This is a genomic window from Bacillus sp. BS1807G30 (assembly GCF_040047675.1).
Lineage (GTDB): Bacteria > Bacillota > Bacilli > Bacillales > Bacillaceae > Bacillus > Bacillus altitudinis.
Genome location: NZ_CP157353.1, coordinates 977,940 through 1,208,625 on the forward strand (window position 1 = coordinate 977,940; position 230,686 = coordinate 1,208,625).

Here is a 230,686-nt window from a genome sequence, read left to right on the forward strand (position 1 = left end):
AAGAAAGAGCAAAAGCGATTTTAGATCAAGGGATGAAATCAGATCAATTCATCTTTAACTTAGGTCACGGGGTATTTCCTGATGTCTCACCAGACACGTTAAAGAAGCTGACAGATTTTATTCACGATTATTCAGCTAAACATAAAAAGACATCCATCTAAATGATTTCAAATGATCTGAAGGAGTGTTGGTTGTGGAGAAAAAGAAAATGGGGCTACTTGTCATGGCATATGGCACCCCATATAAAGAAGAAGACATTGAACGTTACTATACACATATCCGCAGAGGCAGAAAGCCAGAGCCGGAGATGCTGCAAGATTTAAAGGACCGCTACAAGGCAATTGGCGGCATTTCTCCTTTATCAAAAATTACAGAACAGCAGGCAAATGGTTTGTGTGAACATTTGAATGAGATCCAAGACGAGATTGAATTTCATGTATACATTGGGTTAAAACACATCGAGCCTTTCATTGAAGATGCTGTCGCTGACATGCACCGAGATGGTATCACAGAAGCGGTGAGTATTGTCCTTGCACCGCACTTCTCCACATTTAGTGTGAAATCGTATAACAAACGTGCACAAGATGAAGCAGAAAAGCTTGGCCAACTGAACATTACTTCTGTTGAAAGCTGGTACGATGAACCGAAGTTTGTGGACTATTGGGTGAAACAAGTGAAAGAGACGTATGCATCCATGAGTCAGGAAGAAAGAGATTCAGCAGTGCTGATTGTGTCTGCACACAGTCTTCCTGAAAAAATTATTGCAGCAGGGGACCCATACCCTGATCAGCTTGCACAATCTGCAAAAATGATTGCTGAAGGTGCAGGAATTGAGCATTATGAAATTGGCTGGCAAAGTGAAGGCAATACGCCTGATCCGTGGCTTGGACCAGACGTACAGGATCTCACGCGTGACCTATTTGAGCAAAAAGGCTATAAAACATTTGTATACGTGCCTGTTGGATTTGTCGCTGATCACCTTGAAGTGTTATACGACAATGATTATGAATGTAAAGTCGTCACGGATGAAATTGGTGCAGCTTACTATCGTCCAGAAATGCCAAATGCGAAACCAGCATTTATTGATGCACTGGCAGCAGTCGTATTAAAGAAGCTTAATGAAAGCAAGTAATCATATAAAAGAAGGCGATCCTATGCATGACAATCAAAAACACCTTGTCATCATTGGCGGTGGCATCACGGGTTTGGCCGCCGCCTTCTATTTGGAAAAGGAAATTGAAGAAAAAGGCCTTCCTATCCAAATATCTCTTATTGAAGCGAGTCCTAGGCTAGGTGGAAAAATTCAAACATTATATAAAGACGGTTATATCATTGAACGTGGACCCGATTCATTTTTAGAAAGAAAGGTCAGTGGACCCCAGCTGGCAAAAGATGTTGGCCTATCTGATCAGCTCGTCAATAATGAAACAGGGCAAGCGTATGTATTAGTCAATGAAACCCTTCATCCGATGCCAAAGGGCGCTGTCATGGGCATTCCAACTCAAATCAGTCCTTTCATTACAACTGGGCTTTTTTCAGTTGCCGGAAAAGCACGTGCAGCGATGGATTTCGTTTTGCCAAAAAGCAAACAGACAGAAGATCAGTCTCTGGGGGAATTTTTTAGAAGACGTGTGGGTGATGAAGTGGTGGAGAATTTAATTGAACCGCTACTATCAGGCATTTATGCTGGTGACATTGATCGCCTGAGCTTAATGTCTACCTTCCCGCAGTTCTATCAAACAGAACAGAAGCATCGCAGTTTGATTCTTGGGATGAAAAAATCACAGCAGCATGCAAAAGCGCAACAAGTGACAGCGAAAAAGCAAGGACAGTTCCAGACAATCAATCAAGGGCTGCAAGCACTTGTTGAAGCGGTCGAAAGTAAACTCAAGCTGACGAAGATTTACAAAGGGACAAAAGTGACCCAGATCGAAAAAGCCGAGGGAGGTTATGGCGTTCAATTAGACAGCGGTCAAACGCTTTTTGCAGATTCTTCCATTGTGACAACTCCTCACCAATCGATCTATTCCATGTTTCCAAAAGAAGCAGGGCTTGAGTACTTGCATGACATGACATCGACTTCTGTTGCAACAGTTGCACTCGGATTTAAAGAAGAGGATGTTCACAATGAATATGATGGCACTGGTTTTGTCATCTCAAGAAATAGTGATTTCTCCATTACAGCATGTACGTGGACAAATAAGAAATGGCCTCACACTGCACCTAAAGGAAAAACATTGCTTCGTGCATATGTTGGGAAAGCTGGTGATGAATCAATTGTTGAACAGTCTGATCATCAAATCGTGAGCATTGTGCTGGAGGATTTGAAGAAAATCATGGATATTAAAGCAGATCCAGAGCTGACGACAGTGACTCGCTGGAAAACAAGCATGCCGCAATATCATGTGGGTCATCAAAAACAGATTTCGACGATGCGAGAAACGTTTAAGCAATCATATCCTGGTATTTATATCACGGGTGCTGCTTTCGAAGGTGTTGGGATTCCTGATTGTATTGATCAAGGAAAAGCTGCCATCTCAGAAGCTGTATCTTATCTATTTTCATAAAAAACAAACTCCCTTTTCTGTCATGGAAAGGGAGTTTTTCATGTTTGTATGTTTAGAAAAGAGTGGTGAATAATAAAATTGAACAAAGTTGTTGCATCTGAGGAAAAAGATATGGTATATTACTTTCTGTACTTAATGACCGAAACGTTCAAATAGTCATTTTGGGAGTGAGATCATGAGTGTTGATAGGAGACAAATGATTTTAGATGGAGCAACAAAGGCATTTACTCAGTTCGGGTATAAAGCCACGACAATGGACCTTGTAGCAAAGCTTGCCAATGTTGGAAAAGGAACGATTTATACTTTTTTCAAAAACAAAGAAGAGCTGTTCGATGAAATTTTCACATCACTGTTAATGGAGATGAAGAAAATTGCAGATGAAGCAATAGATGAGAAGAATAGTTTCTCAGAAAACCTTCACTTAGCACTCTTTGCAATATTAGAATTTCGAAAAAACCACCAGCTTACAATTAAAATCTTTCAGGAAAATGCGGAGCTTGGCACGTCAGCAGTGAAAGAAATGATTGAAAAAATGGAGCAGATGATCATTCGTTATATTAAAACAAAAGTAAAAGAAGCGATTGAAAAAGGCGACATTAAGCCCTGTGATCCTGAATTGACGGCATTTGTGATGGTGAAACTATATATTGCACTTATTTTTGACTGGGAAAAGCGATATGAGCCTTTAACAAAAGAAGAGGTCGCTGAATCGCTCGAGCTTTATGTACTAAAAGGACTGTCTGCAACAACATAATTTTTTTTAAGTTCAAATGACCGAATTCTTAATTTAGTCATTCATCAATGGGAGGAAAACAGCAATGAATTTAATTCGGAATCAATGGAAAGACATTGTGACGAGCAAAAAACTACTGATCCCGATTTTAGCTGTCTTATTTATTCCACTGATTTATAGTGGTGTATTTTTAAAAGCTTACTGGGATCCATATGGTACAGTTGATCAATTACCTGTAGCGGTTGTCAACTTGGATGAAGGCAGTCATTATGACGGCAAAACCCTTCAAGTGGGCGATGATTTAGTGAAGGAATTGAAGAAAAACGATAGTTTTAAATGGCATTTTGTTGATAGTGAAGAAAAGGCCATCAAGGGGTTAAATAACGAAGACTATTATCTCGTCGTCGAGATTCCGAAAGATTTCTCGAAAAATGCGAGTACAGTACTAGACAAACATCCGAAAAAATCGAATCTGAAATATTATACGAATCCAGGCGCAAACTATGCTGCGTCTCAAATTGCGAATAACGCCATTATCAAATTAAAAGATTCGGTTTCAAAGGAAGTCACAGAAAATTATGCAGAGGTCATCTTTGATAACTTCAAAACGATTGCAAAAGGATTAGATCAAGCAAGCGATGGAGCGAAGAAAATTGATGACGGAACAAAAAGCGCAAAAGACGGTAGCCAAAAGTTAAAAGACAATCTGGCGAAATTGGCAGAAGGAACGTTAACGTATAGCGAAGGTGTTCATCAGTTTGCAGGAAAAATGGGTGAACTGAACACTGGAATTCAATCTCTTGATAGCGGTCTTGGTCAGCTCTTAACAGGCTATCAAACGATTGATCAGAAATTTGGTGAACTTGGCACAGGCATTGATACATTGACCGAAGGGTTAAACACAAGCCGTGAAGGACATGAGCAGCTTACTTCTAAAATGCCGCAATTCACAGCAGGCATTGAGCAGCTGAACAATAAAGCACAGTCATTTTCAGAAAAAATCGCTGCTGTGGAGAAAGTATTGTCTTCACCTGAATTAGCGAACCTTGAAAAGATGGCGCCTAAGATTGATCAGGTGAAAGAAGATGCAAAAACGTTTAGTACCAAACTTGCTTCTTTAAAAGAAGCATTATCTAATCGAGATGCAAAAGTAAAAAGTATTATTCAAAACAGCTCGATGACAGATGAAGAGAAAAAGGCGGCAATGGATCAGCTAGACAGTCTTCCTACAATCGAACTGCCTGATTTGTCTGGGCTTGAGCAAAGCTTAGCGGCGCTGCAGGAACTGCCTGACGCAAGTGAAGTTCAGTCTGCGGTTGCATCTGCAAAAGCACAGCTACAGCAAGTCAAGCAGCTGCCAGAGAAAACAGAACAGCTGTATACATCAACAGTCGCCATACAAAATGCGATTGATCAAATGACATCCGGTACGAATAAATTGTATCAAGGTGCACTGAAGCTTCAAACGGGTCAAGGGAAATTACAAGATGGCCTGCAAACAGCAAATGGAAAGCTTGACACAGCGAAAAGTGGTGCGGATAAACTGGCAAATGGTTCAAGTCAGCTTAGTGCAGCATTGAATAAACTAGAAAGTGGATCAGCGAGTATCCAAAGCAACTCATCTAAACTGGCTGAAGGGTCAAAATCCCTTGATAAAGGATTAGGTGACTTAAAAAGCGGGACTGGAAAGCTTTCTGATAAGCTAAAAAGCGCTGCAGATGAAACAGGAGACATTGATGCGGGGCAGGACAATTACAATATGATTGCAAGCCCAGTCAAAACAGAGAATGATACAGCGAAAAAAATTGATAACTATGGAACAGGGCTCACACCATATATTTTATCAATGGGACTCTTTGTTGGAGCTCTTATGCTGACTGTTGTATTCCCAATGAAAGATCCTGCCGGACGCCCTAGAAATGCGTTTGAATGGTTTGTCAGCAAATATAGTGTGCTTCTCTTAGTCGGTATCTTGCAGGCAGTGATTGCAAGCTCTATGCTCATCTTTGGACTTGGACTTGAGGTGGAAAGCCTCTGGCGCTTCTATCTCTTTGCGATCATCGTCAGTCTGACATTCCTAGCGATCATTCAGCTTCTTGCGACGACGATGGGGAATCCAGGTCGCTTCATTGCCGTCATTATCTTGGTTCTTCAGCTTGCAGCAAGTGCGGGTACATTCCCGCTTGAGCTTGTACCAAAATTCTTCCAAGTCATTCATAGTCTGCTTCCAATGACGTATACCATCAACGGATTTAGAACGATCATTGCAAGCGGTGATAACAGTTATTTATGGCACCAAGCAGCGATTCTTGGAACAGTAGCCATCATCATGATGGCTGCAACAACAGCATACTTTGCTTGGAACATAAGAAAAATGAAACAAGAAGAAGCTTAATCAAAAAAACCTTTCTCTTTCATGAGAAAGGTTTTTCATTTCAGATTGTTGACAAAGGGCTAAAATGAACTTTATTTTAGCCCTTTGTCTTCTTTTCAGCTCAGCGTGATAGAAAACCTTTGAATTCTAGGAAGGACGAGTACTGGCACAGAGCGAATTGACATTCGTGAGTACCAGCGCGCAGGACTGACACCGAATGCGAGGGTTTGTCTACACGCTGAAACCTTTCTCTTTCATGAGAAAGGTTTTTTCTATTAGAAATTAGACATCAGGAACCCGAAGCGATATATTTTAAGAAGGATGCTGAAAAAAGGCATGCTTGGAAAGAATTTCTTTTAGATGAAGGAGGATATGCCGAATGACAACGGAAGTAAATGAAACGATTCAGCTTATTCAAAAGCTTGTGTCGATCCCAAGTCCATCAGGAAATACTGAGAAAGTGATTGGCTTTGTCGAACGTTTTTTACAAGATTTAAATATTGAAACGAAGCGAAATCGAAAAGGCGGATTAATTGCCACCCTAAAAGGAACAGATGACAAGGAACACCGCATGCTGACAGCACATGTCGATACGCTCGGTGCGATGGTCAAAGAAATTAAATCAAATGGCCGGCTGCGTCTTGCACTCATTGGAGGCTTTCAATATAACTCGATAGAAGGCGAGTATTGTGAAATTGAAACAGTAACAGGCCGTACATACACAGGTACCATTCTGATGCATCAAACGTCCGTTCACGTATATGAGGATGCTGGAAAAGCGAAGCGAAATCAAGAAAATATGGAGATTCGCTTAGATGAGAAAGTGAAAAATGCAGACGATGTGCAAGCACTTGGCATTCAAGTAGGAGACTTTATCTCATTTGATCCTAGAGTGGAAGTGACGTCTTCAGGTTTTATTAAATCAAGACACCTTGATGATAAGGCAAGTGTGGCGTTGTTGCTGAGATTGATTCACCGCATTCAAACAGAGAACATCACATTGCCGCATACGACACATTTCTTAATTTCAAATAATGAAGAAATCGGATACGGTGGGAACTCGAATATCCCGGAAGAAACGGTGGAATATTTGGCTGTTGATATGGGAGCCATCGGTGATGGTCAATCAACCGATGAATACAGTGTGTCGATATGTGTGAAGGATTCTAGCGGTCCTTATCACTATGGTCTGCGCAAACATTTAGCAGCATTAGCTGAGGCAAATAAGATCGATTACCGCCTTGATATATACCCTTATTATGGCTCAGATGCGTCGGCAGCGATTCGAGCAGGGCATGATATCATTCATGGACTGATTGGACCTGGCATTGACTCTTCGCATGCCTTTGAAAGAACCCATGAAGACTCATTGATTCATACAGCCAATCTACTGTACCACTATGTTCAAAGCAAATTAATCACAGTATAAAAAAAGAACCCCGATCGCGGGGTTCTTTTTGATTAGCTTGAAAGCTGTGTTGGCTCAGGTACATCTTGTCCAGTCATCACGCGGTGTCCTTTTTCAGGGTCATATTGCCCTTCCCATTTAGACATCACGACAGCTGCAAGTGCATTACCAGTTAAGTTGACAACGGTTCTTGCCATATCCATGATACGATCAACACCTGCAATAAAGGCTAGACCTTCAGCAGGAACACCGATCGTTCCAAGTGTTGCAAGTAATACAACAAAGGATGTACCAGGAACGGCAGCCATTCCTTTTGATGTCACCATCAGTACAAGGATTAGTGTGAGCTGCTGTACGATCGTGAGGTCAATGCCATATACCTGCGCTAGGAAAAGCGCCGCAATGGCTTGATACAAGACGGAGCCGTCCAGATTAAACGTATAACCAATTGGGATAACAAAAGAAACAATTCCTTTTGGACACCCGATGCGCTCCATTTTATCCATGACTCTCGGTAAAACTGTTTCAGAGCTGGATGTACTAAAGGCGAGAAGCATTTCGTCTTTCATGTAAGCAAGAAATCTGAAAATATTGACGCCAATCATCTTTCCAATAATTCCGAATACAACGATAAGGAAGAGAGCGAGCGCAAAATAAACAAGACCTACGAGCTTACCTAATGAAACTAGAGATTCAAGACCAAATTTTGATACTGTCACACCAATGAGCGCGAACACACCAAATGGTGCAGCTTTCATCACAACATTGACGACATGGAACATCGCATGTGACACACCTTCAAAGAAGGCGAGCACTGGTTTGCCGCGTTCACCAATCGCTGAAACGCCAAGTGCGAATAATACAGTGAAGAAAATAATCGCAAGCAAATCACCTTCCGCCAATGATTGGAAGAAGTTCGTCGGAACGATATGAAGGAACGTATCAGCAACTGATTTACTGCTTTGTTCTTTTTCCGTTTCAACATACTGGCTAATATCCTGTTTTTCTGTATGTCCAAAGTCAACGCCTGCACCTGGTTGAACAAAGTTCGCAAGCACAAGACCAAGGATGATCGCAAACGTTGTGATAATTTCAAAATAAAGAATGGTTCTAAAACCAAGCTTCCCTACTTTTTTACCATCACCCGCACCTGCAACACCTAAAATTAAGCTAGATACGACAATCGGAATGACAATCATCTTAATGAGTCGTAAGAAGAAGTCTCCAATTGGTTTTAAATATGTCTCAACACCAGGGTTACCGAAAAAGATCGCACCAACCACGACACCGAGAATAAGACCGATTAGGATTTGAGTAGCTAATCCAAATTTTAATTTTTTCATAGATTTCCTCCCTAACATATTCATTAAAGGAATATTCCCATTATATTAAGTTTTAATATATGAATTAAAGTATAACTAAAATTAAAGAGGTTCGTCCACGATTAAATTATATTAAGAAAATACAAAATTATTTGAAAAAATGGACACTTCGAACCCCCTTCGTTGTTTTAAGTCAATAAAAAGTGCCTTCCGAACTAAAAGTCATCATATGAAAATACTAAAAAACCCTTCTGTACCAAGGGTTTTACCTTTTTACCTATTTTTCAGAAAAAATAAAAAGCACTTTTGACTCCAACTGACGATGGAGGAAAAAAGTGCTTTTTTATTCTATTTATTACCTTATTTAAGATAACTTACTTGTGAGCATTCCTCACATTCATTACCGTAACACTCGTGCTGTTCCATTAAATCATTTCCACATTTTGTGCATTTTTTTGAAGGCAAATTTCTAAAAAACTCAGTGATTTTTCCTAGCATTTGTCACCCTCCAATACGTTTTATTGCTATCATTGTATTATAACAGATTAATAATTGTCAATCTGTTTTGTAACAATAGGCAAGAAGAATGCTTTTTTTATGAAAAATGGGTATATTGTAAGAAGGGGATTTTTTGAAAAGGAGGAAATATGACGATGAAATTAACCGTGATTGGCTGCTACGGAGGATTTCCAGCAGCTGGTGAAGCCACATCAGGTTATCTTTTTGAATCAGATGGTTTTCGTCTGCTTGTCGACTGCGGGAGCGGAGTTCTGTCAAAGCTTCAGCAATACATTGATATAGAAGAACTAGATGCTGTACTCCTTTCTCATTATCATCACGATCATATTGCAGATATCGGACCTCTCCAATATGCGAAGCTAGTGGGTTATCATTTAGGAAAAAGCAGTGGTCCGCTGACGATCTACGGACACACCGGGGATCAAGCAGCATTTCAGCGGCTCTCTGATGATGTACATACAAAGACAAAACCTTATCAGCCGGAAGAGGGCATTCAAATCGGACCATTTCAAATTGATTTTTTGAAAACGGTTCATCCGGCAGAATGCTATGCGATGAGAATTCAGGCACATGAGGCTGTGGTGGTGTATACAGCCGACTCCAGCTATCAGGATGCATTTATCCCTTTTAGCAAGGATGCAGACTTACTTATTGCCGAAAGCAACTTTTACGCCGGACAAGACGGATCGGGTGCAGGACATATGAACAGTACTGAAGTAGGGAAGCTGGCTAGTGAAGCAAATGTTGGGGAGCTCATCATCACCCATCTGCCTCATTTCGGTCGGCATAAAGACCTAGTCAATGAAGCACAGGCGTTATATACTGGCAATATACAGCTTGCCCATTCAGGGCTTAGATGGAACAAGGAAGGAAGATAGAGATGCTGTTTATCGATAACGAGCAACATTATGACCCAATGATTAATTTAGCAATTGAAGAGTATTGCTTAAAATATTTAGATCCAGAAGAAACGTATTTGCTGTTTTACATCAACCAGCCGTCTATTATTATTGGAAAGAACCAAAATACAATAGAAGAAATCAACACAAAATATGTGGAAGACAATGGCATCAAAGTCGTTCGCCGGTTATCTGGCGGTGGTGCAGTTTACCATGACAAAGGAAACTTGAACTTCAGTTTTATTACAAAAGACGATGGGGACAGCTTTCATAACTTTAAAAAATTCACCGAGCCAGTCATCAAAGCGCTTGAAAAGCTTGGCGTCAAAGCGGAATTAAGCGGCAGAAATGACATCATGGCAGATGGGCGTAAAATCTCGGGGAATGCTCAATTTGCTACACGAGGACGTATCTTCAGTCATGGCACCCTATTATTTGATTCAGAAATCGAACATGTTGTCTCGGCATTAAATGTGAAGAAAGAAAAGATCGAATCAAAAGGCATCAAATCCATTAGAAGCAGGGTTGCGAATATTAGTGAACTGATGGATCAAAAGATGACAACAGAAGAATTTAGAAAAATTCTTTTAAGCTATATTTTTGACACGAACGGAGACGTGCCTGAGTATCAGCTGACAGAAAAGGATTGGGAGAAGATTCATGAGATTTCTCGTGATCGATACCAAAAATGGGAATGGAACTACGGCCGTTCACCTAAGTTTAACTTGCAGCACTCTAAGCGTTTTCCAGCTGGATCGATTGATCTTCGATTAGAAGTGAAAAAAGGCATCATTCAAGACTGCAAAATTTTTGGTGACTTCTTCGGTGTAGGGGATATTGCTGATATTGAGAAACGACTCATTGGGCAGCAATATGATCGCAAAACCATTAGTGATGTATTAGAAGACATGGATATGCGCCATTATTTTGGTAACGTATCAAAAGAAGATTTTCTGGATTTGATTTATTAAGCAAGGACAAGCACGGCTAGAGATAGCGGTGCTTTTTCTAATGAAAGGGATGAAAGCGGTTTACATTTGATCTTGTGGATTTTTTCGATTGTCTATTATAATAGAAAGGAGGAATGTTTGGTCATAAAATGAATGGCTATTCATTCATTGATGAAGTATAAGGGGTGGGAGAATGGATTTGATCAAAAATCTTGAGCAGACTGCGATGACCAAGGGAGAGAACGTCGCACTGATCTTTGAAGGGAACAAGTGGACCTATCGAGAACTGATGACAAGTATCGAACGTTTTGCAGATGGTTTAGTGAGCGAAGGGTTTCAAGCGGGAGATCATATCGCGCTGATTTTAGGAAATTCACCGCATTTTGTGATTTCATTTTTTGGTGCATTAAAGGCAGGGCTTGTTGTTGTACCTGTCAATCCAACATATACGCCAAGTGAAATTGGCTATATGCTGGTCACTGGTGATGTAAAAGGGATTGTTGCTCCGGATCAGCTTCTGCCGATATACGAGCAGGTGTATGAACAGCTTCCAGCGATTGAACGAGTCATTATTTGTGCTCAAAATGAATCTGCGTGTAGGTCAAGTTTAAAAGAAGTATCTGATCGTCTTGTTTTCTTCGGAAAGCTTGTGTCTGGAGATGCACCAGAAGCTGAGCATCCTTCCATACAACCTGACGATACGGCCGTTATTTTATTTACATCTGGCACAACAGGAAAACCAAAAGGGGCAATGCTCACTCATGTTAACCTTTATTCAAATGCAAGAGACATTGCGGAGTACCTGTCAATTGATGAGAAGGACAAGGTGATTGCTGCTTTGCCGATGTTCCATGTGTTTTGTTTGACCGTCTGTATGAATGCCCCTTTGATGCATGGAGCGACCATTTATGTCCTGCCGCATTTCAGCCCATCAGAGCTTTTACGAATGATGGAGAAAGAAAAACCAACGCTATTTGTGGGAGTTCCAACCATGTATAACTATTTATACCGCCAGGACGGTCATGAGGAAGCGATGAAGTCGGTGAGGATTTGTATATCAGGCGGTGCGTCCATGCCTGTTGCTTTACTTCACGGTTTTGAAGAAAAGTTCGGTGTCACGGTGCTAGAGGGCTATGGATTATCAGAGGCTTCCCCAGTGACGGCATTCAATCCCCTTGATGGAAAAAGAAAACCAGGCTCGGTCGGCACTGATATTATGAATGTGAAAAATAAGATTGTGAATGAACTTGGAGAGGAAGTTGGACCAAACGAAGTCGGAGAACTCATCGCAAAAGGGCCAAACATTATGAAAGGCTATTATCAAATGCCAGAAGACACAGAGGCGGCCCTGAAAGACGGCTGGCTGTACACAGGAGATTTGGCGAGAAGAGATGAAGACGGATATATTTATATCGTCGATCGAAAAAAGGATATGATTCTCGTTGGCGGGTATAATGTCTATCCAAGAGAAGTAGAAGAAGTGCTTTATCAACATGAAGCTGTAGCAGAAGCCGTTGTCATCGGTGTGCCAGATCCAAACACAGGAGAGGCTGTTGTCTGTTACATTTCCCCTAAGAAACATGCTCACATCAATCAAGAAGACATCATCACACATTGTTCACGCTATTTGGCGAAATATAAGCAGCCCCAAACGATCCATTTCATTGATGATATTCCAAAAAACACGACTGGTAAAATTTTAAGAAGAGCGCTAAAGGATAAGTACCAAGCAGAAACAAGTAAATAAAAAGGGAGCCTCTTGAAGAGACTCCTCAGATTGTTGACAAAGGGCTAAAATGTTGTTTATTTTAGCCCTTTGTCTTCTTTTCAGCGTGATAGAAAACCTTTGCAGCCCTAGGAAGGACGAGTACTGGCGCGGAGCGAATTTGACATTCGTGAGCACCAGCACGCAGGACTGACAAAGAATGCGAGGGTTTGTCTACACGCTGGGGAGTCTCCTATGAAGAGGCTCCTTTTTGAATCGCTTCTTGTACCTGTTTTCGAAAGGAATTTGACTGTTTTTGATTTAATTCATAATAGGTGCCGTCTACTAAAAAAACAACTTGAGAGCGGTTGGTCCATAGCTGAAAAGAAGTACCATTTGTCCGTCCGAACATGACCTTGGCGATATAATCTGGCTTTTTTACATTCTTTTTGAGATGGCTGCTTGTTTGTTTCCCTTTGTTTAATTGTTCAATTAGATCTTCAGTTGTATCTTTATCATCTATTTCATAAGAAATGGACTGGTTCGTCGGTGAAAGCAATAATTTCTCTGCTCGATTTTCATCGAAGATGTCACTTGTCCGGCTGAACACATAAAAGAAGGTAATCAGTAAAAGCCCAAAGATCACTATTCCTGCAAGGATTTTCTTCATGATGAACCTCCAACTCACTTTTTTATGGTTAGTTTCTCCGATTTTTGAACAGCATAATCATTTTTTCCACTCAAGCTTTTTCAGATAGGGCATGCTATGATTGAGCCACATGAGACAGGTTCTAAACAAAAACGTGCGTGATTACAATAGAGAGAAATGGAAAGGAGGCTGACCAGTGCGAGTACGCAAATGGGTAGCTCTTGCAACGGTAGCATACATATTGTACGGTCTTTTTATTTATTCTTACTTATTTCTAATGGGGGATTCATCTGTCCCTGACAGTGTGAAAGGGACAAGTGCAGACCCGCATACATTTATGACAAGCCATGAGCTTGTGATCAGTGGAAGTTACTCGAACATTCGTAACCTGTTGTACTTTATGACAATTCCTTTAGATTGGTATGTCTTTTTCCTTTTGCTCATTTCTGGGTTTTCAAGGAAATTAGCAGATTGGAGCTTGGCAGCAGCTCGTTTTCACCTTTTGAGCAAACTTGTGTATGTGTTTGTGCTGTCACTTTTGACGATGCTGATCACATTGCCGGTCAAGTGGGTGAGCTACCAGTTGTCCTTGCACTACGGTGTTTCAGCACAAAGCACGGCAAGTTGGCTAAAAGACCAAACGCTTGATTTTTGGATTCAATATCCGCTGCTTGTTCTATGCGCCATTGTGTTCTTTTGGCTCATTCAAAAGAAAAGGAAATATTGGTGGCTGTATGCTTGGTGTTTAACCGTTCCAGTTACACTGTTTCTCTTCTTTATACAGCCGGTCGTTATTGATCCACTCTACAATGATTTTTACCCATTGAAGGATCAGGCGCTTGAGAAAAAGATATTAACCCTTGCAGAGAAAGCACACATTCCAGCAGATCATGTATATGAAGTCAACATGTCAGAGAAAACAAACACGATGAATGCTTACGTCACAGGAATTGGTGAAAATAAGCGTATTGTTTTGTGGGATACGACACTTCAAAAGCTGAAAGACCGTGAAATCTTATTTATCATGGCGCATGAGATGGGACATTACGTGATGAAGCATGTGTATATCGGTTTAGCAGGATATTTAGTGCTGTCTCTGGTTGGATTTTTTGCCATTGACCGTCTTTATTTTTCCCTTTACCAAAAAGGCGCTTCTCCATTTCGTCTAAAGGCACCACATGACGTTGCTGCTCTTCCGCTTCTTTTGATCATTGTATCTATGCTGTCATTTGCTGCTTCTCCTTTTACAAATGCTGTGTCAAGGCATCAAGAACGTGCAGCTGATGAATACGCCGTGAACTTGACGAAAGATGGAGAGGCGGGGGTAACATCATTTCAAAAGCTTGCAAAATCAGGGCTTTCCCAAGTCAATCCGCCACTTTTAGTGAAAATATTCCGCTATGGACACCCGACGATGATGGAGAGAATCATCGATATGGAAAAAGCGGCGAAAAAAGAGGAAACATCGAAAAAGCAATAAATAAAAAATCCGGCTCAGTTAGCCGGATTTTTTTGTCACACTTATTTTAGTTAGAAGCTGCTTGAACGTTAATCAATCCTTTTCCATAATAGAACGAATTACCAAGCGGTGTTGCTGTATTTTCTAAGCGCTGACGAACCTGAGAAGTTGATAGATTCGGATACTTAGAAAGGATAAGCGCTGCTGCTCCTGCTACATGAGGAGATGCCATCGATGTTCCCGTATAAGATGTATATCCACTGCTTGGTACTGTACTTAAAATAGATGTACCAGGTGCAGAAACATCTAATTCAGGACCTGCGCTTGAAGACGAGTTTCTGACATTGTTGCTGTTCACGTTGGCAACAGCAATGGTTGAGTCGTATTTAGCAGGATAGCCAACGGTGCTAGTAGAGCCAGTTGAACCTGAATTCCCTGCTGCGGCAACGACAACTACTCCGCGGTTATTCGCTGTGTCTACAGCATTTTTAAGCGCTGTGGATCCGCTTGGGCCGCCTAAGCTCATATTGATGACATCCATGTTATTGGCAACAGCCCATTCAATACCGCTGATAATCCAGCTGTATTGTCCATCTCCGTTTCGATCTAACACTTTAACGGCATACAAGGAGGCGCTTGGCGCAACCCCAAGAACACCAATCGTGTTATCAAGGGCAGCAATGGTTCCGGCTACGTGAGTTCCGTGTGATTGAAAGTCTTGTGTGGCATTTGGCTCTGAAGGGACGAAGCTAGCACCGCCTGCAACATTTAAGTCAGGGTGTGCGGCGTGGATTCCAGTATCAAGGACAGCTACTTTGACGTTAGCACCTTTATAACCTTGAGCGTGTACGGCTGGAGCTTTGATTTGAGGGATACCATAAGGGACGGTTTGTGCATATGCTTCTGCTTTGTGGTCTTCTTCTACATAAGCAATGCTAGGGTCGTGTTCAAGTTTTTTTGCGGCTTGTTCAGACATCTTCACTTGTGCAGCATTAATGAGGCGGTATTGTTTTTCTAATTTCCCACCATTTTGTGTCACTGCTTGTTTCTTAGAGCTGTTTGTGGTGGCAGAAGCTTTAAAGCCAACGATATAGCTTTTTTCACTTTCTGACTTTGAGGCAGTCTCGGCATTTGCCATCGAGCCTCCAAACCCTGCTGAAAACAGAAGAGGGACAGCCAATAAAACACTTGTCATCACATTTTTCTTTTTCACGCACATTCCACATCCCTTTTTCTTATTTCAGAATAATCATCCGTAGTCTATAAGAATGATCCGTTTGATTATTCTGTATTTTCAGTTTAATAGAGGTAGGCAAATAAGAGTAGACCTGAATTTTTGTGGAAGTCCTAGCGAAAAATAGGGAATTAAGTCGCTTGGAAATGATGGTAAAATATGTTTATTGTGTGTTTTCAACGATTTTCTGTTAAAAAGGAATCGTGCTTTTTTTCTCATGATCTATTTGGGGATAAACATTCGATACCCGAAATGCTATAAAATAGGTAGAAAAGGCTATCATCTATTTCGAATTTCGATATAAAAAAATATTATTTTATCATTATTTTTGACATGAAAAAGAACCTGCTTTGGAAACAGGTTCTTTAAGAAGGGGCAGATTGTGTTAAATGGCTGACCACGTTGTAATCGTTCACCTTCCATTCACCATCTGTCCATTCCACATAATTTAAGCAGGCATTGACAAGTCTAGTGTCCTGAATACCCATATGTTCGTCAGCTAGTGCGGTGAGTAAGGCATGGATGGCAGCCCCGTGTGCCACGACTAATACTCGTTTATCTGGGTAGGTTGCTCTCACTTTTTCAATACCTTCTAGCATTCGATCTTGAAGTGCCGATAGTGGTTCCATATTTGGATACTGTTTATTAGGAAACAGCTTCTGACGTTCCTCAAATGACATGCCTTCAGCGTCGCCATAATCACGTTCAATAAAATCGTCCATGATCACGAGCGGTGCATGTACATGCTGTAAAATCAAATGAGCTGTTTCTTTTGCCCTTGATAGCGGACTGGAAATGACAACATCCCAGTGGGCATCTTTTAGGTAAAGACCGGTTTGTTCCGCTTGCCATTTACCAGTGTCATTTAAAGGGATATCTGTTCGTCCTTGAATTCGTTTTGCTGCATTCCAATCGGTTTCACCATGTCTGACTAGGCAAATTGCTGTCAATCAAATCCCGCCTTTTCTATCTTTTCTTCTATTATACTAAAACAGAAGAAGAATGACTGGATCAGCGATTTGTCAGACTCGTTAAGGACTCGACCGAACTTGCCACTTGGGACACTGTTTGTTTGACTTCTTTCAATTCGTTTAGGAATGTTTGCAAATCTATTTCAATTTTTCCGTTTTGGTTTTTGCTTAAGTTCATGCTGCTGACGATATCATCGAATAGAGAGTTGATTTGGGTCATTTTTTCTTTACTGTCTGTCACAAGTAAATTCACGTCAGCAATATGCTGTGACACAATGGCGATTTGTGAATTTGTGTTGTTGACGAGCTCAGATACAGTTGAAACCGTTTTCTTTGTATCCTCTGATAATTTGCGAACCTCGTTTGCAACGACAGCAAAGCCTTTGCCATGTTCACCTGCTCGAGCTGATTCGATTGAAGCGTTTAAAGATAGTAAATTCGTTTGCTCCGCAATACCTGTGACAATCCCAAAAATTTGTTCAATTTGTTTCGCAATTTCTTCTAAGCGCTTAATCTCTGTTTCAATCTTTGTCATGCTGCCATCAATTTGATTCATTTGCGTCTGCTGAATTTCTAACTCTTTTTTACCGCCAATTGATTTCTCTTCAACTTGTGCTGAAATCTTTGTGCCAGCCTGTGACATGTCCGCCATCTCATCAGATTTTGATACAAGTTTGTCCACTGCATTTGTTGTGTTTGAGAAGAGAGAAGCAAGCGAATTAGATGTTTCTGTAATTTTTGTATGAAGCTCTTTTTGCTGTACTTCTGCTTCATCACGAACTTTAGAGTATTCATTTTGGAACGTATCTAGGACAAGCTGTTGCTCTAGATTTAAAATTTTCGTCGTCGCTTTCACTGCCGTCTGATATTCTTTGAAATCTTGGATATGCTGGGCAAATAAATCCATAATGGATAGCAAAAGGTCTTGGAAGGCTGCCATATACCATTTAGGTTGAAGCCCAATTCTTAAATGAACTTGTGCAATTTTAATTCTTTTGGCCACATAAGATTCGTCAATCACACCAGCAAACATTTCACTAATATGAATGCGTAGTGTTTTCTTTAGACGCTCGACTGAGCTGTTATCTTGAATGATGTGCATCAAGGAAGACTCGACTTCTAGGTTTTTATAAAATTTATCGACGATATGTTCAATTTCATCTTGAACGATTGGATTCAGCTGTTTCAAGATAAAAAGGTCTTGCTGCGTCAAATCAATCATTTTAATTTGTTTGACAATGTCCGTATTCTCCGAAAAATTGATTCGTTTTATCCCATCATCCTGCTGTGTGAAAAAAGCAGTGTTTTTCTTTTTACTCTCTTTTTTAAATAACAATGTGTTTGTCCCCCCATGATCATCAAAAATATCAGACTTTATGTTTTTTATCGGATAATATTGGATTTTTTAAAGGGGAACAGTGAAATTTTACTGTTCTTTATATGACCTTTTCAGTGGTTTTTTAGCCGGGCCTTCTACTACTTCTCCCGTAATGGAGAAACGAGACCCGTGACAAGGACAGTCCCATGTGCGGTCACTATTATTCCAAGCGACTTCACAGCCTAAGTGAGTACAGGTTGTATCGACAAGAAAGAGATCGCCGTCCTCTGACTTAAAGGCACCACATTTTTTATGCTCATAAGACACAATCCCTCCTTCACCCGGTTTTAAATCATCAATTGTTTGATCAGCTCGCTTTAATTTACCGCTGATCAGCTTTGCTGCAACATTGGTGTTTTCTTTGATAAAGTCTTTTACGAATGGGTCTGACACGAGTCTTGATGGAGTAAAGATGGATTCGTAAGGATTCGATTTTCCTTCGATCAAATCTCCGATCAGTGTCGCTGCCACGTGGCTTGTGGTCATGCCCCATTTTCTAAATCCTGTTGCCACAAAAATATTCGAATGATGTTTTGTCAGGCGGCCAATATAAGGAATTTGATCCATTGTGACCATATCATGTGTGGACCAGCGGTAAAGGACTTCCTTTATTCCAAGGGTGGCTTCACCAAACTTTTCTAGTGCTTCATAGTGTGCGGATTCATCTCCGCCTTGTCCGGTTTTATGGCCTTGTCCACCGATGAGCACGACATCTTCTCCATGGAATTTCGCCGTTCTTAATGAATGGGCAGGCTGATCAATTCCTAAGTACATGCCGTTTGGGAGCGGTTTTTTTGTTTTGGCTGCGACGACATAAGATTGCTCAGGATGGATTCGCGTGAAATACAGTCCTTTGCCATCGTAAAAAGGAAAGTGTGAGCATGAAATGATAGAGCGCCCCATCAGATGATGGCCACTTTTTGTGATGACAGCAGGGTGTTTTCCTTCTTTTACATCGACTGCCGTTGTCTGTTCAAATATGCGCACGCCTCGGTCAATGAGCTGATCGATCAGTGCATGAAGATAATGAAGAGGATGAAATTGTGCCTGCTGCGTCATGGCGAGGGCTGCCTTGATGCCAGCATCAAACGGGAGCGCTGTTTTCCATTCGCGATCGATACCGAGCTGTTTATACGCATCTAATTCCTTCTTTAACTTTTTGACGCCGTTTTCTTCTGTTGTATAAAGGTAAGCATCTTTTACCTCAAGCTGACAATCAATGTCATACTCTTTCACACGTGCTTGGATGAGCTCCTTTGCTTTTTCATTTGCTTCTACATATAAACGGGCTTTCGGCATACCAATATGCTGAATCAGCTCATGATAGTAAACATCATGCTGGGAGGTAATTTTCGCTGTCGTATGTCCAGTGGTTCCTTGCAATACTTGATCAGCATCTATGATGATGACATCCAGCCCGCGTTCTGTCATTTCAAATGCAGTAGCGATACCTGTAATACCGGCACCGACAATGATGACATCTGCTGTAAGATCTTCGCTGACAGTAGGAAAAGAGGGCTTCTCACTATCAGCTAGCCATAACGACTTTGCTTGTTCCGATCCTTTATGTTCTTGTTCCATGTTGTCGCCTCCAGTCACTTGTTGTGTATAATTTTTCCACGATGCTGAAAATCATACATTTTAATGGAAACAAGAGCGAAATACATAAAAAAATGAGCAACACATAAAAATAAACGAGATAAAAAGGAAGGAGTGGACTGACGTGTCAACAAAGCAGCCAAAGAAAACGTTACCGCCTCAGCATCAGAACGAACGTCCAGGACTTGAATATAAAATGAACCCTAGACCTATCTTTGATCGAGAGGTGCAAGGCAAAAAGCTGACAGGGAAAACGGCGATTGTCACAGGTGGAGACAGCGGGATTGGAAGAGCAGTATCTGTCTTATTTGCGAAAGAAGGAGCCAATGTAGCAATTGTTTATTTGAATGAACATCGCGATGCGGAAGAAACGAAGGACTATATTGAAAAGATGGGAGGACGCGTCATTTTAATAGCAGGTGACCTAGGGGATGAAGCTTTTTCAAACGAGGTCGTCAAAAAAACAAAAGATGCTTTCGGTTCGATTCATATTTTGGTCAACAACGCAGGTGAACAGCATCCGCAAAAAAGCATTGAACAGATTACCTCTCACCAGCTTCTTCGGACATTTCAAACGAATATATTTGCCATGTTCTATTTAACAAAAGCGGTGCTCCCTCATTTAAAGAAAGGAAGCAGTATTATTAATACAGCATCGGTCACTGCTTATAAAGGTCATGAAACCTTAATTGATTATTCATCGACAAAAGGGGCGGTTGTAACGTTTACAAGATCATTATCTCTATCTCTTATCAAACAAGGGATTCGGGTAAATGGGGTAGCGCCTGGACCGATTTGGACACCGCTGATTCCATCCACATTTACGGAAAAGGAAGTGTCTGAATTTGGTGGAGATGTCCCAATGGAGCGGCCTGGTGAGCCAGTAGAGTTAGCGCCGAGTTATTTATTTTTAGCGAGCGAAGACTCTTCTTATATGAATGGACAAATGATTCATGTGAATGGCGGAACCATATTAAATGGATAAAAACAAAAAACTTGCGGTAAAGAGACAAGTTTCTGTCTCTCTGCCGCAAGTAAAATCATCATGATTGATGTAAGCAATGTTCTGCATATTGAGCTGACAGGTCATTAAAACGCTTTTCATCACGCTGATCTAGAGCCTTGTCAATCTCTTCTCTAAGGAAGGTTAAGCGCTGTTTATAAAGCGCCTCATCTAAAACCATTTGAATATAAATGTCTAAAATAGTAACGCCATTCTCTTCGGTTTTTTGGGTGTTGCGGGACTTCATGAGCTCAGCATACGTTTTTTTCTCTTTCATAAAGAATCCCCCCGATGCCTTTTTTATAGTATATGGATTGGCGGAGAAAAAATCAACAAGAATTTATAATTTTTAGACAATTTATTTTTGAGCCATATCGACACCCCTTGTCCAGTCGACAAGATACGATATATCTTTAAAAATGGCTTTTAGATAGATCGAATGTACTAAAAAATATGATAAAAAGATGATTTTAAATAAATATTGAAAAAATCCTGTCGTTTCTTATACGTTGGTGATAGATTAATAGTATCTAAAATAACCAAAAATTAACACAGGAGGAAATGAAGTGTCAGGAATTAGTGAAACACCATTAGATTCATACGTCATTAATCAAACAACAATGGCGGTCCTTCCGGTTGAAGAAGGAAAACGAGTATATTCAAAAGTGATCGAAAGAGAGACAAGCTTTTACGTTGAATTAAAGCCGCTGCAAATTATAGAACGCAGTTGCAGGTTCTTTGGCTCAAGCTATGCAGGCAGAAAAGCGGGAACATACGAAGTAACAGGAATTTCCCACAAGCCTCCCATCGTGATTGACTCATCCAATCATCTGTATTTCTTCCCAACCTATTCATCCAACCGCCCTCAATGCGGATGGATCTCCCACAAATACATTCATATCTTTCAGGAATCATCCCTCGGAGACACGGTTGTTACTTTTACAAATGAGCAATCGGTCAAACTAGATGTCTCATATAAGTCATTTGAGAGTCAGGTACACCGAACAGCGTATCTTCGAACGAAATTTCAAGATCGACTTGATGGAGGTCTTCCTAAGAAACAAGAATTTATGCTGTATCCAAAGGAACAGCAGCTCAACCTTGTGTATGATTTTATCTTAAGAGAACTTCGTAATCGTTATTAGTGAGAGATCAGCGGCAGACAGCCGCTGGACTGCTTACTCATTGCCATCACTTTTTTGCAGAAAAAACCATTGATTATCGTATAAAAAAATATATAATTTATCTATATCGTATAATTTTTTATACAATGAAAGGGGTCATGGGGATGATGTATGAAGAGCTGGATACGCCGGCACTACTCATTGATAAAAGGGTGATGATGGAGAATGTAGCGGCGATGCAGCAATACGCAGACCGTCAGCATGTCAAATTGCGCCCTCATACGAAAACGCATAAAACGCCTGCACTTGCCAAGCTGCAGGAAGAGAAAGGTGCATCTGGCATTACGGTGGCGAAAGTAGGAGAGGCTGAAGTAATGGCAGCCCATGGGCTCAAGGATATTTTTATCGCCAATCAAATTGTAGGTGAGACTAAACTCAAGCGGATTCGTAAACTGGCAGAGTCGATACAGATTTCATTCGGTATAGATTGTGTTGAGCATGTGAAGCAGATTGAGCAAGTCTTTTGTGAATCAGAGAAAAAAGCGGAGGTTTTAATTGAGATAGAGGTTGGAGAGGGAAGGTCTGGTGTCATTGAAGAACGTGATTTCTGCCACATATTAGAGGCGATTCAAACAAGTGATGCCGTTCATTTAAAGGGGATTTTTTCTCATGATGGCCATACGTATCAAGCGGAAAGTAAAGCACATTGCCGGACATTATACAAGGAGGCTGTAAATCGAACGCTCCGTTTTGCGCAGATTGCAGAAGAAGCTGGTATGCCGATAGAGATCGTCAGTATTGGATCAACACCGCCATTTTTATTTCAATTTGATATTCCAAAAGGAGTCACAGAAATACGGCCAGGCACATACATCTTGATGGATGCTTCCCAGTCCAATGTAATCGGCACATATTCACATTGTGCAGCATCTGTGCTGACGACGGTCATTAGTAAACCGACAGAGCGTCGGGTGATTACAGATGTAGGGGCCAAGGGGCTGACGGCACAAACACGTACAAAAGGGCTGACGAAAACAGAGGGCTTAGGCAAAGTGAAAGAATATGATGATGTATTTGTTTCAAGCGTATTTGACGAGCATGCCATTATCTATCATGAAGGCTTTCGTCAAAGTGTACAGATCGGTGAGAAGGTGCAAATTATTCCGAACCACATCTGTCCTGCTGTGAATCTTCATGAAAAAGCATACCTCATTCAAGATGGTGAAGTGGTAGAAGAGCTGGAGATTGCTTGTAAAGGAAAGCTGCAATAAATTGGTAGGGTCATAAAAGGCGCCGAAAGGGGTCTTTTTTATTTGAGAAAAAATGACGACGATGAAATAGATTGAAACCAAACGTGCCTCTCTCGTCGTCTATTGACTGTATCATCATGAAATGGCAGGGAAATGTGAACCATTAGAAGGATTTTCATTCATTTCCGCATAAATCACAGAAGTGATACATGCGGTCTGTTACAATAAAAACAAGTCATTTCTTGCAATGTGTTCGTATGAGGTAAAAGTTGATCATATTTGACCGATATGAACAAATGGGAAAGAGAAATGGGGGCCCTGTATGAAAAAACGATGGCATTTGATGCTGCTATTTACCGTGACAGTGACACTACTCACGGCCTGCAATCAAGCAGGTCAGCCGCCTTCAAAACAAAACACAAAAGAAGCTGCGTATGAACAATGGGTTCAGCGTTATATGGATGAGTTAAATGAAGCATATGAAAACATGACCGATCAATTTATTTCGGATGGACATGGAAAAATTCAAGTAAATGAAAAATTGACAAAAGCGACGAAAGCATTCGACCGTGTCATTCAAAAAGGGCTTACTCATCAAGAAGTGCCAGCTGTGTATCAAAAGGCAGACAAACAATTAAAGACAGGTCTTGCTTCATTTGAAAAAGGAATTAGCAAGGTAGAGCAGCTGTTGAAGCGTCCTGATCAAGAAAAGCTGTTTATGTCAGCAACTCAACATTTTCAAGATGGATTGCAAGAGACAGCCTCTTTCATTGAAGAAGTAGGAAACGTTCAGCAATCACAATGAAAAGCCTGGAAGAGAGACTTCCAGGCTTTTTTAGATGTGCAGTGTTTGCTTTAATCGGCGTACACCTTCTTGAATCATGGCTTCATCCGTACAGGCAAAGCCAAGCAGCAACCCTTTCCTTTTGCTTTCATAACAATAGGGGCTTAATGGATAAATGCCGACACCTGCCGCTTTTGCGGCCTCAATCGTGCCTTGTTCATCAAAGTCTGATGTTCCTTCCAAAAAGACGTGAAGGCCTGTATCGGTTCCATATAAACGGAAGTGTTTGTCAAAGTGATGTGTCAAAAGAGCATCCATCATCGCTGCCTGCCGTTTTTTATACACCTGTCTCATCCGCCTGACATATCGCGTAAACTCTCCTTCTCTGAAAAAAGAGGCAAGAGTGATTTGCTCCATGATCGGCAGCTGTCTTTGAATAAGTGATTGCAGTGCAGCGATTTCTTTGATGACTGCTTTGGAGCCGATGATGGCAGCAAGGCGGATGCCTGGAGCAAGTACCTTGGAAAAACTGACAATATAGATCACATGATCGGGTGCTTCTGAAAATAAAGAAGGAAGCGGTCCGCCATGATAACGATAATCCCCATCAAAATCATCTTCTAATATGTAAGATTGAGCCTTCGCAGCAAACTGCAGCAGCTCCCGTCTTCTATTGACGCTCATACAGACACCGGTTGGCCGCTGATGAGAGGGCGTTACTGCGATCAGCTTTGTACGTTCTGGCAATGTATTCACCATCATTCCTTCTTCATCGACTGGTGCGGGGTAAATATTCATTTCGCGATGTAGAAAGGACAACCTAGCTCCAGGAAAACCAGGATCTTCAACAGCGACTGTATCTCCTTTTTTGAGCATGACTTGTGAAATTAAGTCAATGGCTTGCTGTGTGCCCCCTGTTAACACCATTTGGTCTTCTTCTATATCAATGCCGCGTTCAACCGATAAGTATTGGCGAATTTCTGAACGCACTTCCCATAATCCATGCGGAGAAGAATAGCCCCAATCCTTCATATTTAAGCGCTGTAGTGCTTTTAGAAGCGAGCGTTTCCATATGTTTTGAAAATGGTCGTCGATGGCTGGTTCTTGATGGCGGAAATCAATCTCAAGTGTTTCATGAAATTGATTGGCCGAGAGCCAGTGATCCATTTGTTTTTCAGCCTCGTCAAAGTGAGGTCTTGTCGGAAGTGCAAAAGGCGGTTCGTTTTGATGTGGGGGAGAAGCAGCATAGTGATCACTTGAAATGACCTTTGTCCCGCCTCTTCTAGAGGTGCTGACATAGCCTCTTGCCAGCAGTTCATCATAGGCAAGCTGTACGGTGGATCGAGATACGTTGAGCTCTTGTGCTAATACTCTTGTCGGGGTCAACTGATCATCAGGATTCAGTGTGTTTGTATGAATTTTTTGAATGATGCCATTGACGATTTGCTGCCAGAGCGGGGTAGAGCTGGAACGGTCTAAATGAATGTACACAGTGCACCTTCTTTCCTTTGTCATGTCATCATTGATGATGACATGGAATTATGGACTGGTCAATAGCTTCATTTTTGGATGTGGGAAGAAATCCAAATGATGTGTACACTGGTTCATATCATTTACACAGAGGAGAGAGTCCCATGATTCCTGCATCAAAAGAAGAAACAGCACAGCTATCTATGATTCCGTTTGTGTTCGTTTTATTTAGCCTTTTTATGATTACAACAGCAGTGAACCTGCAAGTCCCTCTTTATACGGAATATGCAGAGCAGGCAGGATACGGAAAGGCGTCAACAGCCCTTGTGTTTGCTGCGTATGTTTTCGGACTGATTCCAGTATTACTGTTACTTGGCGGCATGTCTGACCGGGCTGGACGAAAACCGATTTTATTGATCGCTCTTTGCTTTTCATTATGTGCCACCCTGCTCATGATCGTGCAGCCGACCATACAAATGCTCTTTGTCGCCCGGCTGCTGCAAGGAGTGGGACTTGGGTTAAGTGTTGGCACATGTACTGCCTACTTGATTGCTTTATATCCAGAGAAATCGGGCTGGATCCCAACGTTTATCGCATTATGCAGTTCAATTGGATTTGGAGGAGGTGCTCTTTTTACAGCGATTCTTTCTTTTGAGCGAGTGTCACTGACGCCTCTTAGCTATTGGATTGTGTTGGTCTTGATCATGTTGACGATTGTTGCTGTATTCTTTTTGGTGCCGCCTGTACAAGGGGATGCAAGTAAACCGCTCATGAACATGCCGAGGTTTCCAAAAGGAACAATGCCAGCGAACATAGCCATTGCTATCGCATGGTCTGTGTGCGGTCTTGTCATTTCGATTTTGCCAGCACAGCTTAAATTAAATGGCTATGAATTGTGGGTAGGCCCGGCGCTGTTTTTTATTAATATGGCAGGTGTTCTGATGCAGCCCTTTGTCCGAAAGATGAATAGCAGTGCAGCGCTTCGTATCGGTTTTATTTGTCTTCCGTGCGGATATGGCCTGCTGTTATTCGGTGCTAATAGCGGGTCTATATTCCTTGTCCTTGCTGGAACTCTTTTAGCGGGCACAGCTTGCTATGGATTTACTTACTTAGGCGGTCTCCAGCTGATTGTTGAGAAAGGGAAGAAGGAAGCGGCTAGAGCCGTTGCTGGATATTACTTGTTTGCGTATCTAGGTCTTGGCATACCAAGTGTGTTCGTTGGTCTCTTTGCTGATATGTACGGTACTCAGACAGTGTTAACGCTCTTTTTCATGCTCGTGTTGGCTGCCTGTCTGATCTTGCTTAGTTTAAGTTTCAGAGAGAGGCAAAAGTGAAATGGGTTCTTTCTCTTTCCTCTCCAATTCGTTTAAAATAAAGACAGGAGAGGGGGAGGGAAATGAAAAAAGTACAGCTAAATGGTGCAGTGTGCAGATCACAAGAGGAGCTTCATGATCAACTAAAAACAGTGTTACAACTTCCTGATCATTACGGGAAAAACCTTGATGCCCTTTGGGACTGTTTAACAGGAGAAGTGAGCTTGCCTGTAGAGCTCACATGGATTCATTATCAAGCAAGCAAAGACGAGCTTGGTGATTATGCAGAGAATTTGCGGCAGTTATTTCAAGAAGCTGAAGAGGAACTGCAAGGGCAATTTCAATTGAATATTGAAGCATAAAAAAGCAGCTGATCCTGAAAGCTGTTTTTTTGCTGTTTTGACCCTTTCTCATTCTACTATTGAATATTTCACTAAATATGATAATATATGAACTGCCGCTTAATTGATAATGATAATCATTTGTGGCAGAGAGCTTGATAGAAAGTGTGAACCCTGTATGAAGTTGTACCAATTAAGTTTGTTGTTTGTGTGTTTGGCATGTGCGTCGCTGTTTGTCGGAGTACAGGACCTGTCTCTTTTACAGTTGTTTCATCTATCAGATGAACAAATGAACACCTTATTTTCAAGTCGCATCCCGCGGCTGATGAGTATTGTGCTTGCTGGCATGAGCCTGAGCTTATGCGGTTTTATCATGCAAAGCATGACGAGAAATAAGTTTGTCTCTCCAACGACTGCAGGAACAATGGATTGGGCCAAGCTGGGTATTTTAACCGCCATGCTTGTTTTTACACAGGCAAGCCCGCTGATGAAAATGGCGATTGCGTTTTTATTTACGTTAGCTGGCAATCTATTATTCTTAAAAATTTTACGCCATATTAAGGTGAACGATACGATCTACGTACCGTTAGTCGGCTTAATGTTTGGCGGAATTGTCAGTTCAATTTCCACGTTTATAGCCTATAAATATGATTTGATCCAAAACGTATCCGCATGGCTACAAGGGGATTTTTCTCTTATTGTTCAGGGACGTTATGAACTGCTCTATGTGAGTGTTCCTCTATTGATCATCGCGTATTTATATGCTGACCGCTTTACAGTGGCTGGTATGGGTGAGAGCTTTGCCGTCAATTTAGGTTTAACGTATAAACGTGTCATGGCAGTTGGTTTGGTGATTGTTTCGATGATTACTTCTGTAACGATTTTGACTGTTGGCATGCTGCCATTCCTTGGCTTAATCATTCCGAATATTGTATCGATCTACCGAGGGGATCACTTGAAAAAGAGCCTGCCGCATACGGCTTTATTAGGGGCCATTTTTGTGCTCATATGTGACGTACTCGGACGGGTGATCATTTATCCATATGAAATATCTGTCGGGCTTATGGTCGGCATCATTGGAAGTGCGATCTTCCTGTACATGTTATTAAGGAGGAAGCGCTATGCATAAGAAACGAACATTATTTCTCATTGCAGCCATTGCAGCCGTATTCGTTGTCATCTTCGTCACCTTTCAAATGGGGTACTGGGAGTACACAGTGCCGAGCCGTTTAAAAAAGGTGCTTGCCATGACTTTGACAGGAGGCGCGATTGCCTTTTCCTCTGTTGTGTTTCAAACATTGACCAATAACAGAATCTTAACGCCAAGCATTTTAGGGTTAGACGCGCTTTACTTGTTTTTGCAAACGGCGATTATTTATCTTTTTGGATCGACCAATTTGATGATCGCGAATAAGAACCTGAATTTCTTTCTCTGCGTTGGATTGATGATTCTTTTTTCTGTGCTGCTCTATACGGTGATGTTCAAGCGCAAAAACAAGCATATTTTCTTACTCCTGCTTGTCGGGATTGTGTTTGGAACATTGTTCAAAAGTCTTTCTTCCTTTATGGAAATGCTCATTGACCCGAATGAATACCAAGTCGTACAGGACAAGTCCTTTGCCAGCTTTAATCACATCAACACAGATATTTTACTCTTCGCTTCTCTTTTATTTGCGGCACTTTGTCTTTATATATGGACCTTCCGCGCGAAATTAGATGTCATGTCGTTAGGAAAGGAACAGGCTGTGAATCTCGGGATTGACTATGACAGGATCACAAAAAAGATGCTGATCGTCATTGCTGTCCTTGTTTCTATTGCGACGGCGCTCGTCGGCCCGATTACGTTTCTTGGCTTACTCGTCGTAAATGTGGCAAGAGAGCTGTTTCGTACATATCGGCACACGTACTTGCTATTAGGCTCGTTTTTCATTAGTGTCATTGCGCTTGTTGGCGGGGAATTTCTTGTGGAAAAGGTTTTTACGTTTCAAACACCGCTTAGTGTGCTGATTGATTTAGTCGGCGGACTGTATTTTATTTATCTACTTTTAAAGGAGAGTCGTTCATGGTCGTGATGAAGGGAGTCAGTAAGACATATAACGGAAAAACAGTGCTTCACGAAACAACTGTCAGTGTAAAAAAAGGACAGCTGACCTCTCTCATTGGTCCAAATGGCGCAGGCAAAAGTACGCTTTTGTCCATCATGAGCCGCCTGATTCAACCTGATACTGGGGAAGCTTGTTTAGAGGACAAACCTTATCGTGCCTACTCTCCTCAGGAGCTTGCGAAAAAAATGAGCATCTTGAAGCAGTCGAACCACATGAGTGTGCGTCTGACCGTTCGTGAGCTTGTCAGCTTTGGCCGCTTTCCTTACTCTCAAGGCCGCTTGACAAAAGAAGATGAGAACATGATTGATGTGTCGCTTCAATACATGAGACTCGTCGAAATCCAGCATCAATATTTAGATGAACTAAGCGGCGGACAAAGGCAGAGAGCCTTTATTGCCATGGTGCTGGCTCAGGATACGGATTATATTTTCTTAGATGAGCCTTTAAACAATTTAGATATGAACCATTCAGTTGAAATGATGAAGCTGTTTCAGCAGCTCGTGAAAGATCTTGGAAAAACGATTGTTGTTGTTCTCCATGATATTAACTTTGCATCTGTCTATTCAGATCACATCGTCGCCTTAAAAGAGGGTCAGGTGGTCAAAGAAGGAAGCGTTGATGAAGTGATTCAAACAGAAGCACTTGAACACATTTATGACATGCGCATACCGATCGAAGTCATTCGTGGTGAGCGTATTTGCTTATATTTTTCTTGAAAAAATGAAGAGGTGATCAATCATGAAAAAATGGATTTGGATGATAACAGTATTAACAGCGATTGCTGTCCTTGCTGCCTGTGGTAACCAAGGAAAAACAGCGGGAACGAATGAGGAAACCGTAACAGTAAAGGATATGTTGAATAAAGACGGTGTGAAGATCAAGAAAAACCCGAAAAAAGTCGTCGTTTTTGATATGGGAAGTCTCGATACACTTGATAAGCTTGGTGTCAACGTGACAGCCTTACCAAAACAAGTGATTCCTCACTATTTATCTAAATATGAAAGTGACAAATATGAGAATGTCGGCGGGTTAAAAGAGCCAAACTTTGAGAAAATTGCAGAGATGAAGCCTGACTTGATCATTATTCAGCACCGTCAAGCAGATGCATTTGATGAATTTTCTAAAATTGCTCCGACGATTTATATGGATGTAGATAACGCAAACTATATGGAATCATTTAAAAAGAATGCTGAAACATTAGGAAAGATTTTTGATAAGGAAGACAAAGTCAAAAAAGAACTTTCTGCCATTGACCAAAAAGTGGCTTCATTAAAGAAACAAGCCAAAGAGTTAAAGAAAAATGGACTCGTCATTATGGCGAACGACAGCAAAATGACGGCATTTGGTCCTAAGTCAAGATATGGTCTGATTCATGATGTATTTGGGATTACACCAGCAGATCAAAAGCTAGAGCCATCTGATAAACACGGACAAAGCATTTCGTATGAGTATATGGTCAAAACGAATCCAGATTACTTATTTGTCGTGGATCGCGGCGCGGCGATTGGAGAAGAAACGTCTGCGAAACAGCTTGTTGAAAATGATTATGTGAAATCAGTCAAAGCGGTTAAAAACAATCATGTGGTGTATTTAAACTCTGACATGTGGTATTTAGCAGGCGGCGGCCTTGAATCATTGAATGCGATGATTGATGAAGTGAAAAAAGGAATTGAACAAAAGTAATCGATGAAAAGCTGCTCCTATCGAGCAGCTTTTTTATTGTGGATACATAAAAATATGTTGCGTGCAGGAAACTTTCATCAAAATATGTTATAGTGGAACCTACATTGTGAGACTAAGATAGAGTGAGGGTTCGGAAAGGATGAAGGAGAAAACAAGATCAAAAAGAAGGCTAAGACCTTGGGTGAAAGTCGTGCTGTTTATCATGGCATTTGTCATGGTTATGGCTGTATCTGTCACAGGATATGCATACTATAAAATTTCAAAAGCGTCGAATAAAGCGCAAGTATCTTTAGAAAGAGGAGAGACCTCGCAAAAGCGTGTGAAAGCTTTTGATCCAGGAAAGGATAGCTTTTCGGTGCTGCTCTTAGGGATTGACAGCCGTCCAGGTGAAACGGTAGACGAAGCAAGAAGTGATGCGGTCTTACTGGCGACGGTGAATCGAACAGACAAAACGATCAAGCTCCTAAGTATTCCTCGTGATTCTTATGTTGATATACCGGGGAGAGGATATGATAAAATTGCTCACGCCCATGCGTTTGGGAGTGCAGATTTATCAGTCAAAACGGTAGAGAATTTGTTAAACATCCCGGTAGACTATGTGATTGCAGGAAACTTTAAGGCGTTTCAAGACATTGTCGATGAGCTAAATGGAATTGACGTAACGATTGAAGATGAAGGCATTGCAAAACAAATGGAAAAGGATTCAAAAGGAAAAGTTCATGTGGAAACAGGCACGCATACGCTCAGTGGTGAAGAAGCATTAGCGTTTGTGAGAACGAGAAAGGCAGATAGTGATCTCATGCGCGGAAAGCGCCAAATGGAAGCACTTCAAGCCATCTTTGAAAAATCAAAATCCATTTCTTCCATACCGTCTTATGACAACATCATTGATACACTTGGGGATAACGTCTCCACCAATTTATCCATGAAACAGTTGATCGGTCTATTCCCTTTACTGAGTTCATTAAAATCAGTGGATACCATCCAATTAAAAGGGCACGATTACCAGCCTGGGAATGTGTATTACTTTGAGTTAGATGGACCAGGATTAGAAGAAGTGAGACAAGAGCTGAGAAAACAGCTCGAATTGTCATAATGGAGAAAGAGCCTGCCGCTATGGCAGGCTTTTTTTTAATAGTAGAGGGTTGCAGGCATCGTTGGGTACCACACACCATTTAAAGCAAGCGCCCAGCCATACACCTTTTGACCTGATTCAATCTTGTCCTTTACCGAAGTGAGCGCTTCGTATGAAAAGACTTGATAAGCCTGTCCGGTTTTTTTAGCGACAATGACCGATAGAATATTGTCATTGAATACACTTGGCTCTTCGTCCGTACTCGTCCAAGCAATTCGATTATAGTAATTCATGTTAAAAGGATTTTCGAGTGCTTTCACTTCAAACTTCACTCGTTTTCCAACGATAGAAACCGTTGTATAGGCTACACTTGTTATTTGTGCAGATGCTGCTGGGGCTTGTTTTCCTGTTTGCAGTGGTTCTAATGCCGAAACGGTACTTGGCACAAGTAATCCTGCTGCTAAAGTGAGTGCTGCTATTTTTTTGATCATGGGTAAAAACCTCCTAATTTTTTGGTATATTTATCCATTCGACAAAAATTAGGGATTTCCTCCTTTGATGTAAAATATAACCATAATTTATTTTCCAGAATGGAGAAAATAATGGGTGAGCATTTCCTCTACACGATGACGTATACGGGGATTAAAATATTTATGCTTTTCTTCATAGCCATTTATCAGAAATAAATATGTCGTAAATCCTTCATCGTGTTCAATTTGCTGTACGTTCATTTTTTCTTTACGTAACTGTTGTTTCAGTTGATAAAGGGCTTTTTGTGCTTCTTTTAATGAAGAGGTGACTAGCTGAATATATGGTTCATTTAGTTTGAATGTTTGATGTTTTTTAAGGTGCGTCAAATCACGATTGAGGATGGAGATGACCATTGGAAGAAAGATGGCTTGTTCCATCATCTGAAGTTGTACGCTTGATAATCTCGTCATGTCCATGCCTGCTTTCTTTATATATAGAACACTTGTTCTTGTTTATTATATCGGATGAGTTGAAAAATCTCAAGGGGGGGGCTGAGAGGGATTCATTTGTATATTTTTATGTTTTCCATGTAAAATGAAAGATAGACAAACCTTGAAGGAGTCAAACAAGTTGCCATCATTTCTTGCTATATTTACTCATGAAAATATCACATCATTTTTTGAAAGCTACAAGGCTTTTGGACCCATTGTGGCTATATTACTCCCTTTAATAGAAGCATTTCTACCGTTTTTACCTCTCGTGGCATTTGCGGTGGCCAATGCAAATGCTTTTGGGCTATGGGAAGGCTTTTTATTGACCTGGATTGGTGCAAGTGCAGGTTCTATCCTTGTCTTTTTACTGATCAGAAAATTTGGACAGATGAGGATGTTGAACTTTATTAGCAGACACCCTTCTATTCAAAAGCTAATGCTTTGGGTTGAAAAGCGGGGATTTGGTCCGTTGTTTATTTTACTCTGCTTTCCTTTTACACCTTCTGCTGCCGTTAATGTCGTAGCAGGTCTATCAAGAATCAGCGTCTGGCAGTTCTCATTAGCTGCTTTATCAGGGAAGTGTGTCATGCTCTTTATTATTAGTTTTATCGGCTATGACATTTCTGCTTTAGTAAAGAATCCGTTAAGAAGTGTTTTTGCGGTTCTAGTCATTGCTTTATTATGGTATGTTGGAAAGAGAGTAGAAAATAGGTTGAATATTCGGATGAGTCAGCGTGAGGACAAAGGAGGCTCTTAATGAAAAAGAAGCCATTGCTATGGTTCATGATTATTACATGCATCGTCTTGTTGTTCCAAGTAAAGAATTTCATGTTTGTCACGTACAAAGTAGAAGGGGTTAGTATGGACCCGACATTTACAGATGGAACAGAATTATTAATTAACAAGTTCTCGCCAAAACTCACGAAAATTAGCCGGTTTGACTATGTGTTATTTCATGGCCCTAAAAATCAAATCTTGATCAAACGGGTCATTGGACTTCCAGGAGAAACAATCAAATATGAAGATGATCAACTGTTTGTTGATGGTGTGAAATGGAAAGAGCCGTATTTAAAAGAGCAGAAAAAACATAAAATGGGCAACGTCCTAACAGGTGATTTTCAGCTGAAAGCCATCACCGGTCGTCAGAACATACAAAACAATCATTACTTCGTGATCGGAGATAATCGAATACATAGCTTTGACAGCCGGCATTTTGGAACGATCTCAAAGGATCAAGTAGTCGGTGTAAAAAGGAATCATGATGAATAAAAAAGAGCCGCTCTGCTTATGCAAAGCGGCTCTTTTTATTTAGCGGTTTTATAATCAGTCTGTCTTTTTGCCCAGACATGATGTAAGAAACGAAAAAACGGTGGCAGCATGGCGATGACCAAAATAATTCTAACGACTTGTACAGCCACAACAAAGGTGGAATCCTCATGAAGTGTAACAGCTGTTGTTGCCATTTCTGCAATACCGCCAGGCGAAAAAGCAAGAATGGCCGTAATGACAGAAATACCTGTTATTTCTGCAATGGCAATTGAACTGAGAACGGTCGCGGCAATCAATCCGGCTGAGCTGACGACGGCCACAATCAAGGTATTTTTTAGCCCGACAAACATTTGTTTATTCATTTTTGACCCGATGGTTGCCCCTAGAAATACCTGTGACGCAATGTTCGCTTGGGCTGGCCAGTAAGGAATCAAATCATGACCTGTCAAGGCGCCTGCCCCTACTTGGAGAGCTGCCACACCTAACATACTGCCGATGAGCCAAGGGGCAGGAAAGTGAAGACGCACAGCTAGGCGTGACATCAGCCATGCCCCTAAAATGAGTGCAGCAGTCCAAGAAATGTTTGATATTGTGAAAACGCCTGATGAGAAGGCGCTGCCTTGGGCGACTACCGCATCTGATTGGCTTTTTGTATTTAAATAAAATACCGTAAATGGAATGGTCAGTACGACCATTAACACACGTATCGTTTGTACGAGACTCACTACAGCTGTATTTGCTCCAACCTCTTGGGCGATGCCCGGCATAGCGGAAAGACCGCCGGGGGCAGTGCCGACAAAGCTGGTCAGCATATCTGTTTTACTCAGCTTCCATAAGACAAACCCGGAGAGCATGGCTAATAAAATAGAAAAGACGAGCATGAAACTCACGGGAAGCCAATTTTCAGCGAAAATGTGAAGGACTTTCATGTTCATTTTTTGTCCTAGTTCGATTCCGAGAATGAATTGACCAAGGAGTAGCCATCTACTGTGAATACGTAAGGTATTCTTTCCTTTACGCTGAAACAGGGCGGGACGGCGCAGGGCAATAAATGCAGCTGTCATTAATGTGCCAATCATCCAGCCGATAGACATCCCTGTTAGAGACAAAAGGAATCCACCTAAACCGCTTACCGCAATCAAAATGAGATCGGTTCGAAGGCTGTTTCCTTGCTTCATCACATATAAACCTTCTTCCTGTATATTTGTTCAGTAAGTGAAATGTTGTTATCTTCACTATAATACAAAAGTCTCTATAAATAAAATACGAATTTTTTTAGTATTTTCATAAGATTATCTTATGGTTAACTCTGTTAGAAAAAAGATTGTTTTTGATATAAATGACATATAATTTTTGCCAAAAACAAATACAATATACAACGATTTTCCCCTATTTTTGTTATCAGTTGACTATCATTTTCAATTACACTACACTACATAGTGTGAGGTGATGACATGAAAATTCCTTCTTTTAAATATAACGAAAAGGGATTGAACCGCTTTTTCGGTCCTTTAGAAGGAAGGATTATGGAGATCCTTTATCAAGGTGAGGATATGCCGATTAAAGAGGTACAGCAGAAGCTGTCAGATGAGAAGCCAATTAATTTCAACACGGTCATGACGGTACTCAATCGATTAACCGAAAAAGGAATTGTGGAAAAGAAAACAAAAGGGCGTTCATCTATCTATAACCCTGTTTTAACAAAAGAAGAATTTCTAAATGAGCAAACGAAATGGATTACTCAAGGACTGATGGATGATTTCGGCCCCCTTGCAGTCAATCATATGGTGGACGCAATTGAAAGTGCTGATCCTGAATTACTGAAGGTACTCGAAGCAAGGCTTGCATCCAAAAAAGAGGAGAAACGACATGATTAAAATGAAGTCGAGTCTGCTGTTTTTAGGCGGTATATTGATTGGCTTAGTGATCTTTTACCAGATGGGCTATTATGTACTCTCAAGCTTTTTTGGCTGGAATCAAGCATATAACCTGATCCATGTATGTCAATCTGTTCTCGAATTTTATGGATTCACTCCTTTAAAGTATTTTCTGGATGCGTTCGTCTTGTATACGCTTGGTTTTGCCGTTTTCTATATGACAAAGCAGATCAGAAAGTATCTTCATTTCAAAAGAAATATGATGATGGCAGTCGATCAACATTCAACGCAAAGTCTATCAGACAAGTATAGAAATGAGATCATTGTGTTTCATTGCCATGAACCGCTTGCTTTCGCAATGGGGATGCTTCGGCCAAAAGTGTATCTCTCAACAGCGCTTATAGACATGCTGGATGAAGGAGAAATCGATGCGGTTGTCTATCACGAATTACATCACAAATACAGCTACGACCCTTTAAAGACTTTCACTTTCTCTATGCTCACAAAAGTGATTTGGTACATTCCTGTGTTAAAGCATATGAGACAAAGTTACTCCGTTTTTCGTGAGGTCATTGCAGATGACTATGCCATTCAGCAGACAGGGACTGAGCTTGGAGTAGGGCAAGCCCTTTTGAAACTCATTAAAAATAGAACCCAGTTTCAAAAACAAACGAAATTTGCCGTGTCCTTTGGAGACCGAGCATTAAATTTAAGAATCCAAAAAATCTTAAACCCAACATACAACATACCTTTCAATGTACCACTTATCCCAATTGTGACATCAACCATCCTCATGGTGGTCTTAATGATTATGCTCAACTTAAATTACTAATTTTTTTTACGAATGAACATTACATGATGTAGTGTAAAAATAGGAGGAAATCACTATATGAAAACAAATCAAGAAATAGGAACACTTTTTGTACGCGTCATCTTAGGCATTATTTTCTTTTTACATGGACTTCAAGCATATCAAGGTGGACTAGGAGGCACTGCTGCATTTTTTGGTCAAATTGGTGTTCCTGAATTTATGGCCTATATTGTCAAAACAATTGAACTGGTTGGTGGAATTGCCCTGATTCTAGGTTTAGGCACACGTCTTTTCGCAGCTTTATTTGTGCCAATTATGGCTGTAGCCATTATCACAGTTGGTTTTTCAAGAGGATTTGTGGGCGGTTATGAATTTGAACTTTCTTTAATGGTCATGGCGCTTTACTTGACACTTAGTGGCAGCAAGATGCTATCGATTGATGGATTGTTAAAACAACAGCAGCAAAGCAATGAAGCAAAATTTCATTAAATAACAAAAAACTCCTTCTGCGATTTGTAGCAGAGGAGTTTTTTTATGGTCAAAAGGTCGTTTTATCATTAAAAAAGGAAAAGCGAAGAGGCGTTTTGATGATGACAGCCCTTTATTTCACATATTGAATGAGCAAAAAAGCAATTTCATTTTTTGACGGAACATACGATCTCCTATTAAAATAGGGTTATCTAAGAAACATGGTGCGTTAAAAGATATAGAAACCAGACAGCATGCTGCTGTTCATCTTGAGCAATACGCTTCATTAATTCCTTTGTTCCTTGATCACGGACATAGTCTGATACCGTTAAGTAAAAATCGACTGTTTTTTGTTCGTCTTTAAAGGCAAATAAGAGACCTTCCCTAAATTGGTCTGGACAAGGCTCTGTTATGCTTGGTTTGTGGTTTTTACCAGTCAAAGAATAGTATAGCTTTGTAAATAGCTGATAATGTCTGACTTCATCCTGACGTATTTCTTGAATGATTTTTTTCGCTTCAGGATTTTTTGCTTTTTGTGCAAGTTTTTCATAGCATTGGATCGCAGAATATTCGCCATTGATGGCCTTTTCAAGGTCTGCAATGATCCTTGTGTTTTGGCGCATGTCATATGGTGAGTAGTCATAATAACCGTAATACATGATATTGCCAGCCTCCTTTTAGATCATGATGGTTTATGATATGAAAAGAGTCGGGAAAGGTGCCTATTTCCTTTTCAATCGGAGGAGAAAGGGAAGGTGATAGGAAAATAGCTATTTACCTTTATTTTCGCTAGAATATGAGTACATAAGAAAGGTGTTGTGGAACGTGGAGATTCAGTTTTTAGCAGGCAGATCGGGGAGTGGAAAAACGACTGCAATTCTAGAAGAAATCAAAGAACAACTTCGGCTTGATCCGCTGGGTCCGCCAATCATTTTTTTAGTCCCGGATCAAATGACATTTTTAATGGAATATGAGCTTGCAAAAACATCTGAAGCTGGTGGAATGATCAGGGCCAAAGTCTTTAGTTTTACTCGGCTTGCCTGGTCTATATTACAGCAGACTGGCGGTGCGAACCGTCAATTTGTCACAAGCACAGGGATTCAAATGCTCTTAAGAAAAGTAATAGAAGAACAGAAAGACAAGTTTAAGGTATTCAAAAAGGCGAGTGATAAACCGGGATTTGTTGAGCAAATAGAAAAGACGATGGCTGAATTCAAAAGGTACTGTATGATGCCAGAGGATATTGAAAAAATCTCGGCATCCAGCATGCATTCAGAGTATACAGAAGAAAGACGTGCGGCGGAAAAATTGCATGATCTTCATGTTCTTTATCAGCAGATGGAGCAGCATCTGCAAGATGAGTATGTGCATTCAGAGGATTACTTGACACTTCTGGCTCAGCAAATTCCTTTATCAGAAGAATTGAGAGGGGCACACATTTATATAGATGGTTTTTATCAGTTTACCCCCCAACAGCTTCTTGTCATTGAACAGCTTTTGCTACATGCAGAAAAAATAACAGCTGCATTCACAGTGGATCGTTCCTATCATGACACGCAGCCAAATGAACTTGATTTATTTCGCATGACAGGTAAGACATATTCCCAGCTTTATCAGCTGGCAAAAGAGTGCGGAGCGGCTATTTCTGAGAACATTTTGGAGAGAAATAAGCGGTATCTTCATACCCAAGATCTAGCTTATTTAGAAAATCAATATGAACAGAGACCTTTGCAGCCGTATCAAGAAGAAACGCCTCACCTTACCGTATCGAAAAGTGCAAATAAACGAGCTGAAATTGAGGGAGTAGCGAGAGATATTCTTGATTTAGTAAGAGGGGAAGGTCTTAGGTTACGAGATATCTCAATTGTTGCAAGACATGTAGACGACTATAAAGATACGTTAAAAGAGGTGTTTCGAGATTACGATATTCCTTTCTTTATTGATGGAAATGAATCGATGCAGTATCATCCGCTCATTGAGTTCATTCGTTCGAGCCTCGATGTCATAAAAGGGAACTGGCGGTATGAGGCGGTGTTTCGCTGTGTGAAAACGGAGTTCTTATTTCCGCTTGAACTCGCCAAAAACAAAGCAAGAGAACAGGCAGATCAGCTTGAAAACTATTGTATTGCTTACGGTGTAAAAGGTGAACGCTGGACGAATGGTTCACGATTTCATTATCGCCGCTTCCAATCACTAGATGAAGATTTTGGACAAACCGATCAAGAAATAGAAATGGAGCAAATGCTGAATGATGTAAAAGAATGGATTGTTCCACCTCTCTTTCAATTGCAAAAAAGATTGAAAAAAGCGCAAAAGCTAAGAGACATGGTGGAGGCAGTGTATGTCTTTCTAGAAGAAGCCCAAGTGCCAGAAAAGCTTGAAAAGGCAAGGCTTGAGGCAGAAGAAGCAGGCAGGTTAGCTGAAGCGATGCAGCATGGGCAAGTATGGGATGCTGTCATTCAATTAATGGATGAATTTGTTGAAATGCTGGGCGAGGAGGAGCTCTCATTTCCATTATTTCAACAGATGATGGATACAGGACTGTCCTCTCTCAAGTTCGCTTTGATTCCCCCTTCACTTGACCAAGTCTTTATCGGAAGTATGGATTTATCCAGAATGTATCAAGTAAAGTGTACGTTTCTCATTGGAGTAAATGATGGGGTTATACCTGCGCGGCCCTCTGATGAAAGTGTATTGTCTGAGGACGACCGGGAATGGTTAAAACGTGCAGGAGCAGAGCTGGCAGAGACAGGGAAGGAACGGCTGCTGGATGAACAATTTTTGATTTATCAAGCGCTGTCCAGTCCATCGCACTACCTGTATTTATCCTATTCAGCTTCAGATACGGAAGGGCGATCTCTTTTGCCTTCGACCCTCATCAAGTATTGTGAGGAACTGATGCCAAACCATCAGCAAGCCCTCTATGTGTTAGATCCAGAGCAGTTGAATGATCAGGAGCAATTAAAATTTGTAACAAACGAGCATGTCTCGTTATCCTATACCGTTTCGCAGCTGCAACAATGGCTCAATCAATATCCGATCAGCGGCGTATGGTGGAGTGTATATAATCATTTGATGACCTCGTCCAACCGCGACGTATCAAAAAAAATCATGTCCAGCTTGTTCTTTACAAATAGAGCGAAGCGTTTAAAGCCAAATGTCACAAAAGAACTTTACGGTGACCATATTCAGGGCAGTGTTTCAAGAATGGAGAAATTCAATGCATGTGCATTTTCTCATTTTGCTTCCCACGGGCTAAAACTAAAAGATCGACAATTTTACAAATTAGAAGCACCTGATATCGGCCAGCTCTTTCACTCGGCTTTAAAACTGATTTCAGATACGCTTGTTGAACAAAAAAAGGATTGGAAAAACTTAACGAAGGAAGATTGTGTGACCTACTCAAGGCATGCAATCGAACAGCTGGCTCCACGTCTGCAAAAAGAAATTTTATTAAGCTCTAATCGGCATGCTTATATAAAAGAAAAGCTCCAAAAAATCCTCATCAGGGTGTCTTCTATATTAAGCGAACATGCAAAAGTGAGCGGATTCTCTCCGGTTGGACTTGAGTTAGGTTTTGGAGGTCAAGGACCTCTGCCGCCGTTTACTTTTCAATTAAAAAACGGCTGCACGATGGAGCTTGTTGGAAGGATTGACCGAGTGGATAAAGCAGAAGGATCAAAAGGACTTCTTTTAAGAATTGTCGACTATAAGTCCAGTGAGAAGGGGCTTGATCTAGCAGAAGTTTACTACGGTTTAGCCTTGCAAATGCTCACTTATTTAGACCTGACCATTACGTATTCTAAAGAATGGCTTGGCATGGAAGCGACACCGGCAGGAATTTTATACTTCCATATTCATGACCCGCTGATTCAAGCGCCTATTCCGCTAGCAGAGGATGCAATTGAGCAGGAAATATTGAAGAAATTTAAAATGAAGGGTCTATTGCTCGAAGATGTGGAAGCAGTGAAGTTGATGGATCAAACACTCGAATCAGGAAGATCACAAGTCATCCAAGCTGGTTTGAAAAAGGATGGTTCTTTCCGATCTGACTCTGCGGTATTAAGTGAAGATCATTTTCACATTCTCACTAAACACGTTCGGCGAACCTTTGAAGAGGCAGGAGAAAGAATTACAAGCGGTGAGGTAGAGATAAACCCATATAAATTAAAGGATCAAACCCCTTGCCGCTTTTGCTCTTTTAAGTCTATTTGCCAATTTGATGAATCAATAGAAGATAATGAATTTAGGGTGCTCACATCTGAGAAGGATGATGTCATGTTAGACCGGATCAAAAAAGAAGGGGATCAGTATGCAAATACCAAAACCGAATAACAGTACTTGGACAGATGACCAATGGAACGCCATCGTTTCAGAAGGACAAGATATTCTTGTTGCTGCAGCGGCAGGGTCAGGGAAAACAGCGGTCTTGGTTGAACGGCTGATTCGAAAAATGACTCGGACTGAGCAGCCAGTTGATGTGGACAGGCTGCTCGTAGTGACTTTTACCAATGCTTCAGCAGCAGAAATGAAGCACCGGATCACTGAAGCACTTGAAAAAGAACTATCTAAAAACCCTGGATCACTTCATATGCGGAGACAGCTGTCACTTATGAATCGTGCCAATATTTCTACCTTGCACTCTTTTTGTTTGCAAGTTCTCCGTACCTTTTATTATGAGATTGACCTTGATCCAGGTTTTCGTTTGGCTGATCAAACAGAAGGAGAATTATTAGGAGATGAAGTGTTAGATGAACTGTTTGAGGATGAGTATAAGGCTGGAAAGCCGTCATTCTTTGAACTCGTTGATCGTTACACATCTGATCGGCATGATTTAGATCTTCAATGGCTTGTCAAAAGAATTTATGAGTTTTCTAGGTCACATCCAGCGCCCGAACAATGGATGCGGGCATTCCTTTCTCTTTATGATGTGGATACACAGACAAAGGTAGAAGAATTACCCTTTTATCCATATATCAAAGAGGACCTTTCTCTCGTTTTAAGAAGCTGTCAGGAACTGCTGGAACAAGCGCTCACTTTATCAAAAGAGCCGGGCGGTCCAGCACCGAGAGCAGAGAATTTTATAGATGATTTAGAGCAAGTAAATGAATTAATAAGGCATCAAGATGATTTTGGGACACTTTATGAGCTTTTGCCAAACATCAATTTTAAAAGGTTAAAGACTTGCAAAGGGGATGACTATGACCCGGCTCTGTTAGAAAAAGCAACAGATGCACGCAATCAAGCCAAAAAACAATTAGAAAAGCTAAAAGATGAATACTTTATGCGCAGTCCCGATCAGCATTTAAAAAGCTTGGCTGAAATGAAGCCAGTTGTAGAAACACTTGTAGAGCTTGTGATTCAATATGGAGAGCGTTTCGAGAGAGCAAAACAAGAAAAATCAATCGTAGACTTTTCTGATCTAGAACATTATTGTTTGCGCATTTTAGCGAAGCAGGACGCAGAAGGAAATCTCATTGAAACAGAAGCGGCTAAGTACTATCAACAGCAATTTGAAGAAGTACTCGTGGATGAATACCAGGATACAAACCTTGTCCAAGAAACGATTTTAAAGCTCGTGTCTAAAGGAAAACATCCTGCCGAAGGCAACCGCTTTATGGTTGGTGATGTGAAGCAGTCCATTTATCGCTTTAGACTTGCAGAGCCGATGCTCTTTTTAAATAAATATAAACAATTTAAAGCAGACAGCAATGAAACAGGTAAAAGAATTGATCTAAATAAAAACTTCCGTAGCCGGGCTGATGTATTAGACAGTACCAACTTTCTGTTCAAACAGCTGATGGGAGAAACAGTTGGAGAAATTGAATATGACGAACAAGCTGAATTAAAGCTTGGAGCGAGTTATCCGCAAAGCGAAGACACGACGACAGAAATGCTTCTTGTTCATTTAGATCAGCACGACACAGAAAGCGATGAAGAACGAGAAGAGCTAGAGACGGTTCAATTTGAGGCGAGAGTGATTGCAAAGAAAATAAAAGAATTGGTAGAACAGCCTTTTCAAGTGTACGATGCAAAACAGCAGCTGACCCGCAACTTGCAGTATCGAGACATTGTGATCTTGCTTCGATCAATGCCGTGGGCTCCGCAAATGATGGAAGAGTTGAAGAAGCAGGGGATCCCTGTTTATGCGAATCTTTCCTCAGGTTATTTCGAAGCTACAGAAGTATCTGTCATTCTTTCTTTGTTAAAAGTGATTGATAATCCATATCAAGATATTCCGCTCGCTGCTGTTTTAAGGTCACCTATTGTTCATTTAGACGAAAATGAGATGGCACTGATTAGAACCAGTGATAAAAAAGGCACTTATTATGATGCTGTGAAGGCATTTATGAGTGTGACACACTCTGATCATCCGACGTGCAGAAAGCTGGAGCGTTTCTTCCTTCAATTACGCAAATGGCGTGATTTTTCGATTCAGCATTCGGTAGCAGAACTGATTTGGGAAGTGTACCGAGATACACAATATCTAGATTATGTCGGCGGGATGCCAGGAGGCAAGCAAAGACAGGCAAACCTTCGGGCTTTATATGATCGAGCAAAACAGTATGAAAAGGCTGCTTTTAGAGGGCTGTTTCGATTTCTTCGATTTATTGAAAGAATGCAAGAGCGTGGAGATGATCTTGGAGCGGCAAAAACGTTCAGTGAAACAGAGGATGTTGTCCGCATGATGACCATTCATAGCAGTAAAGGACTCGAATTCCCTGTTGTGTTTACTGCAGGACTTGGCAGGAACTTTAATATGATGGATCTAAATCAGTCCTACTTGCTCGATAAAGAACTAGGTTTTGGCAGCAAATATATTCATCCTGAGCTGAGAATTAGTTATGCAACATTACCGCTGATCGCGATGAAAAAAAAGATGAGAAAAGAGTTATTATCTGAAGAACTGAGGGTTCTATATGTGGCGCTCACAAGGGCGAAGGAAAAATTATTTTTAGTCGGCTCTGTCAAAAATCAAGTGAAAGCTTTAAGCAAGTGGCAAAATACCGCAAACGGAAACGACTGGCTCCTCCCTGATTTTGAACGTTATCAAGCGAGAACATACTTAGATTTTATTGGCCCTGCTCTTATCCGTCATCAAGCGATGTCATCTCTTTTAGAAGAATCGAGAGAAGTCGTTCTCTCTCATCCATCATCATTTTCTATCACCTTTCATCAAGCGTCCGATCTTCTAAAAGAAGACATGTTACTTGAAAAACAAAAACAAGACGAAGTGGTACAAGCATTAATGGAAGGGGTGCCTGTTCAAGGATATGGCGATTACGAGGAGGAAGTAAAAGAAAGGCTTTCATGGCGATATCCATATTTAGCGGCCTCCCAAGTAGGGACTAAGCAGTCAGTTTCTGAGATCAAAAGAATGAAAGAAATACAGGATGAATACAGTGTGCCTTCTTCTATTCGAAAAGCTCATGCGACATTGTACGAACGACCGGCTTTTATGAAGAAAAAAACACTCACAGCCGCAGAACAAGGGACGGCCATGCATACAGTCATGCAGCATATCCCTCTTCCTTCAAATGAACCATACGATGAATCTCGTGTAGAAGAGCTGCTCCATTCTTTAAAAGAGAAAGACTTACTAACAGATGAACAAATCCAGTCAATCAATCGAGAAGGAATTGTGGCCTTCTTTTCTACTGCTATTGGTCAAAAACTGCGTAAAGCGGACTGGGTGAAACGAGAAGTATCGTTTAGTATGGTTTTACCGGTTAAAGAGGTATACAGCCATATTGATGCAGAAGGTGAACCTGTGCTCATTCAAGGAATGATTGATTGTTTATTTGAAGCAGATGGCAAGCTCTATTTACTTGATTATAAAACAGATCGAGTGACTGGCAGATTCTCAGGTGGATTAGAGGAAGCTGAAGCGATGTTAAAAAAACGCTATGAAACGCAAATATCGTTGTATACAGCAGCGGTAGAACGTTTAACAAACAGAACATTAGAGGAGAAAATCCTTTATTTCTTTGATGGAAATCTAGAAATTTCTTTATAGGTGGAATGAATGAGAGGTGAATCACATGAGGATTCTGCATACAGCGGATTGGCATCTAGGGAAAACCCTTGAAGGCCGAAGCCGGCTTGAGGAGCAAGCTGAATTTTTAGATGAATTAAATCAAATCGTCAAGGATGAACACATTGATGTCGTTGTGATGGCTGGAGATGCCTTTGATACAGTGAACCCTCCTGCTCGCGCAGAACAGCTTTTTTATGAAAGTCTGTCTGCATTATCTGATAAAGGAAAGCGTCAGGTGGTTGTGATCTCTGGCAACCATGATAACCCAGACCGTTTATCAGCCGCATCTCCTTTAACGAATGAGCAGGGGATTCATTTAATTGGATATCCGACAAATGATTTAATTCATGTCGATGTTCCTTCTGCAAGTGAACGTCTATCTATTGCAGCACTCGCTTACCCGTCCGAAGCAAGGCTCAACGAAGTGCTGGCTGAAACATTTGAAGAGAAACTGCTTCGTGATCAGTACAATTTAAAAATACAACAAATGTTTCAACATTTAAGCAGCCAATTTCAGGCGGATACGGTTAATATCGCAACAAGTCATATTTATGTGGCAGGTGGCAGTCAAACGGATTCGGAAAGGCCGATTGAAGTGGGAGGCGCATATACCGTTGCGGCCGAAAGTCTGCCTGAGGCGGCTTGTTATGTCGCACTGGGGCATTTGCATCGCCCCCAAACCATTAAACGTGCCAAAACGATTGCCCGCTATTCTGGATCTCCACTTGCATACAGCTTTTCTGAAGCAGGCTACGCCAAATCAGTCACCATTGTGGATGCAAAACCGAATGAAACAGCAAGCTGGAAAGAAGTGTTTTTATCAAGCGGTAAACCACTTATGAAGTGGAAGGCGACTGAAGGACTGAGCCAAGTACACAGTTGGCTGGATGAAAAGCGGGATCTTCAAGCCTGGATTGATTTAGAGATTCACTTAACAGATCAGCTGTCGATCGAACAAATTCATCAGCTTAGAAAACAGCATAGTGGATTTGTCCATATTAGACCAAAGTTTAAAGAGTTACAGCAAAAAGAAGAACAAAAACAAGTGAAAAAGCTCTCGATTGAAGAGCGGTTCGTGAAATTTTATGAGCGTCAGACAGGTGGAGGTCTACCTGATGAAAAAACCGTCAAGCTATTTTTAGAGCTTGCCAATGACATGCAAGAGGAGGAAGCGAATTGAAGCCGATCACGCTAACCATTAAAGGACTTCATAGCTTCAGAGAAGAGCAAACCATTGACTTTAGCTCCTTATGTGATGCAGGTGTGTTTGGTATTTTTGGACCGACTGGAAGCGGAAAATCGTCCATATTAGATGCCATGACACTCGCACTCTATGGCAAGGTCGAACGTGCACTCAATAATACGCATGGTATTTTGAACCAAGCTGAAGAAAAGCTGTCTGTCTCCTTTACGTTCGCTTTGCAAAGGGAACACCATATTTCTTATAAAGTGGAACGTGCCTTTAAACGGGCAGATGAAATGAAGGTTAGAACGACGTTATGCCGATTGATTGAAATTGGTGATACGCAGACAGTTCTTGCAGATAAAGCAAGTGAGGTCAATCGTAAAATAGAAGAATTACTTGGTTTAACCATTGACGATTTTACGAGAGCGGTTGTTTTACCCCAAGGAAAGTTTGCGGAATTCCTTTCATTGAAAGGAGCCGATAGACGCCAAATGCTGCAGCGTTTGTTTAATTTGGAGAAATATGGTGATCAGCTCGTCAAACGTTTACGCGCAAAGGCTCAAAAACACTATGGACAGAAAAACGAACTGCTGGCTGAACTGACTGGATTAGGAGAAGCTGGTCCAGAGGCATTAGCGAAAGCTAAAGAAGCAGCTGCGCAGGCGCAAGCTATTTTTCATGAGAAAAAACAAACGCGGGACGAAGCGTTCACTGCTTTTACAAAAGCGCAAGCCATCTGGCAGTATCAAAAGGAACAAGAAGCGTACGAGAAGGAACAAAACAAACTCAATCTACTGGCACCAACGATGGAAGAGAAAAAGAATCAACTTCGCATTGCAGAGCAGGCAGAGACATTAAAGCCTTATGCGGATGCATTAACAAAGGCTGAAAAGCAGCTCTCTCAAGCATCAAAAGAGAAGCAGGAAGCAGAAAAACATTTACTTCTTCAACGAACGATCTATGATCAAATGACGCAGGAGTATGAGCAAACGCGGCAAAAGAAAATGGAAAATGAGCCAGAGCTTCTTCAAAAGAAAGAGCAGCTGATTCAATTAAAAGAAATTGAACGAAAAAAAGAAACAGCTCTTCAGGAAAAGACCGTACTAGAGCAGCAAAACAATGAAAAAGCGCAGCAATTGACTCAAAAAAAAGCGGAAGCCGAAAACCTGCAATCTTTATTAGAGCGTGCGCTTGCGAAACAAACACAGTTGAAGCATGAGCTGGAACAATTACAAGTCTCTGTCAAAGAGCGGAAACTTGTACAAGACGCACTTCGTTTCAGTGAAAATGTTCAAAGAATGAATGTGAGCATTCAAAAAGAAGAACAAAAGATTGAGGAGCTAAGACAGCGTTCAGCACAGGCGACACAATCATATGAAAAGCTTCAAAAACAGCAAAAAGATCATCATGAAAAAATAAATCAATCGTTTCAAGCGATAGAACAATTGTATTTTTATGTATGTGAATTTGAACGAGGTCTTACAGAATGGAGTCATAAAGAGCAGGACAAAAAACAAGAAAAATTAAAACAGCGTGATGTTGTCAGATCGGCAGAATTAAGAAAAGAATTAGCGGCAGAGCTAGTAGACGGTGAACCATGTCCTGTTTGTGGATCGATTCATCATGATCCAAATGCTGTGATAGACAATGACCATGAAGAAACGGTTGCCCAAATTGATGAATGGATTGTAAAAATGGATAAAGAGCTCAAGCTGGCAGAGGAATATGCTAGAGACATGTTTGCTGCAAAGCAGCTGCTTGAAACGCATGCCAATCAATTAGTTAAACAGTTCTCCTTTTTATCTCAAAAAGCCCCCGATTCGGAAGTAGCTGCAGCAGTAGAAGCAGTACAGAATCCGCAGTCTTTGTACCAGCTGATTCAAGAATGGAAAGGTGTAAAACAAGATATTCAAGCAATCGAAAGCAAACGAGCTCGTTTAATGGACGTCACTTATGATCAAGCGGCAGAAATGAGCAAAGTAAAAGATCAACTGACATTTGAGCAGCAGCGCATACAAGAACTAGACATGCTGATCAAGGAGCTTCGGTCTGAGCTTTCCGAACAACTGACGCAATTTGAACAGACCTTTCCTCACCTGACAATCAACCAAGTGCAGGAAATGCAGCAACAAATTGACGAAAAGGATCAACAAGCGGAAGGTTATCAAGAGCGTATTGAGAAGAGTATTTCTTTTCTAGAGGAAAAACAGCAGGCAAAAGAGCATCTGCAAACAGCCATATACGATCTAGAGAAGGAACTCGATAAGCTGGCGCATCAACTGGGAAGCCAGCAGCACCTGATCGATCAATATGAAACAGATCTACAGCGATATCCTTTAAAAGCCGCTTCTCTTTCTGATGAACTGGACGAAGTTCAACAATCTCTTGCTCATCTAAATGAAAAAGAACAGCATTCGTACGAGCAATTAAAGCATGCACAGCAATTATTTAGTGAGGCGCAAAGCCATTTCTCAAGCAGTGAACGTCAGCTCCAAGAGGCTAAGCGGCGAAAACAAGAAGCTGAGGAAGCATGGCAAAAAGAAACAGGACCTACTCCTTTTGATCAGCCGCAGGAGATTGAACCTGCTTTAATGGATCGATCTGTACGTCTTACAGTCAAACAGGAAATTGAGGAATTTGAGGATAAAAGAAAGCAATGTGCAGCAAACTTAAAGCGAATTTCTGAACTGTTAAAAGGTGAGTCGCTGGATGAAGACGAGTGGACAGACATTCAACTAAAAAAAGAAGCGGCAGAAAAAGCGCTTGAAGAAGCGACAGCGCTGAGTGGATCTGCACAAGAGCATCTGCGAGTGATTGAAACAAACCATCAGCGCTTTGCAAGCATTCATGAACGTCTTGAAGAATTGCAACAAGAAATTGACCGGCTGGATAAGCTTCAAACTGTGTTTAAAGGGAATACGTTTGTTGAGTTCCTAGCAGAAGAACAGTTAGAAAGTGTCAGCCGCGATGCTTCTCATCGTCTTGGGATTTTGACAAGACAAAGATATGCCATTGAAGTCGATTCAGAGGGCGGTTTTGTGATGCGGGATGATGCCAATGGAGGTGTCAGACGTCCGGTATCCAGCTTGTCTGGGGGAGAAACTTTCCTGACGTCTTTAGCACTTGCCCTTGCTCTGTCTGCACAAATTCAGCTGAGAGGTGAGTTCCCGCTGCAATTCTTCTTCTTAGATGAAGGATTTGGTACACTCGATCAAGACTTGTTAGATACGGTGATTACAGCATTAGAGAAGCTACAGTCTCAAAATTTGGCTGTTGGTGTGATCAGCCATGTGGAAGAATTAAAGATGAGACTGCCAAAGAAACTGATTGTCCACCCAGCAGATCCAAGCGGGAAAGGAACAACAGTCTCGATGGAATTAATGTAAAGTGAGGTGATCTCAGGTTGGCAAAGCAAACGATTGGATTATGTGAGCTGTGCGGAAGACAAGAGGTCGTCCTTACGGAACATCACTTGACCCCAAAAGAAGAGGGCGGGGCCTTTCTACCGACTACCTTCCTGTGTATCCCTTGCCATAAACAAGTACATGCTCTTTATACAAACCAGGAGCTTGCCGCACGTTTGAATACGCTGGATGCACTAAGACAAGATGAAAAGCTTGTTCCGTACATCAAATGGATTCGAAAGCAGCCGGCAAGCAAGCTGGTCAAAACAAAGAAATCAAGACAACGTAGAAAGAAATGAGCATAAAAAAGCGCTCCTCTAAATGAAATGAGTGTAGAGGAGCCGCTTTATGCATTGCCTACCATATTCTGATCATTTAAGTCAGGATCCACATAGTTGGTGGCGCTAATGCCATTATTTAAAATCAAGAAATCTCCGGTATTCCCCGCTCCAGAGCCTAAAGCAGATTTTGAAGAACTTTTAGGCGAAAGATAAAATGAGTCACCGACGTTTACGACGCCCCCAGAAATCGAGTTAATGTAAATGGGTCCGACAATTGCTGGCATAATCGACATCCTTTATTCGAAGTCATATCACCATCATATGCGCAGGTAGGTCCAATTGTGAGTTTGGCGGATGTTCGTCATTGTTGCTAAATAACTCTCGAATATGCTTCACTCGCGCAACGGCATTTATTCCACACGTAGAGCCAATTTGATAGATAGACGAGGAAGAGACCCCTTCTACATGAATGGACGAAACTTTAATGAGAGGCTTTTCATGATAAAAGGCCGTTCTAACCGCTCGTTCTGGCAGCATCAATGGGATTGGTTCATAATACACTTCAAATTCTTTTGCATCTAGGTTTTTAGCTTCATTTCCATAAAACAAACTAATGGTTCGCTGAACAGCTAACACCTTCACGTTCGGACATAGCTCCTGTGTATCACCAATTTGAACAACACTCGCAATCCCGACAGAATTCACCTTCGAGAACTTCACTTGAGATGTGCGCTTAATCATTATCGAGGGGCTAGAGGAACAAACGGGCCAATAATTAATGATTCTGGCGGTGTATCGAAAATCGATGACAGCTGTACATGGTCCGTGTCCCCGATAATAAATAGGGAAGAGGACGATACCCCAACTACTTTAATGCTTCCGGTTTCGATGTTGCGGTTGACGACTGTGAAATTCATCCGTTTTCCTCTCCTTTCGTTTCATTTGGAATATGGGCTAAAAAGTGCTCGATTGCCCGTTTGACATCATGTTTCACATATTCAGCAATTTGCTCGGAACGTTGAAGCGGGGTCATATCTTCCCTTTGTGGCAGCTGCCCCGCATAATATTTGATTCTGCTGTCTATTTGTTTTCGAATGTCCTCAATGATATGGTGTTTGTTGCTTTCATCAAGCGAGCCTTCGTATCGCTGCTCTAGTTCTTCAAGAAGCTGTGGAGCTTCTTCATTTAAGAATGCATCGACAAGCTGGCGTGTTTGATTGAAAGATTGATCAGCCATTTCTTGCTGCATCATTCCAATTCCCGGGGTTGTTGTTTGGCCCACTTCAAAATTTTGAACACTATTTGGATCAGATGGATTGAGGCCGATATTTAATGTGCCTTCCAGCCGCTCGATTTTCAGTTGATCAAATTGATAATCAATCCGTTCAATCGTTGTTGTCGGTTTATCTTTGATCATTTGCATTTCCTGCTGAAGCTCGTTAAGCCTTTTTTCAAGCATCATGATTTGCTGTGTTTGCTTTTGAATGATGCCATACAATTGTGAAGCGCTGTTTTGATAGTCATACATATGCATACACCTCCGGGGATTGCAGATGAACTTATGTTGTTGGTGACTGAAGCGGTACAAAAGGTGCTGTGCTTGCGCCTTGAGATTCTTGAATTCCTTGTGTGCCTGCTGCGGCAGGTGCTGATTCTACATAGCTTCCAGTGTTATACAGATTGGAGAGTGCCTTGATTGATCCAGCACTTCCGATTTGCAGAACGGATGAGTTACTCACAGACTCCACACGTAAGTAATTAATTTGTATCGCTTGATTAATATAGAAGTTCAACGGATTCTCACTCCTTACAAGTTACCAACAAGCGGTTGATCAATGACATCACTATCATACGTATTTGTCACACTTTTATAGTTGCTAATGCGTAATTGATCACCAGTGTTAAAACTGCCTGCGCCGGCAAACGTTTTAACCTGACTATTTGGAGAAATGGTGATGCAGTCTCCAACATGAACGACTCCGCTCGTTCCGACGGCATTTACTTTAAAGGCTCCAACAATAGCCGGCATAGCGGTGCACATCCTTTAGAAAAATAGGGCACTTCGTTTTTGGGCGTTTCACCATAGCTTATGATGGGTCTTTTAATATGTGATTGTCTTTTTGAAGAACTTTGATGAGAGGAATGAAGTGTATGGTTTACCCTTTATTCGAGCATTCTTTAGAGGTGGTTTTGATGCCTTTATTTAAGAGTGTGTCAAGCTCTTGACTGCACCTGATGGTTTCTTCGGCATTCATTCCGAATTTTTTTGCGGTCTCAATTAAATGTAATCTTTTTTGTTCAATTTCATAATTGATCATAACGGACGCCAACTCTCACATTTTTTATCAAATAGAAGGATATGGTTAGTATACCCTATTTTTCTATAAAAAAAGCTCTTTCGTCAATATGAGAACTAAAGTGACAAAATTCGAAAGTGTCTTTACAGGCGCGATGTCTCTTTTTTAATCTCAGTTTGTAAATAACGTCGTCTTTTGTTGATATACTGTCGGATTAATTCTCGCTCTGAACGCAGCATGTCTTGTCGGTTTTTCGTATATGGATCATCTCCAATTCGCTGATCAATCGAAGCATGCCATGTCTCAATGATGGGGAGAAGCCGGTTTTCTAAAAAATGTGTATCTAGTACGTGCTGGAAAAGGGCATAATAGTCTCTTTTAAATGCAGGGATGTCTAGTAATCTAGCGGTTAATGTATTGAAACCGCTGACTGGAATATAATCAAACGCCATTTCTTCTCCGTGAATATCACGACCCCAAGTCGCATCATAATCCCAAGGCATTACTTGAAACCTTCCTTGATCATTCACATAAAGCGCATAGTTATGAACAAAGCCATCAAAATTTTGGGTACACACGACACCAATGAGCCAGCGAAAATATTGTGTCACATCAAGGTACTGCTCAATCTTATTTGCAAACGTGTCGTCCCTTGCGGTGTTCAAAAAGTAAATAAATTCACTCAGCTGCTTGTCGTGTTCAGGAGTTCCCGTTTTTTTCTCATAACCGAGAAGAAGATGTTTTTTTGGCTTTTTATCAAATGAACTTAAAAGAGAGAAGTTGGCGTCATCATCTACAGCATAATAAATGCCGCCTCCATGCAGCTGTCGTTTTTGGAGGAACAGCTCATCTACAGATTCTATTTTTAAATAAATGCCTTCTTTTCTTCCATTAATGGTCAGAAACACATGAGAAGCGGACGGGCTGAACACACCCATCTGTTCAAAGAAATAAAAAGACAGCCTGTTGCGAATGAAAGAAGGATCATTGTACTCTGCATTTAAGTGAAAAAGGGATTCGCCCTGTCTTTGCTTTGGTTTTCGATATTCAATTTGATAGGATTTTTTCTTGAGCTTTCGAATGTGTGATCCTCGGTATGAGGCATAAATATGTGACTTCGTTTGGCCGGTTTTCAGAATGGCCTCAACGGGTTCATCGTTCCATACGTCCTTTTTTAATTCCATGAGATCTTTTGGATGAATCCAGATATCCAGTTGTTTTAAAGGTTCTGTGTCCATGCGTTCATCACCCTCCTATATCTCCTCCACTATATGAAAATGAAGGAATGTCCTGTACCTGCTGATAGGTATTCATGGAGTTTTATAAGAAAGAGGCATTCGCCAAGAACACTTGTCTATCGAGTCTCGTAACATAAAGCAGAGAAGATAAACAGCTTTGTCTGTTTGTTTTGTCAGCACAGATTGGGAGGGGAATTGTTCGTGAGCACATTTGATCATTCGCATATTGAACATGCAGTTGATTCACTTCGAAGTGAGGGGCGTGATCATCACTTAGATCGTGAACCTGAATCGGGACATTCACACAAATCATCTCGTTCTCGTCATTCAAATCGCCGTCACTGGTTCTTTGGTGGGGGAGGATGCCGTAAGTCACATCGCAGCAAAAAAAGCCATAAAAGCTATCGCTCTAAAAAAAGTCGCTGTTCAAAGAAAAGTGTAAAGAGCGAGAAACCATGCAAAAGTAAAAAGTCGTACCGCAGCAAAAAGTCGTATAAAAGCAAAAAGTCATGCCGTAGCAAAAAGTCGTATAAAAGCAAAAAGTCATACCGCAGTAAAAAGAGTAAACCAAAAAAATCATGCCGCAGCAAATACAGATCTCATCATAAGAAAAGCTGCCGTAAATCACACCGCAGCCATCGATCTAAACGTTCTCATCACCACAAACGGAGTCACTCTTGCCGAAGATGCGGAAAGAAAAAACATCATTCCCGCCATCAAGGAAATGTTGATCGTAAATGGGATCAAGGGAATATGTGGGAGTATCGACGCTACCGCTAAATGTCAGGTCTTCATTTTTGAAACCCTTTTTAAAAGAGAGTATGATAAAAAAGGGTTTTTTTTATTTCGTAGAGAAATAAAAATGAGACATCATAATGTAGTGAAATGAAGATTGTGAGGGGAAGACATGAAGTTTTTTACAGGTGAGATACATAACAGATTGTTTATCGGGGTCGTCATTGATGATGAATGGGTGATGGACGTCAAAAAGGCAGAAGCAAAACTATTTGAGCTAGAAACATTGCCAAACTCTTTATTTGAATGCATCAACATGGGGGACAAGTTTGTCGAACACGTCAAACAGCTTCTTGATTGGGCGGAGAAAAAAGAAGAAGACCGCGGCTCTTATGTCTATCCGCTTTCGGACGTGACACTCCATGCACCAATTCCAAAACCAACGAAAAACATCATGTGTGTTGGGAAAAACTATCAAGATCACGTCATGGAAATGGGAAGTGCGGCAGATATTCCTAAAGACGTGATGATCTTTACAAAGGCGCCTACCTCTGTTGTAGGGCATGAAGCGGACATTCTTCTCCATGAAGATGTGACAAGTGAATTGGATTACGAAGGGGAGCTTGCCATTGTCATTGGCAAAACAGGAAAGAATATTGCTCCAGAAGAGGTCCAAGATTACATTTTCGGTTACACCATTTTAAATGATATAACGGCAAGAGATTTGCAGAAAAAACACAAACAATTTTTCATAGGAAAAAGCTTAGATACAACTTGTCCAATGGGACCTTATATCGTTCACAAGTCAGTGATCGAGGATCATGGAGCACTCCATGTGGAAACAAAGGTAAACGGAGAGGTTCGTCAGTCTGCCAGTACGGAATTAATGATCTTCCCAATTGAAGACATTGTGTCAACTCTTTCAAAAGGGATGACGCTGGAAGCGGGAGACATCATTGCAACAGGTACACCTTCTGGAGTCGGCAAAGGTTTTGAACCGCCAAAATTTTTAGCCTCAGGCGATCAGGTTGAAGTAACAATTGAACCAATTGGGACGTTATCAAATCGCGTCAAATAAAGGCGTGTTGACACAGGATTGTCGCTTTGTGTTCGACTTATTTCGTGGTACGATGAGAAGGTAATTGTTCTGATAAAGGGGGAAATCACAAATGGGAACACATTTACATATTACAGCGTGGGTGCTAGGTATTATTTTATTTTTCGTTGCCTTTGCATTAGCAGGTAAAAACGATAAAGGCGCTAAAATTGTGCATATGATCGTACGACTGTTCTACTTGATTATTATTGCAACAGGCGTAGAGCTGTATGTTCGCACAGGAATGAAAATCCCGGGTTACGGGGGCGAGTATGTTGGAAAAATGATACTTGGTATTCTTGTGATTGGTTTCATGGAAATGGTCCTTGTACGCAAGAAAAAAGGAAAATCGGTGACGGGTGTATTCATTGGTTTTATCGTGGTTGCCATTGTGACCATTCTTCTAGGCTTACGTCTGCCGATCGGTTTCCATATCTTTTAAGATAAAAAGGGCATTGCTTATTAAAAGCAGTGCCCTTTTTATGTGAGATCAAACTGAGACATCAGCCGGTGACCGTCAGACGTCGTCCATTCCAATTGAACTTGATTTGTACCCGAATGATGGTGGCATTGAAGGGCAAGTGATTGCATGTCTCCTGAAAACTGAAAAAAAGACACGCGATGAGAAGGATGGAAGGAAGAGAAGACACAATTATAGACGGAAAAGCCAAGCTGTTCTACATGGTCAATGATCTGATAAAAGACGCTTTCTGGTACGAACATAAGCAAATCAAGCCACCCTTTAGAAAGAGACGCTGTATATTGAATGCGTTCACCGCCTTTTACCTCCATCAACTTCCCATTATCACAAAGAACGACAGACCCGAGCAATTCTCCTTTTGTCCATCGATCCTTTTCTTTCAAACAGATCATAGAACTTTGAAGGCTTTCAGGCAGCATGATGTCTCCTTCTTCGTCTTCAATCAGACAATGACCGTTTTCCATCAGTAAGTACCCGTTACACCATTTTGGGTGGTTTTGCTGAAGATAGGTCATGCGGTTCTCCATTCGCAAAACCTCCTTTCCTCTTTCTTTTCTTACCAAATGAAGCTTGTCCTATACACAGGGCAAAAAAGGACAAATCAACTATCAAGGAGACGATGCATAAACTAAGAAAGGCTAAATGAGAACACTTGATGAAAAACGGATGGGAGCTGATGATGATGTGTGGAATAACAGGCTGGGCAGACTTTAAAAAGCAGCTCATCCAACAGGATCATGTAATCAATCAAATGACAGATACATTATCTAAACGAGGGCCGGATGATACAAATACGTGGAAAAGTGAGCACGTTCTTTTCGGCCATAAACGGTTAGCCGTTGTCGATGTTGAAGGCGGAAAGCAGCCGATGACATATACCCATCAACACCATGATTATACGGTGGTATACAATGGAGAACTCTATAACACGGAGGATATACGAAAAGAATTATTCAAAAGGGGGCACCGCTTTCTTGGGCATTCTGATACAGAGGTTCTTCTTCACGCCTATACAGAATGGAAGGAAGAGTGTGTGACCCATTTTAATGGAATTTTTGCATTTGTCATTTGGGATAGTGAGCGTGAATTATTATTTGCAGCGAGAGACCGGCTCGGTGTCAAGCCATTTTTCTATACAGAACGTCATCATTCCTTTTTGTTTGGTTCAGAAATCAAAGCACTTCTGGCTCATCCTGAGATGAAAGCCAAAGTCGATCATGAAGGCTTATCAGAAATTTTTGGCCTAGGGCCGTCTAGAACACCAGGGCAAGGCGTATTTAAAGGGGTGAAAGAGCTGAGGCCGGCACATGCCCTAACCTTTTCAAAAGATGGTTTGCGTGTGTGGAGGTACTGGAATGTCAAAAGCAAGCAGCATACAGACTCGCTTGATGACACCGCTCAGCACGTGAAGGAACTATTTACGGATGCCGTTACAAGACAGCTCGTCTCTGATGTGCCTGTATGTACATTTTTATCGGGTGGAGTGGATTCTAGTGCCATTACAGCCATTGCCGCCAAGCACTTTGAGAAAATAGGGAAAGCCCCGCTGCATACGTATTCCGTTGATTACGACGGAAATGATCAATTCTTTGAAGCAAGTCAATTTCAGCCCAATGCTGACGGGCCGTGGATTGATCGAATGACCAAAGCGTTTCAAACGAATCATCACAGCTGTATCATCGGGCAAAAAGAGCTGGCTTCTTATTTGAAAGAAGCGGTTGAAGTGCGAGATTTGCCGGGGATGGCAGATATTGATTCTTCCTTACTATGGTTCTGTCGAGAAATTAAAAAGGATTTTGTTGTTGGTTTATCAGGTGAATGTGCAGATGAAATTTTTGGAGGTTACCCATGGTTTCACATGGCAAGCGAAACCAATGGGTTCCCTTGGATGAGATCAACGGAAGCACGCATTCAGCTTCTTCAAGACTCATGGCAAAAGAAATTATCACTGAAGGAATATGCGCAAAGCAAATATGAAGAAACCGTGGCAGAAACCCCTCTTTTAGATGGAGAAACCGGAGTAGATAAAGCCCGAAGAGAACTTTTTTACTTAAATATGATTTGGTTTATGACCACGCTACTGGATCGAAAAGATCGTATGAGCATGGGGGCGAGCCTTGAGGTACGTGTACCATTCGCAGATCATCGTCTTGTTGAGTATGTATGGAATATTCCTTGGGAAATGAAAATGTATGGAAATCGGGAAAAAGGGGTTTTGAGGAAAGCATTAGAGGGAATTTTACCGAATGAAGTGCTTTATCGCAAGAAGAGCCCTTATCCGAAAACACATCATCCTGCTTATACTCAGGCGGTAAAAGAGATGTTAACAGATTGTCTCGCGCAAAAGGATTCTGTGCTTCATGAATTTTTAGATCCACATCAATTAAAACAGCTGATTGAAACGGAAGGGGCTTCTTTCCAGGTCCCTTGGTATGGTCAGTTAATGAAAGGCCCACAGCTCATTGCCCATTTGGCACAGATTCATCATTGGTTTGAAACATATCGAATTGATATAGAAGCATAACAAAGGGTCGGCTTTCTTGCACTTGTTGAAAGGAAGTCGGCTTTTTTGATACATAACATGAGACTTTTAGAGCACATCAAAAGTTGAACTAACAGTTTTAATTTGTATAATTAACTTAAAGTGAATTAATTTGGAGGAAAAAGGATAATGAAAATCATTGTGATCGGAGCAGGACCAGGGGGGCTTGCAGCAGCTATGATGTTGCAAAGCAAAGGACATGATGTTCATATATATGAAAAACAGTCCTTTGTTGGCGGACGTAACTCTAAGTTTCAACTTGGTGATTTCACGTTTGATACAGGTCCTACTTTTCTCAGTATGATTCATATTGCAGAGGAACTATTCACCTTTGCCGGTAAAAATCTCTATGATTATATAGATGTGATTGAATTAAAAGAAATGTATAGGTTAATCTTTCATGATGAGAAGCTTGATATGATTCGAGATCGAGACGAAATGTACAAACGACTAGAAGCCTTTGCACCTGGTGAGGGCGAAGGGTATGTACGTTTTATGAATGATACAAAACGAAAAATGGACCGCCTAACGCCGATTCTACAAAGTAAAATGGATCGTTTCCATCATTATTTGCGTCCAAAAGTCATCAAAGCACTTCCTCAGCTCTCATTAAATAAAAGCTTATATGATGTGCTGTCGGATTATTTCTCAAATGAATCAGTGAAATATGCCTTTACATTCCAATCAAAATATTTAGGGATGTCACCTTGGGAATGTCCAGGAGCGTTCTCAATTCTTTCCTTTATGGAGCATGACACAGGCGTTTATCATCCGAAAGGCGGAGTGAATCAGCTGTCAGAAGCGATGGCAAAGGCAGCTGTTGAATCTGGGGCTACCCTTCATCTATCAACTGGAGTTGAAAAGTTGCTGACTGAAGGCAGGAAAGTGAAGGGCATTCGCTTAGAAACCGGTGAAGAAATACAGGCAGATGAGGTCGTCGTAAATGGTGATTTTGCACACGTGATGACAAAGCTTGTAGAGCCGGGTCTTTTAAAGAAATATAGCGAGAAGAAACTGAAAAAGAAAAAATTCTCATGCTCCACCTTTATGCTGTACCTAGGTTTAGATACGATATATGATGAGCCGCATCATACCATCGTTTTTTCCGATGACTATGCGAAGTTCGTCAAAGAGATTACGAAAACCTTTGAGCTGCCGGATGATCCGTCCATTTATATTCAAAATGCAAGTGTGACAGATGATTCGCTTGCGCCAAAAGGCAAGTCCGCTCTTTATGTGTTAGCACCCGTTGCCAATAATCAAAGCGGTATTGACTGGGAAGCGTATCAAGAAGAATTTAGAGAGCTTGTGCTGGATACACTGGAGCGGAAAACGGGCTTTAAGAATATCAGGCAGCATATCGAAGTCGAGCGGATGATCACGCCGAAGCATTGGGAAGAAGAGCTGTACGTGTATGAAGGAGCTACATTTAACCTTGGTCACCAGTTGACGCAGATGATGGTACTCAGGCCGCATAATGAATTTGATGAGTTGAAACACTGCTGGCTCGTTGGTGGAGGAACCCACCCAGGGAGCGGATTGCCAACCATTTTAGAATCAGCGCGTATCACGACAAATGCGATTCTGTCAAAAGAGAAACATACGCACAAAAGAGTGCCACATGAAGAAAAGGGGAGCGCCTCATGAAAAAACATATATTGATTGCTGGCGGCGGTATTGGCGGAATGATCTCAGCTCTCTATTTAAAAAAAGCTGGACATGATGTCACCCTTGTTGAAAAAAATGAACGGCTCGGCGGGAGACTTGCTTTTGTACGTGAGAAAGGATATAAAGTAGATGAAGGTCCGACCATTGTCCTACTTCCTGATATGTTAAGAGGCATTTTACATGACGTAGGCATTGATGAAACATCTCTTGATCTCTTGCAGCTCGATCCGCTGTATACGATCCACTATCAAGATGGAACTTCCTACACGAAATACTCTGATACACGGCGACAACTAGAAGAAATCAAACGTGTATTTCCAAAGGAAGAACAGGGATATTTAAAATTTATGCAAGAAATGACGGATCGGTTTCAAGAAGGGCAGCAAGCTTTTCTAGAAAAATCATTTCATGAAAAACGAACCTTTTTTACAAAAGCGAACATGAAGATTTTAATGAAATTAAAAGCATATCGAACCGTTCAAAGTTCTCTCAAAAAATATTTTTCGGATGAGCGCCTCCGAGATGCATATGCACTTCAAACCCTCTATGTCGGAGGAAATCCGTATGAAGCATCTGCCATTTATTCGCTTGTTTCATATAGTGAGCACGCACACGGAATTTACTATTTAAAAGGCGGATATGCGAGTTTAGTAGATATATTGGAGAGACAGCTCTTAAAGACGGGTGTACACATAAGAAAAAGTGAAGAAGTCGCACAATTTGAGTTTGAGGGGAAACGTGTGGTCAAGGCAAAAATAAATGATGAACACATAGCAGCTGATGCATTTGTGATGAACGGAGATTATCCAGCGGCGTTAAAACAGCTTGGTTTAGGTGAACAAGACCGGCGTAAATACGTTCCATCCTCCGGCTGCGTGATGGTGTATCTAGGGTTAAACAAAGTATACGATGAAGCACCTGTTCATCAATTTTTCATGGGAGAACACTTTGATCAGCATATGAGAGAGGTGTTCCAAACGAAAACGATACCTCAAGATCCATCATTTTATACGTTTAATCCATCGACCATCGATCCATCCCTTGCTCCAGAAGGCAGCAGTGTCCTATATATGCTCATTCCTGTTCCATCAGGAGATCACATCAACTGGGAACAAGAGACAGACTTTGTGGATAAAATGGTGGAGCGTCTTGAGAAAAGAGGCTTTCCGCAGCTGCGAGAGGCGGTTGTCTGGCAAAAGGTGAGAACACCGAATGATTCAATGCGAGAAGGATTGTTTGAAGGCGGCAGCTTTGGCCTCGCTCCTAATTTGTTTCAATCAGGTGTGTTCCGCCCGCAAGTAAAGGTTGCAGAGGTAGACAATCTATATGCGGTAGGTGCTTCCATCCATCCCGGCGGCGGGGTACCGATCGTGATGCAAAGTGCAAAGCTCATGGCTTCTGTACTGCTTAAAGATCTGAACAACAGAAAGGAAGTGAAGCTAAGTGGTTGATGTGCAAACAGCATTGAAAATATGTGAAGAGACCATTCAAACCCATTCAAAAACGTTTTATCGTGCCTTTTCCATGCTGCCTAAAAAGAAAAGACAGGCTGTTTGGGCTGTTTATTCCTTTTGTAGGAGAGCGGATGACATTGTAGATGAGTCTCCTTCACCAAAGGAAGAACTGACGTCTTTTCAGGAGGCATTTGATCGTTTCTTGCAAGGAGAAGTAGATCGTGATGATCCAATGTGGGTGGCGCTGGAGTATACATTTCAACAGTTTCGTATGGATGAAGCCCCATTCCGTGACCTGCTGCGAGGACAGGAGATGGATTTAGAGCAGCATCGATATGAAACGTTAGATGAACTGCTCATCTATTCCTATCATGTCGCAAGTACAGTTGGATTAATGCTGCTTCCGATCATTGCACCGCGTAAAAAAGAACAGCTAAAAGAAGCAGCGATTTCCCTTGGGATTGGCATGCAGTTGACCAATATACTTCGAGACATTGGTGAGGATAAGGCGGAAAGGAATCGTATTTATTTGCCAAAACAAGTCATGGATCAATTTGGGTATACAGAGCAAGAATTACAAGAAGGGATCGTCAATCAAGCCTTCCAGCACGTATGGGAATATATTGCGTTTGAGGCAGAGGCGTACTATGAGGAATTTTTTGACCATCTCCATGAATTCCCACTTTATTCAAGGATACCAGTGAAAGCAGCTGCTCACTTTTATAAGGCTATTCTAGATAAAACTAGAGAAAACGAATACCGCGTCTTTACGGAGCGGTCATATATTTCAACACAAGAAAAAGCACTTATTTTAGAAGATATTACGTAATGAAAAGAAGACAAAGGGGTAAAATAAAGTTCGTTTTAGCCCTTTCAGCGTGTAGACAAACCCTCGCATTCGGTGTCAGTCCTGCGCTTCGGTGCTCACGAATGTTAAATTCGCTCCGCGCCGATGCTCGTCCTTCCTAGGGCTGCAAAGGTTTTCTATCACGCTGAAAAGAAGACAAAGGGCTAAAATAAGTTCATTTTAGCCCTTTGACAACAATCTGAAAGGACTGCACCCGCAGTCCTTTTTATGTGGAAGTAAACCGGTACTCCGTCCACACTCTTGAACGCCACCGCCTATACATGAAGATACCTCTTACCCATTCATCCACGATAAAAGAAATCCAAACCCCGATCAGGCCCATCTCAAGTTGAATGCCTAATAAATAAGCGATCGGAAGGCCGATGCCCCACATTGAAATCATCGCCATATAGACTGGAAACTTCGCGTCACCAGCTGCCCGCAAGGAGTTGATGATGACCATATTAAAAGAACGTCCAGGCTCTAAAATAATCGTCAATATGAGGAGGAGGCTCGCGATTTGAATGATCTCACTGTTGCTAGTGAAAAAAGTAAGTAAATGCGTCGATGATAAAGATAAAGCAGTAGAAGAAAGAAGCGAGATGGCAATGGCCCAGTATAAGCTTTTCATGCATCTTCGATAGGCCGCATCAAATTCTTTCGCCCCGATCAGGCGCCCAATTAAGATTTGCGTTCCTTGGCTAATGGCGGCACCAAATAACATAATGAACATCATCAAATTCTGGGTATAGACTTTTGCTGCCAGTGCTTGCGTGCCCATAAATGTGATAAACAGCGTAATAATCATTTGAGAGCCATTATAAGAAAGCTGTTCTCCAGCAGAAGGAATGCCGATTTTTAGCAGTTTTTTTAAATGCGTTCGCTGGATGTAAAACATTTGCTTGAATGAAAACTGCAATCCAATGCGGTGTCGAACAATGAGGATCATGGCAGTTAGACCGATCAACCGTGCAAATGATGTGGAAAGAGCAACACCCATGACACCTAATACAGGGAAGCCAAATGGTCCGAAGATGACCAAATAATTACCAGCAACGTTTAACAGATTCATACCGATGGTGACATACATCGTATCTCTCGTGAATCCATAGCTTTTTAAAATAGCACTATAGGTCATAATGAGCGCCTGTATAAAAGAAAGCAGGCCGACAATCTGTAAAAAGACGGTTGCATCTGGCATTAGCTCGCTTGATAATCCCATCATATGCAGGATGGGCACAGCTAACACAAACATAAGAAGACTGATCACAAAGCTAATGAGGAAGTTGGTGCCTAGTGATACATAGGCAACTTGGGTCGCTTCCTGCTTGCGGCCCGCTCCTAAAAGCTGCGCAATGACAATCGTCGTCCCAGTCGTAATGAAGCTGAACATCACAATCAATAGATTTAATAGCTGATTACTAACCCCTACTGCGGCAACACTATTGTCAGAATACTGGCTGAGCATCAGTGTATCTGCGCTGCCCATCAGCATATATAAAGAGATTTCGATAAAAATAGGCCAAGTTAATGCAAATAATGAAGGGTGGGATTTTTCACTTTTGGCTTGAACCTTTTGTATTGTGAGTGCTTGTGGTTTCATCACATCACCTTCTTTCGTATAAATCCGATTTATAGTGTACCTTGCATCGACTATAATAAGAAGAGATGAAACCGAAACTTATTGGAGAAATCCGACTTCATAAGGGGATGAATATGGGTCCATTTATTACATTTACTGTACCGCCATTTCCAGTCTATATTGCTTCAGGCAAAGGTGTATTCCACCCAGGAGAACGACATATCTCCAGAATTTTCACCGTGTTTGATCTTCTTTATGTCACGAAAGGTGAACTGTGGATCACAGAAGACGAGGTGCCTCATCACGTAAAAGAGGGAGAATATATCATCTTATCACCGGGACTTGCCCATGGTGGACATGTGCCATGCAAAGAAGAAACACTTTATGAGTGGCTGCATTTCTCAATTGATCCATTTGAGTTTACAGATCGGCCGAGAGAACACTGGTTTGACATGAAGCAAAATCAAGCCACTTTTGAAAAAGCAGCAAGCTATGAATTTCGTCTGCCCCGAAAAGGAAAAGTGAAAGGGGGAAGCGTGCTACAGAAGCATCTTTTAGCGATGCGCGCTTTAAATGATGATGCGTCTGAACTTCAGCTCAAAAAGCAGCTTCAATTTGAGGAAATGCTCATCCATTTACAAAAAGAAGCATTTCATATTCCAAGTGCAAAGGAGACTGTCGCTTCAGAAGTGGTTCACTATCTTGAACGTCATTTTACGCAAAAATTACAGATGGAGAAGCTGGCAGAGATTCTTCATTATCATCCTGATTACATGACAAGGTGCATGCAGACCGTGTACGGACTGACGCCGAGCCAGTACATCAATCGCCTCAAAATTGAAAAAGCCAAAAGCCTACTTGCTTCAACGAATGAAAAAATAGCTCTCATTGCAGAACATGTAGGCATTGATGACCCTACTTATTTTTCAAAGCTGTTTCGGCAAAATGAAGGAATGACGCCTATCGAGTATCGTCATCTTGCTAAAAGAACGACAAAGTAAAGGAACGTGAACAGATGAAAGGAAAAAAAGAAGAGATTGTGAGCATACGTCCATTAGACGAAACCGATTTAGAAGTGGTATGGCATTTAAGGTTTAAAGCACCAGACCAGGCCTATCGAAAGTGGAATGCACCGTATTTTATTGAACATGACATATCGCTTGCTGCATTTAAAAAACGCTATTTACAGGATGAATCTGTCCTGCCAAAACTATTTGGCATTGATGTAGGAGGTGAATTAAAGGGCACAGTTTCTTATTATTGGGAGAATGAACGCACACGCTGGCTGGAGTGCGGGATTCTTATTTATGACTCACGTTTTTGGAATGGGGGCGTTGGAACAAAGGCATTGCGTCTATGGATCGATGAACTCTTTTCACACATTGATATCCCACGCATCGGTCTGACCACCTGGTCTGGAAATGAACGCATGATGCGTTGCGCAGAGAAATGCGGGTTTATTCTTGAGGGAAGACTGCGTAAGGTTCGTTACTATCAAGGGGAGTATTATGATTCGATGCGGTATGGGATGCTGAGAGAAGAATGGCAAAGCCTTCCACACCATTCATTTGAATAGTTATTTTTAAGATTAGGAAAAAAGTATAGTAAGATTAAATAAATTGAAAAAGAAGGGTGGCGGATGAATGTGAAATGGATTACAGGTTGGTTTGTATCCATATTAGTCGCAATCTACCTATTCGTTGATGCACCAAAACACGGGAAAAATAAATGGTTATGGGCCATCTTAGGCCTTTTACTCGGGCTCTTCACACTTGGAATATATCTCATTCAAACAGGAAGAAAAGGGTTGGGCTGGACAGTACTGGTTGTGTCCATTTTCATCTATGCGATTGCCATCCTCGTCTTTGTCTTGTACTTTCTCATGCTGGTCTTCGGGTACTCCAACGCAAATTAGAGAGTACGGCTGTGTTGATTTGTTTCACTTCAAGTTGCTACCGATTGATGGTTTGATTGCGCCAAAGCATCTTAGGATCAATGGTGATGGGGCTCGGGCAGGATGATCCCCATGTTTATCCATCTTATTTTATCTCATGTGGCTCACTGCTTTGGTCAAGTAAGTCCTTCATAAAGAAGGGCTTTTTTCTTTTATTTTTTGAGCAGGGACACCTGCAATGACAATCCGCTCTTCATGAAAGGAGCGATTCACTACTGCATTTGCTCCGATGGAAATATGATTCGCAATATAAATGTTTCCAAACAGTTTAGCGCCAGGGCCGATCCATACATGATCTCCGATGACGGGCACATCTTTTTCATGATGGTTTTGACCGATATTCACGCCTTGATGAATATCACAAAACGCGCCGATTTTGGCGTGCTTGTTCACAATCAACAGCCCAGTATGGTTGATTCTGAGCCCAGGTCCAAATACACCAATTGGGATATCAAAGCCAAGCTGCATGCCTTTCTTTTTATGTAAGTAACGATAAAACCATTTGCGTAACGTAGCACCGCTATTCGTATAGTACTCATATTTTCGTAAATATCTTTGATATTTCCAGATATCATCCCCAAGCCACTTTGGTCTTTTTCGATTGATGGCAAGTGCTTTCTGATCTTGTGCCAAGTAGTGGTGAAGGTCATGCTTCGTTAAAATCATCAGATCTCCCTCGATTCCCTTTCGTTTCAGAGAAATTATACCATCATAACCATTTATATCAAGATAAAATGACGTTCATTTTTTGTTTTACTACATTCATTTCATTCGGCCGTCCCGTATCAAACAAGGGAGCTACAACGCATAGAGCAAAAGAACCAGGAAAATTGATTTGTAATTTTTTTCAACATTTTTCATCATCAAACGTTACATCGCCTTATGGCTGTAGATGTTTGGAATAAATACACGAAATTACTCGTTAAAAAGAGAATATAGCATTCATATGCTTTTAGAATCATCTTTTTGAATACAATTGACTTTCGTATCTTACATCCTCTAGGCTAGTAAATGAAAATGATAATCTTTATCAATTGGAGGAGTGTTTTATTATGTCCATCAAAACCGTTTCTAAAAATCAGCAATTTTTAGAGCAACAAAGTCAAAGAGAATCTAATGCAAGGTCTTACCCGAGACGGTTCCCATTAGCCATGCAAAAAGCCGAAGGTATGATCGTGACAGATGCAGATGGTAGAGAATTTTATGACTGCCTAGCAGGTGCAGGAACACTTGCCCTTGGTCACAATCACCCGGTTGTTATAGATGCTATTGAACGTATGCTTCATGAAAAAAGACCGTTGCATACGCTGGACATCACTTCAGAGATTAAAGAAGAATTTGTGAATGAGATTTTTTCTCACTTGCCAGAGGAGTTTGCAAAAAGAGCGAAAATTCAATTTTGTGGACCAACTGGTGGTGATGCTATAGAAGCAGCAATTAAATTAGTCAAGACAGCGACGGGAAATCGTTCCATTCTATCATTCCACGGGGCATATCATGGTGCTACGCATGGCACGATGTCATTAAGCGGCAACTTATCGCCAAAGGAAAGAGTACAAGGATTAATGCCAGATGTTCACTTCCTGCCTTATCCATATGAATACCGCTGCCCATTTGGAATTGGCGGTAAAGACTCACATCGCATTTCCAGCTCTTATATTGAGCGTGTATTAAATGACCCTGAGAGTGGAATTCTCCCGCCAGCAGGCATGATCTTTGAAGCGGTGCAAGGGGAGGGCGGCTCCATCCCGGCATCAATTGAATGGATACAAGAAATGAGACGAATCACAAAAGAAAAAGGAATTCCGCTGATTATTGACGAGGTTCAATCAGGCATCGGCCGAACTGGTAAGATGTTTGCCTTTGAACATGCTGGTATTGTGCCAGATGTCATTGTGTTATCAAAAGCAATTGGGGGAAGCCTTCCGCTATCCGTTGTGATTTATGACAAAGACTTAGATCAATGGAATCCAGGTGCACACATTGGCACGTTTAGAGGAAATCAAATGGCGATGGCAGCTGGAACTGCTACGCTTAAATATATAAAAGAAACCAATCTGCTTGATCATGTAGAAGCACTTGGTCAGCGTATGCAGGCCAATCTAAAAGACATTCAAAAACAAGTGCCTGCTCTCGGTGATGTGCGAGGAAGAGGATTAATGATTGGTGTTGAAGTTGTGAATCCAGATGAGAAACAGGATGTGGACGGCAGTTATCCAGCAAATCCAGAGCTAGCCAGTCTCATTCAAAAGAATTGTTTTGATAAAGGCTTAATTGTGGAGACAGGAGGCCGTTTTGGAAGTGTGATTCGATTCTTACCGCCTTTGATCATGACAGAAGAACAGCTTGAAAAAGTCATCACGATTTTTAAAGAGGCAGTTTACGATGCAGTCAACTAAACCATCTGTCGATTCATTATTTATTCAACAAAGCCAGCTTGGGAGGGAGTCCTTCCAAGCGGCTCTCTACACATCCATCGACAGTTTACTGGCAGAGTGGCAAACAAGCAGAGGACCGTATAGCGGAATATTGCCTGGGAAATTAGCGACTCATGTCGAATCGTTATTCCAGATTCAACCGGCTGGTGAATCCATTGAGTCTGTTTTTCAAGATATAAAAAATCACCTTTTACCGCATTTGGTTGATGTGTCACATCCTAAATGCCTGGCACATTTGCATTGCCCACCTCTTATCCCTGCTCTGGCAGCAGAGGTGATCGTAAGTTCCTTTAACCAATCAATGGATTCCTTTGATCAAAGCGGCATTGCATCTTTGGTTGAGGAGGAAATTCTCAAGTGGTTATGTGAAAAGTTTTCTTATGGAGAACGAGCAGATGGGACCTTTACGAGCGGTGGAACCCAATCTAACTACATGGGACTGCTTTTAGCAAGAGATGCATTTTGCGAAAACACTTGGCAATGGAATGTACAGCAGAAAGGGTTGCCGAGCGAGGCAAACCGTATGCGGATTCTTTGCTCCAAGAATGCCCACTTCACTGTGAAAAAATCAGCATCTCAGCTAGGTTTAGGTGAACAGGCTGTTGTGTTAGTTGAGACAGACGAACATCATCGAATGGACCTGCATGATTTGCAGAAGAAGCTTATGGAGCTTAAGGAGCAGGATTTGCTTCCATTTGCAGTCGTGGCGACTTGCGGGACAACTGATTTTGGCAGTATTGATCATGTACGTGACATATATGACATGGTGAAGCCTTTCGGTTTGTGGATTCATGCAGATGCTGCCTATGGAGGAGCGCTTGTATTAAGCAAAACCTTCCGAGGAAAATTAGATGGCATCGAGCTTGCTGATTCGATCACGATCGACTTTCACAAGCAATTTTATCAGCCGATCTCCTGCGGGGCATTTCTACTAAAGGATAAAAGACATTTTGGTTTGATTGATTACCATGCAGATTATCTCAATCCAAAGGAAGATGAACTGGAAGGCATTCTGCATCTCGTGAATAAATCTGTTCAGACGACGCGCCGGTTTGATGCGCTAAAACTCCTTCTCTCTCTGCGTATGATTGGAGAAGAAGGATTTGCAAGTATCATTGACCATACCATCCATTTTGCGAAAGATGTGGCTACGTTGATTGAGAAAAATGAGCATCTTGAGGTGATCAATCCTGATCCAGAAATCAATGCAGTCGTGTTCCGTTTTATGGATGATCATCAAGCAGATGACATTAATAAAATCATTCATCGCACACTTTTCCAAACAGGAACGGCTGTCGTAGCAAAAACAGTAGCCGATGGTCAAACATGCTTAAAATTCACTTTGTTAAATCCGAGAACGACTATTACACATATTGAGGAAATCCTTTCTGACATTGTTGATATCGGGATCGCTCATATTCAATCCGGGAGGGTACTACGTTGAGTCAATATAAACAAATGGCTGAAAATGCAACGATGCAAAGCTTTTTAAACTGTTTTTTACGTGAAACAGGAATTGATCGATCTGCAAAGAAAGAGACAAAAGCAGACGGCTCACTTGTATTTGTAGCAGCATTAGCAAAACAAGATCTTGAGCTTGTCATTCCGATTCGATATTTTTCGCCTGTAGGCCGTCATCTCTTTGATTTTCCCGTTCGCTTTCGCCCGCAAGGCAGTGAGCAACAGGGAACGATCGTCGATTACACCACACTTGTTGCTTTATGTTCAAAGGAACTTCTCATTGAATACGGCCGCACAGATGCAGAGGATGAGTTCATGCTTCGCATCATTTTAAGCTGCCGGAATATTGAACGATTCATCAGAGAGAGAGAAAGTGATCGAGCAGCTCTTTCTTCAGCTGATTTTGAATATATCGAAGCGGAGCAGTCACTCCTTCTTGGGCATTTAACGCATCCTACACCAAAAAGCAGACAAGGAATGACAGAAGAGGAGGAAGCTATTTATTCTCCTGAGCTGAAAGGCTCTTTCCAGCTTCATTACTTTAAAGCACATCCGTCAATTGTGCTTCAGGATTCTTCAATTTCACAGTCTGCGGCAAGCCTCATGTTTGAGGAGCTTATGCGCCAGATGCCAGAAGAAAAAGAGAGACTGACGACGTTAACAGAAGGCGGTGAATATGTCCTGATTCCGATTCATCCGCTGCAAGTCCAAGTGGTGATGGAGAAAGCGTTCGTCAAGCGTTATATAGAGGACGGAAAGCTGGCGTATTTAGGGCCGCTAGGGTCTGAATACACAGCGACATCTTCCTTTAGAACGGTCTATCAAAAAGACTCTGCGTACATGCTCAAATTCTCTGTCCCTGTAAAGATCACAAACTCTTTACGCGTTAACAAACAAAAGGAACTTGATCGCGGAGTTGAGATGTCTCGTATCTTAAAAACAGAATTAGGCGTTTCTTTATATGACAAATTCTCTGGATTCCGTGTGATTGAAGATCCTGCGTATCTATCTATTCAAGGGGATGAGGCGGAATCTGGCTTTGAAGTCGTCATTCGTCAAAATCCATTTTTGCATCATGAAAAAGAGGCAAGCTTAATTGCAGGGCTATGTCAGGATCATGCATACGGAGGAAAATCAAGGCTTTCAGGCATTATCCATGAATTAGCAGACGCTGAAGGCAGATCAACAGAAGATGTTAGCCGTGATTGGTTCACACAATATTTATCGATTGCGTTAGAGCCGATGCTTTGGTTGTTTGAAACGTATGGTCTTGCCCTTGAAGCCCATCAGCAAAATGCTGTCGTACAGCTAAAGAATGGATATCCGCACACATTCTATTATCGTGACAATCAAGGCTACTATTATAGCGAATCGAAAAAGGATCAGCTTGCGAAGCTTGTTCAAAACTTAAGCGTCAGAAGTGAAACCATTTGTGCAGACGATGTAGCGGTTGAGAGACTGCGTTACTATTTCTTCTTTAATCATTTGTTTGGTCTTGTGAATGGTTTTGGTACAGAGGGGCTTGCACAAGAAGAAGATTTATTAGCCCTGATTAGAGACACACTGATTGCGCATGAAGAGACATATGGTGCATCTGAGCTGACGAACAGTCTTCTCCGGTCACAGGAGCTGCCTTCAAAAGCGAACTTACTCACACGGTTTGAGGATATGGATGAACTGACAGGTTCTTTAGAAACGCAATCTAGGTACACGTCTGTATTGAATCCGCTCTTTTTACATAAGGAGGCGCTGATTGGATGAGGCATCGAATTGGGTTCATTCGCGCTGAATATGAACGGGACGTCCAGCTTGTCCACAAGTGGATGCAAGAAGAGTATGTCCACCCATTTTGGCATTTGAATATTCCATTTCCTGCTTTTGAAAAGCACTTTTATCAGGCCATTCATGATCCGCATCAAACCCTTTATTTAGGAACCATTGATGGCACGCCGATGAGCTATTTTGAAGCATACAATGTGAAAGGGGATATCATTGAATCGTACTATCAGCCTTCTCCGCATGATCAAGGCATTCACCTGTTAATTGGAGAGCCAGATTATGTAGGGAAAGGATTTGCGGCTCCGCTGCTTCAAGCCATGACAGCATTTCAGTTTGAGCAGAACAAACGAACAGAAAAAATCGTGGCTGAGCCAGATATTCGGAACGAAAAAATGATTCATGTCTTTGAAAAGTGTGGATTCGAACGTGTGAAACCAGTCACTTTACCAGATAAAACAGGTCTTTTAATGTTTTGTCATCGAGATCGATTTGAAAGGAAGTATAACCATGACGCGGTTCAACAAGCAAAATAATGTAGTGGATGTCATTGGGATTGGCATTGGACCATTTAACCTAGGGCTTGCTGCATTATCTGAAGAAGTAAACGAAATTGACGCTTTGTTTTTTGAAAGAAGTGAAGCGTTCCACTGGCATCCAGGTATGCTCATTGAAGGGACAACACTTCAAGTCCCCTTTTTAGCGGATCTTGTCAGTATGGCGGATGTGAAAAGCAAATATAGCTTTCTCAACTATTTGCAGGAACAAAACCGTTTGTATTCATTTTACTTTCTAGAAGACTTCCATATCCCGCGCAAGGAATATAGCCATTATTGCCGCTGGGTCGCGGATCAATTAGATTCTTGCCGATTTGGCATGAATGTCGAATCTGTCTCCATTGTTGAAAAAGCTGGAGAAAAACGATATGAAGTGCATGTCCGTCATGTGAAAGATCAAACGGTAGAGGTGTTTGAAAGTAAGCATCTTGTTTTAGGTATCGGCACACAGCCTGCGGTACCAGCACCTCTTCAGCCAGCTTTAGGGGATCGGGTGTTTCATTCTGCTGATTACTTGAAACGAAAGAAAGAAGGCTGTTTTAAAGGAAAATCCGTGACGGTCATCGGTTCTGGTCAAAGTGCGGCAGAAGTATTCTATGACATTTTATCAGACGATGAGGCGAAGGATATTCATTGGTTTACACGCTCTAAAGGGTTTTTCCCAATGGAATATTCAAATTTGGGTCTTGAGTATTTCTCTCCAGACTATATTGATTTCTTTTATGAGCTTCCGCAACCTAAAAAAGATGCGCTATTAAAGCAGCAAGATTTGCTGTATAAAGGCATCAGCTCAGCGATGATCCGAGATATTTATCACTTGCTTTATGAACGTTCTGCTTGCGGAGAGCAGCTGAACACCGTGTTGCAGGCGATGACGGAGGTCAATTTGATTGAGGAAACGAGGGACGGCTTATCGCTTTCATGCAATCAATGGGTCAAAGAGGAATCCTTTACGCATGAGACAGACATTGTCGTCTTGGCAACGGGCTATCAATCTGTATTACCGCCATTTATTGATCCGATTTCCCATCATATTCAGTGGGATCATCAAGGACGCTTCCAGGTTGAACGTGAATATCGATTGAAAACAAATACTTTAGGTGAAAATGATATTTTTGTACAAAATGCAGAGCTTCATACACATGGAGTAGGCGCACCAGATTTAGGGCTAGGGGCGTACCGAAACAGTGTCATTATCAATGAACTGGCTCGTCGACCTGTGTATCCACTTTATCAAAAGCATGTTTTCCAGACATTCGGTACACATAAACACGCAAATACATTTGAAGAAATCAAAGGGTAAGGAGGATGAACCGATGAGTGTACAAGATGAATTGAAAAAAGCGGTCAATCCTGCTGCTTGGAAAAAAGCAAACCAGCGAATGGTGGCAAAAATGCTGTCCGAATATATGTATGAGGATATGCTTCATCCCGTTCAGCTAGATCATCAGGATGGCATCGCCCAATACGAATTAATCATTCACGAACAGAAGAAATATCGTTATCTCGCAAAACCTCGTTTGTTTGATAGTTTTGATACGATTGCTGAATCGATCGAGTGCTGTCAAGACGGAACGTGGACAAAGGATGTTAGTGCCATTGTGTTTTTACTAGACATTCAGCCGATCATCCCAATGTCTTCTGAAACAACTGGCCATCTGATCAAAGAGCTTCACCATACCTTGTTAGCTGATGTTCATTTGCTGTCGAAAAAAGCACTTCGTGCAGATGAGCTGACGGATACAGATTACGCATGGATTGAAGGTGAGATGACTGGCCATCCGTGGATCGTCTATAACAAAGGGCGTATTGGGTTCAGCTACGATGATTACTTAGCCTATGCACCTGAAAGGCAGGAAAGTGTGCAGCTGTCTTGGATTGCTGTTCACCGAGAACTTGCGACATTCCATGCGGTCGATCATGAGAACTATGAGCACATCATTGCCAAAGAATTAGACGAAGTCACGATTCGTCAATTCCAACGTGTGTTAAAAGATGAAGGGCTGAATGCGGCTGATTATTATATGATGCCTGTTCATAAATGGCAGTGGACGCATATGATCATCCAGCATTTCCCCGAAGATTTGGCCATGCGCCGTATCGTGTATTTAGGAGAAGGGCTGGATCAATATATTCCACAGCAATCGATCAGAACCTTTACAAACATCTCAAATAAAGGCAAGCATCATATTAAACTGCCAATGAGTATTTTAAATACGCTAGTGTACCGGGGGCTCCCATCAGAACGTACGGTTATTGCGCCACGTATTACAGCGCATATTAAAGGAATTGCCGATCAAGACGCCTTTTTATCCGATGTATACCGCGTGATTTTACCAGGTGAGAATGCGAGTATCAATGTGGATCATCCTTATTACAGCAAGCTACCTGGTGCGCCATATCAATACCTTGAAATGCTTGGGGTCATTTTTAGAGAAAGCATTTATACGTATTTAGATGAAGGGGAGAGCCCTGTTACGCTGGCGGCACTGACTTATGAGGATCATGAAGGCGAGCCTTATCTAAAGCAGCTCATTGAAAAATCGGGTCTGTCAGCAAAAGAATGGATGGCGTCATTCTTCCATGTTGTCATGCCGCCGCTTCTGCACTTTATGTATCAATATGGCACGGTGTTTTCACCGCACGGACAAAATACAATTCTTGTATTAAAAGATCACAAGCCGCATCGTTTGGCCATCAAAGATTTTGTTGATGATGTGAACATTAGTGATCAACCGCTGCCTGAATTGGCTTCATTAGAAGAAGATCTAAAGGAAGTGCTGCGTAGTGAGCCGCCTGAGGGTCTTGTACAATTTATTTTTACAGGCCTGTTTATTTGCAATCTTCGTTACGTGTCAAACGTGTTAGACAATCACAATCTGTTAGATGAAACGACGCTTTGGCGCTTGCTTGCAGAAGAAATTCAGCAGTATCAAAAGCAATTTCCACAGCTAAAAGATCGTTTTGCTTTATTTGATCTATTCCAGCCTCAGCTGACAAAGCTTTGCTTAAACCGTAATCGCATGATTGATTATGGTTATGGAGATGGAGATGACCGGCCGCATGCATCAGAGCATGGCAAGGTCACAAATGCACTCGCTCAAGTTCTCTCATCCGTAGGCGAAAAGTAAATAAGAAAAGCTGTAGACAACATCTGTCTACAGCTTTTTGATTTTTTAAGAAAATGCTTGTGAGGCCAGGAAATAGAGAAGCGCCGGATCATTCTGCTTTTCGTTCCCGCGAATCATCATAAAATGTGCGACGTTTGTTTTCGTAAATCCTGCTTCTACAAGTGATGCATGCAGCCGTTCAGCTGTTTCTTCCTGCATATCTATACGAAAGGCGCCAGAATAAGACGTGAGAAGTGATTGAATGAGTGATAGCGCCGTTTGTTCATCGTTTGCTGCAAGCGGGCCAATCATCAGATTAGCTGGTGTTTCCACACCAAACGCGAAGCCGGTGATTTCGTGGTGTTCATCCTTTGCGATCAGTTTAAATGCTGCTCGCTCCATTCGTTTTATTAAGAAGTTTGATCGATTGGTCCCTGCGCCTTTTTCATCCAGCCTTTCAATAGACGGGAGGTGCGTTTCATCAGCGGGAAAAAGATGAATCTGATGTGACGGATGAAGCGCACTAGGATTTGTTTTTTGTGCTTTGTATGTATGAATATAACCGGCTGTCTGAAAGCCGATTTTTTCATAAACTGGCTGTCCTTGTACAGTAGCCGTTAAAACGACAGGGACACTTGGATCACTATGACGAAGCAGTGTGTCAATCATTTGACGGGCAAGACCGAGGCCTCGATGTGTCTCAGATACAATGACCGCTCCAATTGATGCCACACTGTCATACTGAAAAAGTCCAGCGCATGAAATGACTTGTCCGTCAGTTGTTGTAAAACCGGTAAAATGTCCATTTGTTAAAAGAGATGTGAGCTCTTCCGCATTGTAATCAGGCCAGTCGACCTCTTTTGACAATGCGACAAGGTCTGGTATGTCATCAAGGGTTAAAGATCGTTGAATAACGTTTGGCAATACACGCAACTCCTTCTTCGATGATTTCTCTACATGTATCGTACCATAAGAACGCATAAGAAAAAGGAAAAGGGAGCACCTTTTCCTTTTGTATAGTTTAATAATTGAGGTCACGATTGTATTCATATTCAAAGGTGAGCTGTAAGTTCTTAATTGAGACAACGCCTACTTTGATTAACCGTCCACCGATTAATTGAGGAACCTCGGTTGCATTAAAAGAAACAAAAAAGCGGTCTTTTGCCGGCACTTGACTTGTTTTATAAGAAGAGATGTCAACTTTTTGACCGTTCCAAGGTACGTTCACTGTTCCGCCTTTTAAGGAAGAGACCGTGAATACATAATTATATGCATTTGTACTACCTTTTTCAGCTTCTAATGACAGGCCAGTGACAACGGCATCCTGCGGCAAGCTGCTTAAATCAAAAGAAGAATTGGGAGATCCGGCTTCATTGAAACTATTCAATGTGGCAGGTGATCCATATCGTTTGGTTGTGCCTTTTTCAATACTTTTATCAAAGACAATACGATACATGTTGTCCTCTTCATTTAATAATTGCTTTGGTTTGACGGCTAAGTAGTAGTCAGTGCTTGCGGCAATTTTCGGCATATGGATGATTTCATTTTGGTTGTTTGTTCGCACAGAGGAAGACACGAGTGACCCGCTCTGATTGTAAAGATAAAGATCGAAATCATTTCCAGCTTTCACATTGACGAGTTTGATAGAAAAGCGGCCATCTGCTCCATCAAATTTAGAGCTGGTGAACCGATAAAAATCAATGTCATTCATAGAAGAGATACTGCCTTCGTGATATAAATAGGTCTTGTTTAGATGAAGAGAGTGCTGTAAGAATTGAGCTTTGTCCATCGTATCATTGTTTGCATAATCACTGTCTGGATACAGATGCTCCAATTCTTCTGTATAATATTTTGTTTGTTTCGTAGAAGTTTCACTCGCTTGTGCAGGTGATTGGAAAAGAGGGCTAGCGATAAAGAGGCCTGTAAGCAATAAAACCCCGATCTTCTTTTTGAACATGACAAACATCTCCTTTTAAGTAAATGACTTTCATTTGTAATATCGGTAAATAAACGTAATTTTTCATATTTATGTCATTTTTAATGATAAAAAGAACCTCCTGGAATGGAGGTTCTTTGTTAGTGAACGTTAAAATATCGAGCTTCGGGGTGAGAAACGACAATGGCTGAAACGGATGCTTCAGGCTCCATCATAAACCCTTCTGTGAGATGAATCCCGATTTTTTCTGGCTGCAGCAGGTGGAATAGTTTTTCTTGGTCTTCTAGATTAGGGCACGCTGGATAGCCAAAGGAATAGCGCTGACCTTGATATTTGGCTTGGAATCGTTTCTCCATCGTGAAATCGACTGGGTCTGGGAATCCCCATTTATCACGAATTACTTGGTGCGTTCGTTCAGCCAATCCTTCTGCAAGCTCAAGTGCTAAAGCTTGGACAGCATGCATTTTTAAATAGTCACCCTCTTGTTTAAATTGCTGCGCAACCTCTCGTATGCGGGCACCAGCCGTCACTGCAAATAAGGCGATATAATCTTTCTCGTTCTCTCCGCTTTTCCGCACATAATCAGAAATAGACCGGTACGGAAGTTTTTCCTGTCTTGGAAATTGGAATGTCTCAATGACGCGGTCAGGCGCTTCTGGATCATAGATATGCAGATCATTCCCATTTGAACTGGCAGGGAAGAATTGATAGACAAATGCAGGTGCAAACCAGTTTTTCTCTCTGCCTTCTTGAAGAAGATCTGTGATCAGCTGTTTTAACTCCAATGCTTTTGGATGCTGTTCAGCCAAGAGCTTTTTGACCTTTCCTTTTAAACCGAGGTGATGGCCGATCAGCATTTGCTCATTGACATAGGGCATTATGTGGTGCAAATCAATATCCCGTACATAATGGCGTTTCGTATTTTCTGGCGTGAAAATGGCTGCCTCCGGAAGTGTAGCGCGTTTTTCTAGTAATTCAATCACGGCTTTTGGCTGCGTTGTTTCTTTTTCCTTATGGAGTGCTTCTTGGTCCTCTAAGGGTTTTGTTTGAAATTGTAGAGGATTCGCTCTTAATTCATTCGCTAAAGACAGGCCGTCCATTGCATCTTTGGCGTAAAGGACGGGGCCATCATATTGAGGCGAAATTTTCATCTTCGTAAACTTCCGTGAAAGCGCCGCGCCGCCCACCAAAATGGGAACAGAGATGTTTGCCTTTTGTAAATCTTGAGCGGTCAAGACCATTTGCTGTGCTGATTTGACAAGTAAACCTGATAGTCCAATCATATCTGGCTTTTCTTTTTGCACCGCTTCAATCAATGTTTGTGGGGTTACTTTGATTCCGAGATCGACCACGTGAAAGCCATTATTGCTCAAAATGATGTCGACCAGGTTTTTCCCTATATCATGGACATCTCCTTTGACGGTGGCGAGGAGAATCTTCCCTTTGCCGCTTGCGTCCTGCCTTTCCATATATTGCTCAAGGTATGAAACTGATGCTTTCATGACCTCAGCGGATTGAAGCACTTCAGCTACGATCAATTCGTTTTGATTAAAAAGCCGGCCAACCTCTGACATTCCCTGCATTAATGGTCCATTGATGATATGAAGAGGTGATTCAAATTTTTCCAAAGCAAGAGCAAGGTCATCAATCAGTCCTTCTTTCGTCCCTTCGACGACATAGAGTGCCAGTCTTTCATCAAGCGATAAGGAGATCTTTGGTTTTTTCTCTGTTTTCTTTTTCCCGCGATAAAATTGTGTGAACTCAGCAAGGGTTTGATCATTTGTTTCATAAAGTAAAGTTTCAGCCAGCTTGATTTCTTCCTTTGGAATTGAAGCGAAGCGTTCAAGCTTTTCAGTATTCACGATCGCATAATCAAGCCCTGCTTTGACGCAGTGATACAAATAAACTGCATTCAATATTTCTCTACCAACTGGCGGGAGTCCGAAAGACACGTTACTAATGCCTAAAATGGTGAGACATTCAGGCAGTGCTGATTTGATTCGCTCAATGCCTTTAATCGTCTCTTCAGCAGCACCAATATACTGTTCGTCTCCAGTACCTACTGGAAAGACAAGAGGATCAAAAATGATATCACTCGCAGGGATTCCATATTTTTTCGTGAGCAGGTCATGGGATCTTACGGCAATCTCAAGTTTTCGATCTGCTGTGACGGCCATCCCTGTTTCATCGATTGTTCCAACAACAAGTGCGCCGCCATATAGCTTGACAAGCGGAAGAATCTCTTCAAAGCGCTCTTCTCCATCCTCTAAATTAATAGAATTAATAATGGCTTTTCCTTGAGAATACATGAGTGCTTTTTCGATGACATGTTTATCGGTTGAATCAATGACAAAAGGAGCTTTCACTTTTTTCATGGCTTCTTTTAAAAAGCCTTCCATGTCTGCTGTCTCATCACGATCAGGATCTGCTAGACACACATCAATGACGTGAGCGCCATTTTTTACTTGAGCACGAGCAATTTCTGCTGCCTCTTCAAACTTTTGTTCTGCAATGAGCCGTTTGAATTTGCGTGAACCAATGACATTTGTGCGCTCACCAACAAAGAGGGGGCGCATCGCTTCTTCATAAATGAGGGGCTCGATTCCTGATACGGTATGCGGTGATGACTCATGTGTCATGCTGCGGGGCTGAAGCGAACGTACTTCATCTGACAATGCCTGAATATGTGCAGGCGTTGTACCGCAGCAGCCGCCGACGATATTTAACCAGCCTTCTTTTGCAAAAGCGGCGATTTTTTTAGCAAGCGAAGCAGGGGATTCGTGATATTGCCCTTCTTCATCTGGGAGACCAGCGTTTGGATAGCAGCTGACAGCCGACTTTGAGATGGAGGAGAGTGTACGGATATGGTCTGTCATAAATTCTGGACCAGTTGCACAGTTTAGGCCGACGCTGATTGGTTTCATATGCTCAAGTGAGATATAAAAGGCTTCAATATCTTGGCCTGCAAGGGTAGTGCCCATCGGCTCAATCGTACCTGACACCATCAGTGGCAGCTCAATACCGGTCGCTTGAAAGGCTTCTTGAATGCCTTTAAATCCAGCTTTGACATTCAACATGTCTTGACTCGTTTCTAAAAGAAGAGCATCACATTTCCCATCAATCAGGGCGCGGGCTTGTTCTTCATAATTTGCAACGAGCTCTTCAAACGTTGTGCCGCCTGTTACGGATAATGTTTTTGTAGTGGGCCCCATTGCGCCTACAACAAAGCGGGGCCACTCTGGTGTGGACAAACGGTCTGTTTCACGCTTTGCCAGCTGAGCTGCTTTTACGTTCAATTCATAGGCGAGGTGGCCAAGTCCATATTCATCGAGAACGAGCTTCGTCGCGCCGAATGTATTTGTTTCGATTAAATCTGCACTTGCTTCAAGATATTGCCGGTGGATCGTGGAGATAATATGAGGGGCTGTGACGTTCAAATATTCGTTACAGCCCTCATACTCTTCTCCGCCGAAATCCTCTGCTGTGAGATCGGCGTTTTGAATCATTGTGCCCATTGCACCGTCAAGGACGAGGATGCGTTTTTTGAGCTGTTCAGTGATAGTTGGCATGGATGTTTGGCTCCTTTTCTTTCTGATGGATGTAAGTTGTCAGTTCTGCTGTTAAATCTGATCGAAGGAAAGGGGTAATTAAATAGATGCCATTAAACAATTCACAGGCTGTATCTAATAAAGAACGGGCAATGGCTAATCCTTCTGTCCGCTGCTTTTCTTTATCTTCGCCTGCCTTGGCCATAATCTCACGAATCGAGTCAGACAATTTAATGCCGGGAATTTCATGATGAATAAACTCAGCATTTCGGCTGCTTGTCAGCGGCATAATACCGATGTAAATCGGTTTATCCAAATGTCGGCTTTCTTCATGAATCTTCACAAGCTGTTCCTCAGAGTATACAGGTTGTGAAATAAAATAATCGGCACCGTATTCGATTTTCTTCTCGAGGCGTTTGACCGCTTTATCAATATGACGGACATTTGGATTAAACGCGCCAGCCACTGAAAAATTGGTTTTTTTCCCGAGCGGCTTCCCAGAGAAAGATAGTCCCTCGTTAAATTGTTTGATCAGACGGATCAAATCAAAGGAGGTTAAATCATACACAGATGTCGCACCTGGGAAGTCTCCAATTTTAGACGGATCGCCTGTGATGGCTAAAATATCGGTTAGTCCAAGTGTGTCCAGTCCCATTAAGTGGGATTGGAGTCCAATCAAATTGCGATCACGACATGTGATATGGACAAGTGAACGCATATCAAGCTGCTGTTTTAATAAAGCGCCGCATGCCACATTGCTAATACGCGGGGTAGCTAGAGAGTTATCGGCCAGCGTGAGGGCATCAATGCCAGCACTTTTTAATTCGTTCGCTGCGACAAGGAATTTTTCAAAGTTCAGCTTCTTCGGCGGGTCCAGCTCGACGATAATCGAACGTTTTTTCACAGCCAGCTCGTCAAGACCTGGTTCTGTCCGTTGATCTTGGATCGAAATGATTTCTTCTTTTAATACTTTCACTTCTTTTTCGGTGATAGGTGCTAAATCTTTGACCGCCTCTGCCATGGCGCTTATATGCTGAGGGGTTGTTCCACAGCAGCCTCCAATGATTCGTGCGCCCTGATTTCTAAACTCAAGTGCACTTTTTCGGAAATAATCATTATCTGTATCATAGACGAGTCTGCCTTCTTCAAGGGAGGGGAGACTGCTGTTTGGATAGACAGATAAATGAGAATTTTCCAAAAGTGGAACACCTTCAAGTGCCTGAATCATATGATAAGGGCCTAATCGGCAGTTAATGCCGACGACATCAGCGCCAAGTGAGGATAATTCAGATAAACCGTCTTTTAGCGGTGTACCGTCCTGCAATACACCTTGCTCATGCATGGAGACGTTCATGACAATCGGAAGCGCTGTTTCTTTGCGAGCAATCTCAAGAACGGCTTTTGCTTCTTCAATATCGTAATATGTTTCAAGCAGTAATCCATCAGGCTCTTCATTTAAAAGGATATAGAGCTGTTCTCTAAAGCTCCGTTTAATCTCGTCTAAAGAGTAGGCATTTTTGTTAAATGTTCGAATGCCGCCGATCGTTCCGAGGACATAAGCTGAGCCAGCGGCTGCTTTGGCAATTTGTACAGCTTTTGTGTTAATGCGTTTTGTTTCTTCTTCTAAACCGTAGCGGGATAGTTTAATATAATTCGCACCGTATGTGTTCGTTTGAATAATGTCCGCTCCAGCTTGCACATATGCCTCGTGCACTCTTTTGACTTCATCTTCTTTTGATAAATTTAATTCTTCAAAGCAGCGGTCAATGCCATAAGAGTATAAAAGTGTTCCCATTGCTCCATCAGCAATCAGTACGCGATTTTGTAAGTCTTGTAATAGGCCCATTGGTTTCCTCCTTATTTCTATGTAACAAAAAAAGCCTTCTGATAAGAAGAAGACTTTTTGGCTGTATTGAAATTCTTCTCCTTATCTTCCAAGCAGTTGCTTGCTGGATTTAGCACCTTGGTCATAGAAAATAGATTTCTACTACACCGGTTGCTGAGGCTTCACAGGGCCAGTCCCTCTGCCTCTCTTGATAAGAAAGCGATATGAACATGTCAATGAATTGAACTTCCATCAACTGTATCGAAAAAATCGGAAATAATCAATGGAAAATTTGAAATTTATCGAAAATTTATAAATTGAACGTCAATCGGTAAATCTGCCTTGCGCATAAGCGCAATCACTTCTTGTAAATCATCTTTATTTTTTCCTGTCACACGCACTTGGTCATCTTGAAATTGCGACTTTACTTTTATACCAGACTGTTTGATCAAGGCATTGATCTTTTTGGCATTGTCCTTATCAATCCCGCTAATCAGCTTTGCACGCTGGCGAACGGTTCCACCCAGGGCATGTTCTGTTTTTCCGTAGTCAATGTTTTTAGTCGGTACGTTTCGTTTAATCAGTTTTGTCACAAGGACATCCTTTAGCTGCTCCAGCTTGAAGTCATCATCAGAAATGAGAACGAGTTCTTCTTTTTCTAGTGAAATATCACTTTTACTTCCTTTAAAATCATAACGGTTTTTAATTTCTTTCAGTGCTGCTTGAATGGCGTTTTGCACCTCTGGCAGCTCCACCTTCGATACAATATCAAATGAACTTTCTTTTGCCATCACATATGACCTCCAACTATAGATATTGCGTCTATTTTATCATGCCAATAGGGGAAGAAGAAACTTTATCGAAGAGAGTTCAGATGCATGCGGTATAATTCAAGTGCAGTTTGTCCACTTTAGCTAACAGAACTAGAGATGTTCATGATGACAGAAGTATAGTAGAATAAAGTGAATCAAAAGATGAACGAACGCTCTTTTAAGGGCAGATAGGAAGGAAGAGAACATGAGACCAGGTGAGCAACTGACCTTGCAAATAGATAACGAGATGGAATACGGCTACTTTTTAACAGATGGAGAAGATTCTGTCCTCCTACATCGCAGTGAGATGACAGAGGATATTGGAGATCGTGATGAAGTAGAGGTCTACTTATATGTAGATCATGAGGAAAGACTGGCAGCGACGATGAAAATTCCTAAAATCAATGCACATACATACGACTGGGTAGAAGTCGTAGACGTTGTAGAAGATATGGGTGCTTTTGTCGATATAGGTTTGTCAAAGGATGCACTTGTTGCAACTGAACACCTCCCGCCTTTTGAGGAAGCGTGGCCGAAAAAAGGCGACAAACTATACTGTATGCTCAAAGTGACAAGTTACGGGAGAATGTTCGCAAAACCAGCAACTGAAGATGTGATCAGTGAATTGTTTACTGAGGCGCCAGAAACGTTAATGAACAAAGAAATCACGGGGACAATTTATCGCTTAATTGCGACAGGTTCCTTTATGCTGACTGATACAGGGATTAGAGGATTTATCCATCGTACTGAGCGGAAAGAAGAACCAAGACTCGGATCGACCGTGACTGGACGCGTGATTGCAGTGAAAGAGGATGGAACTGTCAATGTGTCACTGCTTCCGAGAAAGCAGGATGCGTTATCAGTCGATGCAGAAGAAATCTTAACTTATATGAGAACGAGAAACGGTGCAATGCCTTACGGGGATAAAAGTGATCCAGAAGATATCCGGGAAAGATTTCAAATGAGCAAAGCAGCCTTCAAACGAGCACTAGGTCATCTGATGAAAAATGATCTTGTTTACCAAAAAGAAGGATGGACATACGAGAAAAAGTGAGCATTTGCTCACTTTTTTTATTTTTGTCATAAATAATGGTTTTTTTCAGTGAAAAAAGTCATGAAAAAAGCTGAAAATCCTTCACTTTATCATTGAAACAATGACTCTCAAATCCGATAAATAAGGGGTAAGGATGATAAAAGGAGTGTGTTTTTGGATGAAAGTGAAGATTTCATTACTTCTGATGGCAGCTATGATCATGGTACTCACCTCATGCAGCAATCAGCAGGGAGGACCACCGATATCAAATGCGAAGCATATTGGTGTCATGCTGACGGATGATGGTCTTGGTGATCAATCATTTAACGATTCATCATTTAAAGGATTAGAAAAAGCACGTGATGAGCTTGGCATTGAATTCGATTATAGAGAAATTGCAGAAACCGATACATATGAAAAAGGGCTGACCGAGCTTGTGAAAGATGGAAATGACCTGATCATCGGTGTAGGTTTCAGTATGCAAGAAGACTTAGAAAAGGTAGCGAAAAAATATCCGAAAAAGCAATTTTTACTCATTGATGCTGTGTCTGAACTGAAAAATGTCACATCAGTGACTTTTAAAGAAGAGCAGGGCAGCTATTTAGCGGGAGCACTTGCTGCCATGACAACAAAAAGTGATGTCATTGGTTTTGTTGGCGGAGTCGATGCAGAGGTTATCCACCGATTTGAACAAGGCTATCAAAAAGGTGCAAAATCAGTGAATCCGAACATCAAGATTGTATCCACGTATGCTGGCACATTTAGTGATGCAGGCAAAGGCAGTAAAATAGCGAAAGACATGATCAAAAAGAAAGCAGATGTTTTATATGCCGCAGCCGGTTATACGGGTGTTGGTGTATTAAAAGAAGCGCAAACGCAAGGCAAATATGCAATCGGTGTGGACAGCGATCAGTATTATACAGCTGAAAAAGCCGTTATTTCGTCTATGGTCAAAAAAGTCGATGAAGTCGTCTATCAATTCAGCGAACAGCTCGTCAAAAGCAGCAAAATCAAAAGCGGGCATATCGTTTATGACTTAAGTAATGACGGAATCGATATGGCAAGAATCCGGGTGCTCAAAGATGCTGAGAAATTAACCAAAAAATTAAATGGACTGAAGCAGACACTTCTGAAAGAAGAGGGGGCAGCATCATGAGCTTACGCATCAAAATTTTGCTCAACTCACTCATTTCACTTCTTTTAGCGGTTGGCGTAATTGCCTTTATTATTGTGAGTATGACAAAGATTCAGTCATCAAGCGAAACAGAAGTTCAAACCTTACTGAACGTACAAAAAACGAAGGCAAGCTTTGAAAGTGTCGAACAAGCCATGACCAATTATTCCATGACCCTTTCAGATGAACAGCTAGAGGTCGTTCAAAACGATATATCGACAGCGAAAAAACAGCTGCAAACGTTAAACAAAAACGCAGGAAATATGAACAAAGAAGCCCTAACACGGTTAAATTCAAAGTTTGACACATGGACGCAAGAAGCAAACAATGCCATTGGTGAAAAAAATGCCTCTGATGCCAGACGAGTGGCTGCCAGAATTGACGGTGTTTTAAACGACGTGCATACGATGAATAAAAGAGCACAAGAAGCGTATGAATACCATTTAGAGGAGACAGCAGACAATGTGCAATGGATCATCACAAGCGCATCTGTCGCAGCCCTCACACTGATTGTCATCGCCGTCTTTTTAAATATTGGTTTAACGAGATCCATTGTGACACCAATCAAATCCCTTTCTTACCGGGCAAAACAAATTGCCGAAGGAAACCTCGCTGTGGAGCGGATGAACATCAAGCGTAAAGATGAAATCGGCGGATTAAATGAGTCGTTCAATCAAATGACGGATCAGCTGATTAGCTTGATTCAAGAAATCAGCCATGTCTCAAGCCAAGTAGAATCATTTTCGATTCAGCTAGATGATGAAAACAAAAAGCTTATGGAATCAGCCAATCAAGTGTCTGTATCGACAGACGAAATGGCGAATGGTTCACAAGCGATATCAGAAGACCTTCAGCATGGCGTTAGTTTGATTGAGAAAATGGATTCACATGGCCGTAAGAATTCCGAAAGATCACATACAGTCATTCGTAGTACAGAGGATGCCATTGAAGCGGTAGAAAGCGGAAAGCACACGTTAACAGAAACAAAAGCAGCCATTGAAAAAAATACACGTGCGACGAGACAAATTGAAGAGTCAGCAGGAGAATTCACTCAGTACGCAAGCGGAATCTCCGCAATGGCCAAAACGGTTTCTGACATTGCGGACCAGACAAACCTCCTCTCACTCAATGCGGCGATTGAAGCGGCAAGAGCAGGAGAAGCAGGCAAAGGGTTTGCCGTCGTAGCGGACGAAATTCGTAAGCTCGCAGATGAATCGTCTCGTGCAACAAGACAAATTTTTGACATGGTGAGTCATATTGAAAAAGGCATTCAATCCATTAGCCAAACTGTACAAGAAGGGGTCAAGCTATCACTTCAGCAGCAAGATGCAATGGACAAAACCTCACACTCCTTTGAAGATATAGAAACAAAAGCACAACATATTAAGCAAGAAATGGCGGTCTTAAATGACCAAATTATTCAATCAACAGAGCTTGGCGGACAAGTGCTGCACTCGATTGAAAATATTAGTGCCGTTGTAGAAGAAACGGCAGCGGGCAGCGAAGAAATTTCTGCCTCGGCAAACGAACAACTGCAATCTTTCCATCAAATGAACAAACAAGTAGAAGAACTGATGAGTATGACGGCAAGGTTAAACGAAACCGTTCACCGATTTAAGTTATCATAAGAAAAGCACCCTTCCCGTGATGTTTCAGGGAAGGGTGCTTTTTATGATGGACTGCCTGTAAAGAAGATGGCAAGTGTGCTAGGGCCTGAGTGGGACCCGACAGCTGCGCCGATGACCTGGATGTCGATTTCTTTTGGATGAAATTCGGCTTCGATTAATTGTCTCATTTCTTCTGCAAGTGCAGGGTCATCTCCATGACTAATGCCAACAGTTTGGCTGGACCAGTCAGATCCGCGTTCTTTCATTAGCTCGATAATGCGTTTCAACAATTTTTTCCGGCCACGAATTTTTTCAAGGGGTATCAGTTTTCCATCCTCAACGTGTAAAATGGGTTTAATACTTAACAACCCGCCAACAAATGCGGACGCTTTACTGATTCTTCCGCCTCTTGCTAAATACGATAAATCGTCTACAGTAAAAATATGTTGTAAAGATTCACAAAAATGCTTTACAGACGTTTCAATTTCTTGTATTGTATTTCCGTCAATGGCAAGTGATTGAGCGTGTTTGACAGCTAGTCCATAACCAAGTGAAGCACATTTAGAATCAATGATCCGTAAATCGAAATCAGGGTATTCTTCCTTCACTTCGTTTGCCATCATCACAGCGGTTTGGTATGTACCTGAAAGCTCTGATGAAAAGGCAACATAAATAGCCGATGTATGGGTTTGTGCTGCAGAAACAAAGGCTTCCTTTATCCGGTTCGGTGAAGCTTGTGATGTTTTTGGACTTGCACCTTGTCTCATCGCATCAAATACTTGTTTTGGTTCAATGGTAATCAAATCCTCAAATTCCTGCTCGCCGAGTAACACACGCAGCGGAATGAGTGTCATGTTTTGTTCATCATAATAAGAAAGAGGCAGATCAGCAGCACTGTCTGCTATGATATGAACGGTCATCAAAATCCCTTCTTTCTAAAAAAATCAACCATATTTTACATCTTTTTAGCCTAACTATATCATAGAAAATCATCTTTTCGTGTTCAAATTCTAAATTTTAGGGAAAACCATAGAGAGAATGGTAAGTGGAGGAATGACAACATGTTCATTGGAGAAGCAAAAAAACTCATCGTCGTCGTCATTGGTGCCTTACTCAATGCGATTGGACTGAATTTATTTTTAATCCCTGCTGACGTATATGCAAGTGGTTTTACAGGGGTTGCCCAGCTGTTATCTAGTTTAATCGATCAATATGCACCGTTTTATTTATCAACAGGGATCCTATTATTTATTTTAAACATTCCGGTCGGCATTTTAGGCTGGATGAAGGTTGGTCGTTCCTTTACTTTGTATAGCATTATTAGTGTGGCACTGACAACGATTTTCCTCGGCATTTTACCAGAGACAAGTGTTTCTGAAGATATTTTATTAAATGCTGTATTTGGCGGAGTCATTTCTGCACTTGGCATTGGGATTACACTGAAATATGGGGCATCTACAGGCGGCCTTGACATTATTGCGATGATTTTAGCGAAATGGAAAGACAAACCAGTCGGCACGTATTTCTTCATTTTAAACGGAATTATCATTTTTACAGCAGGATTGTTACAAGGTTGGGAGAAAGCTTTATATACCCTTGTCACATTATATGTGACGACTAGGGTAATTGATGCCATCCATACGAGACATGAAAAGCTGACCGCCATGATTGTGACAAAGAAAGCAGATGAAATCAAAGAAGCCATTTATGGAAAAATGGTCAGAGGTATTACGACTGTTCCGGCCAAAGGGGCATTTACCAATGAACAAAAAGAAATGATGGTCATTGTCATTACAAGGTATGAGCTGTATGAACTTGAACAAATTATAAAGGAAGTCGATCCAAAAGCCTTTACAAATATTGTTCAAACAACCAATATTCTTGGATTTTTCAGACGAGATTAAAAGGTGGGTAGAAGATGAAAAAAGGGTTAGTGCTTTTTCTCGTTCTATTGGTTTTAACAGCTTGTGGGCAACAAAAAAAGGATGAACCAGACAAGGAGGTATCCGGTCAAATGGGAGAAAAAACCGTTGTACTCACAGTAGACCCCGTCCAAAAAGGTTCTTCGGTTCAATTTAATATGTCACTAAAAAATGAATCAGATCGAGATATTGAATTCACGTTTAACACAAGCCAGAAATTCGAATTGAGTGTGTACGATGAAGATGGAAATGAAAAATACCGTTACTCGAAAGACCGTATGTTTACACAAGCTATCCAATCCTTTGTGCTAAAAGCAGATGAAACATATGACTTCCAAGATACGTGGTCAAACGGTGTGGAGCCGGGAACGTATGAAGCGGTCGTCACATTTAAAGGAAAAGCAGAAGGGCTAAAGCAAATCACTGAGAAGAAAACGTTCCAAGTGAAATAAGAGAATAAGAAAAGCTGTCCAGAAAATGGACAGCTTTTTTACCGTTAAAGATCATCAAGCAGGTCTTGGAACGTATGCAGCTGGTTTCTTTCTGCATCTGTCGAATTAGCAAATGCAGATGATACGGCGTTTTTCGCTCGCTGAACTGCTTGTTTACGCTCTAAACCAGATGGAAATGAAGAAGTAAGGGCTTCTTCAGTAAATGATTTGGCTTGATCAAAAAGTTCGTTTCTCACAATGAACCTCCAGAAGCATCAGTCTTCATATTTCCCCTGTCCTCCGCAGCTTCTTCAAGTGTGGAACGATACGGAAAACGTGCGTCATGCAGACTGACTGAATCTTTACCTTGTTGTATAAAGCGTTTCGATTTGCTTCTTTTACCCATTCGGAATCCGCCCCTTTACACAAGCTGACAGGACAACCTGTCTAACGGTAGTATGCCCGCTTCGACCTGCTATGTATGAATGGAAAAATTAAAGCGAGAAGTAATTCGTTAGGAATTTTGCAATCCCATCTTGTTCATTCGTATCTGTCACTTCATTTGAGACGCGTTTCACTGCATCAATTCCGTTGCCCATGGCAACCCCGCATCCAGCAAACTCAAGCATTTCTAAATCATTGTCTTCATCTCCGAATGCCACAATCCGATCCTGAGGCACCCCGTAATAATCACTGATCTTTTGCAGTCCAACGGCTTTATTCATACCTGTTTTAATGATTTCAATGACGTGCCACGGAGCAGCCCAGCGTCTGTGATCAATGACTTCTGCATGAACATCTGTCAAATAGCTCCGGATCGCTCCGACGTCTTCTTCTTTTGCGTGAATTAAGACGCTTGTAACATTCTCTCCAAGATTGTCCCGAAGGTCTCCAACGGTCACTTTGTTTGCATTCATATTAAATATATCAATGAGCTTTTCATCATGATAATGGAAATACAAATCGTCTAGCACTTCAGCTAACACATTGTGTACTTTATATTCCTCACTAATATCCACAAGCTGTTTCACGACTTGAAGATCAAGTGATGTGTGAAATCTGCCCCATTTTTCATCAAGAGGATGATGGACAAACGCTCCATTAAAGTTCACAATCGGTGAATCGAGCTGCAATTGCTGATAATAAGGAGAGCTGGAACGAAATGGCCGGCCAGTTGAAATACAGACATGATGCCCGCTGTCTTTCACTTTTTGAATGACATCAAGTGTGCGTGCTGAAATCGTTTTATCGTCTTTTAATAACGTGCCATCCAGGTCAAGTGCGATTAGATAAGGTTTAGTCTCCATAAAATCTCCTTTGATCTGTAAGTAATAGGAGGCAGCTGGTGCGGGTGCCTCCACCTATAGTGTATCTTTATCACATCTTCGTTGTCTACATGTTAAAATAAACAAAGACGGGAATGATAAAGGAGGATTCATAGGCTGTGATCACCATTGATGAGCAAATGACGCACGATATTCCATTTTTACATATCGTAAAAGCTGAAAATAAAGATAAACCACTGCCACTTGTATTTTTTATACATGGATTTACAAGTGCACGCGAGCACAACTTACACTTCGCCTTTCATTTGGCGGAAAAAGGCATGAGAGTCATTTTGCCTGACTGTGCTTATCATGGTGTAAGATCAGAAAACCTCAGCTTAGAGGAACTGGCATCAAAGTTTTGGGAAATCGTCCTGAACGAAATCCGTGAAATCGATATACTTAAGACACATTTTCAAGAAAAACAATTGATTGAAGCCGATCTAATAGGTGTTGCGGGTACATCTATGGGAGGAATCACGACCTTTGGTGCACTCGCAAAACATGATTGGATTAAAGCGGCAGTCAGCTTGATGGGCAGTCCGAAATATACGACATTCCTACAAGCACAAATTATGGACATGCGGCACAAAGGGTTGATGAAAGAGATTACAGATGAAGAGGTTCATCAGCAATTAGACGCGCTGCGTCCTTATGATTTAACGCTGCAAACAGATCGACTAAACAAAAGACCGCTGTTATTCTGGCATGCAGAAAACGATCCGGTTGTCCCTTACAGACATGCAAAAGCTCTTTATGACGAGTTAGCAGAAACCCAATATAAAGAAGATCCGCACCTGATTCGTTTTATTACAGATGGACAGGCTGGCCATAAGGTCTCAAGACAAGCGATGTTTGAAACGATTGATTGGTTTGTGACACACCTGAAAAGCACAAACGTTTAGCCAAAAGGAAAAGTACGTTATACTAGTTGAAAAAGGAGTGGATATCATGGATGAAGCATTGAAAGAAAATATTTTAGGCGCCCTAGAACAGGTGATTGACCCTGAGTTAAACGTAGACATCGTCAACCTTGGACTTGTCTATGATGTCGATCTTGATGAGAATGGAAAAGCGGATATCACGATGACTTTAACATCAATGGGGTGTCCCCTTGCACCAGTTATCGTGGATGAAGTGAAAAAAGCATTAAGTGACTTGCCTGAAGTGAAAGAAACAGAAGTTCACATCGTATGGAATCCACCTTGGACACGTGACAAAATGTCAAGATACGCTAAAATTGCGCTTGGTATTCAATAAGTAAATACGACCTGGTATGAGTTGAACTCATGCCAGGTTTTTTTATGAAAAATTAAGGTAGAGGAGGAGTATAGATTGATATAATGGATGTAATTTTATAGAACGGAGTACCTATAATGAAACGAAAGTGGATATGGATCGTTCTTTTGATGGGATATGGCGCTGCCTTTTTTGCATCAGTCTCTATACGTGAAGGTCAAGCACACAAAAGACAAGGACTTGAGGCGTTTACAGATGTGAGTCACCTCATGCCGGTCAAAATAAAAAAAGTCGTGCAAGGAAAAGAAATAGAATCTTTAAAAGAAGTATTAGAAGAAGCAAAAGAGAAAAATCTGCCCATTTCAATCGCCGGAAAGCAGCATAGTATGGGCGGCCACACGTATTATGAAAATGGCATTGTACTAGACATGACAAAATTTCGCCAAATCGTATCATTTAATGAAAAAAAGAAGACCATTCGGGTCCAAAGCGGCGCCACATGGGATGATATTCAAAAATATGTGAACCCATATGGTCTTGCAGTAAAGGTGATGCAATCTCAAAACATCTTTACGATTGGTGGCTCGTTAAGTGCAAATGCACATGGACGTGACATTCGCTACGGCTCACTCATTGACACTGTGCGCTCTTTCACACTGTTAAAAGCAGATGGAGAGATCATCACAGTAAAGCCTAGCGATGATTTATTCACTGCTGTGATTGGAGGATACGGCTTATTCGGTGTCATTTTAGATGTTGAGCTTTCCTTAACAAAGGATGAATTATATAAAATGGAGACAACCTCTCTACACTTCGATGAATACACTGATTATTTTCAAAAGCATGTAAAGAACAATAAAGAAGTGCGCATGCATCTCGCAAGAATCTCTACAGCGAAAACAAATTTTTTGAAAGAGATGTATGTGACGAATTATTCGCTTACTTTTGATCAACAGATCGATCCATACCGCGAGCTCAAAGAAGATCAGCTCGTCATCCCTTTGAAATTTATGCTCGGCCTTTCGAGAAGATTTGATATGGGGAAAGATTTGCTATGGAACTTGCAAAAGAAGTATTTTCAAAGTCAAAATGACCAGCTGATCACAAGAAATAACGTGATGCGGTCTGATTCTGCTTTTTTAGAATATGAAAATGAGTCAGATACCGATGTGCTTCAAGAATACTTTGTTCCAGTTGATCGTTTTCGTGCGTATATCGATGACATGAGAAGCTTTTTACAACAGGAAGAATTGAATTTAATGAACATCACGATCCGCTACGTACAAAAAAATGAAAAAGCGGATCTCTCATATGCGAAAGAAGATATGTTTGCACTTGTTTTGTTAGTGAATTATGGTTTTGAGAAAGAAGAGAAGGCAGAAGCGGAGCGGGTCATCCGGCAAATGACAGATATCACCTTGCGGCACCATGGAAGCTATTACTTACCATACATGCCGTATCAAACGAAAGCACAAATGAAACAAGCGTATCCAAAAACCGATCTATTCTTTCAAAAGAAAAAGCAAGCAGATCCAGATGGCAGATTTATCAACTACTTTTATGAAAGGTACAATACACAATGAATGCTAAAGCAATGAAATGGTTCGTCTATTCACAAAGTCTACTGTTTTTCGCCAGTAGTCTCATTTTCCCTTTTTATATTCTTTTTATTAAAAATGTTGGGTCGAGCTACTCTCAATTTGGTCTTGCTTATGGTCTGTTTGGTTTGAGCGGTGCGTTCATTCATTTATTATTAGGAAAACTTCCTGAAACGACCGACAGGCGTCTCTTTTTAATCATTCATTCGTTTGGTATGGCGTTTCTTCTTCTCCTTTTTCCACATATCACAGAAGTAGAGCAAGTTTATATGATTCAGCTTGCCTTAGGTGTGCTAGGTGGTGTTCAGAAGCACGGAGAGAAACTACTCGTCACCGAACTCACAAATGAGAAAAAGCGAATGAAAGAAGTTGGGCACTATCATTTTTGGACAGCGCTTTTTTCATCCATCGCCATTATGCTTGGCGGCCTTTTTGCTGATTTCTTCACCATTCATTTGATTTTTTATGCAAGTTCCCTATTATATTTATGCAGTGCGCTTCTGGTCCTCAATATGAAGAACAATAGATAAAATCCGCATGTCTCACGAAGATATGTGGATTTTTTTATGAAAAAAAATGAAAACAAATATTAAATATACAATTGAATTAATTTTTATACATGTTATAATGTTAAATAATTTCACAAAGATCAAGAGGGTGTATTGACGTTGAAAATAGGTATTATAGGTGCTACAGGGTACGGTGGTGCGGAATTAGTTCGTATCTTTAAGCAGCATCCACATGTGGAGGAATGTATATTGTATTCATCAAGTGGTGATGGGCAATTATACAGTCAATCTTATCCGCATCTGACAACGATTACTGACCAAACATTAAAAGCCATTGATCCGGCTGCCATTGTGCAAGAAACAGATGCTGTGTTTTTAGCGACACCAGCAGGCGTTTCAAGTGAACTCACACCGAAGCTCATGAATCAAGGGGTGCCAGTTATTGATTTATCAGGTGACTTGCGCATTCAAGATGGAACTGTTTATGAAGCGTGGTATAAACGAAGGGCAGCGGATGAAGCATCGGTTCAACAAGCTGTATACGGATTATCTGAATTGAATCGTGAAACCATTAAGCAAGCGGAAGTCATTGCAAACCCCGGCTGCTTTCCTACTGCAGTTCTTCTAGGTTTAGCACCGCTGATGAAACAGAATTTAATCGATGAATCTATGATCATAATAGATGCAAAAACCGGGGTGTCCGGTGCAGGACGATCAGCCTCACTTGGCACACATTTTTCAGAGCTGAACGATAACTTTAAAATTTATAAGGTGAATGAACATCAGCACACACCTGAAATAGAACAAGTACTTAGAGAATGGAACCCGCAAACGGCGAACATCACATTTTCAACACACCTTGTCCCGATGACAAGAGGGATTATGGCGACGATGTATACACAATTGAAATCAGATGTCACAAAAGAAGAATTAATGAAACGGATGAAGGACTTTTATGAAGATTCCTATTTTGTAAGAGTGAGAGATCATGGGATATATCCGCAAACAAAAGAAGTATATGGCAGTAACTTCTGTGACATTGGTTTTCATTTAGATGAGCGAACAGGCAGACTGACGATTGTATCTGTCATAGATAATCTCATGAAAGGCGCAGCCGGCCAAGCGGTTCAAAACTTCAACATCATCAAAGGCTTATATGAAGAGGCGGGCCTCACAATGACACCTCTCTATCCATAAGAACAGGGGAGACAACAAACATGATCGAATTGAATGAAAAAAGTATTGTCAAAATAGACGGGGACGTATCATCACCAAAAGGTTTTGAAGCAAAGGGGATTCATATAGGATTACGCTATTCAAAAAAAGACCTTGGCTTGATCATCAGTGAAGTACCAGCAGCGAGTGCAGCGGTATACACTCAAAGTCACTTTCAAGCTGCGCCTCTTCAAGTCACACAAAAAAGCTTGAAAAAGACGGGCAAACTAAAAGGTGTCATTGTCAATAGTGCCATCGCCAACGCATGTACAGGTGAGCAGGGATTAAAAGATGCATACGACATGCAGGCAGCCTGTGCAGACATGTTAGGCACAGAGCCTGATTACATTGCCGTTTCTTCTACTGGTGTCATTGGAGAGTGTCTGGATATGGATAAAATCAAAACAGGCATCGCTCAGCTAAAAGAAGCAAAAGCAGGAAATGGTCACTTTGAAGAAGCGATTTTAACAACAGATACAGTCATTAAAAATACGACATACTCCTTGACGATAGACGGGAAAGAGATTCTCATTTCTGGTGCAGCAAAGGGCTCTGGTATGATTCATCCGAATATGGCAACAATGCTCGGGTTTGTCACAACCGATGCAAATGTCGAACAAGAAGCTTTGCAAAATGCTCTTCGTGACATTACAGATGTGACGTTTAATCAAATTACCGTCGATGGAGAAACATCAACTAACGATATGGTGCTTGTGATGGCAAATGGAATGGCAGAAAACCAGGCACTGAATGAAGAACATCCAGAATGGCCATTGTTTAAAGAAGGATTAAAACTAGCCTGTGAAGATCTAGCAAAAGAGATTGCAAGAGACGGAGAAGGCGCAACCAAATTAATCGAAGCGAAAGTTGTTGGTGCAAAAAACAACTTAGAAGCGGGTATTATTGCAAAAAAAATCGTAGGTTCAAGTCTTGTGAAAACAGCCGTATACGGTACGGACGCCAACTGGGGACGGATTATCGGAGCAATCGGTCATAGCGCAGCTTCTGTCACGCCAGAAGAGGTTGAAGTTTACTTAGGCGGGCAATGTCTGTTTAAACATAATGAACCTCAGTCTTTCTCAGAAGAGGAAGCAAAAGCGTATCTAGAGCAGGATGAGATTACGATTTTCATTCAAATGAATGAAGGAAATGGTGAAGCGGCAGCATGGGGCTGTGACCTTACCTATGATTATGTGAAAATTAACGCGAGCTATCGCACATAATGAAGGAGATAGACATGGATAAAACGATCGTGTTCAAGTGTGGAGGCAGTGTCATTCGAGAACTTTCCGATACCTTTTATGAAAATGTCCGCTCACTTCAAGCTGCTGGATTTAAACTGGCTATCGTACATGGCGGGGGTCCTGAAATCACGAGCATGCTGCAAAAATTAGAAGTGAAAACGGAATTTGTAGATGGACAGCGCAAAACAACAAAGCCGGTGTTAGAGGTAGCCGAAATGGTCCTTTCAGGAACGGTGAATAAATACTTTGTTTCAGAGTTGGCAAAGCATGATATATCATCTGTCGGTGTATCTGGTAAAGATGGACAGATGCTTGTCGCCGATTTTCTCGATCAAGATGTATATGGGTACGTTGGCGAAATCAAAGAAGTCAATCCAGAGATGGCAGAAGCACTAATGGAGAAACAATTCATTCCCGTCATTGCGCCGCTATCTATGACCGAAGAATGCCAAACGTTAAATGTGAATGCTGATCTTGCAGCATCAGCAGTCGCAGGAGCTATGAAAGCTGATAAGCTCATGTTTGTCACAGATGTGGAAGGAATTTTAAAAAATGGTGAGCTGTTAGACGTTGTCACCGAACAAGAAGCTCTCAAGCTCATCGATGAAGGTATTATTTCCGGGGGAATGATTCCAAAAGTGCAATCTGCGCTAAGTGCTTTATCAGGAGATGTGGATGAAGTCATGATTGTGAATGGAAAAGGCAGTATTTTTACAGGAGATACCTTTAGAGGAACTCGAATTGTAAAACAAAAGGAGGCGGTCCTGTGAGTCATCTCTTTCAAACGTACGGACGGTGGAATGTTGAAATTAAAGAGGCAGAAGGTTCTTGGGCAGTTGATACAACTGGGAAAAAATATTTAGACTTTATACAAGGCATTGCGGTCACGAATTTAGGTCACAATCATCCAAAGGTCAATCAAGCCATCAAGAAGCAGCTTGATGAGGTCTGGCACGTATCAAATCTATTTGAAAATGGACTGCAAGAAAAAGCAGCGGAAAAGCTGGCAGCCAACAGTTCAGGAGATCTCGTATTTTTCTGCAACAGCGGGGCTGAAGCGAATGAAGGGGCTATTAAATTGGCCCGAAAAGCAACAGGTAAAACAAATATTGTGACGTTTTTGCACTCTTTCCATGGGCGCACGTATGCTGGTATGGCTGCCACAGGTCAAGATAAAATCAAAACTGGTTTTGGACCGATGCTGGAAGGCTTTCATTATGTACCGTTTAATGACCCTGAAGCGATCACAGCGTGTGAAATCGATGATGTCGCAGCGGTCATGCTGGAAGTGGTGCAAGGTGAAGGTGGAGTGAATCTAGCTACAGCTGAATTTCTAGAAGCCGTTCAAACGTTTTGCAAAAAACATCAAGCGCTGCTGATTGTAGATGAAATCCAAACGGGTATTGGGCGCACAGGGACAGCATTTGCCTATGAGCAATCGGGACTTGATCCTGATATTATTTCAGTCGCAAAAGGTTTAGGAAATGGGTTTCCAGTCGGTGCAGTGATAGGGAAAAAAGCTTTAGGGGATGCATTTTCTCCAGGCTCTCATGGCACAACATTTGGTGGCAACATGCTCGCTATGTCAGCTGTGAACGCAACTCTTGATGTGATATTCAAAGAAGACTTTCTTTCAGAAGTGAAAGAAAAGGGTGCGTATCTCTTAAAGAGACTGCAAGAAGTCAAACAGCTGAATATCGTGAAAGAAGTACGGGGCAAAGGATTAATGGCAGGGATTGAGTGTCACCAGCCAGTAGGTGATTACATCACAGCCCTTCGAGAGCAAGGTTTGCTGGTGCTTCCAGCTGGTCCGAATGTCATTCGTTTATTACCTCCACTGAATGTCAAAAAAGTTGAATTGGATCAAGCAATAGAAGCGGTCATTCAAGTGTTAGCAAATGAAACAGTAACGGTCTAAATTTTTTTGCAACAAAACGTATAAACATGCATTTATATTATTAATTATTCAATACGGGGTGACACAAGCATGAAAGGTTATTTAAATTTAGAAGATGGAGCCTCTTTTGAAGGAGATCTGACAGGAGAAGCTGGCATAACAGGTGAAGTGGTCTTTTTTACAGGGATGACAGGTTATCAAGAGGTGCTCACAGATCCTTCTTATAAAGGACAAATCATTGTTTTCACATATCCACTCATCGGAAACTACGGGATCAATCATGAAGACTTTGAGAGCAAAAAACCACAAGTAAAAGCGGTCGTTGTCTATGAGGCAGCTGAGCATTTTTCTCATCACCTTGCAGCTGTAAGCTTAAAAGATTATTTACAGAAGTGGAACATTCCGCTTCTTACACATACAGATACTCGCGCAGTCGTGCAGAACATTCGAGCAAATGGAACGATGAATGCAGTGCTTAGTTTAGACGAAAATGAAACGCCGCCTGCAATGAAGCAAGACAATGTGGTTGAGCAGGTCACAGAAGATGAAGTATACACACAAGGCAGCGGTGAGGAACATGTAGCGCTCATTGATTTTGGCTTTAAAAAATCAATTGCGGACTCACTCGAAGCGCGCGGCTGTAAAGTCACAGTGATTCCGTACAAACAAATGGAAAAGGTATTTGATATCAAGCCAGATGCGATCCTTTTGTCAAATGGACCTGGAGATCCAAAAACAATGAAGCCATATTTAAAAACCATTCATGACATCATGATGACCTTCCCGACACTAGGCATTTGCTTAGGTCATCAATTAATTGCTCTTGCGCTTGGCGGGGATACGTATAAGCTTCCTTTTGGCCACCGCGGGGCGAATCATCCTGTACAAGATACAGAATCAAAACGTGTCTTTATGACAAGCCAAAATCATAGCTATGTGGTCAATGAAAAAAGCATGAATGACAAAGAAGTGGACGTCAAATTCCTCCACGTGAATGACGGATCTGTTGAAGGATTCATTCATAAAGAGAAGCTGATTATGTCCGTTCAATTTCATCCAGAAGCACACCCAGGCCCTGCAGAAAGTGAATGGGTATTCGATGATTTTATTGAGAAAGTGAAACAAGCAAGGAGAGAAGTCGCACATGCCTAAAGATCAAAGCATACAAACCATTCTAGTCATCGGGTCTGGTCCAATCATCATTGGTCAGGCAGCAGAATTTGATTACTCAGGAACACAAGGTTGTATGGCCTTAAAAGAAGAAGGCTACAACGTCATCTTAGTGAATAACAACCCAGCAACTATTATGACAGACGAGTCATTTGCTGATGAAATTTATTTTGAACCGCTTTCAGTTGATTCAGTGACAAGAATCATTGAAAAAGAGAAACCAGATGGTCTTTTAGCCAATCTTGGCGGACAGACAGCTTTAAACCTTGCTGTCGAGCTAGAAAAAGCCGGTGTGCTGAAAAAGCATGGGGTAAAACTGCTCGGAACGTCAGTTGAAACAATTGAGAACGGTGAAGATCGTGAGAAATTCCGTGCTCTCATGAAGCATTTGAATGAACCTGTACCAGAAAGTGAAATTGTGGATAATGCGAAAGACGCCCTTCAATTTGCAAAAGAAGTGGGCTTTCCTGTCATTCTTCGACCAGCCTACACACTTGGTGGTAAAGGGGGAGGCATCGCTTTAACTGAAGAGGCTTTTGAACCGCTGATTGAAGGTGCTCTTCTAGCGAGTCCGATTCATCAGTGCTTAGTTGAAAAAAGCATTGCTGGCTTTAAAGAAGTCGAGTATGAGGTCATGAGAGATCGTCAAAATACGTGTATCACTGTATGTAACATGGAAAATATCGATCCAGTTGGTGTGCATACAGGTGACTCGATTGTCGTTGCGCCGTCACAGACATTAACGGATCAGGATTATCAAATGCTCCGCTCAGCGAGCTTAAAAATTATTTCAGCGCTTGATGTCGTTGGCGGCTGTAATATCCAATTCGCTCTCGATCCACTCAGCAAAGAATATTTTGTCATTGAGGTCAACCCTCGGGTCAGCCGGTCTTCTGCTCTTGCATCGAAAGCAACAGGCTATCCGATTGCCAAAATGGCGGCAAAACTTGCGGTCGGTTATACACTAGATGAATTGAAAAATCCGCTTACAGGAACAACGTATGCTAGCTTTGAACCGGCACTCGATTATGTCGTGGTGAAATTCCCGCGCTGGCCGTTCGATAAATTTAAACAGGCAGACCGGAAATTAGGCACAAAAATGAAGGCGACTGGTGAAGTCATGGCGATTGACCGTAATTTAGAATCTGCCATTCAAAAAGCAGTCGCATCACTTGAAATCAAAACAAAGGGCTTCCACTTGCCTGAACTGAAAGAACATTCGACTGAACAATTATTTGAATTAATCAAAACACCGGACGATCGCCGTTTCTTCGCTGTCATGGAGCTGCTTTCCAGACAAGAAACCGTTGAAACGATTCATGAAACGACGAAGATTGATCTGTTTTTCTTACATGTTTTCAAGAATATGATCACACTCGAACAAGAATTGAAGAATCATCAGGGGACGCTATCCAAAGACACCTTAAGAAAAGTGAAGGAAAAAGGCTTTCTTGATGAAACAATCGCTTCTCTGACGGATCGCAGTGAACAAGATATCAGACAGCTTCGCCAAGAGTATGGCATTGCCGCTTCATTTAAAATTGTCGATACATGTGCGGCTGAATTCGATGCAAAAACGAATTACTTCTATTCTACGTACTTTGGCAAAAGTGATGGAGAGCATCAAGAGAAAACAAAGCAGCGTGCACTCATCATTGGATCTGGTCCGATTCGAATTGGGCAAGGGGTCGAGTTTGATTATAGTGCCGTTCACGGCGTTCTTACTCTACAAAAGCTTGGATTTGAAACCATCATGATGAACAACAATCCAGAAACGGTTAGTACCGATTATGAGATTGCAGATCGTTTATACTTTGAGCCTATCACGTTGGAACATATTTTAAACGTAGTTGAAGCGGAGCAAATTGATTTTGTCATCGTTCAATTTGGCGGGCAGACAGCAATCAATGTGGCGGAAGGTTTAGAAAAAGCCGGCGTTACCTTGTTAGGCACGTCCTTTGACACACTAGATGCATTAGAAGATCGCGATTTATTCTATCAGCTTCTTGATGAACTGAATCTTCCTCATGCAAAAGGAGATACAGCTCATTCAAAAGAAGAAGCACTGGGGCATGCTGCAAGCATTGGGTACCCTGTTCTTATTCGTCCATCATATGTCATTGGGGGAATGGGCATGATCGTTGTCCATACAGAAGCTCAATTGGCAGCAATACTTGATCAGCCAGATCATTTACCTTATCCGATCTTAATTGATGAGTACGTCACTGGAAAAGAAGTGGAAGTGGATCTCATTTCAGACGGAAAGACGACATTCATTCCAACAATCGTTGAGCATATTGAAAAAGCGGGCGTACACTCAGGTGACAGCTTTGCCATCCTACCAAGTGTCTCTATTAGTGAAGACATCAAAGAGCAGGTATATAACGCTTCTGAACAAATCGCAAAGAAATTAGCTTTTAAAGGCATCATGAATATTCAATTTGTGATGAAAGGGAACCAGGCGCTCGTATTAGAGGTGAATCCTCGGGCAAGCCGGACTGTTCCAGTTGTAAGTAAAGTCATGGGTGTTGACATGATCCCAATGGCGACTCAGCTGTTAGCTGGTGCAACGCTTGAAGAATTGAATCCTGTAACGAAGAATAAGGGGGGCACAGCTGTTAAATTCCCAGTCTTCTCCTCACATGCCATTCAAGATATCGATTTAAAGCTGACACCTGAAATGAAAGCGACGGGTGAAGGAATGTGTGTTGGAAAGAACGTCGAAAGCGCCTTGAAAAAAGTGTTTGCGCCGATCTGGCAACAGAAAGGGAGCCTCTATATTCATGGCAGTGAATTACTCATAGATGAAGCTACACGAGCAGGCTTTAACGTCTGGACTGGCAGCTTTGAATCGTGGCTGCAACAAGACGATAAATCGCTTCACATTCATTTAGGTGATGATGAAGAGGCAAAAGAACAGCGTGTAAAAGCACTCACACATGGTGTTCAAGTTCTAACCGAATATGAAACAGCGCAAGCGTTCCTGCAAGGAAAAGATGGAGATGTATCACCAGTATCACTCCACGAATTATATAAAAAGGAAGTGACGGCATGAGCCAAGTCGACGTGCAACCGGCATTATACGGAAAAGACTTTTTATCGTTAAAAGACTTTTCGATCAATGACATTGCGTACTTAATTGAAAAAGCAGAAGAAATGAAACAACATCCATATCAAGATTTATTCAAAGGAAAAACATTAGCGATGATCTTTGAAAAATCTTCAACTAGAACCCGTGTCTCGTTTGAAGCGGGCATGACGCAGCTAGGCGGACATGCGCTCTTCCTCAGCTCAAATGATCTGCAAATTGGCAGAGGAGAAACGATTGGTGATACAGCGCAGGTGCTGTCTGGGTATGTAGATGGCATTATGATTCGAACCTTTGAACATGAGAAGGTAGAAGAACTTGCAAAATACGCCTCTATTCCAGTGATCAACGGACTAACGGACTACTCTCATCCATGTCAGGCACTGGCTGATTTACTGACGATTAAAGAAGCAAAAGGCACACTAAAAGGTGTGAAAGTGGCGTACATCGGTGATGGGAATAATGTGGCTCATTCCTTAATGGTCGGCTGCGCGCAGTTAGGCTGTGACATTGCCGTTGCATCACCAAAAGGCTATGAACCTCTTCAAGAGGTGACAGACACTGCCCGGGAGTTTGCAAAACAATCAGGCGCAGAAGTCATCGTCACAACAGATGCAGTAGCTGCTGTTCAGGATGCAGATGTCATTTATTCAGACGTATTTACAAGCATGGGGCAGGAAGCTGAAACAGAGAAACGTCTAGCTGAATTTAAAGAATATCAAGTCAATGAGGAACTCATGCAACATGCAGCAGCAGATTATATCTTCCTTCATTGTCTGCCGGCACACCGCGGAGAAGAAGTGACGGCTGATATCATTGATGGACCACACTCTAAAGTATTCCAGCAAGCAGAAAATCGCCTGCATGTGCAAAAAGCGTTAATCAAAGAGCTCATGTATCAACAACCTAAATAAATCACAAGTGTCCCTGTCTCGACTGAGCAGGGACTTTTTACATATTGGATTGGAGAGGCAATGGACGGGACATAATAACATCAATCGAGAAAGGAGGATGGAAATGGGTCAACAGCATCAGTTTAAATCTGGTAATAAGGCACCTAATAATGGTGTTTATATCGAAATCGGTGAGACCGGTAGTATGGTGAAAGATCCTTTAAAGATAAAGCTTAAAGCAGGAGACGTCTTTCCGGATAACTCGAACCATAACCGTGTTTGGACTTACCAAAGAAAGCCATAAGCAATTGACTAAGAGTCCATATGAATAAGTCTTTAGAGGCATGTGTCATGCCTCTTTTTTCTTTATAATAAAAAACAATTAAGTTCCAATTTTCAAATAAATAGTATGAAAAAAAGAAAGATTAAGGTAAAATATGTAAAAATAGTATAAGGTTGAAAGGATTTGTGTGATGGAAAAGATGAATCTCAGTGAAAGTGTTTGGAATAAACGCTTCACCTCATTGTTCATATCAAGACTCATAAAAAATACAGGAGAAAGTTTTGCTTTTACATCCGTTCTTTGGTTATTGATTTTAAGAGGGGATGGAGCGCTCGGTACCGGACTTCTTCTAGCAGTGACAGTTCTTCCTTCATCATTGTTGGCCCCAATACTAGGACCTCTTATGAAAAGACATCATTTATCTAAATGGATGTTTGCTTCAGATGTCATTCGAGCAACCATTGTACTCATTATTCCACTACTGCATTTTTCGCACATATTGCCTCTATGGTTATTGATCTCATTAATGGTTATTCAATCGGCAACAGGTGCAGCATATAACCCGGCTTCTGTGGCCATCCTGCCGCAGATTGTTCCAAAGCATCTCATTCAAAAAGCAAATGCGATCCTGCAATCATCTTTTGAAATTGTCGCACTTGCTGCGGTGATGGTCGCTGGTCTTTTGGTCAAATTAATTGGACCTGCAGATACGCTCCTAATCACCACTGCTTTATTCATCATATCGGGCATGTTTATTATTGGCGTTAAACTGAAGAAGTCTGACGAAGAAAAAGCAGCAGGCATTAAACAAGCAAAGAATACATATCTGTATAACTTAAAAAGAGGCTTTCTAGTCGTTAAAAATCATCATATTTTATTTGCACTGACCCTTTATTGTATTTTAATGAATGTCGCTGCAGCTCCGTGGCAGGCATTATCCGCTGTATATGTAGCAGAAGCGCTGCAAAGTGATTCAATGGTGTATTCCATTTTAAGAGGTGTCGCCGCAGTCGGTGCGTTTATGATGGGCTTTGCACTGGCGAAGGTGAAAATCAAAAGGTTTGGCTTGTTCTTTATTGTCGCAGGCATGATTGAAGGAGCTGCATTCTTTATCACTGGAATGAGTACATGGCTTCCAGTCGTTCTTCTAGCTTCCTTTATTTTTGGTGCAGCCGTCAGTGCAATCAATGTCCCAGAGATGGTCATTATTCAAACGTCTGTTGACCAAGAAGATCAGCCGCAAGTATATGCCGTGATCAATGCGTCATCAAATGTCTTTCTCCCGCTTGCAGCCGTCATATCGGGCGTCCTGGCAGAACGCTTTGGAGCAGGACCTGTCATTGCGGGGGGTGGTGTGCTTGAAATTTTATCGGGCATCGCGATCTTCCTGTTCACAGGGCTTGCGAAAAGCCATTTGTCAGCAGACAAACAGAAGTCCGAAACGGTTGAGGTGTAACTCAAAAACCCCCTGTAATTGACGGCAGGGGGTTTTAGCGTGCGCTCTCAACTTCTGGTCATCATTCTGAAAAAAAGAAAAAGAGCTAACCTCAAATCATTAGCTCTTTTTCAGCAATATTAAGAATGTTCTGTTGAACTTTCTGTTTCTTTCATTGGACTTACTTCAGCAAAGATGAATAAAATAACCGTAAACACTATGGCAAGAATGGAAGTTAACGTAAAATCATAAGCAGCTCCATTCATAGATGCAACGATGTAACCAGCCATATGTGTCAGCAGAAAAGTCCAAATGAGGGTGATAATGTAATGCATTATTCCACCGTCCTTTATGTAACAATCTATTGACTATCATACCATAGATACGAGTTCAGAGAAAAGACTGTTTTCCGCCTTTATGTGACCATTTTGAGACCTTCTACTATAAAAATAAAAAGAATTCTTCTGTCTTTAGGGGATTTCCTTATTCCTACAAGAGTTGTTGTTCATATCATAGAAAGCAGAATCACTGAAAGGAGGCTGGCCATATGGGTGTAAGCGAACGTTTTTTCCAGCTTGGTTCCCAGTGGAACGTCATTCACCTTCCTCAAAAACCAAATGGCTTTGGCATTCTAATCCTCGGTGACCGAAATCACTTTGTGCAGGAAAATACATCATTCTGGCTTCAGCATTACGGAAGAAACCAGCTTTTAACTGCTTTAAAGGATGAAGGATATACATTGTTTAATAGTCATCTTCATGGGAATCACTGGGGATGTGAAGATGCTGTTTTTAGTGCGAAACAGCTTGTTCATCACACATTAAAACAAGAAATATTAAACCGGGAAATTCATGTGCTTGCAGAGGGAATGGGAGCACTTGTCGCCATGAGTCTTGCCGAAGAAATGCCAGAAGTGCTAAGGTCTATAGCCATGATGAATCCATGTTTACACCTGCAAGCACAAAGAGAAAGAGAAAAGGAACACAAATTCTTCTACAAACAGTTCATGAAAGAACTCGCACAGAGCTATGGGTGCTCTGCAAAGGAAGCTGAAACGTATCCACTTCCTTCTTGCCCCGTTCATTCAGCTCATGTACCGATTCATATATGGCAGAGACTAAACGGCGCACCGTATGCCTATGAACTACACGCAAAGCCTTTTATTGATCAGCATATGATGAATCCAGACCATTGTCAGATGGACCTTACCTTGCATATGTTTGATCATCCAAGAAGAATCTTTCAGTCCATTCACAAGTTTTATAAATCGCATGAAAGAGAATTGTAATGAATAGGATGATAACAGCCCTTCATGGAAAGGGCTCTTCTTTTTATTCGATATGCTAAAAAAGGGGACATGAACATGGAAACAGGACTGATCATAGGTGCAGATGAATTTTTTGGCCTGACACTTTGTGAATATATGATGAAAGAGGGCATACAAGTGGATATCACATATCCTAAGGAGCAGTCAGAGGAGCAAAAAATGTTATTAGAAGAGCGGATGATGTGGCTCGGCCGCAATGATCTTGTCCGCGTTATTGATGGTCAAGATAGGAAAGAGGCATATGACCTGATCTTTTTTCAATCAGATGATTCAATGAACAGAGAGACAGACCTCGAAGCGAAGCATGGCAAATACCGCTTGTTTTACGAAGAACCCGAAAGCCATTCGCATGAACAAAGCGTTTCGGCTGTTATCCTTCCACGCATGTTTGGTCCGTGGACACTCCATGAAGAGAGACGAATAAAGGATGATCACACATTTTTTGTAGAAGATGTCGCAAAGGAGCTTTTAAAGTGGGCACGCACCGATCAAAGGCAGGAAATGATCCATCAATTAAAGGTAGAAAGACAAACAGGTGACAAACAAGCAGAAGAAATCATAGCAGAATGGAAAAGACAAAACTCAACATTTTTCGACAAAAAGCAAGAATGATCTTCCATCTTATCTTTTTTCAGTATAAAATAAACCTATATTTAACATACAGGTTCATGCCTGCGTGTTGCAAAGGGAGTTGAACATGGCATGAAGTACCAGCGGCTTGTCATGATCTTTTCGTTCCTTCTTCTTATGCTATCTGCCTGCTCGCAGGCGCCGTTAAAAGGACATATTGAGAAGGTGGGTTTACTCGTCCCCGATACGATTAATGATCAAGTTTGGGGAACGAAAGGTTATAAAGGCTTATTAAATATCCAATCAACATTTGGTGTAGATGTTTATTATAAGGAAGGGATGGTCGACAAGGAGAAAATCGTTGATGCCATTGAAGAATTTCATAAAAAAGGAGTCAATTTGATTATTGGCCATGGCAATGAATACAGCGAAATTTTCAACTTGATCAGTGAAGATTATCCGAAAACACAATTTATCACGGTCAATGGAGGCAAGCCTCAAGCTGATAATGTCACAAATGTCACGTTTAAAGGAGAAGCAATGGGCTTTTTCGGAGGCATGACAGCAGCACATATGTCCAAAACAAAAAAGATTGGTATTCTGGCTACATATGATTGGCAAAGTGAAGTAGACGGTTTTATCAAAGGTGCAAAATATCAGGACGAACATGTGCAAGTCCTAGCGGAATTTGTCGAAAACTGGGATGATGCTGACAAAGCGGTGAACCTCTATCAAAAATTGAAAAAACAAGGTGTAGATGTTGTGTATCCAGCAGGTGATGGTTATAATATCCCTGTCATTGAACAAATCAAAAACGACAATTTATCTGCGATCGGATATGTCACTGATCAATCCAACCTTGGAAGCCATACGGTGTTAACTAGCACAGTCCAGCATGTCGATAAAGCGTACAGTATCATTGCGAAGAAGTTTAATGAAGGCAAGCTAAACGAACAAGGTGAGTACTCCTTTGACTTTAAAGAAGGAGTGATCGAAATGGGGAAATTTAGCTCAACCATAGACCGCGCTTTTGTGAAAGACATTGAGAAGGATATTGCGAATTACAAAAAAACAGGCAAACTGCCAAATGAAAAGTGAGGACGTTGAACATGCAGCACGAAAAATCGATGGAGTTTTTACAAATTGCGATGAAGTATTTTCCACAAGCAAAAGAAGAATTAGATAAAGCAGGGATTCAGCTTGATCCACAAGCACTTCAGCCGCTTCTCTCTTTGTTTACATCTGTCATGCAAGAGGCATATGAGCTTGGAAAAGCAGATGCAGCATCAGAAAAAGCCACAGAATAGTGGCTTTCAGCCTGTAGACAAACCCTCGCATTCTTTGTCAGTCCTGCGTGCTGGTGCTCACGAATGTGAAATTTGCTCCGCGCCAGTGCTCGTCTTTCCTAGGGTTGCAAAGGTTTTCTATCACGCTGAGAAGAAGACAAAGGGCTAAAATATTTTAGCCCTTTGTCAACAATCAAAAAAAGCCACAGAATAGTGGCTTTTTTTTATGATAATTTTTTCTTAAAGGCACTGATCATAGGGCCGACATCTTTAAACACAGGCTTCAGCTCATCGATGGAGTTCATAATGTTTCCAATTTGATTCATGACATGCATGTAGTCAATGGAGTCATCACTTGAAGAAGTCTCTGTACGCTCCTCCTTTTTTTCTGTCTTGCTTTTCTCCTTTTCAAGCGGCTGACCAAACATCATTGCTGAGAAAATATCCTTTTGCGCCATATCACATGTTCCTTTCTACTATTGGTATATCATTAATCTATGAAAAAAGTGAGAGGAAAGGTTAGACGTTTGTATTGCCAAGGAGAAAAAAATAAGGTAAAATTAGTACCAGATACTAATATAAGATCACAATATCACATGCTCGTATGAGTAAAAGGAGTCTTATTCAATGAATGCTGGAATTATTGGCCTTGGCCGCTATATACCTGAAAAAGTATTAACAAATCGTGATTTAGAAAAAATGGTTGAAACTTCTGACGAGTGGATTCGTACTAGAACAGGTATAGAAGAAAGAAGAATTGCATCTGATGATGTCAATACATCTCATATGGCGCTTGCTGCTGCAAAAAAAGCATTAGCTGACGCAGATGTGGCTGCAGAAGATATTGATATGATTCTTGTAGCGACAGTTACGCCAGATCAAGCATTTCCGACAGTCGCTTGTATGATTCAAGAGCAGCTCGGTGCACATAAAGCATGTGCAATGGATATTAGCGCTGCATGCGCTGGCTTTATGTATGGGCTTGTTACTGGAAAACAATTTATCGAATCTGGCACTTACAAACATGTGCTTGTCGTTGGTGTAGAAAAGCTTTCTCGCATTACCGACTGGGATGACCGCAACACAGCTGTTTTGTTTGGAGATGGAGCAGGTGCTGCTGTACTAGGAACAGTCAGCGAAGGCAAGGGAATTCTATCATTTGAGCTTGGAGCCGATGGAAGAGGCGGGAAGCACTTGTACTTAGATGAAAAAGATCATACAATCATGAATGGAAGAGAAGTATTTAAATTTGCTGTGAGACAAATGGGCGAGTCAAGCGTAAACGTGATAGAAAAAGCTGGACTATCAAAAGAAGACGTAGACTTCTTGATTCCGCATCAAGCAAACATTCGCATTATGGAAGCAGCACGCGAACGCTTAGAGCTGCCAGTTGAAAAAATGTCGAAAACAGTCCATAAATATGGAAACACATCAGCAGCATCCATTCCAATTTCACTATGTGAAGAAATCGAAGCCGGAAAAATTCATGACGGCGATGTGATTGTAATGGTTGGTTTTGGTGGCGGATTAACGTGGGGCGCAATCGCTATGCGATGGGGCCGATAAAAGAGTGGGGTGCACAAATTAATGGATAAGAAACGAGTAGTTGTTACAGGATTAGGTGCTTTGACACCTCTTGGCAACGATGTAGAGACAACATGGAAAAATGCTGTAGCAGGTGTATCAGGTGTTGGCCCGATCACACGTGTTGATTCAAGTGAATATACAGCAAAAGTAGCAGCAGAACTAAAAGATTTTAACATCGAAGATTACATGGAGAAAAAAGAAGCGAGAAAGATGGCACGCTTCACACAATATGCAGTCGTTGCTGCTCAAAAGGCTTTAGAAGATTCACGCCTCGAAATTACAGATGAAAACGCACCTCGTGTTGGGGTATGGGTTGGATCTGGTATTGGCGGACTTGAAACATTCGAAGAGCAATTCGAAGTGTATTCGAATAAAGGAGCAAGACGCGTAAGCCCGTTCTTCGTTCCAATGATGATTCCAGATATGGCAACAGGCCAAATTTCAATTGCACTTGGCGCAAAAGGGGTTAACTCTTGTACTGTAACAGCATGTGCAACAGGAACAAACTCCATTGGTGATGCCTTTAAAGTCATTCAGCGCGGAGATGCAGATGCGATGATTACAGGTGGAACAGAAGCGCCGTTAACAAAAATGTCGTTTGCTGGCTTCTGTGCAAACAAAGCCCTTTCGACAAATCCTGATCCAGATACAGCAAGTCGTCCATTTGATAAAAACCGTGACGGATTTGTCATGGGTGAGGGAGCGGGAATTGTTGTTCTTGAAGAATTAGAGCATGCGTTAAAACGTGGTGCGACCATTTATGCAGAAATCGTTGGCTACGGTTCAACTGGAGATGCATACCATATCACAGCACCTGCTCCAAACGGAGAAGGCGGCGTACGTGCAATGAAAGAAGCCATTCGTGATGCAGGTTTAACAGTGGAAGAAATTGATTATATCAATGCCCACGGAACAAGCACACCGTATAATGATAAGTTTGAAACAATGGCGATTAAAGAAGTGTTTGGAGAGCATGCGAATCAGCTTGCGATCAGCTCGACAAAATCAATGACAGGCCATTTACTTGGCGCAGCAGGCGGAGTAGAAGCGATTTTCTCTGTTCTGGCGATTAAAGACAGTGTCATTCCGCCAACGATTAACCTTGAAACACCAGATGAAGAATGTGATCTTGATTATGTAGCAAATGAAGCACGTTCAAAAGAAGTACAAGTTGCTTTGAGCAACTCACTTGGTTTTGGCGGGCACAATGCGACAATTATCTTCAAAAAATACGAAGCGTAATATGTCTTAAGAAGGCGGCGATCTATAAACAGATCGCCGCCTTTTTGCATATGATGAAAATGGAGGTGTTCAGCGGTATGGGTCTGATCAATACACAATATCTCATCCAACAATCATCATCATTTCAGGAGCTGGCGGCACGTTTTGTTCCTTATTTTAAAGGAGCGGAGAAAAAAGAAGGATCATCTATTCTCGCCCATTTACAACATCACGGAATGGTTCGATCATGGAACGCTTGCCAGGAAATGATCGACAAGCTCAAAGAAAAAGGGTATTTCAAGCTTGTGATGAAAGAATACAAAGCGTTGCAAAAAAAGTGGGGAGGTCCTGATGTCCCTGTCTTTATTTTGCCTGTTAATGAGAGCAGCAAAGAGATCAGAGAACAATTTTACTTTCAATCCGGCATGGCATTTGATGACAAAATCTTTCTTTTTTTATCCCCGCATACACCGAAGGAGCGAATCGGTACGTTGCTGACGCATGAATATCACCATGTATGCAGGTTGCATTTTCTCACGAAAGAAGAAAAAGATTTTACATTCCTTGATACAATCATGATGGAGGGGCTCGCTGAATATGCTGTGTATCATAGATATGGAGAAAGCTATACAGCAAAGTGGACGACTTTATATGACGAATCGCAGCTGCAGCGCATGTACAAGAAATGGGTATCCAGTCACCTTTATCAGAAAGTGCAGGACGACGAAAGGCTGATACAGAATCTCCTTTATGGAAAAGGGAACTACCCCAAAATGCTTGGCTATGCCACTGGATTTTATATCGTGAAAAAGTATTTCGATGAGCACCGAATCAGCGAGGAGTCTATGATTGCGGAGCCAGCGGAAACGTTTTTAAAGGCGATAGAATCATAAAGACAATCATTCACAAAAAAAGTGACATATTACAATTTTACTAAATACTTCTTGATTTCGTCATGCTGATGTAATAATATACAAATATAAATTTTGATAATTCTTTTTATTCTAAAAAGACGGAATTTTTCGATTCGGTTCATTTGATCTATGGAGAAAGGGGCGAATGCATGAGCACACTGCTTGAAGTGCAAAACTTAAAAACCTATTTTTTTCGAAAAAAGGAACCAATACCTGCTGTTGATGGCGTTGATTTTAGTATCAAAAAAGGGGAAACAGTCGCATTAGTCGGTGAGTCTGGGTCTGGTAAAAGTATTACGTCTTTATCCATCATGGGTCTGATTAATGGGACTGGTGGGAAGATTATGGATGGTTCCATTATGCTTGATGGAAAAGACCTTGTTACATATAGTGAAAAGGAATTGTGCAGTATTCGCGGTAATGATGTATCCATGATCTTTCAGGAACCCATGACCTCACTTAATCCCGTCTTAACCATCGGGGAACAAATAACAGAAATCCTCATTTACCACAAAAAACTTTCAAAAAAAGAAGCGACCAAAAAAGCGATTGACTTGCTAAAGCTTGTAGGCTTTTCTAGGCCAGAACAAATCATCAAAGATTACCCGCACCGTTTATCCGGCGGTATGCGTCAACGAGTCATGATCGCCATTGCGCTAAGCTGTGATCCGAAGCTCCTCATTGCGGATGAGCCGACTACTGCTCTCGATGTGACCATACAAGCCCAGGTGCTGAACTTAATGAAAGATTTATGTTCGACCTTTGGTACATCTATACTTCTCATTACGCACGATTTAGGTGTTGTGTCGGAAGTAGCAGACCGTGTCATTGTCATGTACTGCGGACAGGTTGTTGAAAATGGAACCGTTGAAGAGTTGTTTGATCAGCCGCTTCATCCATACACAGAAGGACTGCTTGAATCCATTCCGGTCATTGACGGAGACATTCAGCCATTAACGGCGATAAAAGGAAATGTCCCTGCGCCAGATCAGCTTCCCGCAGGATGCCGTTTTGCGCCTAGATGCCCGAAAGTAATGGAACGCTGCATAGGTGAATTGCCCAAACTGACAACCTTTGAAAATGGTAGAAGCGTCAGGTGTTTCTTATATGAGGAGGCAAGCCAAACATGACACTTGCTGAAAATCAACCATACATGACAGATCGATCTGAGAAAGAAACCATCCTGGAATTAAAAAATATACGAAAACACTTTCCGATTAAAGCTGGCGTGCTGCAAAAGAAAGTAGGAGCAGTCAAAGCGGTTGACGGCATCGACTTAAACATTTATAAAGGCGAAACGTTAGGCATCGTTGGAGAGTCTGGATGCGGTAAATCCACATTAGGACGGACGATGATTCGTTTATATGAACCAACAGAAGGACAAATTCTATTTAAAGGGCAAGATATTTCTCATGTATCTGAATCAAAACTAAGACAATCAACAAGGAAAAACATCCAAATGGTTTTTCAAGATCCCTTTGCATCACTCAACCCTAGAAAAACACTTCGAAGTATCATCAAAGAACCCTACAAAACACATCACTTATATTCCTTAAAAGAAAGAAATGAAAAAGTAGAACAGCTTTTATCCAAAGTCGGCCTTCACCCAAGTTTTGCGAATCGATACCCGCACGAATTCTCCGGCGGACAAAGGCAGCGGATCGGTATCGCTCGTGCACTTGCCATGAATCCTGAAATGATCATAGCAGATGAGCCTGTTTCAGCGCTTGACGTCTCCATTCAGGCGCAGGTCATCAATTTGATGGAAGAGCTTCAAGAAGAGTTTGACCTCACCTATCTATTTATCTCTCACGATCTCAGTGTGGTCCGCCACATTAGTGATCGAGTGGGCGTCATGTATCTTGGCAAAATGATGGAACTTGCAGATAAGCACAGCCTGTACGATGATCCGCTTCATCCGTATACACAGGCGCTTTTATCTTCCGTTCCAGTCACCCGTAAAAAAGGTCAGGTGAAAAGGGAACGGATTATGCTGCAAGGGGATTTACCAAGCCCTGCAAATCCGCCAAAAGGTTGTGTGTTTCATACAAGATGCCCACACGCGAAAGAAGTCTGTAAAGAAAAAGTACCAGAATTTCAAGAATTAAAAACGAACCACTTTGTGGCCTGCCACCTCTACGACGCTTGATCACGCTTGTATGATCTCATCTTTGAGAGGGGGGATGAAACGGGCTTCTGTCATCATTTTTTAAAAAAGATAGGGGGAATTGTCTATGAAAGATAGAAAGAGAAAGTCCATTTTGGTCAGTTTACTGCTGATCTTTACATTGATCCTTGCTGCTTGTTCTGGTGGAAATAAAACGTCTGGAGACAGTGAAAAGAAATCCACAGGTAAACCTGTACAAGGTGGAGATCTTGTCATTGGTTCGATTGCAGAGCCTACATTATTTAACTCACTTTACTCAACAGACGTGGCAAGTTCTGATATTGAAGAGAGAATCTATAGCTTTTTACTGCAAACAGATGGAAAGCTTAACCCACAGCTGGCGTTGGCAGAAGATATTAAAGAATCCGATGACGGCAAACAGTTTGATGTGACCATTAGAAAAGGCGTGAAGTTTCATGATGGAGAAGAACTGACTGCTGATGATGTTGTGTTTACATACAGCATTCCGATCAATAAGGATTATAATGGTGAGCGTGGATCAGGCTTTGAAGTATTAGAGTCTGTCAAAAAAACAGGGGACTATTCGGTCGAATTTAAGCTGAATAAAAAAGATCCATATTTTTATAATGTCACGCTAGGAAGCTATGGCATTTTACCAAAGCATATTTTAGGTGATGTCCCTATAAAGGATCTTGGCGAAAATGAATTTAACCGAAAAAATCCAATCGGCTCTGGCCCATTTAAATTTGCCGAGTGGAAAGAAGGAGACTATGTCAAACTTGAAGCATTTGATGACTATTGGGATGGACGGCCATACCTTGATACAGTCACCATTAAAACGATTCCTGATCAAAATGCAGCCATGGCTCAGCTATCCGCAGGTGATATTGATTTCTTTGCAGTGCCTGGAGCAGAACTGCAAACAGCTGAAAAAGTTAGTAACATCAAAATCGAATCTGATCTAGGGCTTAATTATTCATATATTGGCTGGAATCAGAAAAACGAACTGTTCAAAAGCAAAAAAGTCCGCCAAGCGCTTACCCATGCCATTGACCGTCAAACAATTGTCGATCAAGTGTTAGATGGAGACGGGAAAGTAGCCAACATCCCAGAAAGCCCGCTGTCATGGAACTACCCTAAAAATGAAAATGTCCCAGTATTTGAATTTGATCAAGAAAAAGCGAAAAAGATGCTGAAGGAAGAAGGCTGGGAGGATACAGATGGAGATGGTTATCTTGATAAGGACGGTAAGAAGTTCTCCTTCGTCTTGAAGACGAACCAAGGAAACAAAGTCCGTGAAGATATTGCTGTCGTTGTCCAGCAGCAGCTCAAAGAAATTGGCATTGAAGCAAAACCGCAAATTGTGGAGTTCAGTGCATTAATCGAACAAACAACTCCGCCAAAATGGGATTATGATGCGTTATTACTCGGCTGGAGCTTAGCGACATTCCCTGACCAATACAGCATTTTCCATTCAAGTCAGTCTGAAAAAGGCTTAAATAACATTTGGTATAAAAATGAAGAAGTCGATAAGCTGCTAGTTGATGCCAAAAACTTGAGTGATCGTAAAGAGTATTCAAAGGCGTATGAAAAAATTTATGAGCTGATTGCAGAAGACCAGCCGTATACGTTCCTTTATTATGCCAACTCACATCGCGCGATGCCATCTAATCTACAAGGCTACTCTTACCACCCGAAAGATGAATATTACAAAATCGAAAAATGGTGGATTGAACAGTAGTCTGCAAGTGAAGAAGGGGAGGTGTCTCCCCTTTTTTCATCATAGTATGGCCATCCGATGAAAAAGGAGTTGTGCACATGGTTACATATATCATTAGAAGGACATTGCTTTCCATCCCGATTTTGTTTGGTATTACGATTTTGTCCTTTGCGATTATGAAAGCAGCACCAGGCGATCCGATGTCACTCATGATGGACCCGACCATTAGTGCCGCAGACCGGGAAGCCTTTATTGATAAGTACGGCTTGAACGATCCTGAATATGTGCAATATATGAAATGGCTCGGTAATATGCTTCAAGGTGACTTTGGCACATCCATCGTAAAAAAAGGAACGCCCGTGGCTGATTTGATTTTTGCCCGGCTGCCAAATACCCTCATCCTCATGATCTTTTCTACATTAGTTGCCCTGATCATTGCCATCCCATTTGGTGTTCTTTCAGCAAAACGTCCGTATACAAAACTTGACTATGGTATTACGGTTACATCATTTATCGGACTGGCTATTCCGAATTTCTGGTTTGGCTTGATCCTTATAATGGTGTTATCAGTGAATTTAGGATGGTTTCCGACCGGGGGTGTCTCTACCTTAAATGCAGATTTTAATCTATTTGACCGGCTTCATCATATTATTTTACCGGCCTTTGTTTTAGCAACGGCTGATATGGCCGGCCTTACACGTTATACAAGGTCAAGTATGCTCGATGTGATGCGGCAGGATTACATTCGTACGGCGCGAGCGAAAGGTTTTAGAGAGAACAAAGTCATCTTCAAACATGGATTGAGAAACGGTCTCATGCCTGTTATTACGATCTTTGGACTCATGATTCCATCCTTTATTGGCGGCGCAGTCGTGGTGGAACAAATCTTCACATGGCCAGGGCTTGGGAAACTGTTTATCGATTCTGCTTTTTCAAGAGATTATCCCGTCATTATGGCGATGACTGTTATCTCTGCTGTGCTCGTGGTCGTTGGAAACTTAATAGCGGATATTCTCTATGCGATCGTTGATCCGCGTATTGAATATTAGAAGGGAGCTGAAGCACAATTGGCACAACCTAATATGGGAACACCTTCTGTTGATCTCAAATTAAAAGAAGGCCTTCCGCCAAAACCAGAGACGATGCTTCGTTTATTTTGCGAGAAATTTTTCAAAAATAAATTGGCGGTTGCCGGCTCCGCTATTTTATTGGTCATTATCTTTTCCGCTATTTTCGCCCCGGTGATCGCACCTTACGCACCGGAACAGCAAGACTTATTGAAACGGCTACAGCCTCCAAGTGCAGAGCATTTTATGGGAACCGACAAGTTTGGCCGAGATATTTTTTCAAGGGTGCTATACGGAGCGAGGGTGTCTTTATTAGTTGGCTTTGTCTCAGTAGTCGGAGCCATCACCATTGGTACCGTCATTGGGGCGGTAGCGGGATACTTTAAAGGCTTTGTCGATTCTGTGCTCATGAGAATGGTGGATGTGGTATTGTCTATTCCAGATATTTTTCTCTTGATCACGCTAGTGACAATTTTTAAACCGGGTATTGATAAATTGATTTTAATCTTTGCGCTGACTGGCTGGACAACAACCGCCAGGCTGATCCGCAGTGAATTCTTGTCACTTCGCACAAGAGAATTCGTACTCGCAGCAAGAACGATCGGAACGAAAAACCATGTCATCATCTTTTCGCATATTTTACCGAACTGTATCGGCCCTATTATTGTGTCTGCTACATTAAAAGTCGGTTCTGTTATTTTAGCTGAGTCGACACTTAGCTATCTAGGGTTCGGCATCCAGCCTCCAACGGCGAGCTGGGGAAACATGCTTCAAGATGCACAAAATTTCTCCATTATGGTGCAAGCATGGTGGTATCCACTGTTCCCAGGTTTACTGATTCTACTTACCGTTTTATGCTTTAACTTCTTAGGTGATGGACTGAGAGATGCCCTTGATCCTAAAAAGCTAAAATAAGGTTCTGCTTATAGAAAATCGTGAAAGGACTCTGCGAGACGTTCTCCTTTTCCCAGGAAATAAAGCCGTCCTTCCGTCAGGGAGAAGTTTTAATAAAGTTGGAATAATTTCTCTATCCCTTGCCCATACTGTGGACAACAGTTTTTAAAAAGTGAGGGATTGGTTATGTTATTTCTTCATGACGTATGGGTGAATTGGTTTGAAGGGGAAGAGAATGGCTATAATGTGTGCCATTTTCATGAGTGGCGCAAGGAGGACAGCGTGGAGCTGTTAGATCAAGTACCTTTACTCAAGGTGCAGAGTCCTTTGTTTGATTACATAGAGAATGATCTATCAGAGCTGCCGAAGACGCTGCTAGAGTCTGTATTTGAGAAATCATATATTCGAAAAAATCATGAACGCCGTAAATTAGAGTATTGCTTTGTGGTCACGGACGGGATTAGAATCATTGCTGTGGATACGATTGGTTATTCCATCCCTGTGAGAAAGAGCCGATTGATTCCAAGACAGGAGCAATTGGTGTATGAAATGGTGAAAGATGTGAAGGCAGAGGAGTATGAATTCACAACAGATAGCCTTGAATCGACGAAAGAATATCACATCCTATCATTACCACCGCAGCATATCAGCGGATTAACGAGAAAAGAAAGACAGCTGAAGCAGCTGATGTTTATGGCGTTAGATCAACTAAAGGGGCTTCAAAACCGGGCAGAAATTGCCTATTGGTATACAGAATGGAATCCGCGCATGTACAACCAGATCAAACGAATGTCTTTCGAGGAAATTTGGAACATGCTTTATAACGAAACCATTGATGGATGGTCAGAAAACCATTTAGCCTTTTGTGAAAAAATGATTAAAGGACAGCCATTTTTTGAAAAACTTTGGGAAATGGAAAACGAATCGAAAGTCAATTAGAAAAAGCTTGCAGCTGAATATGCTGCAAGCTTGTTTTATTTGCGTTTCCGGCCAAGACCCATCGCATTCTCCATTTTTTTCAGCATTTTGTTTGCCGCACGGTTAGCCTTTTCAGCACCTTCATCTAAAATGCGGTCAAGCTCATCTGACTCAATGAGTTCATAATAGCGATCTTGAATGGGTTTTAAAGCATCCACGACAACGTTCGCAAGATCTCCCTTAAATTCACCATAACCTTTGCCTTCGTATTTTTGTTCAAGCTCCGCAATCGATACGTTCCCTAATACAGAATAAATCGTCAGCAAGTTGGCAATTCCAGGTTTGTTTTCTTTGTCATATTTGACGATGCCTTCTGAATCAGTCACAGCACTTTTGATTTTCTTTTCAAGCTGCTTTGGCTCATCTAATAAGGTAATGAAGGATTTTTGGTTCGGATCAGATTTGCTCATCTTTTTCGTTGGGTCAGTTAAAGACATAATCCGAGCGCCTTCTTTTGGAATTTTGACTTCAGGTACAGTGAAGATGTCATTGTACTTTCGGTTAAAGCGTTCAGCAAGCGTTCTCGTTAATTCAAGATGCTGCTTTTGATCTTCTCCTACAGGAACTAAGTCCGTACCGTATAACAAAATATCGCCAGCCATTAATGGCGGATACGTTAATAGTCCTGAAACGACTGCTTCCTTACCAGCAGATTTGTCCTTAAATTGAGTCATTCTTTCTAATTCCCCAATATAAGCGACACATTGCAGCATCCATCCTGCCTGGGCGTGGGCAGGTACCTCTGATTGGATAAACAATGTTGCCTTCTCTGGATCAAGCCCCACTGCCAAATAAAGAGCGGCTAAGCTTCTAATATTTTGTCGAAGGGCTAAACGATCCTGACTCACCGTAATGGCATGCTGATCGACCACACAAAAGTAGCCGTTGTAATCATGCTGAAGATCGACAAATTGCTTCATCGCTCCAATGTAGTTCCCCAATGTCACAGAACCGCTAGGCTGAATGCCTGAGAAAATCGTCTTTTTTGTCATACTAAAACCTCTTTTCTTCAATATAAAAAGGCCCACCCATCACTTTTCAACAGAAAAGGGACGAATGAACCGTGGTACCACCCTTGTTATTTCAATCCGAAATCACTCAAGACGTTGATATCGGAGACTGCTCCGTCTAAGCCTACTGACTCTGTCAAGTGTTCGGTTAGCTGCTCCAAAGCCCATTCCATACATGCCATTATCTGCTTGCACCAACCGCAGACTCTCTGTAAATGGTGAATATATGTACTCTTCTTTTTCATCGCAAAAATGTAATTTCATTCATTATAAATAAGCAAAAATCAAAAGTCAAAACCTACATATAATAAATCAAGAGCAATATTAACATTTCAATGAGTAAACTCAAACCTAATGTTCTTAAGGTTGAAAAGTTACTTTGAAAAGATGATGATAAATGTTTGTTTAAACTGTCATCAACATGGTCCTTTTGCTTATTTAAAGAATCAAACACCTTTCGGAAGCTGTAAGATATTTGATCAAAAAATCCACTTTTTAAAGTGATGAACGATAACCACACTAGCAAAGTGCCAGAAGCTAAATAAAATGTGATGTTAATCATGCTTAAGAAAGATATGTGCCCATAAAAGAGGAAGCTTAAAATGAAAACAAGGCCATTAGAACTAAGTAAAAGAATAAAAAATCTAATAACAATCACTCCTGCGCATTAAAACTTTACTGTACTAAAATAGCAATAAAAACATTTAATTCAAGACTTTCACTATATAAGAAAAACGAAACAAGGAACGAAGCTGTTGTTTTAATCAATTTCTTGATATCAGTTTACAATGAATCATGAAGATTGCCAATTGTATAGACAGGATTACCTCTGATTAGGTATTTAAGATCACAAAATCTCAGAAAAATAACCAAATTATTTCAATTTTTTAATAAAAATATTAAAAAACAGTGGAAATATGAAAATTTTCTTAAAAAAATGAATGCACAATTACTTATTTGCTAGTATAATAGTTCCTGTAGTTCATTTATGAAGGGGAGGTCAACAACTAGATGAAAAAGTCTAAATTTTCACTGCTTTTAGTTTTTTTATTGGTGCTGACTATTTTTGTATCTGCATGTTCAGGTAAACAAAGTAGCGACAAGGGCACTGCATCCAAAGATTCAAAACAAGAGGCTACAATTTTAGAATCACAGGAAATGCCTGCAATGGATACAATCCAAGCGAGTGATACAATCAGTTTTACGACTATGAATAACGTGTTTGAAGGTTTGTATCGTTTCAACGATAAAGAAGAATTAGTGCCTGGTATGGCTGATGGGGAACCAGTTGCTAACAAAGATAAAACAGTTTACAACATCAAAATTAAAGATGCAAAATGGTCTAATGGTGACCCAGTTAAAGCTCAAGACTTCGTATATGCATGGCAACGTGCTTTAGATCCAGAACAAAAGTCTGAGTATGGCCCATATATGATGGTTGGTAAAATTAAGAATGCTGATAAAGTATACAACAAAAAAGCAAAGCCTGAGGAACTAGGAATTAAAGCTGTAAGCGATAAAGAACTGCAAATTACACTTGAAAAACCAATTCCTTACTTCCAATCTCTGCTTTCATTCCCAACATTCTACCCAGTGAATGAAAAGTTCGTTAAAGAACAAGGTGACAAATATGCGAAGACTGCAAAGAACCTTGTATACAACGGACCATTTGAACTTTCTTCTTGGGATGGCCCACAAGCAACTACTTGGGAATACAAAAAGAATGAAGAATATTGGGACAAAAAGAACGTCTCTATGACAAAACTTACTTTTAAAGTATCTAAAGATCCACAAGCAGCTGTTAACGCATTTGAAGCGGGAGAAGCTGATATTACGCCTAAATTATCAACACCTGCCATCATCTCTCAATACGAAGGTGATAAGCGGATGAAAAGATTACTAGAACCTACTGTGTTCTGGTTGAAAATGAACCAAGGAAATAAATCTTTAAAGAATGAAAACGTTCGTCGCGCAATTGCAACGGCAATTGATAAAGAAGCGTTTGTAAATGATGTGTTGCAGAATGGTTCAGTTGCTGCATACTATCAAATTCCAAAAGATTTCGTACATGATGAAAGCGGAAAAGACTTCCGTGATGGAATGCCTAAATACTTAGAAACTAATAAAGATGAAGCGAAAAAGCTTTTTGAAAAAGGGTTGAAAGAATTAGGAACGTCTAAAGTAACGCTTAATTACTTAGGTGATGATTCTGAGACAGCTAAAACAATCGGTGCTTTCATTAAAGATCAGCTCGAGAAAACTTTACCTGGCTTAGATATCAATATTCAAAGTGTTCCTTTCGCTACTCGTATTGATCGTGATAAGAAAGAGGATTACGATCTTCAGATGGCTGGATGGGGTCCAGATTACCTTGATCCGATCACGTTCTCTGACTTGTTCATCACAGGTGGCGGAAACAACCACATGGGTTACTCAGATAAAAAATATGATCAGTTGTTAAAAGATGCATCTGGCAAATTAGCTGCAAAACCTGAAGAACGCTGGAAAGCTTTACAAGAAGCTGAAAAAGTATTATTACAAGATGACGCAGCACTTTCACCAATTTATCAGAGAGCAACTAACTATCTGATTAATAACAAAGTAAAAGGATTTGTCATTCACAAAGTTGGACCTGAATTCAGCTACAAATGGATGAAAATTGAAGGATAATTAACAATCTTATAGAAAAGAGAGTGTATTCTCTGAATATACTCTCTTTTTCACTGAGAGAAATATGTCGAAATATACAGAAAAGTCAGTTTTATCAGGAGGTGCAAGTATGCTGAAATACTTAATTAGACGGGTTGCCTACATGGTTGTTACCCTCTTCATCATTGTTTCAATCACTTTTTTCTTAATGAAACTTATTCCGGGTTCTCCTTTTGTTAATGCGCAAAAGTTGTCAGAAGCTCAACAAGCTGTACTTAATGCAAAATATGGACTAGATCAGCCAATTCCTGTTCAATATTTTCATTACATGATTAATACATTCACTGGGGATTTAGGTGTTTCATTCCAATTCAACAATACCTCCGTAACAGAACTTCTTTCATATCGAGTAGGACCATCTGCTGTCCTAGGCCTTCAAGCGATTATTTTAGGAACGATTGTTGGTATCTTTTTGGGAGTAGTTGGAGCTTTAAGACAGAACACATGGGTGGATTACTCTGCTACTTTCTTGGCAGTTATCGGTAAATCAATTCCGAGTTTTGTATTCGCTGGATTACTTCAGTACTATATTGCGGTGAAATTGGGGTTATTACCAACTCAATTTTGGAATGGGTTTGAATATACAATTTTACCTACTATAGCGTTAGCAATGTTCCCTATCTCCATTTGTGCTCGTTTTATGAGAACAGAAATGGTTGAAGTACTTGAGACAGATTACATTTTACTTGCAAAAGCAAAAGGAGCAGGCTATTTTGAGATCGCATTTAAACATGCAATGAGAAATGCTTTAATACCTGTTGTCACAGTACTTGGTCCATTGACTGTTAGTTTAATGACGGGATCACTAGTAATAGAAAAAATCTTCTCAATTCCTGGAATTGGTGAGCAGTTTGTTAAAGCCATTACAGTAAATGACTATCCAGTCATCATGGGTACAACTATCTTATTTGCCGTTCTTTTTGTAGTGGTTGTATTTATTGTCGATATTCTATATGGAATTATCGATCCTAGAATTCGTGTAGCGGGAGGTAACAAATAATGAAACAGCAAGAAGAAAATATTGATAAAAGTCTGTTTGAACCCGCTGGTGTTGATACATTATCTGCTGAAAAAATTGAAAAACCAAGTCTAAATTATTGGCAAGATGCATGGCTTAGAATTAAAAAGAATAAAGCCGCTGTTGTTAGTATGGTGATTTTATTTTTAATTGTATTCATGGCGCTCGTCGGACCATTAATTAGTGGCAAAGACTTTAGTACTCAAACAACGTCTGAAGCGAACTTACCGCCGCGAATCCAAGGGTTAGAGCATGTTAGTTTCTTACCTTTTACTGGTGAAAGAACATTAAAAAATGGTGATGTGGTCAATCCATATGAACAAAAAGGGATTGAACATTACTACTGGTTCGGTACCGATAATCTTGGGAGAGATCTATTTACACGTGTGTGGAAAGGAACTCAAATCTCACTGCTTATTGCTGTTGTTGCAGCTGTGATCGATTTAATTATTGGTGTTGCCTACGGCGCTATTTCTGGTTATTTCGGTGGGAAAATTGATAATGCGATGCAGCGTATTTTGGAAGTTCTAATGGGGATTCCAAACTTAATCGTTGTCATATTAATGATTCTCGTCTTAAAACCAGGGATTATTCCAATTATTATTGCACTAAGTATTACCGGGTGGATCAGTATGGCTAGGGTCGTGCGTGCTCAAGTCATGAAGCTGAAAGAACAGGAATATGTACTAGCCGCTAGAACTTTGGGATTAAGTAACTTTAAAATTATCTTTAAGCACATGTTGCCAAACTTAACAGGTGTGATGATTATTAATACAATGTTCACTATTCCTAGTGCGATCTTCTTTGAAGCTTTCTTAAGCTTTATTGGATTAGGTCTGCAAGAGCCGCAAGCTTCACTAGGGACATTAATTGAAGATGGGTTTAAATCAATGATCGCTTTCCCATATCAGATGGTTTATCCAGCAATTATCATTAGTGTTATCATGATCGTCTTTAACCTTGTTGCCGACGGTGTGAGAGATGCACTTGATCCAAAAATGAAAGATTAGTACGGGGCGGTGATGTTGATGAATAAACAAGAAACGATTTTAAAAGTAAATGACTTAAATATTTCATTCCACACATTTGCTGGCGAAGTTAAGGCAATTCGAGGTGTGAATTTTGAATTGAAAAAAGGTGAGACGCTTGCCATTGTTGGAGAATCAGGCTCTGGTAAATCGGTAACTTCTAAATCAATTATGGGTCTGCTTCCTAAATCTAACTCCGAAGTGAAAAAAGGAGAGATTTTGTTTCAAGGTAAAAACCTAACAAAACTTTCTGACAAACAGATGCAGAAAATAAGAGGGAAAGATATTGCCATGGTCTTTCAAGATCCAATGACATCTTTGAATCCGACTATGACAATTGGCAAGCAAATTATAGAACCCATCTTAAAACATCAAAATGCAAGTAAAGAAGAAGCTAAAAAAAGAGCACTTGAGCTTTTGAGTCTTGTAGGTATTCCGAAACCGGAACAGAGGTTCAAGCAATACCCTCATCAATTTTCTGGTGGGATGCGACAAAGGGTTGTCGTTGCAATAGCTCTTGCTTGTAATCCGAAAATTTTAATTGCAGATGAGCCAACTACTGCTTTAGATGTAACCATTCAAGCCCAAATCTTAGAACTGATGAAAGATCTTCAAAAGAAGATTGAAACATCTATCATCTTTATCACACATGATTTAGGGGTCGTTGCGAATGTAGCAGATCGTGTAGCGGTTATGTATGGTGGTCAAATTGTTGAAATTGGCACCGTAGATGAGATTTTCTATAACCCAAAACATCCATATACTTGGGGATTACTGAGCTCTATGCCAAGTCTTGATGCAAAAGAGGAGAAATTGTTTGCCATTCCAGGCACGCCGCCTGATTTGTTGAATCCTCCAAAAGGAGACCCGTTTGCGGCTAGAAATCAATTTGCAATGAAAATTGATTTTGAACAGCAGCCGCCTTTATATCAAGTATCAGAAACTCATTTTGCAGCTACATGGCTTTTACATCCTAACGCACCAAAAGTAGAACCTCCTGAATCAATTAAGCAAAGAATGCGACAATTTAATGCGCAAAAAGGGGGGGATCACATTGAGTGAAAAAGATGTTATTTTACAAGTGAAAAATCTTAAGCAATATTTTAATGTAGGTAAACCTAATGAAGTAAAAGCTGTTGATGATGTCAGCTTTGACATTTATAGAGGTGAAACATTGGGCCTTGTAGGTGAATCTGGTTGCGGGAAATCCACTACTGGGAGAACCATCATTCGTCTATACAATGCAACAGGTGGCGAAGTTATTTTTAACGGGCAGAATGTGCATGATAAAAAATCAACAACAGATCTTAAACAATTTAACCGAAAAATGCAAATGATCTTTCAGGATCCATATGCCTCCCTCAATCCAAGAATGAAAGTTGTGGATATTATTGCTGAGGGTATCGATATTCATGGTCTTGCAAAATCAGCACAAGCACGTAAAGACCGTGTGTATCAATTGCTTGAAACGGTTGGTTTGAATAAAGAGCATGCGAATAGATACCCGCATGAATTTTCAGGCGGTCAAAGGCAGCGTATTGGGATTGCTCGTGCGTTAGCTGTTGAGCCTGATTTCATCATTGCCGATGAGCCAATCTCTGCACTAGATGTGTCGATCCAAGCGCAGGTCGTCAACTTAATGAAAGAACTGCAAGAAGAAAAGGGCTTAACGTATTTATTCATTGCCCATGACCTTTCAATGGTGAAATATATCAGCGATCGTATCGGCGTGATGTATTTTGGGAAATTGGTTGAGCTGGCACCAGCGAATGAATTATATGAAAACCCGCTTCATCCATATACAAAATCATTACTATCTGCGATTCCGCTTCCAGATCCTGATTATGAGCGTAACCGCAAACGGATTAAATACGATCCATCTGTTCATAAAGGAACAAATACGGAATTTCGTGAAGTTAAGCCAGGTCACTTTGTCAGCTGTACTGAGGAAGAATTCAAAGAGATCAAAGCAAAACAATAAGAACAGAGAAGAAGCACTGCGATATCAGTGCTTCTTTTTTTATTTTACAAAAAAACAAGTTGATGGTAATTTTTATGTAAAATGAGTAAACCAGGAGGAAATCAAATGTTGTTATGGAAGATGTTTCGCTATTCATGTCTTCACTTTTTTATCGTCACGATGCTTTTTTCAATATCTTTTTTAACGGAACCAAACGGAGGAAAGTGGATGATCGCATTTTTAGTGTTCATTTGCATCATTTCGTTTTCGGTTGAATTTGCTGTGTATCGGCGCACGAATAAACAGAAGGAAGAAGTCCGGCGTATGAAGTACCTTTATTTCATCATGTTTCAGGTCGCAATGACACTTCTTTTGTTTGCTTGCTTTCAAATGCTCATGAATCGTTCGATATAAAACTTTTTTTGCTTTCTCTTGAAAAAAAGTGAAACCACCAATGGCATTGCTGCGTCTTACTAGTACAGGCGTTTAAATAGCAAGAAATCGGGAATAGATAAGGAAGTGGTTCTTAACTACATCATAAGGAGCGGATCCATGAATTGGTATGAAAAGCTCAGTGAATACTTCCCGATAGAAGAAATGAAGTCAAAAGAGCATATGGAAGCTTTATTAAAGGAAAGAAGTGATATTTATCATAAAGAAGAAGGGCCTCATCATGTGATGATGTACGCTGAATTTGATTCTTTCATCTTTATTGATTATTTATTTGTTTCCAAGGATGCAAGAGGTGAAGGCCTCGGCTCAAAGCTCATTCATAAGCTGAAGGAAAAAAGAAAACCGATCTTGCTTGAGGTCGAGCCTGTAGATGAAGATGATGCAGATACTGCCAAACGCCTAAAGTTTTATCAGAGAGAGCACTTCAAGCATGCTGAATCAATTGGTTATAAACGCAGGTCACTTGCAACGAATGAAGTGAACCGCATGGAAATTCTTTATTGGTCGCCTCGTACAGATAATGAGGAAGAAATGATGGAGGCCATGAGAAAGACGTACGAAAGAATCCATACGTATAAAGACGAAGAATGGTATGGACAATCGTATGAGGATGTTGATGATGTGCTGAAGCTCGTTGAAAATAGAAAACAAAAAAATATTTTCGATCATCTCGACTAAATGAGAATGTTCAGACATCAAACATCGGCACAAAAAGAATGAAATTGTCTAGTTTTTGTCACAAAAATTGCAAGAAAATCTGTTCACACTTACTTTTTTATAGTATAATCACTATAAAGATTACTTATTTAGAACAATTTTAATTTAAGAATACAGATCAATATTCATTCTACAAATTGAGGAGTGAAGATTTATGGTAACATTATACACATCACCAAGCTGTACATCATGTAGAAAAGCAAGAGCGTGGTTAGAAGAGCACAATATTCCATACCAAGAGAGAAATATCTTTTCTGAGCCTCTTTCAATCGATGAAATCAAAGAGATTCTTCGTATGACGGAAGATGGTACAGATGAAATTATCTCAACACGTTCTAAAGTATTCCAAAAACTAAATGTAAATGTTGAGACAATGCCACTTCAACAATTGTATAAACTAATCAATGAGCACCCTGGTCTTCTAAGACGTCCAATTATTTTGGATGAAAAAAGACTGCAAGTTGGGTACAACGAAGATGAAATTAGACGTTTCCTTCCTAGAACGGTTCGTACATTCCAACTTCGAGAAGCTCAGCGACTTGCTAACTAATAGACAACACGAAAAGCTGCCGATCATTTGGCAGCTTTTTTTATTTATTTTCAGCCGTTTGTTCGTAAAAGAGACTGGCTAAAATAACGGTTGCGACGGTTAAAAAAGGAAGCAACAATTCAAGTGTAGTATGCTGCGCCATAAATTCATTCAGTTTTACATCACGGACAATCATTTCTCCGCCAGTAAAAGCTAAAAGGGCACTCCCTCCGTATAAAAGAATCGGAAACTTGGTTAGTGCTGCATGAATCAGCTTACTCCCCCAAATAATAATCGGGACTGAAATCATTAAGCCAAAGGCAGTGAGCACCATGTTCCCCTTAGCTGCCCCTGCAACAGCGATCACATTATCAAGTGACATAAAAAGATCTGCAATCACGATGGTCTGAACAGCACGCCAAAGGGAGCCGCTGCTTTTAATCCGAATGGATTCTTTCTTTTGTTCAATTAACAAATTGTATCCTATATAAAGGAGAAAGAGACCGCCGATAAATTGCAAATATGGGATGGTCAATAAATAAACGGCAGCACCAGTCATGGTAATTCTCATCAGCACTGCCAAAAGTGTGCCGATCCATATGGCTTTGTTTCGTTTTTCATTTGATAAGCTTCGACTGGCCATCGCAATGATTAATGCATTATCTCCGCCTAATATGAGGTCTATGCCAATAATCATCAGTAAGGATACGATCCACTCTGTTTCCATCCAGTTCACCTCATTTCACTAAAATAGCTCGTACAACCAATATATGAGGACAATTCAAATATATGTTTCTGCAAGTTTTCTCTGCAAAAAATGCGTTTTTATTTCTTTTATTCATGTTTTATCATAAAATAGACAGTACACAGCAATACCTCATTTCTTTAAATGGTTAACATGTAGACGGAACGGGTAAAGTGTAGTAAAGTACTATTAATTGGGAGCTTGTATGTCCCTTCAACATCTTATATAGAAGGGAAGGTTGGCAAAATGGAAATCGAAAGAATAAATGAACATACAGTCAAATTTTATATTTCCTACGGTGATATTGAAGATCGCGGTTTTGACCGTGAAGAGATTTGGTATAATCGTGAGCGCAGTGAAGAGCTGTTCTGGGAAGTGATGGACGAAGTGCACGAAGAAGAAGAATTTGCAGTAGAGGGACCACTTTGGATTCAAGTACAGGCACTTGATAAAGGTCTTGAAATTGTCGTGACAAAAGCCCAACTTTCTAAAGATGGACAAAAGCTCGAATTGCCGATTCCAGAAGATAAAAAAGATCAAACAGATGAAGAAAGTTTAGATGCTCTGCTTGATGATTTTCATAAAGAAGAGCAAGATCAAGAAGATCATAATGAGAAGGACAAAAAACTTCAACTTCAGTTCGTATTGAAAATGGATGACTTTGAAGATTTGATTGCACTTTCTCAATTAAATATGCAGGATTTTACGACAAGTTTATATTCGTTTGAAAACCGTTATTATCTATATGTTGACTTCCACGAGGATTTGTCAGATGAGCAGGTGGAGAATAAGCTTAGTATTCTGCTTGAATATGCTCATGAATCAGTGGTCAGCATCTACAGACTGCAAGAATACGGTCAGCTGATTGTCAAAGAGAATGCGCTTGAAACGATTCAACAGCACTTCTCGTAACAACAAAAAGTCGATTTCTATAGAGGAATCGACTTTTTTATCTGAATGAAAAAGTAAATAAAGTGATCGGCAAGGAGAAAATGAAATGAGAAATGTAGTCAAAGTTCTATTTTTTCTTATCATTACGATAGCTGCTTATTTGATTATCCAAATTTTTGCCGGTGATCTAGCGGTAAGTGTATTAAGTTCCGTCAGTGTTCTATTCACTTTATCGATTATCTTCATCGGGTTTGTCATTTTCTTAGAAAACAGAAACCCCTCTCAAACGATTACGTGGCTTGTGCTGCTTGGGAGCTTTCCGCTTTTCGGGTTTTTGTTTTATATTTTCTTTGGACGCAATATTAAAAAGCGCAGACTTTTTGAAAAGAAAGCGGTACTAGACGAACAGCTTGTCCAGGAAGATGAACGTATCCACAGAGAAGCGATTGAAAAAATGACTCATATGGGTGACCATCAGCAGCTCTTATTTAAGCTGGCCCACAGACTTGGACATACCCCTATTACATATCGCACATCCTCTAAAGTTCTGACCAATGGAGAAGAAACGTTCTCTCATATTTTTGAAGAAATCAAAAAAGCAACACATCACATTCACCTAGAATATTATATTCTCCGTCATGATGATCTGGGACAAGAATTAAAGGACATTTTAATCGAGAAAGCAAAAAGTGGTGTGATTGTCCGTTTTTTATATGATGATGTAGGCAGCCTAAAACTCTCCCGTCAATATATTGCTGACTTAGAAAAGGCTGGCGTGCAGATCGTTCCGTTTTTACCAGTGAGACTGCCCTTATTAAATAATAAAATCAACTTCCGAAATCACCGAAAAATCGTGGTGATTGATGGAGAAGTAGGATTTGTCGGCGGGCTAAACATTGGGGACGAATATATGGGCAGAAGCAGACAATATGGATTTTGGCGTGATACGCACCTGATGATTAAAGGTGAGGCCGTTCGTGATTTGCAGCAGATTTTTATGCAGGATTGGTATTACATGACCAATGAAAGATGCTCGGGTGTGGATTATTTTAAAGATTTCAGCCATATGGAGAGTAGAGCAGAAGGCGTACAAATGATTGCGGGTGGTCCTGATAAACAGTGGGAAGTCATTAAAAATCTCTTTTTCTCCATGATTATCTCCGCCAAAAAATCAATTTGGATTGCTTCACCTTATTTTGTACCAGATGATGATATTTTGTCCGCACTGAAAATTGCTGCTTTGAGCGGAGTCGATGTTCGAATCATTGCGCCGAAAAATCCAGATAAACGCATCGTATTTCATGCGTCCCGTTCATACTTCCCCGAACTTTTAGAAGCAGGTGCGAAGGTATATGAATATGATCAAGGCTTTATGCATAGTAAGTTTATCATTGTGGATAGTGAGCTAGCATCAATTGGTACAGCAAATATGGATATGAGAAGTTTTCATCTGAACTTTGAAGTGAATGCTTTCCTCTACAAAACAAAAAGCACAGAGAAGCTGGTCAACGACTTCTTAGGTGATTTAGAGCAGTCGCATGAAATTGTTCCAGAAGAATTTGCGAAGAGGCCTTTAAGGGTGAGGCTATTTGAATCAACAGCAAGATTATTATCACCTCTTTTATAAAAATTGTATTTCCCCCCTTTTCTAAAAGGGGGATTTTTTATTTTACTAAGGGAAGGTAGGTTAAAATCGTGTTTTGATACGATAAAAATTCATTTTCGATATTCGCTTCCTGATGAGAGAAAAAGCTATAATACGGTCATCAAAGAACAAGGGGCGAAAGATATGAATGCAGCGATCATGGAGAATGGCAAGCTGATTCGCATCACACAACATCTGACTAAAAGGCGGCTAGAGCATGTAAGAGCTATGTGCAAATTTTACTGTCCTGAATGTAGGCAGGAGGTTCTATTAAAGCTAGGTGAGCATCGTGTCCATCATTTTGCACATAAACAGCTCTCGGCATGTCCATTAGCGTCCACCGGTGAAACAGCTTATCATCAGGCAGGGAAAATGGCTCTTAAGGATTGGCTCACGCAGCTTGGATATGAGCCGTTACTAGAGAAATATGTTTCAAACATTCAGCAGCGCCCTGATGTGACCGTCGCTATAAAAAATAAAGGCTATGCCATCGAATTTCAATGTGCAAATATTTCGTGGAAAGAGCTACATAAACGAACGGAAGGTCTCCGTGCTGCGGGGCTCTATCCTATATGGGTCATAGGGGCGAATCGTTTAAAACGAATGGGTGGCCAGCTCTTTTCATTCTCCTCCCTTCATTGGGGAATTTTAAGGCAGTCAAAGAATAGGAGACTCATTTTTTATTGTCCGATCCAAAATAGATTCATCCACCTGGATCAACTTCTCGTGTTTCAGCCAACGAAAATATGTGCCTCAATGACCGTTAGACCGCCTTCAGCTTATCGCCAACTATCAGCACTCTTATCTGTTTCCTCGAACAATCATCAATTGTATAATGAGTGGCTCAAATGTATTCGGCAATTTAGGGAGCGGCCACCCCGCATTTTAGCAAATGAAAGCAAGCATTTAAGAACCATTTTTTATGAGCATCATCAAACAGCATGGCCATTTCTACCGACAGAATTATTTATCCCCCTGACAGAAGCATATATCTTTTCAAGCCCTGTTTATGTGTGGCAAGGATGTCTTTATGATTGGATGGTTCGAACGGGAAAAGAACAAGTGACCATTCATCTTCTTTTAAAAGAAATTGAGCGATGTGTACAGAATAAAGAAGTGAAGCTCCGATATGCCAATGTCACAATAGAAGAAATCAAAGAGGTGATCATTTCATATGTACGGGCGCTTGTGAATCTAGGGTTTTTATACATGACGAAAGAGGGTAATTATCAAGTAACGTCGAATCAAAAGCCTATACGAACAGCAGATGAAGCGATAAAACGAGATGCTTTCTTATTTCATTAGCATGTTTCATGCCCACTTTGATCATGATAAGAAAAAGGTGGTGCTGCTATTGAATAGAAAGAAACGCTTTTTTCTCATTTTTTTAGTTTGTTTGGTATTTATTTCTGCATATGATTTGACAAATATAGTTCAAAACAAAGAAGATAAATACAACACCAATTTCTTTCACTTTCCGAAAGGTTGGTTCAACACAACTCATGCAAGGGGGATTCATATGACTTCACAAAATAACAACAATCATTTACCAGACAGAAGCGAAGTAAAAGAAGAAAACAAATGGCGCCTTGAAGATATTTTTGAAAGTGTCGATTCATGGAATAAGGAATTCGAAGCTGTAAAAAAAGAAATTCCGAAGCTCGCCCAATTTAAAGGCAAGTTGGCCCATTCTGCTGATGTCTTGTATGAAGCCCTAACATTTCAGGATCAACTTTCTGAAAAGCTTGGCAAGCTTTATACATATGCGCACATGAAATACGATGAAGATACAACAAATTCATCATTTCAGGCTTTAAATGATAAAGCATCCAATTTATTTACACAGCTGTCTAGTACATCTGCCTATATTGTTCCGGAAATTTTATCTATTCAAGAAGATAAGCTGCAGCAATTTATTTTGGAAAAAGAAGAATTAAAACTTTATTCTCACGCTCTCGAAGAAATTAACAAAGAGCGTCCGCATATTTTAAGTGAGGAGCAAGAAGCTTTATTAGCTGAAGCCTCTGAACCTTTATCAACATCATCCACTACGTTTAGTATGTTTAATAATGCAGATATTTCGTTCCCTTCTGTTAAGGATGAAAATGGAGAAGAAAAGAAAATTACTCATGGCAACTTCATTACCTTTTTAAACAGTGATGATCGTGAAGTGAGAAAGAATGCTTTTAAAGCCGTTTATAAAACGTATGATCAGTATAAGAATACTTTGGCGTCTACACTCAGCGGCTCGATTAAAAAGGATAATTTTTATGCGAAAGTACGTCATTACAAATCGGCAAGAGAAGCAGCGTTATCACGGAATAGTATTCCTGAAGAAGTGTATGACAATCTAATTGATACAGTTCATCAATATTTACCGTTATTACACCGCTACATTGAATTGCGTAAAAAGGTATTAAAGCTTGATGAAGTGCACAATTATGACTTGTATACACCATTAGTAAAAGATGCTGGCATGAAGCTGACCTATGATGAAGCAAAGGATTATATGCTGAAAGGGTTAGCGCCATTAGGAGAAGAATATGTTTCGGTATTAAAAGAGGGACTCGAAAATCGCTGGGTAGACGTTTATGAGAATAAAGGGAAACGAAGCGGCGCGTATTCTTCTGGAAGCTATGGCACGAACCCTTATATCTTAATGAACTGGCAAAATAATATTGATAATTTATTTACGCTGGCTCATGAATTTGGTCACTCTGTTCATAGCTACTATACAAGAAAGCATCAGCCATATCCGTACGGAAACTACAGCATTTTTGTAGCAGAAGTGGCTTCTACAACAAATGAAGCATTACTAGGTGAATACTTACTCAATCATTTAGAGGACAAAAAGCAGCGCTTGTATGTGCTCAATCACTTGTTAGAAGGATTTAGAGGGACGGTATTCAGACAAACGATGTTTGCAGAGTTCGAGCATCTCATTCATGTGAAAGCGCAAGAAGGGGAGGCATTAACGCCAGAGTTTATGACGAACCTGTATTACGACCTGAATAAGAAGTATTTTGGCGACGGTATGGTTGTGGATAAGGAAATCGGATTAGAATGGACGCGAATTCCGCATTTCTATTACAACTATTATGTGTATCAATATGCAACAGGCTATAGTGCGGCTCAGGCATTAAGTAAACAAATTTTAGAAGAAGGGAAACCTGCGGTGGAGCGCTATACAGACTTCCTTAAAGCAGGAAGCTCTGACTATCCAATCAACGTGCTGAAAAAAGCTGGTGTAGATATGGCATCAAAAGAACCAATTGAGGCAGCATGTCAATTGTTTGAAGAAAAATTAAAGGAAATGGAAGAGCTCATCTCAAAGACTGGTGAGTAACGAGAAGACTTCTGTCAGATGTGTGAGTGGAAACTCACCTTTTGGCAGGAGTTTTTTCTTGAAATAAAAAGACCAGATTGTTGACAAGGGGCTAAAATGAACTTGATTTTAGCCCTTTGACTTCTTTTTAGCGTGATAGAAAACCTTTGCAGGCTAGGAAGGCCGAGTTACTTGCGCGGAGCGAATTTGACATTCGTGAGCACTAGCACGCAGGACTGACACCGAATGCGAGGGTTGCCTACACGCTAGACCTCGTCTATATGAACGAGGTTTGTACATTCAATGATTACGCTTTAAAACCTTTGAAGGTTTTCCGGTGATTCATTCGATAGAGTGTAAAGAGAATGGAAGCGAATAGGAGTGGAGATGTCAGGTAAACAGGCAGCATCTTCATTAAGCCTAATATATTTAAACAGAAACATAAGCCAATGGCAACAAGTCCAATGGTTGTGCTGCGCATGCAGATCCCCCCATTTTTTTGTTACTTTCACTATATGAAAGTGACAGTCCTCTTATGTTTTGTGACAAAAATATGAACATATAGTATATCGGTTGTCATAAGTCGACAAAATTTGATATACTACAGATGTGAAATTAATCACATACAAACATTACCCCTTTGTTTGACCGTGAAAAATTTCTCCCATCCCCTTTGTTGTCGTTAAGACATAGTGAAACCGCGCTTATCCCGGCGCGGTTTCTTCGTACTTACAAATAGAACAAGTGTTCTTTTTGGGGTAAAGAAAAAACATGGGTCAGCACCCATGTTCATTCTCACAGCGGTAGACATCAAGATCTGAATGATTGTCTCCTTCTGTATAACGCCAAAACATTTCCTGATGTACTTGTACACGTTCTACCTTTTTAGCAAATGCGAGTTTTTTCATCTCGCGTTCAACTTCTTCAAGGGTCAGGTCATATACAACGGCAATTTCTTTTGCTGATGCAAATTGAAAGTAAGCGATAAACCATTCAATTGGCGGTCGTTCTGAAGGTGTTGGTTTTTCGCCAATCATTTCAAAGAGAATTTCCTCGTAAATATCATAAGAATATGCACCTGAAATCTTTAATCCTTCTTCACCATTTATCGTATTAAAAAAGGCGAAAGTGGGAAGCTCAGACACATCCATTTCAGCTGCGATTTTCATATCACATTGGAGCGCTTTGACAGCACTTTGAGAATGTATATCTCGCTGGAACTCTTCAATGTCCAGTCCAGCCGTTTTTGCATTTTCTAGCAAGACTTGTTCACTGGTGACGTCCTGCTGATGGCAAAAAAGCGATTCTTGAATGAGTCGTAAAAATTTCATTCCGCATTTTCTGCCCTGAAGTTCAGCTGCTTTTAATGCAAGAGAGGCGAGATAAGGTGATGTCACAATTTGTTCAGACAACATTTGTTCTTTTTTGGTCTGAGTTTTCGTGGCAAATTTCCCCCACGCTTCGGTTAGTAAATGTTTTTTTCGTTTCCGGTTCAAAGCATTAATACTAGAACTTGTAACCGTTCGTAAAGTGAAGAAACGGCCATATTTCATTTTCAACTTTTTAATTGATGGCTCTAATAACCAGCAGTCCGGGCTGAGAGGATCAATGAATACATAGATTTCAATCGGCTTTTGAGGATGTCCGTGACAATGTGAGAAATATTGCTCATGCGGATTGCAGCTCAAGATCGTCCGTCCTTTTCAGGTATTTGGTTGACCATGTGACGAGCCGTCAAAGACAGTCGCTCAAATAAAAAGTCACGAATATCGCCGGTTAGTCCTACTTGATCCATTGCATCCTCCATGCATTCAAGCCATGCGTCCGCTCGCTCCTCAGTAATCGGAAAAGGGAGATGTCTCGCCCGTAGCATTGGGTGACCATGCTCCTCAGTATAAAGCGGCGGTCCGCCTAAATATTGAGTTAAGAACTGTTTTTGTTTTCTTGCTGTTTCTTTTAAGTCATCCGGGAAAATAGGATGAAGCAAAGGATGACACTTTACATTTTCATAAAAAGTATCAACAAGTTGCGATAGAAGTTCCTCTCCAACCGCTTCGTAAGGTGCGTTAAACGATTGTACCATGTTGACTACTCCTTTAACTCGTAGCTAATAGGATGGCTCACCCTATTGCGAATTTCATGTATTTCAAAAGTGATATTCAGTTTGTTCTATTTTGTTGTTTCTATTATTGTATACTTATTTTAACAACCTCTACTCAATTCCACAAACAAACCGCTTTGGTCCTTTGGGAAAAGTGAGGGAGACAGGTTCCGTGTTCAATTGACCATATCATAACACATTCAGTCAAAAAAGGGTGAAAAGCGACATACAAAAAACCGAAGAGGTTATTCTCTTCGGTTTAGGCGAAATATTGAGCTGTGATTTTCTTTACATAATTTTGTGTTTCTTTAAATGGAGGAATACCTCCGTACTTATCTACATTCCCTGAGCCTGCGTTATAAGCGGCTAAGGCGAGTGAGACATTTCCATTATATTTTTGAAGCATTTGTTTTAAATACTTCGTTCCGCCTTCAATGTTTTGGGCTGCATCAAAGGCATTGTTCACGCCAAGTGATTTAGCAGTAGACGGCATAAGCTGCATCAGTCCAAGTGCACCTGCATGGCTGACAGCATTCGTGCGATAACCGGATTCTTGCTTGATCACTGCATGGATCAGTTTTTCTGGAACTCCGTGCTTTTGAGCCATTTGTGAGACGATTTGATTAATCTCTTTTGATGAAGAGCCTGAAACAGCTTTTTGAAGGGGCGGTGTGTAGCTGTTATTTAAGACGTTTCCAATACCATTTGCGGTATTCAATTGGCTGTCATTTGCATAAAGAGACTGAGATTGAAGCTGTTCACTGCCCGCTATCGCAGATAAATATGGATTCATTCGTGCATATTGCGTGTTCGGAGACGTTGATGGGTCCGATCCCATGAAAGCAGAAATGGAAAGCGGGAGTCGAGATAATTCTGATCCGCCTAAAAAATCTTGCAACAGCGACTGGAATGAAGTCTCAGCGCTTGATTCTTGTCCAGCTGTGAGTTGTGTTTGTCCATTATCAGATTGTAACGTTTTGAGTGCTTGAAGCTGCATAAAGGATTGAAGTTGATTGACGTTCATCATGTTCCTCCTTCAAGGAATTCATCTATTCTTTTGTTTTCATTTTTTCTTCATAAAAACGTACGACTTTGTTTTTCGTGTGTCTTGGTGGGATCTGAAATTGCTGAAGCAATGCTGTGAAAGCAGCTTGTCCAATGTCTAAATCACTCACTTCAAATTCAAGTTCATAGTCCTCTACTGTTAAATATCGGCTGTGATCCAAAACAATTAAGCCTTCTTTGATCATTTTTTCTGCTCTTGACGTTTCCAGTGAACCAAAATATACGATTTGATCCTTTTGAATGTGAAGGTGTACTAATCTGTCTGCCACTTCACCTTCTGGCAGTTGGAAATGTTCAAGACTAGCGGGAGGATCGATCGTTTGGTGGGTTTCCAAAAGGCCAATCTCATGCGGTTCCTTTAATGTGAGGACCCACTGCCCACCTTTTTCTCTCATTCGTAATGCAGCGAATTTGGATTTTATATCAAATTGAGGTGTATCAAAATAATAGTTGGTTTGAGTGAGGAAGTCCTCGTCCTTTAATTGGAAATATTCTTTTAGCTGTTCAAATTCTTTTTTCATTAATAATTGTTTTAGTTCTATCTCAATTTCCTGTGCCATTTTGACATCAACCTTTCATTTAGAGGAAATATAATTATTGTACATGAAAAGCTTCTTTTTTTCTTATTTATTCCTTAAAAAGAGACGTATATAGATGCTAAATGAGGCAAAATGAACAACGAAATGGAGAAATCAAATTTTCTCAAAAAGTTCGGTTTATCAATATTGAACTTGATATGATAAAATAAAGCTGTACTTTGTTGTAAAGGAGATCATGATGCAAAACAGAATTGAAATCACAGAAGCAACTTTAAAAGAAGACAGGCTGATCTTGACGGTCCAGTCAGATGAGCAAATTCAAAAAGCAAAAGCATCAGGACAAATGCTTGTTGATTCTGATCACTTTGCGTTCGTTTACATACTTGAGACTGAGGAGTCTTTTACGTATCTTATTTTAGGAGAACATACATGGGCTCCATTAAAAGAAGCAATGAATCGTGAAATCCCTGTCTATTTGGCGGCGGAAGAGCAAACGCTAGAACTCATTCAACTTCATCAGGAATTAAACTATTTAATCGACAATATTAAAGACAATGCCAATTACGGAGATATGGAAGAGAAAGTGAAGAGCACATTCCTCTGAAATAATTAGGTATTTGGAATTGGGGGAAGTTTCTTGGACAAAAAACAATGGGATCAATTCCTCGCACCATATAAGCAAGCAGTCGAAGAATTAAAAGTGAAACTAAAAGGCATCCGAAAACTGTATGAATTTGAGGATGACCATTCACCAGTAGAATTTGTCACTGGCCGAGTGAAACCCGTTGCCAGCATATTGGAAAAGGCAAAGCGTAAAAACATCCCGATGCATGAGATTGAAACGATGCAGGATATTGCAGGGCTTCGCATTATGTGCCAATTTGTAGAAGATATACAAGTCGTCAAGAAAATGCTTCAGTCACGAAAAGATTTCGTGGTTGTAGATAAACGCGACTATATTGCAGAACATAAAGAAAGCGGATACCGCTCGTACCACCTTGTTGTGTTATATCCGCTGCAAACGATCAATGGAGAGAAGCAGCTCCTCGTCGAAATCCAAATCCGTACATTAGCTATGAATTTTTGGGCGACCATTGAGCATTCTCTGAATTATAAATATAGCGGGAATATCCCGGAGAAGGTCAAGCAGCGCCTTCAAAGAGCTTCTGAGGCAGCATCTCTTCTTGATGATGAGATGTCTGAAATCAGAGGGGAAATTCAAGAAGCGCAAGTGGCATTTTCCCGGAAAAAGAAAAACGATAGCTGAGCCTAAGCTTGATCAAATATGATGCTGCTTTCTCGTCGCAGCAAGGTGGAAAAGGAGAAGAATTCATGAAATTTGCAGTTTCTTCGAAAGGGAATTCTGTATCTGACACACTTAAAAATAAAATACAGACCTACTTATTGGATTTTGGAATGGAATTAAATGAAGAGGAACCCGATCTCGTCATTACCGTTGGCGGAGACGGAACCCTTTTATACGCTTTTCACCGGTATAGCAACCGTCTGAACGAAACCGCTTTTGTCGGCGTACATACAGGCCATCTTGGTTTTTATGCAGACTGGGTCCCGAGTGAAATTGAAAAGCTTGTGTTAGCCATTGCCAAAACGCCTTATCATATTGTGGAATATCCGATCCTTGAAGTCATCGTCAGGTACAACGATGGGGGCAGGGAAGAAAAATATTTAGCAATGAATGAATGTACGATTAAAAGTATGGAAGGTACACTTGTGGCAGATGTTGAGATTAGGGGTCAGCTTTTTGAAACATTCAGAGGAGACGGTCTTTGTTTGTCTACACCATCTGGCAGTACAGCCTATAATAAGGCACTTGGTGGGGCTATTATTCACCCATCCATTAGGGCGATCCAGCTGGCAGAAATGGCTTCAATCAACAACAGAGTGTTTAGAACGGTCGGTTCGCCGCTCATTTTGCCGGACCACCATACGTGTGTGATCAAACCGATTAATGATGTGGATTTTCAGGTGACGATAGATCATTTGTCGCTGCTGCATAAAGATGTGAAATCCATTCAATGCCGAGTGGCAGACGAGAATGTCCGGTTTGCCCGATTTAGACCATTTCCGTTTTGGAAAAGGGTGCAAGATTCCTTTATCGGCAAAGGAGAATAAGAAAGAGGTTGTTCTCGCTGGAATACTTTAAGATAAACAAAACCATATCAGCCAAAGAAGAAGGCAGGCTGCTGAAGGACTACTTAATCGATCTTGGCATTTCAAAACGAATGCTGACAGATATTAAATTTGATGGCGGTGACCTTCTGATTAATGGAGAGCATGTGACCGTGAGATATGAGCTGCGCGAGGGGGACAGGCTCACCATTTTATTTCCCGAGGAAAAAGTGAGTGAAGGGCTAAAACCTGCGGCCATTCCGCTTGATATTTTATTTGAGGACGAGCATGTGCTTGTGCTGAATAAAAAGCCGTATATTCCATCGATTCCTTCTCGAGAGCACCCTGAGCATAGTATTGCAAATGGGTTGCTTCACCATTATGCTGAGCAGTCCGTTCGGCTGACTGTCCATTTGGTGAACCGTCTTGATCGTGATACTTCTGGTGTCATGTTAGTCGCTAAACATCGCTTTGCACACAGCCTTTTATCAAAGGCGCAGAAAAAAGGGGAAGTCAAGCGAACGTATAGAGCCATGACACATGGCATGATCACGCAAAAGGAAGGAACAATTAGAGCAAAAATTGCTCGAAAAGGGGACAGCATTATTGAACGAATGGTGGATGAATCTGGTCAGGAAGCCGTAACACATTATACGGTGCTGGCGGTACATACTCATTTAGATATGTCTGATGTGTCCCTCACCCTTGAAACGGGAAGAACTCATCAAATTCGTGTTCACATGCAATTCCTTGGTCATCCGCTTGTTGGAGATACGCTATATGGTGGAACAAGCGAGAGAATAGGCAGGCAGGCACTTCATAGTGAGACCCTTGTTTTTCCGCATCCGATAACAGGGGAGTCCATGACATTTTCGGCTCCTTTGCCGGATGATATGACATTATTGCTTCAGTAAACAAGTAAACCCGGTCACCTGTCATGGTGGACCGGGTTTTTTATTGCGTGAAATGCTGAAACCTTGAATCATCATATGGCATAGATGAAGGAACAGATACTGTCTCAAGTTCTGGGTATCTAAGAGCAGAGAGCTGGTGGCCAAAGACGCAGCCTGTATCAATATTAACCGTTCTACCGATAAATCTTGGTTCTTTTACGGGTGTATGCCCGTACACAATCCATGGTTTTCCGTGATATTCCTTTGCCCAGTCCTTCCTGACAGGTCGACCATCCGGCCATGTTTCTCCGGTGACTGCTCCAAATAATAGATAGGACCTCATCTGCTTGTTCGGTTTTTTGCCAATATCCTTTTCCTTCATCGCTGCGTGTGCAATGATCAGTTCATTCGGAATGAGTACATCATAAAGCGGCGCCTTTTCAAATAAATGTTTAAATTCACGTGATAAAATGGTTTGTTCATCATGTGGCAGTTTTTTGATTTCGTTCACCGTTGTTTCAATGCCGTGCAGTAATTTAACGGGATTTCCTTTCAAATAGCGATACAGCTTAAAACAATGGTTGCCAGGCACATAGCGGATTGCGCCCTTAGAATAGGCGTGTATGACAAATTGCATGACGGCAACTGATCGAGGGCCGCGGTCTGTTAAATCACCAACAAGGGCCAGTGTTCTCTTATCAGGGTGGACAGGTAGTCCATGTTTGAGTTCGTATCCTAGTTTGTGTATGAGGGTAAGCAGCTCTTCGTAGCAGCCATGGATATCGCCTATGATATCGAATTTCATAAAGGTTCCTCCTGATTTTTTCATCCATTTATCGGATATAAAGAAGTTTGAATTTTAGAAAATATAACGAATGGCTTTCATTTCATTTGGGCAATTGTTAGAATCAATGCTTTAACGTAAAACTTAAAAATTAAACATGAATGTTAGGAGGCTTTAGCCAATGGAGCATACATCTGTTTCATCACTCGTTGTCGTTATTATTGTAGCCTTTTTCACCCCCATTTTATTGCACCGATTTAAGCTGACCATCCCGGTCGTTGTCGCTGAAATCATCATGGGGCTCATCATTGGAAAAAGCGGTCTTCAACTAGTTGTTGAACACGACGCATGGCTAGATACGTTATCCATGCTAGGTTTTATTTTTCTTATGTTTTTAAGTGGACTTGAAATAGATTTTTCTTCTTTTGAATCAAAGAAGAAAGCGCGAGAACTGCCAAATGGTTTAAAAGAACCGAATACATTTAAAACAGCGACCATTATTTTTGTTGGCGTATTTTGTATGTCCTTTATCCTGTCTTATGCGTTTGTCCTTGCAGGATTTATTCAAAACGCCTTTTTAATGACGCTTATTATTTCCACCATCTCATTGGGTGTGGTAGTTCCTACCTTAAAAGAGGAAAAGTTGATGCAGACGAATATTGGTCAAATCATTTTGCTTGTAGCCGTCATTGCTGATTTGGTGACAATGATTTTACTTGCTGTGTTTTCCTCCATTTATGGCGATGGAACAGGGAACATGTGGTTGCTCTTATTATTATTTGCGGCAGGTATTCTTCTTTATTTATTTGGCCGGGTATTTAAGACAAAGTCCATTTTTCAGTCCATGTCAAAAGGAACGGTGCAAATTGGGACAAGAGCCATCTTTACTCTCATTATAGTCTTAGTTGCCTTATCTGAATCACTCGGTGCTGAAAATATTCTTGGGGCTTTTTTAGCAGGTGTGCTTGTGTCTCTTCTTTCGCCTAATAAAGAACTCGTACAGCAGCTGGACTCGTTTGGCTATGGATTTTTAATTCCGATCTTTTTTGTGATGGTCGGTGTGGACCTGAATATATGGTCACTCTTTAAAGATCCAACCATCATGATCATGATTCCGCTGCTGTTTATCGCATTATTGCTTAGTAAACTCGTTCCGATTCTTTATTTAAAAAAATGGTATGACATGAAAAAAGTCATCGGTTCGGGTTTTTTATTAACCTCGACGTTATCCCTTGTCATTGCTGCTGCAACGATTGGTGAGCGGCTTGGTGTCATTGATCATAAAATGTCAGGAGCTCTTATTCTAGTCGCTGTGCTCACGAGTATTTTAACGCCTGTTTGGTTTAAGGCGTTATTTAAACAAGAACGTGAAACCAATCATAAAAAGCGTGTGACGTTTATTGGAGCGAATCAGCTGACGTTACCTGTGACGCTTGATTTGCATCAGGATGAATATGACATCCGTATTTTGCACGTCTTTCAGGAAAATAAAGAAGCCTTGCTTGCTGACTCCATCTTTGAAGTTGAAGCGATTGAACAATATGACGATGATACGCTCAGACAAGCTGGCATCGGGCAAGAGGATGTGCTCGTTGTGGCTACAGGCAGTGAAACGAAAAATAAGGAAATTGCTTTATTTGCAAAAGAAGAAGGATCTAAACAAGTCATTGCAAGTGTTAACAAAGCGGAAGCCGAGCTGACATTAAAGGAAGCAGGGATCGATACCTTTTCTAACTTCTTATCATCTAAAACGGTGCTGAGGGCATTGATTGAAGCACCTGATGCGATTCGCTTGTTAACAAATGAGGATTCTTCTTTGTATCAAATTCAAATGAACAATCATCGGTATCATAATGTCATGCTGAGGGAATTTCCTTTTACCGGCGATTTGGTGTTTGTCCGTATTTTTAGAGGAATTGACAGCTTAGTACCGCATGGGGATACGACGCTTAGAAGCGGTGACCGCGTGCTTGTGTCTGGCTCCCGGGAGTATGTGGCAGGACTTAGAGCCCAATTAGAGTTGCAATGAACCCTTGACCGATGAACAATTCCTGATTAAGATAGAGGTACAACAATATATGTTTGATCCACTAGGGGAGTCCTTTAAAAGGGCTGAGATAAAAGTGTAGACTTTTAGACCCTCATTACCTGAACAGGTTCATACCTGCGTAGGGAAGTGGTGCGGTTTTTGACTATGCTTTTTACAAATTCCAAACCACTTTCCACGAGGAAAGTGGTTTTTTTATATGGAAAAACAGGAGGAGAGGAACATGACATTTTCGAACGAATGTAAAGAAGCAGCAGCTAAATGGTGGAATGGGAGCTTTACACACCCTTTTGTGAAAGGGATTGGTGATGGCACACTTTCACTCGATCGTTTCACTTATTATGTGATGCAGGATTCGTACTATTTAACTCATTTTGCAAAAGTACAGTCGTATGGAGCCGCCATTAGTGAGGACTTACATACGACAGGCAGAATGGCATATCATGCGCAGGGTACGTATGAAGCAGAGCTATCACTGCATAGAAAGTTCACAGAACTGCTCCAGATCTCTGATGAAGCGCTGGCAAACTTTAAACCTTCTCCAACTGCTTATGCATATACCTCGCATATGTACCGATCTGTGAAAAGCGGTCGTTTTGAAGAAATTTTAGCCGCATTATTGCCGTGCTACTGGCTTTATTATGAGGTAGGAGAAAAACTGAAACAAACAACTCCTGACCATCCGATTTATCAAGAATGGATTTTGACATATGGCGGGGATTGGTTTAAAGAGCTTGTTTTTGAACAGGTGAACCGTTTTAATGAACTTGCAGAAAAAGCGCCAGAACATGTGCGGGCTAATATGAAAGAAAATTTCGTGATTTCGAGCTATTACGAATACCATTTCTGGGAGATGGCGTATGAAAAAGAAATGTGGCAGACAGCATGCTTAGATGGGGTTGGTGCAAATGGAACTCCATGCAGTGACAAATGATACGCTTCCTGTCAGGGAGCTCATCAAGCAAATAAAAGACATTGCGTCTGAAGTAGACTTTATTCATATTCGTGAACGATCGAAGGCAGCAGGTGAGCTGGTTCACCTCGTGAAACAACTTCTAGCAGAAGGTGTTCCGAAAGAAAAGCTGATTATCAATGACCGAGTTGACGTTGCGCTGCTGACCAATATTCACCGGGTTCATCTTCCAGGACACAGCTTTTCGCCAAAGGAATTAAGACAAAAATTTCCTCACCTCCATGCGGGGGTATCGGTTCATTCGATAGAAGAAGCCAAAGCAGCAGAGAAGAACGGGGCAGAGTATGTCATGTTTGGGCACGTGTATGATACCGCATGCAAACCCGGACTTCAGGCGAGAGGCATAAAGGTTGTGGAAGACATGACTTCTGCGCTGTCCATTCCAGTCGTTGTCATTGGTGGAATCACACCAGAACGATTGCCAGAATTGATGCATGTTGAGTTAAAAGGAATAGCCGTCATGTCGGGGATTTTTGCTCATCCTCAGCCGCGCAAAATGGCGCAAACATTTTCTAAAAAGCGAAAGGAGAATCCTTATGAACAAGCATTATGATGTTGCAATCATTGGTGGTGGAATCATAGGGATGTCGATCGCTTATCACCTTGCAAAAGCAGGAAAGCAGATTGTCTTATTTGAGGCAAATGAGATCGGGAAGCAAACGACAAGTGCGGCTGCTGGCATGCTGGGTGCACATGCTGAAGGAGAAGGTGATGAGGATATTTTCTTTCAAGTAGGCAGACAAAGTCAGGCTTTATATGAAAAATTAACAGTCGACCTTCAGCATGAATCGGGCATTGATATTCGGATATCAGTGGGCGGGATTATGAAGGTGGCTTTTACAGAACAAGAAAAGCGTGCGCTTTGCCGGATGCAGCATTTGCCCACATTTGAATGGCTTGAAGCAAGCAGCGTAAAAGAACGTATGCCTCAAATTGCAGATGACATCTTAGGAGCAGGATTGATAGAAGATGATGTACATGTCGAGCCATATGCGGTATGCAGGGCTTTTTGGCAGGCGGCTGTTCGGCACGGAGCGGATGTGAAGGAGTTTACCCCTGTTATCGATGTGAAGAGGGGAAAAGAAACATTGACAGTCAGTACAGCTAAAGGCATCTTCACATGTGATCATCTGACTGTAGCAAGTGGTGTATGGTCGGGCCGTTTTTTAGAAGAACTGGGGTTATCACATTCTCTCTATCCAGTAAAAGGAGAATGCGTGTCTGTTTGGAATAACGGTCCAGCGCTTGCACACACCATCTATCATGATCATTGTTATATCGTTCAAAGGGATAGCGGTAAGCTAGTGATTGGTGCAACGATGAAACCGAATGACTGGCAGGCCGTTCCGACACTTGGCGGTATTGAAGCAGTTATTCACAAAGCATCTCAGCTCATGCCATCTATTCGAGAGATGCCGATTGATCAATGCTGGGCAGGTCTTCGGCCAGCGACAAGCGACCGGCACCCCTATATCGGAAAACATCCAGAAGACGAGCGTATTCTTTTTGCAACGGGACATTACCGAAATGGCATTTTACTTGCGCCAATTACGGGGGAAATCATTCGCGGCTTAATAGCGGGCGAGTCTGTTCACAAGGAATGGCTTCATGCGTTTCGTATTGGGCGAAAGGAGGCATTGTTCGTATGAAAATTCAATTGAATGGAAGAATGGTTGATTTCGATAAGGAAAATGGCACGATTTTTGATCTGCTATCAGCCTATCAACTTGAAAACCGAGTGGTAATCGTTGAAAAAAATCAAGAAATTATAGATAAAGAAGCCTTTCAACAGGTAAAAATTCAACCAAATGACACGATTGAAATCGTTCACTTTGTAGGAGGAGGATGACACCATGCTGCGCATTGGCGGAAAAACATTTACATCAAGACTATTACTAGGGACAGGAAAGTATCCATCATTTGAAGTTCAAAAAGAGGCGGTCAACGTATCAGAAGCTGAAATTTTGACCTTTGCTGTGCGAAGAATGAACATATTTGAACCATCACAGCCCAATTTTTTAGAGCAGCTCGATTTATCAGCCTATACATTGCTGCCAAATACTGCCGGGGCAAGTACAGCGGAAGAAGCAGTGCGGATTGCCCGTTTAGCGAAAGCTTCTGGGCTGTGTGACATGATCAAAGTAGAAGTCATTGGCTGCTCAAGGTCTCTTCTGCCAGATCCAGTCGAAACGTTAAAAGCATCTGAAATGCTATTAGAAGAAGGTTTTATCGTGCTGCCATATACGTCAGATGATGTGGTGCTGGCAAGGAAATTAGAAGAACTTGGTGTTCATGCCATTATGCCAGGTGCTTCTCCAATCGGTTCAGGTCAAGGGCTTTTAAACCCTCTGAATCTATCGTTTATTATCGAACAGGCAAAGGTGCCAGTTATTATTGATGCGGGTGTAGGTTCGCCGAAGGATGCTGCTTATGCGATGGAATTGGGCGCTGATGCTGTATTACTGAATACAGCCGTGTCTGGCGCAAAGGACCCTGTGAAAATGGCTAAAGCGATGAAGCTGGCGATTGAATCTGGAAGACTCGGTTTCGAGGCAGGCCGTATTCCACTCAAAAACTATGGAACAGCCAGCAGTCCGCAAGAAGGAATGCCAGCATTTTGAGCACACGTTATTCACGCCAAGAGCTTTTTAGGCCGATCGGTACAGAAGGACAAAAACGGCTAAATGCCTCAAAGGCCGTCATTATTGGGGCTGGGGCACTTGGAACAGCGAGTGCTGAAATGCTCGTCCGTGCCGGCGTAGGATCTGTCACCATTTTGGATAGAGATTATATTGAATGGAGCAACCTGCAGCGTCAGCAGCTATACACAGAGCAAGATGTTCTTGATCGGCTGCCAAAGGCTGTGGCTGCTGAGAAAAGACTCAAGCAGGTGAACAGTGACGTTCACGTGAGAGGAATCGTCATTGACGTGACCGCTCAAAATATTGATGAGTACGTCAGCGGGGCATCCATCATCGTGGATGCAGCGGATAATTTTGAGGTGAGAATGATTGCGAACGATGCGGCCGTCAAACATCAAATTCCGTTCCTTTATGGGGCCTGTGTAGCAAGCTATGGTATTCAATTCACAGTGATTCCTAGTGAAACACCATGTTTACACTGCCTGCTTGAGCATTTACCTGCACAAGGCATGACATGTGATACAGCAGGAATTATTAGTCCAGTTGTGCAGCAGGTTGCGGCCTATCAAGTGGCGGATGCACTGAAGCTTTTAACAGGACACCAAATCACGCCGGTATTAAGATCGTTTGATTTATGGACAAACGAGCGATCTGATATTCGATCCGTTACATCTTTAAAAAAGAAACAATGTCCAAGCTGCGGTCTTAAGACATATCCATTTCTCTCATATGATCAAAGAGCAAAAGCAGATGTATTATGTGGACGAAATACTGTACAAATTCGCAGTGCACTAGGGGCACCCCCAGCGCTGCATGAAGTAGCCCGTCAGCTAAAGAAAGCAGGAATGGATGTGCTGGAAAATCCTTATTTGCTTTCGTGTCAGAAGGATGAGTACAAGCTTGTTTTATTCAAAGATGGCAGAGCGCTTGTCCATGGGACAAATGATATTGCGAAAGCGAGAACGATTTATCATCAATGGATTGGCTAATGAGAGGGTGAGATGACATGACGATTAAAAAAGCATTAACCATCGCAGGTACTGATTCTGGCGGTGGAGCAGGTATTCAAGCAGACTTGAAAACCTTTCAGGAGCTTGGTGTGTACGGAATGTCCGCCATTACGGCCATTACAGCGCAAAACACACTTGGCGTTCACGGTATTTATCCTCTGTCTATCGAGGCACTCGAAAGTCAAATTGATGCAGTAGCAGAAGACTTGTTGCCAGATGCCGCTAAAACAGGGATGCTGTGGAGTGCTGACATGATCAGTGTCGTTGCTGAAAAAACGAAGCAATATGACTTGAAACTAATTGTCGATCCAGTCATGATTGCCAAAGGGGGCGCCTCTTTATTAAATGAAGATGCGGTCTCTGCTATGAAAACACAGTTACTGCCTGTCAGTTATGCAGTCACACCGAATCTCCCTGAGGCAGAAGTGCTGACAGGCATGCGCATTCAGACAAAAGAAGATCGCCATAGAGCAGCAGAACGACTTTATGAGCTTGGCACGTCCTATGTTGTGATCAAAGGAGGTCATAGTCCTTCAGGCGGCCTCATTACAGACCTTTTGTACGATGGAAAAAGCTTTTTTGAACTCAGTAATGAACATATTGATACACCACATACACACGGAACAGGCTGTACATTTGCAGCGGCATTAACGGCAGAAATAGCAAAAGGTCGTTCCATGAAGGAAGCCTTTGAAACGGCAGAAACCTTTGTCCATGAGGCGATCAAATTTCCTCTGAATATTGGCGCTGGGCACGGTCCGACTAACCACTTTGCTTATCAGCAAAACAGAGTCAAAGCATAAAAAGAAGACTGTCTTCACTTGTGAGGACGGTCTTTTTTCTGAAATAAAAACTTTCTTTCAACGGAAATTGTCAATATCTCATGATATGTGATAAGATTATGATCAGGTACTAATACTATGTCTTGAAAAAATAGGAGGCTTTAATACATATGAACTTTTCTTTAGAAGGCCGTAATATTGTGGTGATGGGTGTTGCCAATAAACGAAGCATCGCTTGGGGGATCGCTCGTTCACTTCACGAAGCAGGAGCTCGTTTGATTTTTACTTATGTTGGAGATCGTCTTGCAGAATCAGTAAAAGAACTAGCAAGCACGCTAGAGCGTGATGATTCCATTATTCTTCCTTGTGATGTGACAAGTGATGAAGAAATCGAAAAATGTTTTGCAACGATTAAAGAAAAAGTACAAGTCATCCATGGTGTTGCACATGCGATTGCATTTGCGAACAAAGAAGAGCTTGTCGGTGAATATTTGAACACGAACCGTGAAGGTTTCCTTTTAGCGCACAACATTAGTGCCTATTCACTAACAGCTGTAGCAAAAGCAGCACGTCCGCTCATGACAGAAGGCGGAAGCATTGTCACACTTACTTATCTAGGCGGAGAGCGCGTTGTCTCTAACTACAATGTCATGGGTGTAGCAAAAGCAGCCCTTGAAGCAAGTGTGAAATACTTAGCAGCTGATCTTGGAGCGGAAGGCATCCGTGTGAACAGCATTTCTGCTGGTCCAATTCGTACGTTATCTGCAAAAGGAATCAGCGGCTTTAATACGATCCTGAAGGATATTGAAGAGCGTGCACCGCTTCGCCGTACAACGACTCCTGAAGAAGTTGGCGATACAGCACTATTCTTATTCAGTGATTTATCCCGCGGCATGACAGGTGAGAATCTTCATGTTGATTCTGGCTTCCATATCATTGCCCGCTAAACGAATAATTGATTTGCAGCATACCAATCACTGGTATGCTGTTTTTTATTTTTCTTCTGATTTGGGGTGTCCTCTCATATATATAAGGAATGAATCATTCGGGAGGGATTAGTATGTCAAATAAAGGTGATGAGAATCAAAAGCCGCTTATGTATATTGTTCAGCCGAGCTATGATGAATCAGCGCCGGCCATGCAAAATATTGTGAGAAAGCGCAAGAAGTCAGAAAAACCTTCAGAAACCAAAAAAAGCGCCAAAGAGGATGCAATCGAAGAGAGCGTGCAAGAACCTGTATCACAGGAAGTAAAGCAGAAAAAAGAAGAGCCGCCTGCGCTACCGCAAGAGCGGGAGATCAATCAAGAAAAAGAGCGTTCACAAAATCGGGAGCCAGTACAAGAACAAGAAAAACAGCCAGAAGGCGTATTTCATGAAACAAAAGAAGAACCAAGAAGAAAACGAGTGAAGAAGCCGTTAAGCCAAATGAATATCGAGGAGAAAGTCGATTTTCTTACAAGTCTGCCGCATAATATGCCGAGAGCGCTTTGCCTCATTGAAGCCGATGGAAAAACATATAGAGGGATCATCATGGAGAGAAAAGACAATATGGTGGTCATCCGCACGGCAGGCGGCGGTAATCCAGTGGAATTAGCAATTGGTGATATTTCTTCTATTCATCCACTTGGTTTTTAATGAACATAAAAAAAGTCCCATAATGGGACTTTTTTTGTTAGCAGCTACGGTTGATGAGTCTTGGATTTAAGCACTCGATTGCGCAGAAGCAGTCAAGGTCTACTTCAATGCAATACTTTGATTTTTCTAAACGGAACACATCACATACGGAATCTTTATCTGTAAAATCTAAAATATGACGATCTTTGTCAAATGCAATAAGCAAGCTGAGTGTTGCGCAGTGATCAGAGATGTGTTCGACTCTGAAAAATGCAGTGCTGAAGCAAGGGCCAGCATCTACTTCTCCGACGTTTCCGAATGCGACGAATGGTTTTGATTTTGAGGTAAATAGAACAAACGGGACAGTGTCACCTAATGAATGTGATGGAGAAAGGAGATTGCTGTAACAGCTGGTCGGGCAATCCTCTTCGACGGCATTTTGTAAGTCGTTTATGTTTTCAACAGCCTCTGCTACACAGTTCCATGAATGTTTGCGGCTCATATTCAACCCTCCTATACAAGGAAATTTGTTTGAGTGTTTGAGCACTGTCATCATCATCTATAAGCTTTATTACGTGTCTCGCCGGTTGATGCATCTAATGTCAATCAATGCGGAAGCGGCCGCCTTTTGCTGACTGCTCCGCATGATTGGTTGTCATTCGTGAGGAAGGGGATGCTTTGACTCATGACAAGTTAGATGAGCGGGCGATTGGTTTAGCCGTGGTGATGATGCTTTTTATCTTTTGTTGGCATGACTCTGTCGACAAGTTCTGGATTTAAACATTGGATCGCGCAGAAACAGTTCAAATCAACTTCGATACAAAAGTCCGCTTTTTCTAAACCAAAGAAGTCAGGATCGCAAGGGTGACAAACGCTTAGCGTATGTCCGTGTACATCAACAGGTCTTAACACAGATAATGTGGCACAGCAGTCATGCAATTTTTCAACCCGGAAGAAAATGGATTCGAAGCATTGGCAATCGTCAACAAATCCTCCAATGTTTCCGAAAGTAGAGAACAATCCGCCCTTTTTATCAAAAAGTAAAAACGGAATCGTATCTTTTCCAGAAACTGTCGGGCTTAATAAATTACTGTAGCAGCTCGTAGGACATTTATCTTCTACAGCTTCCTGCTCTGCTAAAATCTTATCAACCGCATCGCATACACAGTTTTCATCATGTCGGCCATGGTGTTTTCCGCAGCTCATGGATTTCAGCTCCTTTAACAAGGTATTTGACTTTAGTCCTTAACAACATATGTATGCGCCCTCTAGTTGGTGTGGGTAAATGACTATTTATCTTTGTTGTATTTTTAGAAAAAGGAAAAGCAGAGCTTTTCGCTCTGCTTTTGTACATTAGAGGATACCAATTGCAACGATCGTCGCAACAAGTGTCTGTGTAAGCGTTTGGATGGCAATAGAGATGTCCGCATCGATTGTAGAGACTGTAACGTTTCTAGAGTTTTCGATGACAAGTTTCTGGCGATTTGTTTGTTTGTGGCTAGCTGCTTGCAATAGATCTTGCGTGACGCGGTCAGCTAGGTCACCATCAGCGATTGAGATGTTTGTAATGGTGATGATCGCTGTTTGAACAGCTGCTTGGATAGATGCTGCAACCTGTGCATCAACAGAAGAGACGTTAATGTCACAAGAATCTCTAACGATAATGACTTCCTCAGATGTCTGCTTTGTGACACTCACTTGATCAAAGTCTTGTAAAACATCTTCATCATCATAATAGTGGCCGTCACAAACTGCTTTTCTTTCGTAGTTATGATGGTAATCGCCGTGGTGTGTACAGTTGCGATCTAGAGCGACCCAAGAGTATGGTTTAGAATCCATTTCTTTTCCTCCTTCCGTTTACTTTATTAAATGCTGGAATGATTGGTTTTGTCTCGGGCATTTATCCTAGCAGGCAACCCATTTTTATTTAATCGTTATTTTGCTGCGCTTGACGACGCTGCTGGATACGTTCTCGAAGTGAATTTCGTTTAGGGCGCACTTGTGGTTCAGGCTCGACCTCTTCTGCATGTTTTGCTGCCTCTGCTTGACGCTTTTTCTCTTGCTGCTGCTGTACGAAATCATCTGCTTTCTTTTGTAAATCCTGAACCAGCTTCAAAATCATCTTTCTTTGATCTTCTGAAAGGTTTGCTTTCTGATCATCTGTGACATTATTTTTGTTTAAAATGTCACTCACAAGAAGGCTTGTTAATGGATCAACATCAGTGTTGATTTGAAACTCCTTTTTTTCGTTCTCTTCAGCCACGATTATTTCACCTCTTTCATACGTGATGTTAGAAAAAGAAAGGGTCAAAGAATGCCGGCTTCAACTAAAAGTACATTCAGTGTTTGAGTGAGAATTTGGACGGAGTTCATAATGGATGCATCAGATAATGTAATCGTGACGTTATAACAATTGATGATTTGAATCACTGTTTTCTTTTGAACTGTCACTTGTTGTGCAGCTAAAAGCTGTTCTGTGATGTCTGCAGCCAATTCATCATCTGGTACAAGAATTTGAATTAAAAGAGTAATGATTGTCGTTACGGTCGCTTGAAGGGAGAGTGCGGCTGTTACATCTGTTTTATGAATCGTGACATTTTCGGAATCCTTGATCTCGATGAAATCATCATAATTGCTGATTAATTCGTTTAACAGTTGTGTGTATAATAAATCAGCACTTTCTTCAATAGACAATACTTTCACTCCTTTCTTATCTATACATTATTTAATGCAGCAGAGGCTCAAGGTGGAATCGGAAAGCATGAAAAAGTACAACCCAATTTTATTTGCACTCGATTCATCATGGTGGTCTTTCTTTTTGCATATATAAAGAAAGGACGGAAAAAGAAGAATGAAGGAGGTGGAGGTTCCATGAGCGGCGCTTTGTCATTTGCTATATTTGCCCTCGCATCCTTTAGGCTGACGAGATTGATCGTGTTTGATACGATTACAGCCCCCTTTCGCCGTCTATTTCATGAAGAGCAAGAAGAGGTGAACGAACAAGGCGAAGTCGAGACCTATATCGTCATTAAGGGGAAGGGACTGCGATCTTGGATAGGAGAGCTGTTAAGCTGTTATTGGTGTACGGGTATATGGTGCACTGCTGCTTTACTTGCGATATACATATTTTTTCCTGTCATCAGCATGTGGCTTAATTTACTATTAGCGATTGCCGCCGCAGCAGGCTTGATTGAAGCAGTCGTGTCGAAGCTTGTGAAATAAACAGGCATTCTGATCAGACACGCTTAAAGAAAATGCATATACTAACATGGAATAGGAAAGGAAGGGTTGCGATGAAACCAACTGAAACACCGTCACATATGCTTCAAGGGTATCCAGCGCAGTCAAATCAACAATCTGTATATACGAAGAAAATCAAGAAGACTGGCTGCGGCTGCGGGAAGAAAAAGAAACCTCAATAGGGAAAAACAAAAGCCGGATTTATCCGGTTTTTTTGTTGCCCTTTTTTTGGGTGATGCATATGTAAGAGAGAAGGGGTGACCAGAATGGATGCATTCGAACAATTAATCGGTTCCTTGTTCACTAAACCCCATGATGGGAAAGAGCAAGCGCACGAAAAAGCTGAAATGGATCTAGCGAATAAAGCGAAGGATCTTGAAGAGCACTTAAAAGCATTTGGCGAGAAAATGGATACTTTTGCGAAAGAAACAGAAGCATTCATGATCCGTCATGGAGAGGCAGATTACGTCTTTAAACAGCAGAAATAAAAATTCCGCACTTTTTTATGTGATCGTCCAAACCATTTCATGTATTTTTCATATTTTGTAAGGGAGAAGAGGAGGTGCTTAAATATGAGTTGTTACGGTTACGGTGGCGGTTATTGCGGAGGTTATGGTGGCGGCTACGGCGGCGGTTATGGTTCAACTTTTGTTCTTGTCGTCGTGCTTTTCATCCTTCTAATCATCGTTGGTGCTTCTTTCTTTAACTAAACAGTAAGAAGGTGAGGGAAGCAATAGGGAAGCCTTTTGCTTTCCTTTCTCTTTGCTAACAAGGCAGCAGGATAGGCACATATCTCGCCTATTTTCATATAGTAAGGTGATTACTCCACAAAGAGGAGGCAAAGGAATGGATAATAAATTCTTTAAAAGCGTGGAAAATAAAACAGGTGTAAATATGAATGATGTCTTTAAGCTTGCAGGTTCTTTGCAAAACGCGAACTTTAAAGATGAGAATACCGTTCGAGGTGTCATTAAAAAAGTGGCGCAGCTTGCAAACAAACGTGTACCTAAAGAAATGGAAGACAAAATCGTTCAATCGATTACAAGTGGAAAAGAAAAGCTTGATTTTAATACAATCGCTAAAATGATGAACAACAAAAAATAAACAACAGGCTCTCCATTTAAAGGGGGGCCTGTTGTTTTTGTGTGAATAATTCACGATTTTTCTTTAAAAGAGGGTACAAAAAGCGGGAGCGGTGAGCGGTTTTTCCTCTTCTATATGATGGAACGGATAGATAAAGGGATAGTTCTGCTCTCGTCATGGCAACGTATAATAAGCGCCGCTCCTCTTCAATGGCTTCTTCATCACCGTTTCTCAGCTCATCAAGTGCAAAGTCATGAGGGAGCGCCCCATCAACCACGCTCGTGATGTACACTGTTTGGAATTCTAGTCCCTTCGCACGGTGGATCGTCATGAGCTGAACGCCTGGTTCATCTGATTTTTCCTTTTCAGCAGATTTCATATGTTCGGCATGAGCGAGGAAGGCTTCAATTGTTTCAAAACGTTTCGCCGCTGTTTTCACATCTCGTACATCATCTGTTCCTTTTTCAAGCACATTCGTATCATTCACACGTTTTTTTAAATAATCACCAAGTCCCATCCTTTGTTCAATAAACGCTACAGCTTCAGATGGCTTTAACGATTTTAACGTTCGAAACAGGGGAACGATCGATTGCAGTTTTTTGCGCTGAAACGGCTGAATGTCTGTTAGCTTTCCAAGTGCCTCTACCATAGAACAATCTTCCGTAATGGTCAGCGCCTTCAGGGTATTCAGTGTTTGCTGCTTTAAAAAGAAAACGGGCAGCAGCAGCTTCATTGCGGCGACATCATCTGCATCCTGACTTAGCGAAAGAAAAGCGAGCAGCACCCGAACAATTCTTCTACTATAAAAGGCTTTTACGCCAGCATCGGTTTGATACGGAATCGCCGATTGATGAAGACGTTCATAAATCGCGCGGCCTCCTGTATTCGTTCTAAACAGCACGCAAAAGTCATTCGGTTTTGCACCGTTTTTAATTTTCTCCTGAATATCTGCTACGATCATGGTCGCTTCCTCTTCCTCGTCATATGGATAAAAAAGAGTCGGCGGAATTTTCTCCACGCGAACGGCTTTTAACGTTTTCTCGTAACGATGCTGGTTCTTCTTAATAATGGCGTCTGCACTTGCCACAATCGTATGATGAGAGCGGTAATTTGCATGTAAATGGACGATCTCGGCCGAAGGATAGTCCTGTTTGAAGTCAAGAATAAAAGCAGGATTGCTTCCTCTAAATGCATAGATGGCTTGATCATCATCGCCTACACAAAATAGCTGTTCGGATTCTCCAGCTAAAAGCTGGATTAATTGATATTGTACGGGATTAATATCTTGAAATTCATCTACTAAAATATACTTGAATCGTTCTTGATATTGTTTGAGCAATTCAGGCTGCTTAGTCAGCATGTGTAAGCAGGCAATCGCCATGTCATCAAAGTCAAATTGTTGATTTTCACACTTTTGCTGTTCGTATGACTGATAGATTGTCCACATTTGCTTTTCTTTTTCATCTTTCAGCTCAGGAAGTTCGTCTGGTAAAAAAGCATTTTTCCAATAGCCGATTGATTGCAGCACTTGATCGGTTGGATAGTCTTTTTCATCAAGTCCTTCATGCATGATCGCTTTTCGAATATACTGCTCTTTTTGCCAGTCGAATTTAATCAAATGCTGTCCGTTCCATTTGCCCCGATCATCGTGAAGCAGCATTTTATAAAATAGACTGTGGAATGTGCCTGTCACAACTTGGCTCGCCTGTGATGGATGAAGCTGATACTGCATACGCAATCTTTCTTTCATTTCACTGCTTGCTTTTGTGGTGAAGGTCACGAGCAGGATATGGTGAGCAGGGATTTGATGGTATGACATCAGATAAGCAGCTCTTGCTGTCAGTACCCTTGTTTTCCCGCTGCCGGCGCCAGCCAGCACAAGCATCGGACCGTCTTTGTGTGTGACTGCTTGAAGCTGCGGTGCGCTAAAGGTGATGTGTGGAAAGAGGTCAATGCTATGCACTTCTTCATTCTTTTCTAAATGAAAGGTTTCGCCAAATTGAATGGACCGTGGTTCCTGCCAGTCACACGATTCTTCTGTTTGTGAGATGATCTGTTTGCCGGTTGGAAAGCGAAAGCCGCCAAGTTCTTTGTAGGATGCATGTTCCTCTCGTTCAGCCGGTTTCTTTTCCTCTTGTTGTTCTCTTTTTTCGCAAATCTCTTGCTGAGATATTTGCTTATGGATAAAGGCAGGTTCTTCATGTATATTTAATCTAAAAAAGACGGGTTGTCCGCAATATGGGCAAGATAAATGCCCTTTTTTGCCCTCATCATGGAGGAATTGATAGTGTTCTCTCGAATATGTATGTAATGAGATCGTTCGATCATGTCGTCGTGCGCATTTCAAAGCTAGTCCTCCAATAGTCAATCAATCTTAAAAAGAAACACATCTAATCATATCAAATGAGGCGTGTTTCAAACAGTCATAATTAGGGAATAGTAGAGTAGAAGAGAAGCAAAGGAGGCGTTCTTGATGGGATATATAGCCCCGATTCAGCCGGATCTGTATTTTCAATATATCAATCGTCCTGCTCCTCAGGATAAAGAAGACTATGCGAAAGTGACGAAGGTCACCCGCACCTTTCATGACAAGGTATACAGAGAGCTGGAGAAAAAAGAGGACTTAGTGACAGAAGCGGAAACGAAAGTACAGCAAAAAAAGCGGGAACGCTTTGTACGAGATATGTTTATGGAAGAAGGTAAGGGCGTTCATATCAATACTTACGTCTAAATGACTGCGCTTTCTTCCTGAGCGAACGAGGTGGAATCAATAAAAAGCCAGAGCATCCATGATGCCCTGGCTTTTTATTTTCGTTAAACGGATAGTGTTTTTGTCATTTTGACATGTGTAATCCCTGCTTCTTCAAACGGTTCTGAAACGGCTTTGTAGCCTTTCTTTTCGTAGAAGGGAAGAGCTTGGACTTGTGCATGCATGACAGCTTCTTTCGCTCCGTTTGCCATCGCTTCAGACTCAAGTGCTTCTAAAAGCTGGTGGCCAAGGCCGAAAGAGCGCGCCTCTTTTAATACACAAATTCGTTCAAGCTTTGCCTTATGACCTTCAATTATGCGCAGTCTAGCAGCAGCTTGTGGTTTGTTGTCATCATTATAAATGACAAAGTGAATGGCTTCGTCCTCAAGTTCATCAATTTCGATCTCTAACGGGACTTCTTGTTCTTTTACGAAAACTTCTTTTCGAACATAATAAGCATCTTCTCGTTGTGTTTGTTCTTTTACGATGACTGTATTCAAATGTCTTTAACCCTCTTCTCCTAAGATAAATGTTTCATAAACGGTCCAAGAACCGTTCTCTAATTGATATAAAAGGTGGAAGCGGTCAACCGTTTCCTCGTGGTCAATTTTTCTCAGCTTCAATGTGCCTAGAACGTCTGAATGCTCATCGTCTGATAACTTTTGAGCCACTGTCACATGCGGGACGAATGCATATTCAGGTGTACCAGCAAGCGGATCAGTGTATAACTTCTCATTGAGAGCCATTAATTCTTCGTTCGGTTCTACTTTCATATAAATCACGTTGTTTACAGGAGCGAATGAACTGAATTTTTTAATACGTAACGTAATAGGAGAAGCATTTTTTGCGTACTCTCGCAAGGTGGAGACGACCTCAGCTGCTTCTAGATCCGTTAATTCAAAAGGTGTTCTTAATGTTAAATGAGGTGGTATGAGTGCATAGTTCGGATCATAACGTTTCCGATAAGAGTTCGCAATGTCTTGCAATTTTTTTGATGGAAATAAAACAACTCCGTATTTCATCATGTTCCCTCCTGATTAAGAAAGTATTTATTATTTTTTATTATAACAAAATTCAGTTGATTAACGAATATGGGAGCATTCTTTTTAACGAAGGCGAAATGAGCGGCTGCCAAAACGTCCATTTATGATCGCCTTCGAATGTCTCAAATAAATAATCCGCACCGGACTTCTCCAAAAGGACCTTTAATTCTTCGTTCGGCTGAATAAAGTCTAGTACTTGACCATCTGTCGTTTTCACAGCGGTTTCTTCTAACCCGATTTGATGGATAATGGCATAATGAGCAAGGGATGATGACTGTTCGACTGCTTGCAGGACCGACTCATCAACGTAAGGAGACTGCAAAATCAGTCCGCCAAATAACGAAGGATAATCAAGGGCTGTCATAAGTGAGATCGTAGCACCTAATGAATCACCAATAAATGTACGACCTGATCCAACTTGATACGTTGGATAGTGTTCATCAATATAGGGAACTAGTTCATTTGCCAAAAAGCGTTTATACGCCTCGAACTTTGGTCCGTCTGGATGATACGTATTTCGCCTTTCAGTCACATTTTCATATGGGACACCAATGATAATCGAGCGTTCCATTTCTTTGTTTTGCATTAATTCTTCCGCTTGTCTGCCTATTTTACCTAAGCGGAAATAATCATGACCATCTTGTGCAATGATGACATGATATGTATAAAGGGGGGAGTAATTGACTGGTAAATAAATTAAAATGTTCATATCTGCCCCAAGTTCTTTTGACTGTAAGGTTTCTTCTTGAATGATGCCTGTTTTCTTCACCATAATCCATTCCTCCAGCTAACCAAATTCATCATAAGTGAAACGTTTCCATTCATTGTAACACGAAAAACAGCGTTGTTCCTATATGCTAACATGCAATCAAATTGGCTGACATCCAATCTAGTGCAAAATACAGAAAATTTTAATTAATCGTTACATTTCCCCTTGAAAAATGAGGTTTAATGCGTTACAGTATTAAGAATTAGAACAGACAGACAACACATTCTTATCGTGAGAGGTGGAGGGACTGGCCCTTTGAAACCTCAGCAACCGGTATGCATCACTTCATGTGATGTACCAAGGTGCTAAATCCAGCAAGCAGCTTTTTTGCTTGGAAGATAAGAGGAAGCGATTAAACCCCTTCTTCTTATGAAGAAGGGGTTTTTCTGTTTTGAAATTAGATTTTTACTTAGGATGGTGTCAAATGACAGAACATGTGGAAACGAAGTTAGCGCAAATTGGAAACCGTAGCGAAGAGGCGACTGGTACTGTCAGTCCTCCCGTTTATCTTTCAACAGCTTACAGACATAGAGGCATTGGGGAATCAACAGGATTTGATTATATTCGGACGAAAAACCCAACAAGGCAGCTTGTAGAAGATGCGATTGCTTCACTCGAAGAAGGAACGGCCGGTTTTGCCTTCAGTTCGGGAATGGCTGCCATCCAAACGATCATGGCGTTGTTTGAGAGCGGGGATGAACTCATTGTTTCATCAGATTTATATGGCGGTACATACCGTCTATTTGAAAACGAATGGAAAAAGTACGGACTGCGCTTTGTTTATGATGATTTTTCAGATGAAGACTGTTTACGCTCTAAAATGACGCCAAATACAAAAGCCGTCTTTATTGAAACGCCAACAAATCCACTCATGCAGGAAGCGGATATTCAAAAGGTTGCGAAAATCGCTAAAGAGTATGGTGCATTGGTCATTGTGGATAACACCTTTTATACGCCCGTCTTGCAAAAACCGATTACACTCGGAGCGGACATTGTCATTCATAGTGCCACCAAATATTTAGGCGGACATAACGATGTTCTTGCCGGACTTGTCGTCACAAAAGGGGAGAAGCTATCTGAAGACATGTTCCAGCATCAAAACGCCATCGGAGCGGTTTTATCTCCATTTGACTCATGGCTTTTAATGAGAGGAATGAAAACATTGGCGCTGAGAATGCGCCAGCACGAGGCAAATGCGAAGGAATTAGCTGACTTTCTAAAGCAGCAGCCGGAAATTCAAGATGTCCTTTACCCAGGAAAGGGAGGCATGCTGTCATTCCGAGTAGCCAAAGAGGACTGGGTCAATCCATTTTTGAAGCAGCTCAAAACGATTTGTTTTGCTGAAAGCCTTGGCGGAGTCGAAAGCTTCATTACGTATCCTGCAACGCAAACTCATATGGACATCCCTGAAGAGATTCGTATTGCAAACGGTGTGTGTAACAAATTGCTCCGTTTCTCAATCGGGATTGAGCATGTGGAGGACCTAAAGGCAGACCTGAAACAGGCACTATCAAATGTGAAAGAGGAGGTACACACGAAATGACCACACACGATTGGACACTAGAAACACAACTCGTTCATAATGCGTTTAAAACAGACCGTTCAACAGGTGCAGTCAGTGTGCCGATTCAACATGCATCGACGTTTCACCAAAGCAGCTTCGATGATTTTGGTCAATATGACTACTCCCGATCAGGCACCCCTACACGTCAGGCATTAGAGGATACCATTGCAGCGCTAGAAGGAGGAACGAGAGGGCTTGCTTTTGCGTCAGGTATGGCAGCCATTTCAACCGCTTTTCTTCTATTATCAAAAGGAGATCACGTCCTTGTCACAAGAGATGTTTACGGCGGGACTTTCCGAATGATCACCCAAGTTCTTTCAAGATTTGGGATTGAGCATACCTTTGTGGACATGACCAATTTGAATGAAGTGAAACAAGGCATTCAATCAAATACAAAAGTCATTTACATGGAAACACCGTCAAACCCTACACTCGGTATTACGGATATTGAAGGTGTCGTACAGATTGCGAAAGAACATGACTGTCTGACTTTCTTAGATAATACGTTTTTAACGCCTGCGCTTCAGCGTCCGCTGGACCTCGGTGTAGATGTTGTGCTGCACAGCGCAACGAAATTTTTAAGCGGCCACAGTGATGTACTGTCAGGCTTAGCCGTGGTGAAAGATGAGAAGCTGGGAGAAGAACTCTATTCGCTGCAAAACTCCTTCGGGGCGGTACTTGGCGTACAGGATTGCTGGCTTGTGCTTAGAGGATTAAAGACCCTTCAAGTCAGATTAGAAAAAGCCAGTCAAACCGCATTAGAACTAGCTTCATTCCTCAAAGAACATCCTGCGGTCAAAAAAGTATATTACCCAGGATTAGATGATCACCCAGGGGCAGACATTCAGCGGAAACAGGCGAGCGGTGCAGGTGCTGTTCTTTCATTTGAACTAGAAAACCAAGCGGCTGTCAAAGAATTGGTCGATGGCGTCACATTACCTGTATTCGCCGTCAGCCTCGGAGCAGTCGAATCCATTCTTTCCTATCCGGCCAAAATGTCCCATGCCGCTATGCCAAAAGAAGAAAGAGAAAAAAGAGGCATCACGGATGGTTTACTTCGATTAAGTGTGGGCGTAGAAAACGGAGAAGACCTCAAAAGGGACTTCAAACAAGCACTAGATCAACTAAAGCCCGTCCTTGTGAACCAATCATAAAAGTTAGTGAAAAGCCGGTGCAGATACCGGCTTTTTGCCTTTTTTGAACAAAACCATTGACGACTGATCATGATGGTTATATAATAGAGACTGTCAGTAACAGAAAGCCCAGAACTGATACATAACCCGATTCCGTAGCTCAGCTGGGAGAGCGCTACCTTGACAGGGTAGAGGTCGCTGGTTCGAGCCCAGTCGGAATCATCGTTGAAACCCTTGCGGTAGAAAATCGTTGTTATAACGGTATTTCTGCCGCTTTTTTATTTGCGCTGACTTATCGGTGACTTACCCGTAATTTTTACACAGGGTAGTTCCCCACGTTATCGACTCTCGTTCTGAAAAGAAAGGGGGTCGTTTTTTTAATGGTTAATATTCGTAGCGGAAAGAAAGTTAAAAACAAACGCAAGAGGGGCGCACGTCATTCCGATGACTTATCCGTACTGTTCGAAACGTTTATGACGATAAAAGAAGCCGAGGGGCGTGCGCCTGGTACTTTGCAGCAGTACCGCAATAATTTTAAGTCGTTAATAACGTTTTTAGACGAATTTGGAATACCGCATTCTAATAAAGAAATTGATCGTGATTTGATACGGCATTACATAAATTTTATGCGACTGAATTGGCGGCAATTTAAAGGAAACGAGTACATACCGGATGAGAACAGAAAGGTCGGGCTCGCGGATAGTACAATTAATACGAGACTAAAGACGTTGCGTGTCATGTATAGTACGTTGAAAAGTGAAGGAATCGTATTTGAAAACGTTATGAAAGGAATCAAAAACGTAAAGGAAATCGAAGAGCCTATTGTCGTACTAGAACCGGACGAGCTCGGTAGATTACTGAAGGCGCCCAGTCGTGAAAGTTACGTAGGTTTCCGAGATTATGTGTTAATGAATGTTTTACTAGACGGGATGATGCGTATAGGGGAAGTAACTCACGTCAAAAAAAGTGACTTCGATTTTAATACGAATGTTTTGGTGATTAGAGGCGCTATAGCAAAGAATAGAAAATCGCGCTTCTTGCCGCTACTGCCTTCCACGATGCGATTGGTACGTGAACTTATTGAGGAGATTGAAGAGTTCGACAGTGATTATGTATTCCTTACAAACTATGGAGAGCGCTTGGGGCGGGATCATTTTAGAAAGAGACTTGTAGAATATGCAAAAGAAGCCCGTATAGATAAACGCTTACATCCACACTTATTCCGGCATACAGCGGCTACTCGATTTTTAGAAAATGGCGGAGATAGTCGAATGCTACAAAAACTTCTTGGTCATTTAGACTTGCGGATGATTCAAAGATATACGCACGTATCCGATGATTCTATCAAAAAAGCACACGCGAAGAATACCGTTATGAACTCGGTCATAAAAGCGCAAGCAAAGTCGAGAAAAATACTTATATAAAACACAAAAAAAAGAACGCTCACTAACCGAATAAAATCCGGTAAGTGGAACGCCCTATCCTGCTTCCATTATATCGGAAAAAAGCGTACGAGTCAAACGCTTATTTAAGTGCGCCTTAATTTCGAAATGGTCTGCGTTCTCCTAAAGGAAGCGACGAAAATGTACACGAAAGATTCCGCAAAAATGGCCCAATTCCGTTCAATTGACGATCTGAACGGCGCCATCCGCACGCACATCTACCGCAATAAATCTAACCTATCACCGTCAGCCATAGACGTCTTGAAGGTGCTATCGCGTCACGCAGTCAAAACGCCAGGCGTTGCGTGGCTGAAGATCGATTCCATAGCGACACTTATCGGAAAGCACCGTACTACAATTATACGCGCGATCAAGCGCCTAGAAACTCTCGGCATTATTCGTAAAGAAATAAAATACCGCCCTGTTAGCGGAGGAAACGGCGCAAATATGTACGTCATCCTAGCGCCTACGCCTTCTAGTGCTACTGCGCAAATGCAACTCCGCCAAGATGCGGCCAAGCCTACGGAGTCTAAGGCGGATCGTCCAAAATCCGAAGACGAAGCCGTTATTCTTAAAAGCAAAAATAATTTACTACGTAATACGTATGCTGCGTTCAGAAACGTCATTGATTGTTTTGTAACTGATCGTCGTCTAACAAGCCGTCTATACGGCGTGTACTTAGCGCAGACATCCGCCCTTAAATCCGTATATGATAAGTCTTTGCTAGATGAAATCGGCTTGAATGCGCTTCGTATCGCTTTTATCGGCATTAAGCGTAAGCATATACGAAACATTGTCGGATATTATAGCGGAATATTAACGAATCTGTTCGATAATCTTTACCGCACGGAAATCGAAAGGGGCGCATGAGAATGGCGAATACAGTTGACGCAATCAAAAATAAACGAGATATAGAACGAATGAAGAAGGCACTTCACGGTCGGGACTTAGTTATGTTCGTACTAGGCGTATCGTTGGGCCTCCGTATATCTGACTTGCTAACGATAAGAGTCGGTGATCTTCGAGGACAGTCGCATCTAACTATCAAGGAAGGCAAGACGGGAAAGACTCGCGATATTAAGTTGTCAACTACGGTTGTTAAGCTGGCGCAGAAGTTAGACGGAGATGATGATTCGTATGTATTTCAGTCGCGCAAAGGTGTAAATAAACCGATCAGTCGCGTTCAGGCATATCGTGTCTTAAATGCAGCAGCCGTAAGAGCCGGAATAAATATCGATATAGGGACGCACACACTACGTAAAACATTCGGGTATCAGCTTTATTCGAAAGGCATAAACATTACGCGGATTATGAAAGTATTCGGCCATAGTTCGGAGGCTCAAACGTTAAAGTATATTGGCATAACTGCGGATGAAATCGACGCAGCTTACGAGGCTATCGAGATATAAAACACCAAGCAAGCGCCGCCCGTGGATAAGGCCGCCTAAAACTCAGGGGGTGTTGCACCATGTTACAGTATATAGAATGTAGGGGCTGCGCATAATGGTCGGCACACTGCGACATGAAGAGGCGTCAAGCCTCGTCCTATCAACGTTTATGTGACGATAGGTTACGGGCATAGGACGCCTTAACGGTGTGTGTTACGTATCGACGTGTAACATACGACAACGAACCGTTTATGCATGATCTTATACAGTCGGGCCGGCATAGGGCATCGGGGAGCATACCGGCGTGGCGCGGTTTATACGTTGCATAAAAACAGTAGTGTTCATTGCGAAGATAAGAACGTGATAAACGTTGCCATACCAATGCTTTCGTACGTTCTCGAATGTAACAAAAGGTGATTCTGTTACGTTCATTATGCGTTTTTGTGTATATTTTATTCATTTTCGCGATGAAACGAAGGAAAGCCGCCCGCCCCCAAGCGCCCCGTCCAAAACCGCCGGATCTGGCGAACAAAACTTGCGCACAATTTTTTAGACTCGGGGTGTTGATCGTCTGGCCCTACGTAGACGTACGTTAATCATCCGAAGTTTCTCGGAAGGGCTAGAGGGTTAATACGCTAATTAATCGGAGAGGAGGCGTTCACATGGCGCCAAATATTGACGAATGTATTCAACTCGAAGAGAACGTTTTTGTAACGGACACTTATAGCGATTCATTTCGGAAATCTTTCGGAGAGAATGCTGCGGAATTTTTAGCGGACCTGCACGCGAAATATGTACCGGATAGGCTCGTGATAAAAGGGCCGGGCCCCGACTTATTAGTCGTTTATACGTATCGGATCAATGCCGAAGATAAGGAAATACTGACGCAACGAGCGCCTTTCTGTATTGGGGAAGACGGAGCCGCGTATCTCGTCGTTTGGGAAACGGAGGGACGAACATGACCACGCTACCCAACTTCGTCACTTGCGACGCATGTAACCAACGGACTGCCATCGTATTAAAAGAACGGTCCGTCCGAAAAGGCGTCGTCGAAACGTACTTTGACTGCATCGTCTGTGGCGTTCATTACCCGACCGCGATCACGAACAATGCGTTAAGGACGAAAATAGAGACGCTTAAGCAATTACGGCTTACGGACGGCTCGGCGACGGAATCAATCGACGCACTCAAAGCGGAAATAGCCGCCGATATGAAAGTATTGCGGGAACGGTACGGACTAGCATAACGATTTTAACACGTAAAATGCACGAAATTAGACGTTTTAGTAGCTGACTAGGGTATTCGTAAGGGCGGTCGGTGAAAAGCGCTGATTTCGTTTGATTTCGAAGGAGGTTCGGTAGGTGATTATTGATATGAGAAAATCCGGCGTTGTTAAAATCTATAGCGCTAAAATTAAACGGGTTTATAGCGAAGTCAAAGCGACCGACATCGGCCTTATTTATCGAATGCTTCCGTATATCCATTTCGATACTAACGCTCTATGCGAGAATCCTAACGAATCTAATCCGCGAGCCATACGATGGTTCAGCAGAGCCGGTCTAGCTGCCGCGATAGGTGTCGTACCGGATAGGCTCAGTCGACGTCTGAAAGCGATGAAATTCGGAAGCGAGTACGTTATTGCCCGTATAAAAGTCGAAAGTGAGCCGGAGCGATACACGTTTAATCCGAACGTTTTCTATCGTCAATCTAAAGCGCCGGACAAAACGTTGATTGCGTTATTTAACGTTGAGAAGGCGCGCTAGTATGATATGATTTTACTGCGGGAAGGTGAGACGTATGATCAAAGCGATCACTAAGACAGGCGAATTAAAGCCGGGCGGTTCTGCGTCTAAATAAACGAAAAAGGACGCCTTGGAGGGCGCCCGAATTGTATAGACTGTTCTCTTTACTTTTTATTTAACCATGAGATGGATTGATATAGCTAAGAGTGCTATGCAGAATAACCCGATTAATAAAAGGACTTTTGTTGCCAATTTCGTTTTTGTAACCTCTTTATCGTTCTTTTTTTTGTCTGGATTATTCATAGATATAACATCCTTTCAGCTCTTAATTAATATACTTATTCTTTCCCCAAACTTTGAGCGTACCACCTTCAACATAGATATACTGCTCTCTAGTTCCGTATTGAGTCCCCCACTTTGTAGAGACCAAGTGCCAAGCCCATCTTTGCATTCCATAAAATACTTCCATACCGCCTTTTCTAGTACCATTCTTAGATAGTTTTACTGGAGGGAAATAGATATAATTTATGAACGAAGATACTTTAGTAGGGGAACCAATAAGTGTTTTTCCCTCAGCGTTATAATAAAGTTCTATCGTCGTTTTAACAAGAGGCACAGCAAATAAAGTATGCGTATGTGCCCATGCAGATCTTCTTTCAGATGCGGCAGTGACTGCATCTTGAGATTTTTCGTCTTTTACTTCTTCTGAAATTATCTTATAGTCACCATTTAAAGCAGTAGTCTCAGTTTTTGCGCTAGTTGATAGAGTCGGTTCGTCCATTTCGATTATTTCCTTTAGAGCTTTCTCATCATTCATAATATCTACGAATTTTTGCTGCTTATCTTTCGGAAGGGAATTGAACTTTTTTAGCACTTCGACAGCATCGCTTTCTTTCCCTTCTTTAGAGATCATCCCTGATAGGTAATCCTTATAATCCTGAATTGTTTTAACCTGCACAGCATCATCCTTCTTGACACTATTTGTAGCATTGACATTATAACCGAACAAAGACGACATCAGTAGTAGAGTAACAAAACCCAAAACGATCTTTTTCATATTATGTATCCTCCTTGACTATTATGTAAAGCAATTTCCATTTTCGAGTAAATAGTCTTGAGATGCAATACATCTATGACAGATTAGTAAAAAATCACCATTGGAATTTTGATTTCTGTGTATCAGTAACTATTTTTTACTGCTCTGATTGTATTAGAGTCGGCTTTATTTTTGCGCTATATTCGCTTAGTCAGTCCGCACTTGGAGCACTTACGGAGGAAAACTCCGCCTTTGATCGAACTGTTAAACTTCGACGTATCGCAATTATCGCACCGTCAGCTCTTAACGTCCGGCAGCTCGCGCATATCATAAACGACGGATACGTCATAATCACCTGGCTGCGGTCTATTCACGTCTTTCACCTCACAACCTACGTATTATAACGTATCTTGGCGCTTATGAAAGCAGGCGGATGGAAGTACGAAGATCTGTTCGAAATAGAGGACGGTAGCGACGAAGAGTAGGGGCGTTCAGGGCGAGCGTCTCTTTTTTTTGCGCCTAAAAACGGGAGGTCGACGTTTCAGTGTGGCGAAAACAGAACACGCTAAAACCGCCATGGCGCTTAGAGCCACGTGGGATACAGCCGTTTTTAGGCGTTAACGTTGTCTTATTCTTAGGGAAAGACCTAGCGTCACTCCGTTCCGCAGATAACGCAATAGAATACATATAGAAGGACGGCGGCTTATTATTTGCGGGCGAGGCAGAGCCGAGGGCGCTGTACTTAAACACATACGGAAGAGGTAGTCACAGTTACAATATTTCAAACAGTTCGTAGATTTTTTTGCTGTCTATCATCAACGCTCATTCTTAAGAGTATTTTTCTTATTTTCTTCTAAAGTAATAATTTTATTTATATCTTCTATACCAAACGTATTCGCGATTTTTTCAATATGACCAAAATTAATATTTTGCCTTTTACCATTTATTAGTTCGCTTAAAGCTGCGTGTCTAATTCCGCATTTATCTGCAAATGCTCTAAGAGATAACTTTTCCTTTTCTAAAATCTCCTCAATTTTAACTTTAACGATTTTCATAATTAATCTCCTTAAATAAAATAATCTCTTGACTGTACGTATAAGCGTACCATATAATTCAGTTATTGGTGGTACGCTTTAGCGTAACAAATTACGAAAAGGGGAGTTATCAATGCAGTTAAAATTTGAAGAAAATAATTATGAAAAGAAAATAATTGATTTTGTTATTCATCCTGATGAGTATGATCCGGAAATATTTGTAGAAGCAGTTGAGGTTATAGATTTAGCAAATGGTATTGTTTTCAGTGCTGGTGGTGGCTTTATTGAATTAATCAAACCCTATGTTCGTGAAGATGGAGCTATAGAAATTGGTTCTAAGAGTCATGAAATAGCTGGGATTAATATTCCGGAGGATCTGCCTATTGATATTGAAAGAATCATGAAAATGACTGTTATTGAATTGTTGCAGGAAATATTGAAAGTAAATATGGACAAGGAAAATATGAGGTTAAAAAATGAAAAAAATTTTTCATGTAACTAATAAAACAATCGCAGAGGCAAATCGCATTTTTGGACTATCAAAAGAGAACGCAGCTAACGAAATAATCGGGCGCGCGCACCAAGCCGTCAAAGTATATACGTTTGATTCAACGAACGGGTCTGACTCAGTTTACGACCACTATCTGACTAATACGCGTTTTATTATCGCAACAAACGACGCAATAACTGGCGTTTACGAGATCGGAAAGCTACCTGGGAGCAATCGCAGCGCGTGCGAATTAGTTAGATCGACCATTCTTCGCGGACTGAAAGAGGTATACGATCATCTTTACAGCCAATGGGCAGACGTCGAAGTGACTTTTGCGCAAACGAGTCTCGAAATCGCTATGACTAAACGTGCGCAGATCGGCGAAAAGGATGCCGCGGTTTTGGTTGAATACGCGAAGAAGTTGTCCGACCTTTGCTTCGAGAATAGCAAGCGCCATAAAGAAAGAAGTAAGTTACATCGCGAACTGATCGAATTGGAACGCGCCTTCGTTCCTTATCTTTAAAGCAATGAAATTGCACGAAATTAGACGTTTTGGCGGCTGGCGGTACTTAATGTACTCGGAAGACATAAACGGCTTAATTTCATGTTTTTTCAAAAACAATGTCCCGATTTTAGTCGGCCACATGCGACTGTACTTATGAAAGCGAAAAAGTTGCCGAGATTCTACGCGGATTGTCCATTTCAAAAGTCGTTACGCAGTTATTTATGAGGACGTAGGGAATCTCGTGAATTCTGCGCGGCTTTCAAATATCGCGGGTATGATCTTTTGTAGGCTCGTTGTGGACTTTCGGTAACTAAAAGAAAAAAGGAGGTCATTTCGGTGGTTATATCATCAGAAATTTTCGGACTTATAAGAATGGCGAAAGGCATGACGCAAGCAGAATACGGGGCGTTTCTCGGTATCAGTAAGTCGTCCGTCGCGGCTATTGAATGCGGAGATAGGCGTATTACTAAGAAAACGCAGCACGCAGTCATATCTAACGTAGACTTTGACGAAGCGTTAATCGCTTTTCTCAATAAGTACGAGAAGGCGAAATTACTTACGAGATAAAAGACTAGCGCTCAGTTCAAAACCCTTCGCGCAATCATTAATAATATTATTTGCAACGACTGTTTTTATAGGAGTTGCTATGTTTATCATTTTTAACTTGATAAATAACGCTTGAAAGCCTTGGTACGCTTAGGTTTTCTTGCGTTTTCTGTAAAAGAAAAAGATTAATAGATAAGTACATATAGGATCGCGTCATTACTGTAAATCACTAAAGGAGGAATCGAGAATGTCCGTTAAAATTATTGATTCAATTATGGGGAGCGGGAAAACAACATGGGCTATTAATAAAATGAATACGGCAGCGCCCTCACAAAAATTTGTATACATCACGCCCTTCTTAGACGAAGTACAGAGGATCAAGCGCGAAGTCAATTCCCGCACTATGATAGAACCGAATAGCAGAAACGGAGAAGGGACTAAACTACGATCATTTAAAGAGTTGATCGCGTCGGGGTTTGACGTGGTTTCGACTCATGCGTTATTTAAGTCGGCTGACGATGAATTGATCGGGGCGATAGAAGAAGGAAACTATACGTTAATTTTGGACGAAGTTATGGGAGTAATCGATAGAGTTGACCTCGGAAAATCTGATATTAATGCTCTTACGACTAGCGGTTTAATTCGTGTAGATGAAAACAATCAGCGAGTTCACTGGATAGATAGCGGTTACGATTCGGGACGATTTAACGATATAAAGATGTTAGCCGACTCGGATAATCTTTATAAATTCAAAAACTTATTTGTTTGGACGTTCCCACCGCAAGCATTTTCCGCATTTGAAGAAACTTATGTTATGACATATCTTTTTGACGCTCAGATTCAGCGCTGTTACTTCGACCTTTTCGGCATCGATTATCAAAAGTTTATGATTTCAGACAATAGATTGGTTAATTACAACAGGTTACTAGAGAATCGTGAAGCGGTTTTTAAGTTGATAAATATATACGATGGGCCTTTAAATTCAATCGGAGAAGAACGTTTTGCACTTAGCACTAACAGATTGAAGACCTACTCACCAAAAGTAATCAGCAGAATAAAGAATAATTTGAACAACTACCTAAGAAACATAATGGGAGCAAAGGGCGGCGATATTCTTTGGACCACTTTAAAAGATAAACAAAGTGTGCTAAGCGGGGCAGGTTTTTCCCGAAGTTATGTAGAGTGGAATATTCGCGCTACTAATGACTATGCAGACAGGTCAGTTTTGGCTTTTATATATAACCGTTTTATAAACCCTTACGAAAAAGTATTTTTTGAGACGCCGCCTAGAAATATTACTGTAGACGACGACCTGTTGGCGGTTTCAGACTTACTCCAATGGATTTGGAGATCGCGAATCAGGAACGGACAGCCAATCGACTTGTTTTTGCCTTCAGCTCGAATGCGAAATCTATTATTATCATGGGCAAATTACGAAATCTAAAAGGAGTGAATGCGTTGGAGCAGCCGAAAAACAACTTCCAAACTTACAAATACCCAGGAAAAGGCGCGGTAGAATTCGCCAAAGAGTTGGTAGACGGGATGAGCAGGGAAGAAGCTGCTTCAATCATCAAAAAAGTTAACGATGGCATCTATTATTTAGACGAAAGCGATCAGCGGGTAAAAAGGTGCGCTTACTGCTGTTATTTTTACCGAGATAAAACGAAGCCGAACAACAGCAAGACATGTTGCAAAGAGTGCAAAATCGATCTTGATACATTTAATAGGAAGAAAAAAAAGGCAGACCAAGAGCTACTTAATCCAACAAAAAAAGCGGAACTCAGGTATGTTTGGTGGTTAGAATACCCATACTGGCTCAGCGAAGAAGAGATGATTAAATGGTCATGGAAATACGAGGCGCCGTACCCGACGGATAAAATCGCTATCATAGCGGCAAAGAAACAAGAAAAAGAAAACCTCGGCAGAAGGCAAAAGAAGTATACGAACAACATCAACTACTACTACTAATTAGCCGCAGTAAAAAAGTATATATAGAGGGGTTAAGTGTCGAACGAAATATGTTTGATGCTTTTTTTGTTTTTCATGTAAAAAAATTTTCAATAACGGAGGAGACAAATATGCTTGATAGAAAATCACTCTTTAAAATCCGCAAGCTCTATCGTTTAACACAGGAGGACGTCGCGAAAATTACCCGCACATCACTGGCCACAGTTTCGAGAATCGAGTCAGGCGAACAAGAGTTAAGCGAAGGTTTTTCAGAATGTATTTTAAACGATTTAAAACTGACAGAAACGACAATAAAGTCTTTACTGGAGTTTTATGACAGAACCGAAAGAAAAGAAGACGTTGCTGCAATCAGAAACGACGATTTAGCCCTAAAAACTGCGCAAAATTAGCCGTCTAAACAATAGCGACAATCAATAGGGGTCAAGCGCACTCAAATCGCTAATTTCGTTTGATTTTAAAGGAGGCGATCATCGTAATAGTTTTCGTTAAATGTGACGAGGTGTTACTCGTAGATTCCGAGACCGGCGAAATTATGCTTCGAGAAACAGAAGGATCGAAAGACATGCGGATTTCCCGTGCCGTCATGACATGTCGTTATGCGGATGTAGGCGGAGAATTGATATATGCGAAGGGGTGATCGGATGTACTGCGTATCAAAAGTAAACGAATTTTACGGCGATTATGGCGCCGCAGAGTCTTATTATGTTCGCGAAACTGCAAACGGCAGCATGGCCGATCTTTTTAAAGACGGTGCTGCTCATATTAACCTAGACACTGACCGCGGCGCCTTCGCAGTTACAAATAACAACGGCGAAACTTACGTTAGTTCTACTAATTGTGAATGTGATTTACTTGCGCTGCTTAAAAACGCGGTGTCTAGCGCCCACCTTTTAGGAGCTAACGAAGTGTACGTCTTGCCGGATATGAAGAACGCTGAAGATATGATCGAAAAATTAACAACCGCAGAATAGCGGTAATAATAGGAGGCAAAACATATGACAAAATTAGAGAAAATGACTCAGGACCTAAGGGAAATGCGCGAATTGATGAACAAACCGAAAACACTTAGTACCCAAGCAGCGGGCATGTTTCAGGAAGAAAGACGTCGCATATATGCAGATCCCTTTCTAAGCGAAGCTGGCAGGGGAGCAAAAATAGAAGAAACACAAAATCTTCTCGCGCGAGAACTTATGAAAGAGTTCAGCCAAGTAAAAGCTGGCATAAAGAAAGTGCAAGATAAAATCGTGAGAGATGCCGAATCTATCATCGTCGGGAAAATTGAACAACCTAGCGAACACGATAGTCTAATGTTTAAGCATAAATTTGAACAGATCAAAGCAGAAATAGGTTTATCACCAAACCAAACAGTAGCTTTAAGGAATTTTAAAGAATTTGTCGAAGCGATTGATCATCCCAGCTTTGCGAGGGAAATCAGAAACGAATTCTCGTCACTGGCTAGTTCTTTAGTGGGTTTAGGGGTAGGCAAGGAACAACTACACCCCATTATCAAAAATATTAATTCTAAAGCAATGGCAGAAGAACAAAAGAGCGCCTTGGAGATTAAGGAAAGTGTAGAGTTAGCAAGACAGAGTGATCTTTTATTAAAAGGCGGAATGCATCATAGTACACTTTCGAATATAATTGGTCATCATGCTGCTGATTTTGTAAATAGCCCAGATGAATACTTGGATAAACATGCTGAATAGACTTCGCGGGCGCCTTTGGGCGTCCTTTTTTATTTCTATAAAGAGAGGGTGCGAATTAAATGAGTGAAACAAAACTAATTGTCACTGACCAAGAAGCCGAAGCAACCGGCAGAGCGGTCGGTGTTTTTTTATGGGCTATGAATGAAGCGATTAAAGGGGATTTCGAGCTCAGCGAGGAGCAGGCTATCGCAATAAATGACGCTATGGACGAGTTAGCGAAGTTTGATCAAAAGGGCCTCGAAATACTATTCGAAGGGGCAACAAAAGCTAGAGGCGATGAATCATGAGTGCGGTTTCAGTAGGCGAAATCGTCGCACGCCTTGAACTTGATTCAGCGCAATTTAGCGCGGGCGTCTCTCAGGCAGAGAACCAAATGCAGCAGATGGGGAATTCGGCGCAGTCGCTTAGTAAGCAGATGGGCCTTGTACAAACGGCGGCCTTAGCGGTAGGAGGCGCAGTCGTCGCAGGCATCGGCGTATCGGTTAAAACCGCAGCCGACTTCGAGCAGGCAATGGCGAAGGTTAAGTCGATTTCGGGCGCTACCGGACAGGATTTCCAAGATCTTCAGAACGTCGCGCTAAAGCTCGGCGAAACGACGAAATTTACGGCGACAGAAGCGGCGGACGGCCTTCGATACTTGGCAATGGCGGGCTTCAGCGTAAAAGATCAGATCGGTTCACTGCCGGCCGTTTTAAACATGGCGGCAGCGGCCAACGTCGACATGGGCGTATCGGCCGACATCGTATCGAATATCATGACGGGCTTCGGAATCGCGTCGTCAGACTCAACATACGCGGTTGACGTGTTAGTTAAGACAATGAACACGGCCAATACGGATCTTTTGCAACTAGGCGATGCGATGAAGTACGTTGCGCCGGTATCGACGGCCCTCGGCTTCAGCTTCGAAGAAACAGCGGCCGCCGTTGCGAAGATGTCTGACGCAGGTATTCAAGGTTCGATGGCAGGTACGGCTTTAAGAGCGGGCATGTTGCGGCTTGCCAATCCAGTAGGGCGCGCAGCCAAAGTAATGCAGAGGTACGGAATCGAAGTCGAGACGGCCGATGGTAAGATGAAGTCGTTGCCGGACATTATCGATCACTTAAATTCGAAGTTTGGCGATCTAGGTCAGGCGGAAAAGACTGCAGCTATTGCGTCATTAGTCGGTACGGAGGCGGCATCAGGCTTCGTTTCGTTGCTTGCGGTAGGTTCGGATGAAATACGCAGATACACGAAAGCACTCGAAGAATCCGGCGGCACGGCGCAAAAAGTTGCCGATCAGCAGATGGATAACCTGTACGGCTCATTCGATAAGTTTACGTCGGCTCTCGAAGGTGTAGGCGTTAAGCTCGGTAACGAATTCTTGCCGCACATACGGTCAGTCGTCGATCAAGGAACGAAACTAGTCGGCGTCATTAGTCAAATTAATCCGGGCGTAATAGCCACAGGATTTGCGATGGCGGGAACGTCAGCAGCGATCGCTTTGACGGCTTCTTCTGCGATAAAACTCGGCTTTGCATTGCGCGGGTTGTTCGCAGCAATGGGTCCGGCGGGGTGGATCATTACAGGTCTTTCGTTACTTGGCGGCTTATTAGTCGGGGTTTCCGCAGGCTATAAAGCGCTAAACACCGTCAACTTAGAAGCCGCAAACGCGAAGCAAAAAGAAGTCGAAGGTATCAACAAAACGATCAAAGGGTACGACGACCTCAAAGCGCGCATTCAGTTGAGCAACGACGAGTTATTGCGATATCTCGACATTACAGACGAATTAGCCAACGAAAAAGATTCGAAGGCGATCAAGAAGCTCAACGCAGAGCAGGAAGAACTACGTAAAAAGTCCGGTCTGACGAACGCTGAGTTCGACGAGTTTTTACGTCTAAACGATCAAATCATCAAGAAGTCGCCGGAAACAGAAGCGGCCTTCTCGGCGCAGGGTAACGCGATTGCGAAGAATACCGAAGCGATGAAGGCGTTGAGTAAGGAGAAATACGAAGAACTACGTTTGGAACTCGAAAAACAGCAGACGATCGCCGAACGGAACATGGAAGGGAACCTTGCGAAAGAGGCGCAGTTAAAGAAAGATATTAACGAAGCGGCGGCTCAGCGGGTCAAGAAAGAAAAGGCGGTCACTGAACAACTAGCGAAAGTTAAAGATATTGAAGCTAGAATTGCGGAGGCAAAAAGAATCGGGAACGAGGCGCAAGCGCAGTCACATGAAGTCACTCTTTTTTCGGAGAAGCAACGTCTAGAGCAGATGCGTAATGAATTGATTAAAAGCACGGAGCTTCTTCAGAGTAAAAAAGCGAATCTTGCGGAGGTCCAAAAAGAACTAGCTAAACTTGGTCAGGTTAACCAAAAACTAATCGACATCGAGCTGCGTCAAGTCGGTCTAAAAGCAAAACGCGAACAAGCGGTCAGTGTCATCGATAAAGAAATCGCAAAACAGGAAGAGGAAAAAAGAAAACTCGAAGACACAACAGCCGCCGGTCAAAAGAAAAACGAAGAATACAAACGTGCGGTCCAAAAGATTGAAGAAGAGATCGCTAAACTCGAAGCGGTACGCGCTAAAGTCGCAGAGATCACCGGAGAAGCTCGTAACATGAACGCAGAACTGGCGAAAGACATATCGAAGCAGATCACGCTTAATAAAACTGAATTTGTTACGGTTCAAAATAGAGGCGGAGGTAAAGACGTTAGCGTACACAGCGGAGGAGGACGTGCGGTCGGAGAATACCACGTCGGAGGCATCGTCGGCAAACCAGCCGGCAAGCTTCACTCAGGCGGAATGGCATCGAAGTTTATCGATCGTCCGATGAGTCGCGAAGTTGATATTCGTGCGCTCAGAAACGAAATGTATTTAACGGAAGCGCAGCAAGCGAACCTATTCCGACTCATCGATGCAGGACACACGGCGCGAATAACTTCAGCAGCCGGCGGCCACAGTCCGCAAATGCACACGAACCTTTCAAACCTCGCATCTGCTATCGAGTCGCTTAAAGGACTATCGGTAGTCATGGAGGGCGAAGTGGTTGGACGTATCGTCGAGCCGCACGTAAGCCGACGGCAAATGGACGAAATAGATCGAAGCAGCTACTAAAATAAACGGACGGCCATTGCGACTAACATTGTGTGGCCGTTTATATATTTACGTTGATGCCGATATAAAGAACAGCGTATGATAAATTAATACATATAAGGGGGGTAATTCCATGATTAAGGTGTTTCCGAAAGTCCTATTCGTTCTTGCGTGGGTATTGCTGGCGGTAGGTATATTAACGAATATAGAAAGTACAATGCATTATAATGCGACTCAGTTCGTAATGGAGGGCGAGACTGCGAAGCCGATCCGGTTAATGGAAATTGTTAGAGACATAACTTCGCCTATATTTAATTCGGCGGTACTTATCGCGATTTCGTATATACTTCAGTTAATGATAGATCGTAAGACAAACGCGTAATTCAATACGCAGCCTCGTCCTTAATTGGGCGGGGCCATTTTTTTTATGCCGTAAAATAGATGCGTGAGGAAAATATTTCTTGCAGTATAGAGGCGCTGCGATGTATAATACGAGTTAATAGAACGAGAGCGAACGATTTATACCGTAATCTTATGCGTTTGACTTACCGTCTGACTTACCGGAGACTTCACGGATACCTTGACAGGGTAGAGGTCGCTGGTTCGAGCCCAGTCGGAATCATCGTTGAAACCCTTGCCTAGCAAGGGTTTTTTGTTTTTTTGACAACGAATTTTTGTTCTGTTTCTTTTGGTTGGGGACGAATTGGGGACGAACTTTATCCACCAGATTGGATTTTTAGAATCAAAAAATCCCTTTTCCATACCGATCACACACTATTTTCATTTATTATTCTCTATTTGTCTATACTTTTCATATCGCTGTTGTATAAGCTCTTCCGAGGATAATCGTATCAATTTTTTTAGAGATGATTCAATCACAGATTCAATCAATTTTGCCTGTGATTTTATATCATTTTGTGCTCCACCCTTAATTTCAGGAATGATTTCATCAATAATTCCTAAATGCTTTAAATCTTTTGCTGAAATTTTCATATGTTTAGCAGCTTCTGGAGCATACTTAGCATCCTTCCATAGGATAGATGCTGCTCCTTCTGGCGAAATGACCGAGTACCATGAATACTCTAACATATGGATATGGTTACCGACACTAATGCCAAGAGCTCCACCACTTGATGCCTCTCCAATTACAATACAAACAATTGGCACTTTAAGTGTAGCCATTTCCAATAGATTTCGAGCTATCGCTTCAGAAATTCCACGTTCTTCAGACCCTTTGCCTGGATAGGCGCCAATTGTATCAATAAATGTAATAATAGGGCGATTAAATTTATCAGCTTGTTTCATCAGTCTTAGCGCTTTTCTATATCCTTCTGGATGTGACATTCCAAAATTTCTTTCTATATTTTCCTTTGTACTTCTCCCTCTTTGATGACCAATAACCGTAACGGGCATCCCTTTAAATTTTGCAATACCACCTATCATTGCTTGATCATCACCATATAATCGATCACCATGAAGTTCGAAAAAGTTTGTAAACAATAAAGGTATATAATCCAATGTCGTGGGCCGGTTACGTAGCCTTGCAATTTGAACTCGTTGAAAAGGTGTAAGATTAGAATAAATTTCATCTTGCATTTTATTTAAACGTTTTTCTAATTCTTGAATTTCTGATGATAAATCTACATTATGTTCTTTCATCATTTTCTTTAATTCATCAAATTTCTCTTTTAGTTCAATAATAGGACGTTCAAAATCCAAACTCATTTTATCCTCCAAAGGGTATGATTTACCTCACTCTAATCAAAAGACTTAGAAATAGAATCAATAAATAATTCAAAACCATCCACAACTATTTTTTGTTCTGATTCTGATAAATTATTGAGGATACGTTGATAAAATGTAAGGGATTGTTCTCTTAAGCGATTAACAGTAATGTGACCTTCTTCTGTGAGGTGCAGAAAAAGTTCTCTTCTGTTTTTTTCATTTACTTCACGATAAACAAGTCCCTTTTTTACTAACTTATCTACCAATCTACTTACAGTTGAAGTCTCTAATCTAAGTTTATTGGATAGTTGCCAAACAGTTAATTTTTCCATCTCTAGTTCCTCTAACGCCATCATTTGAGAAGTTGGTAGAGGTTTTTCAAATGGTCCATTGGGCAAATTTTGAGATTCAAAAACCCCAGTTATTATAATCATTTTCTTAATATCTGATCTTAGTTTTAAGGCATCTTCTCTTTTCAAAAAGGTCACTCTCCTACAATTCATGTATAATACATTAATTGTATTATACATGAACATGTTTTTTTCACAAGTTTAACGTAATCCAATATTAAAATAAGGATGAGATATTTTTACTTGTTAAAATGGTATAAACCGATTTATTTTATTCATATAAATGAGAAGTAGTTGTCCGAGGTCTTTCAGTATTTAGAGCAGAAATAGCGTTTCGCTTATGCTGAAGCATGCTATATAGTATATGCAGATGAGTATGGGAAACAAGGTCGATTTGAAGAAGCTACGGCTGCTGATCAAAAGGTATTAGAAACACATCTCAAAACGTATAGGCAAAATTAAAACAGACCATGCAGGGTCTGTTTTTTTATGGGGATGGTTAGAGTCACCTATATAAATGGACCAGGAACGTCTAAATCCTATATGATTTGATTTCCTTTATCTTTCCAGACTTTGCAGCACTACTAAAAATATAGACATCACAGAAATCAATTTTTAAACCATTCGCTAATAACATTACACCATTTATTGAAGCAAATTTTCCGTGTGTGATTACTTGGTAAATTTCAAGGGCGCTAACGATTTCTCTGTCCTCTTTGTACAAAGTGGAGATTAAGGCATTTCGTCCTTCAAGCTTTGCATTATCCTTTAACTGATACCATATAATAGATTCATCCGCATATTCATTAATCACTTCATTCTCCCGTGTTAATATAGCTACTGTAAAATCAATGACTATTTGCTTCCTGGGAGCATTGTCACATCCTGTTGGAATGGTAAGTTTCAATTCATGGGGGGAACTGTTCACTAATGTTAACCTCCTAAAAATACGTTTTATAAAAGCTTCTTGTGACGTAATCCGGATCGTTTGTTAAAGTTCAACAAAGGCTTTTTTAAACTGATATTGAATTATATCATAAAGAATTTATATTTCATTCCCTAAGATGGGAGAGATTAGTTTAGAAAAACAATTAAATTCTTCCTTTAAAATTGGTTGTTCAATTTTTTGTTTTGCAACTTTCAGTTTTCTTCAGAAGTGCACATTTTTTATTAGAAAGGCTTAGCATAGAATCTTATTAAATTTTTAAGAGAACATCTGGAAGTTTCGGATAAGGTCATTCACCTTGACGGGGAGAGAACGCTGGTTCGAACCCAGTCGGAATTATATGAAAAGATGTTGATACAGAGCCATTCTTGAGATAGTCGAGAGGCTTTTGTATTTCTAAAGCAAAAGAAAACATTAGTAAAATTAAAAACCACACTGCATTTTTCAGTGTGGTCAATTTAAGATACGATAGGTGAGCCACTTAACAATAGATTAGTTTCATAGTTTGTTTAAGATCATGAAACCATATTTTTGTAACCAGCACCTACGGACAAGTCATCAATCTTTCTTTTTTTTGTAGTCTTTTACTAAGCTTGAAACAGTTAAACCCATTACACCGAAAGCTACTACATAAAATAAAATATTTGTTACAGGTGTATCAATTTTCCCTAAAATCAAGACAACAGCTATAATAGCGATGGGTAAAGTAATTAACAAACTTTTGGATGCTTTATTTTCCTGTGTCATTAACCAGAACCTCCTTTTTGTTTCAGCATCTAGGTGTGTTTTAGTACATTTTAAAAAACGAACAACATTATGGTTTTAGCAACCCACCATGCTGCATTTTCACTTCCAGTAACTTTAAGAGCACCTAAATAAATACCATGTTCAAGAGTGCCTGTATAATGCTCAATAGTTATTAGAATTGTTTCTAACCCTGTAACACCGCCTATCATTACTTTCAGTTTTGTAGGTAATTGGTCATAAGCTTCTTTTATTGCTTTTATAGCCCATGTGAATTTACCGTGTGTAATAGCTTCTCCATTTGTTTTTGATTGAGCTCCTTTAATTGCTTTTTTGAACTTTTCTGTTTCTACTTCATTTAAATTCCAATACTGTGTTATCTCATCTATTGTAGGCTCTTTTGTTTGATCAAAAGAAGATTTTACAAATGAATAAGAATAGAACTGTTCTTTCTCAAAAGCTTTAGATGCATTTGCTTCTGCAAAAGGTGAGAGTATAAAAACAGAAATTCCTGCAACCATTGATAATATTAAACCTTTGGAAGTACTTGATTTTCCCATAATAAGCTCCTACTTTGGAATATTTTATAGATTAAGCTTTCAACGTAATTAATAATTCAATAATTGTTTTAGTTGTTAGAAATATTCTTCCTTCTCTAAATAATGTTATCATTTGGAAATAAATGAAGTAAATAGGTTATTTGTTATAGGATAGAATGGTACAATATACATATTAATTACGAAAAGACATGACTAACAAAGAATTTAAATCATTCGTAGAATAAAAAAAGGAATATCTTTTTTGCTCTTAAAAACGAAGAAATACCAGAGGGGAATATTAAAGAAGAAGAGGAGGATAAACAGCTTCTAAAAAAAGATAGAAGTGAATACAGTATATCGTTAATAATTACAGGGTTTTTATATCTTCTTTGTAAGCTGAGAAAGATATAGAGCACTAGAAAAGTTCACGTTAGTCAAGATCACTTAAGAAGAATTGGTGAAGGCTTTATCGTAGGCTAAGCTTATGGTAGCCATTGAATGAAAACGTTATAACTTAGAGTAGTGGTAGACAGAAACATAACCTACCGGTTGAAAGGATGATTGTGGTGGTAAAAACAGATAAAGCTTCCTCCTGAATACAAGCAATTACATTCAGGAGGAGATAAAAAATGTTTAAACAAATAGATGAAAATTATCCGAGAAAAGAGCACTTTCATCATTATATGACGGTAACCCGATGCTCATATAGTCTGGTGATCGATCTAGACATCACAAAATTGTATGCAATATTAAAAGAAAAAAGGCTAAAAGTATATCCTGTGCAAATATATTTGTTAGCAAGAGCTGTGCAAAATATACCGGAATTTCGGATGGATCAAGTGGACGATGCACTTGGTTACTGGGATATTCTCTATCCTAGTTATACGATTTTAAATAAAGAAACAAAGACATTTTCAAGTATTTGGACGCCTTATGATGAAAACTTTGCTCGGTTTTATAAAAGCTGTGTAGCGGACATGGAAACTTACAGCAAAAGCAGCAACCTATTTCCGAAACCTCATATGCCAGAAAACATGTTCAATATTTCAAGCCTGCCGTGGATTGATTTTACTTCTTTTAACCTTAATATATCTACAGATATAACTTATTTACTGCCAATATTTACGATAGGCAAGTTTAAGGTGGAAGAAGGAAAAATCATTCTGCCCGTTGCGATTCAAGTACATCATGCTGTTTGTGATGGCTATCATGTCGGTCAATATGTTGAATATTTGAGATGGCTTATAGAACATTGTGAAGAGTGGTTAAATGATTCAATGCAAATTACCTGAAGACAAAAGGTGTTCTCATGGAAATCTAGAAGATGAAGGCAGACTGAAATGAGTCTGCCTTTTTGTTTTGTGATGATAAAGACATGTGCCAAAGGTTTATTGATGTAACAATTGTTCTTTTTGCGGTTTCTTTTCGGTGCTTTGTAAATTACTGCATGTGATAATAAATGTCATATAAGGGATTTTCGTGGAAGGGGAATAAGGGATGGAGAAAGTTCTTTCTTCACATGTAGGTGTGAAAATAAATGAATGGTATAAAATGATTCGGCAATTCAGTGTACCTGATGCAGAGATTTTGAAAGCTGAGGTCGAACGAGAAATTGAACGAATGGAAGAGGATCAAGATCTGCTCATTTATTATCAATTGATGTGTTTTCGCCATCAGCTTATGCTCGATTATATTAAACCTTCAGAAAAACGATCGCCATCTGTTTCTGAATTGGTTGATAAAATTGAGAATTCTAATCATCAACTTTCCGGTATGTTGCAATATTACAATGCCTTTTTTAGAGGAATGTACGAGTTTAGTAAGAAAGAATACATACAGGCTATCCAATATTATAAGATCGCTGAAAGGCAGCTTGCATTGGTTGTCGATGATATTGAGCAAGCGGAGTTTCACTTCAAGGTGGCTGAAGCCTACTATATTATGAAACAAACTCATGTTTCTATGCATCACATCATAAAGGCGCTAGATATTTATAAAGAACATGAGCAGTATAAAGTTCGCCAAATTCAAAGTCTAATTGTCATTGCAGGAAATTATGATGATTTCATGAGATATGAAAAATCGTTGCAACATTTAAAGACTGCTTATTCAATTGCTGTGGGCGCAAACGATCAACGTTTAGTAGCAAAAACATTATTAAATATTGGTAATACATATGATAGGCAATCAAAGTATACAGAGGCAATAAAGCATTATAAAGAAGTGTTAGATGTCATTTCTTCGGAAAAAAGTGACATAAAGCCAATCACTCTATTTAGTTTGTGTTGGTCGCTGTACAAGTCTAATCAAACTGATGAAGCGGATCTGCTCGTTGAAGATGGACTTATATATTCCTCAAAGGTAAATGATTCGCTAAGTGTCTTGTTATTTAAAGCATTAAAAGCTATTTATATGGATACTGATGAACAGGCTTTGAAAGAAGTGTTTGATATTTTTGAAGAAAAGAAACTACATGTCTATGTGGAAGCATTTGCTCAAAGTTTCGGGTTATTTTATGAAAAAAAAGGGGACTTTGAAAAAGCTGCCGAATATTACAGAAAGGCTCTTAAGGCTCAAAATGATATTCAAAAAGGAGAGTGTCTGTATGATTATTAAAAAATTACTAATCATTTTATCCATTGTATTGTTAAGTGTTTCAACAGCAGAAACTTTAAAAATCATTGAAACGAAATCAATTCGGAATACAACAATGGAGGAACAAAAATCAAATCGAAACACGACTATGATTGATCGAAATACAACTTCTGAAAACGTATAGACAAGATTAAAACAGACTTTAAGAGTCTGTTTTTTTATGAAGTAGAATGAGTAAATCAACAGTTGGTCAATGTTATACTTATCTCAGATAGATACGAGGAGGCATCCACTTTGAAATCATTCTGGGAGAAAGAAGAAGAGAGTCCTTTTACGTTAGAAAAGATAGATGAGGAACAAATTCGTGAAGCAGAGGGAACGCTTGGTGTCACTTTACCTGATACATACAAAAAACTCATTTTAGAATGGAATGGTGGTTTTACAGTTCGTAATGCTTTTCCAACCGAACGGCCGAATTCATGGGCAGAGGATCATGTTCAATTCGACCATCTAAGAGGAATCGCCAAAGATGATGGAATTATGAATAGTGTTCAGTTAAGTGATGAATTGGAGCTGCCAGAGGGACTTGTTTTCATCAGCGGGGAAGAAGATACATGGATCGCCATGGATTACCGAGAAACGAAGGAACATCCTCCTATTCACTATTTCGATTTAGAGATGGAGGTAGATTATAAGCTGGCAGATAGTTTCGATGAATTTGTTGAGCGGTTATATACAGCTGACGACGCCATGGTTGAAGTAATAGAGATTGAGGAGGAAGCTTCGGATTTATATATCAGTAAAGAAGAGCTTGAACTCATTTTTGATAGAGGAGACCTTCGTCAGCAGAATCTCTTCAAAATGGCACATTATCCGATGGAAGACATTGAAGAGATCGCATGGTTTTTCTTGCGCATGAAACAGTGCATCAAACAGATAAAAGATCAACATGTCTTGTATGAAACAGCTACTGCTATTCACTCCAACCTTCTGTTAAACCCAGATATGCCAAGGGATGACCGTATTAATCAAGAGCTGCAAGAAATTGCTGAATTTCTAGAAAATAGTGAAGATCCGAATACCGCCTTTTTGGGAGAGGACATTCATCCAGTGAAAAAACGATAGTGAAAGATGAAAAGCCCTTTCTAGGGCTTTTCGAATGTAGTTTATGATCTCTTTTTATTTAAAATTTTCATAATGAATAATGCTATATATGAAGCAATAAATGAGCCTAAAGTGTAAACAACAGCCCAGCCAAAGAAAGAGACATTAAAAAGTGTAAATGTCAGAATGAGCAAAATGATAAAACTCACAACTGGCATGAAATAAACCTTTTGTACAAACAATGTGACGATAAAAGAAGCGATGATCATACTTACTGGAAGCAAGCCGAATGCGAATTCTAAATGAGTCATAACCATTCTCCTTTTAGAATCACCTATTAAATATTTTGAGAACATCATTTCTATTTTGTTCTAACATGAAAAAGTCATATTCAGAAACATGATTCTTATCCAAAATTTTGTCGAGACCTTTTATCTTTAAAGAATTCAATCTTTTTCCCTTTTGGTATGAATAAGAAGATATTTCATATTCTCCGGTCTTTTTTTGGTTTAATGAATATATATGATCAGAATTTAAATGAACGAACTTAACTTCAAGTCCTTCTTTTTGTTCTAAGGAAAAGGAACCTTCTGATTTCATTGTTTTTGTGTTAAATGTATAAATCTTAGAATGTGCAGTGAAATGATATAAAATATCGTCTTTTATATAGAAGTGCTTTTCATTTGGTGGTATTAGTTGATCTTCACTTTTATAACTGCCAAGTAAATATGCTCCTCTTAATTTGTTCTTTTCTATATCAAATACGGCTACTTTAAAAGACACATCTTTTGAATCTTCAGGAGTGTGATAGAGGATAAAATAAGCTAATTTGTCCTTAATAATGATATTTGAATAAACTTCCCAGTCTTCGTTGATGGGCTTAACATGACCACCTTTTTTAAGAGTCGGTCTGTTCTGTAAATTCAATTCATGAAATGTAGAATGATCAGTATCCATATCTTGATTGATCACGTAAATTTTATCATCATCGCTTCCTGTACTAACAAAGTATCCATTTAAAAGCTGCTCTTGAAATTTTTGAATGTTGCCCCATCTGATTAAACTTTGATAATCTTTTTCTCCAAAACCTTGGTTGTTTAATGTATAAAATATTTTTTTGTTCTTTAAATATCCATTAGCTTGGCCATAGCCAGTATGTACTTTATTTTTAAACTTAAAATGGGCAGTTTTTTTTCCAAGAATATTTATTTCAGAAGGGTTCTCTTTCATTAACATCTGTTCACCTTGAGCAATAGAACCTAATTCAATTGCGCCACCTTTTGAGGTAGTTATTTCGCCTTTTTTATCTATATATACTGTGTAGCTCCCTTCACGCTGATAATCAATTGATGCTGAAAGGTAGATAGTAGCTAATTTGTCATTTAGAAATGAAGGTTTGAATTCATTTTCTGATACAGCTGTAGCATTTTCTTTGATGAATAAATGTTTAAGTAAATAATAGGAAGAAAACAAAACAAAAGCAATAAGAACGCTAATAACTAATTTTTTCTTGAATCTCATCGTCAAACAACCTTTCTAATTAGGACTGTATCATGAAAAGAATGATTTAGAAAAATTTGCTCCCTTTAGAGAGTATGAAGTCTTTCTAAAGGGAGCTTACTTTATTTAACTTTTCTCACCAACTTTGTATACCCTGAGTCACGAACATCTCGAGGGTAGACCCCTAATCCTCCATTTTTGTCTATATCAATCTTTGCTTTCAATTTAAAGGCAGACCAAATTAACTTTGAACAATTTTTATTTCCGTAGTGACCGGTTGTTCGATTTGTAGCAAAATTATATGAATAACCGTCCTTTTTAATACGTCCTTTTCCCCAGTCTACTGCAGCATTTTTTTTCTTTGTAGCCACTTTTACTGACTTAACCACTGCACCTTTTTCCACTTTTCGTTTTTTTGCTGAAATTGAACGAACACCAACTTTTGGAACCGACTCCACAATATGAGTTTTTTTATAGTACATTCCAACATGGCCGTGATTAAGACCCCACGTGTCTGCATTTGTATAATAGATATTTCCCTTTTTGCTATTTCCAATTATTTTGGTCCCTTTATTATTCCCTAAAGTTGTGACTTCTCCTTTATTTGTATTTTCTTGTGATTTTAATTCAATTTGTATCTGCTCTAATATTTCCATTTCTGATTTTTTTTGATTAGCTACAATTTTATTTATATCTGTCATTAATTCCTCTTTTTCAAGTCCTGGGTTTTTTTCTAAAATGAAATTGAGAATGTGCTCTTTAGTAGAGACTTTTTCTTCTGCTGAAACAACGCTTTCAAAGCCTAGACTAGTAAATAGTAAAGATGAAGTGACTGTAGTAGTTAAAAAAATTTTTTTGAAATTCATAAAAAATCCTCCATTTAAATTTTTAAGAATTTTCCTTATTTACATACAGACATGTTGATTTAAATTCATTGCATGATTATAATCAGATCTCAAATTGATAAAATTTATTTTATTCTATCAATGTCTGACAATGAAACTATAAATATTTACATGAGTGTTTTAAAATTAAGTTTACGAAAAATTCAATTTAAGATATGATTGATTAATGTAGCGAAAACACAAAACTTTCGATATGTAAATTTTTAATTAACCCCTCCCTTTTTCATAAGTTCTATATAGTTAATGAAGAACTTATGAACCTCTGTAACTACTTTTAATAGGTTATTTAAACATTATTAAAAGAAGTAATAACCATATAATAACATTAAAACCAAAAATATGTTATTTTGTAACTTTGTGTAATTATATTGTAATGTATTTATAATGTGACAAATTATCTACTTTTATTGATTTTTATGTATTTTTATGTTATATATTTTCTTTTTGTTATAAAATATCATCATAAAACAACAAAGTTATTATTTGGATTGACAATTGAATAAAGTAATATATCAAAAAAAGCCCTGTAAAGGGCTTTTTTAAGTAGCTGAATCTAATTCATGAAAAAACTGTTTGAGTTGATCAATGAAAACGGATTTGGATTTTCCTTTTTTATAAATGAACTCGATATTGATGTTGAAATTGATAGATGGCTCGATTGAAATTTGTTTTAATGTTCCTTGTTTTACTTCATTTCTAACACAATGATGAGGAAGAAACGATAGTCCCATTCCTTGTAGCACTAAATTTTTTGCAGTTTCCATATGATCAACCTCAATGGAAATGTTCGGTGTGATGTTGTTTTTTTGAAATAATCGGTGGAGCATCAACCAATCAAATGACCCATAGTCAAAGAAAATAAAAGGTTGTTCTTCTAGTTCATTCATATTGATGTTGCCTAGGCTGGCAAGCGGGTGATGAGTTGGGACGAACAGCCCGATTGGATCGCTGAAAATCGGGATTGATTCAATTTGAGGATGTGTTTCAGTCCTGACAATGCCAAAGTCTACTTGGTTGTTAATCACTTTTTGGACAACATCCTTTGAATGTCCTGTTACAATTTTCACTTTCAGATTTTCGTATTTTTCTTTTAGGGCGGGCAATATGTTAGGCAATAGATTATTGGAAATAGAGGATGCGCATCCAATCGTCAATTCATAAGGGATCATCGTTTGTTTGAGACTATGCTTTGCTTCTTGATACGAATGGAGAATCTTTTTGGCATGCGGGTAAAACTGTTCACCTTTTTCCGTCAGAGATAGTTTATTTCTCTGTCTATCAAATAATTTCAGGTCTAATTCTTTTTCTAACGATTGAATACGTGCCGATACAGAAGGCTGTGTTAAATACAGTGCTTCTGCAGCTTTATTGATACTGCCTAGCTGGCATACATAAATAAACGCTTCTATATTCTCAATATTCATGTTATCCCCTTATATGACGTTCTTTAAATGTTTAGCTTTTCAAGCTCATACACTAATTTTACAGCTTCTTTCGCCAAAATGACAGTAGGGTCAATCACTTTCACAGCTTTGGTTGACCTTAGAACTAAAGGGATTTCTGTACAGCCGGCAATGATGGCTTCTGCTCCTTGATTGATTAAAATTTCTGAAGCTAACGCCAGTTCACTTTCGCCTTTACTCAATTTCCCTGCTTTCACGGCATAAATCCCATTCATCACGTTTTTCTGAAGATTTTCACTAGGAGTCATGACATCAATCTTGTGATGGGCACAAGCCTTTTGATAGAGCTGGGTTTTTAATGTGCCATCAGTACATAGTAAGCCCACAGACGTATAGTGATGTTTGTTCAGGTGCTTCGCGGTTTCTAATGGCATATTCATGATAGGGATATGAGTGGATTGTTGTACGTTTTCTAAAAAGAAGTGAGCGGTATTGCATGCAATCAGAATAAAGTCCGCTCCTGCGTGTTCTAATCTTTTAGCTGATGCAATCATATATTCTGTAGGATCTTCGCCTTTCCCAAATATGGCATTGGTTCTATCAGGGATTTGCGGATCATTATCAGCAATCACATGGAGATGATCCTGATCTTTAATAGCTGGTGTATGAGAGATGATTTTTTTCATCAGATCAATCGTCGCTAAAGGGCCCATACCGCCCATAATCCCAATCGTTGTAGACATCAATATCACCACATTTCATTTTTTTCTATTATAAAAAAAGAAAGGATGGTGAGTGTTATAGAAAAGTTCTATTTGTATATAGAAGGTTGATCAAAAGCGCCTTTTATTTTCTTCTTTATCTGTTTTGAGGTATGAGTTGCAATCTAATCAAAAAACATTAGAATAAAGAAAAATTGCTAAAGGAGCAGCCATATGAATTTCAATTTGAATGAAGCTTTAGATATGTTGAGTCGAACTCCTCGAACATTAGAAAGTCTTTTGTCAGGTTTATCGAAGGATTGGCTTCACAGTCGTGAAGGGGAGGGAACGTGGAATCCCGTTGAAGTCATTGAACATTTGATTGAAGCAGAGAAATTCAACTGGATTCCTCGATTAAATGTCATTCTTGCTGATGGAGAGAATGCCCCATTTCCTGCATTTGACCGCTACTCCCATTTGAATCAAACTGAAAGACAGATAGAACAAGCACTAGCGGAGTTTCATCATGTGCGGATGGAGAATGTGGCATACATTCAGCGTATAACACATTCAAGTCTTGATCTAGAGAAAAAGGGCCTCCATCCAGAATTCGGCGTCGTGCAAGTGAGCGAATTACTTTCTGAGTGGGTTGTCCATGATTTCACCCATATCTCCCAAATTGTTCGGGTCATGGCGGAACGATATCGAACCGATGTGGGTCCGTGGAGCGCTTATTTAGGGATTTTGAATAGGAAATAAATGTTTAATGACGCTTCGCGGCCCACTCAGATTGAAGAATGGCATATTGATATTCATCGACCCAATGTCCCTTCGACATATAATTTTGCAGCAAATGTCCTTCGCGTCTCATGTCTAAACGTTCCAGCACTCGAATGGATTTTTCGTTGCGTACATCTGTAAAGGCAATGATTTTATGCTTGTTCAGTGTAGTGAAAATATATTCGATCATTGAATTCAAGGCTTCGTGAATATAGCCCTTTCCTTGAAATTCAGGCGCGAGTGTAAATCCTATTTCAACGATTCTAGGCTCGCTGCCGAGTGTATGAATGGCGCAATCTCCTATCAGCTGATTGGATTCAGATAAGGCAATCGCGTATTGAAACCACGTCCCTGGTTGATTAGGTTGTTGCGTCATTTGGTGTTGAACAAATAATTCAGCGTCTTCGTGCGTGTAGTTTTCCCAAGATTGAAATGTGGCAATAGAGGGGTTTGATCGGTATTGATAAAATGCTTCAATATCCTGCTGATCAAACTGGCGAATCACAATCCGGTTTGTTCTTGTAAATATGCTGTTTGCATTCTTCATGTGTTACCCTCACTTTTTAGTTTGTTCTTGATTTGAAAAAGTCTATTAGCCATTCAGATAGCTGTTTTTGCGCTTTGGTCACAAATCGATCGGCATAATACGTTAATTCAAGATGCCGAACAGGAGCAGGAGCAGAAATAGGGATAGAGACAATATTAGGCCATGCTGAATGTTGCTTTAACAGCCCTCTTGGCTGGATGGTGGCGCCGATCCCAGCTTCAACCAGCTGCAATAATGAAGTGGCAGACCCAACATCCATGACCGTGTCCAATTCAAAACCGTGTTCTTTACATACGTCATCGACCAAATCTCTTCCTAAATAGCCTTTTGGATACATGACCAGCGCATGCTTTGTCAGCTCTTTTAGCGTCACTTCACGCCTTTTTGCCAGTTCACTGTCTGAATGAACAAACAATTCGTAGGGCTCATCGCCAAGTGGAATTTGAATCAGGCGTTTATCCGCAGGCCCGCGCAGCCCAATTCCGATATCGACTTTATGTGAGAGCACCTCGTCACGAACAAAGATGGTCGAAAAAGCCTTTAGATTGATCTCTGGATACAGCGTTTTAAATTCTACAAAAAGCGGAACAAGCTGAAAGTCAAGATCAGAGGGAAGGACGGCAAGCCGAACGGTACCCCGCTGTTCAGATAAGAGTTCTTTCATGGCATTTTTTGCATCTCGTTCAGCCTGAAGCATTTTCATGCCATATTGATAAAGAAGCGAACCAGCTTCAGTTGCAACTACTTTTTTACCGATTCGGTCAAAAAGCGGCATCCCAACTTCAGCTTCAAGCAGCTGAATCTGTTGGCTTAATGTAGGCTGTGATATACCTAGCTGCTCTGCAGCCTTTGTGAAATGTAAATGATCGAATACAGCCATAAAATAGGTAATGTGACGAGTATCCATATGCCATCCTTTCATTAATGATAGTATTTTTCTATCATCATAATACGAATTATTGTATTGATCAATGAATGAAGCGGATTTATACTCATAGTAACCTCAACAAGATGAGAGAGGAAGAAGAGTATTGATAAAAAAAGTATTTTATTTAGCTGCTTTATTTTTAGCTGCCTTAAACTTGCGCCCAATCATTACATCCGTAGCTTCTATGATGAGCATGATTCAATCAGACCTTGGCGTTAGTGCACTCACGGCAAGTCTTTTAACCACTTTGCCGGTCTTGTGCATGGGAGTGTTTGCCCCTGTAGCAACGAAACTAAGCCGCCGGTTTGGATTAGAGAGAACCCTTTTTTTCTCGATTTTTCTTATCACAATTGCGACTGGACTGCGTGGTACAAGTCAAACGGTTACCATCCTTCTCATGACTGCTTTTGCAGGAGGAGTTGGAATTAGTTTTGCCGGACCATTGTTGTCTAGTTTTATTAAAAAGTATTTTCCGAAAAGTCCTGGGATTGTCAGTGTGTACTCTATATCGATGACAGTTGGAGCTGCACTTGCTTCGGGCTTGACCATTCCGATTTACCTTCGCAGTGAGCATAACCTTCCACTTGCGTTAGCCTGCTGGGCGGTTTTAGGTGTTATTGCACTGATTTTATGGCTCGGCCTAGCTCGTAAAAGCCAACAAGTGGATCATGCAGACGTGCCGCTGAGATTACCACTACGAAACAAAAAAGCCATTCAATTTACTTTGTTCTTTGGCTTTATGTCAAGCATGTTCTATTCGTTAACAGCGTGGATTTCACCCATTGCGCTTAATTTTGGGAATAGTCCGCAGTATGCCGCCATGCTGCTTACGATATTTACGCTCATTCAGATTCCGGTGGCATTACTTGTTCCAGCAATCGTTAATCGTCTAGGAAAGCCGAAATTATTTCTGATCTTATGCAGTTTGTCAGAGCTGATTGGCCTCATATTCCTTCTACTGCCAATGCCGATCCTGCCAGCTGTTATTTTTCTAGGGATTGGAGCAGGTGGATTATTTCCTTTGGCGCTTATGCTGCCTATTATTGAAACGCGTACACCAGAAGAAGCCGGTACATGGTCCGCGATGTCACAGATGGGCGGGTACATCATGGGAGGATTTGGTCCATTTTTAATCGGTTTGATTTTCGATATCAGCGGACATTTTCAAGCTGCTATTGTCGCAATGCTCGCCATCGTGATGCTGATGATTGGCGTTCAGTTATCGATGAAGTTAGGAAAAAAACGTGAAGAGGTATCCAATTAAAGATCAATATACCGCTGCTTTTATATCATGACTCAATTTAAATCGCCATAGCCTATTCCTAAGTAGGCTATGGCGATTATTTTGCTCAATCTTTAAAAGATGCACCTGAATGAATTATCGTGAAAGGTATTTTTCAACTTTACGAGTGGCCATTTCTGCAGCTTCCATGATCATTTCACCTAATGTTGGGTGAGGATGAATCGTCATGGCTAAATCTTCTACTGTAGCACCAATTTCAATAGAGAGAGAAAGTTCTGATATAAGAGTAGATGCCTCTGCACCTACGATTTGTGCTCCTAAAATAAGGCCAGATTCAGCATGGGCCACAATCTTCACAAATCCTTCTGGTTCTTTTAATGCCAGTGCTCGACCATTAATGGAGAACATTGTTTTTCCAATAACAGTCGGAATGGATTGCTGCTTGCAATCCGTTTCGCTCAGTCCAACACTCGTCAATTCTGGGCTAGAAAACACAACAAGTGGGATCGCTTTATAATCGATCATCGAAGGTTTCCCGGCGATTGCCTCTGCTGCCACCTTCGCTTCATAGGAAGCTTTATGAGCCAGAGCAGGACCCTCGGTGATATCACCAATCGCATATATGTGCGGAATGGATGTTCTGCATTGTTCATCAATTTTAATACGTCCGTGAGGGGTAATGGACAAACCGATAGAATGGAGACCTAATGTTCCATCTGTATTCGGTTTTCTTCCGACAGTAATCAGTGCATAATCTGCTTTCAACGTGTAGCTTTCTTTCTGTTTCTCATAATGAAGATCAATTCCGCTCATATGCTGCTCGGCATCTATGACGTTTGCTCCTGTAATCACGGTGATGCCATCTTCTTTCAATTGTCGAACAACAGGCGAGACAAGTTCACTTTCAAAGCCAGGCAATACTTGATTGCCGCCTTCCAGAATGGTGACTTTTGATCCAAACCTTGCAAACATCTGTCCGAGTTCAACACCAATATATCCACCCCCAACTACGACAAGGCTTTTAGGGATCTCGAGAAGGGAGAGTGCTTCAGTGGACGATAATATACGACCTCCGAAAGGGAGTGATTTAATTTCAATTGGACGTGAGCCTGTTGCTAATATAAGGTGTTTGAAGTTGATTCGCTTTTCACCTTTTTCGGCATGTTGAATCACCGCTGTATGCTGATCGAACGAGCTTGCCTCGCCTTCCAAAATCGTAACTCCCGCTGACTTTAACAAAAATTGGACGCCTCCAGCTTGTTTTTCCACAACAGCTTTTTTGAACGCTTGAGCTTCATTGAAAGAGCCGCCATCTTGAAAACCACCCCATTGTGTGCGGAGTTTGAGCCGCTCTGCTTCTGCTATTAGCGCTTTAGAAGGGATACAGCCTACATGGGTGCATACGCCACCTAACTGATCACGTTCTACAATCGCTGTCTTCATGCCGAGATGAGCTGAACGTAACGCCGCCACATAGCCTCCCGGACCTGATCCAATCACTAATGTATCTACTGTTTCTAAATGAATCATTTCTTGCACCTCCAATTTCAAAATATGATGATCATAATATATTATAGCCATCATATTTTGTCGGAGTCAATCCCATTTGAGTGAGGAAAGATGGATTTCAGTCAATTGACACAAGATAATATGATAATTATAATATTTTAATAAATACACTTAGATGAGTTAAAAGGAAGGAGAAAAGAGGATGCCTTATCCGAAAGGTCATAAGTCAAAAGTGAGAGAGCAGATCATCGCAAGTGCTGCACGAGCATTTCGAACAAATGGCGTCCGTAGTATCAGTTTGCCATACATTATGAAAGGGGCAGGTCTAACTCATGGAGGGTTTTACGCTCACTTTAAGAACAAGGATCAGTTGGTGATAGAGACTTTTTATTTTGCTATTACTGATACGATCAAGCTGCTGCAAAGTGTTGCAGATAAGAAAGCAGATCAGCCTCGAATTCAGACGATTATTGAATTTTATTTAAGTTCCGTTCACCGTGATCAGACGGAAGTCGGCTGTATACTGCCTGCGCTGGCAGGGGAGATTTCTCAATTATCGCAAGAGGTACGAGAAGCTTATACCGATGAATTGAAACGGTTTATGGCGTTTATAGCCGATACGGGAAACATAAGCCTCTCTACAAGTTACGCACTAGTAAGCAGCATGATTGGTACAATTGCTCTTGCGCGTGCTGTCAATGACTCGCAGTTCAGTGATCAATTGTTATTGGCAGGCAGAACACAGGCAAAACACATTTTAGAGTCCAATGAACAAACATAGGGGATGTTGCGATGTTGATTAGAGAAGCAAGCATAGAAGATTATCCTCAATTAAGACAAATCTATTTAGAATCCCGACGTCAGAGCTTTCACTGGCTCAATACAGAAGAAATCAATCTGCAAGATTTTGATCAAGATACGCAGGAAGAGCAAATTTTCTTAGCTGAGGAGAGCAATAAAATCCTTGGATTCATCTCATTATATGTACCAGATCGTTTTATTCATCTCTTGTTTGTACATCCAGAAGCTGCTGGTCAAGGGGCTGGCGATCTGCTGCTTAAGCAAGCTATAAAAGTTTTGGGAACACCAGTCACCCTCAAATGTGTCTCCGAAAATCACAAAGCTTTGTCTTTTTATCAAAAAAGAGGATGGAAGGCTGTTGTAGAGGAAGGGGAGCCTGGGGCGAAGTACTGGGTGCTTATTTATGAATAGAAATCATTTTATCTAATCATTCACAAGGCCCTCTAAAGGGTCTTTTTGATTGTCAGTTTTCTGAAAGCCATTCCTTCAAAGGAAAATCTATAACAAATGAGCGGCTAAAATCCGTTCTTTTTTATGCTTAAAAATTGGACATCTTATGAATGAGAATATGAGATTCCATTATTTTTAATATCCTAATGCATTATATTTTAAAGGGTGTTACCGTTGGATGTAAGGAATGATTGGCCAATCTTCCAATAAGAGTTGGAGGGGAATCATGAATTACAAAATTGAAATGTTAACGAATATGAAAATGGTGTATATGAGAAATATAGGACCGTATGGCAGTAAAGAGAATGTGGAAATGATGAAGAAATTTAAAAAATGGATCAAAGAACATCAATTCAATGACGAATTAAAGAAGCATGGAATATACGGTGTCCCTCAAGATGATCCTGCAAGAACTTTACCTGAAAATTGCAGATATGACCTCATGTTCATGACAAATAGAGATTTCTCCAAAGATCAACTTGTTCAGACTGGTCATGTTGAAGGAGGAAAGTATGCTGTGTTTACGATGACACATACAGCCGAAAAAGTGAATTTGTTTTGGAGACAATTACCTCAAATGATCCAACACAATCAATTGAACATACGCCATGCACCTATTATGGAGAGATATAGAGAAGATGAAGGCGAAGATAAGGTGTGTGAATTCTTACTGCCTATCTTTTAAACATTTTATCTAACTTCAATGAAAACAGACCTCTTGTGGTCTGTTTTCATGAATGTAAAATCTACACGTTTAAATAATTTAGGACTCGTTTCTTTAAATAACGATATTGAGCCTTATTCGTATCTTGAAATGCTTCTTCCCGATTTGAAGGTACATCCAAATAAAAGATATCTTCTGAAGCACTTAATCCAGATGCTATACTATGGCTAAACCAATATGACAATAAAAGGTCATGTCAGGAGGAGCATGGTGTGATATTCATCATAGGAATTGTAATCGCTTTTATTGTTGCTATTTTAGGCTTTACTGTTTTCGTAGATGTAGGTAATGGGTTGGGAACGGCTTTTAGCATCATTGGGGGAATGGTCATTTTATTCATAGCGGGAAGGCTGCAAAGACAAAAAGAAAAGAATGATCCAAACATCTTATTAGATAAGATGATGATGCTCTTTCACGAAGACGGATTTCAGTCCTCAACATACATCTTTTCGCAAAATGTTGATAAAGGATTTGCGATTGATGACGAGCGAAAGAAAATGCGCTTTATTACATATCAACCTGGCGGCTCATCTCAGAAATTCAGGTTTGAAGTCACTGAACTTTCCTTGCAAGAGTTGAAACAAGTTGACATGTTAGAAGATGGTATACCGATTGAACATTCTACTGAGAGTGATAATAATGAAGAGATTTCTACACTTCAATTAAGATTAACGATGAATGATCAAGAAGCATCAACGATCACGATCACCTTCCTGCAATTTGATGTGCCAGTTCGTAAGAGCACCGCTGAATATTTGATTGAACGAGAAAATCTGGAGGAGATTTATCATCAAATTGATTCAATGATGAAATCTGCGTATTAAGTAAATTTCTGTTCATAAAAAAGAAATCACAGTTTTGATGTGGTTTCTTTTTTTATCTCAATCAAGTTAAAGCCAGTCCAGTCATTGTAGTTGAATGTTTTTTTCAAAAATGAATAAAGATAGACTAGACACGAAAACGAACATTGATATTGAAATGACTCATGTGATGAGGAGGAAGCATACATGCAAAAACTTTGCAGGCAAGTCTGGATTGAAGTCAATCTTGATGCAATAAAAAGGAATATCGAAGCGATTCAAGCGCATATTCCAAGAAAAAGTAAGATCATGGCTGTCGTGAAGGCGAATGCTTATGGACACGGTTCAGTGGAGGTAGCGCGGCAGGCACTAGAAAGCGGTGCGACAGAACTTGCAGTTGCTAGCTTAGAAGAAGGGATTGTATTGCGAAGAGCAAAAATAGAAGCACCTATTCTTGTGCTTGGATTTACACCGCTCGATTGTGTGAAAAGGGCCGCAGCCTGGAGAATCGATCTCTCCGGCCTTCGAGAAGACTGGATTGCTCAAGCAAATGAGATCTTAGCGGAAGAAGAAAGCCAGCGCCGGCTTGGGATTCATGTCAATGTTGACACAGGGATGGGGCGGTTAGGTGTACGGACAAAGGAAGAGCTGTTAGCGGTGGTGAAGGCGCTTGAAAATAGTGAAAACCTGAGGTGGGATGGAATATTTACGCATTTCTCCACTGCGGATGAGCCTGATCCTGATTTTACGTTGCTTCAGCACAGCATCTTCATTGATTTTCTTCGGTTTTTGAAAGAAGAAGGGATCAAACTGCCGACCGTACATATGAACAATACAGCTGCTTCGATTGCGTTTCCTGAATTTAGCGCCGATATGATCCGGCTTGGTATCGGACTTTATGGACTGTATCCTTCGCAATACATTGAAAGCTTAGACGCTGTTCAGCTAGAGCCCGCTCTTAGTTTAAAAGCAAGAATTGCGTTCGTGAAGAAAATGGTGACAAAACCAAGAACCGTCAGCTATGGGGCAACCTATGTAGCAAAGCCTGACGAAGTCATTGCGACCATACCGATTGGCTATGCAGATGGATACTCACGTGCTTTATCCAATCGAGGGTTTATGCTTTTCCGCGGAAAACGAATGCCGATTGCTGGCCGAGTCACAATGGATATGACGATGATCAGCTTAGGAGAGATGAAAGCAAAGCAAGGCGAGGAAGTCGTCATTTATGGCCGTCAAAAGGGCGGAGAAATTTCTGTTGATGAAATTGCTGAAATGCTCAATACGATTAACTATGAAGTCATTGCAACATTAAGCCGCCGTGTTCCAAGGTTTTATCGTCGAGGCGGGAAGATTATTAAAATATCGACCCCGGTGATGTATGTGTAAAGGTAAGGAGAGCATGAAATTGCAAAAAGCCCCCTTTATATGGAAAGGGGGCTTTTGAGTTTCATGTCTTATTCGGCTTAAGCTCGATACTCTTTATCTAAAATAAGAATTGGTTTAATCGTAGATCCATTTTTAGAATCTTCAAAGGCTTGTTCAATCTCTTCTAATTCGTAGAATTTTGCTAGTTTTTCAACTGGGAATTGTCCATTTTTAAAGAACTTGACTAGTTTAGGAATGAATAGTTGAGGAACGGCATCTCCTTCTATCACACCTTTTAGCGTGAGCGCATTGAGCATGAGATCATTGGTCACATTAAACGTTAAATCGCGCTTTCCTACTGCTACTGTTGCACAGGTTCCTTTGACACGCAGGCAGTGAAGGGCAGCTAGCGTGACTTCTGGTACTCCAGTTGTTTCAAATGAGTAATGTGCCCCTTTTCCTTCTGTGATCTCCTTAACTTTTTCAGCTGGATTCTCATGTTTACTGTTGATGACATGTGTTGCACCTAATTCTTTTGCTAGCTCAAGGCGGCTATCATGGATATCAACGGCAATAATCGGATCACAGCCTGCAATTTTTGCTGCCATTAACCCACTTAAACCAACAGCACCTGTACCGAACACAACAAAGCTTGTACCTGGAGCTGGAGCAAGTGAATTTAAGACAGTACCGCTCCCAGTCATTAAGCCGCAGCCAAATGGTCCTAAATAACGTAAATCAGTTTCTTTGTCTACTTTCACCACATTTTTCTCATCAACCGTTGCATATGTACCAAATGACGATTGACCAAAAAATTGTGATACATCTTGATGATCATGTGTATGGATAGGCGTTTCATTATGTTTATTACGACCAGAAAAATTCAGTGGAATCATGTTTTCACATCCACCAGCGTTCCCGTCAAGACAATTATGGCAATGACCGCAATAAGCGAAACCTAGTACAACGTGGTCTCCTTCTTGGACGGTTGTGACATTAGAACCTGCTTTCACGACAATACCAGAGCCTTCATGTCCTAATAAAGCAGGACGTGGGACAGGAAGCGTGCCATCTAATACAGTGGCATCCGTATGACAAACGCCAGATGCAACAATTTTAACAAGCACTTCATCTGCTTTTGGGTCATCTAATAATAATGTTTGTTTCTCGAAATCTTTTTCATTTGTTGTGACCATCGCTTGAATTTCCATATCATGTGCCCTCACTTTTTATATAGTATGATATTCTAAAGAAGTTAGACCAAATGTCACAAAAAATTCATTTCTTTATGACTAAGTTGATTGTAGGACGAAAGATTTTCTGTTTCAATCAGTAAAAAATCTTTTTTGTATAGGTTTTCAACACAAATGAATTTATGTATCTCTAATCAACATTTTTTAAAAAGTGTCTAAAGGAGGGGCCCATGATCAAAAAAGAGGATCGCCGTGTTGAGCGAACAAAAGAAACACTTCGTCAAACATTCAAAATACTAGTAAAAGAAAAAGGATATTCGCACGTAAAAGTGAAGGATATTGTGGAAAAGGCAAACTATAATCGGACGACGTTTTATGTGCATTATGAAAGTAAAGATGAATTAGCAGCAGATGTTATTCACCGGGAAATGGTCGATTTCGAATATGAATTTTGTAAGCCGACTCGTGAAAATCCACTGTTGGATTTAACTCGCATGAAACCAGAGGGCACTGATGTATTTCAATATATCGTTGAAAATCGCGACTATTATGATTTATTAGTGATGGAAGACCGAATTCCCCACATACAAGAACAATTGCTTAAGAAAATACAATATATTTTCCAAAATAGAATGTCGTTTGTGAGTGATCAGTATGCAGAAATCAACGACAGTTATTTTGTCCAGTATCGCTCGTACGGCATCTTTGGTTTTATCATTGAATGGATCAGAAATGACTACAGTGCATCTCCCTCAGAAATGGCACGACGTATTATCAATTTATTATATATTCAATCCTCACTCATGATTCAGTTGAAAGATGAAGAAGCGATTATGAAAAGGTAATGTCATATAAAATTGATATATATAGAATGATAATAATAGAAATAGGAGCGTCCTAAATTTATGACAAGTACAACGGTAAAAATTAAATTTTATTACAAATATGTCGATAAAAGGAGGGAAATTTAAGAGATGGAGGAAAGAAACGATGAAAAAAGGATTGTTTTTAGTGCTTTTAGCCATTTTTATGATGGTCACAATTCATCCGTTAAAAGCTCATGCAGCTGAGACAAATGGTTGGACGAAGCGAGCGGACTTACCAGAAGAACGTATCGGAGCAAGTGTAGGTGTAGTTGACGGAAAAATATATGTATTCGGTGGAGCTAGCCAGCAGTCTAAGTTCAATGATTCAACATATATGTATGATCCTAAAACTGATTCGTGGACAGAAAAATCAGCTATGCCAAGGTCAAGAACAGGTGCTGCTTATGCGACAGTAGATAAAAAAATCTATGTCATTGGCGGTCTCTATGAAACGACTAAAACAGTTCATAGAACTATGGATGTTTATGATACAGAACTTGACCAATGGACAGAAGAACCGATTAAGATGCCTGATAAATTTATATATAAATCCTATACAACAGGTGCCTTACGAGCTGTTACAGTTGGAGAAAAGATTTATATCGTATCCTCTTTATCATCCTATAAAGAAAATTTTTATTCTTATGATACGGTAAGTGGAGAGTGGGAATCTTTAGATAGTTCCCTATTAGTGAATCACCAAGGTAGAAGTATTTCAGAAATAAATGGGAAAATATATATTGCTGGTGGTGAGGCTAATGTTAGCCGAGGGAAAGATAAAGACATTTTAGAATATGATTTGTCGCTAGGGAAGTGGCAACGCTTAAAGGATGTTCAATTAAATTCTTTTGCCTATGAAGCTGCATTTGCGACATATAATCATAAACTATTTATCATTGGTGGTCAGCAAATTGGAGATAGATCTAGCAAATTATTAAAACAAGTTCAAATATTTGATCCAAAAACTAGTCAAGTTAAAGATTCTTTATATGAAATCCCTGAAGGTAGAGTTGGATCTGTGGCAGTAATTGCTGATGACCAATTATATGTTATTGGTGGAAGAGACTATGCTGAATCAATTGGTAGTCATTCTGTCAAAAACAATTTTAAATCTGTTATCTCTATTCCATTAAAAGATCTGCAAAAAGTGTCAACGGATCAGGAGGAAACAAAGCCAGGTGATGATACAACCGAAGAGCCGAAAGATCAGGACGGGACAAAGCCAGGTGATGATACAACAGAAGAACCGAAAGATCAGGACGGAACAAAGCCAGGTGATGGTACAACAGAAGAACCAAAGGATCAAGACGGAACAAAGCCAGGTGACGGTACAACAGAAGAACCGAAAGACCAAGATGGGACAAAACCAGGAGAAGAAACTGCGAAAGGTATACTTTCCATTACCATGATCAATGGGTTACAAAAGGATTATCTGCTCTCAATGAAAGAAATCAACGATTTTCTTAATTGGTATAAAGAAAGAAGCTTTGGAATCGGAATGAACTTTTATGAGATCAATGATGAACACAATAAAGGACCTTTCACAAGTAAGAAAGATTATGTGGTGTACCAAAATATATTAATGTTTGATATCAAGCAATATTGATAAAATGAAAGCTGCTGATAATAGATTAGCAGCTTTTTATATTTTACATTATTGTTAAAATTAGGATGAACATCATAAAAAAACAAGATATTTTTTAAAAAATCTGCTAAACATCCCATAACTACGTCCGATAATAGAATTGTCAGGGTTGATAAGCCCTAGAATAAAGGACTTTTTTCAGACAAGGACGTCTGTCAGGTCCCACATACATGGAGGTAATAGGAAATGAGAATTAACCACAATATCGCAGCACTTAACACATTAAACCGTTTGTCTGCAAACAACGGTGCGAGCCAAAAGAACATGGAGAAACTTTCTTCTGGTCTTAAAATCAACCGTGCAGGAGATGACGCAGCAGGTCTTGCAATCTCTGAAAAAATGCGTGGACAAATCCGCGGATTAGAAATGGCGTCTAAAAACGCACAAGACGGTATTTCTCTTATCCAAACAGCTGAAGGTGCATTGACTGAAACTCACTCAATCCTTCAACGTGTTCGTGAACTAGTGGTTCAAGCTGGAAACACTGGTACACAGCAAGATGAAGACTTAACTGCAATTAAAGATGAAATGGATGCTTTAATTGAAGAGATTGATGGTATTTCTGATCGTACAGAGTTCAATGGTAAAAAACTTTTGAATGGTGCGTATAAAGCTTCTACTCCACCAGTAGCAGCTGATCCATCTTTAGTTTTCCAAATTGGCGCTAACGGAACACAACAAATCAAAGTTAATATCCAAGATATGGGTGCAGACGCATTAGGCGTTGATAATGGTACTGGTGGCATCACTGCAAACCAATCCATTAAAGATTTAGATGTAACAGCCTTTGCAACTAATGCAGCAGATGCAACAGATGTTGGTTTTGATACTCAACTTAAGATTGTTGATTCAGCTATCAACCAAGTATCTTCTCAACGTGCTAAACTTGGTGCAGTACAAAACCGTCTAGAGCACACAATCAACAACCTTGGTGCTTCTGGTGAAAACTTAACAGCTGCTGAGTCTCGTATCCGTGACGTTGACATGGCGAAAGAAATGAGTGAGTTCACTAAGAACAACATTCTTTCTCAAGCTTCTCAAGCAATGCTTGCACAAGCGAACCAACAGCCACAAAACGTACTTCAATTACTACGTTAATGAAAGGCCCCTTGATGGGGCTTTTTTTTATGCTGTTTTTTCCTTCGCATTTTCTCCAGTCTTATGATTCTTAAATCCCTCTGATAAATCATGAAAAATGACCTCTAAATTTGGCATACTCTAGCGAAACGATCATAATGAATAAGACTTTTTCCTTATTTATTCCTTTTTTGTTAAACATATTCCATTGAAGTTCGATAAATGGATTGTAAGGCTTACAAAAAAATTCTAATTTAGAACTTTTGGACATGGATGTCTAATTGGTTCAAACACATGGAGGTCATTTAATATGAGAATTAACCACAATATCGCAGCACTTAACACACTGAACCGTTTGTCTGCAAACAATGGGGCAGGACAAAAGAACATGGAGAAGCTTTCTTCTGGACTTCGTATCAACCGTGCAGGAGATGACGCAGCGGGTCTTGCAATCTCTGAAAAAATGCGTGGACAAATCCGCGGATTAGAAATGGCATCTAAAAACGCACAAGATGGTATTTCTCTTATTCAAACAGCTGAAGGTGCATTAACTGAAACTCATGCGATTCTTCAACGTATGCGTGAATTGACAGTTCAAGCAGGTAACGTTGGTACACAGCAGACTGAAGATTTAACGGCGATTCAAGAAGAACTTACTGCTTTGGTTGATGAAATTGATGGGATTTCTCAGCGTACAGCATTTAACGGAAAGAATCTATTAGATGGTAGTGTAGAGGATGGATTCCAATTCCAAATTGGAGCGAACATTGAGCAAAATATCAACGTAAAGATCGGCAAAATGGACGCTGAAACATTGACTGTCAAAGATATTAAAGTGAATGAAGATGGTTTTGACTTTGACGTTGAAGTAGCAAAAATCGACGCTGCAATCGGTGCGGTATCTAAACAACGTTCAGCACTTGGAGCGGTCCAAAACCGTCTAGAGCACACAATCAACAACCTTGGTGCTTCTGCTGAAAACTTAACAGCTGCTGAGTCTCGTATCCGTGACGTTGATATGGCGAAAGAAATGAGTGAGTTCACAAAGAACAACATTCTTTCTCAAGCTTCTCAAGCAATGCTTGCACAAGCGAACCAACAGCCACAAAACGTACTTCAGTTATTACGTTAATTAAAAGCCCCCGTTGAGGGGCTTTTTTTATGTTAGTTTGATTTTAGCAATTGATGTAATTGAAAGTCTGGAACAGCTTCATAGAAGAAAGCTCGATTTAATTCCTCATTCTTTTGATCCCACCTATGCCACCAGTGGCCGACATCACCAGTGAAGTCAGCTTGAATCATGTCTTGCAGCTGCTCTAGGTTGATGATTTTTCTCGGTTCTATTAAGAATGAATGCATACGATGATACGCCTCAAGGTATTTAGTTTGTTTTGTTTGAACGGCATATTGTACATAATAATTTAAAAATTCTTGTACAAATGTCAGATGGGGAATGGGGGTTCCCTTTAACTCGACGCCTTCCCATGCCATATCCGCAATTGCACAAAGCCACCAGCCAAGCTCATTGGCTTGCTGCATTTGTTGTAAGGTGTTTTTTTCAAAAAACATAAGCCCATTTTCTTGTGCTTGTTTGAGCATACGCTCAAGTGTCTGTACCTCAAGAGCTGCCTTTGTCATTCCCTGACCATGTATTGGATCTAATGTGCACAAGGCATCACCCATGACCAATAATCCGCTTGGCCAATCTTCCATTTGTTCATAGTGGTTTCTGACACAAGCCGGAACTCTAAATCCTTTTGGTTTCGTATAGGGAATTAAATGAGTGATGGCTTCTGCTATAGAGGGATTGGTCAGCCTAGCGGTCTCTACATCAAACTGATCAGCGTCCGTTGTTGGATAATGAGAGCCGCCAGCTGCAGAGAGAAGAACAGCTGCTAAATCATGATCTACTCGTTCAAACAGTCCTGTTGGAATTTTCTTATTTGGCTGTCCAACGATGACCATTGGTTCTAGGTTCGGTGCCTCAGCTGGTATTTGGTAGTATCTTGTGCTATAGCCAAGAGACACGATTAACTCATCTGTCTGCGGCAAGGTCAGTCCTGCGCTTTTCAGCCATTTTGGCAATTTAGACATTCTTCCAGACGTATCGATCACTAAGTCCGCTTTCAATTTGTGAATGATTCCTGGCTTTATCCTCCGATCTTTGACCTGTAGTCCACTCACTTGAGTCGTTTTTTTCTCAAAAAGAAGAGAGATCGCTTCATGTTTTTCCAAAAATTGAACACGTTCCTCACGTAACATTCTTTGCATCAGCACCCACTCTAGCATGGCACGTCGTGTGACAGCTGTTTCTTCAGTATCGGTGAGTACTAACTCGCCATCTTTTGTCATAAAGCGAGATGTCTGATGCCATGTGTTGTACCCGCCCAATTCCAGTAATTCTTTTGTATAACCAGGAAATAGACGTTCCACTATTTGTTTGCCTAGTGGCAGCATTCTATGTGGATGAAAGGCTTGAGGCGTGCCAAGACGATTCTCAGGAGCGTCTGGCAATTCGTCCTTTTCAATAATCAATACTTCAAGGTAGAAACTTGATAAAACCTTTGCAGCGAGCATTCCCGTTATTCCGCCTCCGATGACGATCGCCCGCTCATACTTCATGGGTTGTGTCACAACATGCGCCTCCAGTGAATATATAAAATGGTTACATGACCATTTCATCATATGTTGATTTTCTAAGTATAGCAAATTCTTGTTTTTTTGAATATAGAAAGGAATTGGCATACTTTTTACTCGTAAATATGAAAAAAACTTCAATCTTGATCATTATTTTTAAAAAATAATGATCAAATTTAAGAGGAATGACCGATAAATACATTAAGGGGGTAGAGAGAATGGATATACTACAGAGTATTGTAACCGCAGCACCTTATATGATGAAGATTTTAAAAGATGAAGTGACGATGGGTGTCATTGATCGAGAAAAATTCTTGCTGTATTTGCCATCAAAAGATGTGGATTTTCAAATACGGACAGGAGATCCCATTAAACCAGATGATCAGAATATGAAAAATGCGCTTAGAGGCGAAACATCAAGTACATTCGTACCTGAATCGGTGTATGGGACGCCTTTAAATGCAATGGGATTGCCGATTTTCGATGAAAATCATCAAGTCATTGGTGCAATTGCTTTAGGTTTTCCGCTTAAAAATCAAATAGAACTCGAGGCGTATATGGAGTCATTGAACGACATCATTCAAAGTATTCAAGAAAAAGTACATGTGGTGGCGGCTCATTCAGAAGAGCTCTCTGCGACAAGTGAGGAAATGACATTCCAAACACAGCAAACACTTGAAAGCTCGAAAAAAACTTCAGATATTACAAAAATGATCAAAGGTATCTCTAAACAAACGAGTTTGCTAGGATTGAATGCTTCAATTGAAGCGGCCAGGGCAGGGAAAGAGGGAGCGGGTTTTAGTGTGGTAGCGAGCGAGGTTCAAAAGCTCTCAAGCGAAACCTCACGTGCAACGGAAAACATAGAAAGCTCATTGCAAGGGATTTCCTCTAATATACATACATTACTTGAGAGTATGGGCCATATGAAAGGGTCATCTTCAGAACAAGCTTTATTAGTGACGGAGTTTAGTGAAATTGTAGACAGGTTGACGACGGTTAGCAAAGAAATGAAAGAATTTATGCAAAAGGTGATGTCAACGTAAAAAACGAATCCAAAAAGGGTTCGTTTTTTTTGCTGGCTCGTTATTTTCTATTTTTCTGATCAAAGCGATAATCGTATGTTTCACCTTTGACCACATTTAAAAACTCATGTCCAATTTGTACGAGCTGTGCATTTTCCCATTTAATCAGAGGATCTTTATCAGGGTATTTCCAGTAGATTGTTTTCTTGTGATGGGTGAGTTTGTTTTCAATTTCTGCTCTGACCGCATTCTCTTTTAGCTTTCCTCCGCTATGTCGATACGTGTTAATGGTATAGGTTCCATCAGGTGATGATATTGAGCGGATGAATGTTCCGTGAGACACGCCTTGAAGAGAGAAGCATTTCCAGTAAATAATTCCGGCGAAGCTAAGACATAAGATGGCAAGGATGATGGTGGTTTTCTTTTTAAACATGAATTCCTCCAGGTGTAGATCGCAATATTCTAATATATGAGAGAGAATAAAAAAAGATTCATATAGTTCAAAAGTTCTATTCATTTCAATTATCGGTCATTTTTCCTCAACATTCAATAGTTAGCCCGTAAAGATAAGGAAAATTTAAGGATGCATTCAGATCACACTGGTCATTCGAAAACACTTTACAAAAGAATTTGCGATCAGTAGACTTATGCTCATATAGAGAAATGGGGCAGATGGAATGAATCAAATCATAGATACGTATCAAAATTATGAAGAGCTTTCCGCTCATGAAAGAAAAGGGATCGACTATCAGATTCTTCATCAGCGGAAAGGGAATCAGCTTCTCGTCCTGTCACCTCATGCGGGAGGAATTGAATCTGGCGTGAGCGAGCTGGTCCATGAAGTAGCAACCGATTATTCTATGTATTTATTCGAGGGCCTTAAAGTGAAAGGCAATCATGTTCTTCATATTACGAGCACACGTTTTGATGAGCCGATTTGTCTTTCTCAAGTGCATACACATCATTATACGTTTGCACTCCACGGCTATGGAGAAACAGACGTCCTACAAACTTTAGTTGGCGGTACCGACAGAGAAAAAGCTGCTGAAACAGTGAAGCGTCTCACACAAAATGGCTTCCATGCCTTACTTTTATCTGAATCGGATCAATTTGCTGGAACACATCCTCAAAATATTAATAATCAGTGCCTCACAGGAAAAAGTGTTCAAATTGAAATTAGCCAAGCTCAGAGAAGAGCTTTCTTTCAAGACTTTAGGCGGAGCCGTAGGCGTGATACACAAACCGAACAATTTTATCAATACACAAATGTACTGAAACAAGTGTTAAGCCTTTATGAATAAACTTCTGACGTCACGTGTGCTGACGCTTTTGTTTGATACGCAGCTTCATTTTCTGCGACCTTGCCGGCTCTCATTAAATAAGAAGTAAATTCTTTTTGAAATTGAATGCCGGCTCTTCGCTGTTCAAATAGAGCAAGCCGTTTTTCAGCAAAAGCCCGAGTGACATGAAATGTCTGAGCAATATGCAAAATGGCTTGTTGCCTAAGGTTTGGGAGCGTCATTTGCAGCAGCATAAAAGTCGGAACACAAAAGTGATACATGAATTGTTTTGCTTGAAACTCTTGCAGTTCTCGAAAGAGCTTGTGCATGTTAAAGTGGTTGCCTGTATGCTTCAGCACATGACAAAGCTCGTGGGCGAAATCTTGCCACTGTTCTTCTGACGATAAGGCTCTGTTTAAAATAATACTGTAAAGACCTTGATGTTTGATCATCATGCTGCCAGTATCCTCGTAGTGTACCCATACATGAAATTCAGCTGCGATCCTATGCATGTCTACATAGGCAGGACCGCTTATTTGCAGTTGAGTGTATAACCGTTTAATATCTTCTTCTAAATGGGTTAAAAAATAAGTCATTTCAAAACCTCCATACAAACGTATGTTCTATTTTTGCCGTAAAAGAAAAGTCCATATAGGACTAAATGGCTAATAAAGCTATCGCTTACTTTTTATATCGGCTTATTTTTAACAATTTTAACATAAAATCAAAGGAAATTGGAAGTTTTTCCTGTTTTTTATTCTGTTTTTTTATTTTTTATAAAGATAAAACGGCGATTGAATTCAAATTTTACCATAGTCTTATGACGAAAACAAACAAATTTGTCTTACGTTTGCCACCGATTGATGAGCAAGATCAAACATCAATTGAACAAAAAGGAGTGCAAAACATGGTACAAATTTATCAAGATTTTATTCCAGTTGGAAACGGAAATCGGCCAGGATATGCTATGACGCCGCTTTATGTAACTGTGCATAACACAGCCAATACATCTAAGGGAGCTGACGCAAAAAGTCACGCGGCATATGTCAAACGCTCAACAACAGAGGTAAGCTGGCACTTTACAGTGGATGACAAGGAAATTTTTCAGCATCTCCCTTTAAATGAAAATGGATGGCATGCTGGGGATGGACATGGAGATGGCAACCGAAAATCGATTGGCATTGAAATTTGTGAAAATGAGGATGGAAACTTTCAACAAGCTGTCAAACATGCCCAGTGGCTTATTCAAAAGCTTTTAAAAGAACATGGCATTCCATTAGCAAATGTGGTGACGCATCAGCATTGGTCAGGAAAAACATGTCCACGTCTGCTGCTACCTACATGGGATGAATTTAAAAGAGGAATTGAGACTGCAGGTGATCCGGAAACGGTGATCACATATGTGGTGAAAAGCGGGGATACGCTAACGAGTATTGCCAAAGCCCATGGTGTCACAGTGAGTGATTTACAGACATGGAATCAGATTAGTGACCCGAACATGATTCGAGTTGGACAAGTTCTCAAGATTTATCGTACAGAAGAAAAGCTCAGTTATGAACTGCCGGATGGGGTGTTAAAGGTGACATCACCTCTGACAAAGGGGGAGCATGTACGTCTCGTCCAAAAAGCGCTTGCTGCTGTGTATTTTTATCCTGACAAAACAGCTGTAGACAAGGGCATTGATGGCGTTTATGGGGAAAAAACAGCCAATGCCGTCGCGCGATTTCAACTAATGAATGGTCTAACAAGTGATGGGGTATACGGTCCTAAAACAAAAGTGAAGCTGCTTCAACTATTAAATCAGTAAGTCTTTCTTTTTGGCCGCTTGAATGACGGCTTCACTCTTTTCATGTAATCGGCAGACATAAGGGGATGGCTTAAATTCAGCAAACTGAACATATCTCAATTGTTTAAGTTTCTTTTTCATATTGGCACCTCAATCGTTGCAGCAGTTGGTTTTATTGTATGCAAGTAGATGTGAAAATGGAAGTAGGACGCGGATGAAGTTCCGCGTCCTTTAGTGTAATCAAGCTTTTTTATTTTTATACTCATCTAGGAGCTGTTCATTCTTTTTGAAAATACGCTCCGTATGGGGACTTACTTTGTAATCAGCCATACTAATATGGCGCTTTTTCTTTAAAATCTTAAAAGGGTTTTTCTTGCGATTGTTATTATCCCCTTGAAGTGCGTGTTCCATCTTCATCACCTTCCTCTTCGTCAGGCAAGATTAGATCATAAATCGTTGTAAGTGAAGTCATTAATAAATAGTCGAATTCAGTGACAATTTCCTCAGAGGTCAGCTTAATCACAAAGTGTGCATCCGCTACTGAAAACGGGATGAGAACCAATTTGCCGAAATCATCGTAATATACTTCCTGCCTGTCAAGCTTTGCTTGAATGAGCGCTCTCTGATCAAGTGTCCGCAGCAGGTCATCTTTTTGCTCCTGCGTATCATAAGGACAAAGAACTGCTTGAATATTCATTTTTTCTGCAAAAGAATAGATCAGTCGTTCAATTCCCTCTATATAAGCTTCTATACTTCCATAATATACATGGATCGGTTCGTTTTTCAATAGGTATTGGTACGTTTTTAGTTTATTGAGGTAAGAATGAAGCAGGTCGTTATTTTGTTCTAGGAGTTGATGGGTGTCGGTTTCAAGTTCATGATTTCCGAGTTTTTTAATATAGGAGCTGAGGAAAATAAAGGCATCAGTTAATGCGAAAAAAACAGCAATAATCAGGTAGTGCATCCAATCGGTGAAGATTGAAGCAGGGTCATTTGTCCAGTACACAACAGCACCTGCTACATAAATCCAATACCACGTTTTACGAATTGCAAACATCTTTTCTTTTACTTTTTGTTCAAAGCGCCATACCGCAAATACATATACAGCAAGAGCACCTAGCAATAACCAAACAGTCAATTGAAAAAATAATAGCATGTTCTTCTCTCCCATAGACAGATGGATACTTATTTATTTCTATGGATATGATTGGAAACCCTGCTTCATGAAAAAATGGCTTGCAGAAAAAGAGCATTTGAGAATCCAAACACAAATAAAAAAAGACCTGTTAGACAGGTCTTTGATATTAGAGAATCGCATTTAACACAAAGTATATAAGTGCCCCTAGAGTTCCCGAAATCGGTAATGTGATCACCCAAGTGACAAGCATACGTTTTGCCGTACCCCAGTTGACTCCTTTTACTCTATGTGCAGAACCTACACCTAGAATAGAAGATGAGATCACGTGAGTGGTACTAACCGGTAAGTGAATAAATGTCGCACCGAAGATAATAGCTGCACCCGTTAAGTCTGCAGATACTCCGTTTACTGGACGAATCTTCATGATTTTACCGCCGACTGTTTTAATAATCTTCCAGCCGCCGATAGACGTACCTAGTCCCATTGCAAGCGCACAAGAGAATTGTACCCAGAAAGGAATGTCGTCTGTTGTATGCAAATTACCTGCAATTAAAGCCATCGTAATAATTCCCATCGCTTTTTGCGCATCGTTTGTTCCGTGGGTATACGATTGCAATGCAGCCGTTAAAATTTGAACACGTCGGAATTGTTTATTTGTTTTTGCGAGATTGTTGTTTCGGAATACAATTTTGATAATGGTATACACGATATATCCCAAAACAAAAGCCAGGATAGGTGAAAGCAAAAGTGCTTGAATGATTTTAATGAATCCCGAATAGTTTAAAGCGCCAAAACCAGCAGAGGCAATAACAGCTCCTGCAATTGATCCGATCAGTGCATGTGAAGAACTACTCGGAATCCCGTAATACCAAGTAAGCAAGTTCCAAGTAATGGCTGCAATTAAAGCAGCCAAAATGACGACAGATCCGTTTTGAAGTGTAAAAGGATCTGCGATGTCTTTTGTAATGGACTTTGCCACACCTGTAAATGTCATTGCTCCTAAGAAGTTCATGAACGCTGCCATAATAATAGCATGTCTAGGCTTTAACGCTTTTGTTGAAACTGAAGTGGCAATGGCATTTGCTGTATCGTGGAATCCGTTAATGAAATCAAAAGCAAGTGCACAAATGACAATAAGTATGGTAAGGATGAGTAATGTATCCATGTTTAACTAACCCCGTTACGCATTCTTCATAATGATTGTTTCTAGATTGTTGGCAACACTTTGACAGGAATCTGCGATTTCTTCAAGTGTTTCGTAAATTTCTTTGTATTGAATGACCTTAATTGGATCTGTTTCTTTTCCAAACAAGTTCTTTAGTGATTTGCGGTGAAGATTGTCACAATTATGCTCAATCTCTTTAATTTTGATTGCGTGCGGATGAATATCTTTTAAGCGATTTTCAGCCAGTAATTCAATAGTTATTAAAATTTCTTTCGCACATTCTCTGATGTAGTGGCTGAATTTGTCGATATGTTCGTCAGAGCTTGTAATTGAATAAATTTCTAATGTTGCTGAAAAATGCTCAATGCCGTCTAAAACATCGTCGAGGCTATTCGTCAATTGAAGAATGTCTTCACGTTCAATCGGTGTAATAAAGGCTTTATTCAGCTCTTTAATCATGGTATGAACATGATTATCACCTTTTGTCTCATATTCCTTCAATGTGTCAGAAAATTCTTTCAGAGTGGTTTGATTTGTTACTTTATAGCTAACAAAATACTCAGCAGTTTCATCTAAATTTTTAGCAATTTCCGTTAACAAGACGGAAAACTTGTCTTTTTTCCTTTTTAACATGTAAAAACCCTCCATTGTATAAATGAGACAATGCACACATCAAATAATTATATATTCTTTTGTCGAAAAAAAACAGGTGTAGTCGAAAATTTCTTCACTTTTTCTATTTGATCTTATTCTGACCTAAAGATGTGATCTCAACTCACCTTTTTCAGAAAGGGGAAAAGAAAGCAAAAAAGCGGACCATTTTTGGCACCGCTTAAAAGTTAAGAAGCTGAATAAACAAGCTTAAATCGCTCACAAACAAGAAGCATATCTTCCTTAAATGTTAATCCGTACGGTTTAAGTGCTTCTGTGAAAAATTCTTCATGTTCTTTGTACCAATAGTCATATGAAAGATCGCCTTCACCTTCTGCTTTTGCCAATGATTCAGGAACCTCATTCATTGGCATGATATCTACTTGCGTGATCTCTATGATGGCTTTTGGTTCCTCCCGGCTGTCCAAAATGACCGCATAATGACCGGGTTTTGGAAGAGGCTCTTGTTCTTTTTCGTAAAAAAGGTATCCAGAACAAGTGGCTGTTTTTTTTCCTTGTTGTACAAGGTCAAGCAAGTGATCTGGGTTTGCGCCAAATGCCCAAGCAGAAACAGAGGCGTGATCAGGAGTTTTTCCTGATTTTTCTTCCCAATAAGATTCCCAAAATAAAGTGCTTTTGTGGTTCATCCTTTTTCCCCCTTTGTTATGAGTTTATTATATCGTGAAGTTTCCTACTTGAAAAACGTATGTCTTTATTACTACAAGATGTGCATGTCATATGTTTTGAAAACATGTGTTTTGTTTGGCAGATATAGGATGATAGAATTAAAAATTTTGAAATTTTAGAATAATCTATTGTATTCTGGTCAAGAAGTCGGTAAGGTCAAAGTAAGAATATGGAAGGGGTGTTGTTCATGAAACGCATTTCTCTAACTGTTTTGTCCATATGTCTGTTTGTTTTCTCGTTTTTTCTGCCGGTCAGCCAAGTCACTGCAAACGAAACTCATGGGAATAAAGTAGCTGTTGGCAAAGATGGGATGGTGGCTACTGCACATCCGCTTGCATCGGAGATTGGTGCTGACGTATTGAAAAAAGGTGGGAACGCAGTGGATGCTGCTGTTGCCATTCAGTACGCACTGAATGTAACAGAGCCAATGATGTCTGGAATTGGCGGCGGCGGATTTATGATGGTTTATGATGGGAAGACAAAGGAAACATCCATCATCAATAGCAGAGAGCGAGCACCACAGGGCGCAACACCTGACATGTTTTTAACAGATGATGGAAAAGTGATTCCGTTTGCTGAGCGATCTACACATGGAAATGCGGTAGGTGTTCCAGGGACTGTAAAAGGTCTTGAAGCTGCATTAGATAAGTGGGGTACTCGTTCTATGAAGGAATTGATTGAGCCCTCCATTCAACTTGCAGAAGATGGTTTTGAAATTGATTCTGTCTTGGCAAAAGCGATTGATGATCATCAATCAAAATTGAAAAAAACGGCCGCAGCGCCAATTTTTCTTCCAAATGATCAGCCGCTCGAAGAAGGAGATCTGCTTGTCCAGCCAGGTCTTGCAAAAACATTTAAACTTATTGCGAAAAAAGGAAGCAAAGCGTTTTATGAAGGAAAAGTAGCAAAGGCACTTGCAAATACAGTTCAAGATTTTGGCGGGACGATGACTTCAAAAGATATCAAACGTTATGAAGTCAAGACTGACAAGCCAATCTGGGGAGACTATAAAGGATATCAGCTTGCAAGCATGCCTCCACCAAGCTCGGGCGGGGTGTTTATGCTACAAATACTCAAAATACTTGACCATTTTAACCTGTCTCAGTATGACCCCAAATCATTCGAAAAATATCAGCTGCTTGCTGAAACGATGCACCTCTCCTATGCTGACCGAGCCGCATATGCCGGCGACCCCGAATTCGTAGATGTTCCACTAAAAGGACTATTAGACGATGATTACATTTCAGAAAGAGCCTCTCTCATTCAATTAGATCAAATGAATCGCAGCCCGAAAGAAGGAGATCCTTGGGCATATGAGGATGAAAAAAATCCATCCCCAATTGTTCCTCAGCCGGAAGATAAAACCATTGGTGAGACGACCCATTTTACTGTTGCAGATCAGTGGGGAAATGTTGTGTCATTCACCACTACCATTGAACAATTATTTGGTACAGGGATTCTTGTTCCAGAGTATGGATTTTTCTTAAATAATGAACTAACTGATTTTGATGCACGACCTGGCGGTGCAAATGAAGTCCAGCCAAATAAACGTCCATTATCAAGTATGACCCCGACGATCATTTTTAAAGATGGAGAGCCTGTCATGACTGTTGGATCTCCTGGTGGAACGACGATCATTGCTTCTGTTTCACAGACGATTCTCAATTTACTTGAATATGACATGGAGCTTCAGGATGCGGTAGAAGAGCCAAGAATCTACACAAACAGCTTAACTTCGTATCGTTATGAAGTAGGTGTCCCTCTAGATGTAAGAACAAAGTTAAATGATATGGGTCACCAGTTTGGCAGTTCACCTATTGATATAGGGAATGTGCAAGCTTTACTGATTGATCGAAAAGCAGGGACATTTACTGGAGTAGCTGATTCAACGAGAAATGGAACTGCTGTTGGTGTCAATCTAAAGGTAGCTGCAGATCAATAGCATTACTCGGGAAAAGAAGCGCCTCATCAAGAAGGCGTTTCTTTTTTCATTAAAATAAAAACACAGTTGACACCTGTGAATGGTTTGAATAATATATAGACTAACATCAATCATACATAGCTGATCGGACAACCGAAGGCTCTTGGCATTGACGTACAGGACTTTTTTGTACTTCAATCGCTGAGGGCCTTTTTTGCGTATAGAACTGAAAACGGCAAGGTTGGTGTCACTATTCAATGTGAAAGGGAGCGAATAACGTGAAAAAATGGATATGGATTTCTATTGCGATCACACTTTTCATCATCACAAGTGCTGCATGCTCAAATGCGAATGAAGCCTCAAATCAAAAGGGAAAGGTTGAGCTGTTGAATGTGTCATACGATCCTACCCGTGAATTGTATCAGGAATACAATCAAGCCTTTCAGACTTATTGGAAAGAAAAAACCGGTGAAGATGTGACAATACAGCAGTCTCATGGAGGGTCAGGTAAGCAGGGGAGATCGATTATTGATGGACTCGAAGCAGACGTGGCTACACTTGCTCTTGGATACGACATTGATGCCATTGCAGATCGAGGGCTACTTTCAAAGGATTGGCAAAAAGAATTTCCGAATCAGTCCACACCTTATACGTCTACGATTGTGTTTCTTGTGAAGAAAGGGAACCCAAAAAAGATTAAAGACTGGGATGACCTGATTCAGCCAGGTGTATCTATCATCACACCAAATCCAAAAACGTCAGGCGGTGCAAGATGGAATTATTTAGCCGCATGGGCATATGCCGATAAAACCTTTCATGGGGATGAAGAAAAAACGAAGGATTTTGTGAAAAAGTTATATGAGCATGTCGAGGTGCTCGATTCAGGTGCTCGTGGCGCCACAACAACTTTTGTCGAGCGCGGTCTTGGTGACGTGTTAATTGCTTGGGAAAATGAAGCCTATTTGACACTGCATGAATTAGGCAAAGACAAATTTGAGATTGTCAGTCCTTCCATTAGTATTCTAGCAGAGCCGCCCGTTGCCGTTGTCGACCAAAATGTGAAACGAAAAGGAACAGAGAAAGTGGCAAAGGCTTATTTAGATTATTTGTATTCTAAAAAAGGACAGGAAATTGCGGCGAAAAACTATTATCGACCAAGAAATCAAGAAGTGCTAAACAAATATAAAGATCAATTTAAAGAGATTGATATGGTGACCATTGATCAGGCATTTGGCGGATGGCGAAAGGCGCAGAAAAGATTTTTTGATGATGGCGGATTATTTGATCAAATATATAGCGGACAAAAATAGGGGGCGACGTGATGAAGAAAGGCTATGCTGCCGCCAATAAAAGAAAACGTGTATTGCCTGGATTCGGGCTGAGTCTCGGAGTGACACTTGTTTATGTCAGTGCGATTGTCGTGATTCCTTTATCTATGGTATTTATTTGGACGGCTTCATTAGGAGCAGAAGGAATTTGGAATGTCTTTAGTGATGCGCGGGTGCTAAAGTCGCTGCAGCTTACGGTTACGACTTCTTTTGCAGCTGCACTCATCAATGCAGGTTTCGGTGTACTGATCGCATGGGTTCTCACGCGGTACTCGTTTCCAGGAAAGAACATCCTGGATGCCCTCATCGATTTGCCGTTTGCTCTTCCAACGGCAGTGGCTGGCATCGCTTTGACGACTCTTTATTCTCCGAATGGGTGGATTGGGCAATTTTTGCATGTGAAGGTGGCATACACCCCGCTCGGGATTATTTTGGCACTGATTTTTATTGGCATTCCATTTGTCATAAGAACGGTTCAACCGGTCATTGAGGGGCTTGAGCAGGAAGTGGAAGAGGCCGCAGCCATACTTGGTGCTACAAGAAAACAGACCTTTTTTCATGTACTGCTGCCTGCCTTGTTTCCAGCGGTAATGACTGGATTTTCTCTGGCATTTGCAAGAGCACTCGGTGAATATGGCTCCGTTGTGTTTATAGCGGGAAATATTCCGTTTAAAACAGAGATTACACCACTGATGATCATGTCTAAGCTTGAGCAGTATGATTATCAAGGTGCCGCAGCCATTGCCTGTTTCATGCTGCTCTTATCATTTGTCATTTTGTTATTGATTCACGGATTGCAGTGGTTTGTCGAGCGGAAAAAACAAGTGGAAGTGAGGTGAGACGATTGGAAAGGGAGCTTCTTAAAGAGCACCGCATCAAGTACAGGAGTCCTGTGACGGAATCAAAAGCGGTGAAGCGTATGTTGATTAGTGTGGTGTATGCTTTTTTGATTTTGTTTTTACTCATGCCGTTGATTGCTGTGTTTTCAAAGGCTTTTGAGAAAGGATGGAGTTCTTATCTTCTTGCCATCTCACATCCAGACACGCTTGCGGCAATTAAATTGACTGTTTTCATTGTGATGATCACATTGCCGCTTCAAATGATTTTTGGGATCAGTGCTGCTTGGCTCATCACAAAATTTCATTTCCCGGGAAAACGTTTGTTAACAACTGTCATTGATCTTCCGTTTGCGGTGTCACCTGTCATTGCAGGACTTGTATTTGTACTTTTATTTGGTTCAAATGGACTTTTAGGACCGTGGCTATTAGCAAATGGATGGAAAGTGATTTACTCTGTACCGGGGATGATTCTTGCGACCATCTTTGTGACATTTCCTTTTGTTGCGAGAGAATTAATTCCGTTTATGCAAAATGAAGGCATTCATGAGGAAGAAGCATCGCTTACGCTTGGTGCCAGTGGGTGGAAGACCTTTTTCCTTGTGACACTTCCAAATATAAAATGGGCCCTTTTTTACGGCGCCATTTTAGCAGGGGCAAGGGCGATTGGTGAATTTGGTGCAGTGTCAGTTGTATCCGGTCATATCCGCGGAATGACAAATACAATGCCGCTTCATATAGAAATTCTATACAACGAGTATCAATTCCAAGCGGCTTTTGCCGTGGCCTCTCTCATGGCGTTTGTAGCGGTCATCACATTAATCATCAAGCAGATCATTCAGCAGAGAGATCACAGGCTTGGCAAGCGTTCAAAATAAATGGAGGGATCAGCCTTGGGGATTACAGCGAAACAAATATCAAAGCAATTTGGGCAGACGAAGGTTTTGCAAAACGTGGATTTGACGATCGGAAATGGGGAATTAATATCCTTACTAGGACCATCTGGATCAGGTAAGACGACTTTATTAAGAATTATTGCAGGGCTTGATGATGCGAATACAGGGCAGATCTTATTTGGAGAACAAGATTATACTCACATTCCAGTGCGAAAACGGCAAATTGGTTTTGTCTTTCAGCAATATGCGCTTTTTCGAAATATGACGGTATTTGATAATGTGGCTTATGGATTGAAGATGAAACCTAGAGGAGAAAGGCTGCCTAAAAAAGACATCAAAGAGCGGGTGCATGAGCTGCTGAAAGTTGTTCAATTAACGCAGTATGAACACCGTTATCCAGAGCAGCTGTCAGGTGGACAAAAGCAACGTGTAGCACTCGCACGTGCTCTAGCCGTTAAACCGAAAGCTCTTCTCTTAGATGAACCTTTTGGTGCACTAGATTCAAAGGTGAGAAAAGAATTAAGACATTGGCTGAAAAAAGTTCATCAAGAATTTCAAATGACGACCATCTTTGTGACGCATGATCAAGAAGAAGCGTTTGATATCGCTGATCGTGTTGTAGTGATGAATGAGGGCAGAATCGAAAAAATCGGCACAAAAAAAGAAATGACAGAGCAGACAGACAACCTTTTTGTAGCTGAATTTTTAGATATAGGAAGCCATATTTAACAAGAAGTTGATGTGATGTAATGAAAGAGATGCGGCAAAAAGCTGCATCTTTTTTTATAAAAATTTTCCTAGGAACATTGACTTATAATTTCGAATATTATAATATCTTTACAAAGGTAACAGTATTGAACATTTTATAAAACATCTATTTGTAAGCGCTTCACAAAAGGTTCTATTTTAAAATGTTCATTCTTTTTGTTACATGTGTTCATATTTATACCAAATGAAAGGGGTGGTTGTTTGAACAGCTTGTTTGAGTTAGATCAACAGCTGATTGAGCTGCAATACGAAGCATCTTCAAGTGAGGAGGTGACTGCCTATTTAGCAGAAAGGTTAGAAACTGGAGGATATATCAAATCGAGCTTTTTACCAGCAGTGCTTGAAAGAGAAAAAACATATCCGACCGGTCTTCCTCTTGCGACCTTTGGGGTGGCCATTCCCCATACAGATCCTGAACATGTAAACAAACCGGCGATCAGTGTAGCGACATTAAAGGAACCTGTTATTTTTCATAAGATGGGAAGCCCTCATGAGACAGTTCAAGCCAAAATTGTGTTCGTTCTGGCAATCTCTGAACCTAGTAAGCAGCTCGTGATGTTAGAGAAACTGATGACGCTTTTCAGAAAAGAAGAAGTAATGACAAGTTTATCTCAGATGACATCGTATGAAGAAGCCGTTGATGTACTTCAAAAAGAATTAAACCAATAGCTATTCACGACATAATGTAAGCGCTTTATCTAAAATCAGGAGGTGGATGTATGATCAAGCAAGCCGTCGATTTTATCTTAGACTTAGGGCCAACAATTATGCTCCCAATTATTATGACGTTATTCGGTATGATTTTAAGGCAAGGATTTAAAAAATCCTTCCGTGCAGGTATTACGATCGGAATTGGATTTGTCGGGGTCAACCTTGTCATTAATTTACTCGTAAGCGGTCTTGGACCAGCAGCCAAAGCCATGGTCAATTCTCTTGGATTAAAGCTTGATATTTTAGATGTCGGCTGGCCGATTGGAGCCGCCATTTCATTTGGTACACCTGTTGCCCCTTTAATGATTCCTCTTGTGCTCTTGTTAAATGTTATTTTGCTGTCTGTTAACTTTACGAAAACATTGAATGTGGATATTTGGAATTTCTGGCATTTGATTTTCGCTGCTTCTGTTACTTACTACGCTTATCATAATATGTTCTTAGCCCTTGCCGTTGGTTTAATCGTTTCTGCGATTACACTAAAACTCGCCGATTGGACGGCACCGACGATTGAACACCATTTCGGATTAAAAGGCGTATCGATGGCTCATGCTGAAACGGTCAACTTCGCTCCGCTGATGTATGCGTCAAACCGCGTGATTGATAAAATCCCTGGTTTAAACAAAATTCATGCGGATCCAGAAACTTTGAAAAAACGTTTTGGCATCTTTGGTGAACCGCTTGTGATGGGTCTTATACTTGGTATCATTATTGGTCTTCTTGGCGGCTATGATGCAAAAGGTGTCATGACCCTTGGAATTCAAATGGCTGCAGTGCTTGTGTTAATGCCAAGAATGGTTGCTTTATTAATGGAAGGACTTATTCCAATCTCTGAGGGTGCTCGTTCTTATATTCAAAAGCGTTTCCCTGGAAAAAATGTCTATATTGGTTTGGATACAGCGATTGTCATTGGTCATCCAGCGAATATGGCTGTAGCCCTTTTGATGGTGCCAATCACCATTTTGCTCGCTGTTGTCCTTCCTTACAATGGTATGCTGCCGTTTGCAGACTTATCGGTTCTGCCATTTACAGTGGTATGGGCAGTAGCAGCCGCTCGTGGAAATATTATTCGCGGCCTCATTAACAGTATTTTTACTTTAATGATTGTCTTCTTCATTGCAACGAACCTTGCACCACTCGCCACAACAATGGGGAAAGCAGTTGGTTTCGATTTCCCAGAAGGGGCAAATATGATTTCTGGTATTGATCTCGGTTCTCACGTCATTCCTTGGATCATGGTGAGACTTCTTGATCCGAGCAATCCTTACTTCATTGCAGCGATTGTCTGTGCACTGGCATATGCGCTTCTTTGGTACTGGGTGCGAAATGATATTAAAAAGCAGTATGCAAAAGAAATGGGCTTAGATCAGAAAGATCAATAAATGAGCTGGAGGGATTCTCATGGCAAAAAAAATATTAGTATCTTGCGGAACGGCAGTTGCTACGTCAACGGTTGTGGCAAAAAAGGTAGAAGAGACATTAAAGGAAAAAGGATACGATGTCATCGTTGAACAGTGTAAGGCATCTGAGGTTCCGCAGAAAGCGGAGGGTGCTGATTTAATTGTGACGACAACGCCTGTTAGTGATACAAAAGGAACGCCTGTGATTCAAACGTTATCTTTTTTAACGGGATTTGGCATTGAAGAGGATATTGAAAAAATTATCGATCATATTAAATGAACGATGGTTGCGTGGAGGAGCTGTGAAAGCTCCTTCCATGTCATTTGAAAGGAGGAGCTCTCATGCAGCAGCATGCTTATAGCCGAACGTCTGCCATGTTTTCTATTTTCCTTCCGGCCTTGTTAATATGTGTGTTTTTTCTCTGGTCTCTTTATACGTTGATGTCGGCAGGACCTGAGCCATTAGCTGTGTTAGGTGTGTATACGCTGCCTATCCTTATGCTTTCTAGCATCACTGGCCTGAATCAGCCAACGAATATCATGATTAGTGAAGATGAGCTGAAAATAGGTGCTTTTGGCAGGTGGCACACATATGCCGTGTCCGATATTAAAGGAAAATTGTTTTTAAAGCCATATCCTCATATCGGGAAAGTATATGTCAGAGTTGGACCTGCGCGAATATTTGGCGGACGCTACTGGATTTCAAGTGAGATGAGTGAGTACAAACAGCTTGTTCAATCCTTGCAGAGTCTTGCGACATGTGATGAAAAGGAGGATGCGGCTAAATGAAATCAGCTGTCTTTTATTCTTCAGAGGACATTCGTTACGAGGAGCGGAAGCGGCCAGTCATTGGTGATGATGAAGTATTATTAAAAATGCGTGCCTGCGGCTTATGCGGGACGGATATTTATAAAGCGACACATGAGACGGTACCTCCTGGCACAGTGCTAGGGCATGAAATCGCTGGTGACATTATCGAAACAGGCTGTCACGTCACACATGTTCAAACAGGAGACAGGGTGTATGTAGCGCATCATGTCCCTTGTTTTACTTGTGACTTTTGTCAAAGAGGATTTTATACAATGTGCCCGCAATTTTCAGCCACAAATGTAGAGCCGGGCGGTTTTTCGGAATATATTCGTGTTCCTGCTTTACATGTGAAGCATACAATGGGCAAGCTCCCACATGGCGTCTCATATGAACAAGGAGCGATGGTCGAACCGGTTGCCTGCTGTCTTCACGGCTTTGAAAGGGCGCCCGTTCATCCTGGAGATTCGGTCTTGATTCTTGGAGCGGGGCAAATTGGCTGCATTCAATTACAGCTTGCCAAATATTATTTGGCTGGAAAAGTGATGATCACAGACGTAAATGAGAACAGGCTCCTTCAAGCAAGAAATCTTGGTGCGGACGTCGCTTTTCATCCAGCATCTGAGCCAGTAGAAAACCGGGTCATGAAAGAAACAGATGGAAAGGGAGCGGACCTCGTCATTATTTCTGTGGGGAGCAGTGCGCTTTTAAAAGAAGCATTTCAAGTGGTTGCAAGGGGCGGAACGATTTTAGTCTTTGCCCACTTTTCGAAAGGGGATGTCTCCATTCCAGCAGAACGTTTTTTCCATGATGAAGTGAAAGTAGTCGGAGCTTATTCCTCGCATCCATATCATTATCGTGAAGCGCTAGAGCTCTTAAAAGCAAAGGTCGTTCATACAGAAAAAATGGTGACGCATCGATATCCATTAAGTCAGCTTCGTCAGGCGATAGAATGCGCTAGGCATCCAGAAGGTGAAAGCGTCAAAATCATGATGTATCCAGATGAATGAGAATGTACGAGATGGAGAGAAAGAGAAGGTCTTTGGAAAAGGGCTTTGCCTTTCTCTTTTTTTCTGAAAAAGGATGAAAACGCTTAAAAAATAAACGGAAATGCTTGACTTCAAAGAGAGTTAAACGTATGATAATTACAAATGTAACACATAAGAACAAATGTAAAGGAGAGAGAAGAAATGCAAAAACAAATCACTTTGCCTGAACAGATTAGTCATGAGAAATTAGCAGATTTATATAAACAAATGTGGTTAGTTAGATATTTTGATGAAAAGGTCGATCAATTCTTTGCTAAAGGATTAATCCATGGAACGACCCATTTATGTGTTGGACAGGAAGCATCGGCTGTTGGATCTATTGCTGTGTTAAAGGATGAAGATAAGATTGTCAGTACACACCGCGGACATGGTCACTGTATTGCAAAAGGTGCAGAGGTCAATAAAATGATGGCTGAACTGTTCGGACGTGAAACAGGTTACTGCAAAGGAAAAGGCGGTTCCATGCATATTGCCGACTTAGAAAAAGGAAACCTTGGGGCAAATGGAATTGTTGGTGGCGGTATTCCGCTTGCAACAGGTGCGGCGCTCACGTCCAAGATGAAAAAGGAAGGCTTTGTGGTCCTTTGTTTCTTCGGAGATGGCGCTACAAATGAAGGCAGCTTCCATGAAGCGCTGAACCTTGCTTCCATTTGGGATTTACCTGTTGTGTTTATTTGTGAAAACAACCAATACGGCATGTCTGGTCCTGTGAAAGAAATGATCAACATTGAAGACATCTCAACAAGAGCAGAAAGCTACGGAATGCCAGGGAAAACGGTTGATGGAAATGACATGGTTGAGATCATGAATACAGTGGATGAAGCGGTAAGCCGTGCAAGAGCTGGAGAAGGGCCATCACTCATTGAAATGAAAACGTATCGCTGGAAGGGTCACTCAAAGAGTGATGCGAAAAAATATCGTACACGTGAAGAAGAGACAGAATGGAGACAAAAAGACGGAATTAAACGCTTTAAGTCACTCTTAATGGAGCTAGATGTTCTGACAGAAGAGCAGGCTGCTCATTTACAAGAAGAAGCGAAGCAAGAGATCGAGGCATCTGTTGAATTTGCGAAAAATAGTAAAGAACCATCAATTGACACACTATTAGAGGATGTATACGCCTAATTAGGAGGGGAATCACGTGACAAACACGACAGTGAGAGAGATTTCATATTTAGAAGCCGTTCGAGAAGCAATGAGTCAGGAAATGAGAAAAAATCAAGATGTCTTCATTTTAGGTGAAGATATTGGCGTATACGGTGGCGCATTTGGTGTCACGCGCGGGATGATCGAGGAATTCGGTCCAGAACGCGTCCGCAATACGCCGATTTCAGAGGCTGCCATCGCAGGAGGCGCAGTCGGAGCGGCTTTGACAGGTATGCGTCCGATTTTAGAACTTCAATTCTCTGACTTTATTACAATTGCAATGGATCAGCTTGTGAACCAAGCAGCAAAAACACGTTACATGTTTGGCGGAAAAGGGAAGGTGCCGCTTGTTGTCAGAACACCAGCAGGTTCCGGGACAGGTGCCGCAGCGCAGCACTCCCAAAGCTTAGAAGCGTGGATGGCTCATATTCCTGGACTAAAGGTGGTTCAGCCTTCAACAGCTTATGATGCAAAAGGACTTTTAAAAGCAGCAATGGATGATGACAACCCTGTCATTTTCTATGAACACAAGCTTTTATATAAAACAATTGGTGAAGTACCAGAAGAGCAGTACTCGATTCCTTTAGGGAAAGCGGATGTGAAGAGAAGCGGAAAGGACGTCACAATTGTTGCAACAGCCATTATGGTGCACAAAGCGCTCGAAGCAGCGAAGGAACTAGAAGCGGAAGGAATCGATGTCGAGATCATTGATCCGAGAACGCTCGTCCCATTAGATGAAGAAACCATTATTGAATCTGTGAAAAAAACAGGCAAATGTATCGTTGTGCATGAGGCAGTGAAACGCGGCGGCTACGGCGGAGAGATTGCCAGTATGATAGCGGAGAGTGAAGCCTTCGACTATTTAGATGCACCTATTAAACGACTTGGCGGTCTTGCCGTCCCAATACCGTACAACCCAACGCTGGAAAAAGCAGTCATTCCACAAGTGCCAGATATTATTGAAGCAGCAAAAGAGCTCGTGCGCTCTTAAGTAAAGGGGAGAAGATCATGCCAAAAGAGATATTTATGCCGAAGCTAAGCAGTACGATGGAGATCGGTACCTTGCTTCAATGGTTTAAAGAAGAAGGAGATTCGGTTGAAATCGGTGAGCCTCTATTTGAGATTATGACAGACAAAATCAATATCGAGGTTGAAGCCTATGATGATGGCGTTTTTCTAAAGAAATATTACGAAGCAGATGATCAGATTCCAGTCAATGCTGTCATTGGATATATCGGAGAGGCAAATGAGCAGGTACCGAGCGAGCCGCCAGCGCAGTCAGATGAAGCATCTTCTGAAGACAGCGGAACATCATCACCATCTGAACCATCTGTTTCAACTGAAGTTGAAACAGCGGTGGGTGAGAAAGTACGCGCAACACCTGCAGCGAGAAAAACGGCAAAAGATCACCAAGTAGCCATTCACGAAGTATCTGGTACAGGACCAAAAGGCAGAATTCAAAAACGGGATGTCGAAGCGGCCCTTCATACGAACGAGGAAGGCCAGCGCGTATCACCACTTGCAGGAAAAATGGCTGCTCGTGAAGGAATCGACTTAGCGAATGTTGCTGGTTCTGGCGCCCACGGAAAAATCATGAAGAGTGATGTGACAGCAGCAGGCGCACAAAAAGCAGACGCTGCTCCAGTGAGAACACAAAAACTAGCTGGGATGAGAAAAGTGATTGCAGATCGCATGTCACAAAGTGCCTTTACAGCGCCGCACGTCACATTAACAAGTGAAATTGATATGACAAAAGCAAAAGAAGTGCGCAAACAGCTGCTCCCAACGATTGAAAAAGAGACAGGCTACAGATTGTCATTTACAGAAATCATCATCCATGCGGTCAGCAGTGTCCTCACACGCCACCCGCAAATCAATATGACGTTTGAACAAAATGAGCTCCATTTCCATGAGGATGTTCACATTGGCCTCGCGGTTGCTGTGAAAGACGGCTTAATGGTTCCGGTCATTTCTCATGCAAATCAAAAAGGGCTGAAACAGCTCACAAAAGAAGCAAAAGAAATTGGTCGAAATGCACGCGAGCAAAAGCTGCTGCCAGACCAGTTGAAAGGGTCTACATTTACCATTAGTAACTTAGGGATGTATGCCATTGATACGTTTACCCCAATTATTAATCAGCCGGAAGTGGCGATTTTAGGTGTTGGACGCATTCAAGAAAAACCTGTAGTGATCGATGGAGAAATTCAGGTGCGGCCAATGATGGGTGTCAGCTTATCATTTGATCATCGAGTGGTAGATGGTGCACCAGCAGCGGCCTTTTTAACAGACCTTAAAAAAGTGCTTGAACAACCATTTGAATTGCTAATGTAGGAGATGAATCGGATGACAAAAACGTATGATCTGACAGTCATTGGCGGAGGGCCTGGCGGATACACTGCCGCCCTTCAAGCCGCTGAACGTGGACACAAGGTTGCATTGATTGAAGAGGATTTTCTAGGGGGTACTTGTTTAAATCGAGGCTGTATCCCTTCAAAGACACTGCTCAAACATGCAGAAGTCATTGAATCAATTGAGAAAGCAAAAAGCTGGGGAATCGAAACAGGTGAGATGGTTCTTTCTTTCGATAAAATGAGAAAACGTAAAGATGATGTCATCGAAAAACTCAGGGGCGGAATCGCCTTTTTATTAAAGCAAGGAAAGATTGATGTATATAACGGCAGAGGGACAGCTGTGACAAAAAATCGCATTGACATTGAAAAACAAGATGGGTCAGAAACGATTGAAACAAAAGAGCTGATCATTGCCACTGGCTCATCACCTGCTATTCCGCCTATTCCAGGGCTCAAAGAGATTCAATTTGACACAAGTGATACGATCTTTGACATCCCAGATATTCCTGCATCTGTCGTCATTATTGGCGGGGGTGTGATTGGTCTTGAGCTGGCCTGTATCTTCCAGAGTCTCCAATCAAAAGTCACCATTATAGAAGCCGCTCCGTCGATTATTCCGCAGGAAGATGAAGAAGCGTCGAAATTACTAGAAAAAGAATTGAAGAAAAAAGGCATCCATATCGCAAAGAAAACGACGGTGACAGAGGTAACAGAAAGCGAAGGAGTCAAAGCGATTCATGCGACAGACGATAAAGGAGAGACGCACATCTTTACGGCTGAAAGACTGTTAGTTTGTGTCGGAAGAAGACCAAATGTATCTGCTGTCAGTCAGCTGGATCTTCAGCTGGATGGCCCTTTTATTAAAGTAAACGACGAGATGAAGACAAGTGCTGAAGGTGTATATGCAATTGGCGATGTAGCCGGCGGCTATCAGCTCGCTCATGCGGCGATGGCAGAGGCAGCCGTTGCAGTTAGCAATATATGCGGCGAGCCTGAAAGAATGAATCACGACATCGTTCCTAGATGTATTTATACATTGCCAGAGGTAGCGAGTGTTGGGCTGACTGAGAAAGAGGCGAAAGCGAAAGGGCTGAACGTGCGGGCAGAGCGATTTGATTTAGCTGCAAGCGGAAAAGCGTTGGCAGCAGGTGTTCAAACAGGTTTTATTAAACTCGTGTACGATACCGTTTATGGTGAAGTCATTGGCGCTACAATGGTTGGTCCGCATGTAACGGAGATGATATCAGAGGCTTCCTCATTTATGTATTTAGAAGGAACAGCTGAAGAGATGGCCAAAATGATTCACCCGCATCCTACCATCTCAGAAGGCTTTTATGAAGCAGCTCTTGATATTGTGAGTAAGCTGAGAAAATAAATGCCAAACAAGGGATAGGGAGGAGATCCGTGTGCACGTCCAGCTTCATCAGAAAGTGGCACTTGTGACAGATAGCACAGATGGATTTGGAGAAGCCATCTGCCTGGCTTTGGCCCGGGCAGGTGCACATGTTTTCATACACGCTTTTCGTGATGAATCAAAAGCAAAGTCGATTAGCAAAGACATTGAAAAATTAGGCGGCCAATCGACTGTTGTCATCAATCCGCTTGAGACACCGCGTGATGCTACGCTTATGCTAAGACAAGTCATCGATACATGCGGCAAGCTTGATATTTTAGTCAACCAAGCCGAGCAAAAAGCAGATGGGGGGATTGATGACGTAAGTCCTGAGATATGGGTCGATGAAGTGGAAAGATCCGTAAATACAGTCTTTCTTTCCAGTCAAGCCGCTGTGTGGCATATGGTGGATCAGAAGCAGGGCTGCATTATTAATATTTCCTCATCAGGGAGCATAACAGGTGATGGCGGGATCTCACATGCTACATCAAATAGTATGTTGAATGCCATGACAAAAGGATTAGCGCGCGAATTTAAAGACAAAGGCATTCGGGTATTGGCTCTACTTCCGCCGCCTCTCCATTTGCTTCCTGACAAAGAGCAAATCAAGGAGACGGTGGCTCATATGACGGTTTTCTTAAGTACATCGTACGGTGCATTTACAGATGGAGCAGCGATTATGCTTGATGGGGGTGAGAGCGCTGGCTAATCAACAAAAACCAGTTCTCATCGTAGGTGGTGCCCAAGGGATCGGCAAAGAAATTGCTCAGCGTTTTTTAAAAGAAGGGCATCGTGTAGCTGTGTCAGATATAGATGAACAGGGACT

Annotated in this window: 237 protein-coding genes, 1 tRNA gene, 1 pseudogene, 3 riboswitches and 1 other annotated feature (2 of these 243 only partly in view); of the genes and pseudogenes, 160 read left to right on the forward strand and 79 right to left on the reverse strand. The window is 40.9% G+C overall.

The genetic code is table 11. The annotated features are described in order from the left end of the window. The 6 genes from hemE to ABG082_RS05010 form a co-directional block, all read left to right on the forward strand. A protein-coding gene (gene hemE / locus ABG082_RS04985) for a uroporphyrinogen decarboxylase (protein WP_348936621.1) crosses the window boundary here: on the forward strand, window positions 1-161 show its 3' end. It extends 898 nt beyond the left edge of the window; 161 of the gene's 1,059 nt are visible here — the last part of the coding sequence; its start codon lies beyond the left edge, outside the window; the stop codon is at window positions 159-161. A 32-nt stretch (window positions 162-193) separates the two neighbouring features. Continuing rightward, window positions 194-1,132, forward strand: a complete 939-nt coding sequence (hemH, locus tag ABG082_RS04990) for a ferrochelatase (RefSeq protein WP_035703469.1) — start codon at window positions 194-196, stop codon at window positions 1,130-1,132. A 22-nt stretch (window positions 1,133-1,154) separates the two neighbouring features. Beyond that, a complete protein-coding gene (hemY, locus tag ABG082_RS04995) occupies window positions 1,155-2,567 on the forward strand; it encodes a protoporphyrinogen oxidase (RefSeq protein ID WP_100325468.1) in 1,413 nt (470 codons plus the stop codon). Between the two features lie 175 nt (window positions 2,568-2,742). Beyond that, window positions 2,743-3,321: a TetR/AcrR family transcriptional regulator gene (locus ABG082_RS05000; RefSeq protein ID WP_026050070.1), complete on the forward strand. Its 579-nt coding sequence runs from the start codon at window positions 2,743-2,745 to the stop codon at window positions 3,319-3,321. A gap of 64 nt (window positions 3,322-3,385) precedes the next feature. Further along, complete coding sequence (locus ABG082_RS05005) at window positions 3,386-5,695, forward strand: YhgE/Pip domain-containing protein (RefSeq protein WP_348936622.1); 2,310 nt, start codon at window positions 3,386-3,388, stop codon at window positions 5,693-5,695. Window positions 5,696-6,053: 358 nt separating this feature from the next. Then, complete coding sequence (locus tag ABG082_RS05010) at window positions 6,054-7,103, forward strand: M42 family metallopeptidase (RefSeq protein ID WP_024720001.1); 1,050 nt, start codon at window positions 6,054-6,056, stop codon at window positions 7,101-7,103. A gap of 32 nt (window positions 7,104-7,135) precedes the next feature. Here ABG082_RS05010 and ABG082_RS05015 read toward each other — a convergent pair whose 3' ends face one another. Next, complete coding sequence (locus tag ABG082_RS05015; RefSeq protein WP_008348850.1) at window positions 7,136-8,425, reverse strand: cation:dicarboxylase symporter family transporter; 1,290 nt, start codon at window positions 8,423-8,425, stop codon at window positions 7,136-7,138. Window positions 8,426-8,764: 339 nt separating this feature from the next. Further along, window positions 8,765-8,902 carry a protein YhfH gene (gene yhfH, locus ABG082_RS05020; protein WP_008359029.1) on the reverse strand — a complete coding sequence of 46 codons (138 nt, stop codon included), beginning with the start codon at window positions 8,900-8,902 and terminating at the stop codon, window positions 8,765-8,767. 155 nt (window positions 8,903-9,057) lie between these two features. Here yhfH and ABG082_RS05025 point away from each other — a divergent pair, with 155 nt between their 5' ends. The 3 genes from ABG082_RS05025 (at window position 9,058) to ABG082_RS05035 (ending at window position 12,519) form a co-directional block, all read left to right on the forward strand. After that, a complete protein-coding gene (locus ABG082_RS05025; RefSeq protein WP_056705114.1) occupies window positions 9,058-9,801 on the forward strand; it encodes an MBL fold metallo-hydrolase in 744 nt (247 codons plus the stop codon). Window positions 9,802-9,803: 2 nt separating this feature from the next. Further along, window positions 9,804-10,793, forward strand: coding sequence for a lipoate--protein ligase (locus tag ABG082_RS05030; protein ID WP_008348846.1), 990 nt, complete (start codon window positions 9,804-9,806; stop codon window positions 10,791-10,793). 172 nt (window positions 10,794-10,965) lie between these two features. After that, a complete protein-coding gene (locus ABG082_RS05035; protein ID WP_056705118.1) occupies window positions 10,966-12,519 on the forward strand; it encodes a fatty acid--CoA ligase family protein in 1,554 nt (517 codons plus the stop codon). Between the two features lie 211 nt (window positions 12,520-12,730). Here the strand turns inward: ABG082_RS05035 and ABG082_RS05040 are convergent, their stop codons facing one another. Beyond that, the gene (locus ABG082_RS05040) at window positions 12,731-13,147 is read right to left on the reverse strand and encodes a hypothetical protein (RefSeq protein ID WP_007497192.1); all 417 of its coding nucleotides are present in this window, start codon (window positions 13,145-13,147) and stop codon (window positions 12,731-12,733) included. A gap of 175 nt (window positions 13,148-13,322) precedes the next feature. Between ABG082_RS05040 and ABG082_RS05045 the strand changes: the two genes are divergently transcribed. After that, window positions 13,323-14,606 carry a M48 family metallopeptidase gene (locus ABG082_RS05045; protein WP_008348815.1) on the forward strand — a complete coding sequence of 428 codons (1,284 nt, stop codon included), beginning with the start codon at window positions 13,323-13,325 and terminating at the stop codon, window positions 14,604-14,606. A gap of 46 nt (window positions 14,607-14,652) precedes the next feature. Here ABG082_RS05045 and ABG082_RS05050 read toward each other — a convergent pair whose 3' ends face one another. The 4 genes from ABG082_RS05050 to ABG082_RS05065 form a co-directional block, all read right to left on the reverse strand. Continuing rightward, window positions 14,653-15,798: a S8 family peptidase gene (locus tag ABG082_RS05050; protein ID WP_039962807.1), complete on the reverse strand. Its 1,146-nt coding sequence runs from the start codon at window positions 15,796-15,798 to the stop codon at window positions 14,653-14,655. A 386-nt stretch (window positions 15,799-16,184) separates the two neighbouring features. Next, on the reverse strand, window positions 16,185-16,769 hold the full coding sequence (locus ABG082_RS05055; RefSeq protein ID WP_019743332.1) for a histidine phosphatase family protein: 585 nt from the start codon (window positions 16,767-16,769) through the stop codon (window positions 16,185-16,187). 61 nt (window positions 16,770-16,830) lie between these two features. Beyond that, on the reverse strand, window positions 16,831-18,126 hold the full coding sequence (locus tag ABG082_RS05060; protein ID WP_019743333.1) for a globin-coupled sensor protein: 1,296 nt from the start codon (window positions 18,124-18,126) through the stop codon (window positions 16,831-16,833). A 90-nt stretch (window positions 18,127-18,216) separates the two neighbouring features. Beyond that, window positions 18,217-19,749 (reverse strand): FAD-dependent oxidoreductase, encoded by a 1,533-nt coding sequence (locus ABG082_RS05065; RefSeq protein WP_348936623.1) that lies wholly within the window; start codon window positions 19,747-19,749, stop codon window positions 18,217-18,219. Window positions 19,750-19,891: 142 nt separating this feature from the next. Between ABG082_RS05065 and ABG082_RS05070 the strand changes: the two genes are divergently transcribed. Next, window positions 19,892-20,752 (forward strand): SDR family oxidoreductase, encoded by an 861-nt coding sequence (locus ABG082_RS05070; RefSeq protein ID WP_348936624.1) that lies wholly within the window; start codon window positions 19,892-19,894, stop codon window positions 20,750-20,752. 58 nt (window positions 20,753-20,810) lie between these two features. Here ABG082_RS05070 and ABG082_RS05075 read toward each other — a convergent pair whose 3' ends face one another. Continuing rightward, complete coding sequence (locus tag ABG082_RS05075) at window positions 20,811-21,047, reverse strand: IDEAL domain-containing protein (protein ID WP_008348804.1); 237 nt, start codon at window positions 21,045-21,047, stop codon at window positions 20,811-20,813. 289 nt (window positions 21,048-21,336) lie between these two features. On the opposite strand from ABG082_RS05075, the gene ABG082_RS05080 reads away from it, so the two are divergent. From ABG082_RS05080 to ABG082_RS05090, 3 genes are all read left to right on the forward strand, one after another. Next, complete coding sequence (locus ABG082_RS05080; protein ID WP_017366958.1) at window positions 21,337-21,915, forward strand: competence protein ComK; 579 nt, start codon at window positions 21,337-21,339, stop codon at window positions 21,913-21,915. Between the two features lie 143 nt (window positions 21,916-22,058). Further along, a complete protein-coding gene (locus tag ABG082_RS05085; protein WP_282833500.1) occupies window positions 22,059-23,165 on the forward strand; it encodes a D-TA family PLP-dependent enzyme in 1,107 nt (368 codons plus the stop codon). 301 nt (window positions 23,166-23,466) lie between these two features. Next, window positions 23,467-23,949, forward strand: a complete 483-nt coding sequence (locus tag ABG082_RS05090; protein ID WP_008348662.1) for a hypothetical protein — start codon at window positions 23,467-23,469, stop codon at window positions 23,947-23,949. Between the two features lie 30 nt (window positions 23,950-23,979). Here the strand turns inward: ABG082_RS05090 and ABG082_RS05095 are convergent, their stop codons facing one another. Beyond that, window positions 23,980-25,419, reverse strand: coding sequence for a PLP-dependent aminotransferase family protein (locus ABG082_RS05095; RefSeq protein WP_019743338.1), 1,440 nt, complete (start codon window positions 25,417-25,419; stop codon window positions 23,980-23,982). A 143-nt stretch (window positions 25,420-25,562) separates the two neighbouring features. Between ABG082_RS05095 and ABG082_RS05100 the strand changes: the two genes are divergently transcribed. The 7 genes from ABG082_RS05100 (at window position 25,563) to ABG082_RS05130 (ending at window position 31,936) form a co-directional block, all read left to right on the forward strand. Continuing rightward, window positions 25,563-26,732, forward strand: coding sequence for an MFS transporter (locus ABG082_RS05100; RefSeq protein ID WP_017366962.1), 1,170 nt, complete (start codon window positions 25,563-25,565; stop codon window positions 26,730-26,732). 62 nt (window positions 26,733-26,794) lie between these two features. Next, a complete protein-coding gene (locus ABG082_RS05105) occupies window positions 26,795-27,073 on the forward strand; it encodes a barstar family protein (protein WP_019743339.1) in 279 nt (92 codons plus the stop codon). 157 nt (window positions 27,074-27,230) lie between these two features. After that, complete coding sequence (locus ABG082_RS05110) at window positions 27,231-28,181, forward strand: ABC transporter permease (RefSeq protein WP_017366964.1); 951 nt, start codon at window positions 27,231-27,233, stop codon at window positions 28,179-28,181. Beyond that, window positions 28,174-29,124 (forward strand): iron chelate uptake ABC transporter family permease subunit, encoded by a 951-nt coding sequence (locus ABG082_RS05115; RefSeq protein WP_025207102.1) that lies wholly within the window; start codon window positions 28,174-28,176, stop codon window positions 29,122-29,124. Before ABG082_RS05110 ends, ABG082_RS05115 begins: the two co-directional genes overlap by 8 nt. After that, window positions 29,115-29,873, forward strand: a complete 759-nt coding sequence (locus ABG082_RS05120) for an ATP-binding cassette domain-containing protein (RefSeq protein ID WP_081114757.1) — start codon at window positions 29,115-29,117, stop codon at window positions 29,871-29,873. Before ABG082_RS05115 ends, ABG082_RS05120 begins: the two co-directional genes overlap by 10 nt. Before the next feature lie 22 nt (window positions 29,874-29,895). Further along, window positions 29,896-30,840 (forward strand): siderophore ABC transporter substrate-binding protein, encoded by a 945-nt coding sequence (locus ABG082_RS05125; protein WP_125589106.1) that lies wholly within the window; start codon window positions 29,896-29,898, stop codon window positions 30,838-30,840. Window positions 30,841-30,979: 139 nt separating this feature from the next. Then, window positions 30,980-31,936, forward strand: a complete 957-nt coding sequence (locus ABG082_RS05130; RefSeq protein WP_008348636.1) for an LCP family protein — start codon at window positions 30,980-30,982, stop codon at window positions 31,934-31,936. A gap of 35 nt (window positions 31,937-31,971) precedes the next feature. Here the strand turns inward: ABG082_RS05130 and ABG082_RS05135 are convergent, their stop codons facing one another. Together ABG082_RS05135 and ABG082_RS05140 are read right to left on the reverse strand one after the other, a co-directional pair. Further along, window positions 31,972-32,406 (reverse strand): enoyl-CoA hydratase, encoded by a 435-nt coding sequence (locus ABG082_RS05135; protein WP_224559575.1) that lies wholly within the window; start codon window positions 32,404-32,406, stop codon window positions 31,972-31,974. 87 nt (window positions 32,407-32,493) lie between these two features. Continuing rightward, window positions 32,494-32,856 (reverse strand): hypothetical protein, encoded by a 363-nt coding sequence (locus ABG082_RS05140; protein ID WP_008348633.1) that lies wholly within the window; start codon window positions 32,854-32,856, stop codon window positions 32,494-32,496. Between the two features lie 160 nt (window positions 32,857-33,016). On the opposite strand from ABG082_RS05140, the gene ABG082_RS05145 reads away from it, so the two are divergent. Further along, entirely contained in the window at window positions 33,017-33,634 is a 618-nt protein-coding gene (locus tag ABG082_RS05145; RefSeq protein WP_017360223.1) for a TVP38/TMEM64 family protein, read from the forward strand. Continuing rightward, on the forward strand, window positions 33,634-34,146 hold the full coding sequence (lepB, locus tag ABG082_RS05150) for a signal peptidase I (protein WP_007499139.1): 513 nt from the start codon (window positions 33,634-33,636) through the stop codon (window positions 34,144-34,146). Before ABG082_RS05145 ends, lepB begins: the two co-directional genes overlap by 1 nt. Before the next feature lie 35 nt (window positions 34,147-34,181). Here lepB and ABG082_RS05155 read toward each other — a convergent pair whose 3' ends face one another. Beyond that, window positions 34,182-35,324 carry an AbrB family transcriptional regulator gene (locus ABG082_RS05155; RefSeq protein ID WP_019743342.1) on the reverse strand — a complete coding sequence of 381 codons (1,143 nt, stop codon included), beginning with the start codon at window positions 35,322-35,324 and terminating at the stop codon, window positions 34,182-34,184. A gap of 276 nt (window positions 35,325-35,600) precedes the next feature. Here ABG082_RS05155 and ABG082_RS05160 point away from each other — a divergent pair, with 276 nt between their 5' ends. Genes ABG082_RS05160 through ABG082_RS05170 form a run of 3 tightly spaced genes read left to right on the forward strand, consistent with a single transcriptional unit; the run spans window position 35,601 to window position 37,323 of the window. Further along, window positions 35,601-36,023 carry a BlaI/MecI/CopY family transcriptional regulator gene (locus tag ABG082_RS05160; RefSeq protein ID WP_007499135.1) on the forward strand — a complete coding sequence of 141 codons (423 nt, stop codon included), beginning with the start codon at window positions 35,601-35,603 and terminating at the stop codon, window positions 36,021-36,023. After that, a complete protein-coding gene (locus ABG082_RS05165) occupies window positions 36,016-36,855 on the forward strand; it encodes a M56 family metallopeptidase (RefSeq protein ID WP_281201349.1) in 840 nt (279 codons plus the stop codon). Before ABG082_RS05160 ends, ABG082_RS05165 begins: the two co-directional genes overlap by 8 nt. Before the next feature lie 57 nt (window positions 36,856-36,912). After that, window positions 36,913-37,323 (forward strand): DoxX family protein, encoded by a 411-nt coding sequence (locus ABG082_RS05170; RefSeq protein WP_073415055.1) that lies wholly within the window; start codon window positions 36,913-36,915, stop codon window positions 37,321-37,323. Between the two features lie 191 nt (window positions 37,324-37,514). On the opposite strand, the gene ABG082_RS05175 is transcribed toward ABG082_RS05170, so the two are convergent. Further along, entirely contained in the window at window positions 37,515-37,961 is a 447-nt protein-coding gene (locus ABG082_RS05175; RefSeq protein WP_007499129.1) for a ferritin-like domain-containing protein, read from the reverse strand. Between the two features lie 166 nt (window positions 37,962-38,127). Between ABG082_RS05175 and addB the strand changes: the two genes are divergently transcribed. From addB to ABG082_RS05200, 5 genes are read left to right on the forward strand one after another with little or no spacing between them, the layout of a single operon-like run. After that, the gene (gene addB / locus ABG082_RS05180; protein ID WP_348936625.1) at window positions 38,128-41,637 is read left to right on the forward strand and encodes a helicase-exonuclease AddAB subunit AddB; all 3,510 of its coding nucleotides are present in this window, start codon (window positions 38,128-38,130) and stop codon (window positions 41,635-41,637) included. Continuing rightward, window positions 41,615-45,319, forward strand: coding sequence for a helicase-exonuclease AddAB subunit AddA (gene addA / locus ABG082_RS05185; protein WP_348936626.1), 3,705 nt, complete (start codon window positions 41,615-41,617; stop codon window positions 45,317-45,319). The genes addB and addA overlap by 23 nt, the downstream gene beginning before the upstream one ends. Window positions 45,320-45,344: 25 nt before the next feature. After that, on the forward strand, window positions 45,345-46,520 hold the full coding sequence (gene sbcD / locus ABG082_RS05190) for an exonuclease subunit SbcD (protein ID WP_249670291.1): 1,176 nt from the start codon (window positions 45,345-45,347) through the stop codon (window positions 46,518-46,520). Then, window positions 46,517-49,912, forward strand: a complete 3,396-nt coding sequence (sbcC, locus tag ABG082_RS05195; RefSeq protein WP_348936627.1) for an exonuclease subunit SbcC — start codon at window positions 46,517-46,519, stop codon at window positions 49,910-49,912. The genes sbcD and sbcC overlap by 4 nt, the downstream gene beginning before the upstream one ends. Before the next feature lie 17 nt (window positions 49,913-49,929). After that, entirely contained in the window at window positions 49,930-50,229 is a 300-nt protein-coding gene (locus ABG082_RS05200; protein ID WP_035700204.1) for a hypothetical protein, read from the forward strand. 47 nt (window positions 50,230-50,276) lie between these two features. Here ABG082_RS05200 and ABG082_RS05205 read toward each other — a convergent pair whose 3' ends face one another. The 8 genes from ABG082_RS05205 to ABG082_RS05240 form a co-directional block, all read right to left on the reverse strand. Then, window positions 50,277-50,495, reverse strand: coding sequence for a spore germination protein (locus ABG082_RS05205; RefSeq protein ID WP_003211468.1), 219 nt, complete (start codon window positions 50,493-50,495; stop codon window positions 50,277-50,279). A gap of 22 nt (window positions 50,496-50,517) precedes the next feature. Further along, a complete protein-coding gene (locus tag ABG082_RS05210) occupies window positions 50,518-50,952 on the reverse strand; it encodes a spore germination protein GerPE (protein ID WP_202734577.1) in 435 nt (144 codons plus the stop codon). Continuing rightward, window positions 50,952-51,128, reverse strand: coding sequence for a germination protein GerPD (locus tag ABG082_RS05215; protein WP_003210893.1), 177 nt, complete (start codon window positions 51,126-51,128; stop codon window positions 50,952-50,954). Before ABG082_RS05215 ends, ABG082_RS05210 begins: the two co-directional genes overlap by 1 nt. Further along, complete coding sequence (locus tag ABG082_RS05220) at window positions 51,125-51,739, reverse strand: spore germination protein GerPC (RefSeq protein WP_202734576.1); 615 nt, start codon at window positions 51,737-51,739, stop codon at window positions 51,125-51,127. The genes ABG082_RS05215 and ABG082_RS05220 overlap by 4 nt, the downstream gene beginning before the upstream one ends. A gap of 31 nt (window positions 51,740-51,770) precedes the next feature. Continuing rightward, entirely contained in the window at window positions 51,771-52,004 is a 234-nt protein-coding gene (locus ABG082_RS05225; RefSeq protein ID WP_017366980.1) for a spore germination protein GerPB, read from the reverse strand. Between the two features lie 14 nt (window positions 52,005-52,018). Continuing rightward, window positions 52,019-52,240 (reverse strand): spore germination protein, encoded by a 222-nt coding sequence (locus ABG082_RS05230; RefSeq protein WP_003211745.1) that lies wholly within the window; start codon window positions 52,238-52,240, stop codon window positions 52,019-52,021. Window positions 52,241-52,367: 127 nt separating this feature from the next. Further along, the gene (locus ABG082_RS05235; protein ID WP_008348605.1) at window positions 52,368-52,529 is read right to left on the reverse strand and encodes an aspartyl-phosphate phosphatase Spo0E family protein; all 162 of its coding nucleotides are present in this window, start codon (window positions 52,527-52,529) and stop codon (window positions 52,368-52,370) included. Between the two features lie 122 nt (window positions 52,530-52,651). Next, window positions 52,652-53,746 (reverse strand): CotH kinase family protein, encoded by a 1,095-nt coding sequence (locus ABG082_RS05240; protein ID WP_098680887.1) that lies wholly within the window; start codon window positions 53,744-53,746, stop codon window positions 52,652-52,654. Between the two features lie 907 nt (window positions 53,747-54,653). On the opposite strand from ABG082_RS05240, the gene ABG082_RS05245 reads away from it, so the two are divergent. Then, on the forward strand, window positions 54,654-55,559 hold the full coding sequence (locus ABG082_RS05245; protein ID WP_048001710.1) for a fumarylacetoacetate hydrolase family protein: 906 nt from the start codon (window positions 54,654-54,656) through the stop codon (window positions 55,557-55,559). A gap of 91 nt (window positions 55,560-55,650) precedes the next feature. Further along, window positions 55,651-56,019 carry a YisL family protein gene (locus ABG082_RS05250; protein WP_007499115.1) on the forward strand — a complete coding sequence of 123 codons (369 nt, stop codon included), beginning with the start codon at window positions 55,651-55,653 and terminating at the stop codon, window positions 56,017-56,019. Between the two features lie 38 nt (window positions 56,020-56,057). On the opposite strand, the gene ABG082_RS05255 is transcribed toward ABG082_RS05250, so the two are convergent. Then, a complete protein-coding gene (locus tag ABG082_RS05255) occupies window positions 56,058-56,585 on the reverse strand; it encodes a DUF2777 family protein (RefSeq protein WP_348936628.1) in 528 nt (175 codons plus the stop codon). Window positions 56,586-56,740: 155 nt separating this feature from the next. Between ABG082_RS05255 and asnB the strand changes: the two genes are divergently transcribed. The 4 genes from asnB (at window position 56,741) to ABG082_RS05275 (ending at window position 62,551) form a co-directional block, all read left to right on the forward strand. After that, window positions 56,741-58,582, forward strand: coding sequence for an asparagine synthase (glutamine-hydrolyzing) (gene asnB, locus ABG082_RS05260; protein WP_024720029.1), 1,842 nt, complete (start codon window positions 56,741-56,743; stop codon window positions 58,580-58,582). Window positions 58,583-58,729: 147 nt separating this feature from the next. Beyond that, a complete protein-coding gene (crtI, locus tag ABG082_RS05265; RefSeq protein ID WP_348936629.1) occupies window positions 58,730-60,247 on the forward strand; it encodes a phytoene desaturase family protein in 1,518 nt (505 codons plus the stop codon). Beyond that, on the forward strand, window positions 60,244-61,719 hold the full coding sequence (gene crtI / locus ABG082_RS05270) for a phytoene desaturase family protein (protein ID WP_348936630.1): 1,476 nt from the start codon (window positions 60,244-60,246) through the stop codon (window positions 61,717-61,719). Before crtI (ABG082_RS05265) ends, crtI (ABG082_RS05270) begins: the two co-directional genes overlap by 4 nt. Further along, a complete protein-coding gene (locus tag ABG082_RS05275) occupies window positions 61,712-62,551 on the forward strand; it encodes a phytoene/squalene synthase family protein (protein WP_348936631.1) in 840 nt (279 codons plus the stop codon). The genes crtI (ABG082_RS05270) and ABG082_RS05275 overlap by 8 nt, the downstream gene beginning before the upstream one ends. A gap of 244 nt (window positions 62,552-62,795) precedes the next feature. Here the strand turns inward: ABG082_RS05275 and ABG082_RS05280 are convergent, their stop codons facing one another. Further along, on the reverse strand, window positions 62,796-64,172 hold the full coding sequence (locus ABG082_RS05280; RefSeq protein ID WP_212356537.1) for an MATE family efflux transporter: 1,377 nt from the start codon (window positions 64,170-64,172) through the stop codon (window positions 62,796-62,798). Between the two features lie 113 nt (window positions 64,173-64,285). Between ABG082_RS05280 and ABG082_RS05285 the strand changes: the two genes are divergently transcribed. The 3 genes from ABG082_RS05285 to ABG082_RS05295 all read left to right on the forward strand — a co-directional run bounded on the left by ABG082_RS05285 (window position 64,286) and on the right by ABG082_RS05295 (window position 66,066). Next, the gene (locus ABG082_RS05285) at window positions 64,286-65,152 is read left to right on the forward strand and encodes an AraC family transcriptional regulator (protein WP_348936632.1); all 867 of its coding nucleotides are present in this window, start codon (window positions 64,286-64,288) and stop codon (window positions 65,150-65,152) included. A gap of 14 nt (window positions 65,153-65,166) precedes the next feature. Continuing rightward, on the forward strand, window positions 65,167-65,727 hold the full coding sequence (locus ABG082_RS05290; protein WP_017360203.1) for a GNAT family protein: 561 nt from the start codon (window positions 65,167-65,169) through the stop codon (window positions 65,725-65,727). 63 nt (window positions 65,728-65,790) lie between these two features. Next, entirely contained in the window at window positions 65,791-66,066 is a 276-nt protein-coding gene (locus ABG082_RS05295; protein ID WP_035700228.1) for a hypothetical protein, read from the forward strand. Window positions 66,067-66,234: 168 nt separating this feature from the next. Here ABG082_RS05295 and ABG082_RS05300 read toward each other — a convergent pair whose 3' ends face one another. Then, on the reverse strand, window positions 66,235-66,771 hold the full coding sequence (locus tag ABG082_RS05300) for a serine O-acetyltransferase (RefSeq protein ID WP_017360201.1): 537 nt from the start codon (window positions 66,769-66,771) through the stop codon (window positions 66,235-66,237). A gap of 386 nt (window positions 66,772-67,157) precedes the next feature. On the opposite strand from ABG082_RS05300, the gene ABG082_RS05305 reads away from it, so the two are divergent. From ABG082_RS05305 to ABG082_RS05330, 6 genes are read left to right on the forward strand one after another with little or no spacing between them, the layout of a single operon-like run. Then, on the forward strand, window positions 67,158-68,504 hold the full coding sequence (locus tag ABG082_RS05305; protein ID WP_017366989.1) for an aspartate aminotransferase family protein: 1,347 nt from the start codon (window positions 67,158-67,160) through the stop codon (window positions 68,502-68,504). Next, on the forward strand, window positions 68,491-69,987 hold the full coding sequence (locus ABG082_RS05310) for an aspartate aminotransferase family protein (RefSeq protein ID WP_272511382.1): 1,497 nt from the start codon (window positions 68,491-68,493) through the stop codon (window positions 69,985-69,987). The genes ABG082_RS05305 and ABG082_RS05310 overlap by 14 nt, the downstream gene beginning before the upstream one ends. Next, on the forward strand, window positions 69,984-71,765 hold the full coding sequence (locus ABG082_RS05315; RefSeq protein WP_282833508.1) for an IucA/IucC family protein: 1,782 nt from the start codon (window positions 69,984-69,986) through the stop codon (window positions 71,763-71,765). The genes ABG082_RS05310 and ABG082_RS05315 overlap by 4 nt, the downstream gene beginning before the upstream one ends. Further along, a complete protein-coding gene (locus tag ABG082_RS05320; RefSeq protein ID WP_008348567.1) occupies window positions 71,762-72,316 on the forward strand; it encodes a GNAT family N-acetyltransferase in 555 nt (184 codons plus the stop codon). Before ABG082_RS05315 ends, ABG082_RS05320 begins: the two co-directional genes overlap by 4 nt. After that, window positions 72,291-73,640, forward strand: coding sequence for a lysine N(6)-hydroxylase/L-ornithine N(5)-oxygenase family protein (locus ABG082_RS05325; protein ID WP_025207126.1), 1,350 nt, complete (start codon window positions 72,291-72,293; stop codon window positions 73,638-73,640). Before ABG082_RS05320 ends, ABG082_RS05325 begins: the two co-directional genes overlap by 26 nt. Window positions 73,641-73,653: 13 nt before the next feature. Continuing rightward, window positions 73,654-75,468: an IucA/IucC family siderophore biosynthesis protein gene (locus ABG082_RS05330; RefSeq protein WP_348936633.1), complete on the forward strand. Its 1,815-nt coding sequence runs from the start codon at window positions 73,654-73,656 to the stop codon at window positions 75,466-75,468. 45 nt (window positions 75,469-75,513) lie between these two features. Here the strand turns inward: ABG082_RS05330 and ABG082_RS05335 are convergent, their stop codons facing one another. From ABG082_RS05335 to ABG082_RS05355, 5 genes are all read right to left on the reverse strand, one after another. Further along, on the reverse strand, window positions 75,514-76,371 hold the full coding sequence (locus tag ABG082_RS05335) for a GNAT family N-acetyltransferase (RefSeq protein WP_348936634.1): 858 nt from the start codon (window positions 76,369-76,371) through the stop codon (window positions 75,514-75,516). A 97-nt stretch (window positions 76,372-76,468) separates the two neighbouring features. Then, window positions 76,469-77,404 carry a hypothetical protein gene (locus tag ABG082_RS05340; RefSeq protein ID WP_008348558.1) on the reverse strand — a complete coding sequence of 312 codons (936 nt, stop codon included), beginning with the start codon at window positions 77,402-77,404 and terminating at the stop codon, window positions 76,469-76,471. Between the two features lie 119 nt (window positions 77,405-77,523). Further along, window positions 77,524-80,952, reverse strand: a complete 3,429-nt coding sequence (metH, locus tag ABG082_RS05345; protein ID WP_348936635.1) for a methionine synthase — start codon at window positions 80,950-80,952, stop codon at window positions 77,524-77,526. Further along, a complete protein-coding gene (locus ABG082_RS05350) occupies window positions 80,936-82,777 on the reverse strand; it encodes a bifunctional homocysteine S-methyltransferase/methylenetetrahydrofolate reductase (protein ID WP_007499079.1) in 1,842 nt (613 codons plus the stop codon). The genes metH and ABG082_RS05350 overlap by 17 nt, the downstream gene beginning before the upstream one ends. Window positions 82,778-82,855: 78 nt before the next feature. Next, window positions 82,856-82,974: riboswitch (SAM riboswitch) on the reverse strand. A gap of 81 nt (window positions 82,975-83,055) precedes the next feature. Next, complete coding sequence (locus tag ABG082_RS05355; RefSeq protein ID WP_007499076.1) at window positions 83,056-83,547, reverse strand: YajQ family cyclic di-GMP-binding protein; 492 nt, start codon at window positions 83,545-83,547, stop codon at window positions 83,056-83,058. Between the two features lie 226 nt (window positions 83,548-83,773). Between ABG082_RS05355 and ABG082_RS05360 the strand changes: the two genes are divergently transcribed. The 3 genes from ABG082_RS05360 (at window position 83,774) to ABG082_RS05370 (ending at window position 87,403) form a co-directional block, all read left to right on the forward strand. Next, on the forward strand, window positions 83,774-84,622 hold the full coding sequence (locus ABG082_RS05360) for a S1 RNA-binding domain-containing protein (RefSeq protein ID WP_017366998.1): 849 nt from the start codon (window positions 83,774-83,776) through the stop codon (window positions 84,620-84,622). A gap of 157 nt (window positions 84,623-84,779) precedes the next feature. After that, the gene (locus ABG082_RS05365) at window positions 84,780-85,757 is read left to right on the forward strand and encodes a BMP family ABC transporter substrate-binding protein (RefSeq protein ID WP_348936636.1); all 978 of its coding nucleotides are present in this window, start codon (window positions 84,780-84,782) and stop codon (window positions 85,755-85,757) included. Next, the gene (locus tag ABG082_RS05370; RefSeq protein ID WP_348936637.1) at window positions 85,754-87,403 is read left to right on the forward strand and encodes a methyl-accepting chemotaxis protein; all 1,650 of its coding nucleotides are present in this window, start codon (window positions 85,754-85,756) and stop codon (window positions 87,401-87,403) included. The genes ABG082_RS05365 and ABG082_RS05370 overlap by 4 nt, the downstream gene beginning before the upstream one ends. A 41-nt stretch (window positions 87,404-87,444) precedes the next feature. On the opposite strand, the gene ABG082_RS05375 is transcribed toward ABG082_RS05370, so the two are convergent. After that, window positions 87,445-88,302 carry a DegV family protein gene (locus ABG082_RS05375; protein WP_008348544.1) on the reverse strand — a complete coding sequence of 286 codons (858 nt, stop codon included), beginning with the start codon at window positions 88,300-88,302 and terminating at the stop codon, window positions 87,445-87,447. A 141-nt stretch (window positions 88,303-88,443) separates the two neighbouring features. Between ABG082_RS05375 and ABG082_RS05380 the strand changes: the two genes are divergently transcribed. Continuing rightward, a complete protein-coding gene (locus tag ABG082_RS05380) occupies window positions 88,444-89,286 on the forward strand; it encodes a YitT family protein (RefSeq protein ID WP_025207135.1) in 843 nt (280 codons plus the stop codon). A 14-nt stretch (window positions 89,287-89,300) separates the two neighbouring features. Then, window positions 89,301-89,756: a BsuPI-related putative proteinase inhibitor gene (locus ABG082_RS05385; protein ID WP_076821895.1), complete on the forward strand. Its 456-nt coding sequence runs from the start codon at window positions 89,301-89,303 to the stop codon at window positions 89,754-89,756. A gap of 44 nt (window positions 89,757-89,800) precedes the next feature. Here ABG082_RS05385 and ABG082_RS05390 read toward each other — a convergent pair whose 3' ends face one another. The 3 genes from ABG082_RS05390 to ABG082_RS05400 form a co-directional block, all read right to left on the reverse strand. Then, window positions 89,801-89,992, reverse strand: a complete 192-nt coding sequence (locus ABG082_RS05390; protein WP_348936638.1) for a DUF3813 domain-containing protein — start codon at window positions 89,990-89,992, stop codon at window positions 89,801-89,803. Continuing rightward, the gene (locus ABG082_RS05395) at window positions 89,989-90,141 is read right to left on the reverse strand and encodes a hypothetical protein (protein ID WP_008348539.1); all 153 of its coding nucleotides are present in this window, start codon (window positions 90,139-90,141) and stop codon (window positions 89,989-89,991) included. The genes ABG082_RS05390 and ABG082_RS05395 overlap by 4 nt, the downstream gene beginning before the upstream one ends. A gap of 88 nt (window positions 90,142-90,229) precedes the next feature. After that, complete coding sequence (locus tag ABG082_RS05400; RefSeq protein ID WP_348936639.1) at window positions 90,230-91,042, reverse strand: Cof-type HAD-IIB family hydrolase; 813 nt, start codon at window positions 91,040-91,042, stop codon at window positions 90,230-90,232. Window positions 91,043-91,179: 137 nt separating this feature from the next. On the opposite strand from ABG082_RS05400, the gene ABG082_RS05405 reads away from it, so the two are divergent. The 13 genes from ABG082_RS05405 to ABG082_RS05465 all read left to right on the forward strand — a co-directional run bounded on the left by ABG082_RS05405 (window position 91,180) and on the right by ABG082_RS05465 (window position 105,652). Continuing rightward, window positions 91,180-91,965, forward strand: a complete 786-nt coding sequence (locus ABG082_RS05405; RefSeq protein WP_008348536.1) for an alpha/beta fold hydrolase — start codon at window positions 91,180-91,182, stop codon at window positions 91,963-91,965. A gap of 46 nt (window positions 91,966-92,011) precedes the next feature. After that, on the forward strand, window positions 92,012-92,320 hold the full coding sequence (locus tag ABG082_RS05410; protein ID WP_003211530.1) for a metal-sulfur cluster assembly factor: 309 nt from the start codon (window positions 92,012-92,014) through the stop codon (window positions 92,318-92,320). Between the two features lie 116 nt (window positions 92,321-92,436). After that, on the forward strand, window positions 92,437-93,882 hold the full coding sequence (locus tag ABG082_RS05415) for an FAD-binding oxidoreductase (protein WP_348936640.1): 1,446 nt from the start codon (window positions 92,437-92,439) through the stop codon (window positions 93,880-93,882). Beyond that, on the forward strand, window positions 93,879-94,427 hold the full coding sequence (locus tag ABG082_RS05420) for an MFS transporter (RefSeq protein ID WP_008348533.1): 549 nt from the start codon (window positions 93,879-93,881) through the stop codon (window positions 94,425-94,427). The genes ABG082_RS05415 and ABG082_RS05420 overlap by 4 nt, the downstream gene beginning before the upstream one ends. 138 nt (window positions 94,428-94,565) lie before the next feature. After that, complete coding sequence (argC, locus tag ABG082_RS05425; RefSeq protein ID WP_348936641.1) at window positions 94,566-95,603, forward strand: N-acetyl-gamma-glutamyl-phosphate reductase; 1,038 nt, start codon at window positions 94,566-94,568, stop codon at window positions 95,601-95,603. Window positions 95,604-95,623: 20 nt separating this feature from the next. After that, window positions 95,624-96,844: a bifunctional ornithine acetyltransferase/N-acetylglutamate synthase gene (argJ, locus tag ABG082_RS05430; protein WP_039167371.1), complete on the forward strand. Its 1,221-nt coding sequence runs from the start codon at window positions 95,624-95,626 to the stop codon at window positions 96,842-96,844. Window positions 96,845-96,858: 14 nt separating this feature from the next. Continuing rightward, the gene (argB, locus tag ABG082_RS05435) at window positions 96,859-97,635 is read left to right on the forward strand and encodes an acetylglutamate kinase (RefSeq protein WP_057079704.1); all 777 of its coding nucleotides are present in this window, start codon (window positions 96,859-96,861) and stop codon (window positions 97,633-97,635) included. Further along, complete coding sequence (locus tag ABG082_RS05440) at window positions 97,632-98,783, forward strand: acetylornithine transaminase (RefSeq protein ID WP_348936642.1); 1,152 nt, start codon at window positions 97,632-97,634, stop codon at window positions 98,781-98,783. Before argB ends, ABG082_RS05440 begins: the two co-directional genes overlap by 4 nt. 69 nt (window positions 98,784-98,852) lie before the next feature. Continuing rightward, window positions 98,853-99,914 carry a carbamoyl phosphate synthase small subunit gene (locus ABG082_RS05445; protein WP_017360179.1) on the forward strand — a complete coding sequence of 354 codons (1,062 nt, stop codon included), beginning with the start codon at window positions 98,853-98,855 and terminating at the stop codon, window positions 99,912-99,914. Further along, window positions 99,907-102,987 carry a carbamoyl phosphate synthase large subunit gene (locus tag ABG082_RS05450; protein ID WP_348936643.1) on the forward strand — a complete coding sequence of 1,027 codons (3,081 nt, stop codon included), beginning with the start codon at window positions 99,907-99,909 and terminating at the stop codon, window positions 102,985-102,987. The genes ABG082_RS05445 and ABG082_RS05450 overlap by 8 nt, the downstream gene beginning before the upstream one ends. Then, entirely contained in the window at window positions 102,984-103,934 is a 951-nt protein-coding gene (gene argF / locus ABG082_RS05455) for an ornithine carbamoyltransferase (RefSeq protein ID WP_008348520.1), read from the forward strand. Before ABG082_RS05450 ends, argF begins: the two co-directional genes overlap by 4 nt. A 103-nt stretch (window positions 103,935-104,037) precedes the next feature. Further along, on the forward strand, window positions 104,038-104,217 hold the full coding sequence (locus ABG082_RS05460) for a YjzC family protein (RefSeq protein WP_008348517.1): 180 nt from the start codon (window positions 104,038-104,040) through the stop codon (window positions 104,215-104,217). Window positions 104,218-104,386: 169 nt separating this feature from the next. Continuing rightward, window positions 104,387-105,652 (forward strand): MFS transporter, encoded by a 1,266-nt coding sequence (locus ABG082_RS05465; protein ID WP_008348516.1) that lies wholly within the window; start codon window positions 104,387-104,389, stop codon window positions 105,650-105,652. A gap of 119 nt (window positions 105,653-105,771) precedes the next feature. On the opposite strand, the gene ABG082_RS05470 is transcribed toward ABG082_RS05465, so the two are convergent. Further along, on the reverse strand, window positions 105,772-105,966 hold the full coding sequence (locus ABG082_RS05470; protein WP_008348514.1) for a YjzD family protein: 195 nt from the start codon (window positions 105,964-105,966) through the stop codon (window positions 105,772-105,774). Between the two features lie 212 nt (window positions 105,967-106,178). Between ABG082_RS05470 and ABG082_RS05475 the strand changes: the two genes are divergently transcribed. The 4 genes from ABG082_RS05475 (at window position 106,179) to ABG082_RS05490 (ending at window position 108,835) form a co-directional block, all read left to right on the forward strand. Further along, window positions 106,179-106,919 (forward strand): hypothetical protein, encoded by a 741-nt coding sequence (locus tag ABG082_RS05475; protein WP_007499048.1) that lies wholly within the window; start codon window positions 106,179-106,181, stop codon window positions 106,917-106,919. 75 nt (window positions 106,920-106,994) lie between these two features. Continuing rightward, window positions 106,995-107,570, forward strand: coding sequence for a nad binding enzyme (locus tag ABG082_RS05480; RefSeq protein WP_348936644.1), 576 nt, complete (start codon window positions 106,995-106,997; stop codon window positions 107,568-107,570). Window positions 107,571-107,660: 90 nt separating this feature from the next. Beyond that, entirely contained in the window at window positions 107,661-108,626 is a 966-nt protein-coding gene (locus tag ABG082_RS05485; RefSeq protein ID WP_008348509.1) for a BMP family ABC transporter substrate-binding protein, read from the forward strand. Between the two features lie 11 nt (window positions 108,627-108,637). Next, window positions 108,638-108,835, forward strand: a complete 198-nt coding sequence (locus ABG082_RS05490) for a ComZ family protein (RefSeq protein WP_008348507.1) — start codon at window positions 108,638-108,640, stop codon at window positions 108,833-108,835. Window positions 108,836-109,038: 203 nt separating this feature from the next. Here the strand turns inward: ABG082_RS05490 and ABG082_RS05495 are convergent, their stop codons facing one another. After that, window positions 109,039-109,272 (reverse strand): hypothetical protein, encoded by a 234-nt coding sequence (locus tag ABG082_RS05495; RefSeq protein ID WP_060832239.1) that lies wholly within the window; start codon window positions 109,270-109,272, stop codon window positions 109,039-109,041. Between the two features lie 169 nt (window positions 109,273-109,441). Here ABG082_RS05495 and ABG082_RS05500 point away from each other — a divergent pair, with 169 nt between their 5' ends. The 9 genes from ABG082_RS05500 (at window position 109,442) to ABG082_RS05540 (ending at window position 119,284) form a co-directional block, all read left to right on the forward strand. Continuing rightward, window positions 109,442-110,380 (forward strand): beta-ketoacyl-ACP synthase III, encoded by a 939-nt coding sequence (locus ABG082_RS05500; protein WP_024720058.1) that lies wholly within the window; start codon window positions 109,442-109,444, stop codon window positions 110,378-110,380. 21 nt (window positions 110,381-110,401) lie between these two features. Beyond that, a complete protein-coding gene (gene fabF, locus ABG082_RS05505; protein WP_008348501.1) occupies window positions 110,402-111,643 on the forward strand; it encodes a beta-ketoacyl-ACP synthase II in 1,242 nt (413 codons plus the stop codon). Window positions 111,644-111,720: 77 nt separating this feature from the next. Continuing rightward, window positions 111,721-112,515, forward strand: coding sequence for a DUF2268 domain-containing protein (locus tag ABG082_RS05510; RefSeq protein ID WP_056407963.1), 795 nt, complete (start codon window positions 111,721-111,723; stop codon window positions 112,513-112,515). Between the two features lie 170 nt (window positions 112,516-112,685). Continuing rightward, window positions 112,686-113,666, forward strand: a complete 981-nt coding sequence (locus tag ABG082_RS05515) for an ABC transporter ATP-binding protein (protein WP_348936645.1) — start codon at window positions 112,686-112,688, stop codon at window positions 113,664-113,666. Window positions 113,667-113,689: 23 nt separating this feature from the next. Next, window positions 113,690-114,685, forward strand: a complete 996-nt coding sequence (locus ABG082_RS05520) for a dipeptide ABC transporter ATP-binding protein (RefSeq protein ID WP_025207148.1) — start codon at window positions 113,690-113,692, stop codon at window positions 114,683-114,685. 85 nt (window positions 114,686-114,770) lie between these two features. Next, the gene (locus tag ABG082_RS05525; protein ID WP_008348494.1) at window positions 114,771-116,405 is read left to right on the forward strand and encodes a peptide-binding protein; all 1,635 of its coding nucleotides are present in this window, start codon (window positions 114,771-114,773) and stop codon (window positions 116,403-116,405) included. 77 nt (window positions 116,406-116,482) lie between these two features. Continuing rightward, window positions 116,483-117,433 carry an ABC transporter permease gene (locus ABG082_RS05530; RefSeq protein WP_007499031.1) on the forward strand — a complete coding sequence of 317 codons (951 nt, stop codon included), beginning with the start codon at window positions 116,483-116,485 and terminating at the stop codon, window positions 117,431-117,433. 33 nt (window positions 117,434-117,466) lie between these two features. Continuing rightward, complete coding sequence (gene opp4C, locus ABG082_RS05535; protein ID WP_081114822.1) at window positions 117,467-118,366, forward strand: oligopeptide ABC transporter permease; 900 nt, start codon at window positions 117,467-117,469, stop codon at window positions 118,364-118,366. A 165-nt stretch (window positions 118,367-118,531) separates the two neighbouring features. Next, window positions 118,532-119,284 (forward strand): YjbA family protein, encoded by a 753-nt coding sequence (locus ABG082_RS05540; RefSeq protein WP_008348490.1) that lies wholly within the window; start codon window positions 118,532-118,534, stop codon window positions 119,282-119,284. A 35-nt stretch (window positions 119,285-119,319) separates the two neighbouring features. Here ABG082_RS05540 and trpS read toward each other — a convergent pair whose 3' ends face one another. Together trpS and ABG082_RS05550 are read right to left on the reverse strand one after the other, a co-directional pair. Further along, on the reverse strand, window positions 119,320-120,315 hold the full coding sequence (gene trpS, locus ABG082_RS05545; protein WP_008348488.1) for a tryptophan--tRNA ligase: 996 nt from the start codon (window positions 120,313-120,315) through the stop codon (window positions 119,320-119,322). 53 nt (window positions 120,316-120,368) lie between these two features. Next, window positions 120,369-120,587, reverse strand: a binding site (T-box leader). A 44-nt stretch (window positions 120,588-120,631) separates the two neighbouring features. Continuing rightward, window positions 120,632-120,895 (reverse strand): DUF3899 domain-containing protein, encoded by a 264-nt coding sequence (locus ABG082_RS05550; RefSeq protein ID WP_223255625.1) that lies wholly within the window; start codon window positions 120,893-120,895, stop codon window positions 120,632-120,634. A gap of 449 nt (window positions 120,896-121,344) precedes the next feature. Here ABG082_RS05550 and ABG082_RS05555 point away from each other — a divergent pair, with 449 nt between their 5' ends. The 8 genes from ABG082_RS05555 to spxA all read left to right on the forward strand — a co-directional run bounded on the left by ABG082_RS05555 (window position 121,345) and on the right by spxA (window position 128,768). Beyond that, complete coding sequence (locus ABG082_RS05555) at window positions 121,345-123,003, forward strand: peptide ABC transporter substrate-binding protein (RefSeq protein WP_035392439.1); 1,659 nt, start codon at window positions 121,345-121,347, stop codon at window positions 123,001-123,003. A gap of 109 nt (window positions 123,004-123,112) precedes the next feature. Then, window positions 123,113-124,042, forward strand: a complete 930-nt coding sequence (gene opp3b / locus ABG082_RS05560) for an oligopeptide ABC transporter permease (RefSeq protein ID WP_035392438.1) — start codon at window positions 123,113-123,115, stop codon at window positions 124,040-124,042. Then, complete coding sequence (opp3C, locus tag ABG082_RS05565) at window positions 124,042-125,070, forward strand: oligopeptide ABC transporter permease (RefSeq protein ID WP_035392435.1); 1,029 nt, start codon at window positions 124,042-124,044, stop codon at window positions 125,068-125,070. The genes opp3b and opp3C overlap by 1 nt, the downstream gene beginning before the upstream one ends. An 18-nt stretch (window positions 125,071-125,088) precedes the next feature. Beyond that, the gene (locus ABG082_RS05570; RefSeq protein ID WP_035392433.1) at window positions 125,089-126,150 is read left to right on the forward strand and encodes an ABC transporter ATP-binding protein; all 1,062 of its coding nucleotides are present in this window, start codon (window positions 125,089-125,091) and stop codon (window positions 126,148-126,150) included. Then, window positions 126,143-127,069, forward strand: coding sequence for an ATP-binding cassette domain-containing protein (locus tag ABG082_RS05575; protein ID WP_035392432.1), 927 nt, complete (start codon window positions 126,143-126,145; stop codon window positions 127,067-127,069). The genes ABG082_RS05570 and ABG082_RS05575 overlap by 8 nt, the downstream gene beginning before the upstream one ends. A gap of 105 nt (window positions 127,070-127,174) precedes the next feature. Further along, window positions 127,175-127,462, forward strand: a complete 288-nt coding sequence (locus ABG082_RS05580) for a hypothetical protein (protein WP_057079700.1) — start codon at window positions 127,175-127,177, stop codon at window positions 127,460-127,462. A 138-nt stretch (window positions 127,463-127,600) separates the two neighbouring features. Beyond that, window positions 127,601-128,179, forward strand: coding sequence for a GNAT family N-acetyltransferase (locus ABG082_RS05585; RefSeq protein ID WP_024720065.1), 579 nt, complete (start codon window positions 127,601-127,603; stop codon window positions 128,177-128,179). 193 nt (window positions 128,180-128,372) lie between these two features. Then, window positions 128,373-128,768: a transcriptional regulator SpxA gene (spxA, locus tag ABG082_RS05590; protein WP_003211421.1), complete on the forward strand. Its 396-nt coding sequence runs from the start codon at window positions 128,373-128,375 to the stop codon at window positions 128,766-128,768. Window positions 128,769-128,808: 40 nt separating this feature from the next. Here the strand turns inward: spxA and ABG082_RS05595 are convergent, their stop codons facing one another. Beyond that, entirely contained in the window at window positions 128,809-129,474 is a 666-nt protein-coding gene (locus ABG082_RS05595) for a TerC family protein (protein ID WP_007499010.1), read from the reverse strand. 264 nt (window positions 129,475-129,738) lie between these two features. On the opposite strand from ABG082_RS05595, the gene mecA reads away from it, so the two are divergent. The 4 genes from mecA (at window position 129,739) to pepF (ending at window position 135,374) form a co-directional block, all read left to right on the forward strand. Beyond that, window positions 129,739-130,404 carry an adaptor protein MecA gene (gene mecA / locus ABG082_RS05600; protein ID WP_008348474.1) on the forward strand — a complete coding sequence of 222 codons (666 nt, stop codon included), beginning with the start codon at window positions 129,739-129,741 and terminating at the stop codon, window positions 130,402-130,404. An 85-nt stretch (window positions 130,405-130,489) separates the two neighbouring features. Then, window positions 130,490-132,010: a cardiolipin synthase gene (gene cls, locus ABG082_RS05605; protein WP_348936646.1), complete on the forward strand. Its 1,521-nt coding sequence runs from the start codon at window positions 130,490-130,492 to the stop codon at window positions 132,008-132,010. Between the two features lie 162 nt (window positions 132,011-132,172). Continuing rightward, window positions 132,173-133,333 carry a competence protein CoiA family protein gene (locus ABG082_RS05610; protein WP_348936647.1) on the forward strand — a complete coding sequence of 387 codons (1,161 nt, stop codon included), beginning with the start codon at window positions 132,173-132,175 and terminating at the stop codon, window positions 133,331-133,333. Window positions 133,334-133,547: 214 nt separating this feature from the next. After that, on the forward strand, window positions 133,548-135,374 hold the full coding sequence (pepF, locus tag ABG082_RS05615) for an oligoendopeptidase F (RefSeq protein ID WP_282706805.1): 1,827 nt from the start codon (window positions 133,548-133,550) through the stop codon (window positions 135,372-135,374). A gap of 286 nt (window positions 135,375-135,660) precedes the next feature. On the opposite strand, the gene ABG082_RS05620 is transcribed toward pepF, so the two are convergent. The 5 genes from ABG082_RS05620 to ABG082_RS05640 all read right to left on the reverse strand — a co-directional run bounded on the left by ABG082_RS05620 (window position 135,661) and on the right by ABG082_RS05640 (window position 139,079). Next, window positions 135,661-135,834, reverse strand: coding sequence for a hypothetical protein (locus ABG082_RS05620; protein ID WP_017359669.1), 174 nt, complete (start codon window positions 135,832-135,834; stop codon window positions 135,661-135,663). Between the two features lie 295 nt (window positions 135,835-136,129). Further along, the gene (locus tag ABG082_RS05625; RefSeq protein WP_007499002.1) at window positions 136,130-137,041 is read right to left on the reverse strand and encodes a ClpXP adapter SpxH family protein; all 912 of its coding nucleotides are present in this window, start codon (window positions 137,039-137,041) and stop codon (window positions 136,130-136,132) included. Continuing rightward, entirely contained in the window at window positions 137,038-137,436 is a 399-nt protein-coding gene (locus tag ABG082_RS05630) for a thiol management oxidoreductase (RefSeq protein WP_007499001.1), read from the reverse strand. Before ABG082_RS05630 ends, ABG082_RS05625 begins: the two co-directional genes overlap by 4 nt. A 277-nt stretch (window positions 137,437-137,713) precedes the next feature. Further along, the gene (locus ABG082_RS05635; protein WP_008348461.1) at window positions 137,714-138,478 is read right to left on the reverse strand and encodes a lytic transglycosylase domain-containing protein; all 765 of its coding nucleotides are present in this window, start codon (window positions 138,476-138,478) and stop codon (window positions 137,714-137,716) included. 25 nt (window positions 138,479-138,503) lie between these two features. After that, window positions 138,504-139,079, reverse strand: coding sequence for a CYTH domain-containing protein (locus ABG082_RS05640; RefSeq protein WP_048001687.1), 576 nt, complete (start codon window positions 139,077-139,079; stop codon window positions 138,504-138,506). 217 nt (window positions 139,080-139,296) lie between these two features. Between ABG082_RS05640 and ABG082_RS05645 the strand changes: the two genes are divergently transcribed. The 4 genes from ABG082_RS05645 (at window position 139,297) to ABG082_RS05660 (ending at window position 142,102) form a co-directional block, all read left to right on the forward strand. After that, window positions 139,297-139,662: a hypothetical protein gene (locus tag ABG082_RS05645; protein ID WP_008348459.1), complete on the forward strand. Its 366-nt coding sequence runs from the start codon at window positions 139,297-139,299 to the stop codon at window positions 139,660-139,662. 33 nt (window positions 139,663-139,695) lie between these two features. Further along, window positions 139,696-140,325 (forward strand): GTP pyrophosphokinase family protein, encoded by a 630-nt coding sequence (locus ABG082_RS05650; RefSeq protein ID WP_008348457.1) that lies wholly within the window; start codon window positions 139,696-139,698, stop codon window positions 140,323-140,325. A 65-nt stretch (window positions 140,326-140,390) separates the two neighbouring features. Further along, entirely contained in the window at window positions 140,391-141,191 is an 801-nt protein-coding gene (locus ABG082_RS05655; protein WP_008355343.1) for an NAD kinase, read from the forward strand. Between the two features lie 17 nt (window positions 141,192-141,208). Then, entirely contained in the window at window positions 141,209-142,102 is an 894-nt protein-coding gene (locus tag ABG082_RS05660) for an RluA family pseudouridine synthase (protein ID WP_348936819.1), read from the forward strand. A gap of 40 nt (window positions 142,103-142,142) precedes the next feature. Here ABG082_RS05660 and prpE read toward each other — a convergent pair whose 3' ends face one another. Further along, entirely contained in the window at window positions 142,143-142,886 is a 744-nt protein-coding gene (prpE, locus tag ABG082_RS05665) for a bis(5'-nucleosyl)-tetraphosphatase PrpE (RefSeq protein WP_113747594.1), read from the reverse strand. A gap of 160 nt (window positions 142,887-143,046) precedes the next feature. On the opposite strand from prpE, the gene ABG082_RS05670 reads away from it, so the two are divergent. The 10 genes from ABG082_RS05670 to ABG082_RS05715 all read left to right on the forward strand — a co-directional run bounded on the left by ABG082_RS05670 (window position 143,047) and on the right by ABG082_RS05715 (window position 151,955). Further along, a complete protein-coding gene (locus tag ABG082_RS05670) occupies window positions 143,047-144,894 on the forward strand; it encodes a monovalent cation:proton antiporter family protein (protein WP_046527497.1) in 1,848 nt (615 codons plus the stop codon). A gap of 53 nt (window positions 144,895-144,947) precedes the next feature. Next, window positions 144,948-145,057, forward strand: a riboswitch (TPP riboswitch). 78 nt (window positions 145,058-145,135) lie between these two features. Then, window positions 145,136-145,846: a thiaminase II gene (gene tenA / locus ABG082_RS05675; RefSeq protein ID WP_046343186.1), complete on the forward strand. Its 711-nt coding sequence runs from the start codon at window positions 145,136-145,138 to the stop codon at window positions 145,844-145,846. After that, a complete protein-coding gene (tenI, locus tag ABG082_RS05680; protein WP_348936648.1) occupies window positions 145,821-146,438 on the forward strand; it encodes a thiazole tautomerase TenI in 618 nt (205 codons plus the stop codon). Before tenA ends, tenI begins: the two co-directional genes overlap by 26 nt. After that, complete coding sequence (gene thiO, locus ABG082_RS05685; RefSeq protein WP_046527494.1) at window positions 146,422-147,534, forward strand: glycine oxidase ThiO; 1,113 nt, start codon at window positions 146,422-146,424, stop codon at window positions 147,532-147,534. The genes tenI and thiO overlap by 17 nt, the downstream gene beginning before the upstream one ends. After that, complete coding sequence (gene thiS, locus ABG082_RS05690) at window positions 147,531-147,734, forward strand: sulfur carrier protein ThiS (RefSeq protein WP_017367025.1); 204 nt, start codon at window positions 147,531-147,533, stop codon at window positions 147,732-147,734. Before thiO ends, thiS begins: the two co-directional genes overlap by 4 nt. A gap of 4 nt (window positions 147,735-147,738) precedes the next feature. Further along, on the forward strand, window positions 147,739-148,506 hold the full coding sequence (locus ABG082_RS05695; RefSeq protein ID WP_007498979.1) for a thiazole synthase: 768 nt from the start codon (window positions 147,739-147,741) through the stop codon (window positions 148,504-148,506). Beyond that, window positions 148,503-149,516: a thiazole biosynthesis adenylyltransferase ThiF gene (locus tag ABG082_RS05700; protein WP_348936649.1), complete on the forward strand. Its 1,014-nt coding sequence runs from the start codon at window positions 148,503-148,505 to the stop codon at window positions 149,514-149,516. The genes ABG082_RS05695 and ABG082_RS05700 overlap by 4 nt, the downstream gene beginning before the upstream one ends. A gap of 17 nt (window positions 149,517-149,533) precedes the next feature. Then, window positions 149,534-150,340, forward strand: coding sequence for a bifunctional hydroxymethylpyrimidine kinase/phosphomethylpyrimidine kinase (thiD, locus tag ABG082_RS05705; protein ID WP_348936650.1), 807 nt, complete (start codon window positions 149,534-149,536; stop codon window positions 150,338-150,340). A gap of 149 nt (window positions 150,341-150,489) precedes the next feature. Further along, complete coding sequence (gene fabI, locus ABG082_RS05710) at window positions 150,490-151,266, forward strand: enoyl-ACP reductase FabI (RefSeq protein ID WP_003211867.1); 777 nt, start codon at window positions 150,490-150,492, stop codon at window positions 151,264-151,266. 113 nt (window positions 151,267-151,379) lie between these two features. Beyond that, window positions 151,380-151,955: a CotO family spore coat protein gene (locus ABG082_RS05715; protein WP_348936651.1), complete on the forward strand. Its 576-nt coding sequence runs from the start codon at window positions 151,380-151,382 to the stop codon at window positions 151,953-151,955. A 37-nt stretch (window positions 151,956-151,992) separates the two neighbouring features. Here the strand turns inward: ABG082_RS05715 and ABG082_RS05720 are convergent, their stop codons facing one another. The 5 genes from ABG082_RS05720 to ABG082_RS05740 form a co-directional block, all read right to left on the reverse strand. Next, window positions 151,993-152,436 (reverse strand): CotY/CotZ family spore coat protein, encoded by a 444-nt coding sequence (locus tag ABG082_RS05720; protein ID WP_008348434.1) that lies wholly within the window; start codon window positions 152,434-152,436, stop codon window positions 151,993-151,995. A 212-nt stretch (window positions 152,437-152,648) separates the two neighbouring features. Then, window positions 152,649-153,140, reverse strand: coding sequence for a CotY/CotZ family spore coat protein (locus tag ABG082_RS05725; RefSeq protein WP_008348432.1), 492 nt, complete (start codon window positions 153,138-153,140; stop codon window positions 152,649-152,651). 147 nt (window positions 153,141-153,287) lie between these two features. Next, window positions 153,288-153,773: a spore coat protein gene (locus ABG082_RS05730; RefSeq protein WP_008348431.1), complete on the reverse strand. Its 486-nt coding sequence runs from the start codon at window positions 153,771-153,773 to the stop codon at window positions 153,288-153,290. A gap of 88 nt (window positions 153,774-153,861) precedes the next feature. Continuing rightward, on the reverse strand, window positions 153,862-154,197 hold the full coding sequence (locus ABG082_RS05735; RefSeq protein ID WP_024720135.1) for a hypothetical protein: 336 nt from the start codon (window positions 154,195-154,197) through the stop codon (window positions 153,862-153,864). Window positions 154,198-154,241: 44 nt separating this feature from the next. Further along, complete coding sequence (locus tag ABG082_RS05740) at window positions 154,242-154,628, reverse strand: spore coat protein (RefSeq protein ID WP_007498962.1); 387 nt, start codon at window positions 154,626-154,628, stop codon at window positions 154,242-154,244. Between the two features lie 177 nt (window positions 154,629-154,805). Here ABG082_RS05740 and ABG082_RS05745 point away from each other — a divergent pair, with 177 nt between their 5' ends. The 5 genes from ABG082_RS05745 to ABG082_RS05765 all read left to right on the forward strand — a co-directional run bounded on the left by ABG082_RS05745 (window position 154,806) and on the right by ABG082_RS05765 (window position 156,278). After that, the gene (locus ABG082_RS05745) at window positions 154,806-155,156 is read left to right on the forward strand and encodes a DUF1360 domain-containing protein (protein WP_008348424.1); all 351 of its coding nucleotides are present in this window, start codon (window positions 154,806-154,808) and stop codon (window positions 155,154-155,156) included. A 71-nt stretch (window positions 155,157-155,227) separates the two neighbouring features. Next, window positions 155,228-155,356 carry a hypothetical protein gene (locus ABG082_RS05750; RefSeq protein WP_008348422.1) on the forward strand — a complete coding sequence of 43 codons (129 nt, stop codon included), beginning with the start codon at window positions 155,228-155,230 and terminating at the stop codon, window positions 155,354-155,356. An 84-nt stretch (window positions 155,357-155,440) separates the two neighbouring features. Continuing rightward, entirely contained in the window at window positions 155,441-155,662 is a 222-nt protein-coding gene (locus ABG082_RS05755) for a hypothetical protein (RefSeq protein WP_008348420.1), read from the forward strand. A gap of 84 nt (window positions 155,663-155,746) precedes the next feature. Next, entirely contained in the window at window positions 155,747-155,884 is a 138-nt protein-coding gene (locus ABG082_RS05760; protein WP_008348419.1) for a YjcZ family sporulation protein, read from the forward strand. A 136-nt stretch (window positions 155,885-156,020) separates the two neighbouring features. Further along, entirely contained in the window at window positions 156,021-156,278 is a 258-nt protein-coding gene (locus ABG082_RS05765) for a stage VI sporulation protein F (RefSeq protein ID WP_008348417.1), read from the forward strand. Between the two features lie 16 nt (window positions 156,279-156,294). Here the strand turns inward: ABG082_RS05765 and ABG082_RS05770 are convergent, their stop codons facing one another. After that, window positions 156,295-158,604, reverse strand: a complete 2,310-nt coding sequence (locus ABG082_RS05770; protein WP_282833524.1) for an ATP-dependent helicase — start codon at window positions 158,602-158,604, stop codon at window positions 156,295-156,297. 126 nt (window positions 158,605-158,730) lie between these two features. Between ABG082_RS05770 and ABG082_RS05775 the strand changes: the two genes are divergently transcribed. After that, window positions 158,731-158,988, forward strand: a complete 258-nt coding sequence (locus ABG082_RS05775) for a hypothetical protein (protein ID WP_008348414.1) — start codon at window positions 158,731-158,733, stop codon at window positions 158,986-158,988. An 83-nt stretch (window positions 158,989-159,071) separates the two neighbouring features. Here the strand turns inward: ABG082_RS05775 and ABG082_RS05780 are convergent, their stop codons facing one another. The 3 genes from ABG082_RS05780 to ABG082_RS05790 are packed head-to-tail and all read right to left on the reverse strand — an operon-like array spanning window position 159,072 to window position 160,821. Beyond that, on the reverse strand, window positions 159,072-159,506 hold the full coding sequence (locus ABG082_RS05780; protein WP_008348412.1) for a GNAT family N-acetyltransferase: 435 nt from the start codon (window positions 159,504-159,506) through the stop codon (window positions 159,072-159,074). A 6-nt stretch (window positions 159,507-159,512) separates the two neighbouring features. After that, a complete protein-coding gene (locus tag ABG082_RS05785; protein ID WP_017359656.1) occupies window positions 159,513-160,028 on the reverse strand; it encodes a YjcG family protein in 516 nt (171 codons plus the stop codon). Between the two features lie 52 nt (window positions 160,029-160,080). Further along, a complete protein-coding gene (locus tag ABG082_RS05790) occupies window positions 160,081-160,821 on the reverse strand; it encodes an esterase family protein (RefSeq protein ID WP_282833525.1) in 741 nt (246 codons plus the stop codon). 220 nt (window positions 160,822-161,041) lie between these two features. Next, window positions 161,042-161,163: riboswitch (SAM riboswitch) on the forward strand. A gap of 79 nt (window positions 161,164-161,242) precedes the next feature. Here ABG082_RS05790 and ABG082_RS05795 point away from each other — a divergent pair. The 8 genes from ABG082_RS05795 (at window position 161,243) to ABG082_RS05830 (ending at window position 168,108) form a co-directional block, all read left to right on the forward strand. Further along, window positions 161,243-162,361 carry a methionine biosynthesis PLP-dependent protein gene (locus tag ABG082_RS05795; protein WP_348936652.1) on the forward strand — a complete coding sequence of 373 codons (1,119 nt, stop codon included), beginning with the start codon at window positions 161,243-161,245 and terminating at the stop codon, window positions 162,359-162,361. Next, window positions 162,358-163,536, forward strand: coding sequence for a cystathionine beta-lyase (gene metC, locus ABG082_RS05800; RefSeq protein WP_272511410.1), 1,179 nt, complete (start codon window positions 162,358-162,360; stop codon window positions 163,534-163,536). The genes ABG082_RS05795 and metC overlap by 4 nt, the downstream gene beginning before the upstream one ends. A gap of 128 nt (window positions 163,537-163,664) precedes the next feature. Continuing rightward, window positions 163,665-163,737: transfer RNA gene (locus tag ABG082_RS05805), tRNA-Val, on the forward strand. A gap of 158 nt (window positions 163,738-163,895) precedes the next feature. Beyond that, window positions 163,896-164,939 (forward strand): tyrosine-type recombinase/integrase, encoded by a 1,044-nt coding sequence (locus tag ABG082_RS05810; RefSeq protein WP_285605008.1) that lies wholly within the window; start codon window positions 163,896-163,898, stop codon window positions 164,937-164,939. 159 nt (window positions 164,940-165,098) lie between these two features. Further along, entirely contained in the window at window positions 165,099-165,827 is a 729-nt protein-coding gene (locus ABG082_RS05815) for a helix-turn-helix domain-containing protein (protein WP_348936653.1), read from the forward strand. Between the two features lie 2 nt (window positions 165,828-165,829). Next, window positions 165,830-166,366: a site-specific integrase gene (locus ABG082_RS05820; RefSeq protein ID WP_348936654.1), complete on the forward strand. Its 537-nt coding sequence runs from the start codon at window positions 165,830-165,832 to the stop codon at window positions 166,364-166,366. Between the two features lie 641 nt (window positions 166,367-167,007). Continuing rightward, window positions 167,008-167,307, forward strand: coding sequence for a hypothetical protein (locus ABG082_RS05825; protein ID WP_348936655.1), 300 nt, complete (start codon window positions 167,008-167,010; stop codon window positions 167,305-167,307). Between the two features lie 399 nt (window positions 167,308-167,706). Then, the gene (locus tag ABG082_RS05830) at window positions 167,707-168,108 is read left to right on the forward strand and encodes a hypothetical protein (RefSeq protein WP_348936656.1); all 402 of its coding nucleotides are present in this window, start codon (window positions 167,707-167,709) and stop codon (window positions 168,106-168,108) included. A gap of 304 nt (window positions 168,109-168,412) precedes the next feature. Here ABG082_RS05830 and ABG082_RS05835 read toward each other — a convergent pair whose 3' ends face one another. The 3 genes and pseudogenes from ABG082_RS05835 to ABG082_RS05845 form a co-directional block, all read right to left on the reverse strand. Continuing rightward, window positions 168,413-169,144: a hypothetical protein gene (locus tag ABG082_RS05835; protein WP_348936657.1), complete on the reverse strand. Its 732-nt coding sequence runs from the start codon at window positions 169,142-169,144 to the stop codon at window positions 168,413-168,415. A gap of 176 nt (window positions 169,145-169,320) precedes the next feature. Continuing rightward, window positions 169,321-169,449, reverse strand: a pseudogene (locus tag ABG082_RS05840) (hypothetical protein). 489 nt (window positions 169,450-169,938) lie between these two features. Next, the gene (locus ABG082_RS05845; RefSeq protein ID WP_338705104.1) at window positions 169,939-170,181 is read right to left on the reverse strand and encodes a helix-turn-helix transcriptional regulator; all 243 of its coding nucleotides are present in this window, start codon (window positions 170,179-170,181) and stop codon (window positions 169,939-169,941) included. 109 nt (window positions 170,182-170,290) lie between these two features. Here ABG082_RS05845 and ABG082_RS05850 point away from each other — a divergent pair, with 109 nt between their 5' ends. The 9 genes from ABG082_RS05850 (at window position 170,291) to ABG082_RS05890 (ending at window position 178,466) form a co-directional block, all read left to right on the forward strand. After that, entirely contained in the window at window positions 170,291-170,659 is a 369-nt protein-coding gene (locus tag ABG082_RS05850; protein WP_348936658.1) for a hypothetical protein, read from the forward strand. After that, window positions 170,634-171,170 (forward strand): hypothetical protein, encoded by a 537-nt coding sequence (locus ABG082_RS05855; protein ID WP_348936659.1) that lies wholly within the window; start codon window positions 170,634-170,636, stop codon window positions 171,168-171,170. The genes ABG082_RS05850 and ABG082_RS05855 overlap by 26 nt, the downstream gene beginning before the upstream one ends. 775 nt (window positions 171,171-171,945) lie before the next feature. Then, window positions 171,946-173,142 (forward strand): hypothetical protein, encoded by a 1,197-nt coding sequence (locus ABG082_RS05860; protein ID WP_348936660.1) that lies wholly within the window; start codon window positions 171,946-171,948, stop codon window positions 173,140-173,142. Window positions 173,143-173,156: 14 nt separating this feature from the next. After that, window positions 173,157-173,666 carry a hypothetical protein gene (locus tag ABG082_RS05865; RefSeq protein WP_348936661.1) on the forward strand — a complete coding sequence of 170 codons (510 nt, stop codon included), beginning with the start codon at window positions 173,157-173,159 and terminating at the stop codon, window positions 173,664-173,666. A gap of 110 nt (window positions 173,667-173,776) precedes the next feature. Continuing rightward, window positions 173,777-174,055, forward strand: a complete 279-nt coding sequence (locus ABG082_RS05870) for a helix-turn-helix transcriptional regulator (RefSeq protein ID WP_348936662.1) — start codon at window positions 173,777-173,779, stop codon at window positions 174,053-174,055. Between the two features lie 252 nt (window positions 174,056-174,307). Further along, entirely contained in the window at window positions 174,308-174,637 is a 330-nt protein-coding gene (locus ABG082_RS05875) for a hypothetical protein (RefSeq protein ID WP_348936663.1), read from the forward strand. Between the two features lie 24 nt (window positions 174,638-174,661). Further along, a complete protein-coding gene (locus tag ABG082_RS05880) occupies window positions 174,662-175,372 on the forward strand; it encodes a hypothetical protein (protein WP_348936664.1) in 711 nt (236 codons plus the stop codon). A 59-nt stretch (window positions 175,373-175,431) separates the two neighbouring features. Beyond that, window positions 175,432-175,659 carry a hypothetical protein gene (locus ABG082_RS05885; protein ID WP_348936665.1) on the forward strand — a complete coding sequence of 76 codons (228 nt, stop codon included), beginning with the start codon at window positions 175,432-175,434 and terminating at the stop codon, window positions 175,657-175,659. Then, window positions 175,656-178,466, forward strand: coding sequence for a phage tail tape measure protein (locus ABG082_RS05890; RefSeq protein WP_348936666.1), 2,811 nt, complete (start codon window positions 175,656-175,658; stop codon window positions 178,464-178,466). The genes ABG082_RS05885 and ABG082_RS05890 overlap by 4 nt, the downstream gene beginning before the upstream one ends. Before the next feature lie 759 nt (window positions 178,467-179,225). On the opposite strand, the gene ABG082_RS05895 is transcribed toward ABG082_RS05890, so the two are convergent. The 5 genes from ABG082_RS05895 to ABG082_RS05915 form a co-directional block, all read right to left on the reverse strand. After that, window positions 179,226-180,170: an acetyl-CoA carboxylase carboxyltransferase subunit alpha gene (locus ABG082_RS05895; protein WP_348936667.1), complete on the reverse strand. Its 945-nt coding sequence runs from the start codon at window positions 180,168-180,170 to the stop codon at window positions 179,226-179,228. Between the two features lie 32 nt (window positions 180,171-180,202). Next, window positions 180,203-180,649, reverse strand: a complete 447-nt coding sequence (locus tag ABG082_RS05900; RefSeq protein ID WP_019743045.1) for a MarR family transcriptional regulator — start codon at window positions 180,647-180,649, stop codon at window positions 180,203-180,205. A gap of 403 nt (window positions 180,650-181,052) precedes the next feature. Continuing rightward, a complete protein-coding gene (locus ABG082_RS05905; RefSeq protein WP_272511413.1) occupies window positions 181,053-181,448 on the reverse strand; it encodes a hypothetical protein in 396 nt (131 codons plus the stop codon). 576 nt (window positions 181,449-182,024) lie between these two features. Continuing rightward, complete coding sequence (locus tag ABG082_RS05910) at window positions 182,025-182,213, reverse strand: hypothetical protein (RefSeq protein ID WP_045035248.1); 189 nt, start codon at window positions 182,211-182,213, stop codon at window positions 182,025-182,027. Between the two features lie 50 nt (window positions 182,214-182,263). Beyond that, window positions 182,264-182,770 (reverse strand): hypothetical protein, encoded by a 507-nt coding sequence (locus ABG082_RS05915; protein ID WP_268450780.1) that lies wholly within the window; start codon window positions 182,768-182,770, stop codon window positions 182,264-182,266. Between the two features lie 608 nt (window positions 182,771-183,378). Between ABG082_RS05915 and catA the strand changes: the two genes are divergently transcribed. From catA to ABG082_RS05935, 4 genes are all read left to right on the forward strand, one after another. Then, window positions 183,379-184,041: a type A chloramphenicol O-acetyltransferase gene (catA, locus tag ABG082_RS05920; protein ID WP_348936668.1), complete on the forward strand. Its 663-nt coding sequence runs from the start codon at window positions 183,379-183,381 to the stop codon at window positions 184,039-184,041. A 205-nt stretch (window positions 184,042-184,246) separates the two neighbouring features. Then, window positions 184,247-185,365: a Rap family tetratricopeptide repeat protein gene (locus ABG082_RS05925; protein ID WP_348936669.1), complete on the forward strand. Its 1,119-nt coding sequence runs from the start codon at window positions 184,247-184,249 to the stop codon at window positions 185,363-185,365. Further along, a complete protein-coding gene (locus ABG082_RS05930) occupies window positions 185,355-185,528 on the forward strand; it encodes a hypothetical protein (RefSeq protein WP_012009624.1) in 174 nt (57 codons plus the stop codon). The genes ABG082_RS05925 and ABG082_RS05930 overlap by 11 nt, the downstream gene beginning before the upstream one ends. 110 nt (window positions 185,529-185,638) lie before the next feature. Beyond that, window positions 185,639-186,469: an SMI1/KNR4 family protein gene (locus ABG082_RS05935; RefSeq protein ID WP_317329059.1), complete on the forward strand. Its 831-nt coding sequence runs from the start codon at window positions 185,639-185,641 to the stop codon at window positions 186,467-186,469. Window positions 186,470-186,510: 41 nt separating this feature from the next. Here the strand turns inward: ABG082_RS05935 and ABG082_RS05940 are convergent, their stop codons facing one another. The 5 genes from ABG082_RS05940 to ABG082_RS05960 form a co-directional block, all read right to left on the reverse strand. Further along, complete coding sequence (locus ABG082_RS05940) at window positions 186,511-186,759, reverse strand: DUF2651 family protein (RefSeq protein WP_138278416.1); 249 nt, start codon at window positions 186,757-186,759, stop codon at window positions 186,511-186,513. Window positions 186,760-186,778: 19 nt separating this feature from the next. After that, the gene (locus ABG082_RS05945) at window positions 186,779-187,969 is read right to left on the reverse strand and encodes a hypothetical protein (protein ID WP_317329060.1); all 1,191 of its coding nucleotides are present in this window, start codon (window positions 187,967-187,969) and stop codon (window positions 186,779-186,781) included. Window positions 187,970-188,070: 101 nt separating this feature from the next. Further along, window positions 188,071-188,814 (reverse strand): hypothetical protein, encoded by a 744-nt coding sequence (locus ABG082_RS05950; RefSeq protein WP_017359623.1) that lies wholly within the window; start codon window positions 188,812-188,814, stop codon window positions 188,071-188,073. Between the two features lie 578 nt (window positions 188,815-189,392). Next, the gene (locus ABG082_RS05955) at window positions 189,393-190,277 is read right to left on the reverse strand and encodes a LysR substrate-binding domain-containing protein (RefSeq protein WP_017359622.1); all 885 of its coding nucleotides are present in this window, start codon (window positions 190,275-190,277) and stop codon (window positions 189,393-189,395) included. A gap of 23 nt (window positions 190,278-190,300) precedes the next feature. Beyond that, the gene (locus ABG082_RS05960; RefSeq protein WP_348936670.1) at window positions 190,301-190,999 is read right to left on the reverse strand and encodes an amino acid racemase; all 699 of its coding nucleotides are present in this window, start codon (window positions 190,997-190,999) and stop codon (window positions 190,301-190,303) included. 192 nt (window positions 191,000-191,191) lie between these two features. Between ABG082_RS05960 and ABG082_RS05965 the strand changes: the two genes are divergently transcribed. Then, a complete protein-coding gene (locus tag ABG082_RS05965) occupies window positions 191,192-191,716 on the forward strand; it encodes a DinB family protein (protein WP_348936671.1) in 525 nt (174 codons plus the stop codon). A 4-nt stretch (window positions 191,717-191,720) separates the two neighbouring features. On the opposite strand, the gene ABG082_RS05970 is transcribed toward ABG082_RS05965, so the two are convergent. Beyond that, window positions 191,721-192,284 (reverse strand): GNAT family protein, encoded by a 564-nt coding sequence (locus ABG082_RS05970; protein ID WP_348936672.1) that lies wholly within the window; start codon window positions 192,282-192,284, stop codon window positions 191,721-191,723. A gap of 16 nt (window positions 192,285-192,300) precedes the next feature. Further along, window positions 192,301-193,206, reverse strand: a complete 906-nt coding sequence (locus ABG082_RS05975) for a LysR family transcriptional regulator (protein WP_017367054.1) — start codon at window positions 193,204-193,206, stop codon at window positions 192,301-192,303. Window positions 193,207-193,315: 109 nt separating this feature from the next. On the opposite strand from ABG082_RS05975, the gene ABG082_RS05980 reads away from it, so the two are divergent. Further along, complete coding sequence (locus ABG082_RS05980; protein ID WP_348936673.1) at window positions 193,316-194,476, forward strand: MFS transporter; 1,161 nt, start codon at window positions 193,316-193,318, stop codon at window positions 194,474-194,476. Window positions 194,477-194,590: 114 nt separating this feature from the next. Here the strand turns inward: ABG082_RS05980 and lpdA (ABG082_RS05985) are convergent, their stop codons facing one another. After that, entirely contained in the window at window positions 194,591-195,985 is a 1,395-nt protein-coding gene (gene lpdA, locus ABG082_RS05985) for a dihydrolipoyl dehydrogenase (protein WP_348936674.1), read from the reverse strand. A gap of 181 nt (window positions 195,986-196,166) precedes the next feature. On the opposite strand from lpdA (ABG082_RS05985), the gene ABG082_RS05990 reads away from it, so the two are divergent. From ABG082_RS05990 to alr, 5 genes are all read left to right on the forward strand, one after another. Beyond that, window positions 196,167-196,745, forward strand: a complete 579-nt coding sequence (locus ABG082_RS05990) for a TetR/AcrR family transcriptional regulator (protein WP_342493443.1) — start codon at window positions 196,167-196,169, stop codon at window positions 196,743-196,745. Between the two features lie 11 nt (window positions 196,746-196,756). Continuing rightward, entirely contained in the window at window positions 196,757-197,176 is a 420-nt protein-coding gene (locus ABG082_RS05995) for a GNAT family N-acetyltransferase (protein WP_017367058.1), read from the forward strand. A gap of 265 nt (window positions 197,177-197,441) precedes the next feature. Next, complete coding sequence (locus ABG082_RS06000; RefSeq protein ID WP_348936675.1) at window positions 197,442-197,900, forward strand: GyrI-like domain-containing protein; 459 nt, start codon at window positions 197,442-197,444, stop codon at window positions 197,898-197,900. A gap of 251 nt (window positions 197,901-198,151) precedes the next feature. After that, a complete protein-coding gene (locus tag ABG082_RS06005) occupies window positions 198,152-198,763 on the forward strand; it encodes a hypothetical protein (RefSeq protein WP_348936676.1) in 612 nt (203 codons plus the stop codon). A gap of 183 nt (window positions 198,764-198,946) precedes the next feature. Next, window positions 198,947-200,128: an alanine racemase gene (alr, locus tag ABG082_RS06010; protein WP_348936677.1), complete on the forward strand. Its 1,182-nt coding sequence runs from the start codon at window positions 198,947-198,949 to the stop codon at window positions 200,126-200,128. A gap of 77 nt (window positions 200,129-200,205) precedes the next feature. Here the strand turns inward: alr and ABG082_RS06015 are convergent, their stop codons facing one another. Further along, window positions 200,206-201,318, reverse strand: a complete 1,113-nt coding sequence (locus tag ABG082_RS06015) for an NAD(P)-dependent alcohol dehydrogenase (protein ID WP_007498906.1) — start codon at window positions 201,316-201,318, stop codon at window positions 200,206-200,208. A 212-nt stretch (window positions 201,319-201,530) separates the two neighbouring features. Here ABG082_RS06015 and ABG082_RS06020 point away from each other — a divergent pair, with 212 nt between their 5' ends. From ABG082_RS06020 to hag (ABG082_RS06035), 4 genes are all read left to right on the forward strand, one after another. Continuing rightward, complete coding sequence (locus ABG082_RS06020; RefSeq protein WP_348936678.1) at window positions 201,531-202,145, forward strand: TetR/AcrR family transcriptional regulator; 615 nt, start codon at window positions 201,531-201,533, stop codon at window positions 202,143-202,145. A gap of 145 nt (window positions 202,146-202,290) precedes the next feature. Beyond that, on the forward strand, window positions 202,291-203,772 hold the full coding sequence (locus ABG082_RS06025) for a kelch repeat-containing protein (protein WP_348936679.1): 1,482 nt from the start codon (window positions 202,291-202,293) through the stop codon (window positions 203,770-203,772). A gap of 225 nt (window positions 203,773-203,997) precedes the next feature. Continuing rightward, window positions 203,998-204,909 (forward strand): flagellin Hag, encoded by a 912-nt coding sequence (gene hag / locus ABG082_RS06030; protein ID WP_348936680.1) that lies wholly within the window; start codon window positions 203,998-204,000, stop codon window positions 204,907-204,909. Between the two features lie 289 nt (window positions 204,910-205,198). Continuing rightward, window positions 205,199-206,020, forward strand: coding sequence for a flagellin Hag (gene hag, locus ABG082_RS06035; protein ID WP_025207195.1), 822 nt, complete (start codon window positions 205,199-205,201; stop codon window positions 206,018-206,020). 32 nt (window positions 206,021-206,052) lie between these two features. Here the strand turns inward: hag (ABG082_RS06035) and ABG082_RS06040 are convergent, their stop codons facing one another. Continuing rightward, a complete protein-coding gene (locus tag ABG082_RS06040; RefSeq protein ID WP_348936681.1) occupies window positions 206,053-207,522 on the reverse strand; it encodes an FAD-dependent monooxygenase in 1,470 nt (489 codons plus the stop codon). A 221-nt stretch (window positions 207,523-207,743) separates the two neighbouring features. Between ABG082_RS06040 and ABG082_RS06045 the strand changes: the two genes are divergently transcribed. Continuing rightward, window positions 207,744-208,568: a methyl-accepting chemotaxis protein gene (locus tag ABG082_RS06045; protein ID WP_008346300.1), complete on the forward strand. Its 825-nt coding sequence runs from the start codon at window positions 207,744-207,746 to the stop codon at window positions 208,566-208,568. A 40-nt stretch (window positions 208,569-208,608) separates the two neighbouring features. Here the strand turns inward: ABG082_RS06045 and ABG082_RS06050 are convergent, their stop codons facing one another. Further along, window positions 208,609-208,980 carry a DUF5412 domain-containing protein gene (locus tag ABG082_RS06050; RefSeq protein ID WP_017359605.1) on the reverse strand — a complete coding sequence of 124 codons (372 nt, stop codon included), beginning with the start codon at window positions 208,978-208,980 and terminating at the stop codon, window positions 208,609-208,611. 244 nt (window positions 208,981-209,224) lie between these two features. Here ABG082_RS06050 and ABG082_RS06055 point away from each other — a divergent pair, with 244 nt between their 5' ends. Further along, on the forward strand, window positions 209,225-209,848 hold the full coding sequence (locus tag ABG082_RS06055) for a poly-gamma-glutamate hydrolase family protein (protein ID WP_348936682.1): 624 nt from the start codon (window positions 209,225-209,227) through the stop codon (window positions 209,846-209,848). Here the strand turns inward: ABG082_RS06055 and ABG082_RS06060 are convergent. Beyond that, on the reverse strand, window positions 209,839-210,423 hold the full coding sequence (locus ABG082_RS06060) for an ImmA/IrrE family metallo-endopeptidase (RefSeq protein ID WP_008346294.1): 585 nt from the start codon (window positions 210,421-210,423) through the stop codon (window positions 209,839-209,841). The two genes, ABG082_RS06055 and ABG082_RS06060, sit on opposite strands and share 10 nt — an antisense overlap. Window positions 210,424-210,734: 311 nt before the next feature. Here ABG082_RS06060 and ABG082_RS06065 point away from each other — a divergent pair, with 311 nt between their 5' ends. Then, on the forward strand, window positions 210,735-211,634 hold the full coding sequence (locus tag ABG082_RS06065) for an N-acetylmuramoyl-L-alanine amidase (RefSeq protein WP_348936683.1): 900 nt from the start codon (window positions 210,735-210,737) through the stop codon (window positions 211,632-211,634). Here ABG082_RS06065 and ABG082_RS06070 read toward each other — a convergent pair. The 6 genes from ABG082_RS06070 to ABG082_RS06095 form a co-directional block, all read right to left on the reverse strand. Beyond that, window positions 211,623-211,754, reverse strand: coding sequence for a hypothetical protein (locus ABG082_RS06070; protein WP_008346290.1), 132 nt, complete (start codon window positions 211,752-211,754; stop codon window positions 211,623-211,625). The genes ABG082_RS06065 and ABG082_RS06070 overlap by 12 nt on opposite strands. Window positions 211,755-211,853: 99 nt before the next feature. After that, the gene (locus ABG082_RS06075; protein ID WP_008346289.1) at window positions 211,854-212,030 is read right to left on the reverse strand and encodes a type II toxin-antitoxin system SpoIISB family antitoxin; all 177 of its coding nucleotides are present in this window, start codon (window positions 212,028-212,030) and stop codon (window positions 211,854-211,856) included. After that, window positions 211,999-212,769, reverse strand: coding sequence for a type II toxin-antitoxin system SpoIISA family toxin (locus ABG082_RS06080; RefSeq protein ID WP_017359599.1), 771 nt, complete (start codon window positions 212,767-212,769; stop codon window positions 211,999-212,001). Before ABG082_RS06080 ends, ABG082_RS06075 begins: the two co-directional genes overlap by 32 nt. 148 nt (window positions 212,770-212,917) lie before the next feature. Beyond that, on the reverse strand, window positions 212,918-213,916 hold the full coding sequence (locus tag ABG082_RS06085; protein ID WP_008346283.1) for an inorganic phosphate transporter: 999 nt from the start codon (window positions 213,914-213,916) through the stop codon (window positions 212,918-212,920). Window positions 213,917-213,931: 15 nt separating this feature from the next. Continuing rightward, window positions 213,932-214,549, reverse strand: a complete 618-nt coding sequence (locus ABG082_RS06090; protein WP_008346281.1) for a DUF47 domain-containing protein — start codon at window positions 214,547-214,549, stop codon at window positions 213,932-213,934. 206 nt (window positions 214,550-214,755) lie between these two features. Beyond that, window positions 214,756-215,214, reverse strand: a complete 459-nt coding sequence (locus ABG082_RS06095; protein WP_348936684.1) for an ASCH domain-containing protein — start codon at window positions 215,212-215,214, stop codon at window positions 214,756-214,758. A gap of 227 nt (window positions 215,215-215,441) precedes the next feature. On the opposite strand from ABG082_RS06095, the gene ggt reads away from it, so the two are divergent. The 16 genes from ggt to ABG082_RS06175 form a co-directional block, all read left to right on the forward strand. Then, window positions 215,442-217,196 (forward strand): gamma-glutamyltransferase, encoded by a 1,755-nt coding sequence (ggt, locus tag ABG082_RS06100; RefSeq protein ID WP_250026560.1) that lies wholly within the window; start codon window positions 215,442-215,444, stop codon window positions 217,194-217,196. Between the two features lie 257 nt (window positions 217,197-217,453). Beyond that, window positions 217,454-218,485 (forward strand): sulfate ABC transporter substrate-binding protein, encoded by a 1,032-nt coding sequence (locus tag ABG082_RS06105; protein ID WP_138825611.1) that lies wholly within the window; start codon window positions 217,454-217,456, stop codon window positions 218,483-218,485. An 11-nt stretch (window positions 218,486-218,496) separates the two neighbouring features. After that, on the forward strand, window positions 218,497-219,342 hold the full coding sequence (gene cysT / locus ABG082_RS06110) for a sulfate ABC transporter permease subunit CysT (RefSeq protein ID WP_019743464.1): 846 nt from the start codon (window positions 218,497-218,499) through the stop codon (window positions 219,340-219,342). A 5-nt stretch (window positions 219,343-219,347) separates the two neighbouring features. Continuing rightward, window positions 219,348-220,217 (forward strand): sulfate ABC transporter permease subunit CysW, encoded by an 870-nt coding sequence (cysW, locus tag ABG082_RS06115; RefSeq protein ID WP_052320227.1) that lies wholly within the window; start codon window positions 219,348-219,350, stop codon window positions 220,215-220,217. 15 nt (window positions 220,218-220,232) lie between these two features. After that, a complete protein-coding gene (gene cysA, locus ABG082_RS06120; RefSeq protein ID WP_017359151.1) occupies window positions 220,233-220,964 on the forward strand; it encodes a sulfate ABC transporter ATP-binding protein in 732 nt (243 codons plus the stop codon). Window positions 220,965-221,204: 240 nt separating this feature from the next. Next, a complete protein-coding gene (locus ABG082_RS06125; RefSeq protein WP_017359150.1) occupies window positions 221,205-221,672 on the forward strand; it encodes a PTS sugar transporter subunit IIA in 468 nt (155 codons plus the stop codon). Between the two features lie 50 nt (window positions 221,673-221,722). Further along, window positions 221,723-223,096 carry a PTS transporter subunit IIC gene (locus ABG082_RS06130; RefSeq protein ID WP_007498866.1) on the forward strand — a complete coding sequence of 458 codons (1,374 nt, stop codon included), beginning with the start codon at window positions 221,723-221,725 and terminating at the stop codon, window positions 223,094-223,096. Window positions 223,097-223,115: 19 nt separating this feature from the next. Next, on the forward strand, window positions 223,116-223,394 hold the full coding sequence (locus ABG082_RS06135) for a PTS sugar transporter subunit IIB (RefSeq protein ID WP_008346262.1): 279 nt from the start codon (window positions 223,116-223,118) through the stop codon (window positions 223,392-223,394). Between the two features lie 62 nt (window positions 223,395-223,456). Beyond that, window positions 223,457-223,903 carry a hypothetical protein gene (locus ABG082_RS06140; protein WP_008346260.1) on the forward strand — a complete coding sequence of 149 codons (447 nt, stop codon included), beginning with the start codon at window positions 223,457-223,459 and terminating at the stop codon, window positions 223,901-223,903. Continuing rightward, window positions 223,900-224,931 carry an alcohol dehydrogenase catalytic domain-containing protein gene (locus ABG082_RS06145; protein ID WP_348936685.1) on the forward strand — a complete coding sequence of 344 codons (1,032 nt, stop codon included), beginning with the start codon at window positions 223,900-223,902 and terminating at the stop codon, window positions 224,929-224,931. The genes ABG082_RS06140 and ABG082_RS06145 overlap by 4 nt, the downstream gene beginning before the upstream one ends. 180 nt (window positions 224,932-225,111) lie before the next feature. Beyond that, window positions 225,112-226,095: a pyruvate dehydrogenase (acetyl-transferring) E1 component subunit alpha gene (gene pdhA, locus ABG082_RS06150; protein WP_046343336.1), complete on the forward strand. Its 984-nt coding sequence runs from the start codon at window positions 225,112-225,114 to the stop codon at window positions 226,093-226,095. 31 nt (window positions 226,096-226,126) lie between these two features. Next, the gene (locus ABG082_RS06155; RefSeq protein WP_026050078.1) at window positions 226,127-227,107 is read left to right on the forward strand and encodes an alpha-ketoacid dehydrogenase subunit beta; all 981 of its coding nucleotides are present in this window, start codon (window positions 226,127-226,129) and stop codon (window positions 227,105-227,107) included. 17 nt (window positions 227,108-227,124) lie between these two features. Next, window positions 227,125-228,447, forward strand: coding sequence for a dihydrolipoamide acetyltransferase family protein (locus ABG082_RS06160; RefSeq protein WP_348936686.1), 1,323 nt, complete (start codon window positions 227,125-227,127; stop codon window positions 228,445-228,447). Between the two features lie 12 nt (window positions 228,448-228,459). After that, window positions 228,460-229,842 (forward strand): dihydrolipoyl dehydrogenase, encoded by a 1,383-nt coding sequence (gene lpdA, locus ABG082_RS06165; protein WP_008346251.1) that lies wholly within the window; start codon window positions 228,460-228,462, stop codon window positions 229,840-229,842. A gap of 31 nt (window positions 229,843-229,873) precedes the next feature. After that, window positions 229,874-230,569, forward strand: a complete 696-nt coding sequence (locus ABG082_RS06170; protein ID WP_052320225.1) for an SDR family NAD(P)-dependent oxidoreductase — start codon at window positions 229,874-229,876, stop codon at window positions 230,567-230,569. Next, window positions 230,547-230,686, forward strand: the 5' portion of a protein-coding gene (locus tag ABG082_RS06175) for an SDR family oxidoreductase (protein ID WP_008346247.1). Its footprint extends 646 nt past the window's final position; 140 of the gene's 786 nt are visible here — the first part of the coding sequence; it begins with the start codon at window positions 230,547-230,549; the stop codon falls past the right edge of the window. Before ABG082_RS06170 ends, ABG082_RS06175 begins: the two co-directional genes overlap by 23 nt.

What these genes read in the sequence shown, in the direction of transcription:
- ABG082_RS05895 (WP_348936667.1), bottom strand. Translation starts at nt 180,170, where the DNA reads ATGAGTTTGGATTTTGAACGTCCTATTATTGAACTAAAAGAGAAATTT.
- ABG082_RS05855 (WP_348936659.1), top strand. Translation starts at nt 170,634, where the DNA reads ATGAAAAAAATTTTTCATGTAACTAATAAAACAATCGCAGAGGCAAAT.
- ABG082_RS05760 (WP_008348419.1), top strand. Translation starts at nt 155,747, where the DNA reads ATGAGTTGTTACGGTTACGGTGGCGGTTATTGCGGAGGTTATGGTGGC.
- crtI (WP_348936630.1), top strand. Translation starts at nt 60,244, where the DNA reads ATGAAAAAACATATATTGATTGCTGGCGGCGGTATTGGCGGAATGATC.
- ABG082_RS05255 (WP_348936628.1), bottom strand. Translation starts at nt 56,585, where the DNA reads ATGGAGAACCGCATGACCTATCTTCAGCAAAACCACCCAAAATGGTGT.
- ABG082_RS05490 (WP_008348507.1), top strand. Translation starts at nt 108,638, where the DNA reads ATGCAGCACGAAAAATCGATGGAGTTTTTACAAATTGCGATGAAGTAT.
- ABG082_RS05610 (WP_348936647.1), top strand. Translation starts at nt 132,173, where the DNA reads ATGAATGCAGCGATCATGGAGAATGGCAAGCTGATTCGCATCACACAA.
- ABG082_RS05240 (WP_098680887.1), bottom strand. Translation starts at nt 53,746, where the DNA reads ATGGACACAGAACCTTTAAAACAACTGGATATCTGGATTCATCCAAAA.
- ggt (WP_250026560.1), top strand. Translation starts at nt 215,442, where the DNA reads ATGAAACGCATTTCTCTAACTGTTTTGTCCATATGTCTGTTTGTTTTC.
- ABG082_RS05515 (WP_348936645.1), top strand. Translation starts at nt 112,686, where the DNA reads ATGAGCACACTGCTTGAAGTGCAAAACTTAAAAACCTATTTTTTTCGA.
- mecA (WP_008348474.1), top strand. Translation starts at nt 129,739, where the DNA reads ATGGAAATCGAAAGAATAAATGAACATACAGTCAAATTTTATATTTCC.
- ABG082_RS05420 (WP_008348533.1), top strand. Translation starts at nt 93,879, where the DNA reads ATGAATGCTAAAGCAATGAAATGGTTCGTCTATTCACAAAGTCTACTG.
- thiS (WP_017367025.1), top strand. Translation starts at nt 147,531, where the DNA reads ATGAAAATTCAATTGAATGGAAGAATGGTTGATTTCGATAAGGAAAAT.
- ABG082_RS05465 (WP_008348516.1), top strand. Translation starts at nt 104,387, where the DNA reads ATGGAAAAGATGAATCTCAGTGAAAGTGTTTGGAATAAACGCTTCACC.
- ABG082_RS05035 (WP_056705118.1), top strand. Translation starts at nt 10,966, where the DNA reads ATGGATTTGATCAAAAATCTTGAGCAGACTGCGATGACCAAGGGAGAG.
- ABG082_RS05385 (WP_076821895.1), top strand. Translation starts at nt 89,301, where the DNA reads ATGAAAAAAGGGTTAGTGCTTTTTCTCGTTCTATTGGTTTTAACAGCT.
- ABG082_RS05290 (WP_017360203.1), top strand. Translation starts at nt 65,167, where the DNA reads ATGAAAGGAAAAAAAGAAGAGATTGTGAGCATACGTCCATTAGACGAA.
- ABG082_RS05880 (WP_348936664.1), top strand. Translation starts at nt 174,662, where the DNA reads ATGACAAAATTAGAGAAAATGACTCAGGACCTAAGGGAAATGCGCGAA.
- ABG082_RS05295 (WP_035700228.1), top strand. Translation starts at nt 65,791, where the DNA reads ATGAATGTGAAATGGATTACAGGTTGGTTTGTATCCATATTAGTCGCA.
- ABG082_RS05010 (WP_024720001.1), top strand. Translation starts at nt 6,054, where the DNA reads ATGACAACGGAAGTAAATGAAACGATTCAGCTTATTCAAAAGCTTGTG.
- ABG082_RS05570 (WP_035392433.1), top strand. Translation starts at nt 125,089, where the DNA reads ATGAATAAACAAGAAACGATTTTAAAAGTAAATGACTTAAATATTTCA.
- fabF (WP_008348501.1), top strand. Translation starts at nt 110,402, where the DNA reads ATGGATAAGAAACGAGTAGTTGTTACAGGATTAGGTGCTTTGACACCT.
- thiD (WP_348936650.1), top strand. Translation starts at nt 149,534, where the DNA reads ATGACGATTAAAAAAGCATTAACCATCGCAGGTACTGATTCTGGCGGT.
- ABG082_RS05450 (WP_348936643.1), top strand. Translation starts at nt 99,907, where the DNA reads ATGCCTAAAGATCAAAGCATACAAACCATTCTAGTCATCGGGTCTGGT.
- ABG082_RS05995 (WP_017367058.1), top strand. Translation starts at nt 196,757, where the DNA reads ATGTTGATTAGAGAAGCAAGCATAGAAGATTATCCTCAATTAAGACAA.
- ABG082_RS05910 (WP_045035248.1), bottom strand. Translation starts at nt 182,213, where the DNA reads ATGACACAGGAAAATAAAGCATCCAAAAGTTTGTTAATTACTTTACCC.
- ABG082_RS05580 (WP_057079700.1), top strand. Translation starts at nt 127,175, where the DNA reads ATGTTGTTATGGAAGATGTTTCGCTATTCATGTCTTCACTTTTTTATC.
- argB (WP_057079704.1), top strand. Translation starts at nt 96,859, where the DNA reads ATGGATAAAACGATCGTGTTCAAGTGTGGAGGCAGTGTCATTCGAGAA.
- ABG082_RS06160 (WP_348936686.1), top strand. Translation starts at nt 227,125, where the DNA reads ATGCCAAAAGAGATATTTATGCCGAAGCTAAGCAGTACGATGGAGATC.
- ABG082_RS06085 (WP_008346283.1), bottom strand. Translation starts at nt 213,916, where the DNA reads ATGGATACATTACTCATCCTTACCATACTTATTGTCATTTGTGCACTT.
- metC (WP_272511410.1), top strand. Translation starts at nt 162,358, where the DNA reads ATGACCACACACGATTGGACACTAGAAACACAACTCGTTCATAATGCG.
- hemY (WP_100325468.1), top strand. Translation starts at nt 1,155, where the DNA reads ATGCATGACAATCAAAAACACCTTGTCATCATTGGCGGTGGCATCACG.
- alr (WP_348936677.1), top strand. Translation starts at nt 198,947, where the DNA reads ATGCAAAAACTTTGCAGGCAAGTCTGGATTGAAGTCAATCTTGATGCA.
- tenA (WP_046343186.1), top strand. Translation starts at nt 145,136, where the DNA reads ATGACATTTTCGAACGAATGTAAAGAAGCAGCAGCTAAATGGTGGAAT.
- ABG082_RS05005 (WP_348936622.1), top strand. Translation starts at nt 3,386, where the DNA reads ATGAATTTAATTCGGAATCAATGGAAAGACATTGTGACGAGCAAAAAA.
- ABG082_RS05125 (WP_125589106.1), top strand. Translation starts at nt 29,896, where the DNA reads ATGAAAAAATGGATTTGGATGATAACAGTATTAACAGCGATTGCTGTC.
- opp3C (WP_035392435.1), top strand. Translation starts at nt 124,042, where the DNA reads ATGAAACAGCAAGAAGAAAATATTGATAAAAGTCTGTTTGAACCCGCT.
- ABG082_RS05470 (WP_008348514.1), bottom strand. Translation starts at nt 105,966, where the DNA reads ATGCATTACATTATCACCCTCATTTGGACTTTTCTGCTGACACATATG.
- ABG082_RS05585 (WP_024720065.1), top strand. Translation starts at nt 127,601, where the DNA reads ATGAATTGGTATGAAAAGCTCAGTGAATACTTCCCGATAGAAGAAATG.
- ABG082_RS05890 (WP_348936666.1), top strand. Translation starts at nt 175,656, where the DNA reads ATGAGTGCGGTTTCAGTAGGCGAAATCGTCGCACGCCTTGAACTTGAT.
- ABG082_RS05370 (WP_348936637.1), top strand. Translation starts at nt 85,754, where the DNA reads ATGAGCTTACGCATCAAAATTTTGCTCAACTCACTCATTTCACTTCTT.
- ABG082_RS05025 (WP_056705114.1), top strand. Translation starts at nt 9,058, where the DNA reads ATGAAATTAACCGTGATTGGCTGCTACGGAGGATTTCCAGCAGCTGGT.
- ABG082_RS05280 (WP_212356537.1), bottom strand. Translation starts at nt 64,172, where the DNA reads ATGAAACCACAAGCACTCACAATACAAAAGGTTCAAGCCAAAAGTGAA.
- ABG082_RS05925 (WP_348936669.1), top strand. Translation starts at nt 184,247, where the DNA reads ATGGAGAAAGTTCTTTCTTCACATGTAGGTGTGAAAATAAATGAATGG.
- ABG082_RS05365 (WP_348936636.1), top strand. Translation starts at nt 84,780, where the DNA reads ATGAAAGTGAAGATTTCATTACTTCTGATGGCAGCTATGATCATGGTA.
- ABG082_RS06090 (WP_008346281.1), bottom strand. Translation starts at nt 214,549, where the DNA reads ATGTTAAAAAGGAAAAAAGACAAGTTTTCCGTCTTGTTAACGGAAATT.
- cls (WP_348936646.1), top strand. Translation starts at nt 130,490, where the DNA reads ATGAGAAATGTAGTCAAAGTTCTATTTTTTCTTATCATTACGATAGCT.
- argJ (WP_039167371.1), top strand. Translation starts at nt 95,624, where the DNA reads ATGATCGAATTGAATGAAAAAAGTATTGTCAAAATAGACGGGGACGTA.
- argF (WP_008348520.1), top strand. Translation starts at nt 102,984, where the DNA reads ATGAGCCAAGTCGACGTGCAACCGGCATTATACGGAAAAGACTTTTTA.
- ABG082_RS05355 (WP_007499076.1), bottom strand. Translation starts at nt 83,547, where the DNA reads ATGGCAAAAGAAAGTTCATTTGATATTGTATCGAAGGTGGAGCTGCCA.
- ABG082_RS05395 (WP_008348539.1), bottom strand. Translation starts at nt 90,141, where the DNA reads ATGGGTAAAAGAAGCAAATCGAAACGCTTTATACAACAAGGTAAAGAT.
- ABG082_RS06045 (WP_008346300.1), top strand. Translation starts at nt 207,744, where the DNA reads ATGGATATACTACAGAGTATTGTAACCGCAGCACCTTATATGATGAAG.
- ABG082_RS05940 (WP_138278416.1), bottom strand. Translation starts at nt 186,759, where the DNA reads ATGACTCATTTAGAATTCGCATTCGGCTTGCTTCCAGTAAGTATGATC.
- ABG082_RS05340 (WP_008348558.1), bottom strand. Translation starts at nt 77,404, where the DNA reads ATGTTCAAAAAGAAGATCGGGGTTTTATTGCTTACAGGCCTCTTTATC.
- ABG082_RS05415 (WP_348936640.1), top strand. Translation starts at nt 92,437, where the DNA reads ATGAAACGAAAGTGGATATGGATCGTTCTTTTGATGGGATATGGCGCT.
- opp3b (WP_035392438.1), top strand. Translation starts at nt 123,113, where the DNA reads ATGCTGAAATACTTAATTAGACGGGTTGCCTACATGGTTGTTACCCTC.
- spxA (WP_003211421.1), top strand. Translation starts at nt 128,373, where the DNA reads ATGGTAACATTATACACATCACCAAGCTGTACATCATGTAGAAAAGCA.
- ABG082_RS06020 (WP_348936678.1), top strand. Translation starts at nt 201,531, where the DNA reads ATGATCAAAAAAGAGGATCGCCGTGTTGAGCGAACAAAAGAAACACTT.
- ABG082_RS05720 (WP_008348434.1), bottom strand. Translation starts at nt 152,436, where the DNA reads ATGAGCCGCAAACATTCATGGAACTGTGTAGCAGAGGCTGTTGAAAAC.
- ABG082_RS05695 (WP_007498979.1), top strand. Translation starts at nt 147,739, where the DNA reads ATGCTGCGCATTGGCGGAAAAACATTTACATCAAGACTATTACTAGGG.
- hag (WP_025207195.1), top strand. Translation starts at nt 205,199, where the DNA reads ATGAGAATTAACCACAATATCGCAGCACTTAACACACTGAACCGTTTG.
- catA (WP_348936668.1), top strand. Translation starts at nt 183,379, where the DNA reads ATGTTTAAACAAATAGATGAAAATTATCCGAGAAAAGAGCACTTTCAT.
- ABG082_RS06015 (WP_007498906.1), bottom strand. Translation starts at nt 201,318, where the DNA reads ATGGAAATTCAAGCGATGGTCACAACAAATGAAAAAGATTTCGAGAAA.
- ABG082_RS05670 (WP_046527497.1), top strand. Translation starts at nt 143,047, where the DNA reads ATGGAGCATACATCTGTTTCATCACTCGTTGTCGTTATTATTGTAGCC.
- ABG082_RS05510 (WP_056407963.1), top strand. Translation starts at nt 111,721, where the DNA reads ATGGGTCTGATCAATACACAATATCTCATCCAACAATCATCATCATTT.
- ABG082_RS05015 (WP_008348850.1), bottom strand. Translation starts at nt 8,425, where the DNA reads ATGAAAAAATTAAAATTTGGATTAGCTACTCAAATCCTAATCGGTCTT.
- ABG082_RS05380 (WP_025207135.1), top strand. Translation starts at nt 88,444, where the DNA reads ATGTTCATTGGAGAAGCAAAAAAACTCATCGTCGTCGTCATTGGTGCC.
- ABG082_RS05550 (WP_223255625.1), bottom strand. Translation starts at nt 120,895, where the DNA reads ATGATTAACATCACATTTTATTTAGCTTCTGGCACTTTGCTAGTGTGG.
- prpE (WP_113747594.1), bottom strand. Translation starts at nt 142,886, where the DNA reads ATGAAATTCGATATCATAGGCGATATCCATGGCTGCTACGAAGAGCTG.
- ABG082_RS05775 (WP_008348414.1), top strand. Translation starts at nt 158,731, where the DNA reads ATGGGATATATAGCCCCGATTCAGCCGGATCTGTATTTTCAATATATC.
- ABG082_RS05930 (WP_012009624.1), top strand. Translation starts at nt 185,355, where the DNA reads ATGATTATTAAAAAATTACTAATCATTTTATCCATTGTATTGTTAAGT.
- ABG082_RS05970 (WP_348936672.1), bottom strand. Translation starts at nt 192,284, where the DNA reads ATGAAGAATGCAAACAGCATATTTACAAGAACAAACCGGATTGTGATT.
- ABG082_RS06060 (WP_008346294.1), bottom strand. Translation starts at nt 210,423, where the DNA reads ATGACTTATTTTTTAACCCATTTAGAAGAAGATATTAAACGGTTATAC.
- ABG082_RS05220 (WP_202734576.1), bottom strand. Translation starts at nt 51,739, where the DNA reads ATGTATGACTATCAAAACAGCGCTTCACAATTGTATGGCATCATTCAA.
- ABG082_RS05205 (WP_003211468.1), bottom strand. Translation starts at nt 50,495, where the DNA reads ATGCCAGCAATTGTCGGACCCATTTACATTAACTCGATTTCTGGGGGC.
- ABG082_RS05135 (WP_224559575.1), bottom strand. Translation starts at nt 32,406, where the DNA reads ATGATCAAAAAAATAGCAGCACTCACTTTAGCAGCAGGATTACTTGTG.
- ABG082_RS05955 (WP_017359622.1), bottom strand. Translation starts at nt 190,277, where the DNA reads ATGAATATTGAGAATATAGAAGCGTTTATTTATGTATGCCAGCTAGGC.
- pepF (WP_282706805.1), top strand. Translation starts at nt 133,548, where the DNA reads ATGACTTCACAAAATAACAACAATCATTTACCAGACAGAAGCGAAGTA.
- sbcD (WP_249670291.1), top strand. Translation starts at nt 45,345, where the DNA reads ATGAGGATTCTGCATACAGCGGATTGGCATCTAGGGAAAACCCTTGAA.
- ABG082_RS05495 (WP_060832239.1), bottom strand. Translation starts at nt 109,272, where the DNA reads ATGGCGCAAAAGGATATTTTCTCAGCAATGATGTTTGGTCAGCCGCTT.
- ABG082_RS05410 (WP_003211530.1), top strand. Translation starts at nt 92,012, where the DNA reads ATGGATGAAGCATTGAAAGAAAATATTTTAGGCGCCCTAGAACAGGTG.
- pdhA (WP_046343336.1), top strand. Translation starts at nt 225,112, where the DNA reads ATGCAAAAACAAATCACTTTGCCTGAACAGATTAGTCATGAGAAATTA.
- ABG082_RS05175 (WP_007499129.1), bottom strand. Translation starts at nt 37,961, where the DNA reads ATGTATTACGGTTATTATGACTACTCACCATATGACATGCGCCAAAAC.
- trpS (WP_008348488.1), bottom strand. Translation starts at nt 120,315, where the DNA reads ATGACAAAAAAGACGATTTTCTCAGGCATTCAGCCTAGCGGTTCTGTG.
- ABG082_RS05975 (WP_017367054.1), bottom strand. Translation starts at nt 193,206, where the DNA reads ATGAAAGGATGGCATATGGATACTCGTCACATTACCTATTTTATGGCT.
- ABG082_RS05320 (WP_008348567.1), top strand. Translation starts at nt 71,762, where the DNA reads ATGAGGCATCGAATTGGGTTCATTCGCGCTGAATATGAACGGGACGTC.
- ABG082_RS06145 (WP_348936685.1), top strand. Translation starts at nt 223,900, where the DNA reads ATGAAATCAGCTGTCTTTTATTCTTCAGAGGACATTCGTTACGAGGAG.
- ABG082_RS05790 (WP_282833525.1), bottom strand. Translation starts at nt 160,821, where the DNA reads ATGGTGAAGAAAACAGGCATCATTCAAGAAGAAACCTTACAGTCAAAA.
- ABG082_RS05725 (WP_008348432.1), bottom strand. Translation starts at nt 153,140, where the DNA reads ATGAGCTGCGGAAAACACCATGGCCGACATGATGAAAACTGTGTATGC.
- opp4C (WP_081114822.1), top strand. Translation starts at nt 117,467, where the DNA reads ATGGGAACACCTTCTGTTGATCTCAAATTAAAAGAAGGCCTTCCGCCA.
- ABG082_RS05530 (WP_007499031.1), top strand. Translation starts at nt 116,483, where the DNA reads ATGGTTACATATATCATTAGAAGGACATTGCTTTCCATCCCGATTTTG.
- ABG082_RS06130 (WP_007498866.1), top strand. Translation starts at nt 221,723, where the DNA reads ATGATCAAGCAAGCCGTCGATTTTATCTTAGACTTAGGGCCAACAATT.
- ABG082_RS05655 (WP_008355343.1), top strand. Translation starts at nt 140,391, where the DNA reads ATGAAATTTGCAGTTTCTTCGAAAGGGAATTCTGTATCTGACACACTT.
- ABG082_RS06065 (WP_348936683.1), top strand. Translation starts at nt 210,735, where the DNA reads ATGGTACAAATTTATCAAGATTTTATTCCAGTTGGAAACGGAAATCGG.
- ABG082_RS05030 (WP_008348846.1), top strand. Translation starts at nt 9,804, where the DNA reads ATGCTGTTTATCGATAACGAGCAACATTATGACCCAATGATTAATTTA.
- asnB (WP_024720029.1), top strand. Translation starts at nt 56,741, where the DNA reads ATGTGTGGAATAACAGGCTGGGCAGACTTTAAAAAGCAGCTCATCCAA.
- ABG082_RS05155 (WP_019743342.1), bottom strand. Translation starts at nt 35,324, where the DNA reads ATGAAGCAAGGAAACAGCCTTCGAACCGATCTCATTTTGATTGCGGTA.
- ABG082_RS05170 (WP_073415055.1), top strand. Translation starts at nt 36,913, where the DNA reads ATGAAAACAAATCAAGAAATAGGAACACTTTTTGTACGCGTCATCTTA.
- ABG082_RS05065 (WP_348936623.1), bottom strand. Translation starts at nt 19,749, where the DNA reads ATGGAACAAGAACATAAAGGATCGGAACAAGCAAAGTCGTTATGGCTA.
- addA (WP_348936626.1), top strand. Translation starts at nt 41,615, where the DNA reads ATGCAAATACCAAAACCGAATAACAGTACTTGGACAGATGACCAATGG.
- ABG082_RS05460 (WP_008348517.1), top strand. Translation starts at nt 104,038, where the DNA reads ATGGGTCAACAGCATCAGTTTAAATCTGGTAATAAGGCACCTAATAAT.
- ABG082_RS05820 (WP_348936654.1), top strand. Translation starts at nt 165,830, where the DNA reads ATGGCGAATACAGTTGACGCAATCAAAAATAAACGAGATATAGAACGA.
- yhfH (WP_008359029.1), bottom strand. Translation starts at nt 8,902, where the DNA reads ATGCTAGGAAAAATCACTGAGTTTTTTAGAAATTTGCCTTCAAAAAAA.
- ABG082_RS06025 (WP_348936679.1), top strand. Translation starts at nt 202,291, where the DNA reads ATGAAAAAAGGATTGTTTTTAGTGCTTTTAGCCATTTTTATGATGGTC.
- ABG082_RS05885 (WP_348936665.1), top strand. Translation starts at nt 175,432, where the DNA reads ATGAGTGAAACAAAACTAATTGTCACTGACCAAGAAGCCGAAGCAACC.
- ABG082_RS05000 (WP_026050070.1), top strand. Translation starts at nt 2,743, where the DNA reads ATGAGTGTTGATAGGAGACAAATGATTTTAGATGGAGCAACAAAGGCA.
- ABG082_RS05620 (WP_017359669.1), bottom strand. Translation starts at nt 135,834, where the DNA reads ATGCGCAGCACAACCATTGGACTTGTTGCCATTGGCTTATGTTTCTGT.
- lpdA (WP_348936674.1), bottom strand. Translation starts at nt 195,985, where the DNA reads ATGATTCATTTAGAAACAGTAGATACATTAGTGATTGGATCAGGTCCG.
- ABG082_RS05165 (WP_281201349.1), top strand. Translation starts at nt 36,016, where the DNA reads ATGATTAAAATGAAGTCGAGTCTGCTGTTTTTAGGCGGTATATTGATT.
- ABG082_RS06000 (WP_348936675.1), top strand. Translation starts at nt 197,442, where the DNA reads ATGAATTACAAAATTGAAATGTTAACGAATATGAAAATGGTGTATATG.
- ABG082_RS05950 (WP_017359623.1), bottom strand. Translation starts at nt 188,814, where the DNA reads ATGAATTTCAAAAAAATTTTTTTAACTACTACAGTCACTTCATCTTTA.
- ABG082_RS06070 (WP_008346290.1), bottom strand. Translation starts at nt 211,754, where the DNA reads ATGAAAAAGAAACTTAAACAATTGAGATATGTTCAGTTTGCTGAATTT.
- ABG082_RS05120 (WP_081114757.1), top strand. Translation starts at nt 29,115, where the DNA reads ATGGTCGTGATGAAGGGAGTCAGTAAGACATATAACGGAAAAACAGTG.
- ABG082_RS05815 (WP_348936653.1), top strand. Translation starts at nt 165,099, where the DNA reads ATGTACACGAAAGATTCCGCAAAAATGGCCCAATTCCGTTCAATTGAC.
- ABG082_RS05645 (WP_008348459.1), top strand. Translation starts at nt 139,297, where the DNA reads ATGCAAAACAGAATTGAAATCACAGAAGCAACTTTAAAAGAAGACAGG.
- ABG082_RS05375 (WP_008348544.1), bottom strand. Translation starts at nt 88,302, where the DNA reads ATGACCGTTCATATCATAGCAGACAGTGCTGCTGATCTGCCTCTTTCT.
- ABG082_RS05105 (WP_019743339.1), top strand. Translation starts at nt 26,795, where the DNA reads ATGAAAAAAGTACAGCTAAATGGTGCAGTGTGCAGATCACAAGAGGAG.
- ABG082_RS05850 (WP_348936658.1), top strand. Translation starts at nt 170,291, where the DNA reads ATGCAGTTAAAATTTGAAGAAAATAATTATGAAAAGAAAATAATTGAT.
- ABG082_RS05630 (WP_007499001.1), bottom strand. Translation starts at nt 137,436, where the DNA reads ATGGTACAATCGTTTAACGCACCTTACGAAGCGGTTGGAGAGGAACTT.
- ABG082_RS05915 (WP_268450780.1), bottom strand. Translation starts at nt 182,770, where the DNA reads ATGGGAAAATCAAGTACTTCCAAAGGTTTAATATTATCAATGGTTGCA.
- ABG082_RS05875 (WP_348936663.1), top strand. Translation starts at nt 174,308, where the DNA reads ATGTACTGCGTATCAAAAGTAAACGAATTTTACGGCGATTATGGCGCC.
- ABG082_RS05520 (WP_025207148.1), top strand. Translation starts at nt 113,690, where the DNA reads ATGACAGATCGATCTGAGAAAGAAACCATCCTGGAATTAAAAAATATA.
- metH (WP_348936635.1), bottom strand. Translation starts at nt 80,952, where the DNA reads ATGCCAACTATCACTGAACAGCTCAAAAAACGCATCCTCGTCCTTGAC.
- cysT (WP_019743464.1), top strand. Translation starts at nt 218,497, where the DNA reads ATGAAGAAAGGCTATGCTGCCGCCAATAAAAGAAAACGTGTATTGCCT.
- ABG082_RS05350 (WP_007499079.1), bottom strand. Translation starts at nt 82,777, where the DNA reads ATGGGCCTATTACAAGACTTACAAAATCGCGTACTGATTGCTGATGGA.
- ABG082_RS05835 (WP_348936657.1), bottom strand. Translation starts at nt 169,144, where the DNA reads ATGAAAAAGATCGTTTTGGGTTTTGTTACTCTACTACTGATGTCGTCT.
- ABG082_RS06080 (WP_017359599.1), bottom strand. Translation starts at nt 212,769, where the DNA reads ATGCTATTATTTTTTCAATTGACTGTTTGGTTATTGCTAGGTGCTCTT.
- ABG082_RS05860 (WP_348936660.1), top strand. Translation starts at nt 171,946, where the DNA reads ATGTCCGTTAAAATTATTGATTCAATTATGGGGAGCGGGAAAACAACA.
- ABG082_RS06135 (WP_008346262.1), top strand. Translation starts at nt 223,116, where the DNA reads ATGGCAAAAAAAATATTAGTATCTTGCGGAACGGCAGTTGCTACGTCA.
- thiO (WP_046527494.1), top strand. Translation starts at nt 146,422, where the DNA reads ATGAACAAGCATTATGATGTTGCAATCATTGGTGGTGGAATCATAGGG.
- ABG082_RS05245 (WP_048001710.1), top strand. Translation starts at nt 54,654, where the DNA reads ATGAAGTTTTTTACAGGTGAGATACATAACAGATTGTTTATCGGGGTC.
- ABG082_RS05540 (WP_008348490.1), top strand. Translation starts at nt 118,532, where the DNA reads ATGTTATTTCTTCATGACGTATGGGTGAATTGGTTTGAAGGGGAAGAG.
- ABG082_RS05140 (WP_008348633.1), bottom strand. Translation starts at nt 32,856, where the DNA reads ATGACGAGATTATCAAGCGTACAACTTCAGATGATGGAACAAGCCATC.
- ABG082_RS05285 (WP_348936632.1), top strand. Translation starts at nt 64,286, where the DNA reads ATGGGTCCATTTATTACATTTACTGTACCGCCATTTCCAGTCTATATT.
- ABG082_RS05115 (WP_025207102.1), top strand. Translation starts at nt 28,174, where the DNA reads ATGCATAAGAAACGAACATTATTTCTCATTGCAGCCATTGCAGCCGTA.
- ABG082_RS05810 (WP_285605008.1), top strand. Translation starts at nt 163,896, where the DNA reads ATGGTTAATATTCGTAGCGGAAAGAAAGTTAAAAACAAACGCAAGAGG.
- ABG082_RS05640 (WP_048001687.1), bottom strand. Translation starts at nt 139,079, where the DNA reads ATGGCACAGGAAATTGAGATAGAACTAAAACAATTATTAATGAAAAAA.
- ABG082_RS05825 (WP_348936655.1), top strand. Translation starts at nt 167,008, where the DNA reads ATGGCGCCAAATATTGACGAATGTATTCAACTCGAAGAGAACGTTTTT.
- ABG082_RS05215 (WP_003210893.1), bottom strand. Translation starts at nt 51,128, where the DNA reads ATGAATTTCACAGTCGTCAACCGCAACATCGAAACCGGAAGCATTAAA.
- ABG082_RS05300 (WP_017360201.1), bottom strand. Translation starts at nt 66,771, where the DNA reads ATGATTTTAACGAAGCATGACCTTCACCACTACTTGGCACAAGATCAG.
- ABG082_RS05040 (WP_007497192.1), bottom strand. Translation starts at nt 13,147, where the DNA reads ATGAAGAAAATCCTTGCAGGAATAGTGATCTTTGGGCTTTTACTGATT.
- ABG082_RS05500 (WP_024720058.1), top strand. Translation starts at nt 109,442, where the DNA reads ATGAATGCTGGAATTATTGGCCTTGGCCGCTATATACCTGAAAAAGTA.
- ABG082_RS05210 (WP_202734577.1), bottom strand. Translation starts at nt 50,952, where the DNA reads ATGATTAAGCGCACATCTCAAGTGAAGTTCTCGAAGGTGAATTCTGTC.
- ABG082_RS05360 (WP_017366998.1), top strand. Translation starts at nt 83,774, where the DNA reads ATGAGACCAGGTGAGCAACTGACCTTGCAAATAGATAACGAGATGGAA.
- ABG082_RS06055 (WP_348936682.1), top strand. Translation starts at nt 209,225, where the DNA reads ATGAATCAAATCATAGATACGTATCAAAATTATGAAGAGCTTTCCGCT.
- ABG082_RS06075 (WP_008346289.1), bottom strand. Translation starts at nt 212,030, where the DNA reads ATGAAGATGGAACACGCACTTCAAGGGGATAATAACAATCGCAAGAAA.
- tenI (WP_348936648.1), top strand. Translation starts at nt 145,821, where the DNA reads ATGGAACTCCATGCAGTGACAAATGATACGCTTCCTGTCAGGGAGCTC.
- ABG082_RS05085 (WP_282833500.1), top strand. Translation starts at nt 22,059, where the DNA reads ATGATGTATGAAGAGCTGGATACGCCGGCACTACTCATTGATAAAAGG.
- ABG082_RS05075 (WP_008348804.1), bottom strand. Translation starts at nt 21,047, where the DNA reads ATGAAAGAGAAAAAAACGTATGCTGAGCTCATGAAGTCCCGCAACACC.
- ABG082_RS05325 (WP_025207126.1), top strand. Translation starts at nt 72,291, where the DNA reads ATGACGCGGTTCAACAAGCAAAATAATGTAGTGGATGTCATTGGGATT.
- lpdA (WP_008346251.1), top strand. Translation starts at nt 228,460, where the DNA reads ATGACAAAAACGTATGATCTGACAGTCATTGGCGGAGGGCCTGGCGGA.
- crtI (WP_348936629.1), top strand. Translation starts at nt 58,730, where the DNA reads ATGAAAATCATTGTGATCGGAGCAGGACCAGGGGGGCTTGCAGCAGCT.
- ABG082_RS05595 (WP_007499010.1), bottom strand. Translation starts at nt 129,474, where the DNA reads ATGGAAACAGAGTGGATCGTATCCTTACTGATGATTATTGGCATAGAC.
- ABG082_RS05755 (WP_008348420.1), top strand. Translation starts at nt 155,441, where the DNA reads ATGGATGCATTCGAACAATTAATCGGTTCCTTGTTCACTAAACCCCAT.
- ABG082_RS05400 (WP_348936639.1), bottom strand. Translation starts at nt 91,042, where the DNA reads ATGGAGACTAAACCTTATCTAATCGCACTTGACCTGGATGGCACGTTA.
- ABG082_RS05310 (WP_272511382.1), top strand. Translation starts at nt 68,491, where the DNA reads ATGCAGTCAACTAAACCATCTGTCGATTCATTATTTATTCAACAAAGC.
- ABG082_RS05235 (WP_008348605.1), bottom strand. Translation starts at nt 52,529, where the DNA reads ATGATCAATTATGAAATTGAACAAAAAAGATTACATTTAATTGAGACC.
- ABG082_RS05715 (WP_348936651.1), top strand. Translation starts at nt 151,380, where the DNA reads ATGTCAAATAAAGGTGATGAGAATCAAAAGCCGCTTATGTATATTGTT.
- ABG082_RS06095 (WP_348936684.1), bottom strand. Translation starts at nt 215,214, where the DNA reads ATGAACCACAAAAGCACTTTATTTTGGGAATCTTATTGGGAAGAAAAA.
- ABG082_RS05305 (WP_017366989.1), top strand. Translation starts at nt 67,158, where the DNA reads ATGTCCATCAAAACCGTTTCTAAAAATCAGCAATTTTTAGAGCAACAA.
- lepB (WP_007499139.1), top strand. Translation starts at nt 33,634, where the DNA reads ATGAAAAAGAAGCCATTGCTATGGTTCATGATTATTACATGCATCGTC.
- ABG082_RS05475 (WP_007499048.1), top strand. Translation starts at nt 106,179, where the DNA reads ATGGGTGTAAGCGAACGTTTTTTCCAGCTTGGTTCCCAGTGGAACGTC.
- ABG082_RS05965 (WP_348936671.1), top strand. Translation starts at nt 191,192, where the DNA reads ATGAATTTCAATTTGAATGAAGCTTTAGATATGTTGAGTCGAACTCCT.
- ABG082_RS05870 (WP_348936662.1), top strand. Translation starts at nt 173,777, where the DNA reads ATGCTTGATAGAAAATCACTCTTTAAAATCCGCAAGCTCTATCGTTTA.
- hag (WP_348936680.1), top strand. Translation starts at nt 203,998, where the DNA reads ATGAGAATTAACCACAATATCGCAGCACTTAACACATTAAACCGTTTG.
- ABG082_RS05100 (WP_017366962.1), top strand. Translation starts at nt 25,563, where the DNA reads ATGATTCCTGCATCAAAAGAAGAAACAGCACAGCTATCTATGATTCCG.
- ABG082_RS06140 (WP_008346260.1), top strand. Translation starts at nt 223,457, where the DNA reads ATGCAGCAGCATGCTTATAGCCGAACGTCTGCCATGTTTTCTATTTTC.
- ABG082_RS05635 (WP_008348461.1), bottom strand. Translation starts at nt 138,478, where the DNA reads ATGAACGTCAATCAACTTCAATCCTTTATGCAGCTTCAAGCACTCAAA.
- ABG082_RS05480 (WP_348936644.1), top strand. Translation starts at nt 106,995, where the DNA reads ATGGAAACAGGACTGATCATAGGTGCAGATGAATTTTTTGGCCTGACA.
- ABG082_RS05445 (WP_017360179.1), top strand. Translation starts at nt 98,853, where the DNA reads ATGAAAGGTTATTTAAATTTAGAAGATGGAGCCTCTTTTGAAGGAGAT.
- ABG082_RS05745 (WP_008348424.1), top strand. Translation starts at nt 154,806, where the DNA reads ATGAGCGGCGCTTTGTCATTTGCTATATTTGCCCTCGCATCCTTTAGG.
- ABG082_RS05960 (WP_348936670.1), bottom strand. Translation starts at nt 190,999, where the DNA reads ATGTCTACAACGATTGGGATTATGGGCGGTATGGGCCCTTTAGCGACG.
- ABG082_RS05750 (WP_008348422.1), top strand. Translation starts at nt 155,228, where the DNA reads ATGAAACCAACTGAAACACCGTCACATATGCTTCAAGGGTATCCAGCG.
- ABG082_RS05765 (WP_008348417.1), top strand. Translation starts at nt 156,021, where the DNA reads ATGGATAATAAATTCTTTAAAAGCGTGGAAAATAAAACAGGTGTAAAT.
- ABG082_RS05795 (WP_348936652.1), top strand. Translation starts at nt 161,243, where the DNA reads ATGACAGAACATGTGGAAACGAAGTTAGCGCAAATTGGAAACCGTAGC.
- ABG082_RS05555 (WP_035392439.1), top strand. Translation starts at nt 121,345, where the DNA reads ATGAAAAAGTCTAAATTTTCACTGCTTTTAGTTTTTTTATTGGTGCTG.
- ABG082_RS05130 (WP_008348636.1), top strand. Translation starts at nt 30,980, where the DNA reads ATGAAGGAGAAAACAAGATCAAAAAGAAGGCTAAGACCTTGGGTGAAA.
- fabI (WP_003211867.1), top strand. Translation starts at nt 150,490, where the DNA reads ATGAACTTTTCTTTAGAAGGCCGTAATATTGTGGTGATGGGTGTTGCC.
- ABG082_RS05990 (WP_342493443.1), top strand. Translation starts at nt 196,167, where the DNA reads ATGCCTTATCCGAAAGGTCATAAGTCAAAAGTGAGAGAGCAGATCATC.
- ABG082_RS05945 (WP_317329060.1), bottom strand. Translation starts at nt 187,969, where the DNA reads ATGAGATTCAAGAAAAAATTAGTTATTAGCGTTCTTATTGCTTTTGTT.
- ABG082_RS05250 (WP_007499115.1), top strand. Translation starts at nt 55,651, where the DNA reads ATGGGAACACATTTACATATTACAGCGTGGGTGCTAGGTATTATTTTA.
- ABG082_RS05785 (WP_017359656.1), bottom strand. Translation starts at nt 160,028, where the DNA reads ATGAAATACGGAGTTGTTTTATTTCCATCAAAAAAATTGCAAGACATT.
- ABG082_RS05330 (WP_348936633.1), top strand. Translation starts at nt 73,654, where the DNA reads ATGAGTGTACAAGATGAATTGAAAAAAGCGGTCAATCCTGCTGCTTGG.
- ABG082_RS05730 (WP_008348431.1), bottom strand. Translation starts at nt 153,773, where the DNA reads ATGGATTCTAAACCATACTCTTGGGTCGCTCTAGATCGCAACTGTACA.
- ABG082_RS05160 (WP_007499135.1), top strand. Translation starts at nt 35,601, where the DNA reads ATGAAAATTCCTTCTTTTAAATATAACGAAAAGGGATTGAACCGCTTT.
- ABG082_RS06050 (WP_017359605.1), bottom strand. Translation starts at nt 208,980, where the DNA reads ATGTTTAAAAAGAAAACCACCATCATCCTTGCCATCTTATGTCTTAGC.
- ABG082_RS05525 (WP_008348494.1), top strand. Translation starts at nt 114,771, where the DNA reads ATGAAAGATAGAAAGAGAAAGTCCATTTTGGTCAGTTTACTGCTGATC.
- ABG082_RS05485 (WP_008348509.1), top strand. Translation starts at nt 107,661, where the DNA reads ATGAAGTACCAGCGGCTTGTCATGATCTTTTCGTTCCTTCTTCTTATG.
- ABG082_RS05230 (WP_003211745.1), bottom strand. Translation starts at nt 52,240, where the DNA reads ATGCCGGCTATTGTTGGAGCCTTTAAAGTAAATGCCGTCGGAACGAGC.
- ABG082_RS05090 (WP_008348662.1), top strand. Translation starts at nt 23,467, where the DNA reads ATGAAAAAACGATGGCATTTGATGCTGCTATTTACCGTGACAGTGACA.
- ABG082_RS05110 (WP_017366964.1), top strand. Translation starts at nt 27,231, where the DNA reads ATGAAGTTGTACCAATTAAGTTTGTTGTTTGTGTGTTTGGCATGTGCG.